Below are 189,760 nucleotides of genomic sequence, written 5' to 3'. Positions count from 1 at the left end.
AACCCGGAAGCTAAGCCCTTCAGCGCCGATGGTACTGCACTCGACAGGGTGTGGGAGAGTAGGACACCGCCGAACACCCGTTAACCGAAAGGGGACCCAACATATTGGGTCCCCTTTCGTGCGTTGTATGAGAGGAATGACTGTGTCGGAGAATGGCGACGAGCGTCGGTCCTTCCGTGGGGGAGGAGCGCCTCGATCAGGTGGCCCCCGTCGTGACAACGACGGGCGTGGATCACGCGGCGCTGCAGGCGGAGACCGCCGCGGTGGTGCCGGAGACAACAACCGTGGCGGTGCTGGAAACAGTAACCGTGGCGGCGGATTCAACGGCGGACAGCGTCGCGGCGGCGAGGGTGGGTTCACCCCTCGTGGACGCGACGGCGACCGCAACCGTCAGCAAGCACGACCTGACGAACCGGATTTGCCCGACAACGTAGAGCCCACCGAGTTGGATCCGGCCGTTCGTCGGGATCTGCTCAGCCTCGACAAGGACAACGCCAACACAGTTGCGCGTCACCTGGTCATGGCAGGCAAGCTTGTCGACGAAGACCCGGAACTTGCACTGCTCCACGCTCGTGCTGCTCGTCAGCGCGCCGGCCGAATTGCGGTCGTTCGTGAAGCTGCTGGAATCACCGCGTACCACGCCGGTGAATGGGCTGAAGCTCTCTCCGAGCTTCGTGCTGCCCGTCGAATGGCTGGTGGACCGGGTCTGATCGCTGTCATGGCCGACTGCGAACGCGGGTTGGGTCGACCCGAACGCGCCATCGAGCTCGGCCGTAGCGACGAGGCTGCCCTGCTTTCCGGCGACGAGGCTTCGGAGTTGAGGATCGTGGTCGCCGGCGCCCGCATGGATCTCGGTCAGTTCGATCAGGCAGTTGTCACACTGCAGACCAAGGATCTGGACGCAGCGCGTACCGGTGAAGCGGCGGCTCGGCTGTTCTACGCATACGCCGATGCCCTCGTTGCAGCCGGTCGTGTCGAAGACGGATTGAAGTGGTTCCTCAACGCTGCAGCTGCAGACCTCGAGGGTGACACGGATGCTGAAGAACGGGTGGCCGAGTTGACCGGAGAAGATCAGTGACCGTGCTTCGTACTCAGTACGACGTACTTTTGCTCGATCTCGACGGCACGCTGTACGCCGGAGCTCATGCGATTCCCGGCACCCAGGCTGCGTTGGGTCAGGGTACGCAGGCTTTGTACTACGTGACCAACAATGCGAGTCGCTCGCCTTCGGCAGTGTCCGCGCATCTGACCGAACTCGGTTTCGATTCCGAAGACGATCGTGTGGTCACCAGTTCTCAGACGGCGGTGCGCCTGTTGGCTGAGCGTCTCGAACCCGGTGCCGCCGTACTTGTCGTCGGTACCGATGCATTGGCCGACGAGGTGACGCGCGTCGGGTTGCTTCCGGTGCGCGAATTCGCGGATTCCCCGGTTGCAGTCGTCCAAGGACATTCGACGGAGACCAACTGGTCGATCCTCGCCGAGGCATGCTTGGCGATCAGGGCCGGGGCGCTGTGGGTGGCTGCGAACCTGGACACCACACTGCCGTCGGAACGGGGTTTGGTGCTCGGCAACGGCTCGATGGTGGCGGCTCTGCGCGCCGCCACGAGGCAGGAACCCTTGGTGGCAGGCAAGCCTGCTGCACCGCTGATGGAGGATGCGCTTGCACGCAGTGGGTGCTCGCGTCCACTGGTCGTCGGTGATCGCTTGGACACTGATATCGAAGGCGCACATGCTGTTTCGATCGACTCACTGTTGGTACTGACCGGTGTGAGCACGCCGGGCGACGTACTGCGGGCGCCGATTGAGCAGCGCCCCACCTACATTGCAGCAACTCTGGATTCGCTCAATCAGCCGGCCGTCGAATCGCTGGTCGGTGCGGACTCCAAGTGGTCTGTCTCCGTGAACGGGTCGGCGCTGGTTGTCGACGGCCCGGTTGTCGGGCACGAGATGTCGCTTCTACGTGCGGTTGCGCCTGTCGCATGGGCTAATCCGTCGTTCCAGACCCTGGAAGCGTCGGATGCCGGCGTGGCGGATCTGTTTGCTTCCTGGCTCGTCTGATTTCTCGCAAATGTGTTCGACTCGCGGGGGTGCGGGTGTATGCGCAACCGAGAGTCATGCACTAACGTTGTGCCCGATGAGCACGCCGACACCGCACCCCGGAAACTCGAGCAACGGATCACCGCTGCCCGGGTCACGCCCTACCGTCGATCCGGAACGAATACGTTCCGACGTCGACGGTTTGCTGGCACGCCTCGGCGGCATCGAACACGATCCGAACGATCATCACGGAGCAGGTGTGATTCCGCAGAAGGCACATATTTTGGAACAGGCACACGAGGTGCTCGTCCAGGCACTCGCCTCTGTGGACAGGGCTTGACGTGGCACGTAGAGCACGGGTGGACGCCGAATTGGTCCGTCGCGGTCTGGCACGATCGAGAGATCATGCGCAGGAACTGATCTCCGCGGGCCGAGTTCTCATTTCCGGAGCCGTTGCGACCAAGCCCGCGACGGCGATCGAAGCCGGAACGCCGCTTCGGGTCGTCGAGGTGGAGCAGGAAGTCTCGTGGGCGTCGCGCGGTGCTCACAAACTGATCGGTGCCCTTGACGCCTTCGGTACCGAAGGATTGACGGTCGAAGGTCGCCGGTGCCTCGACGCCGGCGCTTCCACCGGCGGGTTCACGGACGTTCTGCTGACACGCGGTGCGAAGGAAGTTGTCGCCGTCGACGTCGGTTACGGCCAATTGGTGTGGCGCCTGCAGTCCGACGACCGAGTGCATGTCATCGACCGAACCAATGTTCGCGCTATCGATGCCGAGACGATCGGCGGAACTGTCGATCTCGTTGTCGCGGACCTGTCGTTCATCTCTCTCAAACTGGTACTCGGGGCGTTTGTCGCCTGTACCGCTGACGGCGCGGACCTGGTTCCGATGGTCAAGCCTCAGTTCGAGGTGGGCAAGGACCGCGTCGGTGCCGGTGGCGTCGTACGAGATCCGGAATTGCGAATCTCCGCTGTGCTCGACGTGTCGGAGGCTGCTGCAAAGGTGGGTCTGCGGACGTTAGGTGTCGTGGCCAGCCCATTGCCCGGTCCGTCGGGAAATGTCGAGTATTTCCTGTGGCTTCGAAAGTCGGGTACATCCGACGATGAAGAGACGGATACCGACGCCGAGACGAACACCGAGGGAGTCCCCACGGTGGAGGACATGATTCGCAAGGCTGTAGAGGAAGGGCCCCAGTGAACGCGGTCACGAACGGCGAGTCGCGCGAGATCCTTCTTGTCGCACACCCTGGTCGACGTGACATCACGGAAACTGCCAAGCGGGTCGGGAAGATCTTCGAGCGCGCGGGAATCGGACTGCGAGTCCTCGTCGACGAAGCAGACAGTTCGCGCATCGAAGCAATGACGGAACCCGAGGGTTTCTCTGCGCCGGGTCTCGACGTCACGGTTGTTCATCCCGGCCCTGATGCTGCCGTTGGATGCGAGTTGGTACTTGTCCTCGGTGGCGACGGCACGTTTCTGCGCGCCGCCGAACTCGCTCAAGAAGCGTCCATTCCGGTACTGGGCATCAACCTCGGACGGATCGGATTTCTGGCAGAGACCGAGGCCGAGCATCTCGACGAGGCTCTCGCACAAGTAGTTCGCAAGGAATATCGCGTTGAGTCTCGCATGACACTCGACGTCGTGATTCGGGTGGACGACGAGATCATCGACCGCGGGTGGGCGCTCAACGAGGCCAGTATCGAGAACCGTTCGCGTCTGGGAGTTCTCGAAGTTGTCCTCGAAGTCGATGGCAGACCGGTGTCTGCGTTCGGTTGCGACGGTGTTCTCGTGTCCACTCCCACAGGCTCGACCGCTTATGCATTTTCCGCAGGCGGCCCCGTCGTGTGGCCCGAACTCGAAGCATTGCTCGTCGTACCCAGCAACGCGCATGCGCTGTTCGCGCGGCCGTTGGTCACCAGCCCGAATTCGATCATCGCGGTGGAGACCGTCGCAGGCAGCCACGACGGCCTGGTCTTCTGCGACGGCCGTCGTACGTTGGAACTGCCTGCCGGCGCTCGCGTCGAGATCGTTCGCGGCGCCACTCCCGTCAAGTGGGTCCGGTTGGACTCTGCGCCTTTCGCTGATCGGATGGTTCGCAAGTTCGAGCTTCCGGTTACCGGATGGCGAGGAAGGAAGCCTTAATCGTGCTCGCAGAGATCCGTATCGACAGTCTTGGTGTGATCTCCGAGGCCAGCGCCCAGTTTCACGAGGGCCTGACCGTCCTGACCGGTGAAACCGGCGCAGGTAAAACGATGGTCGTCACCAGCTTGCACCTCCTCAGCGGAGCGCGAGCAGATGCCGGTCGAGTGCGGTTGGGCGCGTCGCGGGCCGTTGTCGAAGGACGATTCATCGCCGACGACGTCTCACCGGCCACCGAGCGTGAGATCGTCCGAATCCTGGAATCGTCCGGCGCCGAGCGCGACGAGGACGGGACCATCATCGCCGTGCGGACAGTCGGCAGCGATGGGCGGTCTCGGGCTCATCTCGGCGGACGAAGCGTGCCGGCGGGAGTTCTCTCCGAATTCACGGACCCACTTCTGACTGTCCACGGACAGAACGATCAGCTGCGATTGCTTCGTCCCGACCAGCAACGCAACGCGCTGGACCGCTTCGGGGACAAGGCAATCGGAACGCTGCTGACGAGGTACCGCAAACACCGTCGTGAGTGGCTCGATGCTCGTTCGGAGTTGATCGAGCGCACGTCGAAGGCTCGTGAACTGGCGCAAGAAGCAGATCAGTTGACCTTCGCGCTCAACGAAATCGACGGCGTGGCACCCGAGCCCGGCGAGGACACGGCGATCGTTGCCGAAGTTCGTCGACTCAGTGAGCTCGATTCGCTCCGCTCGGCTGCGGAAGAGGCGCATGCTGCGCTCGCCGGTAGTGACGACATGGCAAGCGGCGACGTCGGTGTCATGCCGGCGCTAGACCTGATGTCCGAAGCGAGGGCGCGCATCGAGTCGGTCACCGACGCCGATCTGGATGGCCTCGGTTCCCGGTTGGCCGACGCTATTGCTGTCGTCACCGACGTTGCCGGTGACCTGAACACCTACCTGTCCGGGCTGCCCGCAGACCCAGGTGCTCTGGACTCTTTGTTGTCGCGGCAATCGGAACTGAAGACTCTGACTCGCAAGTACGCCGCCGATGTCGACGGTGTTCTCGAATGGGCAGATACTGCTCGCGCTCGTCTATCCAAACTCGACGTGTCCTCGGATGCGTTGTCACTGTTGGCCAAGCAGGTCGAGGAGACGGCTGGCCTGACCGCGGAAGCCGCTACCAAGCTGAGCGCCGCGCGAGTCAAGGCGGCGGCAAAGCTCGCCAAAGCCGTCAGCGCGGAACTCGCCGGTCTGGCGATGGGACGTGCGGGCCTCGAAGTGACTGTGCGTTCGCAGCCTGCCGGCCCGCAGGACTCGGCGCCGCTCAGTGTCGGGGGAGTAGACCTGCATGCCGGGTCTGCCGGCGTCGACGAGGTGGAATTTCGCCTGTCAGCGCACAGTGGGGCACCGTCACTTCCGATCAGCAAGAGCGCTTCCGGTGGCGAGCTGTCACGCGTCATGCTGGCGCTCGAGGTTGTTCTCGCTGGTAGCGACACCGGTGCGACGATGGTTTTCGACGAGGTGGACGCGGGGGTCGGTGGCCGCGCTGCTGTCGAGATCGGCCGCCGATTGGCGAAACTTGCTCGCACGCATCAGGTTATCGTTGTCACCCACCTTCCGCAGGTTGCTGCGTTTGCCGACACCCACCTCGTGGTGGACAAGGTCGACGACAAAGGCGGAGTGGTGAGCAGTGGCGTGCGGACCTTGTCGGATTCGGATCGGGTGGTCGAATTGGCCCGTATGTTGGCAGGGCTGGACGACACCGAAACCGGTCGTGCGCACGCCGAAGAACTGCTCGAGATCGCGAATGCGGCCCGCGTCACAGATTGAAGGTTCTGTGGTGTTGGTGTGACTGATGTGGTAGTTGTCGGCGCGCCTCCACCGGTCAACGCGGTTTCAGGTTCATCATCGAAGCCATGAAGATGCCCGGATTGCTCTCACGTAACACCGAATCCTTGCCTGGGATCAGTGGCATCGCCAGGGCCGATCGGAACACGGCGAAGCTTCTGCGCCGTGTCGGTCCTGGAGACATCGTGATCCTCGACGAAATCGACATCGATCGCCGGACCGCCGATGCTCTGGTGAAAGCCGGAGTCATGGCCGTGGTCAACGCGTCGCCGTCGATTTCGGGGCGGTACCCCAACCTCGGACCGGAAGTGATCGTCGCCAACGACATCGTTCTCATCGATGCTGTCGACGGTGATGTCTTCAAGAACATCAAGGACGGAAGCAAGATCCGCCTGCACGAGGGCGAGATCTTCAACGGCGAGAAGAGCCTCGTCAAGGGTGAAGAGCAGACCGAGGCCGAAATATCCGACCGGATGATCGAGGCCAAGACCGGCCTGGTCGATCACTTGGAAGCGTTCTCGGGTAACACCATCGAGTTCATCCGCACCGAAAGCCCGTTGCTCATCGACGGAATCGGTGTTCCGGACATCGATATCGACTTGAAGGACCGCCATGTCGTGGTCGTCTCCGACGGCCCCGAACGCGAGACCGATCTGAAGAACCTCAAGCCCTTCATCAAGGAGTATTCGCCGATCCTGATCGGTGTCGGCGCAGGTGCGGACGTGTTGAGCAAGGCCGGATACCGCCCCGATCTGATCGTGGGCGACCCGGAGGAAATCACCAGTTCCACGCTCAAGTCCGGCGCGGAAGTTGTTCTGCCTGCAGACCAGGACGGTCATGCGGCGGGGCTTTCCCGAATCCAGGATCTCGGTATCGGGGCGATGACGTTCCCGGCGACCTGCTCACCGACCGACCTTGCGCTGCTGCTTGCCGATCACCACGGAGCTTCACTGATCGTGACGGTCGGCAACGTGGTGTCCTTGGACGAGTTCTTCGACCGTGGGCGTCGTGAAAGCAATCCGTCGGCGTTCATGACACGGCTCAAGGTTGGACCGAAACTGGTCGACGCCAAGGCTGTGGCAACGCTGTATCGAAGTCGAGTGTCCGGCGGCGCGATCGCGCTCCTGGTGCTCGCCGCCCTGGTGGCAGTGATCGTCGCCCTGGTCGTGTCCAATGCCGGTAGTGAAGTTCTCGACTGGGCAATCGCAACGTGGAACAGCTTCGCGCTGTGGGTTCAGGGGCTCTTCAAGTGATTTCGATGCGTCAACATGCAATTTCCATAGCGGCAATCTTTCTGGCACTCGCGATCGGCGTGGTGCTCGGTTCCGGAATGCTGTCGAGTGGATTGCTGTCCGGTCTGCGTGACGACAAGGCGGACCTGCAGAACGAGATCGAAGACCTCAATCAACAGTCCAATCAGCTTCAGCAGCAACTCAATTCCGCGGACGGCTTCGATGCCGCTGTCGGCGGTCGCGTCGTGCGTGACAGTCTCGCTGGTCGCACCGTCGTCGTCATCACGGCACCGGACGCGGATCCCAGTGATCTCGACGGTGTCAACCGACTCGTCACTGCCGCCGGCGGCGCCGTGACCGGACGCGTCTCGCTCACCGATTCGTTTGTCGACGCCACCGGCGGTGACCGTTTGCGGACCGTCGTCACCAATGTCATCCCTGCGGGGATCACCCTCAAGACCGGTGCGGTCGATCAGGGCAGTCTCGCAGGTGATCTGCTCGGTTCGGTTCTGCTTCTCAACGGGCAGAACAGCGAACCGCAGAGCACTCCGGACGAGATGAATCTCGCGCTCGACTCGCTGCGTAGCGCCGGTTTCATCAGCTACGACGACGGAGCGGTCAAGCCGGCTCAGCTCGCCGTGGTTCTCACCGGCGACAACAAGAGTGAATCCGACGCAGCCACGGGTAACCGCGGCGCCGTCATCGCCCGGTTTGCCGGTGCTCTCGACGGACGCGGCGCAGGAACGATTCTCGCGGGCCGGCCAGGCTCGGCCGAGGGCAGTGGTCCGGTTGCCGTCGCACGTGCGGACGCGGCGCTCTCAGCGGGCTTGACGACCATCGACAACATCGATCGGGAATCGGGCAAGATCACGACGCCGTTGGCACTTCAGGAACAGTTGAACGGCGGCGCCGGCCGCTACGGCACGGGACCGGGAGCGGCGGCGGTTACCGTGGGCGCACCCACCAACTGAACACCCCGGTATTGATACGCCGGTCACATCGGGGGCGGAAAGTCGGCGCGTTGTAGGCACCGACCCCCGATAGGTGTTACCGTGAAATCCCGTGGGTCGGCAGGCCCCAGCATGCTTCATCAGACCAAGCCCTGCACAGTCGTCACGGGAGCCCCTTTGCCACAGTCACGCACTAACACGCGTACCGCCACCAAGCACATCTTCGTCAGCGGAGGTGTAGCTTCCTCGCTCGGCAAAGGTTTGACCGCCTCGAGCCTGGGGCAGTTGTTGACCGCGCGGGGAATGCGCGTGACCATGCAGAAGCTCGATCCCTATCTCAATGTGGATCCGGGCACCATGAACCCCTTCCAGCACGGCGAGGTCTTCGTCACCGAAGACGGTGCCGAGACCGACCTCGACGTCGGGCACTACGAGCGGTTCCTCGACCGTGACCTATCCGGTCAGGCGAACGTCACCACCGGCCAGGTGTACTCGACGGTCATCGCCAAGGAACGTCGTGGCGAGTACCTCGGTGACACCGTTCAGGTCATCCCGCACATCACCGACGAGATCAAGCGTCGCATCCTCGAGATGAGCGGCCCGGATCTGCAGGGACACCGCCCGGATGTCGTGATCACCGAAATCGGTGGAACCGTCGGCGACATCGAATCGCAGCCCTTCCTCGAAGCCGCTCGCCAGGTCCGCCACGACGTCGGCCGCGACAACGTCTTCTTCCTGCACGTCTCCCTCGTGCCGTACCTCGGCCCCTCCGGAGAACTCAAGACCAAGCCCACGCAGCACTCGGTTGCGTCGTTGCGCAGCATCGGCATTCAGCCCGACGCGCTGATCCTTCGTTGCGATCGTGACGTTCCGCAGGGCCTCAAGAACAAGATCGCGCTGATGTGCGACGTGGACGTCGACGCCTGCATTTCGACGCCCGACGCTCCCTCGATCTACGACATCCCGAAGGTTCTGCACCGTGAGGGCCTCGACGCCTACGTCGTTCGCCAGCTCGGTCTCCCGTTCCGCGACGTCGACTGGACCGTGTGGGGCAACCTCCTCGATCGTGTTCACCAGCCGCGTGAGACCGTGCGTGTCGCGTTGGTCGGCAAGTACGTCGACCTGCCCGACGCATACCTCTCCGTCACCGAGGCACTGCGCGCCGGTGGATTCGCGAACCGGTCCAAGGTCGAGATCTCCTGGGTTCCGTCGGACGCCTGTGAGACCGAAGCCGGAGCGCAGGCCGCTCTCGGTGACGTCGACGGTGTTCTGATCCCGGGCGGCTTCGGCATCCGCGGCATCGAGGGCAAGCTCGGCGCGATCCGTTTCGCACGTTCACGCAAGCTGCCGCTGCTGGGTCTGTGCCTGGGTCTGCAGTGCGTCGTCATCGAAGCTGCTCGCAGCGTCGGCCTCGACGATGCCAACTCGGCCGAGTTCGAGCCGGACACCAAGCACCCGGTCATCTCCACGATGGCTGATCAGGAAGACGTCATCGCCGGTGACGCCGACCTCGGTGGCACAATGCGTCTGGGTGCTTACCCGGCCGTGCTGACCAAGGGTTCCGTCGTCGCTCAGGCCTACGGAACCGAGGACGTCTCCGAGCGTCACCGTCACCGCTACGAGGTCAACAACACCTACCGCGACCGGATTGCCAAGTCCGGCTTGCAGTTCAGCGGAACCTCGCCGGACGGTCACCTGGTCGAGTTCGTCGAGTACCCGCGTGAGCAGCATCCGTTCTTCGTTGCCACCCAGGCACACCCGGAGCTCAAGAGTCGCCCGACGCGCCCGCACCCGCTGTTCGCCGCCTTCGTCGAAGCAGCGTTGACGTACAAGCTCGAAGAGCGCCTGCCCGTCGACGTCCACGGTGACGAGAAGATCGACACCGCTGCCACCGAGACGGCGCTCGACGCTGCAGTCGAGAACGTGGAAAAGGTCTAGCCACAGATGAGCGATCCCGGTCGGCACGAATTCGACACCCTCGGCTCCAAGACGGTCTACACCGGCGCGATCATCGCGTTGCGCGTCGACACCGTTGCGATGCCTGGTGGTCAGCGTGCCGATCGGGAAGTCGTCGAACACCACGGCGCCGTTGCCGTCGTGGCACTGGACGAGCACGACAACCTGGTGCTGATTCACCAGTACCGTCACCCGCTCGGGCACCGGTTGTGGGAAATCCCTGCCGGTCTGCTCGACGCTGCGGGGGAGAGCCCGGTCGAGGCGGCAGCGCGCGAGCTGGGCGAAGAAACCGGACTCGGCGCCGATCGATGGTCGGTGCTGGTCGATGTAGCTCTCTCACCCGGGTTCACGGACGAGGCGGTTCGCGTCTTCCTCGCCGAGGGGCTGCACGAGGTGGAGCGCGACGATCCCGAACACGAAGAAGCCGATCTCGAGATTTTGCGAGTTCCGCTCGCCGACGCCGTCGACATGGCGCTGCGCGGTGACATCGTCAATGCCACCGCGGTATCGGGCATTCTCGCGATCGCTACCGCACGCTCGACGGGAAAGCCGCTACGCCCGGCCGACGCACCGTGGCCCGACCGTCCTCGCGCATTCGGAGAACGCAAGTCGCGAGCCTGAAGTGCTTGCCCGACAGGTGGACTCGTATCTCGACCATCTAGCGGTCGAGCGAGGATCTGCGCGCAACACTCTGCTTTCGTATCGCCGCGACCTGAATCGGTATGCGGAGTACCTGAACGGGCGCGGCATCGACGACGTCGCGGGCGTGACGGAGAACGACGTCACCGAATTCGTGACACATCTGCGCCTGGGTGACAAAGATGCCGGCGTCGTACCGTTGGCGGCCAGTTCGGCAGCGAGGACCCTGATCGCGGTCCGCGGATTCCACAAGTTCTCCGCCGCCGAGGGCCTGGTCGGTGTCGATGTGGCTCGGACGGTCAAGCCGCCGACGCCCGGACGCAAGTTGCCCAAAGCTCTGCCGCTCGACGACGTGATCGCCCTACTCGACGCTTCGGGTGGCGGTGCGGCCGGTGACGGGCCCCGCGACCTGAGGGATCGCGCTCTCTTAGAGCTTCTGTACTCGACCGGAGCACGCATCACCGAGGCGATCGATCTGGACGTCGACGACATCGACACCGAAACCCGTTCCGTGCTGCTCAAGGGCAAGGGCGGCAAGCAGCGGATCGTCCCCGTCGGCAGGCCGGCGATCGCCGCCGTCGACGCGTATCTCGTCCGCGGGCGCCCCAGCCTCGCGACGCGTGGTGTTCCTGCCCTCTTTCTCAACGCTCGCGGGGGACGCCTCTCGCGTCAGAGTGCATGGCAGATTCTTCAGGACGCGGCCGCGTCGGCCGGGATCAAGGCGGACGTCTCACCCCATACGCTCAGGCACTCGTTTGCCACACACCTGCTCGACGGCGGCGCGGACGTACGCGTCGTGCAGGAACTTCTCGGTCACGCTTCGGTAACCACGACGCAGATCTACACACTGGTCACCGTCACAGCGCTGCGCGAAGTGTGGGCTCAGGCACACCCACGCGCCCGTTAGGCGTTGGTTGGCTCATGCGTGTCTGCGAGACCATTCGGTGATGTAAGCGGTAGCGTTCAAGGAGCGCGAGCGGCCTCCACCGCAGTTTCGGGGGTTTGCCGGCGCCGAGAGCAACCGCCGAAAGAGTAGGGGAGCATCGGACCGTGTCGACATCGCAGCCACCAGCGGCGGAGTCCGCGCCGCCGCATGTCAATGCCCAACTCTTCGAGCGCGTGAACGAATCAGCACCAGCTGTACCCTCCGAACCAGAGGCGATGTTCGAAATAGATACGACGCCAGTAGCCTCTCCACCTGCGGAAACCCCTGCTGTTTCCACGGAAGAACTCGGTCCGACGGGCCGGCCGGTCCGCGAGGTACCCCAACCGACACCGTTGGCGCACCACGGACCCGCGATGATCATCGCGATGTGCAACCAGAAGGGCGGCGTCGGCAAGACGACGTCGACCATCAACCTGGGCGCGTCGTTGGCCGAATACGGTCGCCGAGTGCTCTTGGTGGATCTCGATCCCCAAGGAGCGTTGTCTGCTGGTCTGGGCGTTCAGCATCACGACCTGGAACTGACCGTCCACAATCTCCTGGTCGAACCGCGTGTATCCATCGACGACGTGTTGATGCGCACTCGGGTGGACGGTCTGGACCTGCTCCCCAGCAACATCGACCTTTCGGCCGCCGAGATTCAATTGGTCACCGAGGTCGGGCGTGAGCAGACTTTGGGGCGCGTGCTGCACCCGGTTCTCGATCGGTACGACTACGTGCTCATCGACTGCCAGCCGTCGCTTGGCCTGCTCACGGTGAATGCGCTGGCGTGCGCCGATTCGGTCATCATTCCGATGGAATGCGAGTACTTCAGCCTGCGCGGCCTGGCACTTCTCAACGACACCGTCGAAAAGGTGCACGACCGTCTCAATCCGAAGCTCGAGTTGGCCGGCATCGTCGTCACGATGTTCGACGCCCGGACCCTGCACGCTCGGGAGGTGATGGCGCGAGTGGTCGAGGTGTTCGGCGACGTCGTCTACGACACGGTGATCAACCGCACCGTTCGATTCCCCGAAACCAGCGTCGCCGGTGAGCCGATCACGACGTGGGCGCCGAAATCGGCTGGCGCCGAGGCATATCGAGCATTGGCCCGCGAGGTCATTCACCGGTCTGGTCGTTAGTGGAACTGATTGCATCGCAAGAAGATCCGGTCGAAGTCGAGCCGGATTCGATCGATCCGAACGTCCCGACCGACGCTCAGACCGCAGCCAAGGCTGCCGGTTTCCGAGTCACTCTCCGGAACTTCGAAGGCCCGTTCGATCTGCTGTTGAACCTGATCAATCAACGGCAGTTCGACGTCACCGAAGTCGCCCTTCACACCGTCACGGACGATTTCATCGCGTACACCAAGGAACTCGGCAGTGCGATGGGCCTTGATCAGACGACGGAATTCCTGGTCGTCGCAGCTACGCTTCTGGATCTGAAAGCGGCCAGGTTGTTGCCCGCCGGGCAGGTCGAGGACGCGGAGGATCTGGCGCTTCTCGAAGCACGTGATCTTCTCTTCGCGAGACTGCTGCAGTACCGGGCGTACAAACAGGTTGCGGCGCTGTTCGGTGAGTTGGAGGAAGCAGCACTGCGGCGCTATCCGCGCTCTGTTGCCGTCGAGGATCAGTTCACCGAACTCCTGCCCGAGGTGTTGTTGGGCGTCGACCCTCAGCGTTTTGCGGAGATCGCGGCGACGGTGTTCACACCGCGTCCGGTGCCGACAGTGGGCCTCGATCACCTCCATGTGTCCAATATCTCGATACCCGAACAGGCCGAGCGAATTCTCGAGTTGCTGCGCGAGCGAGGCATCGGGGAGTGGACACCATTCGGGGACCTCGTTGCCGAGTGCGAAATCACTGTCGAGATAGTGGCAAGGTTTCTCGCATTGCTCGAGCTGTATCGCCGGCAGGTCATCGTGTTCGAGCAACCCGAGGCCCTCGGACCGCTGATGGTGAGTTGGACCGGAGACGACCCGGCCGCGCCGGTCACAGAGGAGGACTACGGATGAATGCCGAACCGACGGAATCAGAGTCTTCGCAGCTAGACGAGATTATCGAGCCTACCGACGACGCCTCGGAGTCCGAAGAGTCTGCACCCGATTTCGACCTCGACGACGATCAACTCGACGCAGTGCTGGAGTCGCTTCTGCTTGTCGTGGATTCGCCGGCCGAAGTGAACCAACTCGCATCTGTCACCGGAACCGCACCGGAGCGCGTCGAAGAACGCCTGACGTCGATGTCGGGCGCATTGACCGCTCGCGGCAGCGGAATGGACCTTCGCTACGCGGGCGACGGATGGCGTCTGTACACGCGACAAGAGTTTGCCCCGTACGTGGAAAAGCTGCTATTGGACGGCGCACGCACCAAATTGACCAGGGCGGCATTGGAAACTTTGGCCGTAGTCGCATACCGTCAACCGTTGACTCGTGCGCGGATCAGTGCGGTACGAGGCGTCAACGTGGACGGGGTGGTACGCACCCTCCTTGCCCGCGGACTGATCGCGGAAGCCGGGCCTGACCCGGACACCAACGCGACACGGTACTCCACGACCGAACTGTTCCTCGAACGGCTCGGGCTGGCCTCGCTCAGCGAGCTCCCGGAGTTGGCCCCGCTCTTGCCTGATGTCGATCTCATCGACGACATCAGCGAAAGCCTGGAATCCGATCCGCGATTTGCGAGAATGAACAAGGCAGACGTGCCCGCTGACGTAGTGGACACCGAAGTCGACGACTGACCGGAATACCGGCCGTCGTCAGCACCGAGAAAGACCCGACCACGCTCGGGAAACAGTAGAAAACTGACAGGAAAAAAGTGAACAATCCCGCTCGCCGAGATGGCACACCGGACCGTAACAACTCCCGCGACAACCGCGGCGCACGCAGCGATGCCCCCCGTGGTGGTCGCAGCGACGCCCCCCGCGGCGCACGTAGCGAAGCGCCCCGTGGTGGACGCAGCAACACTTCCCGCAGTACCTCCGGATACGACCGCAACGCCGGATCCGACCGTCCCCGCACGGACGACCGTCGCGGTGGATTCAATGATGACCGTCGCCCGCCGCGCAGCGATGACCGTCGCCCGCCGCGCAGCGACGACCGTCGCCCCGCACGTACGGACGACCGTCGTGGTGGCTACAACGACGACCGTCGCGGACCGCGCACTGACGACCGCCGCGGACCGCGCACTGACGACCGCCGCGGACCCCGCAGCGATGACCGCCGTACCCCCCACGTAGACGCCCGTCGGGCACCGCGCGGTGGCGCCGACCGTCGTAGTGACGATCAGCGCGGCGCACGCCCCGACGCTCCTCGCGGCGGCGCATGGTCGAACGCACCTCGTGGATCCAAGTTCGACGGACCTCCGCGCAAGCGCCCGGCAGCTCCCACACCGCCGGCGACCAACAAGCGTGGCAAGCCGAAGACCGAGAAGCCGCAGCGCGTCGTCTCTCAGAACCCGTTGGTCTCCAACGCCAAGCCGGCACGTCATCAGCATGCCGAGATCACCAAGCACGACGGCCCGCCGAAGGGCGACGGCGTCCGCTTGCAGAAGGTGCTGGCTCAGGCCGGCGTCGCATCACGCCGTGCAGCTGAAGAGCTGATCGACCAGGGTCGCGTCGAGGTCGACGGCCGCATCGTGGTCGAGCAGGGTCTGCGTGTCGACCCCGAGAACGCAGTGGTTCGTGTCGACGGCGTCCGCGTCGTCGTGCAGAAGGACCTCGTCTACCTCGCGATGAACAAGCCGCGTGGCTGGCAGTGCACCATGTCCGACGATCTCGGTCGTCCGTGCGTCGGTGACATCGTCTCCGAGCGCGTTCAGTCCGGTCAGCGGCTCTTCCACGTCGGCCGTCTCGACGCCGACACCGAAGGCTTGCTCCTCTTCACCAACGACGGCGACTTGGCTCACCGCCTGATGCACCCGTCGTTCGAGGTTCCGAAGACGTACCTCGCCACGGTTCACGGCGTTGTCGAGCGCAGCACCGGCAAGCAGCTGCGTGACGGTGTCACTCTCGATGACGGTCCGGCCAAGGTGGACGCGTTCACCGTGCTCGAGATCAACGAGGGCAAGACGCTCGTCAAGCTCGTACTGCACGAGGGCCGTAAGCACATCGTGCGTCGCCTCCTCGATGCCGTCGGTCACCCCGTTGTCCGTCTGGTTCGCACCAACGTCGGAGTTGTCGCTCTCGGCGATCAGCGTCCGGGAACGCAGCGCGTCCTCGGACGTAGCGAGGTCGGTGGACTGTACGAGGCGGTCGGCCTGTGACCGATTCGTCCATGCCGCTGGTAGTCGCTATGGACGGACCGTCCGGAACCGGCAAGTCCAGCGTCTCTCGCGCGTTGGCGCAGCGTTTGGGTGCTCGCTACCTCGACACCGGAGCCATTTACCGGATCGCGACCCTGCACGTGCTTCGTCAGGGAATCGATCTGGCTGATTCCGCCGCGATCACCGCTGCCGTTGCGGCATTGCCGTGGTCCATCGGTACCGATCCAAGCAGTGAGCAGGTGCATCTCGACGGCGCGGACGTCAGTGAGGAGATCCGCGGCGACGCGGTCACCAAGGCTGTCTCCGCGGTCTCGGCTGTGCCCGAGGTTCGCGACCTGCTGGTCGCCACTCAGCGTGAGTTGGCGGCCGGTGCGGAGCGGATCGTCGTGGAAGGTCGCGACATCGGAACCGTCGTACTCCCCGATGCAGACGTCAAGATCTTCTTGACCGCATCGGCGGAAACCCGTGCAGCACGGCGCAATACGCAGAACGTCGGCCAAGGCCGTGAAGACAATTACGAAGCGGTGCTGGCTGATGTGCAGCGCCGTGACCATCTCGATTCGACTCGGGCAGTGTCGCCGTTGCGCCCTGCCGAGGATTCCATCCTGGTGGATACGAGCGAATTGGGAATTGAAGATGTGATCGCCAAGTTGCTGTTGGTGGTCAGCGACAGAACTGGAGCAGTGCAGTGAGCGACGATCTGGTAACCGAATATGCCGGTGACGGAACTTGGTCCGAGGAATCGGAGTGGGATTACGCCGATCTCGAAGCGGACGGCGAAGGCGAAGCGCACATTGCCGTCCCGACCTTGGCTGTTGTCGGTCGACCGAACGTCGGCAAGTCGACGCTCGTCAACCGCATCATCGGCCGTCGTGAAGCGGTAGTCGAGGACATCCCCGGCGTTACCCGTGACCGCGTCTCGTACGAGGCGAACTGGGCCGGACGGCGCTTCCTCGTCCAGGACACCGGCGGATGGGAACCCGACGCAAAGGGTCTTCAGCAGGCCGTTGCCCGCCAGGCCGAATTGGCCATGGGAACGGCTGACGCCATTCTCCTGGTCGTCGACGCCGTTGTCGGCGCTACGACGACGGACGAAGCTGTCGCTCGAGTGCTTCGCCGCTCGAAGACTCCGGTCATCCTCGTTGCCAACAAGGTGGACGACGGACGCACCGAGTCCGAGGTTGCAGCGCTGTGGTCCTTGGGTCTTGGTCAGCCGTACTCCGTGAGTGCGACGCACGGGCGCGGCACCGGCGACCTGCTCGACGAGGTTCTGGAGAAGCTTCCGGAAACCCCGCGTGAAGGTATCCCCGGCGGCGGTCCGCGTCGTGTTGCGCTGGTCGGAAAGCCGAACGTCGGAAAGTCCAGCTTGCTCAACAAGCTGTCCGGTGACGAGCGGTCCGTCGTGCACAATGTTGCCGGCACCACCGTCGACCCGGTCGACTCCATCGTCGAACTCGGCGGGCGCCCTTGGCGTTTCGTCGACACGGCTGGTCTGCGCAAGCGCGTCAGCCATGCCAGCGGCGCGGAGTTCTATGCGTCGCTGCGCACGAAGAGCGCGATCGAGGCCGCTGAGGTCGCGATCCTGCTGATCGACGCACACGAGCCGATCACCGAGCAGGACCTGCGTGTTCTGAGCATGGTGGCCGACACGGGTCGTGCACTGGTGATCGCGTTCAACAAGTGGGACCTCGTGGACGAGGACCGTCGACTCATGCTGGACAAGGAAGTGGACCGCGATCTGGTCCGCGTTCCGTGGGCTCAGCGAGTCAACATCTCCGCCCACACCGGTCGCGCCGTGGCGAAGCTCGTGCCGGCTCTCGACACGGCTCTGGAGTCCTGGGACAAGCGCATCCCCACGGGTCGCCTGAACACCTGGCTCAAGGAAGTTGTGGCAGCGACACCGCCGCCAATGCGTGGTGGTCGCCTGCCTCGCATCATGTTCGCGACTCAGGCAAGCACACGCCCGCCGACATTCGTTCTCTTCACCACGGGCTTCCTCGAGGCCGGCTACCGCCGCTTCATCGAGCGGCGTCTGCGTGAAGAGTTCAACTTCGACGGCAGCCCGATCCGCGTATCCGTACGAGTGCGCGAGAAGCGTGACCGTAAGGGCCGCTGATTCTGCGTCCAAATCGGTACCGAAAAGGCTCTGACCAGCCGATTGGTACTTCGGCCCGTCCCTGATGTAATCTTTCCAAGCGCCCGAAACAAGGGCGTGGGACGGGCTGTGGCGCAGCTTGGTAGCGCACTTGACTGGGGGTCAAGTGGTCGCAGGTTCAAATCCTGTCAGCCCGACCAAGGTTTACGCAGGTCAGAGGCGGTTTCCGAGAGATTCGGGAGCCGCCTCGACTGGTCTCTCGGGCCGCAAGTTGCCAAGAACTTGCCAACGGCCGGGCAGGTTGCCACCGGATCACCCGTAAAGGGCGGTGCCAGCGGCCCGCAAGTCGTCCGGCTGCGCGTCGCTGTAGATCGAGAGCGAGACCGCCGGGTCGTGACCGTGCCACCCCGCCGTGATGTGAACCGGGATACCCGACGCGAGCATGAGTGAGACCGACGTGTTGCGCAGACCCTTGAGCGGGATACGGCGCAGCCCGGCCCGCTCGCGCAGCCGCCCGAACTCGTCGCTGTACCACTCGGGCCGGACCGGCGCGCCGTCCTCATGGGTCGCGACGAGCTGATCGTCGGACCACGGGAGACCGAGCGCCAGCGCCTCGGCACGCTGCCGAGTCTTGAGCGTGCGCAGCGCCTCGGCGAGTTCGGCGGGCATGGGCAGGTCTCGGCGGCTGCGCCGCGACTTGGGTAGCCCTTCCTCGGTCCCGTTGCCGATCGCCACGCGGCCCCGGCGCACCTTGAGCACGTCGCCGTCGATGTTCGACCAGCGCAGCCCTAGAACCTCGCTGCGTCTCATGCCGTAGCAACTCAGCAGCCAGCACGCGAACAGCCGATGATCGGCGACCGAGGCGCGAAACGCCGCCACTTCGGCGACGGTCCACGAGCGAGCAGCGGGGTCGGCGTCGTCCTCGGTGATCGGGTCGGCGGGCCGCTCGACCAGCGCGATCACGTTGCGCGGTAGTGCGCCCTGATCGACGTAGCTCTGTACCACCGAGGTCAGAGCCTTGAGCGTCGCGCGCACGCTCACGGGCTTGACCCCGCGCGGCGCAGCGTCCGAGGCAGCGGCGTCGGCGAGCACGTACACCGCGCGGCGCGGCCGAGTGACCCGACCCGCGCGAATGAGGCCCGATAGGCAGGTGTGGACGTCCTCACCGGGAAACGTCGCCTTGAGCGTCGCCGCTGGAACACCCTCGGGGTGCTCGGTGATCACGTCAACCACTCGGCCCATGAGGGAGCCGGGCCGGGCGTGTTTCGGCGAGGTCCGGCCCTCGGTGAGCAGCCACTCGACCAGCGCGTCACCGTCGCGCTTGGTGAGCTGCGCGAGCTTCTTACCGCCCATGTGTCGACAGACCGGCTTGAGGTCGTTCCGGTAGCCCTCAAGGGTGATCCGGCGGATACCGCGCCGCCCGTCGAGCCAAGCGTCGCACGCCTCGGCGACGGTGAGGTCGGTCTGTCGCGAGTAGCGCCCGGCGGCGACCTCGCTGGTAATCCGGCGGTACTCACGCTGCGCCTCGGCCTTGGTCCGGTAGGTGAATCGCTGCCGATCTCGGGAGCCGTCCGGCTTCACCCCGACGTCGGCCTGAAACCAGTAGCTCACCCGGCCGTTCTTCGCGATGTGCTTGTTGATCGGCTCGCCACGGCGTGCCTTGCGCTGTGTGTCGGCGGTGGTCATCGTTCGTTCTCCTTGGTTGCCGATCGCCGAGCTTGCCGCAACGCTCTACGGCTATGGCGAGATCACCGGCGAGCAGGTCGACGCAGCGCTCAAGCTGTGCGAGTACGACGACGAGAGCACCATGCAGCTCTCGGCGATCCGTTCGGGCCACTGGCCCGCCCCCGGCCGATCGTGCCCGGTGGCGGCGAGCTGTGGCGCTTGCATTCGCCCTACTAGCTCGGAATGCTTGGCGCATGGGTCAGAAATACTCGGAAGATCGCCCCGCGTTCTCGGATGGTATCGACGCTGTGATCGTCGCCGTAGAGGGGCTACTTGTCGATCCGCCGGACAAGTATATTGCTCCAGAACGCCTCGCAATGGCTCTGAGGGACGCGGGGATCAAGGTAACCCTTCATAGCTTGGGTACACCCGACCCGACCGAACTCGTCGGCAAGATCGCGGAGCTGGACGAGTCCACCGGAGCACGCGCGCTATCGGTACTTGCTGACCTTGAACTTGCTTGGGCAATCCGGTCGGAGATTTCTCCGAAATCGGGTATGCGGGAGCTGATTGCGCATCTGGTTGCCGTCGGTGTTGACGTCGTCTTTGTCTCGTGTCTTGACGAGCAAGTGGCACGGCAGGTCGTCGCTAGCAGCCTGAGAACCACGATGACGCGACCTATCTTCGGACGCATTGCAGCCGGGTCAACCATCCGGATTCTCGACCACGCACATGATCGCGCAGGGCAGTCATTATCGGAGTCGAGAACTCTAACGCTGATCCATTCGTCCTTTGCTGAGAACCTGTCGGCCGAGACGACAGAGAACCGACTTGTCGTCGGAAAGCCGAAGTTTGAGGGGCTGCCCGGGGGCACAGTCGATGCCGTCGATCTCGCCGCTCAATGCCAACTGACGGACGGCGAACGTATGACGATTGAGAAAGAGATCGGCGTGCGGGACCGGCTGATCGAACTGAGGTCGGGCGGCAGCATGACAAACGAGGAAATGGCAGAGATGGCGAACCTGACGGGCGGGGTCCGGTTTGTCTCGAACACCGACCATTTGGGGTATGTCGATGCAAAGACAGGTCAACAGAACGCGGCGATGCTGAGGCATAGGCGGCGATCAGCGGCCGAGGGACAGTACCTACTAGAGGTCATATCTTCCGATGCCGCGTTGATTGAGGTAGAGCTACGGAACTGGCTGATCGTGCACAGGAGTGCGGAATTCAAGCCGCTAGACCGCATAACTTTCGGTCAAACGGTGGATTTGGCTGAGAGGTCGGGCTTTCCGGCGCATCTTGTCGAACGCCTGCGCGCATTCAACAAGATGCGCAACGATGCGATCCATAACATGGCTCGCGGAATCGCTAGCTACCATCAGATGACCGACGACTACATGGCCGACTGTGTTCTCCTGCTAGACGTTGAAGACCATGTGCTCGAATCAGCTCCGTTGATCGGGAGAGTGGCGGGACCGTCCTATTAGGCGTTAGTCAGAGTGCCTGCCGTGTAATGAGTGCATGTTGACTTGCCGAGAGCTTGCCAAGAGGGCTACGCACGAGCGGGACGGGCTAACACGAGCAGGACGGCTAACCGGCCCTGACCTGGACTGCATGAGACGAGATGGACTGTGTAACAGGCAATCCGGCTCCCTGGGGGTCAAGCGGTCGCAGGTTCAAATCCTGTCAGCCCGACCGAAGTTAGATCAAAAAGGCAGTTTCTCAGAAATGAGAAACTGCCTTTTTGTATGTGCCTCACAGGTTCGGCAACGGATCTCGTGGGAAGTCCTGCGGTGACGTGAGCTCCGCGTCGGCAGCATTCACGACTGCAACATATTCTTCGTCGATCTCGTACGTAATGCCCGCCGCAGTGAAGTGCGGTGTGGACGCGGTGTCGACTGGGCCGAGAACGGTCATTCTCGGAAACTGGGTGAGGATCGACCTCGGCACTTTTTTGGACCGAAAGCTCGTCGAGAACACGGTGATCGCCTTTCGGCTCACCACGACAAACACACTCGGTTTCGCGCTCATCAGAACGTCTGCTGGAAATACGTACCGGATCTCGTCATCTGGATCCAGGTAAGACCGAAGGCGCTCGCGAACATCCGCAGAAACCGGCATGCGCGGAAGGCTAGCTCAGTTTCGCTGACTGAGGCGAATATTGTGGACGGCAACGGTTGCTCCGAAGAGCGCGATCAGAATGGCGGTAAAGATTGCTGCCAACCACCACGGCGCCGAACCTGCTGTATTCAGCCAGATGGCCAGTGCACCGAATATCGTAGTCGGAATGCCGACAGTACGAGAGAGGTCGACGTTCCTCGGCTTGACCGGCGGTGTTCTCCACCAATGAAGGCGATGTCCTCGATTCTCGCGCAGCATTCGCAGGATGGACCAGACAGTAAGCGGCAGACCAATCGCGAGGATGACCATCCCGCCAATGATCGCCAAAGTGGACCCGTCTCGGAAGTACGTCACGGCTGCGCCCACAACACCTGCAAAACCGATGGCCGTGAATACTTTCCACGCCGGGGTTATGGACTGGCCATGCGGTTGTGTTGCCATGCAAGCACCCTTCCATAAAACATGTTCGAAAACTTCAAGCCTGTTGCGGCCGTCGATTGTGCATCAGGGTGACAGTCAAACTCGGCAGGCCGTTAACTACTCCGAGTACAGCGACTGCGATACCCGCACTCAAAATAGGTGCTGTCTCCCAATAGTTGTCAACGACGGGGAATGTCCCGATCAGGCTCAAAACCCAACCTGCGAGTTGAGCACGCCGAACATGTTGTGCCACTCCTGTCGAGAACCGCTCCGACGCAAGGAGGTTGTTTTGTCCATTTCGAGATTTGATTACTTTCTGCTTCGGAGCGCAATTTTCCTTACTGGCATGATCTCTTCGTATGACGGGGATTCGGATCGCGTGGGTTGTACTAGCGGTTGCCACCGGGATTCTAGGATCCGCGACGGCACAGTGGCCGCTGTACGAGATCACCGATTGCGAAATAGGCCTCGGCCCGCTCAGTTCTGCCGATTGTTACCGCTCGATTCACGACTATTTCGGGCGGGAGCTCTTCTTGGTGCTGGCGTTGCCGGTGGCTCTGTGCGTCATTCCAGCCGTGATTCCGCGACCATTAGTTTCCTGGATCGTCTCGGCGACAATGCTCTGCGCTGCAGTAGTGGGTTTCTCTACCGCTTTCAGCTCGGATATGCCTTCTCTGCTCTCGATGGTGGGGAGCCTCCCTGCGGCAGTGCTGGCATTGGTACTTGCTGCGGTGCATCAGGGGATCGCATTGCGCAACAAGGGCGCCATTGCGCGTGCGCGCGGTGGAGTTCGCGATGCGCGGTCGAGTGAATGATCAGTCGGGGCTGAAGAACAGTTCCATCGAGATCCAGAACCACGCCACCATTGCAGCGACCGGAAGGAACGCAAACACCAATGGCAACGCGAATTCCCGGCCGGTGCGGCTGGGAATAGTCATAAGTCCGAGCAAGACGAACACGGCGGCAGGCGCCGCCCAACTTATCCAGTAGGTGAGCGGTGGTGGGTTAGGACCGAACGACGTGAACGAACGGTTCGGATACAGCTGCGGCTGCGCGACATCCGCGAAGTGTTGCCACAGGAGTACCAATGGCAGGTAGCCGAACAGCCCCAGTAGGAGGCCGACGACGAGTCCCGCGAAGATTCGTTCGCCCCTCATCTCAGCGCACCCGTCCGAATCAATCGTCCCACTGCCTATGCGACTTCTGGTAAGTCACGAGGCTGAATCCGTAGAGCCCACGCCCGGGCCGCAACGAACGTCATGGCCAATACGAGAACCACCAGCAGTACGACCGCGATCCAGGTGGGAGCGGCGGTGGAAAAGCCCAGCCTCCACGCAGTACCGACACCTACAGTCGTCGCCGCCAACGCCCCGACCGGAAGCATCGCCGCCACCGCCTGCGCCGTGCGCGTAGTAAGTCGATCCCCGGCAGCGCGAAGAACTCCGAACACGGCGGCGACCGCCAGACCGTAGGCCAGGAAACCGCTGACGGCATAAACCAGGAGCGGGGACCATCCGATGTCAACCGACCTGGTGAATGCCATGCTGATCAAGACCAACAGGGGCGTCAACCCAAGCGTGACTCCCACGAGCCCTGCCACCACAGTTCGAAGCATTCGATTGTCCTGACCTCCGGAGATTCGCACACCCGCGAGGTGGAATACGAGCCCGGTCAGCGCGCCCAGACCGGCGCCGATGACCGCAGCCTCGATGGGCCAGGCCCATTGCGATTCACCCGCGAAGCCCGAGATCGTCGTGCCACCCGAAAAGAGGGTGATCGTGGCCGACGCCTGTGACGATCCTTGTGTCAGCGCCGCCGTGACGATGGCAACGGTCGCACCGAACAAAGCAAACCCGAGTGCCTGTTTCCACATCTAGCCATCTTGACCCATCCCGCGGGAGAATTCGGCGCAACAGGTCTGCGTCATGCTTTACCTATCGGGGTGGGATCGGCGCGAAGTTCCGCATCTCGTCCCGTCCGGGCCGGATGACGCCTGCGGCGGATTCGGGAACCTCGTTCCATGCTCCGGGAAGGTCGCGCAGAGGCTCGGATACGACGATTCGGGTCTCCTCACTCAGATGGTGCAGGGCATCCACCTCAGGATGGAGCTTGCGCAACGTGGAGATCTCGGTGGAGAAGAACAATGACCTCGACCGGTTCTCGCTCGAATAGCGAAAGATCCAGGTGGAGATGCCATCCGACGTGGCAACGGTCATCTGCACCGGATTGTCGATTCCCTGCGAGCGAGCCGTGTGCTCGACGAATCCAACGGCCCTCGCGACACCTTCGAAAGGATCGTCGGTCAGGCCGAACGTCAGCGCGAGGAAGAACAAGGTTTCCGAGTCCGTCGATCCTTCGAGATCCGGAAAGAGCGACGGATCAATGGCAGTCACCAATTCCCTTTTCATGTCGTGGAATCCGTGTAGTGAACCGTTGTGCATCCACAACCAATTGCCGTGCCGAAATGGGTGGCAGTTGCTGCGCTGCACCGCAGTTCCCGTCGAAGCGCGCACGTGGGCGAACATGAGCGGGGTGCGCAGTTGCGAGGTGACCTCGCGCAGGTTCGAGTCGTTCCACGCGGGTTCGATGCTCTTGAACACTGCTGGTTGGGACCCCTCGCCGTACCAACCGATTCCGAAGCCGTCACCATTCGTCGTCGTTGCCCCGAGTTGAGAATGCAGGCTCTGGTCGATCAGCGAGTGCTGTGGCCTGAACAGCAAGTCATGGGCCAGTATCGGCTCTCCCGAATACGCCATCCACCTACACATGCTTTCAACTCAAACAGATTGAGTCGGCGTTGTCGGTGCATGCGCAGCGGCGTGCGTCGTCTGGGTGGGCTTCCATGTCGACACAGCCCAGATCACGACGATGTTCAGGGCGATGATGAGAGTCGACCACCAGGGGTAATACGGCAGCCACAAGAAGTTCGCGATAATCGAGATCGCACAGATCACGACTGCCGATACCCGTGCCCACGGCGTTCCGGTGAACAGTGCGAGACCGACGAGAGCGACGAGCGCGCCCAGCACGAGATGGATCCAACCCCACGTCGTCAGGTCGAATTGATAGACGTAGTCGATCCCGACTACGAACACTTCGTTCTCGGCGACGGCAGCGAGTCCTTGAAAGAACTGCACGATGCCGACCGTCACCAAGATGACGGCTGCCCCGATCGATGTTCCTACCGCGAAACCCTGCTTGACTGACGTTGTATCCGACATGGCGGTTTCCCTTGATTCGGAGGGGTGACCGGACACGTGCCCGGCACGTTGTACCGATCGTTGTTCCACCGGCCGACTGTCGTGAAACGGAAATGCCGGTCCGGTTCGGTGAGAAATCAGTGCGTTCTGCTCCGATGTGCGGACGAAATGTAACTTCTGGCCCCTGTTGATGCGATGTACCCCTTGCCGGAACGCGTGTGCGGAGGAATTGCTCGTAACCGAAGTTCACAGAAAACAAGAAAAATTCGGCACGGAATTCGACCTATTTGTCCAGCTGTACTGGTATTTTGACTGAATTGACCGGAAGCTACGGTCCGCGGAAAAGAGTAGCGAGAGAATGACGATCTTCGGCAGGCGTTCCGCGGGCATCTCCGCGACGGCCTTCGTCTTGGCAGCTGTTGTATCGACGGCACTTCCCGCGGTGGGATCGGCAGCACCAGTCGCACTCACCCACGCGTGCACTCCCGAGATCAACGACAATTCGATGTCACTCGATCCGGCAGTGATCGACGGTTGGTACGACATCTCGACTGGTTCGCCGGGAACGAAGATCAACTCGATCGAGGCGTGGCGAACAGTGCCGGGAGACATCCTGGAGTTTCGCGCATCTGTGACGATCAGAGCCCACGGAAGTCCTGTCCGAGGGACCCTTCGGATCGACGGCGCCGGCTTGACCGGAGATCAGGATTTGATCTCCAGAATGACGTTGACCCAAGATCTCGGTCGCTCAGGTTCAACGGTCACCGATGCCGACGACGGCTCGGTCATTCCGGTTCGTGCCAAGCTCGCATTCGACGTCACAACTCCTGGACAAGTGGCACAGAACCAGACGGTCAACCTCTCGGCAGTCAAGATTGTCTTGGCAGGCGACACCACCGATCCGGGAGGTGAATGCCCCGGCCCCGGCCCGGGCCCCGGCGGTGGGAATGGAAGCGGTGGCGGGAATGGCGGAGGTGACGGTTCCGGTGGGAACGGTGGGGACTCCGGTGACGCACTTCCCGGTCGTGACGTCGGAAACCGAGTACCAATTTCCCAGATTCCGTCCGGCCCGACTTCTCGCCCGTGACAGCGGCACCTGGATTCACGGTCCGTCGAACATGGGCCGCTGCAGTAGTGGCGACAATGCTCTTGATCGGCGGATGTTCTGACGACGGCGACTCGCCGACCCGCGTCCTCGCGACCGGCCAACAAGATTTGCCGCCAGAGATTCGCGCTGTGGTCGACGGTCCGGATGTCCCGACCACGCTTCGCATAGTCGACAGCACCGCTGACGTTCTGTCGATCAAGACGACGACAGACGGCTCGCTCATTCCGCCCGAGGACGTCAGTGAGATCGGATGGTGGGCAGATTCGGCATTCCCGGGCTCGGGCGCGGGCACCGTGGTGATCACCGGACACATCAACGACATCTATCAGGGTGACGGTTTCGGAAAGAAGTTCTCGACACTGGAAATCGGCTCGATCGTGACCGTGGCGGGCGCCGGGGGACAGACCTGGAACTACCGTATCGACGCGGTCGATCACTACGGCAAGGACGGCGAGCTGCCGGTCGAGCGATTGAACAGCCTCGACGGACCGGAAACCCTCGCGCTGATCACCTGCGGCGGCGTGTTCGTCGGTCCACCCTTCGGTTACGAGGACAACGACGTCGCGTGGGGAACTCCGGTGCCCGCATAGCCGAAAACCAGACGTCGGATCGGTTGATAAACTGGGCCCCGCGTTCGTGGCCATCCACGCACGTTTCGAAAGTCCGAAGAAGGAGATTGTGCTGTGGTTGACCTCGCCTATGTCATCGCTGGGTCCGAAGCGACTGGCGGTGCCGGCCTGCAGGTCGACCTGAAGACGTTCCAGGCATTGGACGTCTACGGCGTAGCGACCACCACGTGCATCGTCTCGTTCGATCCCAAGAACAACTGGGGTCATCGCTTCGTGCCGATCGCTCCTGACGTGATCGCTGATCAGATCGAGGCTGCCACTGCGGCCCACGATCTGGACGTCGTCAAGATCGGCATGTTGGGCACTCCCGCCACGATCGAGGTTGTGGCAGAGGGTCTGCGTCGGCAGTCCTGGCGCCACGTCGTCCTCGACCCGGTCCTGATCTGCAAAGGCCAGGAGCCCGGCGCGGCTCTCGATACCGATACAGCACTTCGTGATTCGATCCTCCCGCTCGCCACCGTCATCACACCCAACCTGTTCGAGGCACGCACCCTCGCCGGAATGGACAGCATCGAAAGCGTGGACGACCTCATCGAGGCCGCACGTCGTATCCACGACCTCGGACCCAAGTACGTGCTCGCAAAGGGTGGTGTCGAACTCGCCGGTGGCGACGCCGTCGACGTGTTGTTCGACGGCACCGACGTGACGGTTCTCTCCGCCCCCAAGGTCGGCGAAGAACGCGTCTCGGGTGCTGGTTGCACGCTGGCCGCCGCAGTGACCGCGGAACTGGCAAAGGGCGCCGACGTGGGAGAAGCCGTCGCTCTGGCCAAGAAGTTCGTCACGGCGGGCATCGAAGGCCGCGTCTCGGCACACACGCCGTTCGACACCGTCTGGCAGGGCGCTTTCAAGGGATAGGCGCACTGCGGCTCACATCGCCGCGCGCGGCCTGGCAGGATCGAGTGCGTGAGTACTGCGAACCTGAATCGAAGCGAAGTCGCCGAACGATCTCGAACCATCGACGTCACCGGGTACCGGGTGGAGTTGGATCTGCGATCGGCGGCGGACTCGGCCTCGAAGACCTTTTCGACCGTCACGACAATTGATCTGACGTCGTCGGCGGAGTCCACGTGGCTCGACTTCATCGGTGCTGCAGTCGATTCCGTAGAGGTCGACGGTGCGTCCATTCCGGTGGAGTACGACGGGTCCCGGATTGTGCTGCGCGGACTCGGCGGATCGAACGTCGTTCGGGTGGCAGCTCACGGCAACTACAGCCGTTCCGGTGAAGGGCTGCACCGATTTGTCGACGACGCTGACGATCAGACGTATCTGTACACGCAATACGAGCCTGCCGATGCCAGGCGTGTTTTCGCCTGCTTCGAGCAGCCGGACCTCAAGGCGCCCTTCACATTCGAGGTGACAGCACCTGACGGCTGGGAAGTCCTGTCGAATCAGCCCGCGACCCAGACTCACTCCGTGGACGGTGCACAACGCGTCACTTTCGCCCCGACGCTGCCGATCTCGACCTACATCACCGCGATCGCGGCCGGGCCGTATCACCGCGTGGCCTCGTCGTGGAGTCGCGGCGAACTCACGGTCGAGTTGGGCGCTTTGTGCCGGGCGTCGTTGGCTCCTCATCTCGATGCGGACAACGTTTTCGACATCACCCGTCAGGGGTTGGACTTCTACGCCGAGCACTTCGACTATCCGTATCCGTTCGGCAAGTACGACCAGATCTTCGTCCCCGAGTACAACCTCGGCGCCATGGAGAACCCGGGACTGGTGACCTTCACCGAGGCGTATGTGTTCCGCGGCACCGCAACCGACGAGCAGCATCAGCGTCGCGCCAACACGATCCTGCACGAAATGGCGCACATGTGGTTCGGCGATCTCGTGACCATGGTCTGGTGGGATGACTTGTGGCTCAAGGAATCCTTCGCCGACTTCATGGGATCGCTGGTCAGCGCCGAAGCCACTCGCTTCACCGATGCCTGGGTAGCATTTGCCATCAAGCGAAAGGCGTGGGCGTACCTCCAAGATCAGCTGCCGACCACGCATCCCATCGTCGCCGACATCGTCGATCTCGAAGCTGCAAAGCTGAACTTCGACGGAATCACCTACGCCAAGGGCGCCAGTGTCCTCAAGCAACTCGTGGCGTTCGTCGGCCGTGACGCGTTCTTCGAAGCGGCACGACGGTACTTCAAGGCCCACGCATTCGGGAACACCACGCTTGTTGATCTGCTCGACGTGCTCGCGGAGACTTCCGGACGTGATGTGCGCGAATGGGCCCGAATCTGGTTGCAGACCACCGGAGTGTCCACGCTGTCGCTCGACGGAACAGACCTGGTCCAGACGGACCCGAGGCCGCATCGGCTCGCAGTCGGAATCTACGACTACAACGAGTCCGGAGATCTTGTTCGCACCGAACGCGTCGAACTCGACATCACCGAATCCCGCACGCCGGTCGACCTTCCGCCCGGAGCGCTCACACTGCTCAACGACGAAGACCTCACCTACGCGAAGGTGCGACTGGACGCGGAATCTCTGTCCACGGTCGAGGCATCCCTGGACCGCGTGAGCGATCCGCTTGCGCGCGGTGTGATCTGGTCGTCGCTGTGGAACTCGGTGCGCGATGCGCAGCTCTCGGTGTTCCGATACCTCGACATGGTGGAACGATTCGCTCCCGCAGAGACAGATCTTGCGATTCTCAGCGCGATCCTGACCGATGCCCAATACGCGGTTCTTCACTACGTTCCGAAAAGCTTGCGGCCCAATGTCAGTGCGGGCTGGTTGGAAACGACCTGGAAGGCGTTGTTCGAAGCCGAACCGGAGTCCGGAAGACAGCTGGCATGGGCACGGGCTCTGTCGGCCGCCGCAGCGGTCAACGATGCTCGCGCCGGCGAGTTGCGGTCGATACTCGACGGCACGTGCCCGGGACCGGTCGGACTGGCTCTCGATCCTGATCTGCGGTGGGCATTGTGGATCGCCCTGTCCGCGACCGGGCATGCGAGTGTGAGCGACTTCGACGGTGAGCTGAGCAAGGACAGCACGTCAGCGGGTCGATCGGCGTACGTCCGCGCCGCGGCGTCGATTCCCGATGCCGAGACCAAGGCGGCTGCCTGGGCGTCGGCGACCACCGATGCCTCACTCTCGAACGACCGCCTGGATGCGACGATCGCCGGATTCCGTTCGGGCACGGACCCGTCGTTGATCGAGGGATATGCGGTCGAGTACTTCTCGTCCCTGGGGAAGTGGTGGTCCGAACGCAGCATCGAGATCGCGCGACGGTTGGTGAACGGACTCTTCCCGGCAGCTGAAGACACCTCTGCTGTCGATTCCTGGATCCAGGCCAATGCGGAGGCTCCCGCGTCGCTGCGGAGGCTTGTTCTCGAGCGTCGGGATCATCTGGCCCGAGACCTACGTGCCCAGGCGTCGAACGCAGTGATCTGACGCCATCAGCTCCGAAATGTCCTGTTCTTGGATATTGTCTAAACAGGGCTGCGACGGGAGACGACGTGCACACGATCACGGATCTGTCGCTGGTCACGGGCCCGGTTCCGCCCGTGGTGACGGTGCTCGGAATTCTGGCACTTCTGTGGCTGATCTTCTCGAGATCGAGGCGTCACGTGCTGATCTCGATTCCGGTCTGCATCGTCGCGGCAATTGCGATCACTCTCGTGCTGTACTGGCTGATCGAGAAGGTGTGGCACCCGTTCCCCGATCCGATTGCCCGTCCGGTCTACGTGTGGATCGGGTTGGGCATTCTCGGCGTGCTGCTGGGCGTTTCGCGGGTATTTGCGGCGACGCGGATCGACGGCCGCGTGCTCACCGTGGTCTCCGTGCTCCTGGTGGTCGTGTCGAGCGCGGCTCACGTGAATCTGCAGTTCCAGTCGTATCCGACGTTGGGAACAGCGCTGGGACTCTCGGACGCGGAGAAGGTTTCACTCGCCGACCTGGACGACGGCAAGGACGGCGCGGTACCGGTTTCGCAATGGAAGGCTCCAGCGGACATGCCGTCGACCGGCAAGGTCAGCACGGTCACGATTGCGGGGACGGTCTCCGGATTCAGCGCCCGCGACGCCGAGATCTACCTACCGCCCGCGTATTTCACCAACCCACGACCGGAGTTGCCGGTGTTGGTACTGCTTGCCGGCCAACCAGGCGCGCCCGAGGACTGGCTACAGGGCGGACGTCTCGTCCAGACCATGGACGCCTACGCCGCTGCGCATTCGGGCTTGGCTCCCGTTGTCGTCGTTGCTGACGGGACCGGGTCGGAACTGGCGAATCCGCTCTGCGTCGATTCCCAACTCGGGAACGTCGCAACGTACCTTTCGCGCGATGTTCCCGACTGGGTGCGCGGGAACCTCCAGGTGGATCCCGACCCGAGGAAGTGGGCGATCGGGGGACTTTCCTACGGCGGTACCTGCGCGTTCCAGATGGCAACGAACTTCCCCGCGGTATATCCGACGTTCCTGGATCTGTCCGGTCAGATCGAACCCACCCTCGGCGATCGGAAGCAGACGGTCGATGCAGCGTTCGGCGGCAATGAAGCCGCGTTCGTGGCAGTGAATCCGCAGGATCTGCTCCGGGAGAAGAAGTTCCCCGACAGCGCCGGAGTGTTCGTGGTCGGCAAGCAGGACAACGACTACCGCCCAGGTCTTCAAACGCTCTACGAAGCCGCAAAAGCCGCAGGAATGGACGTCCAGTACGCCGAGGTCGACGGAGGACACAGCTTCCAGGTGTGGTCGGCTGGATTGGCGAGTCAATTAGGTTGGCTGGGAACGCGACTCGGTCTGCCCGGATGAACGATCGTCTGGAAGTTCCGAAGACCCGATGATCAGCGGGTGAATCCGTCCGGTCGCCCCGGCTTCGGAGCCCAATCCCTGCGGATCTGCCACACTCGCGAGCCGAAGGTCGAGTGCGCCGGTCCATTCTCGGGTCAATTGCGCATCGAGTGCGTCGACGCGCTCGAGAAGCGGAGGGTGCTGGTCCGGCGGGCAGGCTTCGAGCAAGGTCGCGAATACCGCGCGTAGACGACGCTGGACCTGCGCGGAATTGGTACTGAAGTGCCGGATCTCGTCGGTGGCGACGGACACGTAATCGGTCCAGGTGCGTTGCTGCCCTCGGATCAGCGTGAGATCCGAGGTTGACGTGTCGAAGCGGACCCGCGGGGCGAGAAGTACCAGAAGATCTTCGATGTGGTCGAGAGCCTGCACCGCTCGGCCAGGGTCGTTGATGGCGGGTGACAGTGCCTTGAGTGCGATGTCCACGATCGACTGAAGCGCTGCACCGGGGCTGACGACCGGGCTGTGCGTGTCACCGAAGATCAAGCACGACATCAAGGTGTCAGGACGTACCTTCAGCGACGGTCCGCGTACCTCGAAGAGGGGCGCGTTCTGGGCGACGAACTCGCCGATGCTGGGGACGACCTCGACTGAGACGTCCCAGCGGCTCGCCAACCGCTGCAGTCGTGCGAGATCGATCGCCAGCAGAATCCGGCCGTCGGGTGAGAGGTGGCGCAGGCGAATCACCAGTGCGTCGGCGCTCTCGGAGGTTTCGGACTCGCGCGGTTGTGGGAGGGGGAGCGGCTGACTGGGTTTCGGTGCGCCGGAAGGTAAGTCCTCGTACAGCGGATAGGCACGAATCGTCGCGCTGCGACCCTGGGCCGCTATCCAACGCAGCAACCGACTGGAATTGAGGATCGACCCGACCTTCGCCACCAACGCGATGAACAGGATCGCACTGGCCAATGCCAGAAGGAGTGCGATCGCCGTGGAGATGGTCGGTGAGGAATTCTCCGAATCGAGCGCCAGATCGAGCGCAATGATCAAGGAGAAGACGAACGTGGCCAGAAACATGCCGATCGACCACCGCATCACTCGCTGTTGCGCAAGCATCGGGACCACCCGCACCGAAATCTGCGAGGCGCCGAACTGCATTGCGAGGGTGATGGCGGTGAACACCAGACCGGTGAGAGTGATCATCCCGCCGGCGATGACGCTGAGCAGCGTTGCGGTGGCCCCGGCGTCCACGCCCTCGGAAATGGTACCGACGTCGCCGTCGCTCACCAGGTCTCCGTCGATCCCGACGAGGATGTTCGCGGTGACGACGGACAGCACGACGAGGATCACGGGGAGGCGCCAGACCGGGACTGTTCGTAATCGTCGGCGAGTTCGGCGCCAGCGAATTCTGTCCGAAAGCCGCCGTGACAGTCCGACTTTCGTCGTAGGCGTCGTGGTGTCGACGACTGGGAGTGGTGGTGGGGTCGGAGGAGTGGAACCGAAACTTCCTGACACCGTTTCCTGAACGTAGATCTTCGCGTGGATCATCGGCTCGCGATACCGCTGCTCACGGGCGACTGCCCGGCTCATCTTCGCGGGCTTGTCGCGGTAACGCGAACGCGCCCACGGCGCACCCGGGCGACTCAACCGAATTGCTCCGACCAACAGAAGCGGGGTGAAGAACAGTCCGATCAAGCCGGTCCAGAGTTTGCCCTTCATCAACGTGATCACGGCGAGTCCGAGTTGGATCACGATCGCGACGACAACGCCGATCAACGTCGCCAGGCTACGGTCCTGCTCATACGGGTCGAACTCTCCCGCGAACCCGATCGGGTGGACTCCGAGAAGGAAAAGGAACGAGATCGCGATGGCAACGAACACCGCGTCGATGGACGAGCGACCCTCTTCGGCCCAGTAGACGTCGCGCAGATGTAGCACGAGTGCGTACTCGTCGAGGACCAGCGCGCTGCCGATACCGAACACCGACGCAAGAACACAGTTGGCGATCGGGGTGTGATAGTCGGCCAGAGCGATGAAGGCAAAGCCGGACACGAGCATCATCATCAAACCGAAAACCATGTGATGGATGTGCATTCCACCGGGCGTGACATTGCCCGGCCACCACGAGACCTCAGCTCGGATCATTCGAACGCTGAACCGAATGAACAGGAACGTCAGGACAAAGGCGAGCAGAAGGAAGAACAGCGGGAGTCTGCCGGTGTCGACGACCGTGTGCTCGAACCAGGACCGCACGGCGTCAGCTCTTGCTGGTGGCGAGCTTGATCAGCTGAGGAGCTGTCGCGTCCGGAAGGTAAGCACGCGTGAGCGCGATTCCGATTCGAGGCAGGTCGGCCTCGTCGCGGAAACACAGGAAAACGGGTTCGTATCTCGGCTTGAACTTCTTCTTGAATGCGTGAAGAGACCGGAAGCCGTAGAGCGGTTCCATCGCGGCTCCGAGCATGTCGAGCAGGCGGTCCATCGATGCGGCGTCGGCGCCGTCGTCGCTGCGGGCCAGCGGCGCGCCGGACAGTGAGACGAATTGGGCACCTTGTTCTTTGAATTCGAGGGCCGACGATGCGATGAGGAACTCGACCACCGGCCGGAAGCCGTCCGGGCGTCGACGCATGACGTCGAGCGTCCAACCCCGGACCACGCCGCCTTCGCCGTACACCGGCAACCACGAGGTGACGCCGTGAATACTTCCCGTCGGGTCGACGGCCAAACCGACCCGGACGTCGCGATCGAGCGCCTCTTCGACGCTGCCGAGGGTGAACCCCATCTCGGGTAGTCCCTTGTCGCCCACCCATTCCTCGGATATAGCGCGCACCTGAGCCAATACGGAGAACGGCTCGTCTGCCAGTGTTGTCATCCGGAAGGTGATGTCGTCCTTCTTGGCCTTGTTGAGCGCCGAGCGGATGTCCTGCCAGGACTTTCCGGTGAACTGCAATTCCGGCAGGTCGACGATCGTGTCCTCGGCGACCTGAACGGTGCGCCACCCCCGCCGTGTGGCGGCATCGGCTGTTTCCTTTCCTACGGAGAACAAGCAGGGAGTGAGGCCGTTGGCTTCGGACATCGTCGTGAACTCGTCGACCGCCGCGGCAAGTCGCTCGGGGCTCGCTATCGGATCGGCCAGCACCACGACGACACCGACATGCCGTTGGAATGCAACGACACTCTCACCCGACTCGCCGAAGTAGTAACTGTTGCCGTCCCACGTCGTCATCCACGACATGGTTCCGCCGCCGTGCTGTTTGAGCAGTTCCCGCGCAGTGGCGCGAGGATCGTTCCCGGACAGCGGTCCGCCTCGAATCTTGCGCCGCATCGGCACGTGGAAAGCGTGACGGCCCTTGATCAACAAGATGAGTTCGAGAAGCCAGAGCAGCGCGGTACCGACCGTGACGGCTCCGGCGCTTTCGTAGTCGAAGAAGATGACCGAACCGAGGACGAGGGCGGTGGCCAAGACCGTCAGAGAGCCGAACACCACGGCAACCCACCAGGCCCAGCGGCGACCTCGTCGCAACTGATCCGCGATCAGTGCAACGATGATCACGTCGACCAATGCGGTCCAGCCCGAACCGGTTTCGGCTTCCGTCGGCCCGAAGGGTCCACTGCCGGGGAACAACCACACGGCGATCTCGACCACTCCGATCAGGAGCAGGCCGATGAATCCGAGCAGACGGATCTCGCGTCGCGTTCGGGGGATGAACCCGCGCTCTCCGTCGCCGAAGAACTTTTCGCCGACCGGAAGGAAGATCGCAACCGCGATGAGGTGCTGTACGTCGGCGAGGCGACCTTCGAAGAGAAAGGCGATCGCGATGTACGCGCACAGGATGGCGCGCACTCGCATTCGCCAGGGCGAGCGCAGAGTTGCGGTGGTCGCGGCGAGTGCGGCGATGATGGCGGTGGTGACACCGACGTCGCGGTGGGTGGCGAGGTTGCGAGCCCAATCCCAATCGGTGTGGCTGCCCGCCCAGAGGAGGAGCGATGCACCCAGTTCGCCCGCCAACTGACCGCTGATGGTGACGATGGCCGCGTTCTTGGTTCCCAGGCGCCACTCGCACCAGCCGACCGCGAAGGCAAAAACGACGATGATCGAAACATACTGACCCGGCGTCAAGCCGAAGAACCAACCCGTGACGAGAGTCCACCACTTACCTTCCTGCAAGGCAGGGACTCCGTAGGCGATGTCGTCGAACCACGAGTAGGTACGGACGTGATTCCACAAGGCGCCGGTCGCGATCCCGACGACGGTGATGGTGAGCACGACGATCGAGGTGAACGGCACGCGCCGCAGGACGCTCAGCGCGTCGGAGGCAAAGCGAGAGGCCCGATTCGGCGCGCCTGGCGCGCTCTGGTCGGTCTGCGGGGTGGGGGTCTGGGACTGCTCAGCCATCGAGGTTCTCTTCTCGCCATGCCGCACGGTGGATTCTGCCTGTTCAGCATGACAGGAATACAGACCGATAATCAGGCGAAGCGGTCAAAATGGACGAGACTGGCTGGGGGTCTCAGTCTCGTGGCGCTACTGTCGAGCCATGGTGAACGGAGATTTACTGAATCGGGACCACCTGGTCGCCTCACTTGCCGCTTTCGAACCTCGGTCGGTCGAATTGGACGGAAGGCGCTCGGCGTCGGTGGTCATCGTCGTCATGCGGACTGCGGACGGAACACCCGTGTTCCCGGTGACGAAGCGGCCGAGCAAGATGCGCGCTCACCCCGGTCAGTTCGCGTTGCCAGGCGGAAGCGTCGACCCGGGTGAGTCTTCCGAACAAGCAGCGGTTCGGGAGCTGTCCGAAGAGTTGGGCGTCGACGTCCCTGAGTCGAACATCATCGGCCGGCTCGACGACTACGTCACCCGTTCGGGATTTGTGATCCGACCGTTCGTCGTCTGGTCCGGTGAGGACATCGGGGGACTGGTACCCAATCCCGACGAGGTGGCCCAGGTGTATGCCGTGACGTCGGAGGAGCTCGACGTGGACTCGCGCTTCGTCACCATCGAGGAATCACCGAACCCGGTGATCCAGTGGCCTTTCCGAACGAGCCTGATCCATGCGCCGACCGGCGCCGTCATCTATCAGTTCCGCGAAGTACTGAACGGACGGAACACGCGCATCGACAACCTCGAGCAGCCGGTGTTCGCCTGGCAATAAGGTCAGCTCGACACGCTCGGGACAGTTCGGGCTACGGCGCCTCGGCGAATAGTCCGTCGTGCTGTGGAAAGCTGGCCGCACGGCAATCGAAAGACGCGAGGTGTGTGCAGTGAACTCTGGCGAACAAGAACTGGTCCCCACGGATCGGATTCTCACTGTTCCCAACGTGCTCAGTATCGTGCGTCTACTCGCTCTGCCGCTGTTCGCCTACCTGCTGCTCGTCACGCACTCGGACGGCTGGGCATTGGCGCTGCTGATGCTCAGCGGGTTCACCGACTGGCTCGACGGCAAGTTGGCCAGAGTGCTCGGACAGACCTCGCGTCTGGGAGCGCTTCTCGACCCGCTGGTCGACCGTCTCTACGTCGTGACGACGCTGGTCACCTTCGTCGCCCGCGATTTCATTCCCTGGTGGGTCGCGGCGATTTTGATCGGCCGTGATCTTCTACTCGCGTTGACGCTGCCGATCTACCGCCGGCGTGGACTGCCGCCGCCCGAGGTCATCTACCTCGGCAAGGCTGCGACCTTCCTCCTGATGTTCGCGCTGCCCTTGATTCTTGCCGGACACGGAGACTGGGCCATCGGACCGTTCACCCATGCCTTCGGTTTCGCTTTCCTGATCTGGGGAACCGTCCTGTACGTGTGGACTGCCGCGATCTACGTGCTCAAAGCCGTTGACGTTGCGCGAACGCACGAGGTCGTGCGCCGATGAAGTCGACCGGGGAGGACGTCCGTCGTAACCCGGTACCGTCGCTGCTTCGGTCGCTCATGACCGAACATCTCGATCCGGGCTACGAAGCGACGGCATTCGAACGCCAACACGAGCACACGACGAACAGATCCTCGAAGACGGGGCCGTGGCTGGCCCTCGGTGCACTGTTGATCGGGTTCATCGTCACGGTCTCGGCAGTTCAGGCCACCAAGCAGGTGACCGGCACCGAGGAGGTTCGAAGCGAGTTGGTCGCCAAGGTCCGTGACGCGGAGGATCGAATCGATTCGCTGGCCGCGTCCCGCGATTCACTCGGCGGCGACGTCGACGCCGCCCGTGGCCTGGCGCTCGAAGGCGATGCCAGAGGCAGCGCGGTCCTCGATCAATTGCGAGCGGTCGAATCCGGCGCAGGAGCCGAAGCTGTTCACGGGGAGGGGCTGGTGGTGACGTTGACGGACCCGGCCGGGCGCCCGAACCTCTCGGATGCGTCCCAGCGCAGCGTCGGCGGTAAGACAGTTGTCCTCGATCGCGATCTGCAGACCGTCGTCAACGCCCTGTGGGCTGGCGGAGCGGAGGCAATCGCCGTCGGCGGCGTGCGAATCGGGCCGACGGTGACCATCCGTCAGGCGGGCGGCGCGATGCTCGTCGACAACCAACCTGTCTTCTCGCCGTACCGCGTCGAGGCGATCGGCGACACGCGCGCGCTGCAGCGAGAGTTCGTCGTCAGCGACGCCTACGTGAGAATGTCGAGCGTCTCGCAACTGTACGGAGTCGGTTTCGCAGTGGCCGAGGACGACTCGTTGACACTGCCACCCGCGACGCCTCGTGCGGTCCGGGTGGCAACAGAACCCACAGAACCCAAGTGACAGAAGGAGTTCGATGAAGGCCGGTTCCGCCCTGTACGGACTCGCAGCACTGGTCGTCGGCATCGTCTTGGGCGTCGTTTTCAGCCCGCAGGTGCCCGACGTCATCCAGCCCTATCTTCCGATCGCTGTCGTTGCGGCACTCGACGCCGTCTTCGGCGGGCTACGCGCGTATCTGGACGAGATATTCGACGCAAAGGTGTTCGTGGTCTCCTTCGTCTTCAACGTGCTCGTCGCGTCGTTGATCGTCTGGCTCGGCGATCAGTTGGGTGTGGGTACTCAACTCTCGACGGCAATCGTCGTCGTGTTGGGTATCCGGATCTTCGGCAACGCAGCGGCATTGCGACGACGACTGTTCGGAGCGTGAGCCATGTCCGACCACGCCACGAATGACCCCGAAGAACCGCCAGTGACGACTACGGGTGAAGGTCGTCACGAGTTGCGTTCGCCGTCGAAACATCGCACGAACGTCGTGTTCGCGATCCTCGCCGCCGTGCTTCTGGGTGTGCTCGGCGTCGCGATTGCCACACAGGTACGCAGCACCGTGGCCGGAGATTCACTCGACGCCGCGCGCCCTGCCGACCTCCTGGTGGTTCTCGACAACTTGAATCGGCGTGAAGCCGCGCTGAGGCAGGAAGTCGCGAATCTTCAGGAATCGCTTGCCACTTTGGAAGCCGGCGGCAACACCGGAGCAGCGCTCGACGAGGCGCGGGCGCGGCTGACCTCGCTCTCCATTCAGGTGGGGACCGCTCCTGCTACCGGACCAGGTGTGACGATGACCCTGACGGATCCAGCAGGGGGCGTCGGCTCCGAAGTGATTCTCGATCTCATCCAGGAACTACGCGCTGCCGGGGCCGAAGCCATCTCGATCGCAGGTGCGAACGGCGAACCCATTCGTATCGGCGTGAACTCGTGGGTGAGCGGGCGCGGCGGCGAGATCGAATTGGACGGAACCCGGATCGAGCAGCCGTACACTGTGACCGCGATCGGGGATCCACCGACGTTGGCAGCAGCGTTGAACATTCCCGGAGGCGTTTTCGACAACGTCGCACGCAACGGCGGAACTTCCTCAGTCGACCAATCGCAGCAGGTCACGATCTCCGTCTTGCGACAATTGAATCCGCGCCAATACGCTCAACCCGGAAATTGATCTTTTGCGTCCGACTTTCGGACGGCCTGTGAAAGGAAGCCACTGTGAGTGAGCTCGATACACCTACCGATCTGCGCTACACCGCGGAGCACGAGTGGGTGAAGCGGACCGGCCCGACCTCAGTTCGAGTCGGTATCACCGACTTTGCTCAGTCGCAGCTCGGTGACGTCGTGTTCGTCCAGCTTCCTGCTGTCGACGAAGACGTGACCGCCGGTGAATCGCTCGGTGAGGTCGAGTCGACCAAGAGCGTCTCCGACATCTTTGCTCCGTTCACTGCGAAAGTTCTTGCAGCCAACGGTGAATTGGACGGACAGCCTGACCTCGTCAACACCGATCCGTACAACACGGGTTGGTTGGTCGAGCTCGAGGTCGCCGACGAGGCCACACTCGACGCCGCACTCGCGGCAACGCTGGACGCGGAGGCATACAAGGGACTCACGTCCGAGTAGAAAACCTGCGCGTGGACCGGCCAACTCGTGTTGTGTCGCGGCCTGTCTCGCTGCACGCGGCGGTCTGCGCAGGGTACGGTCGTTAGGTACGCATGTGCCGAGTCGGGGCGCAGGGCCGTATCGAACGTGACTGTGAAAGATGCTCGTGAAGAAAGTGCACTGCGTAGTCCAGTGATTCATGATCTGGATGATTGACCCAGGAGGAGAAACAGTGAGCGAGAACGGTAACGACGCGGGCTATGGGGAGTCGCCGGCGGAGACCACTTCGGTTTTCCGTGCGGACTTCCTCAATGAGCTCGACAACACCTCCTCTGCAGCACCGGCCGCCGAGCAGCCGGTTTCGGGCGTGGAAGGCCTTCCCGCCGGAGCCGCCCTTCTGGTGGTCAAGCGGGGACCGAATGCAGGATCCCGCTTTTTGCTCGATCAGCCGACGACGTCGGCAGGTCGGCACCCGGACAGCGACATCTTCCTCGACGACGTGACCGTCAGCCGTCGTCACGCCGAGTTCCGTCAGGAAGATGCAGATTTCCACGTCGTCGACGTCGGAAGCCTCAACGGCACCTACGTCAACCGTGAGCCTGTCGATTCGGCAGTTCTCGCGAACGGTGACGAGGTTCAGATCGGCAAGTTCCGTCTGGTGTTCCTCACCGGCCCTCGTGCCGGCGGTTCGCAGGTCGGCGAGTCGTCAGCAGGTGCGGGTAGCTAATGACGGCAGTGCGGCAGCAGAGCCAGCCCGGAATGTCGATTGGTTCCGTGCTGGATCGGTTGCGTCCAGATTTTCCCGACGTGACGATTTCGAAGATCCGTTTCCTCGAGTCCGAGGGCTTGATCAGCCCACAACGGACACCGTCGGGATACCGCAGATTCTCTGTCGAGGACTGCGAGCGTCTTCGCTTCGTGCTGACCGCTCAACGCGATCAGTACCTGCCGCTCAAAGTGATCAAAGAACAACTCGAAGCGATCGACAGCGGCGCAGCGACGGTGAGTGCAGAAGTTCCTGCGCCTCGTCGTGCTCGCGTCCTGTCGATCGCTACGGGCGATGTCTCACCCGAGGCTTTCCGGGTCGATCGCGAAGTTCGAGTCGGTCGTCAGGACCTTCTCGCTCGCGCCGACATCGACGATCGGTTTCTGACCGATCTGATCCGCACCGGTTTGGTCGTTCCCGGCGCAGCGGGCTTCTTCGACGAGGACGCCGTGACGCTGGCGCGCACCGCGAAGGCGATGTCCGAGTACGGCTTGGAGGTTCGTCATCTGCGGGCGTTCAAGTTGGCTGCTGATCGTGAAGCAGGACTCGTGACCCAGATCGCCGGACCGGTTGCCAAGGGTCGTGACGCCGGAGCACGTGATCGTGCCGAGGAAATGGTCCGGGAACTGGCTGCGCTGTCGCTGACTTTGCACACATGTCTGGTCAAGTCGGCGGTTCGGGGAAGTCTCGATCGCTGAGTTCCTCGATCAGCGGGGCACACTCGAATAGAATTTCAGTACGACCGCATCGGAGTCGGTCGGCTGGATCACGTCAGGTTGGAGGCAAGCTCGATGGGCGAAATGCGTGTGATCGGAGTTCGTGTCGAGCAGCCTCAGAATCAGCCGGTCCTGTTGCTGCGAGAGTCCGACGGCGATCGGTACCTGCCGATCTGGATCGGGCAAACCGAAGCTACCGCGATTGTTCTCGAACAACAGGGAGTCGAGCCGGCGCGGCCGCTGACTCATGACCTGATCAAGATCTTGATCGAATCATTCGGTCGGAGCCTCAAGGAAGTGCGGATCGTGGACCTGCAAGAGGGCACTTTCTACGCGGATCTCGTCTTCGACGAGCAGACCACCGTCTCGGCACGTCCGTCGGACTCGATTGCATTGGCCCTGCGCATCGGCGTTCCGATCTTCGCGTCGGAGGCTGTTCTCGCCGAGGCCGGTCTGGTCATTCCCGACGAGCGCGAAGACGAGGTCGAGAAGTTCAAGGAATTCCTTGACACCATCTCGCCGGACGACTTCAAGGCCACTGACGGTTAGTCCTGTTTGCCCGTAATCAGGCTTTAGTCTTCAACTCTCAAGTAGAGGTTGAGTCTCGGTCGGCGTGTTGCGTTGACCGAGCACCCTCGTGGTCTTACCGTTGCGTGCGGTGGAGATCTTCTCGCCTTGTCGATCGAGGCGTACTCTGGGTAAGTCCACTCATGGAATTACCTGCCTTGGATTCACATCTGAAAGTTCGGTCGGCACGGGATTCTCGTGACTGCTGATAGCACAGGTTGGTTACATGATGGCGAAGCGAGAGGGAGACGGCAGTGGAAGAACAGTCGAATGAGCGCGGAACGGGCATAGCCGATAGTGCCGAGCCGACTGCAGAAATGTCTTCCGAAGAGCTGCAGCCAGGCCTGTTCCCGGACGATTCCATCCCCGACGACCTCGTCGGATATCGAGTACCCAGTGCGTGCCAGATCGCCGGGATCACGTACCGCCAACTCGACTACTGGGCACGGACGTCGTTGGTTGTTCCGTCAATCCGCGGCGCTGCCGGATCCGGTAGCCAACGTCTGTACTCCTTCAAGGACATCCTCGTTCTGAAGATCGTGAAGCGTCTGCTCGACACCGGCATCTCACTGCAGAACATTCGCGTTGCCGTCGATCACCTCCGTAAGCGCGGCGTCCGCGATCTTGCCAACATCACCCTGTTCTCCGACGGCACCACCGTGTACGAATGCACGTCTCCCGAAGAGGTCGTCGACCTCCTCCAGGGTGGTCAGGGCGTATTCGGCATCGCAGTCAGTGGAGCGATGCGTGAACTCACCGGAACGATCGCCGACTTCCCAGCCGAGCGGGCTGACGGCGGCGAAAGCGATCCCAACCCGGAAGACGAGTTGGCTTCGCGACGCAAGAATCGCGCCAGCCGCAAAACCGGATAACGCACGTCACATCTCTTTGGAGGATGCCACGGTGCAGGTAGGCGTTTCGGTCAACTAGACTGGGCCTGCGTCGCCGGCGTACGGGAGAGCCTCGGATACCGATTCACCGAACTTGTCTTTGTTTCAGTCTTTGTCTCAAAGGCCAGTCGTGAGCGGGATCAGGGCGCCGAAGGAGCAATACCTCCCCGTCAATCTCTCAGGCACCAAGGACCGTACGGGCTCCGACGCCTCTGGAAAGCGGTGGGACAACCCACCCGCCGACGGGGAAAGGCTGTGGCTTCCGTCTATCGGCGGATCACTACCGAATCTCTCAGGCGCTCGGGAATCGAGCATGCGACAGAGGGGGAGGAACGCACCGCAGTTCGGTGTGTGTCCTGATCCTCCGATCTGTCTGGGAGTTGTCGTGATCGACGCTGCAAGCCGTATATTTGCCGACCGCCATGTCGGTCCGAACGCCGCGGAACTCGCGCGCATCCTCGAACTCGTCGGGGTCGATTCACTCGACGAACTGGCAACCAAGGCCGTTCCCTCCGTCATCCTCGACGCTGCCCCGAACGGCATCGCGGCCGGACTCGACGCTCTGCCGCTTCCGGTCGGAGAGCACGAGGCACTTGCCGAACTGACTGCACTCGCAGCCCAGAACACTGTCGCGACGTCGATGATCGGCCTCGGCTACTTCGACACGTTGACGCCGCCGGTGTTGTTGCGCAACATCATCGAGAACCCGGCCTGGTACACCGCGTACACCCCGTATCAGCCGGAGATCAGCCAGGGCCGCCTCGAAGCCCTCCTCAACTTCCAGACCATGGTCGCCGATCTCTCCGGCATGGAACTGGCCAACTCGTCGATGCTCGACGAGGCCACCGCCGCTGCCGAAGCCATGACGCTCCTGCGCCGCGCGAACCGCAGCAAGTCCCCACGCTTTGTCGTCGACGCGGACCTGTACCCGCAGACCCTCGCCGTCATCGAGACACGCGCCGAGCCGCTCGGCATCGAGATCGTCTCCGCAGATCTCACTGCCGGACTGCCCGAGGGTGATTTCTTCGGTGTCATCGCACAGATCCCGGGCGCTTCGGGACGCGTCGTGGACTACACCGCGATCATCGCGCAGGCTCACGAGCGCGGCGCACTGGTTGCCGTCGGCGCCGACCTTCTTGCGATGACGCTCATCACCTCGCCGGGTGAACTGGGTGCGGACGCGTGCTTCGGCACCACCCAGCGCTTCGGTGTTCCCATGGGGTACGGCGGACCGCACGCCGGTTACCTGGCCGTGCACTCCAAGCACGCGCGTCAGCTGCCCGGCCGTTTGGTCGGCGTCTCCATCGACGCCGACGGAGACAAGGCATACCGCCTCGCGCTGCAGACACGTGAGCAGCACATTCGCCGTGAGAAGGCGACATCCAACATCTGTACCGCGCAGGTGCTCCTCGCGATCCTCGCTGCGATGTACGCGAGTTACCACGGCGCCGAGGGACTCAAGGCGATTGCGTTGCGCGTCGCTGCCCGCGCACACGCGTTGGCAAACGGCCTGCGTGAGGGCGGCGTGACCGTAGTCCACGATTCGTTCTTCGACACCGTGCTGGCTCAGGTTCCGGGCAAGGCAGCCGACGTCGTCGCTGCGGCCAAGGAATCCGGGATCAACCTGCGTCTGGTCGATGCCGATCATGTCGGTATCTCCTGCGACGAGGCCACCACCGCCGACCACGTCCTTGCCGTGCTCGACGCGTTCGGGATCGAGGATGCTGTTGTCGCCATCGAAGCCGAGGGCAATTCGGTTCCGGCTGCTCAGGAGCGCACCTCCGACTACCTGCAGCACGAAGCCTTCACCCGTTACCGTACGGAAACGGCAATGCTTCGCTACCTGCGCGCGCTCTCCGACAAGGACATCGCCCTCGATCGCAGCATGATCCCGCTGGGTTCGTGCACCATGAAGCTCAATGCGACCGCCGAGATGGAATCCATCACCTGGCCCGCGTTCAACGCGATCCATCCGTTCGCGCCCACGTCGGATGCACCCGGTCTGCTGAAGATCATCAAGGATCTCGAAGACTGGCTGGTCGCGGTCACCGGCTATGACAACGTCAGCCTGCAACCCAACGCCGGCAGCCAGGGGGAGTACGCGGGCCTGCTCGCGATCCGCAACTACCACCTCAGCCGGGGCGACGACCACCGCGACACCTGCCTCATCCCGTCGAGTGCTCACGGCACCAACGCGGCGTCTGCCGTCATGGCCGGGATGCGCGTCGAGGTTGTCGCCTGCCGTCCCAACGGTGACGTCGACGTCGACGATCTGCGCGCGAAGATCGCCGATCACGCCGAGCGTCTCGCCGCGATCATGATCACCTACCCTTCAACACACGGTGTCTACGAGCATGAGATCTCCGACATCTGCGCAGCGGTACACGACGCCGGTGGCCAGGTGTACGTCGACGGGGCCAACCTCAATGCGCTTGTCGGCCTTGCCCGTCCGGGCCGATTCGGCGGCGACGTCAGCCACCTGAATCTGCACAAGACCTTCTGCATCCCGCACGGCGGCGGCGGACCCGGCGTCGGCCCGATCGGTGTGCGCTCACACTTGACGCCGTTCTTGCCCGGACATCCGATGGCCCCCGAACTCGGTGGTAGAGGCACGATCTCGGCAGCGCCGTACGGCAGTGCGTCCATCCTGCCCATCACCTGGACCTACATCCGGATGATGGGGGCTCAGGGCCTGCGCCGCGCCAGCCTGACCGCCATCGCGTCGGCCAACTACATCGCGCGTCGACTCGACGAGTACTTCCCGGTTCTCTACACCGGCGAGAACGGCATGGTCGCGCACGAGTGCATCCTCGACCTCCGTGGGTTGACCAAGGACACTGGCGTCACCGTCGACGACGTGGCAAAGCGTCTGGCCGACTACGGTTTCCATGCACCGACCATGAGCTTCCCCGTGGTCGGCACACTGATGGTCGAGCCCACCGAGAGCGAAAACCTCGAAGAGATCGACGAGTTCTGCGAGGCGATGATCGCTATTCGCGGCGAAATCGATCGCGTCGGCGCCGGCGAGTGGACGGTGGAGGACAACCCGCTACGCGGTGCTCCCCACACTGCCGGAAGCATTGCAGCGCAGTGGGATCACCCGTACTCGCGTGAGATCGCCGTCTTCCCGCGAGGCAAGGCTCGCCCGAAGGTGTGGCCGTCCGTGCGTCGTATCGACGGTGCACATGGCGACCGCAACCTGGTCTGCTCGTGCCCGCCGATCGAAGCGTTCGCAGGCAACTAAGGCGTGTGCCCGCCGGAGATCATCACCTCTCGCGTACGAGTTCGAGAACGGTGATCTCCGGCGGTGCGCCGACGCGTACCGGCGGGCCCCAAGCCCCGGCGCCACGCGTCGTGTACAGCACTGTGTTTCCGACCCTGTCCAAGCCTTGCACCGAAGGTTGCTGCAGCGGAACGAGATAGCGCAGCGGCCACATCTGACCGCCGTGAGTGTGCCCGGACAGCTGCAGATCGATACCCATCTCGGACGCCTCGATCGCTTGACGCGGTTCGTGCGCGAGCAGCAAGGCGAAAGTATTCGCATCGCGACCTGCGAGCGCGGCAGTAAGGTTCGGCTCGTACGGGGCCGGCGACGTGTAGTCGTGGATGCCCACGATGTCGATGGTGTCGCCGTCATGCTGGATCGAGGCGCGGCTGTTGCGAAGTGTGGTGATCCCCAATGTTTCCCACACGTCGAGCCATTTGCCACCGTCGTCCGCGTAGAACTCGTGGTTTCCGCTGACTCCGAAGATTCCGTCCGGCGCCTGAAGATCGGCGAGCGGAGCAAGATCGGGAGCAACTTTTGCGACGGTGCCGTCCACGAGATCGCCGCCGATCGCGATCAGATCGACATTCTGCGAGTTCACGATCTCGACCACTTTGCGGGTGAAGTCGACCCCGCGGGCCGGTCCCACGTGCAGGTCGGTGATCAAGGCGATCCGGTATCCGTTGAAGCGCTCAGGTAGGCGAGCAAGCGGCACGCGGACGCGTGAAATCTTGGGGCCCGACGCCTCGTAGACGCCGTAGCCGGCGGTGCCGATCGCCGCGAGAGTGACTGCTGCTGTAGCCAACTGCAACGTACGACGCTTGGCCGGGTCGACTTCGGTCGTGGTATCCGTGCGGCGTGCACGTAGTCGACTGATCCTGGCAAACAGGCCGATCACGAGCAGTCCGGGAATCAGGTACAGCCACGAAGCCAGCCAGACCCATCCGAGAAATCCGATCGGTCGCGCCCAGGACGTCGGGAAGATTTCGCCGCTGCCGACCCCGATGAGCGTCGAGACCGCCAAGACGACAAGCGCAGTGTCGGCAAGACGAGCCCATCGCCTCGGGATGCCGGTGGCGCGAACGAGTCGGCGGTGCAGGAACCAGGTCAGAAGGGCGAGAAGGACTGCAAAAACCGCGACGCGCCCCATCAGGACAGCATCTTGGTCACTGTGGCCGCGAGAGCGGGGTCGGACGTCGAATCGACGCGAACCAAGGTTCCGCCGGTCCGATCCGAGACGTCTTGGAGTGTGGAGACGTCGTCGCCCGCACCGACGACGATCACGTCGACCTGTACCGGACGCGACGGATTGCCCGCAGCGGCGATCGCGCTGAGCAGTTCGGCTCGCGTCGTGGTGGATTCGTCAGGTGTACTCGAGGTGATCAGCAGCACCGAGTTGACTCGTCCCGCGTCGAAACCGTCAACCGCGGCTTTGTAGGAGCTGGCAAGCGCCGGATACTTGGAGGTCTTTCCGCCGGCTCGAAGCCCGTTGAGGAAATCGGTGATGGTGGCGCGCCGATTCGGCTCGGACAGTGAACCGCCCGGAACCAGGATGCGCTCGGACGGTTTTCCGTCGGTGCCCGTGCTGAACTCGCGAAGGCCGATGTCCGAAGCGTCAGGGCTGCGACCCAACTGGGTGTTCACTGCCGCGGCAACGTTCGCCAAGCGGGTAGCGCCACCGTCGTCGGTACCCATCGACGCCGACGTGTCCATCAGGATGGTGGCACTACGCGGAGAGACCGGATTGGCGACGATGTCACCGAGCGCAGCTGCGGTTTCGGCCGAAGCCGGTTTCAACGTGGACGAGATCTTGGCCGGAGACACCGCACCGAGATCGGGAAGATCTTGACCCTCGACCCGGAAACCGGCGCCGACGAACAATTGTGACTGATTCGGCTCACGCATGAAATCGGCAAACTGCGCCGCTGCGCGCGAGGCGGTTTCGTCGATCCCGCTGCCCGAGACGATGACCGCCGGATAGTCCGCGACTGGCGTTGCGCCGGCGGGGGAGTACGTCGTCATCGCCGCGTTCGCGCTCTGCGCTATCGACTGTTCCGTGGCCGGAACGGCTTTCACCGAATCCGGTGTTCCGGCGCTCAGTGCTCCGAGGGCTTCGGCGGTGGACGTGGGGGGAGTCGGTAAGGATTGGAACTGCAACGCCCGCGCACTGAGCGCAGCGTTGACCTGCGCGGACTTCGCCTGATCCGTCGTGACCGGACCGGCACCCGCATCGGCGACGTCGGCAGCGATCGCCTGTGCGGCCATCGAGGTTTCGGTGCTTCCGACCGGCAGGGCGACCGTCAGATCGGAAGGCAATGACTTCCAACTCGATGCTGCGCCGACCAATGTTGCCGCGGTCTCGGGGCCGGCTGCCAGAACGATCGGGGAACTCGCGAGCGAGCGAGGATCACCGTTGATCACGGCCTTGCCCGCCAGCGGCGCGAGTTCGAACGAGCTCGTCGGGATCCACAGGGAGGGACGCGGTCCCAATGCTGCGTCGTCCCAGGATGCCGCCGGACCGGCTTCGAGTGCCGTCGAGACCGACGCGGACGGCGCACCGTGCACCACGACGGTGATGCAGTGATCGCGCACGACCGGAGAGGTCTGGGTGTACCGCTTGGCCAGTTCCTCGATCTGTGGGGCGATGGACGGATCCGCGGTGACGTCGAGTGTCTTGTTGCCTTCGACGCACGTACCTGCTGCCTGCTGGCCCTGATCGTCGATCCGGTTGCTGAGGGCCTTCCACCCGAAGAAGCCTGCAACGATCAAGACGATCAGCACGACGACGAGAATCGGCCCCTTGCTGATACCTCTGGCGCCTGACCCGCCGCGATGTTCGCCCACGTACCTTGCCCTACCTTGGTCACTCGAAGAATGTCTGCTGAACGGACTGTGTCCTCGGCCAGTCTAGTGACGAATCTTCGGGGCCTACGCGAACAGCCTCGACACCGGTAGCGGTGCCGAGGCTGTTCGGGTTCAGCTTCGAGTTCGAAGAAGGTGAAATCAGGCGTTGGCAGCCTTGTACTCGCGGCGGCGGCGATGCAGGATCGGCTCCGTGTATCCGCTGGGCTGCTTCGCGCCTTCGAGGATGAGTTCCTTGGCAGCCTGGAACGCGATGTTGGAATCGAAATCAGGTGCCATGTTGCGGTACTCGGCGTCGCCCTCGTTCTGACGGTCGACAACCGGGGCCATGCGCTCGAGTGCACTGACAACGTCGCTCTCGCTGACGATGCCGTGACGCAGCCAGTTGGCGAGCAGCTGGCTCGAGATGCGCAGGGTGGCGCGGTCCTCCATGAGCGCGACATCGTGGATGTCGGGAACCTTGGAGCAGCCGACACCCGCGTCGATCCAGCGGACGACGTAGCCGAGGATGGACTGGCAGTTGTTGTCGAGCTCTTCCTTCTTCTCCGCGTCCGTCCAGTCGGTGCTGGGAGCGAGCGGGATGGTCAGGATGTCGTCGACGCTCGCACGCGGCTTGCCCTTCAGGCTGTCCTGAACAGCGAACACGTCGACGCGGTGGTAGTGCGTCGCGTGCAGCGTTGCGCCGGTCGGCGAAGGAACCCACGCGGTGTTGGCGCCGGCCTTGGGGTGGCCGATCTTCTGCTCGAGCATGTCTGCCATCAGCTCGGTCATGGCCCACATGCCCTTGCCGATCTGCGCCTTGCCCTGCAGTCCGCAGGCCAGTCCGGTGTCGACGTTCCAGTCCTCGTAGGCACCGATCCACTTCTGCTTCTTCATCTCGGCCTTGCGCACCATCGCGCCGGCTTCCATGGAGGTGTGGATCTCGTCGCCGGTGCGGTCGAGGAAGCCGGTGTTGATGAACACGACGCGGTCGACGGCTTCCTTGATGCAGGCAGCGAGGTTGACTGTCGTGCGACGCTCCTCGTCCATGATGCCGACCTTGAGCGTGTTCTCGGGAAGCCCGAGGACCTGCTCGACGCGGCCGAACAGTTCGGTGGTGAAGGCAACTTCCTCGGGGCCGTGCTGCTTGGGCTTGACGATGTAGATCGAGCCGGTGCGGCTGTTGTCGAGCGGGCCGTTGGCGTCACTGATCGAGAGGCCGTGCACTGCACAGGTGCTCGTGATCAAAGCGTCGAGAATGCCCTCGGGGACCTCGTTGCCGTCGGCATCGAGGATCGCGGGATTGGTCATGAGGTGACCGACGTTGCGGACGAACAGGAGCGAACGACCGTGCAGGCTGAGTTCGCTGCCGTCGACGGCGGTGTACTTACGGTCGCCGTTGAGCGTACGAGTGAAGGACTTGGCGCCCTTCTTGATCTCCTCGGACAGATCACCGCGATTGAGGCCCAACCAGTTCCGGTAACCGACAACCTTGTCGTCGGCGTCGACAGCGGCGACCGAGTCCTCGAAGTCCATGATCGTGGTGACGGCCGATTCGAGAACGACGTCCTTGACACCGGCGGCGTCGGTGCTGCCGATCGGGGAGGACGCGTCGATCTGGATCTCGGCGTGCAATCCGTTGTTGAGCAGCAGGATGCTCGTCGGTGCGTCCTTCTCGCCGAGGTAGCCGACGAACTTCTCCGGCTGGGCGAGGGTGGTGACCGTACCGTCTGCCAACGTGATCTTCAGTTCACTGCCGTCGATCACGTACTTGGTCGAATCTGCATGCGACCCCGACGCGAGAGGTGCTGCCGCGTCGAGGAATTCACGCGCCCAGGCGATGACCTTGTCGCCTCGGACCTTGTTGTAGCCGGAACCCTTCTCGGCGCCGTTCTCCTCCGAGATGGCGTTGGTGCCGTACAGCGCGTCGTACAACGAACCCCAGCGGGCGTTGGACGCGTTGAGAGCGAAGCGCGCGTTGAGGATCGGCACGACCAACTGCGGGCCGGCCGTCGAGGTGATCTCAGTGTCGACGTTCGCGGTGGTGACCGAGAACTCGGCAGGCGTCGGCAAGAGGTAGCCGATCTCCTGCAGGAACGCCTTGTATGCGGCAGCGTCGATGGGAGCGCCGGCATGATCGCGATGCCACTGATCGATCTGAGCCTGCAGATCGTCACGCTTGGCAAGCAAATCGCGGTTCTTCGGTGCGAGCTCGGTGATGACCTTGTCGGCGCCGGCCCAGAACGTCTCGGCGTCTACACCGGTGCCGGGAAGAGCCTCCTCGACCACGAAGTCGTAGAGAACCTTGGCAACCTGAAGACTGCCGACCTGAACGCGCTCAGTCATGAATAGCCTCACTTTTCCGAAAGCGGAGCACCACATATGGATGCCATGAACCAACATCAATGTTACCTGGGAGTATTCCCACCGCTGTCCGCGCCCTGAGCTGCGATAATCGGGCGCGAAGAGCTGAAACGATCAAGTGAAATTCGTTCTGTCTAGAGTTTGCGCGCGGAAATCTCGAAACCGGCCTTGGTTAGACGCTCGACCAGGACGTCGCCGAGCGCTGTCGATGGAGTCAATACGCCGGTGGCCGCGGGGAGATCCTTGTGGTCCTTCGCCAATGACAACGCAGATTCGCCGAGCATTACCGCCGTCGCGCTGTATCCCGGGTCGCCCTTCGCCTTCACTCGTGAGGTGTATCGAGCGCCGGTCGTGGTCGTGGTGAACACATCGAGCGTGAAGTGCCCCTTCTTCTGGGTGCTCTCGCTCGGGCCCTCGCCGGGCGCAGGCAATACCTTGTCGAGAAGGAAACGCGTCGGAGGAAGAGCGAGTCCGGCGACCAGTGCGCCGAGGCCGACTGCGACACCGCCCGCGATTACCGGTGACACCACCGAGGAGCCGACGCTCATCACCTCGCTGTACTTGAACTTCTTGCCGTACGCCCACTCTCGGAGCGCATTGCTGCGACGGACGACTCGTGTGTTGTACGACGCCATCACGAACGGTGCCTTCCATCCCTTCAACGACGGATCGATCTTCTTGCCGTCGACCACGCTCACGTCGCTCTGTCGTCCGAGGTCCGGCTCCCGGTCACGATCGGGGCTCAGTGAATACGGCGAGGCAGCGAGTTTCCGTAGGCGCGCATCGTCTTTCGACACGTCGATCTGATTGCGAAGCGAATCGATCGTGCCACCGCTCACGCCGCCGCGCAGCGCCGTGACCACCAGCGTTGTGTCGGTGAGCTCACCGGCGCCGTCGGCAGTGACCTTCTCGTGGAGGACGTGAACTCCGAGATCGGAAGGGATGGAATCGAATCCGCAGGAATGGACGATCTTTGCGCCGGTCGAGACCGCCAGCTCATGGTTGGCGTCGATGCTCTCGCGGTGGAACAGCACCTCACCGGTGAGGTCGACGTAATGAGTTCCGGCGGAGGCGCATTCGTGAACAAGGGTGTGACCGTACTTGGCGTACGGGCCGACCGTGGTGGCGACGACCCGAGTTCGCTGCGCGAGCGCTTTCAATGCGGTGGCGTCGTCGGCGTCGGCGATGATCAGGGGGAGATCGGCGGCGGCGGTACCCAGATCGGCGCGAGTGGCTGCCAACTTCTCGAGGGAGCGGCCACCGAGGCCGATCTTCGTGCCTTCGGGAGCGTGTTTGACGAGGTAGTCGGCGAGTAGCTTTCCGACGAAGCCGCTCGCTCCGTAGACGATGATGTCGAGTTCTCGGGCGGGCGAGGTTCCAGTCATGGAGCCAGCCTACAAACGCGTACTCGAAAGTGATGTGACCGTGGTCACTCAGCAGGGAGGGGTTCCTTGACGACGAGGATCGGAGCCTCCACTTCGAGCAGGAGACGCTGCAGCGGGCGTTCGAGGAGGAACTTGCCGATGGGGGACATCCGGCGTGTTCCGACGATCAGGAGATCGACACCCGCGCCGTGGACCAGGTTCACGAGCGCGGTCACCGGATCGCCGTCGTGCTCGGTGGTGCGCAGATCCCACTTCGTCTCCGAGAATCCACCGGCGTCGAGCGCTGACTGAATCTCGCCGCGAAGAGCGGCCCGATCGTCCTCGGTGTCTCCGGTGTCGGCCGTGTCCCCGATGTTGACATCGTCCAGGACGTGCAGAACCAGCAGTTCCTCGCTTCGACCCACGGATTCCCGTGCGGCGGCCACGATTGCGGCGCGGCCTTCCGGGCTGTCCTTGTGTACGACGGCGATCGTCATGGTTCCTCCGAGTCGGTGAGCAGGTTCGCAGTCCATTATCGCCTGCAATGCTGTGCCCTACCTGAATTGAGCTACTCGACACGGGGGTTTGGCGGTGACGAGATCGCCACATCGGGGCGCCTAGGTGCTGCCTGTCACCACTGCGGGGTGCCGCCCATCACCACGGCGAGGGTTTGTAATCCTTGAGGAAGCAGCCGTGCAGGTCGATACCCAGTTCGCCCTGAACGATGGGGTCGTAGACGCGGGCTGCACCGTCGACGAGGTCGAGTGGTGCGTGGAAACCTTCGTCGGCCAACCGCATCTTGGTGAAGTGCGGGCGTTCGTCGGTGATCCAGCCGGTGTCGACGGCGGTCATGAGGATGCCGTCGTTGAGCATTTCCTTGGAGCTGGTGCGGGTCAGCATGTTCAGTGCTGCCTTGGCCATGTTGGTGTGCGGGTGGCCAGGGCCCTTGTACGCGCGGCTGAACTGGCCTTCCATGGCGGAGACATTCACGACGTACTTGCGTCGCGCAGCTGCCGCGGCCATCGACGGGCGCAGGCGTGAAACGAGGATGAAGGGCGCTACCGAGTTGCAGAGCTGGACTTCGAGAAGCTCGATCGGATCGACTTCCTCGACGGTCTGGACCCAACTGTTGGTGTGCGCGAGGTCCGGCAGCAGCCCGCCGGCGTCGATGGCGATGCCTTGCTCGATGCGATCGGGTGAAGCCGACTTGGCGACGAGTGCGAGCGAACTGACCGCGTCGGCGGACAGATTTCCGGAGGTGATGCTTGCGACGTCCGACAGCGATCCGGCCAGAGCCGCGGGGTGAGCGTCGCTCGTCTTGCCGAAGGTCAGGACATCAGGAAGTTCACCGGCGGGCAGGGCACCGGACTCGGCATCGACCAAGGCGCCGTAAGCGCCGGGGGAGCGTCGAACAGTTTGTGCGGCGTTGTTGATGAGGATGTCGAGCGGCCCCTGTGCGGCAACGGAATCCGCGAGTGCAACAACCTGGGCGGGGTCGCGGAGGTCGATGCCGACGATGCGCAGACGGTGAATCCAGTCGTTGCTGTCTTCCATCGCCTTGAATCGGCGGATCGCGTCGTTGGGGAATCGCGTCGTGATGGTCAGATGCGCGCCGTCACGCAGCAGGCGCAGCGCGATGTACATACCGATCTTCGCGCGGCCGCCGGTCAGAAGTGCGCGTCGGCCGGTCAGATCAGTGCTCGCATCACGTTTGCTGCGGCTGGTGGCAGCGCACTCGGGGCACAGTTGGTGGTAGAAGGCGTCGACTGCGGTGTAGCGCTGCTTGCAGATGTAGCACGGTCGCGCCTTGATGAGCGTGCCGGCGGAAGCGCCGGCGGTGTTCGACTTGATCGGAATGCCTGCGGTCTCGTCGTCGATGCGATCGGGTGAACCTGTGGCAGTCGCGGCGACTACTTGGCGGTCCGCTTCGTTGACGGCTGCGCGCGAGGCGAGGCGGCGCTTCTTCTTGAGTCGCTTGAACAGATGGCCGACAGCGCGCTGCATGGTGATCGAATCGGGATGCTCGTCGTCGAGTTCGGCGGCTTCGGAAAGGACCTTCAGGCAGATTTCGAGTTCTGCGGGGTCGAGGCCGGTGAGTTCGGCTCGAGCAGATTCTGAATCGGCTGTTTCCAGCGAATCTGCCTGCAGTGCATCCGACTTCTTGGTGTCTGTATCCACTTCGAACTTCTGTTCCATCTCGATCGCCGCTCGCGCGGACTGTTCCCTGGTGCGGGAACTTCGCCAATTACGAGAAAAGCTCCGGTTCGATGAACCGGAGCTTTTCCTGTCTGTCTCAACACAGAGTGTCCGAGGGGGGACTTGAACCCCCACGTCCGTTAATAGGACACTAGCACCTCAAGCTAGCGCGTCTGCCATTCCGCCACTCGGACTCGGCCCCGATTTCTCGGTGCTGGGAAAGAGTATCCGATTAGGTGAGCTGCCCCAAATCGCCAGGTTGCGGGGCATTCCGGTCGCCCGCGTCGTTTGATTCGATGGTAGGAAAGTGGAATGACCACAACCCCGAATAATCCGAATCCGAGCAGAGCCGAAGCAGAAGTAGTCGAACTGGTCAGTTCTCTCATCCGCTTCGACACCTCGAACACGGGAGAACTCGAAACCACCAAGGGTGAGCGTGCGTGCGCGGAGTGGGTTGCCGCGCAGCTTCAAGAAGTCGGCTACGAGACGGAATACGTCGAGTCCGGTGCACCCGGACGCGGGAACGTCTTTGCCCGCTTGAAGGGAGCTGAGTCGGGTCGAGGCGCATTGATGCTTCACGGTCACCTCGACGTCGTTCCGGCCGAGCCCGCCGACTGGAGCGTCCATCCCTTTGCCGGCACCGTCCAGGACGGTTACGTCTGGGGGCGCGGAGCCGTGGACATGAAGGACATGGTCGGGATGATCTTGGCCCTCGCCAGGCAGTTCAAGGCGGAAGGCGTCGTACCGCCGCGTGATCTGGTGTTCGCCTTCGTGGCGGACGAGGAAGCGGGCGGCAAGTACGGATGCCAGTGGCTGGTCGAGCACCGCCCGGATCTGTTCGAGGGAGTGACCGAAGCCGTCGGTGAGGTGGGCGGTTTCTCGCTGACGGTTCCGCGGCCGGACGGAACCGACCGCAGGCTCTACCTCGTGGAGACTGCGGAAAAGGGCCTCGGTTGGATGCGTCTGACGGCCAAGGGACGCGCCGGGCACGGCTCCTTCCTCCACGACGACAACGCAGTCGCGACACTCGCCGGCGCGGTCTCGAGACTCGCTGCTCATCAGTTCCCGATCGTGATCTCGGATTCGGTTGCCGAGTTCCTCACCGCCGTCGGCGAAGAGACCGGATTGGACTTCGATCCAGGATCACCCGACATCGACGGGACTCTCGCGAAGTTGGGGACGATCGCCAACATCATCGGGGCGACCTTCCGTGACACGGCGAACCCGACGATGCTCAAGGCCGGATACAAGGCGAACGTCATTCCGCAGACTGCCGAGGCAGTCTTCGACTGCCGCGTGCTGCCGGGACGGCAGGCTGAATTCGAGCGCACGGTGGACCAGCTGATCGGCCCCGACGTGACCCGCGAGTGGATCACCAAGCTCGATTCGTACGAAACAACGTTCGACGGCCACCTCGTAGACGCCATGAACGAGGCGATCCTCGCCCATGATCCGGAGGCTCGCACAGTTCCGTACATGCTCTCCGGCGGAACCGACGCGAAGGCATTCGCGAAACTGGGCATTCGCTGCTTCGGCTTCGCGCCGTTGCAGTTGCCGCCCGAGCTCGATTTCAGTGCGCTGTTCCACGGCGTCGACGAGCGAGTTCCGGTGGACGCACTACTGTTCGGGACACGTGTTCTGGAACATTTCCTGCTCAATTCCTGACGAGCACGTAGATAGATCCGTGAGCTCGACGCACATCGAGCTCTCTTGTCACAGAAAGGATTCGCATGGCGCACGATCCGTACGAACCATTGCCGAAGTTGTCGAGTTTCGAGCTGACCAGTGACGACATCACTGCGGGCCAGCCGCTGAAGCTTGCTCAGGCCAGTGGAGCCTTCGGAGTTCCCGGTGGCGAAGACATCTCACCGCAGCTCTCGTGGTCCGGCTTTCCGGCCGAGACGAAGAGCTTCGTGGTGACGGTGTTCGATCCGGACGCACCGACGGCGTCAGGATTCTGGCACTGGGCCGTGGCGAACATCCCCGCTTCCGTCACCCAACTCCCGGCCGGTGCCGGCGCGGCGGACAGCGATGTCCTGCCCGCCGGAACCGTCACCCTCCGCCACGACGGTGGCGGGTTCGGTTTCATCGGCGCAGGCCCGCCTCCCGGGCACGGTCCGCATCGCTACATCGTGGCGGTGCATGCCCTCGACGTGGAGACGCTCGACGGAGTCACCCCTGACTCGTCGCCGGCGTTCCTCGGTTTCAACGTGTTCCATCACGCGATTGCGCGTGCAACCCTGACCGGGACGTTCGAGGTCGAGTAATCACTTTGCTGTGCGCCTTTATTAACCGCGGGCGGTTAATAAAGGCGCACAGCAGTTTCTAGCGAGGGTTCTCAGCTCCCACAGCCTGTGCAATTGACGAGAAACCGGCTGCGCGGACCCGCTTGGCTACGCCCTTGTGGATGCTGCGAGCCCAGAACGGTCCGCCGTAGATGAAGCCGGTGTACCCCTGCACCAGCGTCGCGCCGGCGAGGATGCGCTCCCACGCCTGGTCGGCTGTCTCGATACCGCCGACCGAGATGATGGTCATCTTGTCGCCGACTCGGGCGTACAGGCGCCGGAGCACCTCGAGCGAGCGGTCGGCAACCGGTGCACCGGACAGCCCGCCAGCGCCGAGTGCAGCTACCTCGGCATCCGGGGTCTTCAAACCGTCGCGGCGGATCGTGGTGTTGGTCGCGACGATTCCGGCAAGCCCGAGCTCGACTGCCAGATCGGCGACAGCGTCGACGTCCTCGTCCGAGAGATCGGGCGCGATCTTCACCAGTACCGGCACGCTGACGGTGTCGAGCACGGCCTGCAGGATCGGGCGCAGAGATTCGACGGCCTGCAGATCACGGAGTCCGGGTGTGTTCGGCGAGCTGACATTCACGACCATGAAGTCGGCCAGCGGACCCAGAAGCTGTGCGCTGGCGGTGTAGTCGGCAGCGGCGTCGACAGCTTCGACGATCTTGGTCTTGCCGATGTTGGCACCGATCGGCACCGTGACGCGGCGCTGTCGCAGGAAATTCGCCGCGTGACCAGCGCCGTGGTTGTTGAAGCCCATTCGGTTGATCAGAGCGCGGTCGGCCGGAAGTCGGAAGAGACGCGGCGCGGGGTTACCGGGCTGAGCTTGGGCCGTCACTGTTCCGACCTCGGCGAAACCGAATCCCAACGGGCCCCAGGCGTCAACTCCGGTGGCATCCTTGTCGAATCCTGCGGCCAGGCCGAGAGGTGCCGGGAACGTCAGACCGAAAGCCTGGCTGCGCAGTACCGGGTCGTCGACGACAAGGACTTTTGAGACCAGCCAGCGAAGGGGGGCGAACCGTGTCACCAGTTTCATCGCGGTGAAGGCAATGTGGTGGATGCGCTCCGGTGGGACTCGGAACATCAGGCTCAGCAGCAGTTGGTACACGATTCTCCAGCTCTTCGATGGTGTGATTTTGTCAGCGGTTTCGATAGCGGCGGGTTCTGGTCGTCTGTTGAACGATCAGTGCTGAATGCCGTCCGGATCGGTCACGTGCAGCGGCGTCTTCTTTCGCTTGAGGAGCACGCGACGACTGCCGTCGGGGTAGAGACGGACTCGGGAGAGTTCCCACCCGCCGAACTCGGCGGAGATCGCCAGACGCATCGACGCCGTGACCCGCGAAACGTTCGGCGGTAGCCGGAGCGGCACGTAGTCGAACTTGTCGTCCGACGTCTCCCACTGCGCGGGGATCCCGCGCGTACGCTTTTCCATCAGTTCTCCCGTGACGGGATGACCTGCAGCCCGTCACCGGTTGCCGATCCGACGATCAGATTGCCGTTGGAAGAGTCTACGGCCAACGAATTCGGCTGTCGCACCGTCTTGAACCGCCCGGTCTCGACGGGGATGCCGGACGACAGATCGAAGCCGACCACTTCGTTGGTCGCCGTCAGTGTCACCCACACCCGATCCGCGGTCTCGTCGTAGGCGACGGCGTAAGGCGATTCGCCGACGGGGTAGCGCTGGTGCATCAGGAGCGGATCGGCCGTGAAGACGAGCAGTTCGTTGCCGGTGGTGTCGGTGACAAGGATGCGTCCGAAGCGATCGGTGGCCAGATGAGTTGCGCCCTCACCGGCGCGAAGAGCGACGCCGAGTTTGCCGTCTTCGAGATTGATCGCCGTCAGCGAGGTCTGACGGTGATCGAGGGCGCTCAGGTTGTCGCCGGTCACCGCAAGTTCGTCGACGGATGCAAACCCCGAAACCGTCTGTGACTGATCGGTCTTGGGGTCGACGATGTGAACTGAACCATTGTCCGTGCCGATCGCGATGCGGCCGTCGGTCAGCTCAACCGCGGAGTTCGCCTGGCCGTCGACCGGTATGGACGTCTGTTCGCCCGATGTCAGATTCAGCTTCACTACCTGGCGATCCATCGCCAGCAGAGCGCTACCGTCGGAGCCGATCGAAACGTCGCGTACGTCTGAATCCAGAGCTATCGGACGACCTGCGGAGGCGGGGTCGGCGCCGGCCAAACTGTCCGAAGGAACGACCAGCACCGATCGTGGGTCGTTGGCAACCAGAACAGCGCTGCGCGTGATCGGGTCGAATGTGATGGAATCGATCAGACCTGAATACGGGTGAACCACGCCGTCCGGGGTGCTGGTGGTGGCCGGTGAGACCGCTGCCGTAGCGGGATCGATCGTGATGAGGTCGTCTCCGCCATCTCCGGAAGAACATCCTGTGACCAGCAGAACCGCCGCCCCCATTGCTGCTGCAGTGGTGCGGATCCCTAGGCGAGCCATGTGTAGTTCCTCTTTTTCTTGTCATCTGTTCTTCACGCAGTGCGACTGTCATCGATCATCCCTGATCGCAGTCGGGCGCCGTTCATCGCGTCGAGGAACTACCGACCATTCCGCTCACACCCTTGACGCGATACCGTACGAACAGCGGTTGCGGTTGACGCTGCAATCACCGAGGAGATCATTGTGATTCCCACAGAACCCACCGATTCCGGCGCACAGCCGCCCGAACCGGCGCGGCCGGGCTTCGAGATCGAGGACCTCACCGTCGGCGCTCATGCACACGGTTTCGGCAGGTCCGACGGTCGAACTTTCGCGTTCCGCGTACGCAAGAGCGTGCTGTTCGTCGAGGTATACGGCGAATACTGCGAGCACAGTGTGCCGACCCCTTCGGACGTTGTCGCCACGGCGGAGCGATCGGTCACCGACATCGATCTGACCGACGAGCGAAGCATCGCCGGTGTGGTGCGCGACGCAGTTCTCTCGACCGAGACTGATTGGTCACATCCGGACGTCGGTGACGGCGTTCGTCAGGGCGAGGGTCGCAGCCTGCCGACGGTGAGAGCAGTCCTGAACAGGCTGGGATCGATCATCGATTCTGTTCGGTGAATTCTCGGCGCGGGATAACCAGCGTTGCTCCGGTTGTCGGATGCGGGAACACCTCGACCGGATAACCGTAGACGCGGGTCAGAAGCTCTTCGTGTAGCACCGATTCCGGGGGACCGTCGGCGGCGATGCGTCCATTCTCGAGTACGACGATTCGGTCGGCATACGCCGCTGCCAACGCGAGATCGTGCAAAACGACGACGACGGCATCGCCGTCCGCAGCGCGAGCGCGCGCCACGGACATCACCGCTTCCTGGTGTCCGAGATCGAGTGCTGCAGTCGGCTCGTCCAGCAGGATGGTCGACGTTTCCTGTGCCAGTACCCGGGCAAGAGCGACCCGCGCCTGCTCGCCACCGGACAGCACGGCGAACGGCCGATTGGCGAACCCCTCGACATCGCAGGTCTTCATCGCCGCGGTGATAGCAGCGCCGTCGCGGTCTTCTCGGCGCGTTCCGGCCCATGGCGCACGTCCCATGCGAACGACCTGGCGAGCGCTGAACGAAAATCCGATCGTGTGTTTCTGGGGGAGAACCGCGCGTCGGCGCGCCATGTCGATCGGCGCCCACTGAGTGAGGTCGGTGCCTTCGACGTCCACCCGCCCAGCGATGACGGGCTGATCACCGGCCAACGCCGCAAGAAGAGTCGACTTACCGGCGCCGTTCGGTCCGACGAGGACGACGAGCTCGCCTGCCCGGACTTCGATGGATACGCCTTCGAGAATGTGTCGACCACCGCGTTCGACGGTGATGTCGCGCGCTTCGAGGGTGACATCACCGACGCCAGGGCTTTCCGGTTCGGGGGTGACGCGGCCGAACAGTTCGCGCCAGTTTCTTACGAGGCTGCTCATGCCCACCCGCCCTGTTGCGCGCGTGTTCGTCGGAGAAGCCAGAAGAAGAAGGGGCCGCCAACCAGAGCGGTCAGCATTCCGAGGGGCAGGTCTGCGTTGTCGATCAGCGACCGCGAGCCGAGATCTGCGACAAGCAGAACCAGTGCGCCGGCAAGGGCGCTCGCCGGAATCAGCGCGCGGTGGCCGGGGCCGACAAGAATGCGCATCAGGTGCGGAACGATCAGTCCGACGAAGAGGATGATGCCGGTGAAGGCAACACTCGCCGAGACCAGGAGAGCGACGATCAGAACCGCGAACTGGCGCAGCCGTTCGACGTTGACACCCAGGTGACGAGCTGCATGTTCACCGAGTGCGAGAAGGTCCAGACGCGGAGCGATCATGACCGTCGCGGCAATTCCGACAACGGTCATCGGCGCCACGATCATGACGGCATTCCACGACGCTCCGTTGAGTGAGCCGAGTTGCCAGAACACGATCTGATCGCGAGCGGACGGGCTGGCGACGAAGGTGAAGAACGCGATGAGTCCGCCGGCGAACGCATTGATCGCGACGCCGGTCAGCACCAATGTCACTACTTCGGTTCGGCCTTCGTGGCGCGCAAGCAGGTAGACCGCCGCGGTGGTGAACAGCCCGGCGACGAACGCTGCCGCAGCAACGGCCCAGCCGGCCACGAACGTGCCGCCGACGACGATGACAGCGCTCGCGCCAACTGCAGCGCCCGCGGACACTCCGATCACCCCGGGCTCCGCGAGTGGATTGGAGAACACACCCTGCAGGAGCGCACCGGAACATCCCAGCGCCGCGCCGACACAGATGGCGAGCACGACGCGGGGGAAGCGAACCTCCCACAAAGTCACTTCACCGCTGGGATGGGCGGGCATCGGACCGAGATCGATCCCGATGCGGTGCAGGATGCTGCCCAAAACCTCGAGAGGCGATGTCGGAACTTGACCGATGCACGCCGACAGCACTGCGACGATCACCAGGGCGAGAGTCAAGCTGACCAGAACCGCACTCACCCGCGACCGCGACGCGGGGCCAGACGCCGATTTGTCGGCGCCCCCGACGTCATGTGAATCCTCGGCTGCGGACACAGACTTACCTGCTTCGGAACTACCTGTTTCTGTACTCACGAATCAGCACTCACAAATCTTTGCTCACGATCCACCGGGCTCGTAGATCGCTTCGGCGAGTGCCGCCATGACGCGTCCGGTGTTCGGCCCGAAGCTGAGCAGGACACCGTCCTCCATGTCGACTACTCGTTTGTTCTTTCCGGCCGGCGTCTGAGCGATGCCAGGGACCTTTTCGAGGCCGTCGATTCCGCCGATCGATGCCAATCCGTCCGTCATCATCAGCAGGGCGTCAGGCGCTGCGGCGATGAGCGCTTCGCTGGTGATGGGTACGAACTGTTGTGTGATGCCCGAGGCGGTACCCGCATCTGTGGCGCCGAGAGCCTCGATCAAGGAATCGGCACCCGAACCTTCACCGCCGATCATGGTGATGGCCGATCCGCGCATGTAGAGGAACGCGATCTTCAGTGGATCGCCGTCGTTGGGAACCAGATCGCGCGCAGCAGCGATCTCCGATTCGGTTCGATCGATCAGCGCTGCGCCCTGGGTCGGAACGCCGAGCGCGTCGGCGACTGCTTGGATCTGCCCCGGCACACCTTCGAGGGTTCGGGTCGGGTCGAAGAACACCACGGGAACACCGGCGGCGCGCAACTGATCCTGGACGCTCTTGGGCCCGATGCTCGTGTCAGTGAGAACCACGGTGGGATTCAAATCGAGGATGGCTTCGGTATTGAGCGATTGGCCGCCGACCGTGACAACCGGTACGTCCGCGACCGCGGGGAACTTGGCGGCGGTGTCGCGGCCGACAAGGTTGTCACCGAGGCCGAGCGCCACCGTTGTCGTTGCGAGCGTCCCGTAGCGGTCGGCCGCAACGATCCGGCTGTTGTCGGTGATGGTCACGTCGACGCCGTCGAAGCTCTTCACCGTCACGGGCAGCGTTGCGGTCGGGTTGTCGGACACGGGAACCGGGCTGGAATCTTCGAGTACTGCGGTCCGGGCACCCTGAGATGTCGTGGAGTTGTCGCTGGATCCGCAAGCCACCAGACCGAAACCGGCTGCTGCGACCAGTGCCGCCGCGGCCAAGCGCTTCATCATTTGACGAGGTAGCTCTCGATGTCGCCTTCGAGGTCGGCGAACAGGTCACCGTTGAGGCGGTACGCCAGATTCACCTCGTCGATGAAACGCTGCTGTTCTTCGGCCGGAATCTGCAGCGCATCCAGATTCGAGCGGTAGTCGTCCTTGAAAGGCTTCGGCTTGGGGATGCCTTCGAAGATGTAGAAGCGAAGTCCGTCGGTCTCGAATCCGTAGGCGCGCTCGAGCATCCGGCGGATGATCTGTCCGCCCGAGAGGTCACCCATGTATCGCAGGTAGTGATGTGCGACGAAGCCGGCGGGCCAGTCGAACGCCACTTCCTTCAGGCGGGCGATGTAACGCTCGGTTGCCGGCAAGGCCACGAGTTCGTCGCGCCAGTTCGGTCCGCCGAGGAACTCGAGATCGGCTTCGAGCGAAGCCACCCGCAACAGATCCTCGGACAGGAACGGAGCGACCAACTCGTTGTCGGCGTGTGTGCGGCCGGCCTCTTCGAGGCTCGTGTAGACGAGGTACGTCTGTCCCAGAAGAGCGGCGTAGCCAGCCGTGGTCAGCTCACCGCCGAGAAGCGCGCCTACGAATCGGGACTGCTCCGTCTCGCGGTGTGCTGCGTCCGTCTCGGTCTTGATTCGTTCGGAGAAGGCGGGGCCTGCGTCTGCGGAAAGGCTGTCTACGTCGAGCGTGGTCATTGATTCTCCTGAGGCTGTAGTCAAGCGTTGCCTACTAGGTTAGCCTGCCCTCGCCAACACGATACCTTCGGTATTTCGATCAGCGGGACAGATCAAGCGCTCACATCGTCGAGAGCCGCGGCAATCGCTTTCGGAAGTTCCAATTCTTCGGTTGCCAGTACTCCTGTCAACTGGGCGAGATCCCGCGTGCCGACGACGGCGCTGGCCACCCCGGCGCGATCGCGCGCCCAGGCCAGTGCCACCGCCAGTGGGGAAGTACCCAGACCGTCGGCGGCGGTAACGACGGCGTCGACCACCCGGATCGAGGAATCGGTCAGATAACTCTGCACATCCTGCGAATGTGCTTCGTCGGCGCCGCGGGAATCGACGGGAATGCCGTCGCGGTACTTGCCGGTCAGAACACCGCCCGCCAGGGGTACTGCGGCGAACACTCCGACGCCGTGGTGGGCCGCCGCTGCGAACAATTCTTCCTCGACGCCGCGCGCGAGCAACGAGTACTCGGCCTGCGTCGCGGCGATTGTTGTTGCGCCACCGGCTCCGACGGCCGTCGCGAGCTGCCAGCCGAGGTAGCCGCGCACGCCCACATACCGCACCTTGCCGCTCGAGACCGCGTAGTCGAGGGTTGCTGCAACCTCGTCGACGGGCGTGAGCGGATCCCAGGTTGCGACCTGCCACATGTCGAGGAAGTCGGTTCCGAGTTCACGAAGAGTCGCGTCGAGCTGGCGGAGCAATCCGCGCCGCGAGCAGTCGACGCGGTCGGTGCCGATCGGAGTGGGATCGATGCCGGCGCTCGAGCTGATGATGAGTTCGTCACGTGGAACGACGTCGTCGAGCAACTCGGCGAGGATCCGTTGCGCCGCACCGGCGCCGTATGCGGGCGAGGTGTCGACCAAGGTTCCGCCGGCCTCGGCGAAGGCGAGCAGCTGCGCCGCAGCCTCGTCGCCGTCCGTGTCGCGTCCCCATGTCAGTGTGCCGAGCCCAAGCCGCGAGACCCGAAGTCCGCTCGTTCCGACAGATCTGTGCTTCATAACCGCCTGCATCTCGCGCCCGACTCGTGTGCGCAAGTGCGGCACCCGAGAGATCTCACCACGTGCAGACTAGTAGGCGCTCGCCTCGAGTCGGGGTATTCGGACACGGACGTGCCGGGCGCGGCGCGGCGTCGTGGGCCCCGGTAGCGTGGCGCCGGTGAAACGTGAACCCGACACACGAAACCTGTGTGCAGTAACCCCATTCGAATCAGCCGGGATCGGTGAGTGATGGGCGAAGCGATGACCTGGCTCCAGGCCGTGATCCTGGGCCTCGTGCAGGGATTGACCGAGTTCTTGCCCATCTCGTCTTCCGGACATTTGCGAATCGTGTCGGAGATATTCTTCGGCAGTGACGCCGGTGCGTCGTTCACCGCGGTGACGCAGCTCGGCACCGAACTGGCTGTGTTGATCTACTTCGCGCGCGACATCGTGAGGATCATCACTGCCTGGTTCCGGGGTGTGTTCAATGCCGAGCACCGGGGCGATCTCGATTACCGGATGGGCTGGTACGTCATCATCGGTACCATTCCGGTCGGCATCCTCGGGTTTCTGTTCAAAGACCAGATCCGTACCGGCGCACGCAATCTGTGGCTGATTGCCACGATGTTGATCGTGTTCGCGCTCGTCATCGCCGCTGCCGAGTACTACGGACGCAAGACGCGCCCGATCGAATCGCTCACAGCGCGCGACGGCATCATCATGGGTTCGGCTCAGGCGCTCGCGCTCATCCCGGGTGTCTCACGTTCGGGTGGCACGATCAGTGCCGGTCTTTTCCTCGGACTCACCCGTGAGGCCGCAGCTCGTTACTCGTTCCTGCTGGCGATCCCGGCGGTTCTCGCCTCCGGTTTGTTCAGCCTCCCGGATGCCTTCGAGCCGGCCGGTGAGGGTCTGAACGCGAGCGGTCCGCAGTTGCTGGTGGCAACCGTCATCGCCTTCGCGGTCGGTTACGCAGCGATCGCCTGGCTGCTTCGATTTGTTGTCGATCACTCCATGTACTGGTTCGTGGGATACAGAATCGCTCTCGGCGTAGTCGTCCTTGCGCTGCTGGCCACAGGGGTCGTGTCCGCGACATAGAGCCCGTTTCGACGTCGACCACCCGTCCGTGCGGCCACCGCCCCATTAGGGTTGTGGAATGACAGTTGTCCTACTGCGGCACGGGCGGTCGACGTCCAACACTGCCCATACCTTGGCCGGTCGAACGCCGGGTGTGGAACTCGACGACCACGGCCGGAAACAGGCCGAAGGCGTCGTCGATCGGCTGGTCGGTCTGGACATCGCGGAGATCGTCCGCTCGCCGCTGTTGCGGTGCGAGCAGACGGTCGGCCCCATTGCCGTCGACCGTGATCTGACGCCGGTGGTCGAGGATCGCCTCATCGAGGTCGATTACGGCGACTGGACGGGTCGCCCGCTCAAGGAGCTGTTGGAAGAACCGCTCTGGAAAGTGGTGCAGCGCCACGCTTCCGGCGCAGTCTTTCCCGGCGGTGAAGGGCTGGCCCAGGTACAGGCGCGAGCCGTTGCCGCGGTCAGAGAGCACGATGCACGGCTGGCCGAAGAGCACGGCAAGGACGTCGTCTGGATCGCCTGCACACACGGTGACGTCATCAAATCGGTTCTCGCCGACGCGTTTGCGATGCACCTCGATTCGTTCCAGCGGATCGTCGCCGAGCCGGCCTCGGTCAGCGTGATTCGCTACACGGCCACACTGCCGTTCGTTCTTCGAGTCAACGACACCGGAGACGTTCTCGCAGCGATCAGTGCAGCGAAGGCCGCGACCAACGGTTCGGCTCCCGCGCAGGAGTCCGTCCCCGGTGGAGAGGTCGGTGCGTGAGCTGTGACGGATAATGGGTATTCAGTGATGTTCTGCTCGAACTCGAGGAGGTGCAATGTCGCGCGCGATTCACGTATTTCGCACTCCTGACCGATTTGTCGCAGGAACGGTGGGCGAGCCCGGTGACAGGTCTTTCTATCTCCAAGCCGTGCACGATTCACGGGTGGTGAGTGTGCTGCTCGAGAAGCAGCAGGTTCAGGTCCTCGCCGATCGCATGGGCCTTCTCCTCGAAGAGGTACATCGACGCTTCGGAACCGAGGTTCCGCCGCAGGCCGACGATGTCTCCGATCTCAGCCCGCTGGTCACACCGCTCGACGCGGAGTTCCGGGTCGGCACGATGGGGCTCGGTTGGGATGCCGATGCCGGCGCGGTCGTCGTGGAGTTGCTTGCCGTCAGCGAGACGGAGTTCGACGAATCGGTTGTCCTCGACGACGCCGACGACGGTCCGGACGCGGTCCGTGTGTTCCTGACCCCGGAGCAAGCGCGCGAATTCTCGCTGCGGTCCGAACGCGTCATCGCGGCGGGACGCGCGCCATGCCCTCTGTGTGGTGAGCCGCTGGCGCCCGAGGGGCACGTGTGCATCCGAACCAACGGATACCGGCGCGGCGAGTCCTTCGGTTTTGCGATCGACGACGCAGACGACGACGAGGTCTGACGTCGTGTCCGAACCTGGAGTGCCGGACGTTCTGCTCGAGGGTGATCTGACCCTGATCGGCCAGATCACCACGGCAAGCAACGCCACGCTGGTGTGCGAGTCGACTCTGGGGGAGCAGTCCACCCGTGTGGTCTACAAACCGGTGCGGGGTGAACGCCCACTGTGGGATTTCCCGGACGGCACACTGGCCGGGCGTGAGGTTGCGTCGTACCGCGTGTCCGAGGCGCTGGGCTGGGGAGTGATTCCGCGAACAGTGTTGCGGGACGGCCCTTTCGGACCAGGCATGGTGCAGCGCTGGATTGACACCGTCGATCGCCGCGCGGATGGATCCGGCGGACTCGAGATGGTCGACCTGTGCAGTCCCGGCAATGTTCCGCCAGGGTGGTTCGAGGTCCTGCAGGCCTTCGACTCGGAGGGCGAACCAGTCTCTCTGATCCATGCGGACGATCCACGGCTGCAGCGAATGGCCGTTCTGGACGTCCTCATCAACAACGCCGACCGCAAAGGTGGTCACGCCCTCGAAGGCGTCGACGGGTCGGTGTACGGCGTTGACCACGGAATCTGTCTTCATTCGGAGAACAAGCTGCGGACCGTGTTGTGGGGGTGGGCCGGGCAGCCCGTACCCGGTGCTTTGATCGCCGACGTCGCCGAATTCGCGACAACTCTCGATGGAGATCTCCGGGACGAGTTGTCCGAACTGATCACCGAAGAGGAAATCGTGGCCTTGGCGGTCCGGGCGATGCAGTTCGCCGAGTCCGCGGTAATGCCCGAACCGAACGGCCATCGAACGATTCCCTGGCCGGCTTTCTAGTCTCGAGACGTTTCCTGCTGTTCGCGAGTTGCCGTCTTCAATCCGGGTGAGCGAACCAATCGCAGTAGTTGTTCGCGCAGCGCGGCGACGTCCCCGACGCCGACGGTCAACGCCGCATCTTCCTTCTCGAGCGTCAGTAGTCGCTCGTACGTCAGTCTTCCGGCGTCGGTTATCGCGATCACGCGCCGACGCTCGTCCCGCGGATCGGTGTCACGCGTGACGTAACCCGCTCGTTCGAGACGGTCGATCGTGCGGCTCATCGTCTGATCGGTGACGCGGGCGTTCTTCGCGATGTCGCGTTGAGACGCCGCCCCACCGGCGATCGAGTGGAGCACGATCAGGCCCGCGTGCGTCATGTCCTGAGACCGCAGAACCTTCTCCCACGAGTGCTCTACCAGCCGCGCAGCGGTGGACAACAGCCGGCCGGTTGGCCAGTCGTCCAGGCCGTCGCTGCTCATGTTTTTGCCTTCCGTTTGCAATTACTCAGCATGCTGAACAAAATAGTCGGCAAGTCCTCTCTGCTGCCGATCCCTGGAGACCCAGTGAGCACACCAGTACAAAATCGTCCTGTTCGTCGCCTTCGATGGATTGTGCCAGCTCTCCTTGTGATCGGCTGGCTGGCAATCGGAGGATTCGGCGGCCCGTTCGCCGGAAAGCTCAGCACGGTGCAGCAGAACGACAACACGTCGTTCCTGCCGGCGTCGGCCGAAGCCACCGAGGTGGCAAAGCTTCAAGAGAGCTTCACGGACACCCGCTTCGTGCCGGCCATCGTCGTGGCGGAACGACCAGGTGGCCTCGAGCCCACCGACTCCACCTTCCTGTCCCAGACCGTCGATTCGTTTGTCGGTACCGAGGGATTCGGTGACGCGTCATCGCCGCCGATCCCGTCGGCCGACGGCCAGGCGTTGCAGATGTTCCTGCCGGTCGACAGCACCCTCGAGGTCAAGGACAGCGTGAAAGCGCTGCGCGCGGCGCTGGAGTCGAGCCCTGACGGACTGACAGTCAAGGTCACCGGCCCCGCTGGGCAGGTTGCGGATCTGTCGGCAGCATTCGCCGGTATCGACGGACTGCTGTTGTTGGTAGCCGGATCCGTCGTGATCCTGATCCTGATCATCGTCTACCGGAGCCCGATCCTGCCGTTCGTGGTGATCTTTTCGGCGATCTTCGCACTCGGATTGTCGAGCTTGCTCGTGTATCTGCTCGCCGACGCGGACGTCATCGCACTGAACGGTCAGAGCCAGGGCATCCTGTTCATCCTCGTGTTCGGTGCAGCCACCGACTACGCGCTGCTTCTGGTCTCTCGCTACCGTGAGGAATTGCGGATCGAGAAGGACAAGTACGCAGCAATGCGGACTGCGTGGCGCGCGACGCTCGAACCCGTCGCGGCGTCTGCCGGAACGGTCATCGCGGGCGTTCTGTGCCTGTTGCTCTCCGACCTGAACTCGAACCGCGGGCTGGGCCCGGTGGCCGCCATCGGTATCGCCGCGTCCTTCCTCGCGTCGATGACGTTCCTACCCGCTGTCCTCGTTCTGTTCGGGCGGACTGCGTACTGGCCGACCAAGCCGAAGTTCGACGCCGACCGCGAGCACCACGACGAGGCGAACGATCATCGGTTCTGGGCCGGGCTCGCTGCTCGAATCGGACGGCACCCGCGCCGCTTCTGGGTGGCGTCGACGCTGGTGCTTGTGATCTTCGCGCTGATGATGCCGCAGTTCAAAGCCAGCGGTGTCTCTTCGTCCGACATCTTCTTGCTCGACGTCGATTCGGTTGCAGGCCAGGAGATTCTCGGCGAGCACTTCGACGCGGGTTCGGGTTCCCCGGCCGTGGTCATCGCGAATGCTGATCAGGTGGACGCCGTCGCGGCAGCCAGTCGCGTGGAGGGCGTCAGCGACGTAAGCGTCGTGCAGAACGGAGGAGCCCCACTGGTTGTCGACGGACGAGTCTCACTGCAGGCGACGTTGACTGACGCTGCCGACTCACTCGAGGCCGAAGACACCATCGTGCGACTACGTGATGCAGTTCACTCCGTGGATGGCGCCGACGCGTTGGTCGGTGGCGTCACTGCGACCGACCTCGACACGAAGACCACCTCGACACGGGACCGGACACTCATCATTCCCGTGGTGATCATCGTGGTGTTCGTGATTCTCTCCCTGTTGCTGCGTTCGCTTCTCGCACCGCTGCTTCTCATGGGCACCGTTGTGCTCTCGTTTGCTGCGACACTGGGCATTTCGTCGCTGGTGTTCGACCACGTCTTCGGGTTCCCCGGCGCGGATCCGGTGGTCCCGCTGTTTGCGTTCGTGTTCCTCGTGGCCCTGGGAATCGACTACAACATCTTCCTCATGACGAGGGTGCGTGAGGAAGCGCTGAAGATCGGCACTCGGGCGGGTGCGCTGCGGGGACTCACCGTGACCGGCGGGGTGATCACGTCTGCCGGAGTTGTTCTGGCAGCAACCTTCTCGGCGTTGGCGGTGATCCCGCTGTTGTTCCTCGCGCAGATCGCGTTCATCGTGGCGTTCGGTGTCCTGCTCGACGCTCTGATTGTCCGATCCTTGCTGGTCCCGGCCCTGACCTACGACATCGGTCAGAAGATCTGGTGGCCGAGCAAGCTCGCGTCGACGCCCGAACCGGAGCAGGATCAGCCAGCACCTTCCCAGCCTCAGAGCAGTCTCCACTAGGCTCGGCAGCATGCAGTCTTGGTCCGATACCGCACTCCCGTCCGTTCCCGGTCAGGGGCCGCCGTTGCGGCTGTACGACACAGCCGACCGTCAGGTTCGCCCCGTCACCCCGGGCAAGAAAGCGACGATGTACGTCTGCGGCATCACCCCGTACGACGCCACCCACCTCGGTCACGCGGCCACCTACCTCACGTTCGACCTCGTGAACCGCATCTGGCGCGACGCCGGACACGACGTCCACTACGTCCAGAACGTGACGGACGTGGACGACCCGCTGTTCGAGCGCGCCAATCGCGACGGCGAGGACTGGATCGTCCTCGGCATGCGTGAGACCGCGCTCTTCCGGGAGGACATGGAAGCGCTGCGCGTGCTTCCGCCGAAGGACTACATCGGCGCCGTCGAATCGGTGAACGAAGTAGTCGAGTTGGTGGAGAAATTCGTGGCGTCCGGAGCCGCGTACATCGTCGACGACGCGGAGTTCCCCGACGTCTACTTCCGCGCCGACGCGACCGAGCAGTTCGGCTACGAGTCGGGCTACGACCGCGCGACGATGGAGAAGTTCTTTGCCGAACGTGGCGGAGATCCCGATCGCGTCGGAAAGCGCAATCCGCTCGACGCACTCGTCTGGCGGGCGGAGCGTCCGGGCGAGCCTTCGTGGCCCTCACCCTTCGGGCCGGGGCGCCCCGGTTGGCACATCGAGTGCGCGGCCATTGCGCTCAACCGCATCGGCTCCGGCTTCGACGTCCAGGGCGGTGGCAGCGACCTGATCTTCCCGCACCACGAGTTCTCGGCAGCACATGCCGAATCGGCAACGGGTGATCGCCGTTTCGCGCGGCACTACGTGCACACCGGCATGATCGGCCTCGACGGCGAGAAGATGTCGAAGAGTCGCGGAAACCTCGTCTTCGTCTCGAAACTGCGCGGTGAAGGGGTCGACCCAGCGGCAATCCGTCTCGGATTGCTCTCCGGCCACTACCGCCAGGATCGCGCGTGGACCGATCAGGTCCTCGAGGATGCTCAGTCGCGTCTGAAGGTATGGCGCGAGGCAGCGGCTCTCGATTCCGCGCCGTCAGCCACCGACACTGTTGCGCGTTTGCGTCAGCATTTGGCCGACGATCTCGACACCCCGAAGGCGCTCGACGCGCTCGACGGTTGGGCACGCCGCGCCATCGAGGGCGGCGGATCCGACACGCAGGCACCCGGCGAGTTCGCCGATGCCGTCGACGCCCTGCTGGGTATTTCGCTTCGCTGAATCCCTGCTGTGCGCCTTTATTAACCGCGGGCGGTTAATAAAGGCGCACAGTGGTTCTAGGCGTAGTCCAACGCACCTTCGGCTGGTGTCGGCACCCGGCGCCGTAGCGGCGAGCCCAATGCCCGCGCCAGATCCGTTCCGTCGTGCTCGGCGAGTAGTTCACCGTTCGACCACACCAGCAGCGCAGCGCTGACCGCTTGTTCGGCCGTGGAGTGCGCGAGGTCGTAGTGCGCACAGCCGGGGACGTCTGCGTACGTGATCCACAGGTCGTAGCCGGTCATGAAGAGATCCAGGTCGAACTGAACGCTCAAGCCGAGCAGCTCGCTGCGTCCGTTGTCGTCGACACCGGCGAAGGCCTCGTCCAGTGCCAGCAGACGTGGGGCGTGCGGGTCGGCCGAGTCCAACATGACGTGCGCCGCGGCGAACAAAGGAAGGTGCAGCGAAACCGACTGCTCGCCACCGGACAGTGCGCTGTGCCGCGCGACGGTAAGGCGGTCTTCCTTGCCCTCACCGCTGACGAGGGTGAACGAGAACACGCGCCACTGCCTGTAGTCGAGCGCCGAGGACAGGATTTCCGGGTACGAGCGTTCGGGGTGCGCCGCGCGGGCGGTACGGATCTGGGTCGCGAAATGAGCTCGCAGAGTAGCCAGTTCATCGACGCCGAGGGCCGACGCGTCTCGATCCAGCAACTTGGAGATCGCCCGCGAGCTGTCGTCGAGGTTGTCGGCGAGCACCCAGTGAACGCCGATGGTGTTGCCCGAGGACATCCGACGCTCACGCATCTCCGTGCCCATCTGTGCGATCAACACGCGTGCATCAACCGTGCGCTCGTGGATCTGCTGAGCCAATCCGGTCAGCAGGGCATCTTCGAGAATGCGACGCTCGGATTCGGTGAGCAACTGCTCCTGATCGCCACGAGCATCGTGGATCCGCGTTGCGAATTCACCGATCGACGAATAGCCCTGATCGTCCTGCACTCGTACGACGGTCAGTCCGTCCGGTGCGTCCCATTGCAGGCGGTAGTCCTGTCCGGCCGCTGCGAGTTGGGCGTCGAAGTCCTGCAACGCCGAGGTCAGTGCCGTGCGGGTTGCCTTGCGGGCTCCGTCGGTGACGCGTACCGCCGAGGTCGCAGCCTCGAGCGCTCGGTACAACTTGTCGACGTCTTCGGGGAGGACGGGCGGGTGGGCCGCGTCCTCGCTGCGGTCTTCGTTCTGGATGCGGTAGACCAACTGATCGGGGCTCATCCACGCCGCTGAACTTGCCGGCCAGCTCAGATGTTCCTTGACGCCCAACAACTCGAGAAGGTCCGGGCGAGCATAGGGTGCGAGTCGCTCTGCATCACTGCGGGTTTCGGTCAGGGTGTGCCGCAACGTCTCGACGGCGGTGTTGTACGCACCCTCTGCCGTGCCGATCTGGAGTACCGCAGCGTCGTACGCCTTTCGCGCAGCACGCTGTTCGACCTTGCATTCTTCGATCTTCGCGCGGGCTTTTGCCAGGTCGAGGTCGATCTGCTCGGCGCTGGCCCCGAGGGTGTCGCGCAGTGTCTCGAGGCGCTGGACCTGCTGAAGCAGACTCTCCTCGGCGATGGCGGCTTCCTCGGCGAATTCCTCCGCATTGGCGCGTGATTCGTCGAGACGGTCGCGAGACTCGCGTTCGAGTTCGACTTCCTTGGCATGTTCGCGTCGGCAGCGCAGCGCCAGTTCGCCCTGCTTCTCGAAATGACGGATCGCCGCCGCGAGGGAGTCGAGTTCACGGCCGATATGCGGGGTCCGGTGCTGCGACGCCGTCGCCCGGAGTTGCTTTTCCTTCGCCGCGAGATCGGCGATCGCCGCATCGAGTTCGCGTTGCGCTGTTTCCGTGGCCTCCGAGCGAGTGCGGAGTGCACCGGCGGATTCGGTGACAGTTTTGAGTGCGCGGAGGATCGACCCTGTCTTCGGCAATTCCTTTGCCGCAGAGTTGATTCGGCTCAGCTGCTCGTTGGTCTGCGTCACCAGTGCCTTGGCTGCATCGACTGCCGCGGCAAGTTCTTCCAGAGCCGCGTCGATCTCGGTGATCCGAGCTTCGCGTCGACGCGCCCGCGCTGTCGTGCCGATGTACTCGGCGTCGGCCTTGACGTGCCGGCCACGCGCGACGCCCTGCCAGAAGCGCCCGTCGACGCCGATCGCGACGCTGGCATCGGAGTCGCCCGGTGCCTCGACGAGACTGATCGACGCGAGAATGTCCTGTACCCGAGCGTCGGGTACGTCGGCATTGCCTTCGACCTCGAGGACGTCGGCCAGCGTTCGTCCCTTGGGGCGCTGCTTGACCGGCAGAGCGGTCAGGAACTGCTCACTGACGTGATCGGGAATCGTTTCGTCCGGGCAGACCCATCCGTCCAGCAGATTTGCCGCCTGGAGTGCGGATTCGATTCCCGTGGCCACGTCTGGTTCGACGGAATCGGCGAAGCGCACCAGCTGCCACAGCGGCGCCCCACCCAGATCACTGCGGTTGTCGGTGCGTGCGTGGAAGGCCGGCGGAGCGTCGTCGTGTTCCGCCGAGACGGCCTTGCGCTCGGATTTCAGAGCTGCGATGGAGGCGTGTGATGCAGATATTTCAGCTTCGGCCTCACGACGTCGCTCGCGCAGCGTCTCGGTGCCTGCCTCGGTGTGCTCGGTGAGAACTGCGGACAGCGCCGGAGCGTCCTCGTCGCCGACCTCGGCGAGCGCCGCGTCGAGAGCCTCGAACAGCGACGTGTCTGCGCCGACAGCTGAGAACAAGGAAGAGTGATCGGTCCACCACGCGCGCAGCCCACTGGCGCACTGACTGCGTGCGAGTTCCACGGCAGCTTCGCCTTCGAGCACAGCGGCCTTGGACGCTTCGAGCAGCTCTTGTCCACGGCGCGAGCTGTTTTCGGCCCGGGTTCGTTCGGTAGCGGCCTTCTCGACGGTCGCGAGCGCAGTGCGGACGACGCGTACGTCGCCGTCACGTTCCTCGGCATGGCCACGCACGGCTGCCGTGATCTGGTCGCTGCGTGAGCCATCGGGCAGGGGAGTCCAGACGATGCCGGCGTCCTCGGCGGCTGCCTGCAGTTCGTCCTCGGCACGCGAGTGTGCCTCGGCTGCACGCTTGACCGACGATGCAGCCTTGTCGGCTTCGTCGCCGCGCTGCGCGAGTGCAGCCTGCGCCTTCCTCGACTTGTCTGCCTGTTGCTCGGTCGAGAGCTTGAGCGTCGAGACGGCCTGAGCGAGATCGTCGAGTTGCTGTTTGCCTTCGTAGGCGCTCGAGCGTTGCAACGCCTCGACATTGGCGCGCGCGTTCTCGAGTGCCTGCTCGGCCTGGTTGAAGCGCTCCTCGGCTGCTGCCCGGGCCTCACGGCTGCGAGTCTGGGCGAGCGACGACTCGTCCATGGCGGCAACGCCTCTGGTGACTGCTGCGAGGCGGGTGCTGACCTGTTCGATCTCTCCGCGCGACTGCTGACGCAGGTACTTGGTGTAGACGCCGATGAAACTCTGCGCTGCCTGATCGGCGGCTGCGAGCCCCTCGAGTGCGCGGCCGACCTCTTCCATATCGCTGAACGAACGCGCAGCTTCGAGGACGAGTTGGTCGTCGAGTGGACGGAGGCCGTCGGTGAGCGCTTGCGAAAGGCCCTTCGGATCTAGGTTCTTCGCGAGCTGGGGACGGCGAAGCGTGAGAATGAGATTGATCAGCTGGTCGTAGCGCTGCACTCCGAGACCGAACATTCGCGCGTCGATCGCGGTGCGGTAGTCGAGGGGACGGTCGGTGATGGAATCGCTGCCGAGTTGTTCGGCCAACTGCTTCTTGGTGAGAGGACGATCGTCGTTGCCGATCAGCGAGAAGTCGACTCCGACGCGGCCGTCGGCGACGAAGTACCAGCGAGTGACCTTGTCGTTGGTGCGGGTTGCACGCATGCCGATGCCCACGGTCACCGACTCGGGATCTTCGAGGGAGCCGCGGCAGAACTCCATCCACACGTAGGAGTGCGCGCTGTCCTGGCCCCGGTAGAGCAGGTTGGACTTCATCGTGCGCTCTTCACCGGCGAAGGGGTTGAGGCGCCGCGGTTCGATGCGGCCGTCGAAAACGAACGGGAACAAGACCTCGAGGGCCTTGGTCTTGCCGGATCCGTTTGGCCCTCGTAGGACCAGTCGACCGTCGGCGAACGAGAACTCCTGGTCTCGGTAATCCCAGAGGTTGATGATTCCAGCCCGAGTAGGTCGGAAGCGGGCGTTGCTCATACGTTCTCTACCTCTGATAGTTCGCCGTTGGTGGAAGATTCGGGGCCGAATTCGTCGACCGGATCCGGTGCGGAATTGTCTACCGCGAAGTCGATCTGAGGGTCGCGTTCGCGTACGGAGACCACGACGTCGCGGTACCGGGCCAGGACGGGCAACACCAGTACGCCGCCGTCGACCGCATGCGTCAGGCGCAGACGTTGCAGCAACCCGAGCGCCTGCTTGCGCAGCCCGTTGTGATCGGCCTGCCATTGCGCTGCGAACGTGCGACCGAACTGGTCCACCAACTCGGTGACCTTGTCGGCGAGCCAGTCGTCGTCGATCATCGGGTACGTGACGGGCTCCGGGGGCTCGGCCGGTTCGCCGGCAGGCACCACGAAGTCGTCGTCCTCGTCGGCGAGGTCCTCGAAGATCCCGGCCTCGGGGATGGCGGCATCGAGTTGTTCGATCAGGTGATCGTCCGACACGTGCGGGATCGGAAGTTTCGGCAGCTCCGGAGCGTCGACGTCGAGTACGCGGTCGGCAATCTCGCCGGCGAGGAGTAGCGCTACCTGGGCGATCGTTCCGGTGCTCGGGAAGCGGACGTCGGAGAGGCGACCGGTGGGATCGATCATCGCGATTCCCTCGGCGCGACGCTCGGCCACCAACCCCGTCAGGAGTTCGACTTCCGACGCGGTCTTGGGCTGCGCCAACGCGATCAATTCGTGCTGATCGAGTTCACCCGCCAGTACGACCGGCCGCTCGACCAGAGCCCGACGCACTCGGCGTCCGATCTCTTTCGCGTCCACAGGAATTCCGTCGTCCTCGGCAGCGCTCGAGGTCTCCGTGGCCAGGAGTCCGCGGATGGAGTGCAGGTGCTGCAGTGCGCGCGGCGGACGGAACAGGGCTACGACGACGGAACGGTCGATGTCGTAGAGCGCTTCTCCCGCTTCGGGATTGGACGCCCAGCCGTTTGCGTCACCGTCGGCGAGTGCGATGGCGCCTCTGACGCCGAGCCAGCCCACTGCGTCGACGAAGGCGTCGCGGTCCGACGCACGATCGGTGGAGAGTTCGACGCCGTCGACTTGTGCAGCGTCGGCCGCGACGTGATCGGCCAACTCCGACAACGTGATCTGGTTCCCGGCGCGGCCCAACGCGGCCAGGCACAGTGCCAGGTAGGCGTAACGCGTGCGATCGAAGGTTCGCTCGGAGGCAGTTCGGGCCGGTGCCGACGGGTTGAGTCGATCCGACACCGTGAACAGGCGCGCGGTGGTCTCCGTCACCTCGAGGCGGTAGCCGAACAGTTCGAGTAGGTCGTCACGCAGCTCGGTGGCCCAACGGCGCAAGAGCGGCAACGCAATTCGATCCGGGTACGTCGAGGTGATCAGGTGGTTGGACAGGATCACTCGTGCCGCGCGTTGATACGAGTCGAGGGCAAGGGGCGTGATCTCGCGAGCTCTCATCGAACACTGACCTCGATGCCGTCGAGGTGCATACGCCCGCGGGCGGTCTTGATGGTGGTCGAACCGTCCGAGGGACTGAGCGTCAGCTTCACCCCGTTCTCACTACCGGTGGAACTCTTGACGCGTCCCACCACCGGAACACGCGCGGTCAGTGCTGCATTGAGCAGACTCAGCAAAACTTCGGTCTCCTGCTCGTTGAGTTCACGCTGATAGACGCCGTTCGACGCGAGTGATTGCGCCGCGGCGCTGCGCGTACGTTGCGCTGCCAACTGCTCTTCGCGTAGGCGGCGGATGCTGCCGTCGTTGCGGGCGACCTTGCTTGGCAATCCTGGTGAGGGCGGGCGGCCGGTTTCGGCGAGTGTTCGCGCGATCTCGACCGGCGGTGCCTCCCACCACGAACGTGAGTGAGAAATGATGTCGGCGTCCGGATGCACCATCGAGAGGTGGCGTGGACGGCCGAGGTCGAACACTGCCTGGAACAGAGCATGAGCTGCGTCTTCGGACGGCGTGGCGGCGAACCAGCCGGCGAGGTGCCGGAGCTGGCTCTCGCGGCTGACGCCGCCGCGACGGGTTTCCGTGACGCGGCGAAGGAGCGCCAGAACCGCGGCGATCGCGCTCATCGTGCCCTCACGTAGACGCTCGGACTCGCTGATCCCCGATTCCGCGGAGACGAACCAGGCGGTCAATCCTCGCCAACGCGCAGCCCAGTCGTCTTCGCGTTCGGTGATCGGGACGAACACCCGTTCGTCACTGGCGGCGGCGAGGCGGATCATGCGATCGACCCCGGTGGATTCGACGTGCTCGATCGCTTCCTTGAGCTTGGGGGCGTAGCGCGCCAGATCGGAGCTGAACTCACGCATATGCGTGAGCAGAGCGTCCTTGTGCGTGAGGAAAGCCTGCGGAGTGATCTCCGTGGTCCGTACGAGGTCCCCGAGGGTCAGATAGAAGTGCGCGGCTCGATCGGCCATGTCGGAGAGCGTCGAGTCGAGGCGCTTGAGCTTGCGGAAGATCAGGTCGCCGTCGGAGCTTCGGTTGGCCTCGGCGAGTTCGGACATGTCTGCGAGCAGGTCCGGCAGAGCGAGGCGCGAGAGCGAGGCCGAGTCCAGGCGTGCGGCGAGAACGTCTTCGACTGATCGATAGACCTGGTATCCAGCCTGACCGAACTGGTAGACGAAGTGGCGATTGCGGTACTCGGCCAGCGTGGCCGCGCGGGTGCCGTCGTAGCTGCGCTCGAGGATCTCCCACACATGGAGCTGATCCAACAGGGGAGTGACCTCTGCTGCCGACAGATCGGCCGCCGGATCCGATCCACCGATCTTCTCGAGGATTTGCGCGACGGCTCCGGCATGCAGCAGGACGGTGTAGTTGGCGCGAGCATGGTCGAAGGCACGAAGTACCCAGAGGTACTCGGCCCGTTTTTCCGCGATCGTGAACGAAAACAGCTTCAGTCGATTGGTGTCGGCGTACGCGGCGTAATCGGGCGCACTCGTTTCTTCCACCATGACAGGGTAGGCGAGAGACGCCCCCTCTTTTTCCTACGGGCGATCCGTAGCAGGGGATGCGGCGCGTCGCCACTGCGATTCGTTCTCGATCATCCATGTGAGCAGGTGCTCGGCCGCCGCCTCGTCGGAGTCCGGGCCGACCAGCAGATCGGCGAACGCTTGGCTGGGGGCGACGATGCGGATGCCGTCGCGGGTGAGCGATCGGTCGAAGGCAGACGGTGAGAGGGGAGCGGTGATCCACACGTCACCGCCGGATTCCACCCGCCGTAGTCCGAGAGCGTCGGCGAACTGATCGACGTTGTCGGCATGGAAGTGGGCACGTCGAGTGGGCGCGTACCGAGCAAAGGGTGCCGCGGCCACCGAGGCGGTACCGGCGTAGATGTGACCGCTGAGCTGACGCAGTTGATCGAAGAGTGCTTCCAACCCGTCCGGCGCGTGAAAGCCGTGAGGCGTCGGCGCTTTGGCGCCGGCTTCAGCCGCCCATTCACGAAGCATCTTCGGCCAGCGGACGTCACCGATCCCACCGCGGGGGAGCCTGGTCACCAGTTCACGATCCGACAGTGTCTGAACCACCCGATAGGTTGCTCCCGTCGACGCACCGGCCAGGCGCACCAAGGCAGTGATCGCCAGTGGCGCCGCGAAATCGGCAAGCGCACGCACGACGCGAGCTGACGGATCGCCCGTCAACTGTCCGGAAGGACGTCCGGGCCCCCGCCACGGATCGGCGTCGGCTCCGCGTCCACGCACCCAGACGGCGGGTCGATCAGCGGTCAACGACACGTTGCCCGTGGCGTCTGCGTACGAGATCGCGTGGGAATCGAGCTGCCGGCGGACCGGCTCGGACAGATATTTTGCGCACACGAAGCCGGGTTGACCGGTGGGGAAGCGATCGGCGATACCGGGAACGTCGCTGCTCAGGACACCGTGAGCGGCGTAGACGCCGAATTTGGCCACCGCGCCGTCAGGGGAGCGGAGGTCGAGTCGGAGTGGCGCCTCGGACAGGTCGGGGGAGCGCTGTGTCGACAAAGACCAGGTAGGAGGCAAATTTTCTTCGATGACGGCAATCGATCGCCGAAAAATGTCGATCGGCCGTTCCGGTTCCGACTCAGATTCGCTCATGTTCCAATGGTATCAATATCTGTCGACGACGGAAACACAAGATTTTCCGAACAATGTTCGCCCTGACAGCCTCGCGACAACGGTGGTCGCTTTCGCCGACAAACTCACTACCTACACAACTTCAAATTCGAAACTGCCGAGACCGATCAGCGTTGCTTCGGCATGATCAGGGGAGCGACGACGGCGAGCAATAGTGCGGGGATCAGGAAGCTCGCGGCAGGCGAAGAGTCGTAGATCGGTGTCAGGGCCAGGGGAGCAAGAGCGGCGCCGCCGAAGCGCATCGCTTGGACGACCGAGACAGCGCCGCCACGGTTGGGCCCCGCGGATCCGAGCACCGCCGCGTTGACGCCGACAAGGACGAACTGGCTCGCGACACCTGCGACAAACCATGCGATCGCGATCACCGGCACCAAGCCGGCAAGGCCGACGACGGAGACCAGAACTGCTCCGCCCAGTGCACCGATCATCACGGAGGAGCGTGCGCCGATGCGATCGATGAGGATTCCGATGCGCCGGGCCGAGAGGATGCCGGCCACGCCGAAGACGGTGAGCAGTAGGCCGCGGACGGTGGGGGACAGCCCGAACTCGTCTTCGAAGCGGAAGGCGAGCAGGAAGCTCAGTCCACCGAGGGCGCCCCAGCCGAGCAATGCAGCGATACCGATGCGGAGCACTTCGGGGCGTAATGCATCGCGGAGACGGGCGGGAGTGGTCGCTGCCGGTGCTTCGGACTTCGGGAGCCCGACGGCTCCCAGGATGCCCGCGACCACTGCGATGACGAGAAAGGCCAGACGCCAGTCGAATTCGGCCGCCAGTCCGCCGATCAACGGAGCCGACGACTGCCCTGCAGCCTGGAATGCGCCGAAGGCACCGAGGGCTCGACCCAATCGAGCCTGCGGAGTTGCGGCCGCCAACGAAGCAAGCAACAGCGGCGTGGTGAATGCGTTCGCGGAGCCCTGCAGTACCCGGGCGGCCAGGAAGATCTCGAGTGTCGGGGCGAGAAAGCATGCCAACGACGCGAAGACGTAGACGCCGTATGCGATCCGCACCGTCCGGACCTTGCCCCACCGTGTCCCGAGCGTCCCCGACACCAACATCAGAGCGGCGAAGGGGAGCAGGTACGCGGTGAGGGAGGAGGCGGCCGCCGACGGTCCGACCCCTAGATCGTCACCGATCTCGGGGAGGATCGAAGCAACCACGCCGCCGCCGAACGGGCCGAGGAACCCGCCGGCGTACAGCGCGATCAGTTGAAGCCGGAGGCGCAGTGGGCGCTGTGTACTTCCACCTTCTTCTGGAGTGTTCTTGCTCACAGTCCGAAGCTGCCGGGTCCTCGCCGTCTGAGGTAGCGCTCGAATTCCGCGGCGATGGCGTCGCCGTCGATCTTGGAGATTGCTTCGCTGATGTCGGTTTCGGCGTCTCCCCGCTCTTCCAGGGTGCGCACGTATTCGCCGATTTCCTCGTCGTCCGCGGTCATTTCGTTGACCGCTTCCTCCCAATCTTCCGACTGAGCTGGGAGTTCACCGAGGGGGACCTCGATGTCGAGAACATCCTCGACTCGTTGAAGGAGGGCCACTGTGGCCTTCGGGTTGGGTGGCTGCGAGACGTAGTGCGGAACCGCTGCCCAGAACGAAATAGCGGGTACACCAGCACGAACGCACTCGTCCTGAAGAACTCCGGTGATGCCTGTCGGGCCTTCGTATCGGGTCTGTTCGAGGTTGAATCGTGCCGCGGATTCGCTGCTGTACGCCGTGCCCGTGACCGGCACCGGGCGGGTGTGCGGAGTATCGGCGAGCAGGGCTCCGAGGATGACCACGGTCTTGACGTTCAGTTGGTCGATCAACTCGAGCAGATCCTCGCAGAAACTGCGCCACCGCATGTTGGGTTCGATCCCGCGAAGAAGGACGATGTCGCTCTCACTGCCTGGAGGTGAACAGACCGACAAACGTGTTGCCGGCCAAACGATTTCGCGAGTGACACCGTCGACCTGACGGACCGTGGGACGGTTGACCTGGTAGTCGTAGTAGTCCTCGGAATCGAGTTCGGCGAGCGGCTGGGCATCCCAGATCAGCTCGAGATGTTCGACCGCACCGCTGGCTGCGTCACCGGCGTCGTTCCAGCCCTCGAAAGCTGCAACGAGGATGGGATCACGTAGGACAGGGATGTCGCCCTCGAGGCGGTCGCTGCTGTCGACGGCAAAGCCGTCAGGGCTCTCGAAGGCCGCGGAATCGTCGAAATCGACCGGGCCGTCGGGAGTGACGGGGAACTCACTTGGACTCACCCACCCAGCCTACGGCCAGAGCTTGTCGGTGCGCCCACTACTCTGGACGGCATGTCTGCCCCATTTAACTCTGCCCTGCTTGATGCGCTGAAACAGCGCGTTGTCATCGGCGACGGAGCGATGGGCACCATGTTGCAGGCCGCGGACCTCACCCTGGACGACTTCCTCGGCCTCGAGGGGTGCAATGAGATCCTCAACGACACCCGTCCCGACGTGCTCAAAGACATCCACCGTGCGTACTTCGCCGCTGGTGCCGATGCCGTCGAGACCAACACCTTCGGTTGCAACCTGCCCAACCTCGCCGACTACGACATCTCTCACCGGATCCGCGAACTCGCGGAAAAAGGCACTGCTCTCGCCCGTGAAGTAGCGGACGAGATGGGACCAGGCCGCGACGGCATGGCCCGATTCGTACTCGGCTCGATGGGACCGGGAACCAAGCTCCCCAGCCTCGGACACGCACCGTACGCAGTCCTTCGTGACGCGTACACCGAAGCTGCGCTCGGCATGATCGACGGTGGCGCCGACGCCATCCTCGTCGAAACCTGCCAGGACCTGCTTCAGGTGAAGGCTGCCATTCTCGGCAGTCAGCGCGCGATGGAGCAACTCGGACTGCGGTTGCCGATCATCACGCACGTGACGGTAGAGACAACTGGAACGATGCTCCTGGGCAGTGAGATCGGTGCGGCGCTGACGGCACTCGAGCCACTCGGTATCGACATGATCGGCCTGAACTGTGCCACCGGGCCGGCCGAGATGAGCGAACATCTCCGGCACCTGTCCAAGTACTCGACGCTGCCGGTGTCGGTCATGCCCAATGCCGGTCTGCCGCAGCTCGGCCCCAAGGGCGCCGAGTACCCGCTGACCGCCGACGAATTGGCCGAAGCCCTCAGTGGTTTCGTTTCCGAGTTCGGACTCGGCCTCGTAGGCGGCTGCTGCGGTACGACACCCGAGCACATCAGCGCGGTCGCCGACGCGGTCCGTCAGGTCGAGAAGGCCCAGCGCACCCCGATCCACGAGCCGAGTACCTCTTCGCTGTACTCGGCGGTGCCGTTCGAGCAGGACGCCAGCATCCTGATGATCGGTGAACGCACGAACTCCAACGGCTCCAAGGCTTTCCGCGAGGCAATGCTCTCCGCGGACTACCAGAAGTGCCTGGACATCGCCAAGGACCAGACCCGCGACGGCGCACACATGCTCGACCTCAACGTCGACTACGTGGGCCGCGACGGTGCCGCCGACATGTCGGAACTGGCCAGCCGTCTGGCGACGTCCTCGACGCTGCCGATCATGCTCGACTCCACCGAGCCTGCCGTGTTGCAGGCCGGTCTCGAACACCTCGGTGGCCGCTGCGCTGTCAACTCCGTCAACTACGAGGACGGCGCCGGCCCCGAATCGCGTTTTCACAAGATCATGACGTTGGTCAAGGAGCACGGCGCGGCGGTCGTCGCCCTGACCATCGACGAAGAGGGCCAGGCTCGCACCGCCGAGACCAAGGTCGCCATCGCCAAGCGTCTGATCGAGGACATCAAGGGAAACTGGGGACTCGCCGAGTCCGACATCATCGTCGACGCCTTGACCTTCCCCATCTCCACCGGTCAGGAAGAGGTGCGACGCGACGGCATCGAGACCATCGAAGCCATCCGTCAGCTCAAGGCTGCGTACCCGGAACTGCACTTCACCCTGGGTATCTCGAACATTTCGTTCGGTTTGAACCCGGCCGCACGGCAGGTCCTCAACTCGGTGTTCCTGCACGAGTGCACCGAGGCCGGTCTGGACACGGCGATCGTTCACGCGTCCAAGATTTTGCCGATGGCGCGAATTCCGGACGAGCAGCGTGAAACCGCACTCGACCTGGTCTACGACCGTCGTAGCGAGGGCTACGACCCGCTGCAGAGGCTGATGGCTCTGTTCGAGGGTGTCTCGGCTGCGTCGGCGCGCGAGTCACGTGCGCAGGAACTCGCCGGACTTCCGTTGTTCGACCGGCTCGAGCGTCGCATCGTCGACGGCGAGCGCAACGGCCTCGACGACGATCTCACCGAAGCGATGACGGTCAAGTCCCCGATCGAAATCATCAACGAGACACTGCTTTCGGGCATGAAGACCGTCGGTGAACTGTTCGGTTCCGGACAGATGCAGTTGCCGTTCGTTCTGCAGTCCGCCGAGGTCATGAAGGCAGCAGTTGCGTTCCTCGAGCCGCACATGGAAGCGACGGACGACGACGGCAAGGGTCGCCTCGTCATTGCGACGGTCAAGGGCGACGTCCACGATATCGGCAAGAACCTTGTCGACATCATCTTGAGTAACAACGGTTACGACGTCGTGAACCTCGGCATCAAGCAGCCCATCGCGACCATTCTCGATGCTGCGATCGAGCACAAGGCCGATGTCATCGGCATGTCCGGACTGCTCGTGAAGTCGACAGTGGTCATGAAGGACAACCTCAAGGAACTGAACTCTCGCGGTGTCTCGGAACAGTTCCCGGTTTTGCTGGGTGGTGCCGCGCTGACGCGTTCGTACGTCGAGAACGATCTGCAGGAGGTGTACGAGGGCGACGTCAGCTATGCCCGCGACGCTTTCGAGGGTCTGAACTTGATGGACCAGATCATGACGACCAAGCGCGGCGGCGGCCCGGCGCCGGACAGCCCGGAGGCCATCGCTGCTCGCGAGAAGGCTGCCGAGCGTAAGGCTCGTCACGAGCGTTCCAAGCGCATCGCCGAAAAGCGTAAAGCTGCAGCGGTTCCCGTCGTCCTGCCGGAGCGTTCCGATGTCGCTACCGACATTGCGGTGCCGACACCGCCGTTCTGGGGCTCGCGCATCGTCAAGGGCATCTCTCTGTCCGAGTACTCGGGGCTGCTCGACGAGCGCGCTCTCTTCCTCGGCCAGTGGGGCCTTCGCGGTCAGCGCAAGGGCGACGGTCCGACGTACGAGGAACTGGTCGAGTCGGAAGGCCGTCCGCGGCTCCGGTACTGGCTCGATCGGCTGACGTCCGAGGGCATTCTCGCGCACGCCGCGGTTGTGTACGGCTACTTCCCGGCGATCTCGGAGGGCGACGACGTCATCGTGCTCACCGAACCGAAACCGGATGCACCTGAACGGTTCCGGTTCACCTACCCGCGTCAGCATCGCGACCGTTTCCTGTGCATCGCTGACTTCGTGCGCTCGCGTAAGGAAGCAGAAGCGACCGGTCAGGTCGACGTTCTTCCGTTCCAGTTAGTGACGATGGGTCAGCCGATCGCGGACTTCGCCAACGAGTTGTTCGCGTCGAACTCGTACCGTGATTACCTCGAGGTTCATGGAATCGGCGTCCAACTCACGGAATCTCTGGCCGAGTACTGGCATCGACGCGTTCGTGAAGAGCTTGTGCTCCCCGAGGGGCATACCGTCGCGGAGCAGGACCCGACCGAGGTTGCCGGCTACTTCGATCTCGAGTACCGCGGCGCTCGTTACTCGTTCGGATACGGCGCGTGCCCGGACCTCGAGGATCGTGCCAAGTTGGTGGCGTTGCTCGAACCCGAGCGAATCGGCGTCGAATTGTCCGAAGAACTGCAGCTGCATCCCGAGCAGTCCACGGACGCTTTTGTCCTGCACCACCCGGAAGCAAAGTATTTCAATGTCTGAGTTGTTGACCGAGGTATCCGAATCGACCCTCGGTGGTGTCCTGTGGGACATGGACGGCACCCTGCTCGATTCGGAGAAGCTGTGGGACATCGCGCTTCGTGAGTTGTCCCTACGCCTGGGCGGACCGATGACGGAAGCGACACGCATCGCCGTCATCGGTGCGTCGAGCCCCTTCGCTCTGGCGACGGTGTTCGACGCGCTCGGCCTGGAGAAGCATCCCGATGCCGTCGCCGAGGCGAAGGACTGGATGTACACCCGCGTCGGCGATCTGTTCGAGGACGGCGTGACCTGGCGGCCGGGTGCTCGCGATGCACTGGCGACCGTGCGTGACGGTGGTCTGCGTTCTGCACTGGTCACCAACACCGAGCGAGTACTGGTCGATCGGGCACTCGGCATGCTCGGCCGTGAATTCTTCGACCACTCGGTGTGCGGCGACGAGGTTCCCAACGGAAAACCGGCGGCGGATCCGTACCTGCGCGGAGCGCATCTGCTCGGACTCGAGCCGGCGCAGTGCCTCGCCATCGAGGACTCGCCGACCGGTACTGCGTCGGCAAGCGCCGCGGGTTGCGCGGTGCTCGTCGTTCCGTGTGTGGTCGATGTCCCGGCGGGTCCTGGACGCGTGTTTCGAGAGTCTCTGGTGGACTTGTCCATTCACGATCTTCACGACGTTCACTCGAGCGCGGCACGTTAGGCGGGATTTGCTGTGGCTATTCCGAAAATTGTTCTGTTCTACCAGTTCACGCCATTGGCGGACCCGGAAGCTATCAAGCTGTGGCAGCACAGCCTGGCCGAGTCCAACAACCTGACGGGCCGGATCATCGTCTCGCCTCACGGAATCAATGCGACGGTCGGCGGAGACATCGAGGATGTCAAGCGATACGTCCGCGGAACGCGTGGCTACGAGCCGTTCCGTACCGCTGACATCAAGTGGTCGGACGGACTCGGAAACGACTTCCCTCGACTCAGCGTCAAGGCTCGCTCGGAGATCGTGACGTTCGGAGCCCCCGACGAGCTGAAAGTCGACGAGAACGGTGTTGTCGGTGGCGGAGTTCACTTGGCGCCCAAGGAACTACACGAACTCGTCGACAGTCGCGGTGACGACGTCGTGTTTTTCGACGGCCGCAATGCCTTCGAAGCCGAGATCGGCCGCTTCCGGGATGCGGTAGTTCCGGACGTCGCCACCACCCGCGATTTCGTCGACGAACTCGACAGTGGAAAATACGACCATCTCAAGGGCAAAGCCGTAGTCACCTACTGCACTGGCGGAGTGCGCTGTGAGGTGTTGTCTTCGCTGATGCGCTCACGCGGCTTCGACGAGGTCTACCAGTTGGACGGCGGAATCGTCCGTTACGGCGAGACTTTCGGCGACCGGGGCCTCTGGGACGGCTCCCTGTACGTGTTCGACAAGCGGATGAACATCGAGTTCTCATCCGAAGCCAAGACACTCGGCGTGTGTGTCGATTGTGGTACTCCGACACCGCGGTACCGCAATCGGATCGACGGCGACGGCCGCACCCTCGAATTGCTCTGCGAGAGTTGTTCACCAGACCTCGAGCAGGACTGAGCAGTGCCCAAGGCTCCGTTGCCGATCCGAAACGGTCTCGGACCCGACCGGCTGCGGATGCCGGCGGAGTCGTCGGCGCATACCGTCCTCGAGCATCTGACCGGCGAGCACCCGGGGGAGCGGGACCTGTGGGCGGACCTCGTGAATGCCGGAGACGTCGTCGACGAGCACGGGCGGAAGATCACGAGCCGAACGCCCTATCAGCCGACCCGTTTCGTGTACTTCTACCGCGAGCCGGCCCCCGAGATTCCGGTTCCGCACGAGATCGAGATCTTGTACCGCGACGACTCCATTCTCGTGATCGACAAACCGCACTTCCTGGCGACCATTCCACGGGGAGCGCACATCGTCGAAAGCGCCGTCGTGCGACTGCGTCGTGATCTGGATCTTCCGGACCTTGCGCCCGTTCACCGCCTCGACCGAATGACGGCGGGTGTCATCGTGTTCACGGTGACACCGGACTTACGACGGCCGTACCAGGAACTTTTTGCCGAGCAGCGGATCGTCAAGGAATACGAGGCGATTGCAGGCTTCGATCCGGAACTGACTTTCCCCCGCACGGTGCGTAGCCGCATCAACAAAGTTCACGGCGAGATGACGGCTACCGAGATCGATGGCGAGCCGAACAGTGAGACTTCGATCGAACTGATCGAGACGATCACCGACTCGGCCGGCCGGACTCTCGGCCGATACAGGTTGCTCCCACGGACCGGCCGTACCCATCAGCTTCGGCTGCACCTCAACTCGCTGGGCGTCCCGATCGTCGGTGACAATTACTACCCCGAGTACCTTCCCTCGGTGCCCGGCGACTTCTCGACTCCGTTGCGATTGTTGGCGCGGGCGTTGGAATACCCGGATCCGATCACCGGGCAGACTCGCAGGTTCGTGAGTTCGCGCAGCCTCGACGCAGGCCTGTGAACACCGCTGTTCGTGGGCGTGTGCAAACCGCTTCCGTCCTCGTGAAAGAATGTGTACCCGTGAAGACCTTCGAATCCTTGTTCGCCGAATTGACCGAGCGTGCTGCTACTCGCCCCGAGGGGTCCGGCACTGTCGCCGCCCTCGACGCCGGTGTGCATGCTCAGGGCAAAAAGGTCATCGAGGAAGCCGGTGAAGTGTGGATCGCTGCGGAATACCAGAGCGATGAGCAGCTAGCCGAGGAAATTTCCCAGCTGCTGTACTGGACGCAGGTGTTGATGGTCGGTCGCGGACTGACCCTCGAGGACGTGTACCGACATCTGTGATCGGAGCTGACCAGCGAGATGTTCGCCATCTCGCTCGTCCAGGGCTTCCGATTCATGTCGTCTCACGTCACCCACACCTTCCGAAAGGACATCCACCATGCTGCGCGTAGCAGTTCCCAACAAAGGCTCACTGTCCGAGTCCGCCGCCGAAATTCTCAGCGAGGCCGGCTACCGTCGACGCACCGATTCCCGTGATCTGACGGTCCTCGATCCTGCCAACCAGGTCGAGTTCTTCTTCTTGCGTCCCAAGGACATTGCGATCTACGTCGGCTCCGGTGAGCTGGATCTCGGCATCACTGGTCGTGATCTCGCCGGCGACTCGGGCGCTCCCGTATCCGAGCGTCTGTCACTGGGCTTCGGCCGTTCGTCGTTCCGCTACGCAGCACCAGCAGGCAAGGACTGGGCCGTTGAGGATCTGTCCGGCCTGCGCATTGCGACGTCGTACCCGAACCTTGTCCGCAAGGACCTCACCGATCGCGGACTCGACGCAACCGTCATCCGTCTCGACGGAGCAGTGGAGATTTCGATTCAGCTCGGTGTCGCCGACGCGATCGCCGACGTGGTCGGGTCGGGTCGTACTCTCCGCCAACACAACCTCGTTGCTTTCGGTGAATCGCTCTGCGATTCCGAAGGTGTCCTGATCGAGCGCACCGGCGCTCCGCAGGACGATCCCGCACGCAATCAGCTCATCGAACGCGTACGCGGAATTGTCTTCGCGCAGCAGAATCTGATGATCGACTACGACTGCCCGCGCACCATCCTCGACGACGCGATCAAGATGACTCCGGGTATGGAGTCGCCGACCCTCTCGCCGTTGGCTGACCCCGACTGGGTCGCGGTTCGCGCGATGGTTCCGATCAAGGGACACAACCAGGTGATGGATGCCTTGGCGGAACTCGGCGCCAAGGCCATCCTCGCGTCGAACATCCGCTCGGTACGCGCTTTCTGATCACTGCCTGAATAGATTTACGCGCATTCGCGCCCGTTCCTGGAAATCAGGAACGGGCGCGAATCTGCAAAGTCTGGGCGATACGGCCGACGGCACCCTGCTCGTCGTAGAGCACTCCCGCACACATGCCGACGCCATCCGGACCGGTCGTGGTTTCGGCGGCGACACCGACCCACTCGCCCTCGGGCACACGGAAGATATGCACCGTGAGATCGGTGTTGAGGAACGTCCAGTGCTCAGGGTCGAGCTTGGCGCCGACGCCGTTGGAGATGTCGGCCACCGCGAACAAACGCTCGAGGGCAGACATCTTCTCGCCCTCGACCAGCTCGGGCTTGGGGCGCGCCCAGACCTTCCCGGTTCCCGCGCACCCGATCGGAGCAATCCAGGACCAGTCGAGGGTCTTGAGGTAGCCGACGCTCCAGAGACCCTCGAGAACGCCCGGGGTGCCGCTGTCACGGGGTTCGAGCGGGGGATCGACTACGTGGACGATCTCGCCGGTATCGACGGTCTCCATCCGCCATGCCGTACCGCGCGCAACCGCGCGGGCAGATCCGTCGGCGGTGGTTGCCCACAGCTCGGCGACGATCAATTCGATTCGGCGACCGGGGCGTTCGATCCACGACCGGACTTCGAGGTCGGCAATCGGAATGGGCCCGAGAATCTCGACGACGACGCGCGTCAGACGGGTTTCGTCGCGCGCACCGCACCGCTCGAGGGCTCGTACCAACAGCGCCGACGGGGGAGCACCGTGCTGCAGTGTCGGGCCCCAGATGCTGACAGTCGCCTGCGTGCTCGCGAACCGCTCGTGCCCTTCCTCCGTGGTTCCGAGGTAGCGGTAGTACGAACTGTCCGTCATGTTATGAATTCTCCTTTGCAACAACAGGTTCGGCGCTCAGCAGGTCCGGCCAACCTGGATACGGCGGAGGTGTTCCGCCGAACGAGGGGCACAGTGACTTGTGATCGCACCAGTCGCACAGTTTGCCAGGCTTGGGTCTGAAGTCTCCGGTCGCACCTGCCGCGAGGATCGCCTTCCAAATGGCGGAGAGGGTCCGCTCGAATCGAATGAGCTCGTCGTGATCCGGGGCGTACGTGAGAATCGAGCCGGAGGCCAGATAGATCAGGCGCAGTTGCGCGGGAACGATTCCGCGAGTGCGCAGTAGTACGAGCGCGTAGAACTTCATCTGGAAGAGCGCTTTGGACTCGGTGAACTCGCGGGGTGCCTTTCCGGTCTTGTAGTCGACCACCCGCACCTCGCCGGTCGGTGCAACGTCTATCCGGTCGACGAAGCCGCGGAGTCGAACGCCGTTCTCCAACTCGGTCTCGACGTAGACCTCGCACGCCTCGGCATCGAATCGAGTGGGATCTTCGAGCGTGTAGTACGTCGCGACGAGCTTGCCGACTTCGCCGAGAAACGCGTCCAGCTCGTCTTCCGGAATCAGATCAGCTGCCTCGGGAGACTCGGCACTGACACGTTCCCACGCGGGACGGACGAGTTCGGCTGCGCGATCGGGAACCCGGTGACCGGTCGGGAGTGCAAACAGCGCTTCCAAGGCCGCGTGGACGACGGTGCCTCTGACCTGGGCTCTGGTAGGTGTTTCCGGAATTCTGTCGACCGCTCGGAACCGGTAGAGCAGGGGGCATTGCTTGTAGTCACCCGCGCGCGAAGGAGAGAGCGCCGGCCGACTACGCGGGCGCTCCTGTGATGTTGCACCCGTTGGAGTGGGGGTTGGCAATTCGACAGAGCTCACACCTGGCAGGCTATGCGGTTGGTCCGACAACTCCGTCGGAGCCGGTGGCGAGGACACCGGAAACAAGCGAACAGGGATCATCTGCGCATGGCGAACGAGCTGCAACCAGAAGAAGGCACGACCGAAGTGGATGAGGTTGTGCAGTCCGCTGTCGCCGAGATTCCCGAACAAGAGCTTCCAGAAGCTGATCTCACTGCGCCGGGCAAGCGGCCGTCGGGGCCGTTTCGCGTCGGCGACCGAGTCCAGCTGACCGACGGCAAGGGACGCCACTACACGATCGTTCTCGAGGCGAACCGCGAGTACCACACCCACAAGGGCGGAATCGTTCACAACGATTTGATCGGCGCCGACGAGGGCAGCGTCGTCAAGTCGGTCAACGGCACGCCCTACCTCGCCCTGCGCCCGCTACTGGTCGACTACGTGCTGTCCATGCCGCGCGGTGCACAGGTCATCTACCCGAAGGACGCAGCTCAGATCGTCCACGAAGGCGACGTGTTTCCAGGAGCACGCGTGCTCGAAGCCGGAGCCGGCTCCGGCGCACTGACGTGTTCACTACTGCGTGCCGTCGGACCCGAGGGCAAGGTCATCTCCTACGAGGTCCGCGACGATCATGCCGAACACGCGGTTCGCAACGTCGAGACCTTTTTCGGTGAACGTCCGCCGAACTGGGAACTGACCATCGCCGATCTGGCGGAGTTCGATCCGGAAGCGCACGGCGGCAAGGTCGATCGCGTCGTACTCGACATGCTGGCTCCATGGGACGTCCTGCCCGCCGTCTCGAAGGCGCTCGTGCCAGGCGGCGTGTTGATCGTCTACGTCGCGACCGTTACTCAGCTCTCGAAGGTCGTCGAAGCGATGCGTGAGCAGGAATGCTGGACCGAGCCACGGTCGTGGGAATCGATCGTGCGCGGTTGGCACGTCGTCGGATTGGCGGTGCGTCCCGAGCATCGGATGCAGGGCCACACCGCGTTCCTCGTGAGCGCTCGTCGTCTGGCCGAAGGAACGGTCACCCCGAAGCCGCAGCGGCGCGCGGGCAAGGGCTCGAACACGGCAGCCAAGTAGTCATACGAAATCAACAAGAGCGGCGATCCGGATTCCGGATCGCCGCTCTTGTCGTAGCTGGAAGTTATGCGGTGCAGGAAGCGCGGCCCATTTCCAGGAGCACGCATGCCGAGGTGTCGGACAGCTTCCAGGAGCCGTCTTCGAGCTCCCAGGTCCACGGGGTGGCGGGTGCGGCGCCGTGCGGGCTGACGACGGCGACGTCTGCGGTTGCGGTCTGACCGTCGACCTTGACGTTGTCCACGTTGAACGTGATCGCGTAGGCCGGGTTACCGCCCAGCGCAGCACTCATCGTCTCGATGTTGGCCTGACGCTTGGTTCCGTCGACCACCAGAGCGGTCTTCTCCTCGATCGGCTTGGCCGGATCGATCAGAGCGACGAGCGAAGCGTTGAGCTCCTCGGCCGTCGGAGCCGTTGCGGCAGCGGCAGCTGACGTCGTGGCGGAAGCCGAGGCCTTGGCCGTGGTGCTCGAGGCGGCGACCGAAGTCGAGCTGGCAGCCGTCGAATCCTTGTTGTCGTCCGAGCTGCATGCGCCCATGGTCAGGACGGCAGCGACGGCACAAGCGCTGATGAGAGTCTTGCGGATGATCACAGCGTTACCTTTCGTTGTAAAGAGAGACAGGCGCTGTCTCCATCTTGTAGGCAAGGCTAACATGACCAAAACCTGGCTCGAGACCAGTCGGCACGGTCCGTACTCACGTGTGAATTCGCACTCGCGCACCGTGTCTGGCGACACTTGGGGCCTTATGCCGGTAGCGTTGATGGATCGCACTGGGAGGAGACGCACATGAGCTCGACAGAGAACCCGGATTCGGTTGCGGCAGCAGAAGAACTCCACGCGCTACGAGTGGAAGCACAAGTACTGCGCCGACAACTTGCACAATCGCCGGAGCAGGTGCGTGAGCTGGAGTCGAAGGTGGACTCGCTGTCCATCCGAAACAGCAAGTTGATGGACACCCTCAAGGAGGCCCGTCAGCAGCTCATCGCACTTCGTGAAGAAGTCGACAGACTCGGTCAGCCGCCGAGCGGTTACGGAGTCCTTCTCTCGGTACACGAGGACAAGACCGTCGACGTGTTCACGTCGGGTCGCAAGATGCGATTGACGTGCTCACCGAACATCGACACGGACACCCTTGCCCTCGGACAGACGGTGCGCCTCAACGAGGCACTCACCATCGTCGAGGCCGGCACCTACGAGCAGGTCGGTGAGATCAGCACGCTCCGTGAGGTACTCGACGACGGCTTGCGCGCACTGGTGGTCGGTCATGCCGACGAAGAGCGCATCGTCTGGCTCGCAGCACCGTTGGCAGCCGTCTTCGCCGACCCCGAAGCCGACATCATCGCGTACGACGCCGATTCTCCGACCAGGAAACTGCGTCCGGGCGACTCGTTGCTCGTCGACACCAAGGCCGGGTACGCCTTCGAGCGCATCCCGAAGGCCGAGGTCGAAGATCTGGTTCTCGAGGAAGTTCCGGATGTTCACTACGACGACATCGGTGGTCTCGGGCGTCAGATCGAACAGATCCGTGATGCCGTCGAACTCCCGTTCCTCCACAAGGACCTGTTCCACGAATACTCGCTGAGGCCGCCGAAGGGTGTACTGCTCTACGGTCCGCCTGGTTGCGGTAAGACGCTCATCGCCAAGGCCGTCGCCAACTCGTTGGCCAAGAAGATCGCCGAAGCTCGCGGTCAGGACAGCAAGGACGCCAAGTCCTACTTCCTGAACATCAAGGGCCCGGAACTTCTGAACAAGTTCGTCGGCGAAACCGAGCGTCACATCCGGATGATCTTCCAGCGTGCTCGTGAGAAGGCGTCCGAGGGGACGCCGGTGATCGTCTTCTTCGACGAGATGGACTCGATCTTCCGTACCCGTGGTTCGGGAGTCTCTTCCGACGTGGAGACAACGGTCGTCCCGCAGCTGCTCAGCGAGATCGACGGTGTGGAAGGGCTCGAGAACGTCATCGTCATCGGCGCTTCCAACCGTGAGGACATGATCGACCCGGCCATCCTGCGTCCCGGCCGACTGGACGTGAAGATCAAGATCGAGCGCCCCGACGCGGAATCCGCTCAGGACATCTTCTCGAAGTACCTGGTGGACGGTCTGCCGATCAATGCGGACGACCTTGCCGAGTTCGGTGGCGATCGCACCGCATGCTTGAAGGCGATGATCGTTCGTGTCGTCGATCGCATGTACGCGGAGAGCGAAGAGAATCGTTTCCTCGAGGTCACCTACGCCAACGGCGACAAGGAAGTTCTGTTCTTCAAGGACTTCAACTCGGGTGCGATGATCCAGAACATCGTCGACCGCGCCAAGAAGTACGCGATCAAGTCGGTACTCGACACCGGTGCTCCTGGCTTGCGTGTGCAGCACCTCTTCGATTCCATCGTCGACGAGTTCGCCGAGAACGAGGATCTGCCCAACACCACCAATCCTGATGACTGGGCACGTATTTCGGGCAAGAAGGGTGAGCGGATCGTCTACATCCGCACACTCGTCACCGGTAAGAACGCCAGTGCCAGCCGCGCGATCGACACAGAGTCGAACACGGGCCAGTACCTGTAGCGAAACGAACACCGATCGGGCCGGCCACTCCTCGGGAGTCGTCGGCCCGATCTGTGCGTCGCTGCCGTTCCCTCCGTTGCGATTGGACCGGTCGGTCGCGCTGGTTTAGAGTCCCGCCGTGCAGATACATCTTCGACACAATCCGTCGTCCACTGTCGCTCGCTGCTACCTCGCGCCCGGCGAACCGCTGCGCGTGGAGAGCGGGGCAATGCTCGCGCATTCCGCCGGCGTAGTTCTCGAAGCGAAGGCGCAGGGCGGCGTCCTGCAGGGACTCAAGCGGTCGATGCTCAGTGGGGAGTCGTTTTTCGTCACGACGTATACCGCTCCGCCGCAAGGTGGTTGGGTCGACGTCACCGGCGTGCTTCCCGGCGATCTGATCCCACTGACCATCACGTCCGATCGCCCGTTCTTCCTCAACCGTGGAACCTGGTTGGCCAACTCCTACGGCGTGACCGTCGAGTCCAAGTGGGGAGGCATGTCCAACCTCTTCGGCGGTGAGGGTGGATTCGGTCTGCGGGCAAGTGGCGACGGTGAAGTAGTGCTGGCCGTCTACGGCGCGATCGACGTCATCGACTTGCAGCCAGGCGAGACGGTCACGATCGATACCGGTCACGTGGTCGCCTACGACCTCGGGATGAACTTCAACATGCGGCGCGCCGTTCAGGGGCGCACCATTCAGTCGATGAAGTCCGGTGAAGGGTTTGTCTTCGACTTCACCGGCCCAGGACGCGTTCTCGCGCAGACCCGCAACCCCAGCGCGTTTGCTGCTTGGCTCTCGGCGATCACCCCGGGCTGATCACGGTCGCGGCAGTGTTCAGTCGCAGCGGTGTTCAGTCGCAGCGGTGTTCAACTCCAGCGGTGTTCAGCTCCAGCAATAGTCGGCCAGCAGTGCGCGTGAGTCCGGAACGAACGGCCACGACGGGTCCTGCAGGTGGGCGCCGAGTTCTTTCGGCGTCCACCACCAACCTTCGGCGATCTCGCTGGGTTGATGTGCCATCGGCCCGTCGTATCTGAGTTCGAACGCAAACAGGTGACAGCGCAACGGAGAGTTGTTCCACTCGCCGTCCCAGGAGATTCGAGCGATCTCCGTCAGTTGGAGTGGCTGATCTGAAGTTCCGAAGATTCCGAGTTCTTCACCGACTTCACGGATCGCAGTTTCCTGCGGCGTCTCACCTGGATCAACGACACCTCCGGCAAGACAGTCGTGATAGCCCCCGAACACCGCTTTCGTGTCGGTTCGGCGATGGACGTAGATGCGGGAGCCGTCCCCGGTGCGAACCAGGACGCCCGCACTCGCGTGCCAGAGCCCACCCGAGTAGACGACGGAACGTGGTGCTCGGCCGATCGGATTACCCGTCCGGTCGTACACGGCGACTACCTCGTCCGCGGGATTCAGGTCTGCGGTGAGAGGTTGGTGCATTCCTCCAACTGTGCCACGCCTGTGGGTGCCGCGCCGCAATCACATAGGCTCTTGTGTCATGCAGCGGATCATCGGTGTCGAAGTCGAATACGGAATATCTTCACCCAGTGAGCCGTCGGCGAATCCGATTCTCACTTCAACCCAGGCGGTGCTTGCCTACGCCGCCGCAGCGGGCGTGCCACGGGCCAAGCGCACACGCTGGGATTACGAGGTCGAATCTCCGCTGCGAGATGCCCGAGGCTTCGATCTGGGGCGAATGAGCGGGCCCGCACCGGTCATCGACGCTGACGAGATCGGCGCCGCGAACATGATTCTCACCAACGGGGCACGGTTGTACGTCGACCACGCCCATCCTGAGTATTCGGCCCCCGAGGTCGCCGACCCGCTCGATGCCGTGATCTGGGACAAGGCCGGCGAACGAGTGATGGAGGCAGCTGCGCGGCATGCCTCCAGCGTGCCGGGTGCCCCACGGTTGCAGTTGTACAAGAACAACGTCGACGGCAAGGGTGCGTCGTACGGCACGCACGAGAACTACCTCTGCTCGCGTGACACCCCGTTCGCCTCGATCGTGACCGGCTTGACGCCGTTCTTCGCGTCCAGGCAGGTGATCTGCGGTTCCGGTCGTGTGGGTCTCGGTCAGTCCGGCGACGAGGCCGGATTCCAGCTTTCGCAGCGATCCGACTACATCGAGGTCGAAGTAGGCCTCGAGACCACGCTCAAGCGCGGAATCATCAACACCCGCGACGAACCGCACGCGGATGCGGACAAGTACCGCCGGCTGCACGTCATCATCGGTGACGCGAACCTCGCGGAGATGTCGACCTACCTCAAGGTGGGAACAACCGCGCTGGTACTCGACCTGATCGAGGCGGGCGTCGACCTCACCGATCTGCAACTGGCACGTCCGGTCACCGCCGTCCACCACATCAGCCACGACCCCACTCTTCGCAAGACCGTTGCGCTGGCCGACGGTCGTGAACTGACGGGGCTTGCGCTGCAACGTATTTACCTCGAACGGGTCTCGAAGTTCCTCGATCGCGAGGCGGATCGTGATCCGCGAGCGGACGATATCGTCGCCAAGTGGGCGATGGTTCTCGATCTCCTCGAGCGCGATCCCATGGAGTGCGCGAACATCCTCGACTGGCCGGCCAAACTGCGTCTGCTCGAAGGTTTCCGCAATCGTGAGGGACTCGCGTGGTCGGCTCCGCGATTGCATCTGGTGGATCTGCAGTACTCCGACGTGCGACTCGACAAGGGCCTCTACAACCGTCTGGTTGCTCGCGGCTCCATGGAGCGGCTTGTCACCGAACAGCAGGTTCTCGACGCGGTCACGAACCCTCCCACCGACACTCGCGCATACTTCCGTGGCGAGTGCTTACGCCGATTCGGTGCCGATATCGCGGCCGCGAGCTGGGATTCGGTCATCTTCGATCTCGGCGGCGAGTCGTTGATCCGCATCCCCACCCTAGAGCCGCTTCGAGGTACCAAAGCGCACGTCGGAGCGTTGCTCGACTCCGTTGACAGCGCCGCGGAATTGGTTGATCAGCTCACTCACTGAAACAGCCGATGCGGCTCGCCGTCGCGTCTCTCCACACCTGACGGTGCCGCTCGGTAGGGTGAAGGTCCGAGCGGGATCAGTTACCGACTCTGCTGGGCCGAACAGGATGCTCGCGAGAGCTCCCTTCACACAAGGAGGTCGACGGCGATGGCTCAAGAACAGACGCAGCGTGCCGGTGGCGGCGAAGACGACGAAACCACTGGTGGCGACGGCAGTGCCGGCCAGGAACGTCGCGAGAAGCTCGCTGCAGAAACCGACGACCTGCTCGACGAGATCGACGACGTGTTGGAAGAGAACGCCGAGGACTTCGTCCGTGCCTATGTCCAGAAGGGCGGCCAGTGACGGTGGATCGCGCGCCCCGGATCACCGACGGGGACACACGGTTGAGCTTCGGCTCGAATCTGTCGTCATTCTCGGAATACCTTCGGGTGCATGCACCGGAGCATCTTCCGCAGAACCGCTTCGCCGACACAGGAGGTGTTGTCATGGGCGGGGGAGACGTAGCTCCGCACGGCACCACCATCGTCGCGATCAGCTATGCGGGTGGTGTTCTGCTCGCGGGTGATCGCCGAGCGACGATGGGCAACCTCATCGCCAGCCGTGACGTGCAGAAGGTGTACGTCACGGACGACTACTCGGCTGCGGGTATCGCCGGTACGGCCGGGATCGCAATCGAACTGGTCCGGCTCTTCGCGGTCGAGCTCGAACATTACGAGAAGATCGAAGGCGTCCCACTCACGTTCGACGGCAAGGCCAATCGACTTTCGTCGATGGTTCGAGGAAATCTCGGAGCAGCGATGCAAGGTTTGGCGGTCGTGCCATTGCTCGTGGGTTACGACCTGGACGCGGTCGATCCGTCGAGGGCAGGTCGCATCGTCTCCTACGACGTCGTCGGTGGGCGATACGAGGAGCGCGCGGGCTATCACGCAGTCGGATCCGGTTCCCTGTTCGCGAAATCGGCGCTCAAGAAGCTGTATTCCCCGGGAATCGACGAGGACACCGCGCTTCGGTTCGCGGTCGAGGCGCTGTACGACGCGGCAGATGACGATTCGGCTACCGGTGGTCCTGATCTGACACGCGGGATCTATCCGACAGCGGTCACCATCACCTCGGCCGGTGCCGTGGAGTTGTCGACGGCCAAGGCTGCCGAGATCGCAAGGGAGATCGTCGCGGCTCGTACTGCGACAGCGAGTCCGGAAGGGGAGTCTGCGCTATGACGATGCCGTACTACGCATCAGCCGAACAGATCATGCGCGATCGTTCGGAATTGGCGCGCAAGGGAATTGCCCGCGGACGCAGCGTCGTCGTTCTCACCTACCGCGACGGAGTGCTCTTTGTCGCCGAGAACCCGTCGAGGGCGCTGCACAAGGTCAGTGAACTGTACGACCGTCTCGGATTTGCGGCAGTGGGCAAGTACAACGAGTTCGAGAATCTGCGCCGCGCGGGCATCGTCCACGCCGACATGCGTGGGTACTCGTACGACCGTCGGGACGTCACGGGGCGTTCCCTCGCCAATGCGTACGCACAGACCTTGGGAACGATCTTCACCGAGCAGCCCAAGCCGTACGAGGTCGAGATCTGCGTTGCCGAGATCGGCCGTTTCGGGAGTAGTACGCCGGCTCAGCTCTACCGGATCACGTACGACGGTTCCATCGCGGACGAGCAGGAATTCGTGGTCATGGGCGGTACAACCGAACCGATCGTGACGGCGATGCGCGAGTCCTACCAGCGAGACCTCGACCTCGAATCCGCGGTGCGGCTCGCGGTTGGGGCGCTTCAAAAGGGCGGTCCGGCGCCGGCCGGAACCACTGAGGCGGAACCGCGAACACTCGATGTGAGTGCACTCGAGGTTGCCGTTCTCGACAGCAACCGTCCACGCCGTGCGTTCAAAAGAATCGCTGGTTCGGCATTGGAAGAGATGCTTCCAACTCCGGCAGCAACTGAGGACGCGCCGCCGGCAAACGGCGACGCACCCTCGTAGTTGCTGCGTCGGTCTGGGAGTTACTGCAGGTCTGGAGTTACTGCGTGATTCTGTAGACGGCCACCGCGCCCGGTTCGGTGTCGAAATCGAACCGGCGCGCGTCTGCCACCACTTCACCGTCGGTGGCGATGGCTACCGGTGAATCGGCCACTCGAACCGACATCGAGGACACGAGTTCGCGAACGTAGACCCGCGAGCTGCCCAATGTTCCTGTGGCAGCAGCAAACAGCAGGCGTGAACGCGAGAACTTCTTGTCCGCGCGCAAGTAGCGGACGTCGAGCAGTCCACGGTTCATCTCCGGACGCGACATCGGCACCTGATCAGCGGGGGAGTATCGCCCGTTTCCGACGAAAAGCATCCAGATGGTGGTCCGCTTCCCGTCGATGGTGACAGTCATCGGCTCTGCCGCTGCGAGAACCCGGATCATTGCAGCACCAGCGGCCGGCCACTTACCGAAACGCGGTTCCCACTTTTCCCTCAGACGCACAGCGTCCGGGTATCCGCCCAGGCTGGCTGTGTTGAGAAACCGTGCAGTCACTCCGGAATCCGTGCGCACCACCGCGTGGTCGACAAATGCCGCCTGACCGGACTCGACTGCCTGTGCGGTCTCCTCGACATTCACCGCCCCGACGTCGCGGGCGAAATGGTTCAACGTTCCGCCGGGAAAGACCGCAAGTGGTAGCTCGTGCTTTGTCGCCGCGGTCGCGACCGTGACCACTGTTCCGTCGCCGCCGCATACTCCTAACGCTTTCGGCGAGAGTTCGGGGATCTTGGCATCGATCTGCATGTCGAAGTCGATGTCCGCGTCGAACTCGTAGACGATGGCCTCCGGCAGCAGTTCTCGAATCGATTCCACGATCCCGTCGTCCTCGGAGCCTGAACCAGGATTGGTGAAGACCAACAAGCCTTCTCCGCGCGCGAGCGCGGGAACCACACATTCGGGTCCGAGTTCGGCGGGTTCTTCGTCTCGCACCGCCCACCAACGACGTGTGCCGGCAGCGATTGCGCCGCCGACCGCGAGGCCTGCGAAGACGTCGGACGGCCAGTGCACTCCGTTGTGAACGCGTGAGTACGCCACTGCTGCGGCCAGTGGCGCGAGTGCGGCGCCCGCCGCCGGGGACTCCATGGCCACTGCCGCGGTGAATGCCGCGGCAGAAGACGAATGCCCGGAGGGGAACGAGGACGACGTCGGAATGTCGACGCCTCGCTTCGGGCTCAGCCAGACACGCGCCGGTGGGCGCCGGCGGGGGAAGAGGGGCTTGAGTATGCCGTTGGCCAGCGCGCTCGAACCTGCCAGCGCGAGCATCCCACGTGCCGCTGCCCTCCTGGGGCGGCCACCGATCATCGCGAGCAAGGCTGCGACAACCATCCACAAAACGCCGTGATCGGCAGCTCTGGAGAGAAACCGCATGGTCGGGTCGAGCACGGAAGGGCGCAGTGCTCCAGTGCTTTCCATGACTTTGACGTCGCTTCGGACAACTTTTCGGCGAATAAGGCTCACACCGTCACACTATGCCGCCGCCCGACGTTGTCGAGTCGTGACTTACGACGCGATCGAAGTACACGGGTGAACCTCGCATTCTGGTTGTAGTGTCGAAGTGTGCAGAGACGAATCATGGGTATCGAGACGGAATTCGGCGTTACCTGCACCTTTCACGGGCACAGGCGACTGAGCCCCGACGAGGTTGCTCGTTACCTCTTCCGTCGTGTCGTGTCGTGGGGTCGCAGCTCCAATGTCTTCCTTCGTAACGGAGCCCGCTTGTACCTGGATGTGGGTTCGCACCCGGAGTACGCGACCGCAGAGTGCGACAGCCTCATCCAGTTGGTCAATCACGACCGTGCCGGTGAGCGAGTGCTCGAAGAACTGCTGATCGACGCCGAGGCGAGACTCGCCGAGGAGGGGATCGGCGGCGACATCTACCTCTTCAAGAACAACACCGACTCGGCCGGAAACTCGTACGGATGCCACGAGAACTTTCTCGTCGCGCGCGCCGGTGAGTTCTCCCGCATTTCGGATGTCTTGTTGCCGTTCCTCGTCACGCGCCAGTTGATCTGCGGCGCCGGCAAGGTGCTGCAGACGCCGAAGGCCGCGACGTTCTGCCTCTCGCAGCGTGCGGAACACATCTGGGAAGGTGTCTCGTCGGCGACCACGCGCTCGCGTCCGATCATCAACACCCGCGACGAACCGCATGCCGACGCCGAGAAGTACCGCCGACTGCACGTGATCGTCGGCGATTCGAACATGGCCGAAACAACGACGATGCTCAAGGTCGGTTCTGCAGCACTCGTGCTCGAGATGATCGAAGCCGGGGTTTCGTTCCGCGATTTCGCTTTGGACAACCCGATTCGTGCCATCCGCGAGGTGAGTCACGACGTGACGGGTAAAAAGCCTGTCCGTCTAGCTGGTGGTCGTCAGGCCAGTGCCCTCGACATTCAACGCGAATACCACGCCAAGGCAGTCGAACACCTGCGTAACCGCGAACCGGACCCGCAGGTCGAGCAGGTAGTCGACCTGTGGGGTCGCACCCTCGATGCCGTCGAAGCTCAGGATTTCGCGAAGGTCGACACGGAAATCGACTGGGTCATCAAGCGCAAGCTGTTCCAGCGCTACCAGGACCGTCACGGTTTCGACCTGTCCGATCCCAAGATCGCGCAGCTCGACTTGGCGTACCACGACATCAAACGCGGCCGGGGTGTCTTCGACGTGCTGCAGCGAAAGGGCTTGGTCAAGCGGGTCACCGAGGACGAGACGATCGACGATGCCGTCGAGAATCCGCCGCAGACCACGCGCGCCAAATTGCGAGGCGACTTCATCACTGCCGCCCAGGCCGCAGGCAGGGACTTCACGGTCGACTGGGTTCACCTCAAGCTCAACGACCAGGCGCAGAGAACGGTGCTCTGCAAGGATCCGTTCCGTTCCGTCGACGAGCGTGTCGAGCGTTTGATCGCTTCGATGTAGGTCACCCACTTTCACGATTTACAACACGGCAGGTCTGTTTTGCGGCGACGCGCCGGGCACGAAAGTGTCCGGCGCGCGTTCGGTTATCGGATAGCCACTAGGATTTCGGCGTGGCGACATCAAAAATCGAGCGGTTGATGAACCTGGTGATCGCATTGCTGTCCACCAGACAGTTCCTCACGGCGGAGAAAATCCGCGACAGTGTGGCCGGGTACAACGATTCCGCGAACTACGAAGCGTTCAGTCGCATGTTCGAACGCGACAAGAACGAACTTCGTGACCTGGGTGTCCCGTTGGAAACCGGTCTGGCAGGACGGTTCTCGACGGTCGAGGGTTATCGGATCAATCGCAATGCCTATGAGCTTCCGGACGTTGACCTCACCAGCGAGGAATCTGCTGCGGTTGCCGTCGCCGTGCAGTTGTGGGAGTCGCCGGAACTGATTTCGGCAGCCCAGAGTGCACTACTCAAACTCCGAGCGGCCGGCGTCCAGGTCGACTCAGAAGTCAGTGCCGCGCCGGTCACGGCGATTCCCGCGCGCACCCGCGGTTCGGAGCCCGCGCTCGGCAAGCTGCTTGCAGCCGTCGACGCCGGACGAGCAGTTCATTTTCAGCACCGCGGCGCGTTGAACGAACCGTTCACCGAGCGCACCGTCGAGCCGTGGGGCGTAGTCACGCACAACGGCAAGTGGTATCTGGTCGGGCACGACGTCGACCGTGATGCGGTGAGGACCTTCCGGCTCTCCCGGATCGGTGACGATGTCAGGGAGTTCGGCCCGGCCGGTTCGGTTCACAAACCCGAGGGTGTTGATCTTCGCGAGGTCGTCGACCGCGTGACCGGATCGGGAGTCGTCACCGGAACCGCCACGGTCTGGGTCGCAGACGGCCGCGCACATGAGCTTCGGCGGCTTGCGACGTCGTCGTCCGATCGGCGGCTGACCGATCGTGATGGCAGCGTGCTGGCCATTCCCGTCCGATCCTGGGAATGGACCGCTCGGTTGATCGCCGGTCACGGTTTGGATGCACTGGTGTTGGATCCACCGGATTTGCGTGCTGAGGTCGTCGCGAAGCTTCGCGCCGCCGCGGCGAGCCCGGCCACCAGCAATGACGGACAGGGGGACAACTGATGAGCAATCGACTGTCATCGCGGTTGGCACGGCTGCTCAACCTCGTGCCGTACTTCATCGCGAATCCGGGCATCAGTCCCGCCGAGGCGGCCGAGGAACTCGGCGTCAGCACGACTCAACTGATGACCGATCTGAATCAGCTGTGGGTGTGCGGACTGCCCGGGTACGGTCCCGGCGATCTCATCGACCTGTCCTTCTCCGAGGAAAGTATCGAGGTCACGTTCTCGGCCGGGATCGATCGCCCGCTGCGCCTCACCTCTACCGAAGCGACGGCATTGCTGATCGCCCTTCGGTCGTTGGTGGAAATGCCGGGCATGGTCGATCCGTCGTCGGCCCAGCGCGCTATCGCGAAGATCGAGGACGCAGCAGGCTCGGCCGCGGCACGAGCTATCGGTCAGGACCGGGATACATCGCCGGCGCCGGACATCGCCGAAGACCCGATCGCCGCGACGGTCAGAGCCGCGCTCGCAGACAAGACCGCCCTGCGATTGACGTATTACTCGGCCTCGCGTGACGCGGTCTCCGAGCGCATCGTCGATCCCGTTCGTATCGTGTTGGTCGACAACTACAGCTACCTCCAGGCCTGGTGCCGTCAGGCCGAGGGTGTGCGGTTGTTCCGATTCGATCGGATCGATGCCGCCGTCCAACTCGACGAGCCGGCCGACCCGCCGCCGCAGGCCCTCGAGGAGGATTCGAATCTCGAGTTGTTCAGCGGCGACGGTTCCCTTCCGGAAGCACGGTTGTTCATCACCAAAGAGTGGGTGTGGATGCTCGACTACTACCCGATGGACGTCGAGCACGTGAACGGTGACGGGTCGGTCGAGGCGACGATGAGTTTCGGAACACTCGAATGGATGGCAAGGCTGGTGTTGGGATTCGGTGAGGGAGTTCGGGTCCTTCATCCGCCGGAACTGGTCTCCGAAGTCCATGATCGGGCCGTTGCGGCACTCGACGCCTACGACGTAATCGGTTCGTAAAAGTTGGGGAAACTGCGCGTTCAGTGGGTTCGCAGGAAACAAACAGGTAAAAGGTAGCTGAAGTAAGTGCTTTGACACCTCCGAGCGCCGGTTGTGTCCGGTAGCATCGAGGAATCTGATCATGGGAGGTCGTTATGGGTGCAATGCAGCCGATGCATTGGCTGATTGTCGCTGTTGTCGTCGTAATTCTGTTCGGGTCGAAGAAGCTTCCCGATGCAGCACGCGGTCTGGGTCGTTCACTCCGCATCTTCAAGAGCGAAGTCAAGGAAATGCAGAACGACGATGCGGCGCCCGCAAGCGCGCCGGTCGCACAGCCTGCTCCGGCACAGTTGCCGACGGCCAACACCGCGGTGGTCGCAAACGGTGCAGCAGCACCTGTTGCGCAGCCGACCGAAGTCAAGCCGCTCTAGTACACACTGCGTTCTAGCCGGGGTGAAATATTCGTTCACCCCGGTTGTCTGCTGACCAAGACCAGGATGCACAGTGCGTATTCCGTTAGATCCGCGTAACCGCAAGCGGAAGGTCAACCCAGACGGCACCATGTCGTTGGTCGACCACCTGTACGAATTGCGGACTCGTTTGTTGTTCGCATTCCTCGGCGTGATCATCACCACGGCGTTCGGCTTCTTCTGGTACTCACACTCGATACTGGGTCTCGAGAGTCTGGGCGATCTGCTTCGTGGACCGTACTGCGAGCTTCCGTCCGAGAGTCGCGCCAACCTCAGCACCGACGACGCGTGCCGATTGCTGGCGACCGGGCCGTTCGAGCAGTTCATGCTGCGATTCAAAGTGGCGCTCACCGCCGGCATCGTTCTTGCCTGCCCAGTGTGGCTTTACCAATTGTGGGCATTCATCACCCCGGGGCTCTACGCCAAAGAACGTCGATACGCGGTCGGATTCGTCACCGCTGGTGCCGCACTCTTCATTCTCGGCGCGATCCTGGCGTACCTCGTCGTGGCGAAGGCTTTGCACTTCCTCCTGACCATCGGTGACAACGTCCAGATCACCGCGCTCAGTGGTTCGGAGTACTTCGGCTTCATCATCAACCTGCTGCTCATCTTCGGTGTCAGCTTCGAAATTCCACTGCTCGTCGTCGTGCTGAACTTTGCCGGCATTCTGACGTACGAGCGTTTGAAGGCCTGGCGTCGAGGATTGATCTTCGGGCTTTTCGTATTTGCTGCAGTCGCCACGCCGGGTTCGGATCCGTTCTCGATGCTGGCGCTCGCGCTGGCCCTGACGCTTCTCTTCGAGGTCGCTGTTCAGATCGCTCGCCTCAACGACAAACGTAAGGCCAAGCGAGCCGGTGAAGACTGGGGCGCACTGTCCGACGAGGAAGCGTCCTCCATCTCGTCTCCGTCCGATCTGAACGAGGCTTTCGACAATCCGACCAAACCCAAGGCCGAATCGAGTGGTTTGTTCGGACGTAAGTCCAAGTCCAAGGCTCCGGTTGCGGAGAAATCCGACACCGGCGGCGACAACGCGCCCGGTCAGGATTTCACTGACACCCTCTGAGCGCCGTGCCACCACGTCGGCGGCGTGTGAAACCCTGACGAGGTGGTTATGAACAAGAGTGAACTGAGCACGTTTGCGTCCAGCCTGAAGTTCGAACTCGATCCATTCCAGGTGAAGGCATGCGTTGCGCTCGAAGCGGGCCACGGAGTCCTTGTCTGCGCGCCGACCGGCGCAGGCAAGACCGTGGTCGGCGAGTTCGCTGTCCACCTGGCTCTCGCGGCGGGCCGCAAGTGTTTCTACACGACGCCGATCAAGGCGTTGAGTAATCAGAAGTACGCAGAACTCGTCGAGCGGTACGGCCCGAGCGAGGTCGGCCTGCTGACGGGTGATTCGAGTATCAACTCCGACGCACCGGTGGTCGTCATGACCACTGAAGTCCTGCGGAACATGCTCTACGCAAATTCCGAGGCACTGCGCGGGCTTTCGCACGTAGTCATGGACGAAGTGCACTACCTGGCGGACCGGTTCCGTGGTGCGGTGTGGGAGGAAGTGATCCTGCACCTGTCCGAGGATGTTCGGCTGGTGAGTTTGTCGGCGACCGTGAGCAATGCCGAAGAATTCGGCTCCTGGATGGAAACCGTCCGCGGCGACACCACCGTGGTCGTCGACGAGACGCGGCCGATCCCGCTGTGGCAGCACATCATGGTCGGTCGACGGATCTTCGATCTCTTCGACAGCCGCAGTCATCCTGCCGCTGGGCCGAAGACCGTGCTCGTCGATCAGGATCTGGTTCGCCACGTCAAGCAGCGTCAGGCTCTCGAACGCGTCGAGAGCTGGCAGCCGCGTGGCCGCGGGCGTCGTGGCAGCTACCAGAGTTCCAACGATTTCCGACCCTTGCCACGACCTGACGTCATCGCGCAGCTGGACCAGTCCGGACTGCTCCCGGCGATCACCTTCATCTTCAGCCGCGCCGGTTGTGATGCGGCTCTTGCACAGTGCCTGCGGTCCCGACTGGATCTGACTTCGCCGGAGCAGGTTCGCGAGATCGACACCATCATCGAGAAACACACCGGGGAACTACCCGAGGAGGATCTCGAAGTTCTCGGATATCGGGACTGGTGCAAGGCACTGCGACGCGGACTGGCCTCTCACCATGCCGGCATGTTGCCGGCATTTCGCCAGACAGTCGAGGAACTGTTCGTCAAGGGTCTCGTGCGGGCGGTCTTCGCGACCGAGACGCTGGCCCTCGGCATCAACATGCCGGCACGCACGGTGGTCCTCGAACGTCTGGTCAAGTACAACGGTGAATCGCATGCCGAACTGACACCGGGGGAGTACACGCAGCTGACCGGTCGGGCAGGCCGACGCGGCATCGACGTCGAAGGGCACGCTGTGGTTCTGTGGCAGCCCGGGGTCGAGCCCACGGATGTCGCCGGCTTGGCGTCGACCCGGACGTTCCCGCTCCGCAGTTCGTTCCGCCCCTCGTACAACATGTCGATCAACCTCGTCGAACGCATGGGCGCGGCCGATTCACGGAAGCTGCTCGAGCGTTCCTTCGCACAATTCCAAGCGGATCGCTCGGTGGTCGGCCTGGTGCGTGGCATCGAGCGGAACGAAGAAGCCCTGAAGGGTTTGCAGGAGAAACTCGGCGGTGCGGACGGCGAATACTTCGAATACGCGTCGTTGCGTGAGCGGCTCAGTGCGCGCGAGCGCGCGCTCGAACGTAAGGGCCGCGAAGATCGACGCGGAGATGCGGTGGAGTCCCTCCGTGCACTCGCCCGCGGTGATGTGATCGCAATTCCCATCGGTCGTCATTCCGGGGTGGCAGTGGTCCTCGTCCCGGACAACGATCCGAAGGACCCGCGTCCGCTGGTTCTGACTGCCGATCAGTGGGCCGGCCGACTCTCCTCGGGTGATTTCCCGGAAGCAGCCGACGTTCTGGGAAAGATGCGCCTGCCCAAGCATGTCGATCACCACACCGCAAGGATCCGGCGCGATCTGGCCTCGGCGTTGCGTAGTACCGGGATCAGTGCTCCCCGGCGGAAGAAGCGCCACAAGGCGGGCGCGTCCGAAGACGCCGAGGTCGCTACTTTGCGACGCGCTATTCGCTCGCATCCGTGCCACAGCTGGCCCGATCGTGAACATCTGAGCCGGATCGGTGAGCGCTACAACCGGCTGGCCCGGGAAACGCAGTCGATGAGGGAAAAGGCAGCGGCCACGACCAACTCGTTGGCGCGGACGTTCGACCGCATCATTGCGCTACTCAAAGAGCGTGAATACATGACTGCCGAAGCAGCGCCCGAAGTCACCGAATCCGGACGACGACTCAGCCGCATCTACTCGGAAAGCGACCTTCTGGTCGCCGAGTGCCTGCGGACCGGGGCGTGGACAGGTCTCAGCCCGGCCGAGTTGGCGGCCGTCGTCTCCTCGGTGGTCTACGAATCACGTCGGGACGGCGACACCGTTGATCGGGTGCCGACAGCGGCGCTTCGTCACGCCCTCAACGACACTCAACGATTGTGGAGCGAACTGCGGTCGGACGAGATTCGTCACAAGCTGCCGCCGACGCGGGAACCGGATCTCGGATTCGTCACCGCCGTTTATCACTGGGCGAGTGAGAACTCGCTTGTCGACGCACTGATCGCGGCCGGAGTGCAGGGCCGTGCGCTGTCTGCGGGTGACTTTGTACGTTGGTGTCGTCAGGTGATCGATCTCCTCGATCAGGTCCGCCTGACATCGACGGATGCCGACGTCGCGAAGACTGCGGCGCGGGCGGTAGCTGCAATTCGTCGCGGGGTAGTTGCTGTCGACGCAGCATGACCGCAACTATGTGGTTTGATTCGCAGACTGGTATTTCGAGTGGGAGGCGAACATGAGCGGGCCTTACGGACCGAACGATCCGAATCGGCAATGGGGTCCTGGTGATCAGCAGCAGCCGAACGAGCAGCAGTGGGGGCAGAATCCTCAGCAGCCGGGCGGTCAGCAGCAGCCTGGTCAGCAGCCCGGCCAGCAGCAGCCGTGGGGTCAGCCTGGTCAAACACCGCAGCCCGGTCAACAACCCGGCCAGCAACAGCCGTGGGGACAACCTGCCTACGGCCAGCCCGGGCAGCCTGGTGGTCAGCCTGCGTACGGTCAGCCGCAGCAACCTGGACAAGGACAACCCGGCCAGCAACAGCCGTGGGGACAACCCCAGCAGCAGCCTCCCGCTCAGCCGTGGGGTCAGCCCGGGCAACAGCAGGCACCTGACGCGACCCAGGCCTGGGGTCAGCCGCCTGCTGCCGCACCTCAGCAGGCATGGGGCGCCGCGGCTCCCGGCCAAGCGCCGGGACAGCAGAATCAGTGGAACCAGGCTCAGCCGTTCCCGAGTCCCGGTGCGCCCGGAAACCAGTCGGGTAAGTCGAAGAAGCCCTTGATCTTCGGTGCGATCGGTGTTCTCGTCGTACTTGCTGCTGTCGTGGTGGCCCTGGTGTTCGGTGTCTTCGGCAAGAACACACTCGATCAGAGCGCGGCTCAGGCCGGCGTCGAGAAGATCGTCACCGAGTCCTACGGGGCAAAGAACGTGAGCAACGTTCAGTGCCCCGCGGACCAGGAAGTCAAGTCAGGCAACAAGTTCACCTGCACGCTTTCGATCGCGGGTGTGAAGTCGAACGTGACTGTGACTTTTGTCGACGACAACGGCACGTACGAGGTCAGCCGCCCGAGCTGACGCTCTACTGGTCGGAACGGCCTGCCGCCGCAGCCTCGAGCGCGGCGGCAAGCCGTCCGGCCGAGCGCTCGATGTTCAGCGAGGCCGCTACTTCCTCGAAGCGTGCGGGATCGGCGGGGGTCGCCGGGAGTTGGTCGTCCTTCGAGAACTGAACGTCCGCGTCGCGAACCACTCGTACTACCGGCAACGCAGCATCAAGGTAAGCGATGGCCTCTGGTGAGGTGAGTTTTGCGCGAATTCCCTTGGCCATGTCGGATTCCGGATCAGCTGCGGCCGCGCGAAGTCCGGCCAACGAGCCGTAGCGCAGCATCAGCGTCGACGCAGTCTTCTCACCGACACCCTTGATGCCGGGTAGACCGTCGGAGGCGTCTCCGCGCAGTACCGCGAGTTCGGCGTATGCCTCGCCCGCACGATCACCGGGTACTCCGTACTTCTCGGCAACCTCGACCGGTCCGAAGAGTTCTGCCTTGGACAAGCCACGGCCCACGTAGAGGACACGAACGGGCACGTACTCGTCGGTGACGACCTGCAGAAGGTCTCGGTCACCACTGACGACGACGGTGAGATCTTCGCGCTCGGTGGCGGCAAGCGTTCCCAGCACGTCGTCGGCTTCGAGTCCGACGGCACCCGCCGTCGCGATTCCTGCTGCTGCGAGCACGTCCATGATCATGTCGACCTGAGGCGTCAACGTGTCCGGAACTTCTTCGGACGAACCGTCAGAGCCTTCTTCGACGCGATGCGCTTTGTACGTCGGGACTGCATCGACGCGGAACTGCGGTCGCCAATCCAAGTCCAGGCACACCGCGAGACGACTCGGCTGGTGTTTGGTGATCAGGGAAGCCACCATGTCGGTGAAACCGCGCACGGCGTTGACAGGTCTTCCGTCGGGGTCGACGAATGACTCGGGCAGCGCGTAGAACGCACGAAACCACAGGCTGGCACCGTCGAGGAGAAGCAATGGCCCACTCATGGTCACCATCCTGCCAGTCGGCACTAACCTGTAAGCCATGACGTCTCCAGCCGAACAGGATTCCCGATTCTCCAGCGCCGTGTACGGCGCACGTATCGCTCGCGCCGCGGAGTTGGCTCGATCAGCAGGACTCGACGGTCTGGTGGTGACTCCAGGCCCGGATCTGCGGTACCTGACGGGTTCTCGGGCCGACTCGTTCGAGCGCTTGACCGCGTTGGTCATCGCTGCGGACACGGCGAAGGCGTCTGTCGTGCTTCCTCGCTTGGAGTTGGCGTCGTTGAAGGAATCGGCGGTGGGCGATCTCGGGCTGACCGTCCTCGACTGGGTCGACGGTGTCGACCCGTATGCGATTGTGGCGGCGCAACTCCCGACCGGCGCCAAGGTTGCGGTGACGGATGCGATGCCTGCATTGCACCTGATCCCGCTCGCAGACACCTTGGGCGCGTTGCCGATCCTCGCTACCGGCGTATTGCGTGAATTGCGGATGGTCAAGGACGACGCCGAGATCGAGGCGTTGCGACGGGCCGGTGCGGCGATCGACCGTGTTCACGCCCGCATGGCCGAGTTCTTGATCGTCGGCCGTACGGAAGCCGAAGTGGGCGAGGCAATTTCGGAGGCGATTCTCGAAGAGGGGCACACCGAGGCCGCGTTTGTGATCGTCGGATCAGGCCCGCACGGCGCCGATCCGCATCACGAGGTTTCGGACCGGGTGATCGAGAGCGGCGATATCGTGGTGATCGACATCGGCGGACCGGTCGAGCCCGGCTACAACTCGGATTCCACCCGCACGTACAGCATGGGGCAGCCGTCCGCCGAGGTATCAGCGCAGTTCGCGGTACTCGAAGCGGCACAGCAGGCTGCCGTCGATTCGGTGCGGCCAGGAGTATCCGCAGAATCCGTCGACGTTGCCGCCCGCGAAGTGCTTGCCGCACAAGGTCTTGCGGAGGTCTTCGTTCACCGCACCGGTCACGGTATCGGGCTGTCCGTGCACGAGGAGCCGTACATCGTCGAGGGCAACACCATCGAACTCGTCGAAGGTATGGCCTTCAGCATCGAACCGGGAATCTACTTCCGCGGCAGTTGGGGTGCCCGTATCGAGGACATCGTCGTCGTGACCGCGGACGGTTGCGAGTCGTTCAACAACCGTCCGCACGGCCTGACTGTCCTCGGCTGATCAGCTTTCCTTGAACGCCGCGGACCCGAGGATGCGGGTGACGTCGATTTCGATGACCACGCGCGCTGGGTTGACCCGTGGCTGGCGGTACCGCTCGGCATAGCGCCGAACGGCGTCGGCCACGGAGTCCTCGTCGGCGAGCACGCGTGCCGGCCCTTCGAGCGTGAGCCAGCGACCACCGTCGACCGAACTGACTGCGGCGTATCCGCCACGCGCTGCGTTTATCGCCTTCTGTGAACCACCGCTGGTGATCACGCGCGCCTTTCCGGCTTCCTGGTCCCAGGTGAACCCGACGGCCACGACGTGTGGGGTGCCGTTCGGACGCAACGTCGTGAGTGTCGCGAGGTGGTATTCACCGACGAACTTCAGCCCGTCTTCGGTGAGAGTCTGCTGTGCCGATGGCGTGGTGGAGGGGGTGAGCGTCATGCCACGACGGTAATCCAGGACACTGGAGCGGTGACTGCGGGTGCGAACGTGAATGACATCGAGACGGTACTGCTCCTCGGCGGACGAAGTGAGATCGGCCTCGAGATCGCGGTCAGGCTCGCGCCGGGCCGCAACATCGTTCTGGCTGCCAGACGCAGCGGCGAGCTGTCGGAGCAGGAGCAGATGCTCAGGAACGCCGGAGCGGTCGGCGTCTCCACCGTCGAGTTCGACGCCGACGCCGTCGACACGCACGGAGACCTCCTGGAGGCCGTAGTCGCCGAGCACGGTCGGATTTCGGTTGCAGTGCTGGCCTTCGGAATTCTCGGCGATCAGGCGCGTGCCGAAACCGACGCGGCGCATGCGGTCGCGGTGGTGCACACCGACTACGTGGCGCAGATCAGCATCCTCACGCACCTCGCGGAGATCATGCGCCGACAGGGAACCGGAAAGATCGTGGTGTTCTCGTCCGTCGCCGGCGTTCGGGTTCGCCGCGCCAACTACGTCTACGGGAGCGCAAAGGCCGGCTTGGACGGTTTTGCCAGCGGTCTGGGCGACGCGCTGCACGGTTCGGGCGTGCAGTTGATGTTGGTACGGCCAGGGTTCGTCATCGGGAAGATGACCGAGGGAATGTCGCCTGCCCCGATGTCGAGCACTCCGTCGCAGGTCGCCGACGCCGTCGTACGGGGACTGAACTCCGGGGCGACTCGGGTGTGGGTTCCGCGAATTCTGCAGCCGGTGTTCTTCGTCATGCGGCTTCTGCCTCAGACGATCTGGCGCCGGATGCCGCGATGACCGCACACCCGGTGGTGATCGTCGGCATCGGCGCCGACGGCTGGGAAGGGCTGTCCGAGAGCGCGCAGGGTGCAATCCTCGGTGCGGAGGTCCTGATGGGGTCGCCGCGCCAGCTGGACTTGGTCCCGGCGGCACATCTCGGGGCACGGCGTGCGCCCACCAGGCTCACCTGGCCGTCTCCGATGATTCCGGCGTTGCCGTCGATGTTCGCCGAGAACGCGGACCGCAAAGTATGTGTGCTCGCCAGCGGTGACCCGATGTTCCACGGCCTCGGCGTCACGTTGGTCCGGCTGCTCGGCGCGGACAACGTGCGAGTGATCTCGCACCCGTCGTCGGTGGCGTTGGCGAGCGCGCGAATGGGATGGGCATCGGCCGAGGTCGACGTCGTGAGTCTGGTGAACCGAGACTCGGCGACCGTCTTGGCGGCAGTGGTCGATGGCGCGCGCCTGTTGGTTCTGAGCAACGGGCGCTCGACACCGGGGGAGGTGGCTCGTCTGTTGTCCGGCGCGGGCTTCGGACGATCGATCGTGACCGTGCTGGCCCAGCTGGGCGGGGCCGAGGAATCGCGGACCGTCACGGTGGCAGACGAGTGGGATCACGCGGACGAGGACGTGGACGCGTTGAACATTCTGGCCGTCGAGTGCATCTCGGTCGATCATCCGTTGCGGCTGACTCGAATCCCGGGTCTGCCGGATGCTGCGTTTGTCGGCGACGGTCAGATGACCAAGCAGGAGATCCGCGCATTGACGTTGTGTGCACTCGCACCGGCGCCGGGAGAACACCTCTGGGACGTCGGCGGAGGGTCGGGAACCGTCGCCATCGAGTGGATGAGAACCCACCCGCGTTGCACTGCAACAGCATTCGAGAAGGTGGCGAGCCGGGTATCGCAGATCGGTGCCAATGCACTCAATCTCGGCGTGCCTGCGTTGGCAGTGAAAGCGACCGCGCCCGAGGCGTTTGCGGAAGAGGTTCGGCGTCCCGATGCGGTGTTCGTCGGCGGCGGCGTCACGCAACCGGGAATGCTCGAAGCGTGCTGGGAGCAGTTGAGCGTGGGTGGTCGTCTGGTTGCCAACGCCGTGACTGCCGAGTCCGAATCGTTGCTGCTCGGCTGGATGAGTCGCCATGGTGGGACGCTGCGACGCTTTCAGGTGCAGCGCGCCGAGCCTTTGGGCGCGTTCAACGTTTGGCGACCGCAACTTCCGGTGGTCCAATGGTCCGTCACAAAAAGTCAGCCGTCTGCAGGCGCAGGCACAGATACGCCGGAGGAATCCACACAATGACCGTTCATTTCATCGGTGCGGGTCCCGGTGCGGCAGATCTGATCACTGTCCGCGCGCAACGCATCATCGCTGCGAGCCCTGTGTGCTTGTACGCCGGCAGCCTTGTCCCAGCGGAGTTGCTCGAGTGGTGCCCGGTCGGGGCGCAGGTCGTGGACACTGCTCGCCTGAGCCTGGACGAGATCACCGCGATCCTTGTCGAAGCGCATTCGGCCGGGCTGGACGTCGCGCGTCTGCATTCCGGTGATCCGTCGATCTTCAGCGCGGTAGCCGAGCAGGCTCGTCGCCTGGACGCCGCGGGTGTCGATTTCGACATGATTCCCGGTGTTCCTGCATTTACCGCGGCCGCCGCAGCGCTGAGGCGTGAGCTGACCGTCCCAGGCGTCTCGCAGACCATTGTTCTCACCCGAGTCTCCACCTTGTCGACGGCAATGCCGGAGGGCGAGGATCTGCGGTCCCTGGGCCGCAGCGGCGCAACGATGGTGGTTCACCTCGGCGCTCATCGCATCGAACAGATCGCATCCGAGTTGGCCGACAATTACGGCGAGGACTGCCCTGTGGCGGTCGTCGCCTTCGCCTCGCGGCCCGAGGAGATCGTTGTTCGAGGCACTTTGAAGACGATCGTCGAACTTGTTCATGCAGCCGGCATCACGAAGACGGCCGTTGTGATCGTGGGCCGAGTGTTGACTGCTGAAGGATTCCCGGACAGCTATCTCTACTCGGCGGCGCGTGAGAGAAGCACACACTGACCCCGACGGGTACTCGTCGTCGCGTGCTCTTGCTCGGCGGCACGGGTGAAGGTCGAGTGATCGCTTCTCGGTTGGCCGATTCAGCCGACCTCGAAGTTGTCACATCGCTGGCCGGCCGGGTTCGTGATCCTCGATGGCCGGAGGGGGAAGTGCGCATCGGTGGGTTCGGGGGAGCCGAAGGGCTCTCGGAGTGGTTGTCGGCCAACGATATTCGTGCAGTGCTGGACGCCACGCATCCGTTTGCCACTCGCATCACCAAAAATGCATTCGACGCGTGCCGCGCGAATTCCGTTCCGTACGCCATGTATCGACGCCCCCCGTGGCGCGAGCAACCCGGCGACACCTGGCTTCCGGTACGCGATCTCGATCACGCCGCAGAATTGGTGCCGACGATCGGCTCACGCGCTTTTCTGACGATCGGGAGGCAAGGAGTTTCGGCGTTCGACCGCGTGAAGAACGTCTCGTTTCTCGTGCGTTCCATCGATCCGCCTTCAGGGACATTGCCGCCTCATTCGCAATTGCTGCTCGCACGTGGCCCATTCGACGTCGAAGCGGAAGTCGATCTGATGAGAACTCACGGCGTCGACGTCGTGATCACCAAGAACAGTGGCGGCGAGCAGACGTACGCAAAGATCGCCGCCGCCAGGCAATTGTCGATCCCGGTGATCGTCGTCGAACGACCACCGATCCCGGCGACCGCTCCGGCATTCGACACCGAAGCCGGGGCGGTGGACTGGCTCACGGCTTTCGGTAGTGGAACGGCGCTGTGAGGCCGACATCGCGTTCGCTTCAGGTTCGTCTAAGGTTCCGTGACCATACTGGAGGGATGTTGGGATCTTTCGACGCCGCACTGCGGGACCGCGCATGAGAGTGTCGGTTCCCGGAATGAGCCGTCGAAAACCATCGGGAATTCACGTGCGGACGCTCCATGCGCGCGTGAAATTGCTGACTGCAGGCCTGGTGGCGATCGCGGTGATCGTGTCGGCGTCGGCGGTGTACATCGTGTTCAACGCGTATTTGCAAGGCAACGTCGATCGACAACTCGAGCGCACGAGTGACGCGATCACCGACACCGTCAATTTCGGCGGTGTCACACCGGTTCTGGGATTGACGGCCGGCGCGGATACAGCGGTCATCCAGGCGGTGGGGCTTCTCACTGCCGACGGCGCCTTGGTGACGGCGACTCCCGGTCTGCCGCCGTTCAGCACCAGCGCAGACGCCATCAGGTCGATCGCAGACGGCAATTCGTCGCAGACGATCGCAACCGTCGATGCGTATCGAATTCTTGTCGAGCCCTCGGTTGCGGGCCAAACTTTGGTTGTCGCGCAATCCTTGGGGCCGACCCGTTCGGTCCTCAAGCGACTCGCAGTGGTGTTGGCGGCACTCGGGGCGGCCGGTATCGCACTCGCTTACGCGGCCGGAGATGCTGTGGCACGCACAGGATTACGGCCAATTGCGCGACTCACTGCGGCAACGCGGCGGGTTGCCGAAACGGATGATCTTGCGCCGATTCCGGTGACCGGCGACGACGAGTTGGCGTCGTTGACAGTCAGTTTCAATCGGATGCTCGGGACGTTGTCGGAATCGCGGGCGCGCCAGAGAAGTCTGATCACCGAAGCGGGCCAGGACCTTCTGGCTCCGTTGACTGCACTTCGCACCAATATCGAGTTGTTGATGTCTTTCGATACCAAGTCCGGCGCGATTTCCGAGGCAGATGCAACGCAGTTGCGTGAGGAAATCACGGACCAGATGATGGAGTTGACGCTCCTCGTCGGAGAGTTGGTGGACCGTGCGCGGGTTGACGAAAGCACGTTGGGGAGAGGAGATTCCCTCTAAATCGGACGTCTGACCAGCGCCTTTGTTGCATTCGTAATTGAAGCAATGGAAGGAGCGCTGGTAATGTGGGGCAATTGTGAAGTTTTTGGGTATAGCTGGAGTGTGGCGCGAACCGTGGGGTTTGCTGGGCGGGGGCCTTTGGAGGACGAGAGGGATTCAGTGGTCAAGCAAGCACGCGCCGAGCTGACTCGGCAGCAAATCGTTGCCGGCGCGGCCGCGCAGTTCGAGAAGACTGGTTACGGCAGCACCAGCATGGCCGACATAGTCTCGGGGGCCGGTACTACCAAGGGCGCGTTGTACTTCCATTTCGCGTCGAAGGACGAGCTCGCGCAATTCATCATTGCCGAACAGCATCGGCTCTCGATCGAATCGGTGCAGGCGATTTCCGCGACGGGCAAGGACCCGTTGGAACAGATGATCATGCTCACGCACGAAATGGCACGTCAGATTGTCGACGAGCCGATCGTTCGCGCGGGCATTCGCCTGACGCTGGAACTGAGCACGTACGAGGGGCCGGTGGAACCGTACGCCGAATGGATCTCGGCAATCACGGATCTCACCGCCAGAGCTCAGGCGGAAGGTGAAATCCGAAAATCGGTCAGCGCAGAATCGTTCGGCAGGTTCATGCCCTCGGCATTCACCGGGGTACAGCTGGTTTCGAACGTTCTCACCCGACGCTCGGACCTTCCGGATCGTGTCGACGAGATGTGGCAGATCCTGCTTCCGGGAATCGTCAGCGACGAACTTTCCGGTGACATCGAGCGCCTCGTCAAGTCGCGGTGGACTCCGGCGGCGGCGTAGCCTGCGGGACATGGCCGTCACGCGGATAGTTTCGGATCTGTCGAGTAGTTCGCTCGAGGCCGCGCAGCGCTTCTACACCGAAGTGCTGGGCCTCGAAGTTGTCATGGATCACGGGTGGATCGTGACGTTGGCTTCGCCGACGGATCCGTCCTCGCAGATCAGCGTCATGACGCACGACGCGCATGCGCCCGTCGTGCCGGACGTCTCCGTCGAGGTGGACGATCTCGATGCGGCGTACGAGGCCGCGGTGCAGCGCGGCGACGCCATCGTCTATCCCGTCACCGAGGAGCCGTGGGGTGTGCGCAGGTTCTTCGCTGCCGACCCCGACGGTCACGTGATCAACATCCTCAGCCACCGACGCGAGCAGTGATGGCGTCCGGCCCGGGCGGACTGACGTACCTCGAGGTGGGCGCAACGTCAGGCGTTCTCCCCGCCGGCTATCACCACGTTCACGAGAGCGCGACCGTCGGATCCGGACGTGAAGATTTCGAGGTCGCAGCTCGTACCGTCCTGGAATGGGGAATGCACCGCGGAGCCGGTCTTACCGTCCGCACGGCAGCCCCGACCGCGGTGGCAGGTCAGGATGCGACTTTCGGACTCGGTCCGGTGACTATCCCCGTTCGGATCGTCTATGTCGTCGACGACCCCAATCGCAAGGGCTTCGCGTACGGAACCCGCGCAGGCCACCCCGAATGCGGAGAGGAATTGTTCGCCGTCCAGTTCGACGAGACCAGCCAAGCGGTTCGTATCGAGATCGTCGCATTCTCCAAGCCTGGAACGTGGTGGGTGCGTCTCGGCGCTCCGATCGGACGTCGAGTTCAGGCGTTTGTGACGCGCCGCTACATCCGTGCCGTCCGCGCGAGCGTCGACCGATCGCGGGTTTGACCCGTTGTAGGCGTCAATTCAATCCAGCGTACGAGTGCAATCCCGACACGACGTAGTTGATTGCAAACATGTTGAAAAGCATGGTTGCGAGGGCAGCAACATTGATCCATGCCGCACGCATGTTCTTCAACCCTGCGGTAGCGCGCGCATGGAGGTACGCGGCATAGAAAACCCAGGAGATGAACGAGACCGTCTCCTTGGGGTCCCAGCCCCAGAAACGTCCCCACGCGGCTTCCGCCCAGATCGCCCCGCAGATCACCCCGATGCTGAACAATGGGAATCCGACGACCGTTGTTCGGTAGGCCACGCGGTCAAGCAATTCGGATGACGGCAGTCGTGCCGCAATCCAACGCAACGCGCGTTTCTTCGACTGCGGACCCACCTCGGCAATCATGAAAAGTGCGCTGACCGAACTTGCGAACGTAAGGATGCCGGAGGCGGCGACGATGATCGTGACGTGCACGCCGATCCAGTACGAACGAAGAGCGGGTACGAGCGGCGCTGCCTCGGCATACATGCTTGCTGCGGCGACGAACAGAAGCACCACGGTGGGTGACAGAACGAAGATGGTCAACGATCGAATCGGGTACCGCCGCAGAATGACCAGCCAGCATGCCACCAATGCCGCGCTGAGGAAAAGCGCGTACTCGTAGAGGTTTCCGAGAGGCCATCGGTGCGTCGAGATGCCGCGAAGTGCAAGCGCGGTGACGTTGAGGACCAGGGCGACGACGATGAGAGACATGGCAGCGCGACCCGCACGATGGGCGCGGGTTCGATTCGGCGGCAATGCGATCCGGCCGGGCAACGCCGGATTCGATGCACTTCCGGCATGTGCGAGTGCCGGTCGCACTGTGGCAGAGAGGGGTGCGCTGGCGAATTCTACGACGGAAAGAACCAGGGCGAGAACGTAAATCGCGAAAGACGACGCGAAGGCGTAGTCGCTGTACTGCGCGAGAACTGGATCGACCGACATCAGGCTCCTCATAACGACCGGTTGGTTGTCATTTGGAATCTACTACACACGATCGTAGAACTGGCAGGGCCGTCTGTCGGATCAGTGGTCCGGAAAATGATTGGACGAGCTTCGGTTCGGATTGATAGCTTGTGCGAGACCGTGACAACACGCCAGGAGGTGAGACCCATGACCGCTGTAACCATGTGGGTGCTCCCACTCGTGTTCACGGATCGGCGATTGACGTAGGTGTCGCCGGGAGCGCCTCGAGTAGGCAATCCCGAAAGGTAACACCATGCAATCCAATTCTCAGACCATCGAATTCACTTCCGAGACGACGTTGAACGGTGTCGTCGAACGCCATTTCACTCTGGACGACATCACCGGTGTGCTCTGGTCATCCGCGTCCGGATCTGTCGAATCACCCCTTCTGCTGTCCGGGCACTCCGGCGGCATGCACAAGAAGGCACCAGGGCTGGTTGCCAGCGCACTCCACAGTGTGAGCTCCCACGGGTTCACAGTCGCCGCGATCGACGCGCCCGGACACGGCGACCGCCCGCGGAACACACAGGACGAACAGTGGGTCGAGGCGATCCACCAGGCTAGGGCGGCCCACGAGCCGATCGCCCCGATCGTCGTCGAGTACAACCGATCGTTGGCGGAGCGTGCAGTGCCGGAATGGCAGGCGACCATCGACGCTCTGCAAACGCTGCCCGACGTCAACGCCGACGCTCCGATCGGCTTCGGCGGCGTGTCGCTAGGGGTCGTGACCGGGCTCATGTTGGCCCCGGTCGAATCCAGGATCGCTGCCGTGAGCTTCGGGGGAGTTTTTGTGGACAGCTCCCTCCTCGAGGCAGCGCGAAAGCTCACGGTCCCGGTCGAGTACCGGATCCCTTGGGATGACAAGGATTACGACCGCACGTCAGGGATAGCGTTGTTCGATGCCTTCGGCTCGAAGGAGAAGACGCTGCACGCCTACTCGGGCAGGCACTATCCGGTGCCCGACTACGAGCGCGACAGTTCGGCTCGGTTCTTCGCCCGCCACCTCGGCGGGAGCGGTGGCGCTCCTGTGAGCTGACGTGAACACGTATCGGCGTCCGGCCTGCGTCGGACGCCGATGCGATTTCGATCCTTCGCTCGCTAGTAGCCGTCCAGCTAGGCCATTTTTGCTGAGGCGCGCGAGGGTGCGCGCTAGCATGGCCCTCGACCGGGAATGCTTACAGCTCGAGGTGCAGTGCCTGTGGAATAAGAGGCCAGAGTGTTCGATAGCGACGAGTGGTCCTTACGGTCCGCCGGGCGGAACGAACTTGTTCGTGATCCAGTTCGATGCTTCGATCTCGTCGCGGATTGTCCGGAGAACTTCGGTGGCTAATGCTCTTGCTGTGCCGAGTATCCGGTCAATACCGAACACCGAACACCGAACAAGACTGGAAACTCTTCTCGCGTCCGAACTGAGGCGACGACATGTGTTTCAACCGCGCATGTCCAGCCATGCGTAGACTACCCGTCCGATACCTGACCCGGGGGCGGTATTTGAGTGGGCCGATATCGCACGGCGACTGCACCCGACTGGAACTCGTGGCGATCGACGAGCTCGAGCTGGATGCGCTCGCGCAGACCGGCAAACAACGTCGGTCCGTGTCCGGCGAGGACCGGTTGCACAAGGAACTCGTACTCGTCGATCAGTCCCAGGTCTGCCAATGCCAGGGGGAGTGTCACGCCGCCAACCCACAGGCCTTCGCCGGGCTGCTCCTTGAGTCGCTGAACTGCTGGCCCCAAGTCGCCCAGCACCAGGTCGGCATTCCAATCGACCCCGCTCAGCGTGTTCGACACGACGTACTTCTTCGCCCGGTCCATGGCCTCGGCGAACGGGATCTCCCACTCGTCCATCCAGTCAGGCCACGCACCCGTTGCGGGCCGCCGCCACGCCGACTCCATCATCTCGTAGGTCACCCGGCCGAACAGCAAAGCATCGGCGCGTTCCATCTGAGCGGTCCAGTAGCGCATCGACTCCTCGTCGGGTGGGAGCCCCGCCTCGTGATGGCAGCAGCCGTCGAGGGTGACGTTGATCGAGTATCGAAGTGGTCTCATCTCGTTGTTCTCCCCTGATACGCGCAGAGTGACAGCACCGGACCGTACTCAGACTACTGCCGGGCCGTCGGTGTAGATCAGGTTCGGGACCTGGAGTCACGCGGGGGTCGACCGAACAGCAACCAGACGAGCGCACCGAGTACAGGCACCGCGATCACCAGTGCCGACCACCAGAATTTGCCGCCCGAGCGGTCGAAGTCGGTGCGCACGATCGCCACGAGCGCGCTAATCGTGATGAAGATCCAGGCAAGAACGAAGACGGTGAAGGTGATGTCCACCCAAAGCGGAATGGTGGGGTTGTGGATCGATTCGTTCACGCTTACAAATCCCTTTCAACCGCTGTGACTTGATTGGAACAACACGCTCCAGCGCTTGGGCTTAGTGCGAGATCGACCTTCCCTCGGTACCCCGTCGATCACGCGGACGCGAGACGTTCGGAGATCAACGCGTTGAGGGAAACCCCTTCCTCGGCGGCGGCGCGTGCCAGCTTGCGGTGCAAAGTCGGGGTGATCCGGACCTGGAACTTGCCCGAATATCCGCGCTCGCTCAGCGGTTCGGGGATCCGCTCACCTGTCTCTGCCATGTCCGCGAGCGTCTCGGCCACCGCTGTACGGATGCCGTCGAGGGCGGCTGCTTGAGTATCCGCGAGCCACGACAGGCCAGGGAACTCCGTGCAGGTTCCCAGGAACTCTCCGTCGGGTTCGTACCACTCGACTCGGTATGTGTAGTGCTCCACTGCGGGGATCACCGCGATTCTCCTTCCATGCGTTCGATTGCTGCCAGAACTTGCCCTACCTGGTACTGCTTGGCCTTACCGCCCGAACCCTTTTGAATGTTGATGCGTGGTCCCGGCCACGGCGTCTAGAACTTGGCGTGAGACCCGGCGTTCTGCCTGGCCTGACCGAAGACATCGATGCAGAGTGCGAACAGTTCGTCGTAGGTGACGTTCTGCGGCGCGGTCCGCATTTGCGCGAGCAGCTTGTCTCTCTTCCCCATGCAATATTGATACTGCATCTAGTATCACCGTGGGTCAGCGGAGTGCGCAAGGTGTAAGTGCCCACACCGTGCAATTCTCTCTCCCGAGGCGGAGTCGGGAGCTGTTCACGCTTCCAGACCACTTTCGACGACTGTGCCTTGATGAAACAACACGCTCCATCGATTCTCGGTGAACCGCCAGATGGATGATCGCTCGGTAACCCGATGCGCCTGCGCCAGCCGGTACGTCACCAGATACGTGTCAGGCGCGATCCTGCTCAGTGCTGGCCGGTCAACCCTCCACCCGAGTTCGGCGGCGTCGTTCACTTCGCCGCGGAGTCGCCGGCCCGCGACTACCGACTGCGCGTAGTCGCGGGTGTATCGAGCGCCGGAGGCTCCGATCTCCCGGAACTCCGGGTCGACGACCGCATCGAACTCGTCTCGTGACATCGCTACTCGAGTTCGGTGAAACAGAGGTTCGAACTCCATCAACTCGTCGAGGATCGGGCGCAACTCGTGCGGGGTCGTCACGACTGCTCCGAGAACTGCGCCCTCATCTCGATACCTATCTCCGCGTGTCGCAGGAGGAAGGCCTTCTCGTCATACCCCTTGCGCCGCAACCAGAGAGTGACCTCGCTGTTGCATTTGCTTGCATTGCACGAGCGGCACGCCGGTGCGATGTTGTCGAGCGTGTAGCGCCCACCACGGGAGATCGCCAGCACACAGTCACGCTGCGGCGACCCGTCCGGCTCGCCGCAGTACGCGCAGCCACCCCAGGCCGCTTTGAGCGCGGACCACTGCTCGACGGACAGGTCGTGCTCCACCAGATCCATTCGGCGTTTGCGTTTGCGCGCGTATCTGGCTTTCCGGGTCCGGTTGACGGGCATGACGCCATGCTATCGCCGAGTGGTGGTTACTCCGGGTACCGCCGCGGGGTGAACACCTGACGGCCCGAACCGGTTTCGACGACCGTGGTCATCGATGAGCCGACGATCAGCAGAGTCCGCATGTCGATTTCGGAAGGCTCGAGCTCGCCGAGGGTCACGACGCGAACTGATTCCTCGGCTCCGGCAACATCGCGCCCGATGACAACAGGAGTATCGGGGGAGCGGTGTTCGAGTACGAGGTCCTTCATGGCTTGGACCTGCCACGTCCGCGACTTCGACGCCGGGTTGTAGACCGCAAATGCCATATCTGCGGCTGCAACTGCCGAGATACGGCGAGCGACGACATCCCACGGCTTGAGGCGATCGGAGAGGGAGAGCACCGCATAGTCGTGCCCGAGGGGAGCGCCGACGCGACTGGCGACAGCGTTTGCCGCCGTCATACCGGGAAGGATGCGTACCGGCACGCCGCGCCACTGGTCTTCGGCGGCAACTTCGAGAACTGCTGCAGCCATGGCGAATACGCCGGGATCTCCCGACGAGACGACAGCTACACGGGCGCCGTTCTTCGCCAGGTCCAACGCCATCGCTGCGCGTTCGGCTTCGACGCGGTTGTCGCTGGAATGGCGCCGCTGGCCCGGACGCGTCGGCACGCGATCGACGTAAGGGCCGTAGCCGACGAGGTCGGTGGCCAACGAAAGCTCATGCGCCACTTCGGGTGTGGTCCAGGCGGTGTCGCCCGGCCCGAGTCCGACCACGACCACCTCGCCGCGGGATTCGGTTGCAGGTCGAGGGTTGTTCGACGGGCTCGGAACGATGGCGATCGAGAAGTACGGAACTCCGTCCGGGTCGACCTCGGCAGCGGATTCGACGCGTTGACGTGTGGTGCTCGCGCGCTCGACGTAGTGCGCTTCATCCAAGCGGCCGGAATCCTCGAGCGATTGCAGGACCGGGGGGAACGTACGTCCGAGCTTGAGGATGGCTGCGGCGTCGGTTTCCTTGAGTCGCCTGGTCAGCTCGGCCTGCGGCAACGTTCCGGGCAGGATCGTCAGGATCTCTTCACCCTCGACCAGCGGCTTTCCGAGTGCCGCAGATGCCGCGCTGACGGAGGTGACGCCGGGAATCACCTCGGCGTCGAAGCGATCGGCCAGCCTCTTGTGCATGTGCATGTAGGAGCTGTAGAAGAGCGGATCGCCGGCGGCGAGCAACGCGACGGTTCGACCGGCCGCGAGGTGAACTGCCAGCCGTTCGGCAGCCGCTTCGTAGAATTCGTCCATCGCGCCCTGGTATCCGCCGGGATGATCAACGGTCTCGGTGGTCACGGGGTAGACGAGGTGTTCTTCGATCTGTCCTTCGCGCATGTACGGCGCTGCAACTCCGCGGGAGATGCTCTTGCCGTGCCTCGCGGAGTGGAACGCAACCACATCGGCCTCGCCGATGACGCGGGCGGCCTTGACGGTCACCAATTCGGGATCGCCGGGGCCGATACCGACACCCCAGAGCTTGCCTGCACTCATTCGACTTCGCTCGCAATCGCGTTGACGACGGCCGCGGTGATCGCGCTGCCGCCGCGTCGGCCGCGGAGAACGAGATGATCGATCCCGCTGGCGTGTTCGATGAGGGCTTCCTTCGACTCGGCAGCGCCGATGAAGCCGACCGGACCTCCGACGATGGCGGCCGGACGGGGTGCGCCGGCTTCGATGAGGTTCAGGAGATGGAACAGTGCGGTGGGTGCGTTTCCGATCGCGACAACAGCGCCCTCGAGCTTGGCTCCCCACAGTTCGAGAGCAGCCGCCGAACGAGTGTTGTCGATGGTCGACGCCAGCACGGGAACCCGCGGATCGCCGAGGGTGCAGATGACGTCGTTGCCGGCGGGCAGACGCTTGCGCGTGATGCCGGCAGCCACCATCTGGGCGTCGCAGAAGATCGGCGCGCCGTCGCGCAGAGCTGCGCGCGCAGCCGAGACGACACCGGGTGTGAAGGCGACGTCGTCGACGAGATCGACCTGGCCACTTGCATGAATCATGCGCACTACAGCTTGCGAGACATCCGCCGGGAAACGGCACAGGTCGGCTTCGGCCCGAATGGTGGCAAAGGACTGGCGATAGATTTCCGCGCCGTCACGGATGTACTCGATCATGTGCCACACGATAGAGGCATCACCGATCGGCCGGATTCACCCGGTAACCGTCACCCGTCGCAATCACATCCGCTACGTCCCCGCGGGGACGTCCGCAGCTGCGGTCGCACCCGGCCCAGTGCTGGCGCCCGACGACGGGCAGTTCTGCCTGCTCGACGGCGGTGATTGCGTCGGTGCGCACATCGGCGAGCGACTTCTCGCATCCCGGGCTTCCGGTGCAGGCGGTGACGTCGAGCCACGGTGAGTTCTCGTCGAAGATCAACCCCATCGGCGCCAACACCCGGACTACCTGCTCGGCAGCCCATTCGTCGAGGTCGAAGATGTGCACCGATCGCCACGGCGTCACGACAACGGGCTTGTCGACGGCGGCCAGGAACTCGGCCAGCCGAGCGTCCAGCAGCCCGAATCGCAAGCCTCCGCCCAGGGCTACGGTCCCGTCGCGCTGCTCGAGCCAGCCGATGGTGGGCCGTGCATCCGGCGTGAGGTCCGCCGCACCGGTGGACTCGGCGCTCAGACCCAGCTGCTCGAGGGTGCGTTCGATACCGTCCGGAACCTCGGCCAGGCGCCAGTGCTTGTCGCGGACGTCGAGGAATGATCGAGCCGCCTCGAGGAGCAATTCGACGGCGTCGTCCGCCTGGACGAGATGAGTGGTGTGGTGACCGGCGAGCACCAGTGAATGCTCGGTGGCGCTGCGCGCATGGAGTCCGAAATCGCCCCGTAGCCCGGTGATGTCTCCGCGCCCGTCGTCGAGGGTGAACAGGGTTCGCCCTGGCAGATCCGCCAATGCGTGATCCGCTTGGATCGCCGAATCGAGACGGTGGACCAGTTCACGAATGTCGGCGACGCCCCCGATACGGCCGGACAGTGGGGACGCGAGGATGTTGCGCACTCGCTCGTGCGTCGCGGACGGCAGCAGACCGGCCGACGCGATTCGCGCTGCGAAGGCTTCGGGGTCCGAGACCGAGCGCAGTTGGACGTTGCCCCTCGAGGTGAGTTCCATCTGCCCGTTGCCGAGATCGCGCGCTGCGTCGGCGAGCGTCTGCAATTGGACCGGGGTGAGGAGTCCGCCGGGTAGGCGCACGCGTGCCAGTGCGCCGTCGGCGGCGTGGTGAACTTGCAGTGCACCCGGGCACGCGTCTGGCTGTGAACGGTCCGTGGGCATGGCTCCAGGGTACGACCTGTCATGAGTGCCTTCTGCGGACCGGTAGCATCACCACCACCAGTGACGGCAGTTGAGGAAACCGGTGAAAGTCCGGTGCGGTCGCGCCACTGTGAGTGTTGCTCGAGCGGGACGTGTTTCCGCTCGGAAACACGAGTCAGACCCTCAACCGCCGTCGATGACAGATCTGTGCCACGGGGCGCGAAACCCCAGGAAGGCTTCACCCGTGATTCTTCTGCTCTCCACGTCCGATACCGATCTGCTGAGCGCCCGCGCCAGCCAGGAAGCCGGCGACGGCGTCTCCTATCGCTGGGCCAACCCCTCACGCTTGCTGGTCTCGGAGGACTTGCCGCCCTTGCTCGACGGCGTCGACCTCGTGATCGTTCGTATCCTTGGCAGCCGTCGCAGCTGGGAAGACGGCTTGGAGATGGTCCTCGCCTCCGGACTCCCCGTAGTCGTTCTCGGCGGCGAGCACGCGCCGGATGCCGACCTCATGGAGTGCTCGACGGTCTCCGCCGGTGTTGCTGCCGAGGCGCACAACTACCTGGCTGAGGGTGGCACACAGAATCTGGCACAGCTGCACCACTTCCTCTCCGACACCGTCCTGCTCACCGGCCACGGTTTCGAGCCGCCGGCTCACCTGCCTTCCTGGGGCATCGCTGATTTCTCGCCCGATCTCGACTCGGCGAGCGGTCCGGTCATCGCAGTTCTGTACTACCGCGCCCAGCATTTGGCCGGAAACACCCGGTATATCCAGGCGTTGTGCGACGCGGTCGCCGAGGCCGGTGGCACCGCGCTCCCGATCTACTGCGCATCTCTGCGAACCGCAGAAGCCGAACTTCTGAGCACGCTCCGCCGCGCCGACGCCATGGTCGTGACAGTTCTTGCTGCCGGCGGCACCAAGCCCGCCACCGCGTCCGCTGGTGGGGACGACGAAGCCTGGGACGTCGCCGCACTCGCTGCACTCGACGTCCCGATCCTGCAGGGGCTGTGCCTGACCAGTAGCCGCGCCACCTGGGACGAGAACGACGACGGACTGTCGCCTCTCGACGTCGCGACGCAGGTCGCGGTGCCGGAGTTCGACGGTCGCATCATCACCGTCCCTTTCTCCTTCAAGGAAATCGACTCCGACGGGCTGTCCACGTACGTCCCCGATGTCGAGCGCGCTGCCCGTGTCGCCGGTATCGCCGTCCGTCACGGCAAGCTTCGTCACATTCCGACCACCCAGCGTCGCGTTGCTCTGATGCTCTCGGCGTACCCGACCAAGCACGCCCGTATCGGCAACGCCGTCGGCCTCGACACTCCGGCGAGCGCAATCGATCTGCTCACCGAAATGCGTTCTGCCGGTTACGACCTCGGTCCGGTCGACGGTCCTGACGCAGTTCCCGGCCTGGCGGCCAAGGACGGCGATGCGCTGATCCACGCCCTGATTGCGGCCGGCGGACAGGATCCCGACTGGCTTACCGCCGAGCAGCTAGAGGGCAATCCGATCCGCATCTCGGCAGCGAAGTACCGCGACTGGTTCGCCACCCTGCCCGAAGAGTTGCGCAGCGGAGTCGAGGAACACTGGGGCACAGCGCCCGGCGAGCTGTACGTCGATCGCTCGCAGGATCCGGACGGCGAAATCGTCATCGCGGCACTGCGATTCAACAACATCGTCCTCATGGTTCAGCCGCCGCGGGGATTCGGTGAAAAGCCTGTCGCGATCTACCACGACCCGGATCTGCCGCCGAGCCACCACTACCTCGCGGCCTACCGCTGGATCGCTGCCACCCCGGACAACGGCGGATTCGGCGCCGACGCCGTTGTGCACCTCGGCAAGCACGGCAACCTCGAATGGTTGCCGGGCAAGACGCTCGGCATGTCCAGCAACTGCGGCACCGACGCAGCGCTCGGCGACCTGCCGCTGATCTACCCGTTCCTGGTCAACGATCCGGGCGAGGGAACACAGGCCAAGCGTCGTGCTCACGCGACGCTCGTCGATCACCTGATCCCGCCGATGGCCCGTGCCGAAAGCTACGGCGACATCTCCCGCCTCGAGCAACTGCTCGACGAGCACTCCAACATTTCCGCACTCGATCCGTCCAAGCTCCCGGCTATTCGCCAGCAGATCTGGACACTGATGCGTGCCGCCAAGATGGACCACGACCTCGGCCTCGCCGAGCGGCCTGAAGAAGACGTGTTCGACGACATGCTCCTGCACGTCGACGGTTGGCTGTGCGAGATCAAGGACGTCCAGATCCGCGACGGTCTGCACATTCTCGGCCGTGCCCCCCAGGGCGACGCCGAAATCGAACTGGTCCTCGCCATGCTGCGAGCCCGTCAGATGTGGGGCGGCGAACAGAGCGTCCCCGGTTTGCGTGAAGCACTCGGGCTCAGCGAAGACGGCGACGAGTCGCGCAGCCGTGTCGACGACGTCGAGGAAAAGGCGCACGCACTGGTTCGCGGCATGTACGACGCCGATTGGAACCCCGCTGCGGCAGAACAACTCAGCGACGACGAGACCGTCGTGAAGATCCTGCAGTTCGCGGCCACCGAAGTGGTTCCGCGTCTGCGGCAGACCGACAATGAGATCAAGCAGGTCCTGCACGCGCTCGACGGCGGATTCATCGCCGCGGGCCCGAGCGGTTCGCCGCTGCGCGGCCTGATCAACGTTCTTCCCACTGGTCGTAACTTCTACTCCGTCGACCCCAAGGCAGTTCCTTCACGCCTGGCGTGGGAGACCGGTCAGGCGATGGCCGAGTCGCTCGCCGCTCGCTATCTCGCCGATCACGGCGAATACCCGCGCTCGGTGGGTCTGTCGGTGTGGGGAACCGCCGCCATGCGTACCTCCGGCGACGACATCGCCGAAGTGTTCGCGCTCCTCGGTGTTCGCCCCGTCTGGGACGAAGCAAGCCGACGCGTCGTCAACCTCGAAGTGATCGATCTCGAAGAACTCGGCCGCCCGCGCATCGACGTCACCGTCCGCATCTCCGGATTCTTCCGTGATGCGTTCCCACACGTGCTCGCACTGCTCGACGACGCCGTTCAGCTGGTCGCGGCACTGGACGAGACGGACGAGCAGAACTACGTGCGCGCCCACGCACAGGCCGACCTTGCCGAGCACGGCGACGCCAGGCGTGCGACCACCCGTATCTTCGGTTCGAAGCCCGGAACCTACGGCGCCGGACTGCTGCAACTCATCGACTCCAAGACCTGGCGCGGTGACGACGACCTCGCCGAGGTGTACACCAACTGGGGCGGCTTCGCGTACGGCCGTGGGCTCGACGGAATCCCGGCAGCCGACGACATGCGCAGTGCATACCGTCGAATCAACGTGGCAGCCAAGAACACCGACACACGTGAGCACGACATCGCCGATTCGGACGACTACTTCCAGTACCACGGCGGCATGGTTGCCACCGTGCGCGCGCTGACCGGAAAGTCGCCCGAGGCATATATCGGCGACAGCACTAGGCCGGAATCGGTTCGCACACGCACACTTTCGGAAGAGACCGCACGTGTCTTCCGGGCGCGCGTGGTCAATCCCCGCTGGCTCGACGCGATGCGCCGTCATGGGTACAAGGGTGCCTTCGAGATGGCAGCCACGGTCGACTACCTCTTCGGATACGACGCCACCACCAACGTGGTCGCGGACTGGATGTACGAAAAGCTCGCCGAGACCTACGTTCTGGACGAGCAGAACCAGAAGTTCATGACGCAATCCAATCCGTGGGCACTACACGGAATCGCCGAGCGGCTCCTCGAAGCCGCCGAGCGCAACATGTGGGAGCACCCCGAGCAGAAGACACTCGACGGCTTGCGTCAGGTGTACCTCGAAACCGAAGGCGAACTCGAGGGGGAGTAAACCTCGAGAATCATCAGCAGGTCCGGGCGCTGAAGTGTTTCAGCGTCCGGACTTGATGATCTGAGCGATGTTCCGCTCCGCCAGAGCAGTGATGGTCAGTGACGGATTGACGGTGCCGGTGCTGCCCGGAATGGCAGCGCCGTCCATCACGTACAGGCCGTCGTAGCCCTTGACTCGCCCGTAGCCGTCGGTTGCCTTGCCGAGAACCGCACCGCCGAGGGGATGCGCGGTGAACGAGGAATTGACGTCTTTCGCGAACGGCAAGGCGGACGGCAGCGTGGTGCCGGCGAAGGCCATCTTGTTCTGGACGGCGCGCAGGGCCTCGACGGTGGCGTCGTTGCCGTTCTTCGGCCAGTTCAGCACCACCTGATCGTTGCCCCCGTCGTAGGCGAAGTCGGCGCGCTGCGAATCGAGGGTCATACCCAAGGTTCCGAGCATGCCGATGTTGACGGGTAGGCCGGGGACGTACCAGTTTTCCAGGGAGAGGGGCATTCCCGACTCGTCGACGATGCGTGATGCCGACGGTGCGGCTTGCGCAGTGCCGTCACTGAAGCCGAACGAGCGCACCATCCCGGCGTCGCCGTTCGTTCCCCAGCCCTTACCGACGTGTTCGTTGAGGTTCGGCAGCGCGCCCGTCGCCTGGGCGCGTACCAGCAGTTCGGAGGTGCCGATCGAACCGGCGCCGAGGAACAGACGGTCACAGGTAAGAGTCTTCCGGGCCAGAACGCCACCCGTCGGATCCGTCGATTCGACGTCGACGACGTAGCGTCCATCACGTTCGCGACTGATCGCGAGCACCTGATGTCCGTAACAGACGGTGGCTCGTCCGGTGGCTTCGGCGGCGGGAATGTAATTCTGCGTGAGGTCGAACTTCGCGCCGTTGGAGTTACCCATGTTGCTGTCACCGACAGTGGCCGAGGCTCGGGTTCGGCCGTCGAGTTCTGAGCGCACCACGTCCCAGTTCCAGATCCCGTCGATCCGCTGCGGATCGAATCCGGCACGACGAGCGTCCTGATCCCAACGACGCGAGTGGCCGAAATTCGGGGTTTGGTAAATATCTTCGGGCAACGGGCTCAGACGCAGCATCTGGCGCACCTTGGGGTACCAGGTGGACGCCATCTCGTCGTAGTCGAGGGAGTTGCCGAAGACTGCGTCGAAGAATCGGCGCTCCGGCGCGATCATCACGCCGGTGAAGATGATGGAACCACCGCCGACTGCAGCGCCGCGCCAGACCGAGATGTGTTCGTAGTCGGTGGTATCGAGGACGCCGCTGAAGTAGTCGCACACCACCGGGAGTCCGGTGAGGTTGGTGAACGATGTGCGCCGGAAGACTCCGCGGCCGTCGGCCAGCATGTCGGAGGTGTGAATCTCCCGTTGCGGATCGTGCGGCCATCGGAGTCCGCGTTCGAGGATGGTGACCTGGGTGCCGCTCTGCGCCAACCGGAGAGCGGTCGCGCTGGCGCCGAAACCTGACCCGATGACGATGGCTTCGGAATGTTCCGGGGGAGTGGGCGAGGGTACGAACAACTCGGGGACGAGTGCGCGGTAGTGATCGGCACCCATCGGTAGCGCACGCAGAGGCGCGGGGGCGGCGTGGCTGATCGATGTCGACATGAGCGGTGTCGCGGCTGCAACTGCTGCCCCCACTCCGGCCGCTTTGAAAAAGTCACGACGCTGCATGTCACGACGCTGCATGTGTTTGTTCGACTCCCCAGTTCGATGATTTGCCTCAGAATAACTCGAGATGGAGTTTGGGGACGAAACGGCATGTTTAATGCGCACAGAAACCGGATAAAACGTGCATAAGTGGCATGTTTCAGCCGATTGCGGAAGGTCGCCGGATAGTCGCCGAGGCTCATCGGTGTCCAGTGAGAGGTTCCCGCCCCTATCCTCGAGGAGTGAACTCCGACTTCAAGCGCGTCTCCGAGGCCAAGTACGTCCTACTCACTACCTTCCGCAAGGACGGAACGCCGGTGGCGACGCCGCTCTGGGCCGCGCCGGACGGCGACAAGCTCCTGATGTGGACCGTCACCGATTCCTACAAGGTCAAGCGCATCAAGCGAAACCCCTCGGTCACAGTCGCCGCGTGTGACGCGCGGGGAAATCCGAAGGGTGAACCGGTTGCCGCCGTCGCCGAGATCCTCGACGCGCCGGGCACCGATCATGCTCGCGACGCGATCGCGCGTCGCTACGGAATCCTTGGCTGGATCACCATGAAAGGCAGTCTCCTGCGCCGCGGCAAGACCGGAACGATCGGACTTGCCATCACTGCAGCTTGACCGCGTCAGTTGCCGAGCAGATCGTCCAACGCTGAATCGAACCGCGGATAGGTGAAGGGGAAGCCGTTGTCCGTCAGCACTTTCGACACGGCGTGACGACCCGTCAGGCCCAAGGCAGCGTCGCTGCGCAGCAGGAACGCGCCGAATCTGACCATGACAGCGGGCGTCGGCGGCGCAGGTGGCCGGTGAAGGTGCTTGCGCAGCCCGGCCATCAGTTCTGAATTGCGGACGGGATCCGGGGCAGTCGCGATGACCACCCCCGAGGCAGCCGAATCGGGTTCGAGGGCCCAACGAACGATCGACAGCCAGTCGTCGATGTGAATCCAACTTGTCCATTGTCGACCTGAGGCAACGCGTCCGCCCAGACCGAGACGTACGAGCAACAGGAGTCGCTCGAGCGCCGGTGTGCCCTTCTCCAATACGACGCTGGTTCGCAGGATCACTACTCGTGACGTGTTTGCTCCCTCGACCGCTGCCTCCCAGTCCTTTGCGACGTCGGTCATCTGAGGTGGTCCGTCAGCGAGTGGGGAAGCCTCGTCGAGTCGGGTCTCTCCGGCGTCGCCGTAGATTGCGAGCGTGCTCGCCTGGATCCACACCGGAACAGGGTTCGCCAGTAGTTTCGACGCTTCGACCAGCGCGCGGGTCGGATCGACACGGGAGCTGGTGAGCAGTGCGATGTTTGCCGGGCTGGGTCGGCGATCGACCAACTCGCCGGCCAGATTGATCATCGCGGCGCCGTCGAGTTCTCCTGCCCAGTCGCCTACCGTGACACCGTCCCACTGAACCTGCCTGTGCCTGCCGGGTTTTGGTGACCGAGTCAGGACCACGACGTCATACCCGCGGTCGGCGAGATCGTCGCTGATCCGGCGGCCGAGAGCGCCGGTGCCGCCGGCGATCACGACCTTCGTCATCACTGCGCCTGGCTGACCGAGGACATGTGGAAGTCGGGAATCCGCATCGGCGGCATGGCCGTGCGGGTGAACCAGTCTTTCCACTCGCGGGGAAGCGTGATCTCGGTGCGTCCAGCCTCGGTGACCCGCCGCAGGAGATCGAGCGGACTCTCGTTGAAACGGAAGTTGTTGACGGCGCCGACGATCTTGCCGTCCTCGATCAAATACACCCCGTCACGGGTGAGTCCGGTCAACAGCAGCGTCGTCGGATCCACCTCACGGATGTACCAGAGGGTTGTGAGCAGTAGACCCTTCTCGGTACCTGCGATCATGTCCTCGATCGAGGTGTCGTCACCACCGGTCAGGATGAGATTGTCGCCGGGAACTGCGACAGGTCGACCGAACTCTCGTGCAGCGTGGCGCGGGTACGCCAGCGCATTGACGACGCCGTCTCGGACCCAGTCGACGGGTTCGATCTCCATACCGTTGTCGAACAGTGAGACGGATTCACTCGACGACGTCGTGATCACGAACGGCGCGGACTGCAAGCCCTCGGCGCGGGGGTCGGAGGTGAGTGTCAGTGGCAATCCGAGCTTCTCGCCGATCCGGGTACCACCGGTGGTGGAAAGTGCGGTGTGGCCCTCTTCGGCGCCGCGCCCCTCCATGGTCCACATCAGATAGATCATCAGGTCCGCGACAGCCGAAGGCGGAAGAATCGTCTCGTAGCGGCCGGCGGGCAGACTGACCGAATTTTCCGCCCAATCGAGTCGAGTGGTCAACTGCGACAAAAGGTTCGGCACTGAAATGTCAGTGAAATCGACAGTTCCGGATCCGACCCAGGCGCTGGCGTCGCCGCGCTTGCCGTTGATCTCCACGGAGCCGGTGGCCTGAGCCGTTCTACGTCGCACGCCCGTCGAAGTTCCGAGCCAGGTGGTGTGCAACTGGTGGTGAGCGAAGCCGAACAACTGGTCATCACCGTCGAAGGCCGTGGACAGGTCGGCAGCCAACTGCGCAAAGACACCGATGTCGGTCAGGGCGGCCGGCAGGTCCCAGTCGGTCTCTCCCACCGACTGCGTGATCAGGTCGGACGCGTCGTCAGCCGGAGTGGCTGTGCGCGCAGCCTGTTCGCTTGCCTGTACGAGTGCGGAAATCTGCTCCGGATCGACACTGCTGGAACTGACAGTGCCCACCTTCGCGATGTCACCCTCGCGCACGATCGAGATCACCGTCCACGTCCGGGACAGCGAAACTCCGTTGGTGGTCATCGAATTGTTGGCCCACCGCAGCGACGCCTCACTCGCATCGGTCACGATCACCAACGATTCGTCTACCGTCCTCGCGGCCAATGCACGCTCGACGACCTGCTGCGGATCGATCACTGCTGAGCCTCCGAACGAGTATTGAGGATGTTGACTCCGCGGAACAGAGCGGACGGGCAGCCGTGGCTGACCGCCGCAACCTGACCGGGTTGCGCCTTGCCGCAGTTGAATGCGCCCTGCAGGCGCCAGGTCGACTCACCGCCAACGGCTTCCATCGAGCCCCAGAAATCCGTCGTCGTCGCCTGATACGCCACGTCACGTACCTGACCGTCGAGCTTTCCGTCACGGATCTTGAAGAACCGCTGACCGGTGAACTGAAAGTTGTAGCGCTGCATGTCGATCGACCAGGACTTGTCACCGACGACGTAGATGCCGTTCTCGACTCGCGAGATCAGGTCTGCGGTCGAGGTGTCCGTAGAAGGGTCGGGGGAGAGCGAGACGTTGGCCATTCGCTGGATGGGAACGTGATGTGCGGAGTCGGCGTACGAGCAGCCGTTGGAACGAGTCAGCCCCAGCCTCGGCGCGAACACGCGGTCTAGTTGATACCCGACCAGTGTTCCGTCTGCCACCAGATCCCACCGTTGAGAGGCGACGCCGTCGTCGTCGAATCCGACGCTGGCCAGGCCGTGCTCTTCGTTGCGATCGGCGGTCACGTGCATGAGTGGCGTTCCGTATTTCAGCGTTCCCAGCTTGTCCGGCGTCGCGAACGACGTACCGGCGTAGGCCGCTTCGTAGCCGATCGCGCGGTCGTATTCGGTGGCGTGTCCGATGGATTCGTGGATCGTGAGCCACAGATTGGTCGGATCGATCACGAGGTCGGTCGGACCCGCTTCGACGGTCGGTGCCTTCGTCTTCTCGGCCAGCCACTCCGGGATCTGCGCGAGCTCATCGCCCCAGTTCCACGTGCTCTGCGCCCCGAGGTACTCCCATCCGCGACCTACCGGCGGCGCCAAGGTGCGCATCGATTCGAAGCTGCCGGCCGACTTGTCGACGGCGGTCGCCTCGAATTCGGGGTGCAGACGCACCCGTTGCTGGGTGATCGACGAACCGGCCAGATCCGCGTAGAAAGTCTGCTCCTTGACCTGGAGGACACTCGCCGTGACGTGATCCACACCGTCAGCGGCTTGAAGCCGTCCGGAGTAGTCGACCAGCAGCGCTACCTTGTCGGCCGTCGGTGTCGCGAAGGGATCTTCGAGGTACGGGGACACCCACGTCGCGTCGGCGTAGACGGGTTCGTCGGCGAGGGTGACCGGATCCCGATTGAGCGAGCGTAATGCCTTCGCAACCTCGACCGCTTGGCGTGCCAGCGCAGCCGCGACGTCAGGGGATACCTCGGCGTGCGAGGCGAATCCCCACGTGCCGTCGACGATCACGCGGACGGCGACCCCGATCTCGTCTCCGTCGGACACCGCCTGAACTACGCCGTCGCGCAAGCGGATCGACTGTGTGAGCACGCGGTGGACACGAACATCGGCGTGCTGGGCGCCGGCTGTTCTCGCTGCCGACAGCGCTGCATCAGCGACGGCTCGCAGCGGGAGGGCGAGGAAATCTGCATCGACATCTCGGGTGACGGTCACGCACACGACGCTAGCCGACGACCGCCGATCTCAACCGAACTGCTGCCATCCGAGGCGAATCACCATGGCGATCACGACCACCAACAGCGTGATCCGGACGAATCCGGATCCCTTGCTCAGCGCCATCCGCGAACCGATGACCGCGCCGAGAACGTTGCACACCGCCATCGCCAAACCCAAACTCCACCAGACATGCCCGGTGACGGCGAAGTAGGCGAGCGCGCCGAAATTGGAACCGAGATTGATCACCTTCGCCATGGCCGCGCTCCGAACGAATTCGGTTCCGAGGAAGGTGGCGAAGCTGATGATGAGGAATGTGCCGGTGCCGGGTCCGAGCAGACCGTCGTAAAGCCCGATGAGTCCGGCGGAGAGCAGCAGGACGAGGACGGTCTTGCGCTGCGTCGGACGATGAGTGGCGATCGTGGTGCCCAGCGTCGGCCGCATTGTCACGAAGACGGCGACAGCGACGAGTACGACCATCACGATCGGAATGAAGTACTTCTTGTCGATCAGTGAAACGGCCGCGGCCCCGCACGCGGACGTCACCGCAGCCAAGGCGGCTGCCGGCGCCATCTGCCGCCATTGCATCGGGATTCGACGCGAGAACGTGTACACCGCAGCACTCGTCCCGGTGAATGCCGTCAGTTTGTTGGTGGCCAGTGCGGCCTGCGGGGTCAATTGCGGGGCGACCAGAAAGAGCGCGGGCAACAGAATCAATCCGCCGCCGCCGACGACGGCGTCCACCCAACCCGCCGCCGTTGCTGCCGTCATCAGCAGTCCCCAATCAGCAATATCCACGGCGGTGACTCTTTCACAGCTGTGACACTCTTGAGCACATGCGGAGGTTCAGCCTGTGGCTGCGAGGAAAGCCGATGATCGCGGACAGCGCGCTGGCGCTCGTGTTCTTCGCGCTCGAGGTAGTCACGTTCGTCAGTTCGCCGCGTGAGGAGCGGTGGCCTCAGCTCGTCGTCGGATTTCTGATCTGCCTTCCCGTCGTGTGGCGTCGCAAATATCCGCGTGTGTCCGCTGCGTCCATATTGTCGATGTCGTACTTCGCGACCCTGATGATGTGGGCGACCGGGGATCCGGCTGCGGAACATCCAGGCCTGCTGGCGCTCGGAGTTTCGCTCTACACACTCGTTGCGTACGTCGATCGGCGTACCGGGGCGATATTCGCGTGCTTCCTTGCCCTGGACATGACTTTCTCGTTGCTCGTCATCCGCCAAGACATGATCCTGACGATCATCATCGCGACGCTGCTCTATGCATTGGCCTGGATCACCGCCGAGTTCTTGAGCGCGCGACGTGCCTACGACGAGGAAGTGGCCGCCAGACTCGAAGTGGCCGAATACGAACGAGACCGCCGCGCCGAGGATGCGGTGGCGACGGAAAGAACCCGGATCGCCCGCGAACTCCACGACGTCGTCGCACACGCGGTCAGCGTGATGATCGTTCAGGCGGACGGCGCCTCGTACGCCGTCGATTCCAATCCGGCGTTGGCGAAGAAGGCGCTCGGCAACATCTCCAGCACCGGACGTGACGCGCTTGCCGAGCTTCGCCGGACCGTCTCGCTTCTGCGCACCGAGGTCAGTAGCGATTTGATGCCGCAACACGGAACGGCCGGCATCGCCAAGGTCGTCGAGATGATGCGTGCTGCCGGTCTCGGCGTGCGCCTCGAGCTGACCGGCGAGCTCGACGACGTCAGTCCATCGGTCAGCCTGGGCATTCATCGCCTCGTTCAGGAATCATTGACCAATGTCCTCCGCCACGCCGGCGCGAACCCGAAGGCCCGGGTCACCGTGCGCCGCACCGAGACCGCGGTACTGCTCGAGGTCGTCGACAACGGAACGTCGAGCTCGACCTTCGCTCACGGTTCGGGCAACGGATTGGTCGGCATGCGTGAGCGGGTGGCGGTACTGCACGGGACACTCGAGACGGGACGACGCCCCGACGGCAGTTGGCGTGTGTACGCAGAGTTGCCGCTCGAGATCCACGATTGATACCGGCTCGCCGCAATCGCATTGGCACCGACGTCTCAGGCCCGATAGGTTTACGCCGTGCCCATCACCGTGCTGCTAGTCGACGACCAGGAACTCATGCGGATGGGCCTGAACATGGTGCTCGAAGCACATGAGGACATCTCGGTCATCGGTGAGGCCGGTGACGGAGCCGCGGCGGTCGCAGCGGCGGTAGCGCTGAAGCCTGACGTCGTGTTGATGGATGTGCGGATGCCGATTGTCGACGGTGTGAAAGCGACGGAGCAGATTCTTGCCTCCGGGATCGAATCCAGGGTCCTGGTCATGACGACGTTCGACCTGGACGAACACGCGCTCGGCGCCCTGCGTGCCGGAGCGAGTGGGTTTCTTCTCAAAGACACCCCGCCCGAGGACCTCGTGTCGGCTATCCGCAGCGTGGCGGCCGGTGATGCGGTTGTTTCCCCGAAGGTGACACGTCGTCTGCTGTCGAGGTTCATCGTGGACGGTCCGGCGCCGCGACGCGATCCGGTGGTTCTCGACGTCCTGACCGAACGCGAACGCGAAGTCCTCGGGCACGTGGCCACGGGACTGTCGAACATCGAGATCGCACAGCAGCTGTACCTGTCCGAATCGACGATCAAGTCGCACGTCGGACGCATTCTGACCAAACTCGATCTGCGTGATCGTGTGCAGGCGGTGGTGCTGGCCTACGAGACCGGACTGGTAACTCCGGGCGCGTAGGCCAGCCGCCTGTCATGCAGCGAGCGTTTCGCTCTGCTCAGGCATCAAAAGCGCCCACTGTTGGCAGCACGATGCAGGTCTTCCCGTCTGCGTAATCGACATTGCCGAACAGAGCGGCAAACACCTTGCCGTCGCCGGTGTCGACGACCTTCGAGAGCAACGGCGTATCGAGTACGGGCAACTTCTCGTCCAACGGGACGATGCCACCCTTGAAGGTGCCGACGTTGATCCAGGCAACACTCAACCCTGAGGTCTCGGGTATGCCGACGTAACCCGGGATTGCCTGGAACCGGAGATGGTCGGCCTCGACCCACGGCGGCAACGGGAAGTTCGGACCGGCCTGTGCGGAGCTGAGGGTGACGGTGACAGGTTCACCGGCCACGCCACACCCGACCGTCGGTGCGGGGTACATGAACGACTGCGGCTTGGTGACGCCGATGTCCGGGAGATCGAGGGCGGACGTGATCTGATCAGCGCCTGCCGTGCCGATCAACTGCTGAACAGCAGCAGAGGCTTCGGGGGAGATGGCTGCGGCCTGCGCGATCAGCGCGGCAATTCCTTCGGGTACTACCGGTTCTGCGGCCGCGGTTCCCGCGCTGATCATCGTGCTGCCGGCGGTGAGTGCCACGACGGCGGCAGTGCCGGCGATGGCAGCGGGAATGCGTCGGGCGAGTGTCTTGCCGGGGAGTCGGCTCATGTCGGGCTCCTTCATTTCATGAGGCCGGGAAATGCGGCCCGAAGTGACTTGACCATGCGCATAGTCTCAACGTCAACTTGAGGTTTAGAATCGTTAGCGGAGCGTTAGTTAACGCCAGGCAAGTCGCACGTGCGTGAGAGAAGGCCCGCGTGACTCACGGCACTCGCCTGTTTTGCACCTCTGCGTCGTTGTCGGGAGAAAATCCGGCCCCTCGAGCGTTGAACGGATAGACCGTCTGAAAGGGGACGTCATGATCGCCGCCGTATTCCTCCTCTACGTGATCGTCGAGATCGCCGCATTGGTCATCGTGGGCAACGCCATCGGTGTCGCCTGGACAGTGCTGCTGTTTCTCGCCGGTTCGCTTGTCGGATTGATCCTCATGCGTTCGCAGTGGCGACGAGTCATGGACGGATTCCGCAAGGCAACGCGAGGTGAGGGATCGCCGTCACTGGCGGTCGCCGACGGCGCCTTGGTCGCGGCGGGCTCCGCGTTGATGTTCGTACCCGGACTCGTGACTTCGGTTCTGGGCCTTCTGCTTCTGATTCCGCCGACCCGGTGGGCGCTCCGCCCGCTTGCGGTGCTCCTGGCAGGCAAGCGCGCAGCAGCATTTGCCGCCGGTGGTGACGCCTTCGCCGGAACCGTCGGCTACGCGGCGCGCATGCGCGGAAACGGCGAGGTGATCGACGGCGAGATCATCGTCGAGACACCCGAAACCACCGAGTACGTAGCAAGCAACGGCAAGGAACTGGTCCTCGAGGGTGAGATTCTGGACACGGATACACCCACCCGTTCGCGGGGGCCGCAGTACTAACAGGCAGACTGGGTGCTCGTGACTACTCGTCTGCTGGTCAACGGCCGGATCTACAGTTCATTTGCACCTGACGCGACCTCGATCGCCATCACCGACGGCACCGTCGTGTGGGTCGGCGACGAGCGCGCCGGACGGGCGTTGCACCCCGCCGCGGAGATCGAAGACCTGGGCGGTGCGTTTGTCACTCCCGGGTTCGTCGACACCCACGTCCACATCACTGCATTGGGACTCAATCTCGTCGGTCTGGATCTCGTGGGCGCGAACTCACTGGACGAATGCCTCTCGCGAGTACGAACATTCGCAGCGGCAAACCCCGAAACTGCCCATCCCGACGCAGTCATCTGGGGACATGGTTGGGATGACACCGAGTGGGCAGATCAGACGCCGCCTTCGACCGCGGATCTCGACGCGGCTGCCCCTGGCCGCAAGGTGTATCTCTCGCGGATCGACGTTCACTCGGCCGCGTGCTCGAGCGCATTGCGCGACGGGATCTCCGCCCTCGCCGACACTGCCGGATACTCGGCCGACGGCCCGCTGACCTTCGATTCACACCACCTGGCGCGCAATGCGGCTCGGAACCTGCTGACCGAATCTCAGCGCGCGTCTGCTCGTACCGCGGCGCTCGATCTGTGCGCCTCCCGCGGGATCGTCGCAGTGCACGAGTGCGGCGGACCGGACATCTCGGGACTGACCGATTTCCAGGAACTACTGGCCCACGACCACGGAGTGGAGGTTCGGGGCTACTGGGGTGAGCGCGTCGACACCGAAGAGGATGCTCGTGCACTCCTCGACAAAACCGGAGCAGACGGACTCGGCGGGGATCTATTCATCGACGGTTCGCTCGGTTCGCATACCGCGTGGCTGCTCGAACCCTATGCAGACCAACCTGATTCGACGGGCAACGCCTATCTCGACGTCGACGCGATCGCCGCACACATCCGGGCCTGCACCCTCGCGGGTGTCCAGGCCGGCTTCCATGCGATCGGTGACGGTGCCGTCTCGTCGGCAGCGGCCGCGTTCCGCAAGGTCGCCGACGAACTGGGTGGCCCCAAGGTCGCCGCGTTGGGTCACCGCCTCGAGCACGCGGAAATGATGTCGATGGCTGACGCGGAAACCTTCGCGGCCTTGGGTGTCATCGCGAGCGTCCAACCGGTGTTCGACGCACTGTGGGGCGGTACCGACGGTCTGTACGCCACGCGCCTGGGAGTCGACCGCGCAGCAGCGTTGAATCCGTTTGCACCTGCTGCCGGTAAGGGTGTCTCGCTCGCATTCAGCTCCGATGCCCCGGTCACCCCCATCGAGCCGTGGGCGATGCTGCGCGCCGCTGTCCAGCACCGCACCGACGGAAGTGGAATCTCACCGCGTGCGGCCTTCTCCGCCGCAACGCGCGGCGCCTGGCGCGCGGGCGGAGTGCGGGACGGCGCCGCGGGAACGCTCAATCCGGGTGCACCCGCCTCCTACGTGTTGTGGGAGGCAGGCGAACTCGAAGTCAGTGCACCGGCCGATTCGGTCCAGCGATGGTCTACCGATCCGCGCTCGCGAGTACCCGCTCTGCCCAGGCTGGCGGAAGATGCGCCGATTCCGGTCTGCATCAAGTCGGTGCATCGCGGACGCGTCGTCTACCAGCGCGGCTCGACGAGTGAGTGAGGCCGGCGCAGAGGCGCCCAGCAGCGATCGCTCCCGCGTGAACGCTGTGCTCACCGGTTCGGCATGGCTACGTTCGCTGTACGCAGCCGCAGGCGGATTCTTGATCTTCGCCGGGTTCCCACCTCGTCCGCTGTGGTTTCTGGCGCCAGTCGGGATCGCTCTTCTGACGTGCGTGTTGACGAACTTCGGTCGAGGCGGATTGCGTCTTCGTGCCGGCTTCGGTTACGGGTACCTGGCCGGTCTCGGATTCCTGGTGCCGTTGCTTCCGTGGATCGGTGTGTTCGTGGGCGCGGTCCCGTGGATCGCGTTGGCCGCGGTGGAGTCGTTGTTCATCGGACTGTTCGGGTTGCTGGCGGTACTGGTGGCGAGGTTGCCTTGGGCACCTTTGTGGATTGCCGCGACCTGGACGCTTACCGAGTGGCTCCGTTCCAGCGTTCCTTTCGGCGGATTTCCTTGGGGCAGGCTCGCATTCGGTCAATCCGAAGGGTGGCTCCTCCCACTCGCGAGTATCGGCGGTGCGCCGCTGCTCAGCTTCGCGGTGGCCCTGACCGGTACCGGCTTGGCAGCAGTCGTCGTCACTGTCGCGGCAAAACGATGGGACCGAGGATTCTTCGGAGCCGTTGCCGCCGCCATCGTGCCCGTGATCGTTGCTCTCGTGGTGTCGCCGTTTCTTGCCACCATGGATTCCGGCGACCGAACGATCACCGTCGCCGCGATCCAGGGCAGCGTTCCGCGGTTGGGCTTGGACTTCAACTCGCAACGCAAGCAGGTCCTCGACAACCACGTCACCGAAACCGTGAAACTGGCAGCCGAGGTGGACGCGGGCCGCGTCGATCAGCCTGACGTCGTGATCTGGCCGGAAAATGCCTCGGACATCGACCCACTGCGAAACGCCGATGCCGCGGCCGACATCACCCGAGCCTCCGAAGCGATCGGAGCCCCGATTCTTGTCGGCACCGTACTCGTGAATGCCGATCGTACGACCACCAATTCAGTGATCGTGTGGGACGGCGCCAATGGTCCTCAGGAACAGCACGACAAGAAGATCATCCAGCCGTTCGGTGAATACCTGCCATACCGAAGCTTCTTCCGGAACTTCTCCTCGTACGCCGATCGTGCGGGCAATTTCGTGCCCGGCGAGGGCAACGGCGTTGTCCACGCAGCGGGTGTACCGATCGGCGTCGCGACTTGTTACGAGGTTGCGTTCGACCGGGCGTTCCAGGAATCGGTGCGCAATGGTGCGCAGCTGCTGGCAGTACCGACCAACAACGCCACCTTCGGGGACACCGAGATGACGTATCAGCAGCTGGCAATGTCCCGTGTGCGGGCTGTCGAGCACGGCCGTGCCGTCGTTGTGGCCGCAACCAGTGGTGTCAGCGCAATCATCGCTCCCGACGGGGCAGTGACGTCGCAGACCGACCTGTTCGTGCCGGCGGCACTTGTGGCCAAGGTGCCGCTCTCGACCAGCTCCACCCTCGCTACCCGAGTAGGTCCGGCGCCGGAGATCGTGCTCAGCATCATCGCGGTCGGTGCGATTGCCATGGCGCTGGTAGCCCGGCGCCGAGATCGGGCCGAGCAATCACCTGAGGAGACTGCGGCAATCTGACCCGAGCAACGGATATCGGGCTGCCGATGTTCCGAGGGGCGCCTACGCGGGTACTCGCTGTGCCACCCGTTCCTGCGTAAAGGCGGCCTCCTGTGACCGAGCCAGACAAGACCGAGCCAGACAAGGCCCAGCCTGAGAAGACCGAGCCCCAGACTGCAGTTCGCAAGACCAGTGTCGTCGACGCGGTGCTGCAGTCACCGCTCGCGGGGCTGTCACCGTGGATCCTGCTGTCCTTGCTCTCCGGGCCGGGAAGGTTCGAGGAATCCGCGGCCGCCGCGCTCGGGTTGTCGCTGCTGATCTTGGCGGCCAGTCACCGGCGCGGCGGCACGGTGAAGCTGTTGGAGGTCTTCGACGTCGTGTTCTTCGGCGTTCTGGCGGCCATCGGCCTCCTCGCGTCGGCGAACACGATTCGGTGGTTCGAACTCTGGGGAGGCGAACTGACCAACATCGCGCTGGTGGTCTTTGCCTTCGGATCGATCCTGCTCCGCAATCCTTTCACTTTGCAGTACGCGAAAGAGTCGACGCCTGAAGAGTATTGGACGACGCCACTGTTTCTGCGCATCAACTACGTCATCACCGCAGTGTGGGCGCTCGCCTTCACATGGTCGGCCGCAGTGGGCTTGTTCGGAGACGCACTGCTGCACGACGGAGACAACTTCTGGACCGGATGGATTCTGCAGTTGCTCGGAACCTTCTTCGCGATCTCCTTCACCGAGTGGTACCCCGAGTATGCGCCGAACAAGGCCGCTCAGGCTCAGGGCCTCGAAACCGAACCACCGCAGTCGATTTTCAGGCTGTTCGACTTTTTGCCGGTGTTCGTAGCCGTGACCGGCATCGCGGGGTTGGTGACCGACTCCGTTTCCGTGACCGCAGGCGTCACGTTGATTCTGGTCGGCGTGTTCGGACATCTGGCGATGCGACGGTTCACCGTCGACTAGGAGCTCTCGGTGATCTCGCGCCGACGGGAACTTGGTGCACGATCGTCTCGATGACCGGCAGGTGCCGGCTGATGCACGGAATTTGTCCGTTTCTGCGATAGTCAGTGCACCTGCCGTGCAATGGAAACGAGGGAAATTGAGCGTTATTTCGAGTACTGCACACAAGCACGAGCCCATACACGGACGACGTCCACCAGCGGATCACCGCTTCCTCGGACTCGACACACGCGTCTTCCCACACGCCCTCGCGATCTTGGGGGTGTGGATGCTCTGGACTGTGATCGTGCCCGCCATCGATTCCGCTGTCTCCTCCGAAGATCCAACCGGCGCCGGAGACCGAATGGCCGTGACCGAAACGGTCTCCTTCGCCGCACCTGCGGGCTGGAATGTCGAGAGTGGTTTCCGAACCGACCAACATGGCGCGTCCGATTCGCTCCCACGTGTGACGTTGACCGGCGGCACCGTCACCGTGAGCGTCGACGCCGACACATTCAGTGGAACTGCCGACGAGCTCCTCTCCCAAACAGATGCCGTGAGTCTTGCGACGAACGGCAGTTCCGTGCTTGCGGTCTCCGGTACACGCCAGCCGATCAGCACCGACGGGGGTCTGAGCGGCGTCCAGGTCAGCTTTGACACTCCGCGGTCCGCCGGATCGGTGACCACATTCGTCACCGACGGCGAGGGAATTCGGGTACAGGTAGTCGGCCCACCCGATCAGATCGCCGCCCGCAGTCGAGAAATCACCGACATGATCGCCTCCATCGGCACACATGAGGGAGACACCAAGTGAGCAGCGATCTCCTCGAAACCCGCTCTCGCGCATTCGATACGACGGCCTGGGGCGAGAAATTTCACTTCTTCCAACCACGCAACGTCGTGTTCTGGATATACCTGTGGATGTGCGGATTCGGCCTCGTCAAAGGCTGGCAGATGTTCGCCCCCTTCGCCGGATACTTCGGGCGCGCACTCCTCGTTGCCGGCATCGTCGGCATCATCAGCGCCGCGGTCTGGACATGGTGGTTCCGGCACATCGACCGCTACGAACGCCAACCCGTAGGACTAGTGGTCACCGGCTTCATCTGGGGCGCCACCGCAGCAACGTTCACTATCGCGGTACCCGCGAACGGAGCAGTCGGCTCGCTCTACACGAAGATTTTCGGGCAGGTATGGGCTCAGGACTGGCATGCGGGCCTCTCTGCACCGTTCGTGGAGGAAACCGCCAAAGGCATCGGCATCGTCGTCCTCCTCGCGCTTGCACCGCGACTGGTGCGCACCGCAACCGACGGCCTGCTCCTCGGCGCTTTCATCGGCTTGGGATTTCAGACCAGCGAAGACTTTCTGTACTCGATTGCCGGCGCGACGCAGGGCTTCGGCGCCCACCAAACCGACGGCCTGATCGGTTCCATCGCCACCCGCACCTACTCCGACATCGTCTCTCATCCCCTCTTTACAGCCCTTTTCTGCGCCGGCGTGATCTATCTGATCGGCACCCCGGCCCAGCCCCGGCGGATCGGACGCGGATTGGCGTTGATCGTGGCACCCATCCTGATCCACGGCGTGTGGGATTCGATGCTCGCGATCGCCGGCGGCAGCAGTTCGCTCGTGTTCGTCATCATGATCGGCGACATCGTCTTCGCTTTCACTGCCTTGTGGATCGCGTTCGTCTGGGCGCACCCACGTGAATCCCACTTCGTCCGTGACATTCTCGCCCCGGAAATCGAGTCCGGCGTCCTGACCGACGCCGAGGTGACAGCCGCCGGCGGATGGCGACAACAACGCACGTACGCGAAAGCCGCACCCACTCGCACCGAACGTCGCCAACGACGACATATCGTTCGTGCCGCGCTGGATCTGTGCAGCGACCTTGCTGTCAGCAAGGGCGACGACAGCTCCCAGGTCGTCGAATCACGCAACGAAATCACCCGCCTCCGCCAAGGAACCGCGGCACAGAGCATCGATCGGTGACCGCGAAGTAGCGGAAGTACCGTTCAGCACCGTAAGTCATTTACCCACACCCCAGTCGGCGTGAGTGGGGTACCGAAGTTTGGTGTGTCGCGGGGTGGGGGATACAGCTCACACTGGTGCACGAAGCAGTGCCGATGGTTCTCCAGCGCGAATCGCGAATCCGCGCACTGTCGGCTCGCGAGTGCGCCTGGATGCTGAATAACGTTGTCCTGAAGTGCCTTTGAGGACCGCGAAGCATCCTGAAGTTGCCACGTCGAAGAAGGGCCGAAGTATGACGTCGACTTGTGAACGATCACTCCCCGTAGAACGAGAAAGACCGCCCGGTGTAGAACCGGACGGTCTTGATCGAAGTGCTAGTTCATGCGCCGCGACGCTTGGCCTTCAGCAAATCGAGACGCTCTTTGAGGAGCTCTTCGAGTTCCTCGACCGAGCGACGCTCGAGCAGCATGTCCCAGTGGGTGCGGGGAGGCTTGACCTTCTTGGCTTCGGGGGCAGTTCCCTCCATGAGGGCGCCTTCGAGGCCGTTGCGGCACAACCAGGTGCCGGGGATCTCGGCTTCGTCCGCGAACGGGATGTCGAAGATCTCGCCGTTCTCGCACTTGTACTTGGCCATACGACGGGGCGCGAGGTCATGGTCACGGTCGGTCTCGTAGCTCACAGCTCCGAGACGGCTACCTCGAAGTACGCGATCTGCCATGGTGGTGTCCTCTCTTCGTTCGTCACCGCTGGTGGGCGCCCTGACTTGGGGAGTAGACGCTCACACTCATCTACAACGCCACGAGCACCCGATTGGTTCCCGTGTGGCGAGAAGACGCAACCTCTCCATCTTACCGGGTACCGCGCGCGTTCATCGAAGGCGTCCGAATCTCGAGTACAGTGTCGACTCATGGCTGAGAGCACACGCGTCGGATCACCGCAGACTGCGCGTTCCGGAAACCCGTGTGTGTGGTGCGGCCGCGAGGTCGCGGTGACGGGAGTGGGTCGTCGTCGCCGGTACTGCAGCCAGTCTTGTCGCCAGCGCGCGTACGAGCAGCGCAATGCCGTCAAGGGCACGTCGATCCCGGCTGACGCCGTCATCTTGACCGCCGTCGAGGCCGTCGAACTGGTGGATCGGATGTTCGAGGTTCGCTGCGCCGCCGAAGATGTGGCGACTGCTGTTGCCGAGGGAGCCGAAAGTTCGGAACTCGCACAGTTGTGTGAACGGTTGACCGAACTTGCCCGTGAAGCCGAACGTTTCCGGTGAAGCAGGTGTGGGCAACCGGTTTCTAGCCTTGCGTTGAGCACCGCAGCACTGCGGTGCGCCTGACGCCTGACGACGACAAATTCTGATCCTGAGTTCGGACCTTCGGGGAGGTTCGGACTTCGAAGCGACCCTTCGTCGAGGTCGATGACCTTCGGCTGCGCTCTCGCAGGATCGCCACATGGTTTCCACTCGATATCGAGGCGGTGCGATGTTTCTCTTCAATCCCCGAGCCACAGTTCCCGGCGCTGATCGTCACAACGCTGTGTGGGGGTGGTCGTGATGGATACCGACAAGAGGATCGATCCGCTGACCGGATCGCGAAGCCTGCCGGCAGGGGCGTTTCCCCTGTCAGCGGTGCAGCGCAGTATGTGGTTTGCGCAGCAACTTCACCCGACGGTGCCGTATTTCATTGCGCAGTACATCGAGTTCCACGGCGACCTGGACATGCAACTGCTCAGCCGCGCTGCAGTGGAGGCCGCCCACGAGTTCGAGTCGCCATTTCTGCGGTTGATGTACCCCGATGGTGAGCCGTGCCAGATCGTGGACTTCACGATCGATCCGGGTATCGACTACTTCGACTTCCGCGAGCGTGAGAACCCTCGGCAGGCTGCGTCGGAGTGGATGGACAACGATTACGCGACGACGCTCGACTTGACGCGTGATCGTCTCGTCGAGATGACAATTCTCCAAACTGGCGATCGAGACTACTTGTGGTACACCAGGATTCACCACGTTGCTCTCGACGGATACAGCGGAATGACGATAGTGAATCGCATTGCCGCGATCTACACCGCAGCAGTCGAGGGCCGGGAGCCTGCGGTAAACAAGGCGCTCGACGTCACGACGCTGTCCGAACTCGATCAGAAGTACCGCGAATCGAGTCGGTTCGAGGCCGACCGCGAATACTGGGCCCGGCGAGTGTCCGGCGTCGAGCACGGTTCTACGTTGGCAACGCGTGAGGGACCTCCGACTGCGCGTAGCGAACTCGTCAGTGCCGCGATGTCGGCGAACAGCCTTGCTGCCTTGGACGAGTGGAATTCGCGTTCCGGTGCCACTGCGGCGGCGGTGCTGATTTCGGCACTGGCGTGCTATTTGTCTCGCAACACCGGCTACGACGACGTTCTGATAAATCTGCCGGTCTCGGCGAGGACCACGGCACCGCTGCAACGCTCCGGCGGAATGCTGGTCAACGTCGCGCCCCTTCACATCCACGTCGACCCCGACGAAAGCGTGGACGATCTGGTCGGGCGGGTCCAACTCGAACTCCTCGGCGCGCTTCGTCATCAGCGATGCAGTCTCGAAGACATCAGGCGCGATGCGGGCTTGGCGGTCGGCGATGCACGACTGTCCGGTCCGATGATGAATGTGATGCTCTTCCGGCAGGAGATAACACTGGGATCACTGACCGGCGAGTTTCACATCGTCACGTCGGGGCCCGTCGAGGATCTCCTGGTCAACGTGTACCAGAGTGGCGACCCAGCTCAGACGTTGATCGACTTTCGTGGCAACCCCAATCGCTACGGTCACGACGAACTGGTTGAACACCACCGGGCGTTCACCGAGTTGGTCGCAGAACTGACAGCAGCACCGGCCGGTACGCCGATGAACCGGATTCATCCGGCAAGCGCCGAGGCCGGGGCACGCAGTGCGCAGCGGAGGGAAACCGAAAGGTTCTGGGCTGGATATCTGGGGGACTCCGACGAGGGTTCGGCGCTGGGGCTCGAGCGAATCGACGCAGAATCGGAGCCGACCACTACGAATCGGCTCAGCTTCCCGCTCGATCCCGCGGTCGCCGAACTTGCACGTACGGAAGATGTCTCACTCTTTGCCGTTGTCCACGCGGCATTTGCGGCATTGTTGTCGAGATCGACCGAGCGCCGTGACGTGTTGATCGGAACGAGGACCGAGTGGGGGACTTCGCCGCTGCGCTGCGAGGTCGATCCGGCGGCGCCGTTCGACGAGTTCGTGAGTTTTCTTGCTCGAGAACGCGACACGTTGTTGGTTCGATCGGCGGCAGGTATCCCCGAGCTGCCCGAGTTGCACGTCCATCTCAACGACGGCTCGCAGGAGACCACGATTGCCGGCCTCGATGTGGCGATCGACGTCCACGCGGATACCGGCGCCCTCGAGGTGGCGTACTCCACGCAGCACTACGCCGAATCCACGGTCCAAGCCTTCCTCTCGCGACTGGTGCGGATCCTTGCGGGCGCAGCGGCAGCCCCGCGAACGTCGGTCGGAGATCTCGATCTTCTCGACGAGTTCGAGCGTGAGTCCCTGGTGCCGGCACAGGGAGCGACCGCGTCCGCGCCGTTGACCCTGCCCGATATCCTCCGCCGGGCCGCGGCTGTGAACCCCGATGCCCCAGCGCTCATTTTCGGTGATCGTGAGGTGAGCTACCGGGAACTCGACGCCGAGTCGAACACACTCGCCCGCGAACTGATCAACAGGGGAGTCGGCCCAGGCACCTACGTCGCCCTTGCACTGTCGAGGTCGATCGAATCGGTGACCGCGACGTGGGCAGTGGCCAAGACCGGCGGCGCCTTCCTTCCGATCGATCCGCACTACCCCGAGGATCGTATTCGGCACATGCTCACCGATTCGGGAGCTGTTGTCGGAATCAGCGTGGGGGAGCACCATGCCGGGCTCGCCGATTCGGTGGACTGGCTGCTTCTGGACGAATTCAGCACCGACGAACCGAACGCGTACCGCTCGGACGCACCGCTCGACGATGGCGAACGTCGCTCACGCGTGCGCTACGACGACCCGGCTTACCTGATCTACACCTCGGGATCTACCGGCGTCCCCAAAGGCGTCGTGGTCAGTCACCGCGGGCTGAGGAGCTTCGCCGACGAAGAACGAATCAGGTTCGGAGTCGAACCAGGCGACCGCACCCTGCATTTTTCTTCGCCGAGCTTCGACGCTTCGGTACTCGAACTTCTCCTTGCCTTCGGCGGCGCGGCGACGATGGTGATAGCGCCGCCCACCGTGTACGGCGGCGACGAACTGGCCCAGGTGATGCGCGTCGGCCGGGTGACACACGCTTTCGTCACCCCGGCCGCGCTGGCAACTGTTGATCCCGCCGGCCTACCGGATCTACGAGTGGTCGTGACCGGCGGCGACGCCTGCTCGCCCGCGCTGGTAGATCAGTGGTCACACGGACGCTCGATGTTCAATGCGTACGGACCGACCGAAACCACCGTCGTCGCCACCCTGACCGGACCGCTGAGCAGCGATGTTCCCGTCACGATCGGAAAGCCGATGCGCGGCGCCGCGGCCGTCCTCCTGGATTCGCGGCTTCAACCGGTGCCGATCGGTGTCGCCGGCGAACTCTATGTGAGCGGTATCGGTTTGGCGCGTGGATACCACGCGCGAGCCACGATCACGGCCGAACGATTCGTCGCCGACCCCAACGGCGTTGCGGGAGAGCGCATGTACCGCACGGGTGACCTCGCGCGGTGGAACGGCGCGGGTGAGCTGGAGTACCTCGGACGGAGCGACTTCCAGATCAAGATCCGCGGTTTCCGCGTCGAACTCGGCGAGATCGACGACGTACTGCGCCGCCATCCGAGCGTCGCGCAGGCTGTCACCGCCGGAGTTTCGGGCCCGAGTGGGGAAACACTGTTGGCGGCGTACGTCACGGCGGCTGAGGGCACGCACATCGACAACTCCGAATTGATCGCCCACGCCGGATCCTCGTTGGCAGCGCACATGGTTCCGTCGCGGATCGTCGTACTCGATTCCATTCCACTGACTCCCGCCGGAAAGATCGACAGGAAAGCATTACCGGACATCGATTCGGCTGGCGGCACGGCCGAATACCGTGCCCCCGAGACCTCGACCGAGAAGCGAATTTCTGCGGTGTTCTGCGATCTGCTCGGCATCACCAGGGCGGGAGCAGACGACAGTTTCTTCGACCTCGGCGGTGACTCGCTGATCGCGACCCGAGTCGTGTCGAGGGTCAACGGAGCACTCGGGACGACGCTGAGCGTTCTCGACCTCTTCGAGGCGCCGACCGTCTCCGCTCTGGCTGCTCGCGCAGACCTCGCGGACTCGCGGAACACGCGCGCCCCAGCACTGACGCGTATCGATCGCCCTGACCGGATACCGGTATCTCTGGCTCAGCAACGTATGTGGCTGACCAATCAACTCGATCCGAGTTCGCCGGCGTACAACATTCCGATCGCGGTTTCGATGACCGGCGATCTCGACGTCGACGCACTGTTCACCGCACTGCGGGACGTGATCGTTCGGCACGAGGTCTTGCGGACCGTTTTCCCCGAGAGCGCCCGTGGTCCGGTCCAGCACGTTCTCGGTGTGGACGAGATGTTCGATCATCTCGAGGTGGAAACGGTGCCTGCCGCAGCGGCCGCAGCGCGGGCGAGCGAACTGGCACGAACGGGATTCGACGTCAGCGAATCGGTGCCGATCCGCGCCACTCTGCTCGAGGTGAACGAACGCGAGCACACGCTGGTCCTCGTCGTTCACCACATTGCAGCGGACGGCCTGTCGATGGCGCCGCTGGCTCGTGACGTGATGGTCGCTTACGCGTCGAGGGCGAGCGGGCGTGTACCGGCGTGGTTGCCGCTCGAAGTGCAGTACGGCGATTTCAGCGAATGGCAACGAGGAGCGCTCGGCGAAGCGTCCGACCCGGATTCGATTCTCGCCGAGCAGTTGCGGTTCTGGTCGCACACTCTCGCCGAACGCGGTGAGCTCGCGGAACTGCCGATGGATCACCCGCGGCCTGCAGGTGTCTCGCTGCGCGGTGGAGATCTCGATTTCCGGATCGACTCCGCGACGTACCGCCGGGTCGGCGAGATCGCGGCGCGATGCGACGTCAGCGTGTTCATGGTGATCCACGCAGCGCTGGCCGTCCTGCTCAGTCGAGAATGTGGAGCGAACGACATCACGATCGGCACCCCGGTGGCCGGGCGTAGCGAGCGCGCCCTCGACGACGTCGTCGGAATGTTCGTCAACACGGTGGTGCTGAGGACGGTTCTCGACGGGGGACTCACCTTCGGTGAAGTTCTCACCCGCGTCCGGGACGTCGACGTGGCGGCCTTGCAGCACACCGAAGTGCCGTACGACGTACTCGTCGAATCCCTCGCAGAGCGCCAGGCACCGCTGTTCCAGGTCATGTTGGTGATGCAAGGCGCTGCTCCCGCCGAGGTCACCTTGCCCGAGCTCGACGTCACTGTTGACGAACTGTCCACGGGTGCAGCGAAGTTCGATCTTCAGGTCATTCTCACCGACCGCGGCGACCATCTCGACGGCCAGTTGAACTATGCCAGCCAACTTTTCGACTCGGACACCATGTCGGGCCTCGCTGATCGCTTCACGATGCTCCTCGACGCGGTAGCGGCCGACCCCGAATCAATCGTCGGCGACGTCGATCTCACAGCTGTGGGCGAGGCGGAACTGGTCCTCGAGCGCTGGAATGCCACCGAACACGCCGTACCGATCACCACCCTCTCCGACCTGGTGGCGGAGCAGGCAGCCCGGACGCCCGAGGGGGCAGCGCTCATCTACGGCGAGCGGACACTGACGTATGCGGAGTTCGACGCGAGGGTCAGTGAACTTGCCAGAACCCTCATCGCCCACGGTGTCGGCCCGGACATGCGCGTCGCGGTGTCGATTCGCCGGTCACCCGAACTACTCGTCGCGGTCCACGCCGTGATCCGTGCCGGTGCGGCGTATGTCCCGGTGGACCCCGACCATCCGGCCGAACGTATCGCGTACGTCTTCGACATCGCCGCACCGATCTGTGTGCTGAGCCGGCCCCAGGACCACGGCGCACTTCCCGCGCGAGTCCCGATCGTCGACGTCGATCTCGATCGTCCCGTGTCCACGACGGTGCCGATGACCGACGCTGATCGGATCCGACCCCTCCTCCCGGACAATGCTGCATACGTGATCTTCACGTCCGGATCGACCGGTCGGCCGAAAGGCGTTGCAGTATCACACCGTTCGATCGTCAATCGCCTTCTGTGGATGCAAGACGCGTACCCACTTCACGCGTCGGACGTGGTGCTGCACAAGACTCCGGTGACCTTCGACGTCTCGGTGTGGGAACTGTTCTGGCCCCTGCAGACTGGTGCGCAGTTGGTGATCGCGGAACCGGAGGGGCACCGTGATCCCGGGTACCTGTCGGCGTTGATGGCCGAAAAAGGCGTCACGACGGCGCACTTCGTTCCGTCGATGCTCGCGGAATTCGTCGCGGTCGCGACTGCCGGGCAGTGCGCAAGCCTGCGTCAGGTGTTCTGCAGCGGTGAAGCTCTCGCTCCCACCACCGCGGAGGCGTTCACCCGTCTGAGTTCTGCAGGATTGTTCAACCTGTACGGACCCACGGAGGCTGCCGTCGACGTGAGCGCCGCCGAATTCACCCCAGACATGACCGTCACCGTTCCCATCGGTGCGCCTGTGTGGAACACCCAGCTCTATGTCCTCGACGGGCGGCTGCATCCCGTTCCGGTCGGCGTTCACGGCGAGCTGTACCTGGCGGGAGTGCAACTGGCGCGTGGATACCTCGGGCGCAGCGATCTCACCGCCGACAGATTCGTGGCCGATCCGTACGGCCCGGCTGGCACCCGGATGTACCGAACCGGTGATGTCGTCCGGTGGCGCGCCGACGGGCTACTCGACTACGTCGGTCGACGCGATTTCCAGGTCAAGATCCGCGGCCAGCGCATCGAGCTCGCCGAGGTCGAAGCAGCGTTGCTCAGGCTGCCCGGTGTCACGCAAGCTGCTGCTCTCGTCCATCACGACGACGTGGTCGGTGACAGCTTGGTCGGCTACGTCATCGCCGAGACAGGCACCTCGATCGACACGGACGGCATGCGCGCCGAGTTGAGAGGTCTCCTTCCCGCCTACATGGTTCCCGCAGTGGTCATCGCCCTCGACGTGTTTCCGCTCGGCTCGACCGGCAAGCTCGATCGGAAAGCTCTGCCCGCGCCCAGCTTCGACAGTTCGCAGACGTATCTGGCGCCGAGAACACCGCTCGAAGCACAGTTGGCGGCGATCTTCGAGGAGCTTCTGGAATCCGGGGCAGTCGGTGTTCACGACAACTTCTTCGAGATCGGCGGAAACAGTCTCGTCGCTGCCCGAGCCGTGGCGCGCGTGAACGATTCACTGTCGTTGAACCTGTCGATCAGAGAGTTGTTCGACGCGCCGACCGTTGCGCAGTTGGCGGTCGAGTGCGCCACGGCGCGAGGGGGAGCAGCCGTTCTTCCGCTCGAGGCGTTGCCGCGGCCGCAGTCGATTCCGCTGTCGCTGGCCCAGAAGCGCATGTGGTTCGTCAATCAATTCGACGTCACCTCCGCGGCGTACAACGTGGCCATAGCGATCAGGCTGAGAGGCCGGTTGGACGTTGCGGCCTTGGAAGGCGCGATCACCGATGTGCTCGATCGCCACGAATCGCTGCGCACGCTGTTTCCCATGATCGAGGGAGTGCCGGCGCAGGTAATCGTGGAACCCGGTGAAGCGTTGGGGTCGCTACCGATTGTCGGCGCGAGCACCGAAGCGGTACTCGGGGAGATCGAACGCGTCACCTCGAGGGGCTTCGACGTGACGCAGGCTCCACCGATCAGGGCGGAACTGATCGAGGTCGACGCAGAAGATCACGTCCTGGCTGTGGTCGTCCATCACATCTGCGCCGACGGATTCTCGATGGCACCGTTGGCGTTCGACGTGATGAGCGCGTACTCGGCACGGCATCGAGGTGAGGCACCCGACTGGTCTCCTCTCCCGGTCCAGTACGCGGACTTCGCGATCTGGCAGGAAAGGGCACTCGGACGGATAGACGAAGCGGAGAGCACCCTCGCCGGCCAGCTCGAGTACTGGACACGTCAGCTGGCAAGTGTGCCCGAGCTTCTCGCGCTCCCCGCAGATCGCCCGCGGCCGCGCGTACAGGATCTCTCGGGCGGCGTCGTTCGATTCGACATCGATGCCGGCATTCATCGTCGTCTGAGCGAAACCGCGATCGAACACCGAAGCAGTATGTTCATGGCGATACACGCCGCGTACGCGGTGCTCGTGGCCAGATTGTCCGGCATGGAAGACATCACGATCGGCTCACCGATCGCCGGACGCGGAAATGCCCTCCTGGATCCGATGGTCGGTATGTTCGTCGGAACGTTGGTGCTGCGCGCCGATGTCGACCCCGCAGCCTCGTTCACCGATCTGTTGGCCAGAGTTCGCAGCACCGACCTCGACGCCTTCGCTCACGCAGACGTCCCCTTCGAGCGCGTCGTCGATGCGCTGGCTCCGGAGCGGTCGACTTCGCATTCACCGTTGTTCCAGGTGATGCTGGAGTTCAAGAACACCAGTCGACCAGCAGTTCGTCTGACGGACCTCGAGGTCGAGGTCCTCGAACTCGAATCCGCCGTTTCGAATTTCGATCTGCAACTCACGCTTGCCGAGACATTCGACGAGGAGGGCCGGCCGGCGGGAATCGAGGCCGGGTTCACCTACGCGAGCGCCCTGTTCGACGAGTCGACGGTCGAAGGCTTCGCTCGTTATCTTGTTCGGATCCTCGGTGCGGTGACCGAATCACCGCACACGCCGGTCGGCGACATCGATCTCGTGGTCGACACCGACACGATGAGCGTCGTGTCTGCACCGGAACTTCCCGGCCAGGTTCACTTCTCGACGTTGCTCGAGCGGAAGTACGTCGACGAACCGCAGAGAACTGCACTGATTTTCGGCGACCGACATCTGACGTACTCCGATCTGGACCGCCGGGCCAATCGGCTTGCACGTCTGTTGATCGGCCGCGGGGCAGGTCCGGAATCCGTTGTCGCCCTGGCATTGCCACGCTCACTGGAATCCGTGGTCGCGATCTGGGCGGTTGCCCGGACCGGCGCCGCATTCGTACCCGTCGACCCGGCGTACCCCGTCGACCGCGTACATCACATGATCAACGACTCGGGAGCGGGCGTCGTCCTCACCACCGCCGAGCATGTGGGTGTCGTCCCCGACGAGGCAGACGCAGTTCTGCTCGATCAGGCCGAGACACTGGCAACCCTCGAACAGTTCGGAGATCAGCGGCTGGAGGCCTCGGAACTGGCGGGGACGGTGTCTCTGGACAATCCCGCCTATGTCATCTACACCTCCGGTTCCACCGGCGTCCCCAAAGGTGTCATGGTCACTCACCGTGGGCTTTCGGCACTCGCCGAACAGGAACGTACTCGATTCGGGGTGGAATCGACCTCGCGCACGCTGCATTTCAGCTCACCGAGCTTCGACGCCTCGATTCTCGAACTCCTGATGGCCGTTGGTGCCGGGGCCACGATGGTCATCGCTCCACCGAGCATCATCGGCGGAACCGAACTGACGAGCCTGATCGCCGATCAGCACGTCACGCACGCCTTCATCACCCCGGCCGCTCTGGCCACGGTCGATCCGAGCGAACTGAACGAGCTGGTTTGCATCGGAACCGGTGGCGACGTCTGCCCGCCCGATCTCGTCGCCGCCTGGGTCAGTGATCACCGGATCATGATCAATGCCTACGGACCGACCGAATCGACAGTCGTCGCCAGCATCACCGAGCCGATGTCCCCGGCCGATCGAGTGACGATCGGTCGCCCGTCGACAGGCATCACTGCGTGGGTCCTCGACAATCGCCTGCACCGCGTCCCGGTCGGAGTGACGGGGGAGCTGTACGTCAGTGGCGACGGACTCGCCCGCGGTTACCGCAACCGCGCCGGCACCACCGCCGAACGTTTCGTGCCCAATCCCGCGGGCAGTGCGGGCACACGGATGTACCGCACTGGCGACCTCGCCAGGTGGAACAAGAACGGCGAACTCGAGTACCAGGGCCGAGGTGATTTCCAGGTCAAGATTCGTGGGTTCCGCATCGAACTCGGCGAGATCGAAGCAGTTCTGGCTCGTTACCCCGGGGTCGCGCATTCCGTGGTGACCACGCTCGAACGTGACGGAGGCGCCGCGCGAATCGTCGGATACGTCGTGCCCGCCAACGATGCTCAGACTGTGGATCCCGAGGCCGTCATCGCGTTCGCGGGTTCGGCTCTGGCCCCGTACATGGTTCCCGCGACGGTGGTCGTGCTCGACGAACTGCCGATGACTGCCAACGGAAAGCTCGACCGCCGAGCCCTGCCGGTTCCCGACCTGCGAGCAACCCAAGCGCGCTCGCGGGCTGCCGAATCCGATACCGAGCGCACGCTGGCCGCCTTGTTCGTCGATGTCCTCGGTGTCGAATCGGTGGGCGTCGACGACTCGTTCTTCTCGATGGGCGGCGATTCGATCATGTCGATTCAGCTCGTCGCCCGTGCCCGCGACGCCGGGCTCGTGTTCACCCCGCGTGACGTCTTCGAGGTGAAATCGGTCGCCGGTCTTGCGGTTTTGCTGGCATCGACCAAGGACGACGAACCCGAGGTGCTCGAGGAACTTCCCGGAGGCGGCGTCGGCCACGTGCCGTTGTTGCCGGTGGCACAGTGGTGGCTCGACCGGCTCGGCTCCGATCTCCAGGGGCTCGATTCGTTCTCCCAAGCGACCCTTCTCAATGCGCCGCACGGGCTTCGCAGTGTGGAGCAGTTGACCGCAGCGCTTCAAGTCGTTCTCGATCGTCACGACATCCTTCGCGCGCGCCTCGAACTCGACGGCGAGCGCGGGCTCATAGTCGGCGATCCGGGATCTGTTGCAGCCGAAGACATCTGCCGGGTAGTCGAGGTCGAGGCCGAGCCGGGCACCGCAGTGTTCGACGCGGCGATCGTCACTGCCCTGGGTGATGCACGTCGAGAACTCGACCCCGTCCGGGGCGAGATGGTGCGGGTCGTCTGGTTGTCCGGCGTACGCAACACCGGCCGGTTGCTCCTGGTGATCCACCACCTCGCGGTGGACGGCGTGTCCTGGCGCGTGCTCGTACCGGAACTTGCGTCCGCTTTCCACCGGATCGACGCCGGCGAGGAGCCGGAGCCGTCGTATTCGGGCACGTCGGTTCGTCGTTGGTCGCATGCACTCCGTGACATCGCGCCCGATCGAAGAGTCGAATTGCCCCGGTGGCGTTCGATCCTCGAAGGTGACGACCCCCTGATCGGAACCCGGCCGCTGGACCCGCGGCTCGACACGTTCGATTCGGTCGGCCGAGTTGTCGCCGACGTGCCCGTCGAACTGTCCGACACAGTCCTGACCACGCTTCCCGCGCTCTTCGGTGGATCCGTCAACGACGGTCTCGTTGCTGCTCTCGCGCTGGCACTGACGCAGTGGAGGCAGGCACAGGGCATACGAACCGACAACGTGCTCGTCTCGATGGAAGGTCACGGACGCGAGGCTCACGTGGTGCCCGGTGCGGACGTCCTGCACACCGTCGGCTGGTTCACCAGTGTCTTCCCGATGCGAATCGACCTCGCCGACATCGACATCTCGAACGTGTTGAGCAGCGGTCCCGAGGCAGCGGTGGTTCTCAAGCGGGTCAAGGAAGAACTGTTGGGAGTTCCGGACAGCGGCATCGGGTACGGAGTTCTGCGTTATCTCGACGAGGTGGGCCGAGCGGAACTGGAAGATCTCCGCCAACCGCAGATCTCCTTCAACTATCTCGGTCGTTTCTCCGGCACCGAAGCAGGAGAGTCGCTGGGGGACTGGGCACTGGCCCGTGACGTCGATCTGGAAGCGGCAGCTCGGTCCGAGATGCCCGTGGGTTCGGTCCTGGACGTCAATGTCGTCACCACCGAAATCTCGGGTGCACCGCACATCGGTGCCACTATCGCCTATCCCACCGGCGTGCTGGCAGAGCGCGATGCTCGCGCCATCGCCGAACTCTGGGTGCAGTCGTTGCGCGCTCTGGCCACCTACGCCGAACACAGCGAACGCGGGGGACTCACACCGTCGGACATCGACCTGATCGAACTGGACCAGGAGTCCATCGACCACCTCGAGCGCGAGTTCCCGACACTGACCGACGTCTGGTCCCTTTCACCGCTGCAATCCGGACTGCTCTTCCACGCCCGCTACGCCGAACACACAGTCGACGCGTACACCGTCCAACTCGCACTCGAACTCGACGGCGTCGACGCGTCCAGGTTGCACCGCGCCGCACAGGCGTTGCTCGACCGTCATGAGAACCTGCGAGCTGCGTTCACGACCGACACCGGTGGGCGATCGGTGCAGGTGATCAGCGCCGACGTGGACGTGCCGTGGACCGAGATCGACATCTCTCCGTTGGCCCCCACCGAACAGGCAACCGAGATACGCGAGCTCCTCCATGCGGATCGGGTGCGAGGCTTCGACATGGCCACGCCGCCCCTGCTGCGGTTCCTGCTTCTGCGAACCGGAGACGACGCGTATCGGTTGATCCTGACCAACCACCACATCCTCCTCGACGGATGGTCGATGCCGCTGCTGGTCCGTGACCTACTGACGCTCTACGCCACCGACAGTGATCACAGTGCCATCCCACGCGTGCACCCCTACCGGGACTATCTGAGCTGGATCAGCACTCGCGACGACAGCGAGTCGATCGAAGCCTGGGGCGAAGCACTCCGCGGACTCGACGACCCGACGCTGCTGACCGGAACTCACGCCGTCGACGAGGACGGCGCGACCTCACGCTCGACCACCACAGCCCTCGGAGAACGTGAGACGGAACTTCTGCGTGGATTCGTCCGCTCCCGTGGCCTGACGACAGCCTCCTTGATCCAGGTGGCCTGGGGAATCGTGCTCGCCGAACTCCTCGGCCGCGACGACGTCGTCTTCGGTGGAACCGTCTCCGGCCGACCACCCCAGGTGTCCGGCGTCGAGTCGATGGTGGGTTTGTTCATCAACACTGTCCCCGTCCGAGTTCGCCTCGACCCGCGAGAGTCACTGGCAGCGCTGTGCGTTCGTGTCCAAGCGGAACAGGCGCGGTTGTCCGATCACCATCATGTGGGGCTTTCGCACATCACTTCGGCAGTGGGGGCCGCTGCATCGTTCGACACGCTGACTGTGTTCGAGTCGTATCCCGTCGACCGCGGTGGACTCTCCTCCGGCACCGACATCGCCGGAATGCACGTTCTCGACGTCCACGACGCCGAGGATGCCGCGCACTATCCACTCGCGATCGTTGCCTCTGCGGCAGACGGGCGACTGCGGCTCAAATTCGAGTATTTCCCGGGAGTCCTGGGCGATCACGACATCGACGCGATCGCGGACCGGCTGCTCCGCACCCTCGAACTGATCACCGCACAACCGGATCTTCCGCTGGCGAAACTGCGTTTGATGCCGGATTCGCAAGTGCAGCAATTGGTTCCCGCGCGCGGCCGGCAAGGCCGCTCGGTAAGGACACTCGATCGCATCTTTTCGGACACCGCGAGCAGATTCCCCGAACGGGTCGCACTGTCCTGTGGTGACAGAAAGATGACCTATCGAGAGCTGGATGAGGCGTCGAATCAGTGGGCGCGCGTGCTCATCTCGGAAGGCGCGGGCCCGGACTCACGGGTGGCGATCTGTGTGGAACGGTCCTTCGAATCCGTCGCAGCGGTCTGGGCGATCACCAAGACCGGTGCCGCCTTCGTGCCGATCGATCCTCGCTACCCGAGTGACCGGATCTCGTTCATGCTCGAGGACTCGGCATCATCGCTCGGAATGACCACGGCTGCAAATGCACCGGCCGACGGTGGCGCAACGAAGTGGCTCGAACTCGACGACTCGGCGAACGCCACTCGGCTCTCCGGAGTGTCCACGTCACCGCTACGCGAAGACGAGCGCCGGGGAACCCCGCGGCTGGAGAACACTGCCTACCTCATCTACACCTCGGGCTCGACCGGCCGGCCCAAGGGTGTCGTCGTCACGCACACCGGTCTCGAGAACTTCGCCGACGAACAGCGTCATCGCTACGGTCTCACGGAGAATTCACGCGCACTGCATTTCGCCTCGCCGAGTTTCGACGCCTCAGTTCTCGAGTATCTGCTCGCCTTCGCCGTCGGCGGCGAACTGGTCGTAGCTCCCACCACCGTCTACGGAGGAACCGAACTGGCCGACGTTCTCCGAGAGGGACATGTCACCCACGCGTTCATCACGCCCGCAGCGCTGACGTCGGTGGATCCCGAGGGACTCGACGAACTGACCACCATCACGGTCGGTGGCGAGGCGCCCTCGGCGGACCTGGTGCGCACCTGGGCGCCGGGAAGATCGTTCGTCAACGTCTACGGACCCACCGAAACCACCATCTCCTGCAACCTCAGTGACCCCATCCCAGCCGGTGAGAAGGTCTATCTCGGGCCGCCGAACCGCGGCTTCAGCGAGGTCGTCCTCGATCGCAGACTTCAACCGGTGTCCGTCGGAGTTCCCGGCGAACTGTATGTCGCCGGAGTTGGACTCGCGCGCGGCTATCACGGGCGTTCACCGCTGACGAGCGAACGATTTGTCGCCAACCCGTACGGCGAGCCGGGGGAGCGGATGTACCGCACCGGAGACGTGGTGCGCTGGCGCAGTGACCGCACCATCGAGTACCTCGGACGCAGCGACTTCCAGGTCAAGATCCGCGGGTTCCGTATCGAACTCGGCGAGGTCGACACGGCGTTGGGTCAGCTGCCCGGTGTGGAGTACGCGGTCACATTGGCGGTGCGCGGACCCTCCGACGAGCAGGCCTTGGCGGCATATGTCGTCTGCGACGACGAACGCCCGGTGAGCGCCGAGGACATCCGGGCGGCGGCACGGGAGCTACTGCCGGCACACATGGTGCCCGCGAGCGTCGTCGTGCTCGACGAGCTACCACTGACCGGCGTCGGCAAGGTCGATCGGGCTGCTCTTCCGGCACCTCGCTTCGACACCGATGCCGAAACACTCGCTGCACCGGCGACCGAGCTCGAACGGCTGGTCGTGGGCGTTTTCGAGGACGTGCTCGGAGTGTCCCCGATCGGTATCGACACTCACTTCTTCGACATCGGCGGAAACTCACTGACCGCGACCCGCGTCATCGCCCGCGTCAACGCACTTCTCGGCACCGACATCGGCGTTCGAGGATTGTTCGAGTCTCCGACAGTTCGGCAGCTGTCTCGTCTGGCGGAGAGTGTCGGCCGCGGCGAGAATCCCAGACCACCGTTGACTCGGCGATCTCGCCCGGATCCACTGCCCGTGTCATTGGCACAGAAGCGGATGTGGTTCCTCAACCAGTTCGACGTGACCTCGCCGGCCTACAACGTTCCCCTGGCAGTGCGCCTCGACGGCGATCTGGACTTCGCCGCATTGCAGGCCGCGGTAGCGGACGTACTGGGTCGCCATGAGAGCTTGCGGACGAAGTTCCCCTCGATCGACGGACAGCCGGTGCAGCAGGTGATGTCCAGCGACGAGGTCATGCCGATCCTGGAGCCGGAAATCGTCACTGCTGCCAGAGTGCCCGATCGAATCCTCGAGCTGGCCTCGGCAGGCTTCGACGCCTCGGCCGAAGTTCCGATCCGATGCGCGGTCCTGCGCGTCGACGGGGACGAGCGCAGGCACGTACTCGTGATCGTCGTCCACCACATCGTCGCCGACGGGTTCTCGATGAACCCCCTGGCAGCGGACGTGGCAGCGGCCTATGCGGCCCGCAGCGCCGGCAGTGCGCCGAGCTGGTCGGAACTGGCCGTGCAGTACGGCGACTTCGCTGTGTGGCAGCACGAAGTGCTCGGCTCCGAGGAAGATCCGGACTCCGCCTTGACCCGTCAGCTTGATTACTGGAAGGACCGCCTCGCGGGACTGGGCGAGCCGATCGCCCTGCCGACGTCGTTCCCACGTCCGGCAAAGCCGTCCATGGTCGGCTCTGTTCACCGGTTCGCGGTATCGCCGCAGACCCATCGGGCGCTGACCGATCTGGCACGTGAGCACGGCAGCACCATGTTCATGGTCATGCACGCAGCACTGGCGGTACTTGCGGCACGCCTGGCCGGTACCGAGGACATCGCCATCGGTACACCTGTCGCCGGGCGCGGCGAGGCCGAACTCGATCACCTGGTCGGAATGTTCGTCAACACTCTTGTGCTGCGGACACAGATCACGCCCGACGCGTCGTTCGAGGACGTACTCGCCCAGGTTCGCGAAGGCGACCTCGGCGCGTTCCAACACACCGACTTGCCCTTCGAAAGGTTGGTCGACGCACTCGCCCCGGAACGCTCGACGTCGCACACTCCGTTGTTCCAGATCCTCATCGAGTTCCGTAACAACGCGCTACCGCAACTCGAACTGCCAGGTCTGTCGGTCTCGGGAGTCGAGTTCGACCTACCCGTCGCCAAGTTCGATCTGCAACTCTCGGTCACCGAGCGTTACGACGCGGATGGCGGAACGGATGGAATCGACGCCGAATTCATCTACGCCACAGAACTGTTCGACGATGGATTGATCGAGTCGTTCTCGCGCAGACTGCTCACCCTCCTCGAGGCGGTCTCCCGAGAGCCGTCGACTCCTACCGGTGACATCGACGTCGTGGGCGCCGGCGAGCGTCGACAGATGCTGACCGAGTGGAACACTCACGCCGAACCGGCTCCGGCCGACAACATCGCGGACCGATTCTTCGAAGCTGTTGCAGCACATCCGTCGTCGACCGCGGTCAACGACAGCGACGGCGCCATGACGTACGCCGAACTGGACGGGCGCGCGAACCGCCTGGCGCGGCTCCTGATCGGCCGCGGTATCGGTCCGGAATCCGTGGTTGCCGTTGCGATGCCCAGAACCACCGATCTCGTGCTCGCCCTCGTCTCCGTCATCAAAACCGGGGCGGCATACCTGCCGGTCGACATCACCTACCCGGCCGAGCGCATGCGATTCCTCTTCGACGACGCGCGGCCGGTATGCCTGGTCACGACCGGAGACTTCCGAAGCGACCTACCTTCGGAGATCATCGAATCAGGCATCGACATCGTCGAACTCGGATCGCCGGAGATCGCGGTACGCCTCGATCACTCTGCGCCACATCGCATCACCGACGCGGACCGGACGACACCACTTCTGCCCGACGCGATCGCGTACATCATCTACACCTCCGGATCCACAGGGCGCCCCAAAGGTGTCCAGGTCAGCCACCGAAACGTCCTTACTCTGATGGACAACACCTCCCCGACATTCGGGTTCGACAACACGGACGTGTGGACGATGTTCCACTCGTACGCATTCGACTTCTCCGTCTGGGAGCTGTGGGGGCCACTGCTGCACGGTGGCCGGCTGGTCGTCGTCGACTACTACACGACCAGATCGCCGGACATGTTCCACGAACTGCTCCGCCGTGAGCGAGTGACGGTGCTGAACCAAACACCCACCGCCTTCTACCAACTCGCCGAAGCCGACCGTGCGTACTCACCAAACGGCACCGGTCCCGACCTTGCACTGCGCTACGTCGTCTTCGGTGGAGAAGCGCTCGATCTCGGGCAATTGCGCAAGTGGTACGACCGGCGGGCCGATACGGCGCCGACGCTGGTCAACATGTACGGGATCACCGAGACGACAGTGCACGTCAGTCGAATCGCGCTCGACCGCAACGACAGCGAGCACGCGTCGGCGAGCATCATCGGGCGAGCAGTACCAGGATTGTCCGTCTACGTACTCGACCGGCGACTGAACTTGGTACCACCAGGTGTTGTCGGCGAAATGTACGTCGCCGGTGATCAGGTGACTCGGGGATACCTCGGGAAACCCGCATTGACTTCGGTGCGGTTCCTTCCCGATCCATTCGGTAGTTCGGGGGATCGAATGTATCGGAGCGGGGACCTGGCGAGGTGGAACGACGCGGGGCAGTTGGAGTACGTGGGCCGCAGTGATTTCCAGGTGAAGGTGCGTGGTTTCCGCATCGAACTCGGAGAGATCGAAGCCGCAATGCTCCGCTGCCCCGGCGTCGCTGCCTCGGTAGCACTTGTTCGCACAGAGGGAGCGTCACCGCGGATCGTCGGGTACGTGGTCGCCGAAACAGGCAGTACCGTCGATTCAGCGACGGTGACCGACTTCGTCGCCGCCGAACTCGCGGAGTACATGGTGCCCACCGCGATCGTCGTCCTCGAATCGCTTCCACTGACGGTCAACGGAAAGCTCGACCGACGCAGCCTCCCGGCTCCGGACTTCACCGTGACGGGAACAACCGAGGCGACGCGGGCACCAGCCACCGCCACCGAAGCGGTCCTCGCGGATCTCTTCGGAGAGGTTCTGGGGCGGGGCGGTATCGGAGTGGACGATTCCTTCTTCGGCCTCGGCGGCGATTCGATCATGTCGATCCAACTCGTCTCACGGGCGAAGTCCGCAGGCCTCATCTTCACTCCGCGGGACGTCTTCGAAGCGAAGACCGTGGCCGGCCTCACCAAGGTCCTCCTCATCGAATCATCGGAAACTGCACCGGTTCTCACCGAGCTACCCGGCGGGGGAGCCGGCCCGCTACCGCTCACACCGATCATGGAGTGGCTCGTCGAACGTAGTCGCGGTGACCTGAGCGCGATCCGCAGTTACAGCCAGAGTGCGCTGATCGCACTGCCCGCGGATGTGTCCGGCCCCGCGCTGGAGCGCGCACTACAAACGATCCTCGACCGCCACGACGTACTGCGGGCACGTCTGGAGGCCGCGACTCACCAACTCGAGATCAGCGAACCCGGCACCGTCGCAGCCTCCGACATCTTGCACCGAACCCCCATCGTGTCCACCGGCGGCGAAGAATTCCTGCGCGCGGCAGAAGCCGCGATGCAGGACGCATCCAGCCGACTCGATCCCGAGCACGGCAAGATGATCAGCGCAGTCTGGTTGGATCCGGTCAGCGCGAACGGCAACCGGCCTGAGGCGGGACGGTTGCTCCTGGTACTTCATCACCTCGCGGTCGACGGTGTGTCCTGGCGAATGCTGGTCCCCGGCCTGGTCACGGCATATGCGTCGGCGTTCGACGGCGAAACACCGATTCTTCCGCCCGGCGGAACGTCGATACGTCGCTGGGCGACAGCGCTCGCCGAGACCGCCGCAGATCGACGCGACGAGATCGACCTGTGGTCGAGGATGCGGACCGACGAACCAATGCTCGGAACGCGCGGGCTGGACCCCGCGGTCGACGTCGGAGCCACCGTCGACCGCGTCAGCGTCGACGTACCGACCTCGGTGACCGAGAACATCATCTCGGCGGTGCCACGACATTTCGGAGGCTCGGTGAACGACGGGCTGCTTGCTGCTCTCGCGATTGCCGTCACCGCCTGGCGTCGATCGCGCGGACAGCGCAGCGGGGAAGTGCTCGTCAATCTCGAGGGACACGGGCGCGAGGAGAACGCAGCGCCTGGCGCAGACCTCTCGCGCACAGTCGGTTGGTTCACCACCTTGTTCCCCGTCCGGATCGATCTCACCGGACTCAATGTCGTCGATGCACTGTCCGGGGGATCAACCGCGGCCTCCGCTGTGAAAGTCGTCAAGGAAACGCTGCTCGGTCTGCCGGACAACGGCATCGGGTTCGGGATGCTCAAGTACCTCGACCGGAACGAAGAACTACAGGAGTTGCCCACACCTGAGATCTCGTTCAACTACCTCGGACGTTTTGCCGGCTCGGACCCCGAGCACGGCGAGGTGCCGTGGCTGCCGATCTCGGAAGTGACGCTCGACGAAGCGCACAGCGGAGATCTTGCCGCCGCGTCGGTGCTCGACATCAATGCCGTCACCACCGACACCGCGCACGGTCCGATTCTGCGCGCTACGTGGTCCTTCCCCCGCGGCATCCTCAGCGAGGACGAAGTCACGGAACTGGCGGAACTCTGGTCCCGAGCACTCGGCTCGTTGAGTGAATACGTGGACGAACACTCCGAGCGCGAGCTCACGCCCACCGATCTCGATCTCGTCACCGCGGATCAGCAGAGCATCGAACAGCTCGAGCGTAGGTTCCCCGACCTGACCGATATCTGGTCACTGTCACCGCTGCAGTCGGGCATGCTCTTCCACGCCCAGTTCGACGAAACGGAAATCGATCCATACATGGTGCAACTGACCCTCGAGCTCGGGGGTCGAGTGGAGGCACCGCGCCTGCGTCGCGCCGCGCAGGCCTTGGTTGATCGTCATCCGAGCTTGCGCGCGGGATTTGTCTCCGCGCCGGGAGGGCGGGCGCTGCAGGTAATCCGTTCCGGTGTCGAGATCGGCTGGGCCGAGATCGACCTGTCCGGGACCGAGGACAGTGAAGTCGCGTTCGCTCAGCTGCTCGAGCGTGATCGCGCTCAGCGTTTCGACATGGAAACAGCACCCCTGATCCGGTTCATGCTCGTACGATTCGGACCGGACACAGCACGCTTCGTCGTGACGAACCACCACATCCTGCTCGACGGCTGGTCAACCCCTCTGTTACTTCGAGACCTGCTCACTCTCTACGCAACCGACGGCGCCCCCGAGATTCTGCCCAGAGTTCAGTCGTATCGCGACTACCTCACCTGGATCTCGAAGCAGCACCCCGACTCTTCTCTGCGAGCCTGGCAGGAAGCGCTACGAGGAGTGGACTCATCCACCCAACTCTCGCAAGCGAGCACCGCCGCCGAAACCGTTGCCAGTGACATTCACTCGTACTCGCTGCCGACCGAACGAGCCGAGACCCTTCGGGCGTTCGCGCGAAGCCGCGGATTGACCATGGCGACCCTGGTCCAAGTGGCCTGGGGAATCGTGCTCGCCGAACTCCTCGGCCGCGACGACGTCGTCTTCGGTGAAACCGTTTCCGGACGCCCACCACAGGTGTCCGGTGTGGAATCGATTGTCGGCCTGTTCATCAACACAGTGCCCGTCCGAATCCGCCTCGACGCCCGAGAAACCCTCGCGGAACTGGCCATTCGCGTCCAATCCGAGCAAGCGTCACTACTCGACCACCACCACATCGGACTGTCGGACATCGCGGGAGCAGTGGGCGCCGCCGGTTCATTCGACACCCTGACGGTATTCGAGTCGTATCCCGTCGACGAGGCAGCCCTGACCGCCGAAACCGACATCGCGGGAATGCACGTCCTCGGCATCGACGGACGCGACTCGGCGCACTATCCGATTGCCGTTGTCGCGTCGGAAAGTGACACGCTGAACCTGAAGATGGAGTACTTGCCGACGCACTTCTCCGCCCGCGAAGTCGCGAAGATCACCGAGCGCGTGGGCATCGTCCTCGAGCAGCTGGCGTCGGCACCGGATCAGCCGCTGGCCCGCCTGCAGGTTCTCACGGAGTTCGAGAGCCGTGATCTTGCGCCGGTCTTCGGATCCCCGGGTCGCTCCGCTCGTACGCTCCCGGAAATACTCGCCGACGTCTCCGCCACATATCCCGACCGCATCGCGCTCTCGGCCGGCAGCCGTTCCATGACCTACATCGAACTGGACCGACGCTCGAACCAGTTGGCCAGAGCCATGATCCGCCGCGGCGCCGGGCCCGAGACATCGGTCGCCATCGGCATCGAAAGGTCCGTCGAATCAGTACTCGCGGTGTGGGCAGTGGCCAAGACCGGCGCAGCGTTCGTCCCCGTCGACCCCACCTATCCGGCCGACCGAATCGAACACATGCTCAGCGACTCCGAGGTGTTGTTCGGGTTGACCGTCGTCGACGCCATCGACACATTGCCACCCATCGTGTCCTGGTTGGTGCTCGGAGAGGAAGCATTCGACGACGACGTCGCCACAAGCTGCACGCTGCCGATCGCCCAGGACGAACGGCTTGCACCGGTGGTCATGGACAACGCCGCCTACGTCGTCTACACCTCGGGATCCACCGGCCGACCCAAGGGAGTTGTCGTCACCCACACCGGACTCGACAGCTTCGCGCTCGATCAGCAACGTCGATTCCACGCCGATCACCACTCTCGGACCCTGCACTTCGCCACCCCCAGCTTCGACGGAGCCATCTTCGAGTACCTGCAGGCATTCGGTGTCGGAGCAACCATGGTGATCGTCCCGACCGACATCTACGGCGGCGCCGAACTGGCAAGTCTGATCCGCCGCGAACACGTCACTCACGCGTTCGTCACCACGGCGGCACTCGCCACCGTCGATCCGGCCGGCCTGGACGAATTCCGGCACGTCGTCGTCGGGGGAGAGGCTCTGCCACCGCACCTCGTCGGTCTGTGGGCACCCGGGCGGGAATTCGTCAACGCCTACGGCCCCACCGAGACAACCGTCATGGCAGACATCAGCGAACCCATGACAGTGGGTGCACCCATCACGATCGGTGGCCCGATCCGCGGTGTGCACGAGATGATCCTCGATTCGCGCCTGCAACCGGTGCCCGTCGGAGCTCCCGGCGAGCTGTACATCGCCGGCATCGGACTGGCTCGCGGATACCACCGGCGTCCCGGCCTGACCAGCGAGCGATTTGTCGCCGACCCCTTCGGCAAGCCAGGCGACCGGATGTACCGCACCGGTGACATCGCCTCCTGGCGAAGCGATCACACCATCGAGTACGTCGGGCGCAGCGACTTCCAGGTCAAGATTCGCGGATTCCGTATCGAACTCGGTGAGGTGGACGCCCAGATCACTGCAATGGCAAGTGTCACGAACTGCGTGACACTCGGCGTCGACGGACCGGCCGGCGCAACCGTTCTCGCGTCTTACCTCACCGTCGAGGAAGGGTCGACGCTGACCGGCGCAGAGATCACCGCGCACCTCGCCGGACGTGTTCCCTCGCACATGGTTCCGGCCAGCATCATGATCGTCGACGAGCTACCGCGCACCGCGGTCGGCAAGCTCGATCGAAAAGCGTTGCCGACCCCGGAGTTCACCGGAACCGGCGTGGAATTCCGGGCTCCCGGCACAAGCCTCGAGCGTCGGATCGCCGACGCCTTCATCGATGTACTCGGCGTCGAGCAGGTAGGCGTCGACGACAACTTCTTCGAACTCGGCGGCAACTCGCTGATCGCCACTCGCGTGGTCTCGCGGCTCAACTCCGCACTGAACATCGACGTCGGGGTGCGCGTGCTCTTCGAGGCACCGACGACAGCTCAGCTCGCCGAACGGCTTTCCGACGCTGTCACTGCCGTCGGCACTGTGCCGCTCACTCCCATGGAGCGCGACGGTAACGTCCCGCTCTCGTTGGCGCAGAAGCGCATGTGGTTCCTGAACCAGTTCGACACACGCTCAGCCGCGTACAACATCCCACTAGCTGTTCGCCTCACCGGTGACCTCGACGTCACCGCCATGCAACAGGCGATCGCCGACGTCGTCGAGCGGCACGAAACCCTGCGGACGGTATTCCCCGCCGTCGGCGGCGATCCGATTCAGAAAGTGCTCACCGCCGACGAGGCCGTACCGCCGGTCCGTGAAATGACGTTGGGAGAGCACGAACTCGCAGAGCGCATGCAACGACTCGCCACGACCGGTTTCGACGTGTCGGTGGACCTGCCGCTGCGCGTCGCGCTCTTCCGCCTCGACACCGACGAACCCGTTCACATTCTGTTTGTCGTGGTCCATCACATCTGCGCCGACGGTTCGTCGATGGCGCCGCTCGCACGCGACGTGATGACGGCCTACCTGGCGCGCACGGCAGGAACCGAACCCACCTGGGCGCCACTCGAAGTGCAGTACGCGGACTTCACGTTGTGGCAGCACCGCGTCCTCGGATCGGAAGACGATCCGGAATCCGTCATCAGTCGCCAATTGCGCTACTGGAGTGAGCAACTCGCCGGCCTCGACGACGTCATCGCACTGCCCACCGACCACCCGCGGCCCGTGCAACAGACCTTCCACGGCGACCGATTCACCTTCGACATCGACGCCAACACCCACCGCGCCCTCGCGGACCTCACCAGGGCAAACGGAGTGACGATGTTCATGGCTCTGCACGGCGCACTGGCCGTGCTGATGTCGAAGCTGTCCGGCGCCGAAGAGGTCACCATCGGCACACCGATCGCCGGCCGCGGTCAGGCAGCGCTCGACCATCTCGTCGGAATGTTCGTCAACACGTTGGTCCTGCGCACGGGCGTCGACCCCGACGTCACGTTTGCCGAACTGGTGGAACACATCCGGGAAATCGATCTGGCCGCATTCCAGAACTCGGATCTGCCATTCGAACGGCTCGTGGACGTCATCAATCCGACCAGATCCACGTCGTACTCACCGTTGTTCCAGGTCGCCCTCGAACTTCAGAACAACGAGCCAGCGCATTTCCACTTGCCCGGCCTCGATATCGAAGGCCTCACCGTGGAAACCGAATACGCGAAGGAAGATCTCGAACTGATCGTCGACGAGAAGTTCGACGAGTCCGGCGCCCCGGCCGGGATGTCCGCTGCGTTCGACTTCGCAACCGATCTCTTCGAACCCGCCACCATTCGGCGCTTTGCCGACCGCCTGCGTCTGATCCTCGACACTGTCGGACGCGAACCCGCAACACGTATCGCCGACATCGGCATCCTCGCCGCCGACGAAACAGCAGCCCTGGTGCCGGCATCCGGTGCAGCAGCGACTCGCGTGCAGGTGTGGCCGGAGATCCTCGCCGAGGCAGTCGCCTCGAACCCGGATGCTCCAGCTCTCTCGAGTCGCGAGGGGTCGATGACCTACCGCGAGCTCGACGAGGAATCGACGAAGCTGGCTCGAGCGTTGTGCCGGCGCGGTGTCGGACCCGAAGATTTTGTGGCGCTGGGTCTGCCGCGGTCCACGGCGGAGATCGTCGCCATCTGGGCGGTTACGAAAACCGGAGCAGCATTCTTGCCGGTCGACCCGAACTATCCAGACGATCGCATCAACCACATGCTCGACGATTCGCGGGCCGTACTCGGCATCACCGACGACGCTCACCGCAGTCAACTTCCCGACACGGTCGAGTGGATGGTCCTCGATGAAGCGCAGACCGTCGACGAGATCGACGGCCAGAGCGCCGCCGCGATCACCGACCTCGACCGCACGATCCCCTTGCATCACGGGCATCCCGCGTACCTGATCTACACCTCGGGTTCAACCGGGAAGCCGAAGGGCGTCATCGTCACCCACCTCGGTTTGTCCAACCTCAACGCGGAGGAACATCAGAGATTCAACGTCCAGCCCTATTCGCGTATCTCTCACTTGGCATCACCGAGCTTCGACGCCTCGGTCTTCGAACTCATGATGGCGTTCGGCAGCGGAGCCTGCCTGGTCGTCATCCCACCCACGGTCTTCGGCGGATCCGAACTGGCCGAAATCTTTGCCGACGAACACGTCTCACACGCGTTCATCACGCCGACCGCGCTCAGCTCCATCGAAAGCTCCGCGCTGCCAGAACTCCGCGTGCTCGCAGTCGGTGGCGAAGCCTGCCCACCCGAACTCGTGGACATCTGGGGCCGAGACCGCCGCATGTTCAACGGATACGGACCTACCGAATCCACCATCCAGGCCAGCGTCAGTGAACCCATGCGGCCGGGCAAGGACATCAACATCGGCCGACCGGCCATCGGCTTTGCCGGCCTGGTCCTCGACGGGCACCTCAAGCCCGTGCCAGTGGGAGTCATCGGGGAGCTGTACGTGACCGGCCCCGGACTCGCCCGCGGGTACCACAATCGTCCCGACCTCACCGCCGACCGATTTGTCGCCGATCCGTTCGGCGAACCAGGCCAGCGGATGTACCGCACAGGCGACCTGGTGCGCTGGCGCTCCGACAGCACCCTCGAATACCTCGGCCGCAGCGACTTCCAGATCAAGGTCCGCGGATTCCGCATCGAGCTGGGCGAAATCGACTCAGTCCTGATGGCACACCCATCCGTCTACTTCGCCGCAACACTTGGGCACGAAGCACCGTCGGGGGAGACGATGATCGCCTCCTACATCCAGCCTGTAGAAGGACAGACCGTCGACGACTGGGAGCTTCGCCGCCACCTGTCTTCTCGCCTGCCTGCGCACATGGTTCCCGGCGCGATTGTCGTCGTCGACCGAATTCCGGTGACACCGGTCGGCAAGCTGGACCGTAAAGCACTGCCGACGCCGAGCTTCGAGCGTCGTACAGTCCCGTACGCGCCGCCGACCAATGACACCGAACGAACGGTCGTCGACATCTTCGAGGCAGTGCTCGGTCACGAGCACATCGGCGTCGACGACGACTTCTTCGAACTGGGAGGAACGTCGATCGTCGCCACTCGAATAACCATCGAACTCGAGAAGCGCCTCGGGATGCGAGTGCCGTTGCAGTCGCTTTTCCTGGATCCGACACCTGCCGGTGTCGCCCGTGCGGCCGACGGAATGGACGCACACTCGCCGGACGATTCTTCGGATCTGCTCGCCCCGATGATCACGCTGCGCGCCGGATCCGATCGAGCACCACTGTTCTTCGTCCATCCGGGTATCGGATTGTCCTGGGGTTATGCAGAATTCGTCAAGCACCTCGAGCTGGATCAACCCGTCTACGGTCTTCAGCTACCGTCCCTGAGCGGCGGACCCAGCTTCGACTCGCTGACCGAACTCGCCGACGACTACGCGAATCGCATTGCAGCCGTGGCATCGACCGGCCCGATCCATCTGGCCGGCTGGTCGCTCGGCGGCGTCATCGCACACGCCGTGGCGCACAGTCTCACTCGGAGCGGACGTGACGTGACGTTGTCGATCCTCGACAGCTATCCGTCGTCGGATTCCGATCAGCCCGCGGAACTCTCCGTCTCCGAACTACTGGCCGGGCTCGCGATGCCGGCGGGATCCAAGCCCGTCGAGACCTTCGAAGAAGCGGCGGAATTGCTGGAGCAGACCCTGGGCGCCGGAATCGGAATCGAAGCGGAGCATCTAGCGCGGATCAGTCGCGGTTACTCCCACTCCGTCGAATTGACGAATCGGCACCAACCGCCTGTCCATCTTGGGGCCATCGAGTTCTTCGTAGCCGGAAGATCTACGGAGAACGGACACGACGTGGCCGAATGGCGAAGGTTTGTACAAGGCGACATCCGAGTCACCGAAGTCGACTGTGAACACAACCAGATGATCGAACCGGGTCCGGCGGCAACCATAGCTGTACGATTGCGGGAAGTTATCGCTCAGTGGGGTGTCTGAACCAGGTTCGACATGGGTATGAGTGAAACACACAGGGTGATGGACCCCGGGTGGGTCCGGACGAGGGGAAAACGTTGAAACTGCGAACCAGACGCGTGTTTACCGGATCGATGCTGACTGCTGCTGCACTGACTGCCGCACTTCTCTCCGGGTGGACTGCACAAGCAGATCCCGCATATCCGGCACCTGACCCGGACCCGTTCTATTCGCAAGCAGCGGCCGAAGGGACCGCCGGCACGCCGATCTCCGTGCGCCGGGCCCCTGACCTGATGACCTTTCCCGGCGTCGCGATCTGGCAGGTCAGTTATCGGTCCACGAACTCCGAGAACAAGCCGATCGCCGCGGTCAGCACGATCCTGGTCCCGCCGAATCAAGCGCAAGACGGCCCGTTGCTCTCCTATCAGCACATCGTCAACGCACTCGGAACGGGATGTGCGCCATCTCGCGCGCTTTACGCATCGGATCCCAACATCGTCATCCGTGAAGCGCCCATCCTCAACGTCGCGCTTCAACGTGGATGGACCATTGCCCTTCCCGACCATCTCGGACCCAACAGCGCCTACGGCGCCGCGCGCCTGGGCGGACAGATCACGCTCGACGGTATCCGCGCCGTTCAGAAAATCTCCGAATTGCGTAGTGGCGCCAGCCCAGTCGGTATTGCCGGTTACTCCGGCGGCGGCATGGCCACCGCGTGGGCGGCCGCACTGGCCCCGAGCTACGCACCCGAGGTCAACCTCGTCGGTGTAGCCGAGGGCGGCGTTCCGATGAATCTGTCCAAGATGGCCAACGGCCTCGGACAGGATCCGCACCCGGCATTCGGCCTCGCGTTCGCCGCAGCAATGGGCCTCGAACGCGAGTACCCCGATCTTCTTCCGCTGAGTAATCAACTCAACGACCTCGGTCGGTCGATGCGGACCGAACTCACCAACGCGTGCACCAACGACATCCTGAGAGTCGGCGCAGGACGCAGCGCTTCCCAGGTGTCGACGTCGACTTCCCTGTTGTCCAGCCCCGAAGTGCGAAAGGTTATGGACGACAACAGCGTCGAGCTTTATCCGGGTGTGCCGACTGCCCCGGTATTCGAATGGCACACGCCCGACGACGTCCTTATCCCCATCGATTCGGTGGTGAACACGATTTCTCGGTACTGCGCCGCCGGAGCCACGGTTCAATCTCAGCTGTTCCCCAGCCCGGACCACCTCACCACTGCGGTCCTCGGTCTGCCCACCGCGTTCGAGTACCTGCAGGACCGGTTCGACGGAGTGCCGGCCCCGCGTTCGTGCTGAATGTCTCCGGAGTGATGTATCGAGCAGGCGCGGCACATGGCCAACTCGGTGTGCCCGTGGCATCGTTGATCGTATGAGCGACACGGATGACACCGGCGCGGCCGGCAATGGCGATTACAGTCTCGATCCCGACGACCAGCTTCAACCCGAAGACACCCTGATCGATCGAGGCGTGGACGACATTCTCGACGAGGGAATCTCACCACCGGAACGCCCATTGGGCCTGGACGCCCACGGGTTGACCGGCAGTGAGGAATCGGCGGGGGAGACCCTCGACGAGCGCCTGGCCGAGGAAGAACCGGATCCGTACGCGTCACTGGGAGATCCCCTGAAGGATCCGGCAGATGCCGACGAATTCGAACGGGAAGAAGAATTCCCGAACGGTGACGAAGTCGGAAATCGCCGCGTCGGGCGTCTCGTTGCCGAAGACGAGGGCCGATACGAGGACGAGGAAAGCGAACTCATTGCCGGAGACGTCGGAATCGACGGCGGCGCAGCGTCGGCGGAGGAAGCCGCGATGCATCTGATCGAAGAATCAGACGACTGACCGACCGCCTGACTGTTGTGGCTGTTGATCGGTGAGAACGATGGAGTGGACGTGATTTCCACCCATCCTCTTGCTTTCGTACATCGCCGAATCGGCTAGGCGATGTAGATCGTGAACGCCACTTTCTGCTGCTTGCACGTCTGGCCAGCCGCCGTTGTGTATGGCTATGCCGATGCTTGTCGTCGAGAGTGGTTCGCCCGTAGGGGAGTTCATGATGGGGGCGATCCGTGCGAGCAAGTCGCCGACGTACGGCAACGGCATGATCTGAACGACGACGAACTCGTCACCTCCGATACGAGCGATCGCTGCGTCCGATCTGGCCCAGTCGTGGAGTCGATACGCCGTGCGCAGGATGACGCGGTCGCCGACGTCGTGACCGTAGGTGTCGTTGAAGTGTTTGAAATTGTCGATGTCGATCACCACCACCAGCAAGGACTGGTCGAGGCTGGATTTCGCTTGCAGGAGTTCGGAAGTCCGCCGTGAGAGTCCGCGCCGATTCAGCAGGTCCGTCAACGGATCGAGTTCGGAGCTTTGAGCGTCGTTGCTCAGGAGCGCCAGAGCAATCTGCGTGACCACCGGTATGACGGTGATGACAGGGATGGCAAAGGCAATGCGTCCCAGGACGTCTGAGAGGCCGGAAGGTACATCGGTGAACACGCCAATGCTGGCGATAACGATGACCGCCCCGGAAAACAGCAGGTGCCACAGCTGCGCTCGAAGATTGTGAAAGAACGCTATATACGAGCCGACGAGTCCGAAGACGAGGCACCCCAACAGCCTTTGATCCGGATTGGCCTCCGCCAGCACGATCACCGCAACAGCGAGGTCGCCCGCGATGACAAAAAGGTACGACCGTTCCCGGGTCGTCGCAGTGAACGGCAGCGCTGTTCCGCCGATCATCACGAGCACTGCGATGACGACGTCCAACGGAAATCCGATGGTCTGTACCGAATGGGTGCCCAGTCGCTTCAGCAGAATCGTGACTCCCAGGAGGAAAACCAATATGCCGATGCCTATCCGAGTCGGCATCAGAATTCCGTTGTCGCGCAAGAATCGCGTGAATCGGTCGAACTGGTCTGGCACTGCAAGCCAGCGGTGCACGGCCTTGGGTGTGTCACTCATCGCGGCCACTGATCATTCGAAGCGGCCGGTCGAAATAAAACACATGCGGCGATAGTAGTCCGTGGCGATGACAATGGAACTGCACCCGCACGCAGCCTGTCGTCCCCAATACGTCACAGTGACGAATTGAGGCGGGGTAGCTGGGAGTGGGCGAGACTCATCCATCAACATCAACCCGCGTCAGGCGGCCTGCCGCGCGGCCTGGACACCTGAGCGGCAGGGTTGCTCGGTGGCCGGCCGGGGTCGGACGGCGAGCGACGATTGATTGTCCGACGACGGGCACGCCAAGATGATCAGCTCACGCAATGCGTCCAGCGGTTCAGGGCGGAAGCACGCGAATGGTCGACAGATACATCTACGGATCGACGACGCAGGAAACGGATCATGAGCCGATATCGCCAGGTCGACAATTTGCCGATAATCTACATTATGTCAAGTAATGGTTATTCGAACGTCCCCCGTCAGCCTGTCCGCTAGCTTTACCCACATGGATTCCGTTGCACTCGTCCTCGGTTCACCACGTGGCCGTCGCTTCTGTGCGAACGTCGGGCACGCGTGCCGCGCCAGCGCAAGCAACTCCGGTGGACACTGGCCTCAATCGCCGGAACATGCGCTCGAAGTTCTCGGCGCTGTTGATATCCGGGCAATCGCCGAGATGTCCGAACTCGAGATTCTGCACTGTCTTGCGTATGCCGTAGATTGCGCACGCTACTGGGAGCCGCCGGACGAAGAAGACCTGATCTTCGTCCGGCCGGATGTCGCAGCGGCGCTGCGACCGATTGCCGGAGCACTACTCGACTCGCCACACACCGCATGGTGGACCGAGCCGATCGACCGCCTGAACCAGAATCTGGTTGAAAAGCGAAACCCCATTTACGGCTGGTCGGGCCTACCCCTGCGGATTTACCCCACGAAGGACGGCCTCGAACAGTGGCGCGATGAGGCACTCGACAACGAACGTCAGTTTCTGAAATACCAGATCGAAGATCCGGACCGTAACATCGGAGGCGAATGGTGGCCTACCCCTTTTGCCAACGGCACAACCGAAACAACCAGGGCCCGCGACGGTATCGGGGCCCTCGGGGTGTTTCTCGAAGAAGACAGCTCCTCGAACGAGGCGCGGGTGCAGCCGGTAAGGATCTACGGCGCGCCCCGCATCTACGAGATCACCGGTCCGCAGGACTGGGCGAATCTGGTCGATACCTATCCCCTGCCAGTGCCCGCTTCACGTCGCTTCGTTTGGTACGACACGACCGGTGAATACCGTGACTGGTTCATTCCGGACTGGGTTTCGGTGGCCGCAGATTACGACGCCGTCCATCTGACCTTGATGGCTTATCTCACCACGCCAGGCATCGCGATCCCGTTGTCGGCCAACTCGGGGGCCACCGTGCTCGCCGGGTGGGATCCGGACGCCACATTCTGGCTACGAAGCAACAACATCACCGTCGAGGGCGAGCCACCAAGCTGACGCTCAGCGGCGCAGAATTCAGCCGGTGCGCCCGTACGGCCAGCCACCGTGCAGTGTCCTCGATCCCCTGTTCCAGGGTGAACGTCGGAACCCACCCGAGTAGTCGTAACGCACGATCGTTCGACGCATAGGCACCGGCAGTGTCACCGGTGCGTCGGTCGGCAGCGACCACGTCGACGTCTTCGCCGAGCACGTTCTCGAATGTGTGTACCAATTCCCACACCGTCGTCCCCCGCCCGCTGCCCAAGTTGACCACAGTCATGCGTGATGAATCAGCGGTGACCCGGTCGAACCTTTCGAGTGCTCGAACATGAGCGTCTGCAAGGTCCCAGACATGAACGTAGTCACGCACTCCCGATCCGTCGCGCGTCGGCCAATCCGTCCCCGTAACCCTGAAAGGCGTTCCTGTCGAATATGATTCGAACAGCTTTCCGAGTGCGTGGGTCGGGCGCGCCGACGCTGGTCCGCTTCGCAATTCCGGATCTGCCCCGACAGGGTTGAAGTAGCGTAGAGATATTGCCGATAATCCTGTGGCCGCCACGATGTCGTCAAGCATCGTTTCGAACTGAGCCTTGCTGTGCGCGTAGGGACTCTGCGGTGCGATCCGCCAATGTTCGTCGACACACCCACCGTCGCTCGGCGCGTACACCGCAGCAGAGGAACTGAACAAGAAGCGCTCACACCCGTTCCGAAGGACACTCGATACCAGCGTCAGTGACTTGGATACGTTGTTCTCGTAGTACCGCGCCGGGCTACTCACGGAATCTCCGACCACGATCAAGGCCGCACAGTGAACTGTGGCATCGATATCGGGATGATCTGCGAATATCTTGTCGAGCAGTTTCTCGTCCGCGATGTCGCCGCAGTAGAACGGGAATCTGTGCGCAAATTCGGCACGGCCGGTCAGCAGGTTGTCGAGAATCACGACATCGATCCCGGCGTCGACGCACTTCGACGCCACGGTGCTTCCGATGAATCCCGCTCCGCCGGTGATCAGTACTTTCACGCTGCTCCCCCGGCATCTTCGACGGCAGTCCTCGCACGACGGACGAAGTGGGACACGCGTGAGCGTGCCAAGTCCCATCCACGTAGGTCGCGCCCGTCCCGGATGGAAAGCCGATCACGGTCGAGAAAGAGAGGCACCATGACCAGATCGCGGTAGAGCGAGTGCAGGCGTGGGCGATCGGCCAACCACAGCGTGCATTGCCACCACCAACGCGCCGAGGTGGTCGTTACCCCGGTACTCACTCCGAAGATCGATTCCACCGCAGCCCAGTGGACGTTCACCGCCCGACGGACATCGCGTGGCAATCGGCGTCGCGCGAGCATCGCCGGGAGTGACGGCTCGGAGGCGAACAGGTACCCCACGTCGAAGACGCTGTTCAACGCCAGATCGGCGCGAATCAAGGCGCGATCGGCAAGCCGCGCGTGAGCGATGACATGGAGCGTGACATCGGCAAGGGCAAGCCTGGATCCTTCGGTCTCCGCGCTGAGTCCTCGGACCACGGACTCGCGGGTCAACGCGTGACGGGCGAACCGCGGAAGCAAGTGTGAATGGATTTCGACGGAGCCGTGACGGTCGTCGCGAAGGAGCGCTGGTTCCTGATGATCGTCGTGATCGATGGAATCCCCTGCCACCTCGTCCGGGCGAACCATTCGATAGCCGAAGTCGATGATCGCGTCGTTGGCTGGAACGGCGTGTGCGGGATCCACGACCAAGAGGTCGATGTCCGTCATCCGTCGTGCCGCCGGGTTCGGCCAGATTCTTCGCTCGAGAAGGGCAGCACCTTTCAGCGCGACAGTCGGAAATCCGCTGCTGTGTAACAACTCTTGCAGTTCTACGCGCTGCGCATCGAGGTCCGCGATACGAAGCGCGTTTCGGTGATGGACAAGGCTCAGCGTCAATTCCGGACTCGACGCGCTAGCTGCGGATTCCGACAGCATTTCGGCGAAACTCGCCGGCAGGACCGATGCGAAGCCGGCATCGACTGCGCGGGCGGCCAGCAGCGGCAGCACCTTGTGCCTGGCAGCGGCGTCGATGACTCGGGGCCAATCTTGCTGCGAACACGAACGGATGACGTCGGCCCCGTGCTCGGGTTCCAACATCGAAATCAGGTACCGGGTGTCACGCATGACGCCACCAGTTCCTCCACGATGTCGGCGCCGGTGTCGCCGTGGTGCCGGATCATTCTGTAGCACGGGGCATTCGAGAGCAGGGCAGCGATGTTTCTCAGGGTCAGTCCGTGATTGTCGGACCACAGAGCGGATTGCTCGGCCAGCGACTGTATCGCCTGGGGTGCGGGCATCGGCGCGATACGAGTAGGACCCCCGTCCCATTTATCGAGAATCAGCACCAGATCGATTCCGCGAACCGCCGAATCGACGTTGGGAGTAGCGGGCAATGTCGACGGGTCCAGTGCCCACACCGAAGGGGTATACGGGAGATACAGCGAATCGTGCGCCTTGATGTCCGGGAGAACGTCGAACGTACCGGCTTTCAGGTGGACCCGGCGCGGCAAGCCCACCGCTTCGGTACCGCGAATGAAGACCCCTTCGTCAGCTCGCAGTTGTGCACCCCGTAAGGCAAGGGCAAGCGCCAAGGTGGTTTTACCCGCCCCGGAGTGCCCGGCGATCGCCACTCTCACACCGTTGCAGTCGACCAGAGCGGCATGCAGGCGTGTCCACAGTTCGGTATCTGCGGCCGTCATGACATCCCGGTGCACAGTGCGGTAAACGTTCTCCGCGAGGTGGAGTCCGTCGAGACCGATCAGCGGTTCATTGCTGCCTCCGATGGTCGAGTCGATGGTGGCGTCCCAGCGACCGAACGTCGATCGATTCCGCTGAATCCGAACTTCGACGTTGTGGTCCGCAGGCCAGGGGCTGGCAATTCGATGCTCGATGACACCGAGTTCGGGTATGGCAGGGCCGCGCACGATCGCATCAACCCACAGGTAGTGCGTTCGGAATTGTGGTACGTGGCTGCCTGTCACGGGATTCTCACACCAGCAGACGCGAGGCGCTCAGCTGTCCATAGGTCTCGCTGACCACCGACGCCGCGTCATGGTCAGGGATCTCGAGTACCTCCGACACCGCCTGGACGATGTCACTGACGGTCCGGCCGTCACACAGTTCCCACACCAAAGTCGCGACGGGGTTGAGGTGATGGGCCACCTCGCTGGAACTGTCGTACAGCACGACACCGTCGGTGAGATCATTGCTCTCCACCGTCTGTGAGCGCTGAGGCCTCGCGTCTTCGAGTAGTTCCGTCAAGATATCTCCTTGTTCCAACGAGTCCGATATTTGTGTTGAGCTATTTGTGTCGGGGTGGTGTCAGAGCGAGAAGCGTCGTGAGTATTCGGATTCGATTGCGCCCGAACGAATCAGGCTGCGTGTGGAGGCGATGCCGGGTGCGAGCGTCAGACACGTGAGCACTCCCCCGGCGTTCGCATCCACCAGGTAGTTGCCCAAAGTTTGGTAGTGGCCCGCCCATTTTTCGAATGCTTCGGGGTCTACCTCCGGATCCGCAATCGCGTCCAGAATTCGTTCGAAGGCGCGCGAATGAACGAGGACGGCGTGAACTCCACGGTTCTCCGGACTGGTGCGCAAGAGCGCCGAACCGTCGATCAGCGCTCCGTCGGCCGATTTCGCGTCGTGTCCGAGTTGGACGACATCCCAATCGCGGTGATCGAGCTCTTCACGTGCGTGGTCCAGGATCGACGCAGCCGCATCCAGCAAACTCACGTCGTCAGCTGCAATGAGGACCGAATCCCAGCTCTTCTCGGTCGCCCGAGAAACCGCGCGACGCCACGAGACGGCAAAGGCCGCTTCCTGATTCATCACGTCCTCGAAAGCTGATTCTCTCTCCACCGCTGTTACGCGCGGTAAGCGAATGAATCGATGCCAGGACGCCTTCCATCTGTCGATATCGAGGTCAAGATTCACGACGACAACACCGAGGTCCGAGTTGGAATCCTCAACAACCGGGGTGGGTTCTCCCCCTACTCGGGCAGGCGACAGTGGGCGATCGAGCACAACGTCGACTGCGCCCCGCTCGAGCAGATAGGTCGCCAGTGAAAAGTCGGACCGCACGGGTCCGTCCATGCTCCGAGAGAGTTCGTCTCGCAAGGTTCGGTATGCCGCGGCGCGAACAATCAGTGCAGCCCCGACCAGGTCTTCGCCGTGTGCGTGGACGACGGCCGCATCGGCTTCGGCGGGGAGGTCGTCTGTTATGTTCCGCAGCTTGTACATAACCGCGGGTTCGATCACGCGAGCCTCGTCCAGGAAGACCACCGACTTCCAGCCCAGCAGAATCGCCTTGTCGAGTCCGGCGACGAACGCTGAGGCCGTCCTCCACCCATCCGGACCGTCGTCCTCCGCCGGAATGGCACGGTGAACGGTCAGTTCGATCGACTCGGCCTCCGCCAGGCATGAACGCCACGGAGCGACTCGGCCGTCGTCGCTGAGAACGATCACCCCACCGAAGACCAACTCGGGTCGCTGGACGCTCAGTTCGGCACGGCGACGAATCTCGGGATACGAATCACCGAGGTACCTGGAGAACTGACGATGGAGTGAGTTGAGATCCCATCCGACCTCACTCCAACCGAGCAGGTAATTGTGAACGCGATCTTCCCAATTTATTCGATACGGGACACCCGCCGGGCGCTCGAATCGATGGTGCCAACCAAATGTCGGAAGGCAGACGACCTTTCCGCCGTTGATCCGGAACTTCTCGTGGATGTATCCCTCCTCACCGCCGAATCCGGTGAAGTGCGAGTTCAATCCCGGCCATGCCTCACGCCTGCAGGCAAATGAGCCGAGGCCCTGCATGATGATCTCGAAAGGCACGTCAGGGTGTTGCTTCGCGCGCGGATCAACTCCCCAGGAGCCGAACATTCCGTTGCGCCACTTGGGGTCCATGTGGGTGGCCGCGATGTGCGAGGAATCCTGGGAGAGCATCGGTCCCTGGATCAGATCGTCAGTTTCCGGATTTGCATCGAAATACGCCAGCAACGCCGACAACGATCCCGGTGCCAGGATCACGTGGGAGTCGAGGACCAGGACATACTTTCCGGTGGCCTTGCGGAACAGGACGTCCCGCACCGCAGTCGATCGAACGTCGGTGAACGGGATGTAGCGGAACCGATCGATGTAACCGGCAAACGATTCGAGCATCGGCGCCGGCAACCCCTCGGGGTTGTTGTCCAACAAGACGAATTCGACTCTGTCCAGAATCTCGCGATGATGGACCAGGATCGAGTGGATCGTGAAGTATGCGCCGTCGAAATCGTCGTAGGTCGCGATTGCAATGGTGAGGTCGGCAGATTCTCCGTGCGGCGGAGTTTCTTTCACCTGTACTGGCACCGCGCTCTGAAGCTTCTTCAGAGCGCGGTGCAGGGCTTCGTCGAACTCGGGCATCGGTGTGCTCCCTGGGAACCCGTGGCGTTGTATCGATTACGTCGGTTACGCAGGTTCCGTGGGATCTGTCGGCTTGGTCGGGCTGGTTGGGAACGTCGGCTCGGTGCGAGTGGTCGGCACAGTTGGGACAGTTGGGACGGTCGGCTCCGTCGGCCCGGTGGGCTTGGCGGTCGTCGTTCCACCCGAGCCTGACGAGCTACCGGTTGATCCGGAACCTGTGGAACTTCCAGACGATCCCGAACTCCCGGAACTACCCGAACTTCCCGACGATCCCGAACTTCCCGACGATCCGGGGTTGCCCGGCTCGTTTCCGCCCGGCTGGTTCCCTCCCGGACTATTACCACCGGGCTGATTCCCGCCTGGTTGCTCGCCGCCTGGTTGATTCGGATTCTGCTGGCCTCGAGTAGGAGCTCCGGAGAGGTTCGGCGTATCACCGGCTGCGAAGGCCGGTGCCGCACCACCGAGGCTGATCGACGTCACGACCGGAACAGTTACCGCCGAGGCCGCTAGAACTGTCTTGACGAACTTGCGTCGATCAACCGGAACATTCTGAAAAGCGTCGCCGCCCATAGCGTTTCTCCCATGCGTCCGAGACGAGGTCGTCCTCACTCGATGTCGGGCAAAACGCTAGCATCCTTCCGGCAACTTTACAGACTGAACGCGCCGATATTTGACGGGTATGCGAATTTGAGTCCGGACTGCGCCGACTGTTCGGACAGAAGTACGGCGATCTCCTCCTGTTCAGGGGACTCGTTTGTCCCGGTCGACAACCGTCAACCGACCGGCATCTCCCACGGCGCCACCGGAAGAGTATTTCCGGTCTCGAGGTAGGACTTCAGATTCGACAGCACCGCCGACCATCCGCCCGCTACCTCCATGCGAGCCGATTCGTCTGCCAAATCGGTGTGCTTGACGGTCAATCGCACGATCGCGCCGAAGGCTTCGATGTCGAAACTCACCCGCGAGATATCGACGCCCGGTTCGCCGTTCGGATCAGCCCAGGTGGTGACCAACCTGGACGGTGCGCTGCTTTCGACTACGGTGCCGACCACATCCGCGATGTTCGAACCGTCGATCCGGCGGTGCTCCCACGTCGATCCCGGCTGCCAGTCGGAGACGTTGCTGTGTCCCCAATACTCTGCAGTGGCCCCCGCGTCCGTGAGTGCTTTCCAGACGTTCTCGGCCGTACTGGCGATGTAGGTGACATATACAAAACTGGGCTTGTCGGTCATGGCTTCCTCCGCGAGTTTTTTGACGGCACTGAGCGCATGCAGGCGCGGTACCTCGAACTTGTTGATCCATCGCTCTCGAATCTCCTCGAGCGCAACGGGATTGAGATAGTGAAGTTTCGTTCTCCCCTGCCGTACCGTGCTGATCAGATTTGCATCCTCGAGCGCCGTGAGGTGTTGCGTGACAGCTTGGCGACTCATCTCGAGGCTCTCGCACAGCTCACCGAGCGACTGCCCGTTGGCTACGAACAGGCGGTCCAGCAGAAGTCTTCGCGTGGGATCGGCAAGTGCTTTGAAGGCTGCATTCATCCGGTCGTTCACAACTTCACGATATGCAAGCATTTGCTTGCATGTCAATGGTTGGGCGTGCCGGGTTTCGGAAGTGGGGACAAATAGGGTGTGATGTCTTCAGGCAGATGTGATCTGAATCCCGGATCGCACCGTAAGAGAGGTTGGGCACATGGACTGGGCAGCAATTGGAGTGGGTGTCGGGTATGCCTCGGTGGCTCTGTCGATCCTGGTTTTCGTCGGCGGGTGCATCGCACTGTTCATTTTGTCGGTCCGCCAGTAGCTGACACCTCGACAAAGTGGTGAACACCCCCGGCGCGACGATCACACGCGTCTCGGGGTGATCGCCGCCGGAGGCTGCTTGATCGATTCGGACACACCGGCGCGCGTCGGACTGCTCGCAGAGAAGCTCGGCCGCGGTGGGACTACCGTAGGACTGTCGCCTAGAACTCGAGGAGTACGGAATGAGCATCCAGTCGGTTGAACCGCACCGCCACCGCGTAGTGGTGATCGGTTCCGGCTTCGGAGGATTGTTCGGCACTCAGGCTCTCAAAAAAGCCGATGCCGACATCACGATGATCGCGCGTACAACCCACCATCTGTTTCAGCCGCTCCTCTATCAGGTTGCGACCGGCATCCTCTCGGTCGGTGACATCGCTCCCGCCACGAGACTGGTGCTGCGCAAGCAGAAGAACGCCCAGGTGTTGCTCGGTGAGGTTGAGACCATTGATCTCGAGAATCAGACCGTGACCTCGCGTCTGCTCGAACGCGTCACGGTTACGCCGTTCGACAGTCTGATCGTGGCAGCAGGTGCCGGTCAGTCGTACTTCGGCAACGATCAGTTCGCGGAGTTCGCCCCCGGAATGAAAACGATCGACGACGCCCTCGAACTGCGCGGACGAATCCTCGGGGCCTTCGAACAGGCCGAACTGTCGGACGATCCCGCCGAGCGCGCGCGCTTGCTCACCTTCGTCGTGGTCGGCGCCGGCCCCACCGGGGTGGAATTGGCCGGGCAGATCGCCGAGCTTTCCCGTCGAACGCTGGACGGCGCCTTCCGCAAGATCGATCCTCGTGAAGCGCGCGTCGTGCTCCTCGACGGCGCCCCTGCCGTGTTGCCCGTGTACGGCGGGAAGCTCAGCCGCAAGGCTGCCGAGACGCTCGAGAAGCTCGGCGTCGAGATCCAGCTCGACGCAATGGTCACCGACGTCGACAACGACGGTCTGATCATCAAGGAAAAGGACGGCACTCTTCGCCGCATCGAGTCGCAGTGCAAGGTCTGGTCCGCCGGCGTGCAGGCCAGCCCTCTCGGCAAGCAGCTTGCAGAGCAAAGCGGCGGAGAAACCGACCGCGCCGGCCGAGTGATGGTCAATCCTGACCTGTCGCTTCCCGGACACCCCAACGTCTTTGTCATCGGCGACATGATGTCGCTCGACAAGCTTCCCGGACTGGCTCAGGTCGCCATGCAGGGCGGCAAGTATGCGGCCAAGCAGATCAAAGCGTCACTGGATGGAAAGTCCCCGTCGGAACGAGTTCCGTTCAAGTACTTCGACAAGGGCAGTATGGCGACGATCTCGCGCTTCAGCGCGGTAGCCAAGGTGGGCAAGCTCGAGATCAGCGGCTTCATCGGGTGGGTTGCCTGGTTGGCAATTCACCTCCTGTACCTCGTCGGATTCCGTTCACGCGCCTCGACGCTCTTGTCGTGGGCAGTGACGTTCTTCGGGCGTGGCCGTGCTCAGATGGCGTCCACCGAGCAGCAGGTCTTCGCGCGAAACGCGATGGGCGAGTTGGAGAAGAAGAACAAGGAAGCGACGGAGTCCGGCAGCACTTCGAATGGCGAAGCCAAGAAGGCTGCCGGCAAGCAGCAGAAGGCCGCCGGCTGATCGATCAGCGCCTGGGCGAATAACGAAGGGCGGCTGTGGAGTTCAACTCCACAGCCGCCCTTCTTTCTTTTGT

Annotated in this window: 153 protein-coding genes, 2 tRNA genes, 1 rRNA gene and 2 riboswitches; of the genes, 93 read left to right on the top strand and 63 right to left on the bottom strand. The window is 63.4% G+C overall.

Annotated features, from left to right (window positions below):
- From rrf to AC3WQS_RS21315, 19 genes are all read left to right on the top strand, one after another.
- A 5S ribosomal RNA gene (rrf, locus tag AC3WQS_RS21405) occupies nt 1-75 on the top strand; the annotation flags it as partial.
- A gap of 61 nt (nt 76-136) precedes the next feature.
- On the top strand, nt 137-1,078 hold the full coding sequence (locus AC3WQS_RS21400) for a tetratricopeptide repeat protein (RefSeq protein ID WP_073513327.1): 942 nt from the start codon (nt 137-139) through the stop codon (nt 1,076-1,078).
- Nucleotides 1,075-2,058: an HAD-IIA family hydrolase gene (locus tag AC3WQS_RS21395; RefSeq protein ID WP_046378612.1), complete on the top strand. Its 984-nt coding sequence runs from the start codon at nt 1,075-1,077 to the stop codon at nt 2,056-2,058. The genes AC3WQS_RS21400 and AC3WQS_RS21395 overlap by 4 nt, the downstream gene beginning before the upstream one ends.
- A gap of 76 nt (nt 2,059-2,134) precedes the next feature.
- The gene (locus tag AC3WQS_RS21390) at nt 2,135-2,377 is read left to right on the top strand and encodes a hypothetical protein (RefSeq protein ID WP_019748595.1); all 243 of its coding nucleotides are present in this window, start codon (nt 2,135-2,137) and stop codon (nt 2,375-2,377) included.
- A 1-nt stretch (nt 2,378) separates the two neighbouring features.
- A complete protein-coding gene (locus AC3WQS_RS21385; protein WP_151530700.1) occupies nt 2,379-3,236 on the top strand; it encodes a TlyA family RNA methyltransferase in 858 nt (285 codons plus the stop codon).
- The gene (locus AC3WQS_RS21380) at nt 3,233-4,180 is read left to right on the top strand and encodes an NAD kinase (protein ID WP_019748593.1); all 948 of its coding nucleotides are present in this window, start codon (nt 3,233-3,235) and stop codon (nt 4,178-4,180) included. Before AC3WQS_RS21385 ends, AC3WQS_RS21380 begins: the two co-directional genes overlap by 4 nt.
- 2 nt (nt 4,181-4,182) lie before the next feature.
- Nucleotides 4,183-5,961: a DNA repair protein RecN gene (gene recN, locus AC3WQS_RS21375; RefSeq protein ID WP_003946143.1), complete on the top strand. Its 1,779-nt coding sequence runs from the start codon at nt 4,183-4,185 to the stop codon at nt 5,959-5,961.
- 86 nt (nt 5,962-6,047) lie between these two features.
- Nucleotides 6,048-7,232: a putative cytokinetic ring protein SteA gene (gene steA, locus AC3WQS_RS21370; RefSeq protein WP_020907868.1), complete on the top strand. Its 1,185-nt coding sequence runs from the start codon at nt 6,048-6,050 to the stop codon at nt 7,230-7,232.
- A complete protein-coding gene (locus AC3WQS_RS21365; RefSeq protein WP_019748590.1) occupies nt 7,229-8,182 on the top strand; it encodes a copper transporter in 954 nt (317 codons plus the stop codon). The genes steA and AC3WQS_RS21365 overlap by 4 nt, the downstream gene beginning before the upstream one ends.
- A gap of 156 nt (nt 8,183-8,338) precedes the next feature.
- Entirely contained in the window at nt 8,339-10,099 is a 1,761-nt protein-coding gene (gene pyrG, locus AC3WQS_RS21360) for a CTP synthase (RefSeq protein ID WP_003946139.1), read from the top strand.
- Between the two features lie 6 nt (nt 10,100-10,105).
- Complete coding sequence (locus AC3WQS_RS21355) at nt 10,106-10,738, top strand: NUDIX domain-containing protein (RefSeq protein WP_492712291.1); 633 nt, start codon at nt 10,106-10,108, stop codon at nt 10,736-10,738.
- 1 nt (nt 10,739) lies between these two features.
- Nucleotides 10,740-11,663 carry a site-specific tyrosine recombinase XerD gene (gene xerD, locus AC3WQS_RS21350; protein ID WP_019748588.1) on the top strand — a complete coding sequence of 308 codons (924 nt, stop codon included), beginning with the start codon at nt 10,740-10,742 and terminating at the stop codon, nt 11,661-11,663.
- Nucleotides 11,664-11,806: 143 nt separating this feature from the next.
- Complete coding sequence (locus tag AC3WQS_RS21345; RefSeq protein WP_020969711.1) at nt 11,807-12,820, top strand: ParA family protein; 1,014 nt, start codon at nt 11,807-11,809, stop codon at nt 12,818-12,820.
- Complete coding sequence (locus AC3WQS_RS21340) at nt 12,820-13,692, top strand: segregation and condensation protein A (protein WP_492712288.1); 873 nt, start codon at nt 12,820-12,822, stop codon at nt 13,690-13,692. Before AC3WQS_RS21345 ends, AC3WQS_RS21340 begins: the two co-directional genes overlap by 1 nt.
- The gene (gene scpB / locus AC3WQS_RS21335) at nt 13,689-14,417 is read left to right on the top strand and encodes an SMC-Scp complex subunit ScpB (RefSeq protein ID WP_492712287.1); all 729 of its coding nucleotides are present in this window, start codon (nt 13,689-13,691) and stop codon (nt 14,415-14,417) included. The genes AC3WQS_RS21340 and scpB overlap by 4 nt, the downstream gene beginning before the upstream one ends.
- Before the next feature lie 77 nt (nt 14,418-14,494).
- On the top strand, nt 14,495-15,940 hold the full coding sequence (locus AC3WQS_RS21330; RefSeq protein ID WP_492712286.1) for a pseudouridine synthase: 1,446 nt from the start codon (nt 14,495-14,497) through the stop codon (nt 15,938-15,940).
- Nucleotides 15,941-15,951: 11 nt separating this feature from the next.
- The gene (cmk, locus tag AC3WQS_RS21325; RefSeq protein WP_029255443.1) at nt 15,952-16,632 is read left to right on the top strand and encodes a (d)CMP kinase; all 681 of its coding nucleotides are present in this window, start codon (nt 15,952-15,954) and stop codon (nt 16,630-16,632) included.
- Complete coding sequence (der, locus tag AC3WQS_RS21320) at nt 16,629-18,056, top strand: ribosome biogenesis GTPase Der (RefSeq protein WP_019748583.1); 1,428 nt, start codon at nt 16,629-16,631, stop codon at nt 18,054-18,056. Before cmk ends, der begins: the two co-directional genes overlap by 4 nt.
- 102 nt (nt 18,057-18,158) lie before the next feature.
- Nucleotides 18,159-18,235: transfer RNA gene (locus tag AC3WQS_RS21315), tRNA-Pro, on the top strand.
- Nucleotides 18,236-18,347: 112 nt separating this feature from the next.
- On the opposite strand, the gene AC3WQS_RS21310 is transcribed toward AC3WQS_RS21315, so the two are convergent.
- Both AC3WQS_RS21310 and AC3WQS_RS21305 read right to left on the bottom strand, forming a co-directional pair.
- On the bottom strand, nt 18,348-19,721 hold the full coding sequence (locus tag AC3WQS_RS21310; protein WP_492712284.1) for a site-specific integrase: 1,374 nt from the start codon (nt 19,719-19,721) through the stop codon (nt 18,348-18,350).
- A gap of 51 nt (nt 19,722-19,772) precedes the next feature.
- Nucleotides 19,773-19,925, bottom strand: coding sequence for a hypothetical protein (locus tag AC3WQS_RS21305; RefSeq protein WP_492712283.1), 153 nt, complete (start codon nt 19,923-19,925; stop codon nt 19,773-19,775).
- 29 nt (nt 19,926-19,954) lie between these two features.
- On the opposite strand from AC3WQS_RS21305, the gene AC3WQS_RS21300 reads away from it, so the two are divergent.
- On the top strand, nt 19,955-21,187 hold the full coding sequence (locus tag AC3WQS_RS21300; RefSeq protein WP_492712282.1) for a hypothetical protein: 1,233 nt from the start codon (nt 19,955-19,957) through the stop codon (nt 21,185-21,187).
- A 268-nt stretch (nt 21,188-21,455) separates the two neighbouring features.
- Here the strand turns inward: AC3WQS_RS21300 and AC3WQS_RS21295 are convergent, their stop codons facing one another.
- Both AC3WQS_RS21295 and AC3WQS_RS21290 read right to left on the bottom strand, forming a co-directional pair.
- Nucleotides 21,456-21,821: a hypothetical protein gene (locus tag AC3WQS_RS21295; protein WP_492712281.1), complete on the bottom strand. Its 366-nt coding sequence runs from the start codon at nt 21,819-21,821 to the stop codon at nt 21,456-21,458.
- A 15-nt stretch (nt 21,822-21,836) separates the two neighbouring features.
- Nucleotides 21,837-22,262, bottom strand: a complete 426-nt coding sequence (locus AC3WQS_RS21290) for a hypothetical protein (protein ID WP_492712280.1) — start codon at nt 22,260-22,262, stop codon at nt 21,837-21,839.
- Between the two features lie 338 nt (nt 22,263-22,600).
- Between AC3WQS_RS21290 and AC3WQS_RS21285 the strand changes: the two genes are divergently transcribed.
- The gene (locus AC3WQS_RS21285; protein WP_492712279.1) at nt 22,601-23,056 is read left to right on the top strand and encodes a hypothetical protein; all 456 of its coding nucleotides are present in this window, start codon (nt 22,601-22,603) and stop codon (nt 23,054-23,056) included.
- Here AC3WQS_RS21285 and AC3WQS_RS21280 read toward each other — a convergent pair whose 3' ends face one another.
- From AC3WQS_RS21280 to AC3WQS_RS21265, 4 genes are all read right to left on the bottom strand, one after another.
- Nucleotides 23,057-23,398 (bottom strand): hypothetical protein, encoded by a 342-nt coding sequence (locus AC3WQS_RS21280; RefSeq protein WP_492712277.1) that lies wholly within the window; start codon nt 23,396-23,398, stop codon nt 23,057-23,059.
- A 35-nt stretch (nt 23,399-23,433) separates the two neighbouring features.
- A complete protein-coding gene (locus AC3WQS_RS21275; protein ID WP_492712276.1) occupies nt 23,434-24,114 on the bottom strand; it encodes a hypothetical protein in 681 nt (226 codons plus the stop codon).
- Nucleotides 24,115-24,175: 61 nt separating this feature from the next.
- On the bottom strand, nt 24,176-24,997 hold the full coding sequence (locus AC3WQS_RS21270; protein ID WP_492712275.1) for a class II glutamine amidotransferase: 822 nt from the start codon (nt 24,995-24,997) through the stop codon (nt 24,176-24,178).
- 21 nt (nt 24,998-25,018) lie between these two features.
- On the bottom strand, nt 25,019-25,462 hold the full coding sequence (locus AC3WQS_RS21265; protein ID WP_084324770.1) for a DUF7144 family membrane protein: 444 nt from the start codon (nt 25,460-25,462) through the stop codon (nt 25,019-25,021).
- 337 nt (nt 25,463-25,799) lie between these two features.
- On the opposite strand from AC3WQS_RS21265, the gene AC3WQS_RS21260 reads away from it, so the two are divergent.
- The 5 genes from AC3WQS_RS21260 (at nt 25,800) to AC3WQS_RS21240 (ending at nt 31,920) form a co-directional block, all read left to right on the top strand.
- Nucleotides 25,800-26,528 carry a hypothetical protein gene (locus AC3WQS_RS21260; protein WP_060939858.1) on the top strand — a complete coding sequence of 243 codons (729 nt, stop codon included), beginning with the start codon at nt 25,800-25,802 and terminating at the stop codon, nt 26,526-26,528.
- A complete protein-coding gene (locus AC3WQS_RS21255; RefSeq protein WP_256921953.1) occupies nt 26,525-27,139 on the top strand; it encodes a class F sortase in 615 nt (204 codons plus the stop codon). Before AC3WQS_RS21260 ends, AC3WQS_RS21255 begins: the two co-directional genes overlap by 4 nt.
- Before the next feature lie 93 nt (nt 27,140-27,232).
- Nucleotides 27,233-28,033, top strand: coding sequence for a bifunctional hydroxymethylpyrimidine kinase/phosphomethylpyrimidine kinase (thiD, locus tag AC3WQS_RS21250; protein ID WP_020907843.1), 801 nt, complete (start codon nt 27,233-27,235; stop codon nt 28,031-28,033).
- A 48-nt stretch (nt 28,034-28,081) separates the two neighbouring features.
- A complete protein-coding gene (pepN, locus tag AC3WQS_RS21245) occupies nt 28,082-30,565 on the top strand; it encodes an aminopeptidase N (protein WP_492712273.1) in 2,484 nt (827 codons plus the stop codon).
- A 65-nt stretch (nt 30,566-30,630) separates the two neighbouring features.
- Entirely contained in the window at nt 30,631-31,920 is a 1,290-nt protein-coding gene (locus AC3WQS_RS21240; RefSeq protein ID WP_084324767.1) for an alpha/beta hydrolase, read from the top strand.
- Here AC3WQS_RS21240 and AC3WQS_RS21235 read toward each other — a convergent pair.
- Nucleotides 31,882-34,149, bottom strand: coding sequence for a DUF2254 family protein (locus AC3WQS_RS21235; RefSeq protein ID WP_046378597.1), 2,268 nt, complete (start codon nt 34,147-34,149; stop codon nt 31,882-31,884). The two genes, AC3WQS_RS21240 and AC3WQS_RS21235, sit on opposite strands and share 39 nt — an antisense overlap.
- 4 nt (nt 34,150-34,153) lie before the next feature.
- Nucleotides 34,154-36,289, bottom strand: coding sequence for a bifunctional lysylphosphatidylglycerol flippase/synthetase MprF (locus AC3WQS_RS21230; protein ID WP_029538163.1), 2,136 nt, complete (start codon nt 36,287-36,289; stop codon nt 34,154-34,156).
- Nucleotides 36,290-36,428: 139 nt separating this feature from the next.
- Between AC3WQS_RS21230 and AC3WQS_RS21225 the strand changes: the two genes are divergently transcribed.
- The 11 genes from AC3WQS_RS21225 to gcvP all read left to right on the top strand — a co-directional run bounded on the left by AC3WQS_RS21225 (nt 36,429) and on the right by gcvP (nt 46,373).
- Nucleotides 36,429-37,043 (top strand): NUDIX hydrolase, encoded by a 615-nt coding sequence (locus AC3WQS_RS21225; protein ID WP_070797052.1) that lies wholly within the window; start codon nt 36,429-36,431, stop codon nt 37,041-37,043.
- 109 nt (nt 37,044-37,152) lie between these two features.
- Nucleotides 37,153-37,752, top strand: a complete 600-nt coding sequence (locus AC3WQS_RS21220; RefSeq protein WP_020907837.1) for a CDP-alcohol phosphatidyltransferase family protein — start codon at nt 37,153-37,155, stop codon at nt 37,750-37,752.
- Nucleotides 37,749-38,615 carry a DUF881 domain-containing protein gene (locus tag AC3WQS_RS21215; RefSeq protein ID WP_019748559.1) on the top strand — a complete coding sequence of 289 codons (867 nt, stop codon included), beginning with the start codon at nt 37,749-37,751 and terminating at the stop codon, nt 38,613-38,615. The genes AC3WQS_RS21220 and AC3WQS_RS21215 overlap by 4 nt, the downstream gene beginning before the upstream one ends.
- Before the next feature lie 13 nt (nt 38,616-38,628).
- A complete protein-coding gene (locus AC3WQS_RS21210) occupies nt 38,629-38,979 on the top strand; it encodes a small basic family protein (RefSeq protein WP_003946178.1) in 351 nt (116 codons plus the stop codon).
- A gap of 3 nt (nt 38,980-38,982) precedes the next feature.
- Nucleotides 38,983-39,762 (top strand): DUF881 domain-containing protein, encoded by a 780-nt coding sequence (locus tag AC3WQS_RS21205; protein WP_492712270.1) that lies wholly within the window; start codon nt 38,983-38,985, stop codon nt 39,760-39,762.
- 44 nt (nt 39,763-39,806) lie between these two features.
- Entirely contained in the window at nt 39,807-40,211 is a 405-nt protein-coding gene (gcvH, locus tag AC3WQS_RS21200; protein WP_019748557.1) for a glycine cleavage system protein GcvH, read from the top strand.
- 211 nt (nt 40,212-40,422) lie between these two features.
- Nucleotides 40,423-40,917: a glycogen accumulation regulator GarA gene (gene garA / locus AC3WQS_RS21195; protein ID WP_003946166.1), complete on the top strand. Its 495-nt coding sequence runs from the start codon at nt 40,423-40,425 to the stop codon at nt 40,915-40,917.
- The gene (gene ftsR, locus AC3WQS_RS21190) at nt 40,917-41,654 is read left to right on the top strand and encodes a transcriptional regulator FtsR (protein WP_003946161.1); all 738 of its coding nucleotides are present in this window, start codon (nt 40,917-40,919) and stop codon (nt 41,652-41,654) included. The genes garA and ftsR overlap by 1 nt, the downstream gene beginning before the upstream one ends.
- 93 nt (nt 41,655-41,747) lie before the next feature.
- Entirely contained in the window at nt 41,748-42,221 is a 474-nt protein-coding gene (locus AC3WQS_RS21185; RefSeq protein WP_003946194.1) for a bifunctional nuclease family protein, read from the top strand.
- A gap of 335 nt (nt 42,222-42,556) precedes the next feature.
- The gene (locus AC3WQS_RS21180) at nt 42,557-43,111 is read left to right on the top strand and encodes a MerR family transcriptional regulator (RefSeq protein ID WP_021344354.1); all 555 of its coding nucleotides are present in this window, start codon (nt 42,557-42,559) and stop codon (nt 43,109-43,111) included.
- Between the two features lie 220 nt (nt 43,112-43,331).
- Nucleotides 43,332-43,461, top strand: a riboswitch (glycine riboswitch).
- A 53-nt stretch (nt 43,462-43,514) separates the two neighbouring features.
- Nucleotides 43,515-46,373 (top strand): aminomethyl-transferring glycine dehydrogenase, encoded by a 2,859-nt coding sequence (gcvP, locus tag AC3WQS_RS21175; protein ID WP_084324765.1) that lies wholly within the window; start codon nt 43,515-43,517, stop codon nt 46,371-46,373.
- Between the two features lie 22 nt (nt 46,374-46,395).
- On the opposite strand, the gene AC3WQS_RS21170 is transcribed toward gcvP, so the two are convergent.
- The 7 genes from AC3WQS_RS21170 to AC3WQS_RS21140 all read right to left on the bottom strand — a co-directional run bounded on the left by AC3WQS_RS21170 (nt 46,396) and on the right by AC3WQS_RS21140 (nt 55,353).
- A complete protein-coding gene (locus AC3WQS_RS21170; protein WP_492712268.1) occupies nt 46,396-47,544 on the bottom strand; it encodes a metallophosphoesterase in 1,149 nt (382 codons plus the stop codon).
- Nucleotides 47,544-49,238 carry a VWA domain-containing protein gene (locus AC3WQS_RS21165; RefSeq protein ID WP_084324763.1) on the bottom strand — a complete coding sequence of 565 codons (1,695 nt, stop codon included), beginning with the start codon at nt 49,236-49,238 and terminating at the stop codon, nt 47,544-47,546. Before AC3WQS_RS21165 ends, AC3WQS_RS21170 begins: the two co-directional genes overlap by 1 nt.
- 159 nt (nt 49,239-49,397) lie before the next feature.
- Nucleotides 49,398-51,581: a malate synthase G gene (locus tag AC3WQS_RS21160; RefSeq protein ID WP_019748551.1), complete on the bottom strand. Its 2,184-nt coding sequence runs from the start codon at nt 51,579-51,581 to the stop codon at nt 49,398-49,400.
- 152 nt (nt 51,582-51,733) lie between these two features.
- Nucleotides 51,734-52,984: a saccharopine dehydrogenase family protein gene (locus AC3WQS_RS21155; RefSeq protein ID WP_021344351.1), complete on the bottom strand. Its 1,251-nt coding sequence runs from the start codon at nt 52,982-52,984 to the stop codon at nt 51,734-51,736.
- Nucleotides 52,985-53,028: 44 nt separating this feature from the next.
- A complete protein-coding gene (locus tag AC3WQS_RS21150; protein ID WP_020723653.1) occupies nt 53,029-53,460 on the bottom strand; it encodes a universal stress protein in 432 nt (143 codons plus the stop codon).
- A 157-nt stretch (nt 53,461-53,617) separates the two neighbouring features.
- Nucleotides 53,618-55,159, bottom strand: coding sequence for an SDR family NAD(P)-dependent oxidoreductase (locus AC3WQS_RS21145; RefSeq protein WP_492712264.1), 1,542 nt, complete (start codon nt 55,157-55,159; stop codon nt 53,618-53,620).
- A gap of 108 nt (nt 55,160-55,267) precedes the next feature.
- Nucleotides 55,268-55,353, bottom strand: a tRNA-Leu gene (locus AC3WQS_RS21140).
- 118 nt (nt 55,354-55,471) lie between these two features.
- Here AC3WQS_RS21140 and AC3WQS_RS21135 point away from each other — a divergent pair.
- Entirely contained in the window at nt 55,472-56,824 is a 1,353-nt protein-coding gene (locus AC3WQS_RS21135; protein ID WP_003946170.1) for a M20/M25/M40 family metallo-hydrolase, read from the top strand.
- Between the two features lie 65 nt (nt 56,825-56,889).
- Nucleotides 56,890-57,426 (top strand): YbhB/YbcL family Raf kinase inhibitor-like protein, encoded by a 537-nt coding sequence (locus AC3WQS_RS21130; RefSeq protein ID WP_492712262.1) that lies wholly within the window; start codon nt 56,890-56,892, stop codon nt 57,424-57,426.
- Nucleotides 57,427-57,484: 58 nt separating this feature from the next.
- On the opposite strand, the gene AC3WQS_RS21125 is transcribed toward AC3WQS_RS21130, so the two are convergent.
- The 3 genes from AC3WQS_RS21125 to AC3WQS_RS21115 form a co-directional block, all read right to left on the bottom strand.
- Nucleotides 57,485-58,555, bottom strand: coding sequence for a quinone-dependent dihydroorotate dehydrogenase (locus AC3WQS_RS21125; RefSeq protein WP_492712260.1), 1,071 nt, complete (start codon nt 58,553-58,555; stop codon nt 57,485-57,487).
- A 75-nt stretch (nt 58,556-58,630) separates the two neighbouring features.
- Entirely contained in the window at nt 58,631-58,879 is a 249-nt protein-coding gene (locus tag AC3WQS_RS21120; protein ID WP_003946171.1) for a DUF5703 family protein, read from the bottom strand.
- A complete protein-coding gene (locus AC3WQS_RS21115; RefSeq protein ID WP_019748546.1) occupies nt 58,879-59,904 on the bottom strand; it encodes an NHL repeat-containing protein in 1,026 nt (341 codons plus the stop codon). The genes AC3WQS_RS21120 and AC3WQS_RS21115 overlap by 1 nt, the downstream gene beginning before the upstream one ends.
- A 183-nt stretch (nt 59,905-60,087) precedes the next feature.
- Here AC3WQS_RS21115 and AC3WQS_RS21110 point away from each other — a divergent pair, with 183 nt between their 5' ends.
- Nucleotides 60,088-60,510, top strand: a complete 423-nt coding sequence (locus tag AC3WQS_RS21110) for a hypothetical protein (RefSeq protein ID WP_020969683.1) — start codon at nt 60,088-60,090, stop codon at nt 60,508-60,510.
- Here the strand turns inward: AC3WQS_RS21110 and AC3WQS_RS21105 are convergent.
- From AC3WQS_RS21105 to AC3WQS_RS21085, 5 genes are all read right to left on the bottom strand, one after another.
- A complete protein-coding gene (locus tag AC3WQS_RS21105) occupies nt 60,491-61,354 on the bottom strand; it encodes a heme ABC transporter ATP-binding protein (RefSeq protein WP_080910962.1) in 864 nt (287 codons plus the stop codon). The genes AC3WQS_RS21110 and AC3WQS_RS21105 overlap by 20 nt on opposite strands.
- On the bottom strand, nt 61,351-62,448 hold the full coding sequence (locus AC3WQS_RS21100; RefSeq protein ID WP_019748543.1) for a FecCD family ABC transporter permease: 1,098 nt from the start codon (nt 62,446-62,448) through the stop codon (nt 61,351-61,353). Before AC3WQS_RS21100 ends, AC3WQS_RS21105 begins: the two co-directional genes overlap by 4 nt.
- A 63-nt stretch (nt 62,449-62,511) precedes the next feature.
- Entirely contained in the window at nt 62,512-63,519 is a 1,008-nt protein-coding gene (locus AC3WQS_RS21095) for a heme/hemin ABC transporter substrate-binding protein (RefSeq protein WP_492712256.1), read from the bottom strand.
- Nucleotides 63,516-64,202, bottom strand: coding sequence for a biliverdin-producing heme oxygenase (locus AC3WQS_RS21090; protein WP_003946162.1), 687 nt, complete (start codon nt 64,200-64,202; stop codon nt 63,516-63,518). The genes AC3WQS_RS21095 and AC3WQS_RS21090 overlap by 4 nt, the downstream gene beginning before the upstream one ends.
- Before the next feature lie 92 nt (nt 64,203-64,294).
- A complete protein-coding gene (locus tag AC3WQS_RS21085) occupies nt 64,295-65,230 on the bottom strand; it encodes an aldo/keto reductase (RefSeq protein WP_153213165.1) in 936 nt (311 codons plus the stop codon).
- Between the two features lie 228 nt (nt 65,231-65,458).
- Here AC3WQS_RS21085 and AC3WQS_RS21080 point away from each other — a divergent pair, with 228 nt between their 5' ends.
- The 4 genes from AC3WQS_RS21080 to AC3WQS_RS21065 are packed head-to-tail and all read left to right on the top strand — an operon-like array spanning nt 65,459 to nt 68,524.
- Nucleotides 65,459-66,304, top strand: coding sequence for an undecaprenyl-diphosphate phosphatase (locus AC3WQS_RS21080; RefSeq protein WP_019748539.1), 846 nt, complete (start codon nt 65,459-65,461; stop codon nt 66,302-66,304).
- Nucleotides 66,305-66,362: 58 nt separating this feature from the next.
- On the top strand, nt 66,363-67,058 hold the full coding sequence (locus tag AC3WQS_RS21075; RefSeq protein WP_029255406.1) for a histidine phosphatase family protein: 696 nt from the start codon (nt 66,363-66,365) through the stop codon (nt 67,056-67,058).
- A gap of 55 nt (nt 67,059-67,113) precedes the next feature.
- Nucleotides 67,114-67,713 (top strand): DUF3090 domain-containing protein, encoded by a 600-nt coding sequence (locus AC3WQS_RS21070; protein ID WP_019748537.1) that lies wholly within the window; start codon nt 67,114-67,116, stop codon nt 67,711-67,713.
- 4 nt (nt 67,714-67,717) lie between these two features.
- On the top strand, nt 67,718-68,524 hold the full coding sequence (locus AC3WQS_RS21065) for an SCO1664 family protein (RefSeq protein WP_029255405.1): 807 nt from the start codon (nt 67,718-67,720) through the stop codon (nt 68,522-68,524).
- Here the strand turns inward: AC3WQS_RS21065 and AC3WQS_RS21060 are convergent.
- Entirely contained in the window at nt 68,521-68,982 is a 462-nt protein-coding gene (locus AC3WQS_RS21060) for a MarR family winged helix-turn-helix transcriptional regulator (RefSeq protein ID WP_003946187.1), read from the bottom strand. The genes AC3WQS_RS21065 and AC3WQS_RS21060 overlap by 4 nt on opposite strands.
- A 30-nt stretch (nt 68,983-69,012) precedes the next feature.
- Here AC3WQS_RS21060 and AC3WQS_RS21055 point away from each other — a divergent pair, with 30 nt between their 5' ends.
- Together AC3WQS_RS21055 and mshC are read left to right on the top strand one after the other, a co-directional pair.
- Nucleotides 69,013-71,202 carry an MMPL family transporter gene (locus tag AC3WQS_RS21055; protein ID WP_019748535.1) on the top strand — a complete coding sequence of 730 codons (2,190 nt, stop codon included), beginning with the start codon at nt 69,013-69,015 and terminating at the stop codon, nt 71,200-71,202.
- Nucleotides 71,203-71,212: 10 nt separating this feature from the next.
- Complete coding sequence (mshC, locus tag AC3WQS_RS21050; protein WP_020969678.1) at nt 71,213-72,454, top strand: cysteine--1-D-myo-inosityl 2-amino-2-deoxy-alpha-D-glucopyranoside ligase; 1,242 nt, start codon at nt 71,213-71,215, stop codon at nt 72,452-72,454.
- Between the two features lie 56 nt (nt 72,455-72,510).
- Here the strand turns inward: mshC and AC3WQS_RS21045 are convergent, their stop codons facing one another.
- The 6 genes from AC3WQS_RS21045 to AC3WQS_RS21020 all read right to left on the bottom strand — a co-directional run bounded on the left by AC3WQS_RS21045 (nt 72,511) and on the right by AC3WQS_RS21020 (nt 82,904).
- Nucleotides 72,511-76,686: a TIGR02680 family protein gene (locus AC3WQS_RS21045; RefSeq protein WP_492712253.1), complete on the bottom strand. Its 4,176-nt coding sequence runs from the start codon at nt 76,684-76,686 to the stop codon at nt 72,511-72,513.
- Nucleotides 76,683-78,125, bottom strand: a complete 1,443-nt coding sequence (locus AC3WQS_RS21040) for a TIGR02678 family protein (protein WP_060939793.1) — start codon at nt 78,123-78,125, stop codon at nt 76,683-76,685. The genes AC3WQS_RS21045 and AC3WQS_RS21040 overlap by 4 nt, the downstream gene beginning before the upstream one ends.
- The gene (locus tag AC3WQS_RS21035) at nt 78,122-79,627 is read right to left on the bottom strand and encodes a TIGR02677 family protein (protein WP_019748531.1); all 1,506 of its coding nucleotides are present in this window, start codon (nt 79,625-79,627) and stop codon (nt 78,122-78,124) included. Before AC3WQS_RS21035 ends, AC3WQS_RS21040 begins: the two co-directional genes overlap by 4 nt.
- A 33-nt stretch (nt 79,628-79,660) precedes the next feature.
- Nucleotides 79,661-80,746 carry a hypothetical protein gene (locus tag AC3WQS_RS21030; RefSeq protein ID WP_492712251.1) on the bottom strand — a complete coding sequence of 362 codons (1,086 nt, stop codon included), beginning with the start codon at nt 80,744-80,746 and terminating at the stop codon, nt 79,661-79,663.
- Nucleotides 80,747-80,892: 146 nt separating this feature from the next.
- Nucleotides 80,893-82,053 carry an MFS transporter gene (locus AC3WQS_RS21025; RefSeq protein ID WP_020969675.1) on the bottom strand — a complete coding sequence of 387 codons (1,161 nt, stop codon included), beginning with the start codon at nt 82,051-82,053 and terminating at the stop codon, nt 80,893-80,895.
- The gene (locus AC3WQS_RS21020) at nt 82,050-82,904 is read right to left on the bottom strand and encodes a PAC2 family protein (RefSeq protein ID WP_223257810.1); all 855 of its coding nucleotides are present in this window, start codon (nt 82,902-82,904) and stop codon (nt 82,050-82,052) included. The genes AC3WQS_RS21025 and AC3WQS_RS21020 overlap by 4 nt, the downstream gene beginning before the upstream one ends.
- A gap of 168 nt (nt 82,905-83,072) precedes the next feature.
- Between AC3WQS_RS21020 and metH the strand changes: the two genes are divergently transcribed.
- The 6 genes from metH (at nt 83,073) to hisG (ending at nt 90,396) form a co-directional block, all read left to right on the top strand.
- Nucleotides 83,073-86,642, top strand: a complete 3,570-nt coding sequence (metH, locus tag AC3WQS_RS21015; RefSeq protein WP_492712249.1) for a methionine synthase — start codon at nt 83,073-83,075, stop codon at nt 86,640-86,642.
- Nucleotides 86,635-87,333 (top strand): HAD family hydrolase, encoded by a 699-nt coding sequence (locus tag AC3WQS_RS21010; protein ID WP_492712248.1) that lies wholly within the window; start codon nt 86,635-86,637, stop codon nt 87,331-87,333. Before metH ends, AC3WQS_RS21010 begins: the two co-directional genes overlap by 8 nt.
- 12 nt (nt 87,334-87,345) lie before the next feature.
- Nucleotides 87,346-88,206 carry an oxygen-dependent tRNA uridine(34) hydroxylase TrhO gene (gene trhO / locus AC3WQS_RS21005; protein ID WP_003944828.1) on the top strand — a complete coding sequence of 287 codons (861 nt, stop codon included), beginning with the start codon at nt 87,346-87,348 and terminating at the stop codon, nt 88,204-88,206.
- Nucleotides 88,207-88,263: 57 nt separating this feature from the next.
- Nucleotides 88,264-89,124, top strand: coding sequence for a pseudouridine synthase (locus tag AC3WQS_RS21000; protein WP_070386284.1), 861 nt, complete (start codon nt 88,264-88,266; stop codon nt 89,122-89,124).
- A gap of 59 nt (nt 89,125-89,183) precedes the next feature.
- Complete coding sequence (locus AC3WQS_RS20995) at nt 89,184-89,447, top strand: phosphoribosyl-ATP diphosphatase (protein WP_003944933.1); 264 nt, start codon at nt 89,184-89,186, stop codon at nt 89,445-89,447.
- Between the two features lie 97 nt (nt 89,448-89,544).
- The gene (gene hisG / locus AC3WQS_RS20990; protein ID WP_003944905.1) at nt 89,545-90,396 is read left to right on the top strand and encodes an ATP phosphoribosyltransferase; all 852 of its coding nucleotides are present in this window, start codon (nt 89,545-89,547) and stop codon (nt 90,394-90,396) included.
- Nucleotides 90,397-90,442: 46 nt separating this feature from the next.
- Here hisG and AC3WQS_RS20985 read toward each other — a convergent pair whose 3' ends face one another.
- Nucleotides 90,443-91,252, bottom strand: coding sequence for a thioesterase family protein (locus AC3WQS_RS20985; RefSeq protein WP_492712246.1), 810 nt, complete (start codon nt 91,250-91,252; stop codon nt 90,443-90,445).
- A gap of 1 nt (nt 91,253) precedes the next feature.
- Nucleotides 91,254-92,144 (bottom strand): RecB family exonuclease, encoded by an 891-nt coding sequence (locus AC3WQS_RS20980; RefSeq protein ID WP_372436839.1) that lies wholly within the window; start codon nt 92,142-92,144, stop codon nt 91,254-91,256.
- Between the two features lie 138 nt (nt 92,145-92,282).
- Here AC3WQS_RS20980 and AC3WQS_RS20975 point away from each other — a divergent pair, with 138 nt between their 5' ends.
- A complete protein-coding gene (locus AC3WQS_RS20975; RefSeq protein ID WP_007729892.1) occupies nt 92,283-93,206 on the top strand; it encodes a tRNA (adenine-N1)-methyltransferase in 924 nt (307 codons plus the stop codon).
- Nucleotides 93,207-93,270: 64 nt separating this feature from the next.
- Here AC3WQS_RS20975 and AC3WQS_RS20970 read toward each other — a convergent pair whose 3' ends face one another.
- Nucleotides 93,271-93,795, bottom strand: a complete 525-nt coding sequence (locus AC3WQS_RS20970) for a WKL family lipoprotein (protein WP_020907811.1) — start codon at nt 93,793-93,795, stop codon at nt 93,271-93,273.
- 195 nt (nt 93,796-93,990) lie between these two features.
- On the opposite strand from AC3WQS_RS20970, the gene arc reads away from it, so the two are divergent.
- Together arc and AC3WQS_RS20960 are read left to right on the top strand one after the other, a co-directional pair.
- Entirely contained in the window at nt 93,991-95,766 is a 1,776-nt protein-coding gene (gene arc / locus AC3WQS_RS20965; RefSeq protein ID WP_003944870.1) for a proteasome ATPase, read from the top strand.
- Nucleotides 95,767-95,884: 118 nt separating this feature from the next.
- Entirely contained in the window at nt 95,885-96,562 is a 678-nt protein-coding gene (locus AC3WQS_RS20960) for a TIGR00266 family protein (protein ID WP_003944961.1), read from the top strand.
- A 66-nt stretch (nt 96,563-96,628) separates the two neighbouring features.
- On the opposite strand, the gene AC3WQS_RS20955 is transcribed toward AC3WQS_RS20960, so the two are convergent.
- A complete protein-coding gene (locus AC3WQS_RS20955; RefSeq protein ID WP_060938584.1) occupies nt 96,629-97,186 on the bottom strand; it encodes an NUDIX hydrolase in 558 nt (185 codons plus the stop codon).
- A gap of 58 nt (nt 97,187-97,244) precedes the next feature.
- On the opposite strand from AC3WQS_RS20955, the gene dop reads away from it, so the two are divergent.
- The 4 genes from dop to prcA all read left to right on the top strand — a co-directional run bounded on the left by dop (nt 97,245) and on the right by prcA (nt 100,725).
- Nucleotides 97,245-98,744, top strand: a complete 1,500-nt coding sequence (gene dop, locus AC3WQS_RS20950; RefSeq protein ID WP_019748516.1) for a depupylase/deamidase Dop — start codon at nt 97,245-97,247, stop codon at nt 98,742-98,744.
- Nucleotides 98,745-98,891: 147 nt separating this feature from the next.
- Nucleotides 98,892-99,086: a ubiquitin-like protein Pup gene (locus AC3WQS_RS20945; RefSeq protein WP_003944925.1), complete on the top strand. Its 195-nt coding sequence runs from the start codon at nt 98,892-98,894 to the stop codon at nt 99,084-99,086.
- Nucleotides 99,083-99,961, top strand: coding sequence for a proteasome subunit beta (prcB, locus tag AC3WQS_RS20940; protein ID WP_019748515.1), 879 nt, complete (start codon nt 99,083-99,085; stop codon nt 99,959-99,961). The genes AC3WQS_RS20945 and prcB overlap by 4 nt, the downstream gene beginning before the upstream one ends.
- Nucleotides 99,958-100,725, top strand: coding sequence for a proteasome subunit alpha (prcA, locus tag AC3WQS_RS20935; protein ID WP_019748514.1), 768 nt, complete (start codon nt 99,958-99,960; stop codon nt 100,723-100,725). Before prcB ends, prcA begins: the two co-directional genes overlap by 4 nt.
- 37 nt (nt 100,726-100,762) lie before the next feature.
- Here the strand turns inward: prcA and AC3WQS_RS20930 are convergent, their stop codons facing one another.
- On the bottom strand, nt 100,763-102,181 hold the full coding sequence (locus AC3WQS_RS20930) for a phosphatase PAP2 family protein (protein WP_021344323.1): 1,419 nt from the start codon (nt 102,179-102,181) through the stop codon (nt 100,763-100,765).
- A gap of 144 nt (nt 102,182-102,325) precedes the next feature.
- Between AC3WQS_RS20930 and pafA the strand changes: the two genes are divergently transcribed.
- The 7 genes from pafA (at nt 102,326) to AC3WQS_RS20895 (ending at nt 110,943) form a co-directional block, all read left to right on the top strand.
- The gene (pafA, locus tag AC3WQS_RS20925) at nt 102,326-103,684 is read left to right on the top strand and encodes a Pup--protein ligase (RefSeq protein ID WP_007729869.1); all 1,359 of its coding nucleotides are present in this window, start codon (nt 102,326-102,328) and stop codon (nt 103,682-103,684) included.
- A 110-nt stretch (nt 103,685-103,794) separates the two neighbouring features.
- On the top strand, nt 103,795-104,808 hold the full coding sequence (locus AC3WQS_RS20920; protein WP_019748512.1) for a helix-turn-helix transcriptional regulator: 1,014 nt from the start codon (nt 103,795-103,797) through the stop codon (nt 104,806-104,808).
- Complete coding sequence (locus AC3WQS_RS20915) at nt 104,808-105,785, top strand: helix-turn-helix transcriptional regulator (RefSeq protein ID WP_020907807.1); 978 nt, start codon at nt 104,808-104,810, stop codon at nt 105,783-105,785. The genes AC3WQS_RS20920 and AC3WQS_RS20915 overlap by 1 nt, the downstream gene beginning before the upstream one ends.
- 134 nt (nt 105,786-105,919) lie before the next feature.
- The gene (gene tatA, locus AC3WQS_RS20910) at nt 105,920-106,195 is read left to right on the top strand and encodes a Sec-independent protein translocase subunit TatA (RefSeq protein WP_003944836.1); all 276 of its coding nucleotides are present in this window, start codon (nt 105,920-105,922) and stop codon (nt 106,193-106,195) included.
- A 73-nt stretch (nt 106,196-106,268) separates the two neighbouring features.
- Nucleotides 106,269-107,297 (top strand): twin-arginine translocase subunit TatC, encoded by a 1,029-nt coding sequence (gene tatC, locus AC3WQS_RS20905; protein ID WP_019748510.1) that lies wholly within the window; start codon nt 106,269-106,271, stop codon nt 107,295-107,297.
- Between the two features lie 48 nt (nt 107,298-107,345).
- Complete coding sequence (locus AC3WQS_RS20900) at nt 107,346-110,057, top strand: DEAD/DEAH box helicase (RefSeq protein ID WP_021344319.1); 2,712 nt, start codon at nt 107,346-107,348, stop codon at nt 110,055-110,057.
- 52 nt (nt 110,058-110,109) lie between these two features.
- Entirely contained in the window at nt 110,110-110,943 is an 834-nt protein-coding gene (locus tag AC3WQS_RS20895; RefSeq protein ID WP_020907805.1) for a DUF4333 domain-containing protein, read from the top strand.
- Between the two features lie 4 nt (nt 110,944-110,947).
- Here AC3WQS_RS20895 and AC3WQS_RS20890 read toward each other — a convergent pair whose 3' ends face one another.
- Entirely contained in the window at nt 110,948-111,913 is a 966-nt protein-coding gene (locus AC3WQS_RS20890) for a 5'-3' exonuclease (RefSeq protein ID WP_020969666.1), read from the bottom strand.
- A gap of 37 nt (nt 111,914-111,950) precedes the next feature.
- On the opposite strand from AC3WQS_RS20890, the gene AC3WQS_RS20885 reads away from it, so the two are divergent.
- Nucleotides 111,951-113,087 carry a M24 family metallopeptidase gene (locus tag AC3WQS_RS20885; RefSeq protein WP_020969665.1) on the top strand — a complete coding sequence of 379 codons (1,137 nt, stop codon included), beginning with the start codon at nt 111,951-111,953 and terminating at the stop codon, nt 113,085-113,087.
- On the opposite strand, the gene AC3WQS_RS20880 is transcribed toward AC3WQS_RS20885, so the two are convergent.
- Nucleotides 113,088-113,513 carry a PPOX class F420-dependent oxidoreductase gene (locus tag AC3WQS_RS20880; protein ID WP_019748505.1) on the bottom strand — a complete coding sequence of 142 codons (426 nt, stop codon included), beginning with the start codon at nt 113,511-113,513 and terminating at the stop codon, nt 113,088-113,090. It abuts the gene before it with no gap.
- A gap of 30 nt (nt 113,514-113,543) precedes the next feature.
- Between AC3WQS_RS20880 and dprE2 the strand changes: the two genes are divergently transcribed.
- The 8 genes from dprE2 (at nt 113,544) to AC3WQS_RS20840 (ending at nt 119,853) form a co-directional block, all read left to right on the top strand.
- Nucleotides 113,544-114,305 carry a decaprenylphospho-beta-D-erythro-pentofuranosid-2-ulose 2-reductase gene (gene dprE2, locus AC3WQS_RS20875; protein ID WP_020969664.1) on the top strand — a complete coding sequence of 254 codons (762 nt, stop codon included), beginning with the start codon at nt 113,544-113,546 and terminating at the stop codon, nt 114,303-114,305.
- Complete coding sequence (gene cbiE / locus AC3WQS_RS20870) at nt 114,302-115,585, top strand: precorrin-6y C5,15-methyltransferase (decarboxylating) subunit CbiE (protein ID WP_197942245.1); 1,284 nt, start codon at nt 114,302-114,304, stop codon at nt 115,583-115,585. Before dprE2 ends, cbiE begins: the two co-directional genes overlap by 4 nt.
- Nucleotides 115,582-116,331: a precorrin-4 C(11)-methyltransferase gene (cobM, locus tag AC3WQS_RS20865; RefSeq protein WP_019748502.1), complete on the top strand. Its 750-nt coding sequence runs from the start codon at nt 115,582-115,584 to the stop codon at nt 116,329-116,331. Before cbiE ends, cobM begins: the two co-directional genes overlap by 4 nt.
- Nucleotides 116,332-116,354: 23 nt before the next feature.
- On the top strand, nt 116,355-117,101 hold the full coding sequence (locus AC3WQS_RS20860; protein WP_195791749.1) for a cobalt-precorrin-6A reductase: 747 nt from the start codon (nt 116,355-116,357) through the stop codon (nt 117,099-117,101).
- Between the two features lie 166 nt (nt 117,102-117,267).
- The gene (locus AC3WQS_RS20855; RefSeq protein WP_225320034.1) at nt 117,268-118,167 is read left to right on the top strand and encodes a HAMP domain-containing protein; all 900 of its coding nucleotides are present in this window, start codon (nt 117,268-117,270) and stop codon (nt 118,165-118,167) included.
- Between the two features lie 159 nt (nt 118,168-118,326).
- Entirely contained in the window at nt 118,327-118,968 is a 642-nt protein-coding gene (locus tag AC3WQS_RS20850) for a ScbR family autoregulator-binding transcription factor (protein ID WP_019748499.1), read from the top strand.
- Nucleotides 118,969-118,978: 10 nt separating this feature from the next.
- A complete protein-coding gene (locus AC3WQS_RS20845; protein ID WP_070797037.1) occupies nt 118,979-119,338 on the top strand; it encodes a VOC family protein in 360 nt (119 codons plus the stop codon).
- Nucleotides 119,338-119,853: a DUF1990 domain-containing protein gene (locus AC3WQS_RS20840; protein ID WP_264614540.1), complete on the top strand. Its 516-nt coding sequence runs from the start codon at nt 119,338-119,340 to the stop codon at nt 119,851-119,853. Before AC3WQS_RS20845 ends, AC3WQS_RS20840 begins: the two co-directional genes overlap by 1 nt.
- A gap of 13 nt (nt 119,854-119,866) precedes the next feature.
- Here AC3WQS_RS20840 and ccsB read toward each other — a convergent pair whose 3' ends face one another.
- Entirely contained in the window at nt 119,867-120,826 is a 960-nt protein-coding gene (gene ccsB, locus AC3WQS_RS20835; RefSeq protein ID WP_492712239.1) for a c-type cytochrome biogenesis protein CcsB, read from the bottom strand.
- A gap of 274 nt (nt 120,827-121,100) precedes the next feature.
- Between ccsB and AC3WQS_RS20830 the strand changes: the two genes are divergently transcribed.
- Entirely contained in the window at nt 121,101-121,883 is a 783-nt protein-coding gene (locus tag AC3WQS_RS20830) for a dienelactone hydrolase family protein (RefSeq protein ID WP_492712237.1), read from the top strand.
- A 422-nt stretch (nt 121,884-122,305) separates the two neighbouring features.
- On the opposite strand, the gene AC3WQS_RS20825 is transcribed toward AC3WQS_RS20830, so the two are convergent.
- From AC3WQS_RS20825 to cobG, 9 genes are all read right to left on the bottom strand, one after another.
- On the bottom strand, nt 122,306-122,896 hold the full coding sequence (locus AC3WQS_RS20825; RefSeq protein WP_492712235.1) for a dihydrofolate reductase family protein: 591 nt from the start codon (nt 122,894-122,896) through the stop codon (nt 122,306-122,308).
- Between the two features lie 77 nt (nt 122,897-122,973).
- Nucleotides 122,974-123,213 carry a PLDc N-terminal domain-containing protein gene (locus AC3WQS_RS20820; RefSeq protein ID WP_020907792.1) on the bottom strand — a complete coding sequence of 80 codons (240 nt, stop codon included), beginning with the start codon at nt 123,211-123,213 and terminating at the stop codon, nt 122,974-122,976.
- Nucleotides 123,214-123,311: 98 nt separating this feature from the next.
- Complete coding sequence (locus AC3WQS_RS20815) at nt 123,312-123,644, bottom strand: type II toxin-antitoxin system HicB family antitoxin (RefSeq protein WP_223257807.1); 333 nt, start codon at nt 123,642-123,644, stop codon at nt 123,312-123,314.
- A 113-nt stretch (nt 123,645-123,757) separates the two neighbouring features.
- Nucleotides 123,758-123,892 (bottom strand): hypothetical protein, encoded by a 135-nt coding sequence (locus tag AC3WQS_RS20810; protein WP_492712232.1) that lies wholly within the window; start codon nt 123,890-123,892, stop codon nt 123,758-123,760.
- A 105-nt stretch (nt 123,893-123,997) separates the two neighbouring features.
- A complete protein-coding gene (locus AC3WQS_RS20805) occupies nt 123,998-124,402 on the bottom strand; it encodes a nuclear transport factor 2 family protein (RefSeq protein ID WP_197942240.1) in 405 nt (134 codons plus the stop codon).
- On the bottom strand, nt 124,399-124,758 hold the full coding sequence (locus AC3WQS_RS20800) for an HNH endonuclease (RefSeq protein ID WP_020969652.1): 360 nt from the start codon (nt 124,756-124,758) through the stop codon (nt 124,399-124,401). Before AC3WQS_RS20800 ends, AC3WQS_RS20805 begins: the two co-directional genes overlap by 4 nt.
- A 26-nt stretch (nt 124,759-124,784) precedes the next feature.
- Complete coding sequence (gene cobJ, locus AC3WQS_RS20795; protein WP_047270543.1) at nt 124,785-126,272, bottom strand: precorrin-3B C(17)-methyltransferase; 1,488 nt, start codon at nt 126,270-126,272, stop codon at nt 124,785-124,787.
- The gene (locus tag AC3WQS_RS20790; RefSeq protein WP_492712230.1) at nt 126,269-126,895 is read right to left on the bottom strand and encodes a precorrin-8X methylmutase; all 627 of its coding nucleotides are present in this window, start codon (nt 126,893-126,895) and stop codon (nt 126,269-126,271) included. Before AC3WQS_RS20790 ends, cobJ begins: the two co-directional genes overlap by 4 nt.
- Before the next feature lie 19 nt (nt 126,896-126,914).
- Nucleotides 126,915-128,057, bottom strand: a complete 1,143-nt coding sequence (cobG, locus tag AC3WQS_RS20785) for a precorrin-3B synthase (protein ID WP_070797026.1) — start codon at nt 128,055-128,057, stop codon at nt 126,915-126,917.
- 51 nt (nt 128,058-128,108) lie between these two features.
- Nucleotides 128,109-128,241, top strand: a riboswitch (cobalamin riboswitch).
- Nucleotides 128,242-128,280: 39 nt separating this feature from the next.
- On the opposite strand from cobG, the gene cobN reads away from it, so the two are divergent.
- The gene (gene cobN / locus AC3WQS_RS20780) at nt 128,281-131,901 is read left to right on the top strand and encodes a cobaltochelatase subunit CobN (protein ID WP_492712228.1); all 3,621 of its coding nucleotides are present in this window, start codon (nt 128,281-128,283) and stop codon (nt 131,899-131,901) included.
- A 39-nt stretch (nt 131,902-131,940) separates the two neighbouring features.
- Here the strand turns inward: cobN and AC3WQS_RS20775 are convergent, their stop codons facing one another.
- Nucleotides 131,941-133,581, bottom strand: a complete 1,641-nt coding sequence (locus tag AC3WQS_RS20775; protein WP_462933132.1) for a GMC oxidoreductase — start codon at nt 133,579-133,581, stop codon at nt 131,941-131,943.
- A gap of 218 nt (nt 133,582-133,799) precedes the next feature.
- Here AC3WQS_RS20775 and AC3WQS_RS20770 point away from each other — a divergent pair, with 218 nt between their 5' ends.
- Nucleotides 133,800-134,180 carry a PPOX class F420-dependent oxidoreductase gene (locus AC3WQS_RS20770; protein WP_029255376.1) on the top strand — a complete coding sequence of 127 codons (381 nt, stop codon included), beginning with the start codon at nt 133,800-133,802 and terminating at the stop codon, nt 134,178-134,180.
- A gap of 5 nt (nt 134,181-134,185) precedes the next feature.
- Here the strand turns inward: AC3WQS_RS20770 and AC3WQS_RS20765 are convergent, their stop codons facing one another.
- From AC3WQS_RS20765 to AC3WQS_RS20750, 4 genes are read right to left on the bottom strand one after another with little or no spacing between them, the layout of a single operon-like run.
- Nucleotides 134,186-135,091 carry a TIGR01777 family oxidoreductase gene (locus AC3WQS_RS20765; RefSeq protein ID WP_492712227.1) on the bottom strand — a complete coding sequence of 302 codons (906 nt, stop codon included), beginning with the start codon at nt 135,089-135,091 and terminating at the stop codon, nt 134,186-134,188.
- Nucleotides 135,091-136,449: a metallopeptidase TldD-related protein gene (locus AC3WQS_RS20760; RefSeq protein WP_492712226.1), complete on the bottom strand. Its 1,359-nt coding sequence runs from the start codon at nt 136,447-136,449 to the stop codon at nt 135,091-135,093. Before AC3WQS_RS20760 ends, AC3WQS_RS20765 begins: the two co-directional genes overlap by 1 nt.
- Nucleotides 136,446-137,966 (bottom strand): TldD/PmbA family protein, encoded by a 1,521-nt coding sequence (locus AC3WQS_RS20755; protein ID WP_029538132.1) that lies wholly within the window; start codon nt 137,964-137,966, stop codon nt 136,446-136,448. The genes AC3WQS_RS20760 and AC3WQS_RS20755 overlap by 4 nt, the downstream gene beginning before the upstream one ends.
- 30 nt (nt 137,967-137,996) lie before the next feature.
- Nucleotides 137,997-138,764, bottom strand: coding sequence for a TSUP family transporter (locus AC3WQS_RS20750; protein WP_080910376.1), 768 nt, complete (start codon nt 138,762-138,764; stop codon nt 137,997-137,999).
- Between the two features lie 38 nt (nt 138,765-138,802).
- Between AC3WQS_RS20750 and AC3WQS_RS20745 the strand changes: the two genes are divergently transcribed.
- The gene (locus tag AC3WQS_RS20745) at nt 138,803-139,966 is read left to right on the top strand and encodes a sensor histidine kinase (protein WP_492712225.1); all 1,164 of its coding nucleotides are present in this window, start codon (nt 138,803-138,805) and stop codon (nt 139,964-139,966) included.
- Between the two features lie 57 nt (nt 139,967-140,023).
- Nucleotides 140,024-140,683 carry a response regulator gene (locus tag AC3WQS_RS20740; RefSeq protein ID WP_003945024.1) on the top strand — a complete coding sequence of 220 codons (660 nt, stop codon included), beginning with the start codon at nt 140,024-140,026 and terminating at the stop codon, nt 140,681-140,683.
- Between the two features lie 37 nt (nt 140,684-140,720).
- Here AC3WQS_RS20740 and AC3WQS_RS20735 read toward each other — a convergent pair whose 3' ends face one another.
- Nucleotides 140,721-141,380 (bottom strand): hypothetical protein, encoded by a 660-nt coding sequence (locus tag AC3WQS_RS20735; RefSeq protein ID WP_355331953.1) that lies wholly within the window; start codon nt 141,378-141,380, stop codon nt 140,721-140,723.
- Between the two features lie 250 nt (nt 141,381-141,630).
- Here AC3WQS_RS20735 and AC3WQS_RS20730 point away from each other — a divergent pair, with 250 nt between their 5' ends.
- The 6 genes from AC3WQS_RS20730 (at nt 141,631) to AC3WQS_RS20705 (ending at nt 148,347) form a co-directional block, all read left to right on the top strand.
- A complete protein-coding gene (locus AC3WQS_RS20730) occupies nt 141,631-142,191 on the top strand; it encodes an FxsA family protein (protein WP_003944915.1) in 561 nt (186 codons plus the stop codon).
- Between the two features lie 12 nt (nt 142,192-142,203).
- Nucleotides 142,204-143,838 (top strand): amidohydrolase, encoded by a 1,635-nt coding sequence (locus tag AC3WQS_RS20725; protein ID WP_492712224.1) that lies wholly within the window; start codon nt 142,204-142,206, stop codon nt 143,836-143,838.
- A 37-nt stretch (nt 143,839-143,875) separates the two neighbouring features.
- Complete coding sequence (lnt, locus tag AC3WQS_RS20720) at nt 143,876-145,444, top strand: apolipoprotein N-acyltransferase (protein WP_492712293.1); 1,569 nt, start codon at nt 143,876-143,878, stop codon at nt 145,442-145,444.
- A gap of 92 nt (nt 145,445-145,536) precedes the next feature.
- Complete coding sequence (locus AC3WQS_RS20715; protein ID WP_019748476.1) at nt 145,537-146,382, top strand: hypothetical protein; 846 nt, start codon at nt 145,537-145,539, stop codon at nt 146,380-146,382.
- A gap of 136 nt (nt 146,383-146,518) precedes the next feature.
- Nucleotides 146,519-147,172 (top strand): hypothetical protein, encoded by a 654-nt coding sequence (locus AC3WQS_RS20710; protein WP_241896109.1) that lies wholly within the window; start codon nt 146,519-146,521, stop codon nt 147,170-147,172.
- A complete protein-coding gene (locus AC3WQS_RS20705) occupies nt 147,169-148,347 on the top strand; it encodes a PrsW family intramembrane metalloprotease (protein ID WP_019748474.1) in 1,179 nt (392 codons plus the stop codon). Before AC3WQS_RS20710 ends, AC3WQS_RS20705 begins: the two co-directional genes overlap by 4 nt.
- A gap of 358 nt (nt 148,348-148,705) precedes the next feature.
- On the opposite strand, the gene AC3WQS_RS20700 is transcribed toward AC3WQS_RS20705, so the two are convergent.
- Nucleotides 148,706-149,044: an RNA polymerase-binding protein RbpA gene (locus tag AC3WQS_RS20700; protein ID WP_019748472.1), complete on the bottom strand. Its 339-nt coding sequence runs from the start codon at nt 149,042-149,044 to the stop codon at nt 148,706-148,708.
- A gap of 189 nt (nt 149,045-149,233) precedes the next feature.
- Here AC3WQS_RS20700 and AC3WQS_RS20695 point away from each other — a divergent pair, with 189 nt between their 5' ends.
- The 4 genes from AC3WQS_RS20695 to AC3WQS_RS20680 all read left to right on the top strand — a co-directional run bounded on the left by AC3WQS_RS20695 (nt 149,234) and on the right by AC3WQS_RS20680 (nt 178,279).
- Nucleotides 149,234-149,590, top strand: a complete 357-nt coding sequence (locus AC3WQS_RS20695) for a hypothetical protein (RefSeq protein ID WP_080657174.1) — start codon at nt 149,234-149,236, stop codon at nt 149,588-149,590.
- Between the two features lie 279 nt (nt 149,591-149,869).
- Nucleotides 149,870-176,446 carry a non-ribosomal peptide synthase/polyketide synthase gene (locus AC3WQS_RS20690; protein ID WP_492712222.1) on the top strand — a complete coding sequence of 8,859 codons (26,577 nt, stop codon included), beginning with the start codon at nt 149,870-149,872 and terminating at the stop codon, nt 176,444-176,446.
- A gap of 110 nt (nt 176,447-176,556) precedes the next feature.
- The gene (locus AC3WQS_RS20685; RefSeq protein ID WP_254664956.1) at nt 176,557-177,732 is read left to right on the top strand and encodes a lipase family protein; all 1,176 of its coding nucleotides are present in this window, start codon (nt 176,557-176,559) and stop codon (nt 177,730-177,732) included.
- 73 nt (nt 177,733-177,805) lie between these two features.
- Nucleotides 177,806-178,279, top strand: a complete 474-nt coding sequence (locus AC3WQS_RS20680) for a DUF5709 domain-containing protein (RefSeq protein ID WP_019748468.1) — start codon at nt 177,806-177,808, stop codon at nt 178,277-178,279.
- On the opposite strand, the gene AC3WQS_RS20675 is transcribed toward AC3WQS_RS20680, so the two are convergent.
- Nucleotides 178,268-179,401 carry a GGDEF domain-containing protein gene (locus tag AC3WQS_RS20675; protein ID WP_020969633.1) on the bottom strand — a complete coding sequence of 378 codons (1,134 nt, stop codon included), beginning with the start codon at nt 179,399-179,401 and terminating at the stop codon, nt 178,268-178,270. The two genes, AC3WQS_RS20680 and AC3WQS_RS20675, sit on opposite strands and share 12 nt — an antisense overlap.
- A 487-nt stretch (nt 179,402-179,888) precedes the next feature.
- Between AC3WQS_RS20675 and AC3WQS_RS20670 the strand changes: the two genes are divergently transcribed.
- Entirely contained in the window at nt 179,889-180,872 is a 984-nt protein-coding gene (locus AC3WQS_RS20670) for a hypothetical protein (RefSeq protein WP_492712221.1), read from the top strand.
- On the opposite strand, the gene galE is transcribed toward AC3WQS_RS20670, so the two are convergent.
- Genes galE through AC3WQS_RS20645 form a run of 5 tightly spaced genes read right to left on the bottom strand, consistent with a single transcriptional unit; the run spans nt 180,844 to nt 186,290 of the window.
- A complete protein-coding gene (gene galE, locus AC3WQS_RS20665) occupies nt 180,844-181,878 on the bottom strand; it encodes a UDP-glucose 4-epimerase GalE (protein ID WP_462375742.1) in 1,035 nt (344 codons plus the stop codon). The genes AC3WQS_RS20670 and galE overlap by 29 nt on opposite strands.
- Nucleotides 181,875-183,005 (bottom strand): nucleotidyltransferase family protein, encoded by a 1,131-nt coding sequence (locus AC3WQS_RS20660; RefSeq protein ID WP_492712219.1) that lies wholly within the window; start codon nt 183,003-183,005, stop codon nt 181,875-181,877. Before AC3WQS_RS20660 ends, galE begins: the two co-directional genes overlap by 4 nt.
- Entirely contained in the window at nt 182,984-183,862 is an 879-nt protein-coding gene (locus AC3WQS_RS20655) for a hypothetical protein (protein ID WP_492712218.1), read from the bottom strand. Before AC3WQS_RS20655 ends, AC3WQS_RS20660 begins: the two co-directional genes overlap by 22 nt.
- A 7-nt stretch (nt 183,863-183,869) precedes the next feature.
- Nucleotides 183,870-184,142 carry a PqqD family protein gene (locus AC3WQS_RS20650; protein WP_397510298.1) on the bottom strand — a complete coding sequence of 91 codons (273 nt, stop codon included), beginning with the start codon at nt 184,140-184,142 and terminating at the stop codon, nt 183,870-183,872.
- A 60-nt stretch (nt 184,143-184,202) separates the two neighbouring features.
- Entirely contained in the window at nt 184,203-186,290 is a 2,088-nt protein-coding gene (locus AC3WQS_RS20645) for a glycosyltransferase (protein WP_492712216.1), read from the bottom strand.
- Between the two features lie 58 nt (nt 186,291-186,348).
- Between AC3WQS_RS20645 and AC3WQS_RS20640 the strand changes: the two genes are divergently transcribed.
- Entirely contained in the window at nt 186,349-186,642 is a 294-nt protein-coding gene (locus AC3WQS_RS20640) for a hypothetical protein (RefSeq protein WP_492712215.1), read from the top strand.
- A 421-nt stretch (nt 186,643-187,063) separates the two neighbouring features.
- On the opposite strand, the gene AC3WQS_RS20635 is transcribed toward AC3WQS_RS20640, so the two are convergent.
- The gene (locus tag AC3WQS_RS20635) at nt 187,064-187,861 is read right to left on the bottom strand and encodes an ArsR/SmtB family transcription factor (protein ID WP_283384389.1); all 798 of its coding nucleotides are present in this window, start codon (nt 187,859-187,861) and stop codon (nt 187,064-187,066) included.
- A gap of 410 nt (nt 187,862-188,271) precedes the next feature.
- Between AC3WQS_RS20635 and AC3WQS_RS20630 the strand changes: the two genes are divergently transcribed.
- Nucleotides 188,272-189,687, top strand: coding sequence for an NAD(P)/FAD-dependent oxidoreductase (locus AC3WQS_RS20630; protein WP_019748456.1), 1,416 nt, complete (start codon nt 188,272-188,274; stop codon nt 189,685-189,687).
- Nucleotides 189,688-189,760: the final 73 nt, after the last annotated feature.

The sequence above is a fragment of the Rhodococcus sp. FW305-130 genome (assembly GCF_058788335.1).
The sequence above is the reverse complement of the archived record's forward strand: the minus strand, read 5'-3'. Positions and strand labels throughout refer to the sequence as shown.

Excerpts from the sequence above, each read along its gene's own strand:
- AC3WQS_RS21400 (WP_073513327.1), top strand. The coding sequence starts at position 137 with ATGACTGTGTCGGAGAATGGCGACGAGCGTCGGTCCTTCCGTGGGGGA.
- AC3WQS_RS21390 (WP_019748595.1), top strand. The coding sequence starts at position 2,135 with ATGAGCACGCCGACACCGCACCCCGGAAACTCGAGCAACGGATCACCG.
- steA (WP_020907868.1), top strand. The coding sequence starts at position 6,048 with ATGAAGATGCCCGGATTGCTCTCACGTAACACCGAATCCTTGCCTGGG.
- AC3WQS_RS21355 (WP_492712291.1), top strand. The coding sequence starts at position 10,106 with ATGAGCGATCCCGGTCGGCACGAATTCGACACCCTCGGCTCCAAGACG.
- scpB (WP_492712287.1), top strand. The coding sequence starts at position 13,689 with ATGAATGCCGAACCGACGGAATCAGAGTCTTCGCAGCTAGACGAGATT.
- cmk (WP_029255443.1), top strand. The coding sequence starts at position 15,952 with ATGCCGCTGGTAGTCGCTATGGACGGACCGTCCGGAACCGGCAAGTCC.
- AC3WQS_RS21310 (WP_492712284.1), bottom strand. The coding sequence starts at position 19,721 with ATGACCACCGCCGACACACAGCGCAAGGCACGCCGTGGCGAGCCGATC.
- AC3WQS_RS21305 (WP_492712283.1), bottom strand. The coding sequence starts at position 19,925 with ATGCAAGCGCCACAGCTCGCCGCCACCGGGCACGATCGGCCGGGGGCG.
- AC3WQS_RS21300 (WP_492712282.1), top strand. The coding sequence starts at position 19,955 with ATGGGTCAGAAATACTCGGAAGATCGCCCCGCGTTCTCGGATGGTATC.
- AC3WQS_RS21295 (WP_492712281.1), bottom strand. The coding sequence starts at position 21,821 with ATGCCGGTTTCTGCGGATGTTCGCGAGCGCCTTCGGTCTTACCTGGAT.
- AC3WQS_RS21290 (WP_492712280.1), bottom strand. The coding sequence starts at position 22,262 with ATGGCAACACAACCGCATGGCCAGTCCATAACCCCGGCGTGGAAAGTA.
- AC3WQS_RS21285 (WP_492712279.1), top strand. The coding sequence starts at position 22,601 with ATGACGGGGATTCGGATCGCGTGGGTTGTACTAGCGGTTGCCACCGGG.
- AC3WQS_RS21280 (WP_492712277.1), bottom strand. The coding sequence starts at position 23,398 with ATGAGGGGCGAACGAATCTTCGCGGGACTCGTCGTCGGCCTCCTACTG.
- AC3WQS_RS21275 (WP_492712276.1), bottom strand. The coding sequence starts at position 24,114 with ATGTGGAAACAGGCACTCGGGTTTGCTTTGTTCGGTGCGACCGTTGCC.
- AC3WQS_RS21270 (WP_492712275.1), bottom strand. The coding sequence starts at position 24,997 with ATGGCGTATTCGGGAGAGCCGATACTGGCCCATGACTTGCTGTTCAGG.
- AC3WQS_RS21265 (WP_084324770.1), bottom strand. The coding sequence starts at position 25,462 with ATGTCGGATACAACGTCAGTCAAGCAGGGTTTCGCGGTAGGAACATCG.
- AC3WQS_RS21260 (WP_060939858.1), top strand. The coding sequence starts at position 25,800 with ATGACGATCTTCGGCAGGCGTTCCGCGGGCATCTCCGCGACGGCCTTC.
- AC3WQS_RS21230 (WP_029538163.1), bottom strand. The coding sequence starts at position 36,289 with ATGGCTGAGCAGTCCCAGACCCCCACCCCGCAGACCGACCAGAGCGCG.
- AC3WQS_RS21225 (WP_070797052.1), top strand. The coding sequence starts at position 36,429 with ATGGTGAACGGAGATTTACTGAATCGGGACCACCTGGTCGCCTCACTT.
- AC3WQS_RS21215 (WP_019748559.1), top strand. The coding sequence starts at position 37,749 with ATGAAGTCGACCGGGGAGGACGTCCGTCGTAACCCGGTACCGTCGCTG.
- AC3WQS_RS21210 (WP_003946178.1), top strand. The coding sequence starts at position 38,629 with ATGAAGGCCGGTTCCGCCCTGTACGGACTCGCAGCACTGGTCGTCGGC.
- AC3WQS_RS21205 (WP_492712270.1), top strand. The coding sequence starts at position 38,983 with ATGTCCGACCACGCCACGAATGACCCCGAAGAACCGCCAGTGACGACT.
- ftsR (WP_003946161.1), top strand. The coding sequence starts at position 40,917 with ATGACGGCAGTGCGGCAGCAGAGCCAGCCCGGAATGTCGATTGGTTCC.
- AC3WQS_RS21185 (WP_003946194.1), top strand. The coding sequence starts at position 41,748 with ATGGGCGAAATGCGTGTGATCGGAGTTCGTGTCGAGCAGCCTCAGAAT.
- AC3WQS_RS21180 (WP_021344354.1), top strand. The coding sequence starts at position 42,557 with ATGTCTTCCGAAGAGCTGCAGCCAGGCCTGTTCCCGGACGATTCCATC.
- AC3WQS_RS21170 (WP_492712268.1), bottom strand. The coding sequence starts at position 47,544 with ATGGGGCGCGTCGCGGTTTTTGCAGTCCTTCTCGCCCTTCTGACCTGG.
- AC3WQS_RS21160 (WP_019748551.1), bottom strand. The coding sequence starts at position 51,581 with ATGACTGAGCGCGTTCAGGTCGGCAGTCTTCAGGTTGCCAAGGTTCTC.
- AC3WQS_RS21155 (WP_021344351.1), bottom strand. The coding sequence starts at position 52,984 with ATGACTGGAACCTCGCCCGCCCGAGAACTCGACATCATCGTCTACGGA.
- AC3WQS_RS21150 (WP_020723653.1), bottom strand. The coding sequence starts at position 53,460 with ATGACGATCGCCGTCGTACACAAGGACAGCCCGGAAGGCCGCGCCGCA.
- AC3WQS_RS21145 (WP_492712264.1), bottom strand. The coding sequence starts at position 55,159 with ATGGAACAGAAGTTCGAAGTGGATACAGACACCAAGAAGTCGGATGCA.
- AC3WQS_RS21135 (WP_003946170.1), top strand. The coding sequence starts at position 55,472 with ATGACCACAACCCCGAATAATCCGAATCCGAGCAGAGCCGAAGCAGAA.
- AC3WQS_RS21130 (WP_492712262.1), top strand. The coding sequence starts at position 56,890 with ATGGCGCACGATCCGTACGAACCATTGCCGAAGTTGTCGAGTTTCGAG.
- AC3WQS_RS21120 (WP_003946171.1), bottom strand. The coding sequence starts at position 58,879 with ATGGAAAAGCGTACGCGCGGGATCCCCGCGCAGTGGGAGACGTCGGAC.
- AC3WQS_RS21115 (WP_019748546.1), bottom strand. The coding sequence starts at position 59,904 with ATGGCTCGCCTAGGGATCCGCACCACTGCAGCAGCAATGGGGGCGGCG.
- AC3WQS_RS21105 (WP_080910962.1), bottom strand. The coding sequence starts at position 61,354 with ATGAGCAGCCTCGTAAGAAACTGGCGCGAACTGTTCGGCCGCGTCACC.
- AC3WQS_RS21095 (WP_492712256.1), bottom strand. The coding sequence starts at position 63,519 with ATGATGAAGCGCTTGGCCGCGGCGGCACTGGTCGCAGCAGCCGGTTTC.
- AC3WQS_RS21090 (WP_003946162.1), bottom strand. The coding sequence starts at position 64,202 with ATGACCACGCTCGACGTAGACAGCCTTTCCGCAGACGCAGGCCCCGCC.
- AC3WQS_RS21085 (WP_153213165.1), bottom strand. The coding sequence starts at position 65,230 with ATGAAGCACAGATCTGTCGGAACGAGCGGACTTCGGGTCTCGCGGCTT.
- AC3WQS_RS21080 (WP_019748539.1), top strand. The coding sequence starts at position 65,459 with ATGGGCGAAGCGATGACCTGGCTCCAGGCCGTGATCCTGGGCCTCGTG.
- AC3WQS_RS21075 (WP_029255406.1), top strand. The coding sequence starts at position 66,363 with ATGACAGTTGTCCTACTGCGGCACGGGCGGTCGACGTCCAACACTGCC.
- AC3WQS_RS21070 (WP_019748537.1), top strand. The coding sequence starts at position 67,114 with ATGTCGCGCGCGATTCACGTATTTCGCACTCCTGACCGATTTGTCGCA.
- AC3WQS_RS21060 (WP_003946187.1), bottom strand. The coding sequence starts at position 68,982 with ATGAGCAGCGACGGCCTGGACGACTGGCCAACCGGCCGGCTGTTGTCC.
- AC3WQS_RS21055 (WP_019748535.1), top strand. The coding sequence starts at position 69,013 with ATGCTGAACAAAATAGTCGGCAAGTCCTCTCTGCTGCCGATCCCTGGA.
- mshC (WP_020969678.1), top strand. The coding sequence starts at position 71,213 with ATGCAGTCTTGGTCCGATACCGCACTCCCGTCCGTTCCCGGTCAGGGG.
- AC3WQS_RS21045 (WP_492712253.1), bottom strand. The coding sequence starts at position 76,686 with ATGAGCAACGCCCGCTTCCGACCTACTCGGGCTGGAATCATCAACCTC.
- AC3WQS_RS21040 (WP_060939793.1), bottom strand. The coding sequence starts at position 78,125 with ATGAGAGCTCGCGAGATCACGCCCCTTGCCCTCGACTCGTATCAACGC.
- AC3WQS_RS21035 (WP_019748531.1), bottom strand. The coding sequence starts at position 79,627 with ATGGTGGAAGAAACGAGTGCGCCCGATTACGCCGCGTACGCCGACACC.
- AC3WQS_RS21030 (WP_492712251.1), bottom strand. The coding sequence starts at position 80,746 with ATGAGCGAATCTGAGTCGGAACCGGAACGGCCGATCGACATTTTTCGG.
- metH (WP_492712249.1), top strand. The coding sequence starts at position 83,073 with ATGTCTGCCCCATTTAACTCTGCCCTGCTTGATGCGCTGAAACAGCGC.
- AC3WQS_RS21010 (WP_492712248.1), top strand. The coding sequence starts at position 86,635 with ATGTCTGAGTTGTTGACCGAGGTATCCGAATCGACCCTCGGTGGTGTC.
- AC3WQS_RS21000 (WP_070386284.1), top strand. The coding sequence starts at position 88,264 with ATGCCGGCGGAGTCGTCGGCGCATACCGTCCTCGAGCATCTGACCGGC.
- hisG (WP_003944905.1), top strand. The coding sequence starts at position 89,545 with ATGCTGCGCGTAGCAGTTCCCAACAAAGGCTCACTGTCCGAGTCCGCC.
- AC3WQS_RS20985 (WP_492712246.1), bottom strand. The coding sequence starts at position 91,252 with ATGACGGACAGTTCGTACTACCGCTACCTCGGAACCACGGAGGAAGGG.
- arc (WP_003944870.1), top strand. The coding sequence starts at position 93,991 with ATGAGCTCGACAGAGAACCCGGATTCGGTTGCGGCAGCAGAAGAACTC.
- AC3WQS_RS20955 (WP_060938584.1), bottom strand. The coding sequence starts at position 97,186 with ATGCACCAACCTCTCACCGCAGACCTGAATCCCGCGGACGAGGTAGTC.
- dop (WP_019748516.1), top strand. The coding sequence starts at position 97,245 with ATGCAGCGGATCATCGGTGTCGAAGTCGAATACGGAATATCTTCACCC.
- AC3WQS_RS20945 (WP_003944925.1), top strand. The coding sequence starts at position 98,892 with ATGGCTCAAGAACAGACGCAGCGTGCCGGTGGCGGCGAAGACGACGAA.
- prcA (WP_019748514.1), top strand. The coding sequence starts at position 99,958 with ATGACGATGCCGTACTACGCATCAGCCGAACAGATCATGCGCGATCGT.
- AC3WQS_RS20930 (WP_021344323.1), bottom strand. The coding sequence starts at position 102,181 with ATGGAAAGCACTGGAGCACTGCGCCCTTCCGTGCTCGACCCGACCATG.
- AC3WQS_RS20915 (WP_020907807.1), top strand. The coding sequence starts at position 104,808 with ATGAGCAATCGACTGTCATCGCGGTTGGCACGGCTGCTCAACCTCGTG.
- tatA (WP_003944836.1), top strand. The coding sequence starts at position 105,920 with ATGGGTGCAATGCAGCCGATGCATTGGCTGATTGTCGCTGTTGTCGTC.
- AC3WQS_RS20900 (WP_021344319.1), top strand. The coding sequence starts at position 107,346 with ATGAACAAGAGTGAACTGAGCACGTTTGCGTCCAGCCTGAAGTTCGAA.
- AC3WQS_RS20895 (WP_020907805.1), top strand. The coding sequence starts at position 110,110 with ATGAGCGGGCCTTACGGACCGAACGATCCGAATCGGCAATGGGGTCCT.
- AC3WQS_RS20890 (WP_020969666.1), bottom strand. The coding sequence starts at position 111,913 with ATGAGTGGGCCATTGCTTCTCCTCGACGGTGCCAGCCTGTGGTTTCGT.
- AC3WQS_RS20885 (WP_020969665.1), top strand. The coding sequence starts at position 111,951 with ATGACGTCTCCAGCCGAACAGGATTCCCGATTCTCCAGCGCCGTGTAC.
- AC3WQS_RS20880 (WP_019748505.1), bottom strand. The coding sequence starts at position 113,513 with ATGACGCTCACCCCCTCCACCACGCCATCGGCACAGCAGACTCTCACC.
- cbiE (WP_197942245.1), top strand. The coding sequence starts at position 114,302 with ATGACCGCACACCCGGTGGTGATCGTCGGCATCGGCGCCGACGGCTGG.
- cobM (WP_019748502.1), top strand. The coding sequence starts at position 115,582 with ATGACCGTTCATTTCATCGGTGCGGGTCCCGGTGCGGCAGATCTGATC.
- AC3WQS_RS20845 (WP_070797037.1), top strand. The coding sequence starts at position 118,979 with ATGGCCGTCACGCGGATAGTTTCGGATCTGTCGAGTAGTTCGCTCGAG.
- AC3WQS_RS20840 (WP_264614540.1), top strand. The coding sequence starts at position 119,338 with ATGGCGTCCGGCCCGGGCGGACTGACGTACCTCGAGGTGGGCGCAACG.
- ccsB (WP_492712239.1), bottom strand. The coding sequence starts at position 120,826 with ATGTCGGTCGATCCAGTTCTCGCGCAGTACAGCGACTACGCCTTCGCG.
- AC3WQS_RS20830 (WP_492712237.1), top strand. The coding sequence starts at position 121,101 with ATGCAATCCAATTCTCAGACCATCGAATTCACTTCCGAGACGACGTTG.
- AC3WQS_RS20825 (WP_492712235.1), bottom strand. The coding sequence starts at position 122,896 with ATGAGACCACTTCGATACTCGATCAACGTCACCCTCGACGGCTGCTGC.
- AC3WQS_RS20810 (WP_492712232.1), bottom strand. The coding sequence starts at position 123,892 with ATGGGGAAGAGAGACAAGCTGCTCGCGCAAATGCGGACCGCGCCGCAG.
- AC3WQS_RS20800 (WP_020969652.1), bottom strand. The coding sequence starts at position 124,758 with ATGCCCGTCAACCGGACCCGGAAAGCCAGATACGCGCGCAAACGCAAA.
- cobJ (WP_047270543.1), bottom strand. The coding sequence starts at position 126,272 with ATGAGTGCAGGCAAGCTCTGGGGTGTCGGTATCGGCCCCGGCGATCCC.
- AC3WQS_RS20790 (WP_492712230.1), bottom strand. The coding sequence starts at position 126,895 with ATGATCGAGTACATCCGTGACGGCGCGGAAATCTATCGCCAGTCCTTT.
- cobG (WP_070797026.1), bottom strand. The coding sequence starts at position 128,057 with ATGCCCACGGACCGTTCACAGCCAGACGCGTGCCCGGGTGCACTGCAA.
- AC3WQS_RS20775 (WP_462933132.1), bottom strand. The coding sequence starts at position 133,581 with ATGCAGCGTCGTGACTTTTTCAAAGCGGCCGGAGTGGGGGCAGCAGTT.
- AC3WQS_RS20765 (WP_492712227.1), bottom strand. The coding sequence starts at position 135,091 with ATGACGAAGGTCGTGATCGCCGGCGGCACCGGCGCTCTCGGCCGCCGG.
- AC3WQS_RS20745 (WP_492712225.1), top strand. The coding sequence starts at position 138,803 with ATGCGGAGGTTCAGCCTGTGGCTGCGAGGAAAGCCGATGATCGCGGAC.
- AC3WQS_RS20735 (WP_355331953.1), bottom strand. The coding sequence starts at position 141,380 with ATGAGCCGACTCCCCGGCAAGACACTCGCCCGACGCATTCCCGCTGCC.
- AC3WQS_RS20730 (WP_003944915.1), top strand. The coding sequence starts at position 141,631 with ATGATCGCCGCCGTATTCCTCCTCTACGTGATCGTCGAGATCGCCGCA.
- AC3WQS_RS20700 (WP_019748472.1), bottom strand. The coding sequence starts at position 149,044 with ATGGCAGATCGCGTACTTCGAGGTAGCCGTCTCGGAGCTGTGAGCTAC.
- AC3WQS_RS20695 (WP_080657174.1), top strand. The coding sequence starts at position 149,234 with ATGGCTGAGAGCACACGCGTCGGATCACCGCAGACTGCGCGTTCCGGA.
- AC3WQS_RS20690 (WP_492712222.1), top strand. The coding sequence starts at position 149,870 with ATGGATACCGACAAGAGGATCGATCCGCTGACCGGATCGCGAAGCCTG.
- AC3WQS_RS20685 (WP_254664956.1), top strand. The coding sequence starts at position 176,557 with ATGCTGACTGCTGCTGCACTGACTGCCGCACTTCTCTCCGGGTGGACT.
- AC3WQS_RS20680 (WP_019748468.1), top strand. The coding sequence starts at position 177,806 with ATGAGCGACACGGATGACACCGGCGCGGCCGGCAATGGCGATTACAGT.
- AC3WQS_RS20675 (WP_020969633.1), bottom strand. The coding sequence starts at position 179,401 with ATGAGTGACACACCCAAGGCCGTGCACCGCTGGCTTGCAGTGCCAGAC.
- AC3WQS_RS20670 (WP_492712221.1), top strand. The coding sequence starts at position 179,889 with ATGGATTCCGTTGCACTCGTCCTCGGTTCACCACGTGGCCGTCGCTTC.
- AC3WQS_RS20660 (WP_492712219.1), bottom strand. The coding sequence starts at position 183,005 with ATGCGTGACACCCGGTACCTGATTTCGATGTTGGAACCCGAGCACGGG.
- AC3WQS_RS20645 (WP_492712216.1), bottom strand. The coding sequence starts at position 186,290 with ATGCCCGAGTTCGACGAAGCCCTGCACCGCGCTCTGAAGAAGCTTCAG.
- AC3WQS_RS20635 (WP_283384389.1), bottom strand. The coding sequence starts at position 187,861 with ATGCTTGCATATCGTGAAGTTGTGAACGACCGGATGAATGCAGCCTTC.
- AC3WQS_RS20630 (WP_019748456.1), top strand. The coding sequence starts at position 188,272 with ATGAGCATCCAGTCGGTTGAACCGCACCGCCACCGCGTAGTGGTGATC.